Here is a 223248-nt window from a genome sequence, read left to right as displayed (position 1 = left end):
TCTCCTTTCAACAGGACTCGACACGCTGATTTTACGTATCAGTTTGTGGACGACCGGCCCTGCCTACATAGGATCTCAAATCCGCCAACCGCGCACGCATTCGGCATGACGAAATTGGTGATCCGGATGGAGGAACGGTCCGTACCGTCAATCTTGCGCGAGGTATACAACCGCACGCCAAATCGGGTGTCCTCGACAGCCAATTCGGGACGGGCCTGGTTAGAGAACACACCCCAACGCGCCTTCATGTCTTCGCTCGACAGTTCGAGCTGGTGGAGATAGGACGTATGAACGGGATCGATGTTGCCCTCGCTCGCCTGCAGCCAGTTGCAGGCGCCGAGCCAGCGAGTCGTATAGCAATGCTCAGCTCCACCCGCGAGAGCGGGGTAATTCGGGAAAAGAGGCGGCTCACCAGGTCCCATGTAGGCCCAGAATGCACCGGCCGCCTCATGAAGCGGGTACGACTTCATCCGAATCCGGTCTTTCGCGGTCGCGGACGCTTCGGCGGGCTGACTCAAGCAACGCCCGTCAACATCAAAAAGCCAGCCGTGATACGGACAACGGATTCCACCATCCTCAACGCGGCCGAGCGCAAGGTCCGTGCATCGATGCGCACATTTGCGGTCAATGAGACCAACCCGGTCTTTGTCATCGCGGAACAGTACGAGGTCTTCGCCCAGAATGCGGATAGGCTGGGGGGCGGCTCCGGGTGGCAGTGAGTCGATAAGAGCGACTGGTTGCCAGTAACGCCGCATCAACTCGCCCGCAGGTGTTCCAGCGTCAGTTTGGGTCAGATACTGATAGCGGTCGGCGCCGCGCGAGTTCGGCTTGAACACCACGGGTTGCGTGGGAGTGTTCATGGAGTCTCCTGTGATTAAATTTGCTGCGAATCGCCCTGTACACCGGCAACAGTGCGACTCGTACCCAATCCGGGGACGAACGTCGATGTAATCTCGACTAGCGCCCCCTTTGAGAGTTACTCTATGCTAATATCTTAACGTGAGAAATATTCGTTAATGCATATCTGATATGCACTCGATAAGAGTTCTGAATTATGGAAATCAAACAGCTGCAGCACTTCTCGCGTATCGCGGAGATCGGCAATCTCACACGCGCCGCCAGCGTGTTGGGCGTGACGCAAGCTGCCCTGAGCCGACAGGTGGCTCAACTGGAAGCAGAGCTAGGGACTGAGCTTTTCCGACGCAACGGTCGCGGACTTGTATTGACTGACGCAGGACGACGTCTGCTCGACCAGGTGCCGATGGTGCTTCGCCAGATTGCGATTGCCGAGCGGGCTGTGAAGGGTGCAAGCGGACCTGTTCAAGGTACGTTTGTCCTAGGACTGGCACCATCGCTCGCAAGAACCGTCGTCGTTCCACTGATTCAGGCTTTTCGTGAACAGTTACCCGAGGTAACGCTACGAACGGTAGATGGCACGTCGGCAAATCTTGCAGAACTAGTTGGTGCCGGGAAACTCGATTGCGCCATTATCTACAATCCAATTTCAAACGATTCGGTGGAATTGCGGCCCCTCGCCACCGAGAGTCTCTACCTCGTATCGGGCCCGCTGGCGGCACGTGAGGATCGTGTACCTCCACGCTCGATAGGACTCGAGAAAGTGCCGGATTTACCTTTGGTGATCGCTGGGAAGACAAACGTCGTACATGGTGTGCTAGCGGCCGCCCTTGCTGAACGGGGATTAACCGCTCAGGTGGTCCATGAGATCGAGAATCTCACGGCAATACTGGATCTGATCCGTCACGGATATGGCTATTCTGTGATTCCACTAAGCGGCGTACAACCATGCATTGGAGATCCTGAATTACGTTTGCATCGAATTGACAGTCCGCGCCTCGAGTGTGGCCTTTCGATAGCCACGCCCGCCCGCGCTGGAAACGATATGCTGATTTCGGAGAGCACGTCGCTGTTGCGAGGGGTCGTTCTCAAGGAACTCCAAAGGTATCAGGTTGAGGTGGAAAAGGCGATTGATGAGCAGTCGGACGTTCCCGCAAATGGACGGAAGGCAGGAAAATCTGGGCGCGTCACGCACCTGTAAGTCAGGTACGTCGGCGTTTCATGAATAGAGTCGAGCATCAGGAGGATGGAAACTTTCGCCCTCCTGCCTGTTGGTTAAATCAATTGACGCTCGAGTTCATCAAGTAACCGATAACAAGGCAAAACGCTTGCGACACTCGCGTTGGGTTCTCGCTTTTCCCTGATTGCAGCGATGAACTCCTGGTCTTGTGCGGCGATACCACCCAACAAAGAATCCGGGAGTTCAATTCTGGCGCCAAAACCGTCGACCAGCTCGTCGTAGCGAGCGACAAAAGTTTCCCCGTCCCCAATGTATCGGAACGTCGATCCGTATGGGCCCTGGTTGTTGAAGCTGAGGGAGAGCGTGCATAGCGCTCCGGACCTTGTCCTCAGTTGTATCGACATGTCCAGCGCAACGCCCAGTTCAGGATGAACTGGACCTCGCAGCGCGTGAGCCATCTGGACCCGTTCGCCAGTCTGGTACTCAAACAGGTCAACTGTATGCGCGGCGTGGTGCCATAAGAGATGGTCCGTCCAATTGCGCGGCTGGCCCAGCGCATTCGTGTTGTTCCGCCGCAAGAAATGCGTTTGGACGTCGAGTTGGCGCAGGACGAACGCGCCGCAATCAATCCTTTCGTGCAACCACCGGTGGCCAGGGTTAAACCGCCGTGTATGCGCGCACATCGCGACCAGCCCCGAGCCCTGCTGACTTCGCAAGACTGCCTCTGCTCCGACGAGTGAGTCGGCTAGCGGTATTTCTACCAGGACATGCCGCCCAGACTCAAGGCACTGTACGGCCTGATCCGCGTGCAGAGGGGTTGGGGTACACAGTATGATGGCATCCACCTCCCGGAGCGAGAGCATCTCCGAGAGTTCCGCACATACATGCTCAATATCATATCGAGCCGCCAGCTCCTCCACTTGTGATGTCTGCTTCCCGGCAACCGAAACAACCTTGACATCGGCGAGCATGGAAAGCGCATCAAGGTGTTGAGCGCCAATCGCGCCAGCACCGACGAGCCCAATGTGCAGTGGCTTACTCATGCGTTCTCCAGCACGAGAAGGCCGTATGCCGTGTTGGAGGCAGGTACATGATAAAAGCGATGTATGCGGCGGACCTCCGAATCGAGCGCGCCTCGCATGATTAACCACATGATGATTTCCAGCCCCTCTGATCCCGCCTCCCGCAAGAGTTCAGTGTGACTGATTTGCGAGAGTGACCCCGGATCGCTCTCCATTCTGTCGAGCCACATCTTGTCGTACTCTGCATTGATCAAACCCGCTCGTTCACCCTGCAGCTGGTGCGACATTCCTCCCGTGCCAAAGATGGCAACCTTTATGTCCGGTTCATATGCGTCGATTGCACGCCGTAACGCCTGGCCAAGCCGGTAGCATCTGAGAGCAGTAGGCTGCGGGTACTGAATCACATTGACACACAAGGGAATGATCTTGCATGGCCAACTGTGTGGCTGACCAAACATCAGCGAGAGCGGAACAGTCAACCCATGATCCACGGTCATTTCGCTGACCATGGCGATATCGAATTCCTCCTTCAACACGAGAGATTCGGCAAGATGCCACGCGAACTCGGGATCGCCCTGACAGACTGGAACCGGCCTTGGGCCATATCCCTCGTCATGTGGCGTGAACTGCTCCCCCATTCCGAGCGCAAACGTCGGAGTCATGTCCAGGGCGAACCGTGATGCATGGTCGTTATAAACCACGATCGCGACGTCGGGTTTCACCTCTTCAATCCATTCCCTTGCCGGCTGTACGCCTTCAAAAAGAGGACTCCAGTAAGGGTCTTGAAGCTTCCCGTGGTCAATCGCAGCGCCGATGGATGGCACATGAGATGTTCCAACACCACCGACTATCCTAGCCATTAAGTTGCTCCTTTACGCTCCGGTTTCCGGAAATCGGCCGACCGCCGGACACCATCATTGCGCGAAATTCCTCCACGTTCATTGGACTACCGGACATTGCGGCGCCAACATGCTGCATCGTCAAACCATCAAATATCGCCAACTTGAACGTGTAGTAGATGTTGCCGCCCAATCTAAGCATCTCCAGCCAATCGCGCGAAACCACCGCACTGCGTTGCTCAATGCTCAGATTGAAATTGGCGAGGTAAGTGTCCGGGCTTTCGCGAAAGACCTCACGATTGGCGGCCTGGTCCAGTGACTTACAAAACATGTTCAGCGCGAACCCCTGTCGACAGCGCTCACCGTCGAATACGTACGTGCCGGGGATGTCGTCGTAGTCGCGCTCACGAATCGATCGCATCAGTCTCTCCAATATAAGCGCATGGGATTGTCGACGAGTAATTTCTGCTGAAGCTCTTGGGTCGGCGCTATATGCGGGATGAAATCAACGAGAACACCATCGTCTGGCATGTGATCCTTGAGGTTGGGATGCGGCCAGTCAGTACCCCACAGCACGCGATCTGGGAACGTTTCAACAATCCGTCTCGCGAACGGCACCACGTCCCGATAGGGAAAGGCTTCTCCTTTAACAGCGCGCGGTCCGACGACACTCAGGCGCTCCGGGCAGCTCACTTTGGACCAGACGTTGTCGTGCTCGCGCATGAACCGGACAAACAGCTCAAATTCCCCCCCGTCGACGGCCTTCGTGACATCCGGGCGTCCCATGTGGTCGACTACAACGGTCGTAGGCAGCCCGCTGAAAAAGTCCCACAGCTCAGGAAGATCAACAGATTCGAAGTACACGACGATATGCCAACCCAGTTCTGCCACCCGATGCGCAATTTCCTGAAGCTCGTCTTTAGGTGTGAAATCGACAAGCCGTCGGACGAAATTGAAACGCACCCCTCGGATTCCGGCGGCATGTAGCTCGCGCAGTTCAGCATCCGTGACATTTCGGCGAACCGACGCTACGCCCCGAGCCCGGCCGCCAGAACTACGACAGGCATCCACAAGGGCTCGATTGTCCGTGCCGTGACACGTGGCCTGCACAATGATGTTGCGAGCGAAGCCAAGGTGATCACGCAACGTGAACAGTTGTTCCTTGCTGGCGTCACACGGTGTGTACTTGCGTTCCGGCGCATAGGGAAAAATGTCCCCGGGACCGAAAACATGGCAGTGTGCATCGACTGCGCCATCCGGAAGTCGGAAGACCGGTCGGGAAGGTTCCGGGCACCAGTCCAGCCAACCCAGACTCTTCTGAAATTTCATTTATGTACTCTCCGTGATACGTCCTGCAATGACCGAACGACCATCGCAGCGGCGGACGGTCTCATACAGGCGTTGCCCAAGCGGCGATGCATGAACATCGCCGAAAGAAAGAATGGAATACGAGCGCATCAGTCGTCGATGTACTTCAGGCCGGCTTTTTTCAATGACTCACGCATGTCGTACATGTCCAGACCCAATACGCCTGCAGCCAGCTTCTTCCGCTTCTCTTCTTCATTCGCCACCCGTGAGGCGGCTCGTTCGGCTGTCTCATGAGCTGCGCTCGCCGGGACTACTACAACTCCATCGTCATCTCCGATCACAACGTCGCCCGGGTTAACCAAAGCTCCTGCACAAACAATTGGGACGTTGACAGAACCGATCGTCGCCTTGATGGTGCCTTTGGCACTAACTGCCCGTGAGAACACCGGAAACTTCATCGCCGTCAGGTCGAATACATCACGGCAACCACCATCGATGACAAGACCCACGGCGCCACGCGCCCTAAAGCTTGTTGCTAGCAGATCGCCGAAAAAGCCATCGGTACAGTCCGCCGTCACCGCCGCTACCACGACGTCACCTGGACGAATCTGCTCCGCCGCAACATGCATCATCCAGTTATCGCCAGGATGCAGCAGCACCGTGACCGCCGTTCCGCAGAGGTGCGCACCGCCGTATATCGGACGCAGATAACTCTTCATCAACCCCGTTCGGCCCATGGCCTCATGCACGGTGGCCACGCCATAGCCCGAAAGACGCTGTACGGCGGATTGATCTGCGCGAACAATATTGCGTCTAACCAGGCCAATCTGCCCTGCTACGTTTTCTGCACTCATGGATTCATTTCCCTCTTCTCTTCAGCGCGGCGTCGAGTCTGGGATAAACCCGCCGTGCGTTGGTCTCGAAGATCTTCACGTGGTCATCGTGTGACAACGTTTCTGCGGCATCGATGTAGCGACGCGTATCGTCAAAATGAAAACCCGTTTCCGGATCGACTCCGCGAACGGCACCGATCATTTCACTTGCAAACAGGATGTTTTCCACTGGAATGACATCGGTGAGGAGATCAATGCCGGGCTGGTGGTAGACACACGTATCGAAAAAGATGTTATTGAGCAGATGATCCTGAAGCGGTGGCAACTTCAGCTCTTGTGCCAATCCACGGAACCTTCCCCAGTGGTACGGTACGGCGCCACCGCCGTGAGGAATCACAAATCGCAGCGTTGGGAAGTCGCGGAAGAGATTCGAAGTGAGGCACTGCATGAATGCCGTTGTGTCTGCATTCAGATAATGTGCGCCTGTGGTATGAAAGCAGGCATTACAGCTGGTCGAAACATGCACCATTGCCGGTATGTCATGTTCGACCATCTTTTCGTATAACGGGTACCAATGACGGTCCGACAGCGGCGGAGACGTCCAATGCCCTCCGGACGGATCCGGATTCAGATTGATTGCGACGAATCCATATTCCTTTACGCACCGTTCCAGTTCCGGGATACACGTCGCCGGGTCGACACCGGGCGATTGCGGGAGCATTGCTGCCCCAATGAAGTTATCCGGAAAAAGCTGCGACACGCGATAGCACAACTCATTGCAGATCGCAGCCCAAGTAGAGCTGGTCTCAAAGCTACCGATGTGATGTGCCATGAAGCTTGCGCGCGGCGAGAAGATAGTTAGATCAATGCCGCGCTCCAACATCTTCTTCAGTTGGTTGCCAGCGATAGACTCCCTCAAATCGTCGTCACTGATTCTTAGTTCACTGGCGACTGGAGTCTGTGCAGGATCCATCAAACCTGCAATCTGCTGACTTCTCCACGACTCCAACGCTTTAGGTGCGGTTGTGTAGTGTCCGTGGCAATCGATTATCATCGCGTCCCCGCTGGTTCAAATGCTTTGTCCTTGACCATCACCTCTCCACGCATGATCAGTCGTGCCGTCCTCAGTAAAGCGGCACGTCGGATGACTTGCGGGTTTTCGCTATCTACTTCCAGTTCGACACTGAACTCTCCAGACGGATGCTCGATCGATACCTGCTTGACTACGCCCGGTGGTGTAGCTGCCACGTCGTGTGCGACGCTGCCATCAAGTACACAGGCCGTGGCGACTGTGACGGCCGCGAGGACACCGATGGCGTCATGGCAAACATGAGGAATAAAACAGCGCGTTGCTAGCGCGCCGCCTGCAACAGGCGGCGATACGAGGCACATCTTTGGGTAGTTCTTGGCCCTCGTGTCACCAAGACCCATCATCTCGCCGCAGCGCAACCGAAGTGCTTCAAGCTGCGCCTTCAGCTCGGCGTCGACGTTGAGATCAGCCACAGTTTCACGTCCGGTTCGCCGCAATGCCTGTGCTTGCACGAGCACCATCGGCATTCCGTTATCGATGCAGGTAACGTCAAGTGAACTTCCATTGCCCAGATCGACGCGATCCCGCACCCGGCCGGTTGGCAGCATCGAAGCGCAAACCGACCCTGCCGTATCAAGGAAATTGATAAGCACAGGAGCCGCCGTTCCCGGTACGCCATCGATTCGTGCAGTCCCGCCGTACTCGGGGCGCCCTTCGGGCGTGTCGATGGTGATGTCGCAGGCCATACCGGTGTTCACCGTCAAAACGCGTGCGGTCGTCTTGCTTCCCTGAGGTGCGATCAGCCCGACTTCGAGAGCGAAGGGCACAACAGCAGCGAGCATGTTTCCGCAATTTGGGGTCGTATCAACCGTGTCCGCATTGGGCTGTAGCTGCGCGAAGAGGAATTCGAGGTCGATGCCGGGGCGAGAACCTCGACTGACGATGGCCACCTTGCTGGTCAACGGATGCGCGCCGCCCAGTCCATCAATCTGTCGTAGGTCCGGCGACCCGATCACGTCCAGCAGCACGCGGTCACGAGTCGCCACGTCAGCGGGTAAATCCTCCGCCCTGAAAAACGGGCCACGCGAGGTTCCGCCGCGCATAAACAGGCACGGAATGGGGCGTTGCATGTGTCTCCTGTGTGTTGGATCGTCTTCGATAAGACATTGTTTTACACTATCAGATAGTACACAATGTCATTTCGTGTATATTAGATATGTTTGAATTGCATTTCAGGGGGCGATCGTGGAACTGCGACAGCTTGAATATTTCGTCCACGTTGCCGAGTTAGGGAGCTTCACCCGGGCGGCAAATCTCCTCTCCATCGCGCAGCCGGTCTTGAGCCGACAGGTGCGAGCCCTTGAGCTGGAGTTCCGGCAAGTGCTCCTTGAACGCAACGGACGCGGAGTGACGCTCACGGAGCCCGGGCGGCGACTGCTGGAACACAGCCGGAGCATCCTTGCCCAGGTAGATCGTGTTCAATCTGATATGGAAGACGGCCGTGGCGAAGCAACGGGCAGGCTCGTGGTCGCTTTGCCTCCAAGCGTCAGCTCCGTGTTGACTGCCCCTCTCGTGCGAAGATTTCGCGAACGCTTTCCGAAAGCGACTCTGTGCATCCTGGAAGGACTATCGGCCTATTCGCTTGAATGGCTGACAATTGGACGCGCCGATTGTGCAGTGGTGTACACGAATGCAACCTCGGCGACGGTGGAGCTTTCCCCGGTCCTGAGCGAACAGCTGTATCTGGTTTCTACCGGCCCCGCTGCCCGATCTGCTGGAGACGTTCTGATAGGAGAGCCCGTCAGCCTCACGCAAGTAGCGCAGCACCAGCTTGTCATGCCGAGTCGACCCCACTCGATTCGACTGCTGCTCGAAGGTGCAATGGCTCAGGCTTCGTTGAAGCCGAACATTGCGCTAGAGATCGAAAGCATCCCCGCGATCCTCAATCTGGTGCGTGATGAGCATCTACATGCGGTGCTTTCTCTGAAGGCGGTTCAATCTGGAGGGCAGCAACAGGACTTCTATGTGCGTCCTATTGCCGATCCTCCGCTTCAAACCACGATATGGATTGCGACGTCAGCCCAACGTCCAAGCGGACCTTTGCTCGAACAGGCGATTCCGTTGCTCCGCCAGACGTTGTGTGACTTGTGGGACACGCGCCTCTGACAATTGCGGCGCGAAACCGCGCGCCGGTAAGCAGACCGGCTCGCTTGGCGGGGCTGCCGTACTGGCGTCGTATGCCTACGAACGGCTGGACGGTTCGGGGTATTTCCGCGGCGTGCGCGGCCCGGCACTGAGCTTGGAAGCGCGTGTGCTGGCGGCATCCCTGGCCTGGGTTGCCTTGCGCTCGCCGCGACCCTGGCGCGCAGCAATGACGGACGAAGCAGCCAGCTCGAATGTTCGACACGCGCGGCCGCGACGCTCAAGGCATCGTCGCTGGGCCTGATCTAGCCGCATCGCACGACGCCCCCTCGCCGGTCCACCTCAAGGAGACGGCTCGGCCAGCACGATGTCCGGTACGCCTCCCGCCTGGACCATGATGTAGACGAGCGCCTCGTCCGTTTCGTTCTTGACGTGGTGGACGACGCCCGGATCGACCGAGTAGAAATCATGCACCCGGGTGCTCTCGATACGACCGTCGATGTTCCGCTCCACGGTCAAAACGCCACGCACCACGAGAAACTGATCGCTGACATGCGTGTGGTGATGCCATTGCGTCTCACCGCCCGCTTGAATCGTCGTTTGCAGGACCGTGCAGCCGTCCTCGCGCAACAGTGTCCGATACTGCACCTTGCTATTGGCCAGCGCGATATCCTTGTCGTCCATCTTGTTCTCCCGTATGCATCGATGCCGCCTTGCTCGCCGGTCCGGCTACCGAGACACGGCGGATGTGAGCAAACCGAGTGGCAAGCGCCGCCCGGTTCCTGCTTGGTTCATGAAGTCTCGGTACGTTTGTGTCGAAATCCGCCCACCGCCCACCACCAGCCTGCGATCACGAAGTAGACGGCGCCCATCGCCTCACTGGAAACCAGCACCCCGGCCAGCGCCGATCGCGCGCCGCTCGAGAGCATGCCCCATTGCGTGCCGGAGCGCCTCCCGCGACGAACGGCATAAGCGAGCTGAAGCAATCCCGAGAACACGGCCCAGGCGCCGTAGGCACGGGGCAGCCAGCTCACCATCGCGACAGTGACAAATTGACCAACCGACATTGCACTCATCCTCCTGGCATTCGGCAAACCCTATCTGAGGGGGCCGGCTTCCGTGGGCTCGACCCAAGTCGTTGCCTTGATGGTAATCATGGTATGCGACTGAACCCGGCGGCATCGGTCAAATGACCGATGCCGCCCGAACGCCCGACCCGCACGTAGAACGAAGGGAATCTGTCTCCGTCGCGCCAGGAATTGTGTCAACCACGGGAGCCCAGTCCGTCGTAGGCCGTAACAAATCTGTCAGTACCTCTCCCTGGCAACCACGCGCCAAAGTGGGATGGTGTATCGCGGTAGGAATGCTCATTACTGAGCATCCCCAGCCCAGATCCGTACGTGCCCAATTCGGACTCGGGGACAACGTGGTTTGCTAGACCGTCGTTGTAAGAGACTTGCACTCTTTACTCCTTGCCGGTCTCCCGGCGCACTGACCGACTTGTTTCGATCTACGATTCGGGGGCGCAAGAAGTCCCATCGGCCAGACTTGCCTCGAGTTCGCCTCTTGCTTAAGCGCGGTAACTTAAGTAATGACAGCGCAAGCCGATAACAGGTACACCCGGGAAAGGAACGAGCCTGTGGAAGGTTCCTCTAGAACGCCCGGCATCGGCGTTGTCGCGTTAATTTTTCTGATATTGGGAATGTTATGCCATTTCAAGAAGTTGCGATCTTGGATGATAACGGGGGTGGAAATTTTCCATCTGAAATGAGGAAATATTTCAATAAATGCGGTCGCGCGTACTATAAGGGATCACTAAAATTTACCGACGCCAAACACCACGCCAGGCTCGTACCGATTTTCCATGAGGAATGTCTGGAGGATGACAAGCCACAGACATACGCGCTCCTCCAGAAGGTTCGGAAGGCGATGCGGCTTCCCGGCATCCCTCATCAATATAATAATATGCCGGACCACCGTGGTGAACTGGGTGCGCGCTCCATACATCAGAATGAATACGGCTATTTGCCGTACAAGAATGACGCGCCGGCTGGCCGGCACTCGATCGGCGCTCCTGTCATCTGGCACGCCGCGACGACGGTTGGCGCTCTCCCAAATAATCAGGCATCAGCTAACGCGGTTACGAGGGGGCAGTTTATGGAATACACATGCGCAGACGGTATGCACGTGAATTGCCGACTTGTCGTCGACTACCGTTTTAGTTTTGTCTATATGACCTTTGGACATTATCATGCGGATTCATTTGCATTACTTATCCGTTCCAGCACGGAGTTGAATTTTGAGGTCTTGCCCACTCTGCCAGTACTAGATGCCAGCTTCGTGCGCTAAGGGTAGTGAGCGCAAGTCGCCCAAGAAGCGTAAGCAGACAAACCGTCTGGACTGTCGAGCAACAGCCCGGGCCGTTGAGCTTCGGGTGACGGACGTTCGCGAGCGAAGGGCGCACGCCGGTTCGAATACACTCGCTCTACGCAAGCGGCGCGAGGTCGATCACACCATGCCGCTCGCCCTCGTTGATTTCCGTAATAAAGCTATGCATCGCCGCCGCATATCCGGGCCACAAGGAGTATTCGAGCGCAGCCTGCCTGGCGCGGAATTCGATGATCGCTGCCTTGTTCTGACGTCCCCCGTACATCACGGTATCCATTTTGTCGCCCAACCCTGCGAGCCCACGCAGGCGATGGCCGAGTTCCGGATTGCTATCCGCCCACAGCGCGTTGTCGTCGCCGCCCAAGGGATGCTCGGCGGCGCTCAACAGGTCCCGGCCTTCGACCATCGCCTCTAGCCAGGCCTTGCGGGTGATAGGCAATGTCACTGGCTTCGTAGACAGGTTCCCGCGGTCGGTGATCTTGCGTTCGACGACCATTCCCTCCGGTTCAACCCCGGTCGCCGGCATGTTCGGCATCCTCGACATCAGGTGCCTGCACACATATTCAACCCATTGCGCCTTGCCTTCATGCGTCCTGTAGTAGTCCCTTTCTTCTTTCGGTAGGTCCTTGAAAAGCGCGCCAAAGCTGGTGCGGGACATCAGCAGGAAAAGATACTTCACTGCCCCCACGCCTTGCTGGGTTGGCGAGTAGCCCCGCCGGAGATAGGTCATGATCATTGTCAGCAACCCGCGCATCTTCGCACTCGGCACGTGACCGGGCCAGTTCGGGTCGCGCATGTTCGTGTGATCAAGGATGATGGGCTTGAGCAAGCCTGCATATCCCCGCGCACCGCCGCCTTCGCCGCCGAATATCACGCTCGCGAAATGCGAATTCGGATCTGCGAGCAGACGCCAAAGCTTGCGCACGCGCGCCAGCCGGATGCCGCCCGTCACCTGCGTAATCGCCTCGATTGGCTTCATCCGCAAGTCCTGCTTGATATGGATAATGAAGCGGTCGTTAGGCGCACGGAAGGTGCCAATCGGGAAATCTGCCGCCGTGAGGAAGCTCTGCATGTTTCGCTTGTTGAGCATGCCAACGAAACCCGTCAGGTCGTTCATGACCTGCGTCAGCTGAATCGCCCCGGCCGCGTTCTCTTCCACTTCCTTTACTACCCACTCGATTTCTGTGCCGTCGACCGTCATTGACCAGCCCAGGCCGCCTCTCACGACGGCGGCCTTAGGGTAACTCGTGGTGTTCGCGGCAATCCACTGATCGTTGATAGCCGTACCGTGGACGGGATTGACCCCATCATTCAGCTTGTAAATGTCCCAGCCAGTCGCGAACTCGAAACCCACTGCCATGGCAGCCTCTCCACGCCGCCCGCGCTACCGCGGACGGCAACTTGTTTTCAATGAATTTGGCGCTCTCAGACAACCCGCACGGAATGTAACAACCAGTGAGCGAGTCACTCGACTTCGAGCATCGCAAAGAACCTCGACATATCGCCGTCAGTGCGTACAACTTCACGCATGAGTTCGGGCAGCGACATCTGCCCCCAAGCGACCGCGCGTCTCAACAGGAATGGCGTCGGGCTGTGCGGCTCATGTTCCGCCAGATACCGCGCCGCCAGCTCGATCAACTGATATGCATGATCGCGGCTGTCGACACTCGCAAAAGCCGGCTTGTCGCGTACCACGGCAGACTGCAGTCCAACCGGTGCATCCTGCAAAACATCACTCATCCCGTTCTCCCAGGACGGCAGTTCCGCCCTCGTATGCGCGGCGTTGTCCGGTGCATCCTGCTGCGTCGCTGGCGGCACCACGCGCACCGCCCGGTCACCTAGCAGGCTGGTTACGGCACGTGATAGCCGCATCAATACATCTGTCACGCGGCCAAGATGCGGCGCATCGTGTTGCAGCAGCGTGTCGAGGAGACGCTCGAACGCGCGCCAGTTCTGTTGCGCAATTTCGAGCTGCTGATGCAGCGTCGTCAATCCGGCAAGGTTGTTACCTTGCATGACGTGTTTGTCGAGCAGGTCTCGCGTGAGATCGGCCCCGTCTTCGTCGCTGCCTTCCATGATGACGCGTTGCCATTCGTCCAGATTCACGTGTGCGGGTTCGCGTCCTTCGATCGTGAGGAGTGGCACATGCAAGGTCAACACCAGCGCAAGCGTGTCATTGAGCCAAACGAACGGTGCGACACGCGCATCGGCGTCGCCGTCTTCGAGCGCGGGCCATGCGTTTTGCCAGTAATGTTCTGCGAGCATCGCCATCACACGCGTGCCCGCCGTAAAACCTTCGATACGTTGCTGATGTGTCCATGCTTCACACAACCAGGCGGCGAGCTGAAAATCCTTGCTGCGCGTGCAGAGTGCTTCCGTGCATAGCGCCGCGACACGCTTCCAGTCCGCCTTGATCAGCGGGCGTTCCCATTCGCCCATCGGCACGCTCGCATCGTCGTGCGTGCGTGCGTCGCGAATCTGCTGGTACAGCGGCTCATAGCGCAGCGACACACCTGCACCGTCCCCCTCGGGCACGGGCGCAAGTAACGCCTCCAGATCGATTTCGAAACCGGTAGTGACATCCATCGGATATGACTGTTTCATAACGCGGTCCAGTCCGGTGCGCGCACCGGGAAGCTGCCAGGCCACGGCAACGGTGTTTTCTTGCCTGCGGGCATCAGCGCGAGCCGCACGAATACGCGTCCGTGCGCCTGCTTTGGCAAGAGAGCGAGATTGGCGGGATTGACGGTGCCAAGCGGGAAGTCGAACTTCAGCAACTGCGCGGTGCTGTCGCCGCGCGGGCTGGTATCGGCGACACGTTGGCGATTGATGAACGAAATCAGCGCCCACGGGTCGGAGAACTGCCATGTCAGCGTGCGGCCATCGGTCGACAGCGCGCGTTGCTGCGGATCGGCAGACGCCGTCAGCGGTGAATCCTTCGCAAAACGCAGCACGAGCGAGACAGGCGTGCCGTAGTCCCAGTGCACCGTGTGTGGCGCTTCGTTCATCGAAATGCTCTGCGAGCCGACCGTCAGCGTCCAGTCGATCACCTGATTGGCTGCGATCTCCCCGCCACGGTTGGCGCGAAACTCGACATTCAGGTCGTAACCGTTGGGCGTGCCGTCGTCGGATGGATATAGCGGCGCGAGCAGCGTTTTGACCTGATCGAAATTGTCGATGAACTGGCGCAGCTTGCCGCCCGCCACGCTCGCCTGAGCAGCGTTGCCGCGCGTTGCGTGGAATGCCTCCGACACAGGCGCATACCGTTTGAGTACCTGCCCGAGTTCGCCAAAATCGGCCGAAACCGCGTCGACACGCGTGGCGACATGGATCATGCTGCTGTTGTCGAACGGTTGCCGACCCGCCACGGTTTCGTTAAACGCAGAAGCGAAATTCGCCCATCGCTGCCGCAGATCAAACACGTAAGACTCGCTGCAACGCGCAAGCAACCGGTCATAGAGCCGCGCGTGCAGGATGGCGAAGTAGTCACCGTCACCATTCGTGGAAGGCCGACCAGTGAACTTCGACATGCAGCCCGCCGGACCCGGATCCGCCGCCACGGACAGCGCGAACTGTTCGAGACGCAACAGGCTGCTATTCGGATTTTTGAGCTGGTAGCGTTCGAGATCGCGATTGATGGCCTGCCAGCGCTGCACCAGCGGAGCCGTCGCGCTGCTCGCGTCGAGCGCTGCCAGATACACGGAAGCCTGTTTGCCGAGGGACAACGCGCGCGCTGCCTGCTGGTCCAGATACGGCGCGAGCGCTGAGGCATCGGCAACCCCGAACGCCGCGAGCACGGGAGAGCGTCCGCTACGTACGCCATCGCTGCCACTATCCTGACGCGTCATGTAAAGCTCTGACTGGGTAAGCGCATTATCAACACGCTGCAAATGCGCGATCGCATCGGCCGACACGAGCATTTCAAGATCTTCGAGTTGGGCGTTCGCGCCCAGCTCCGTCAGCAATGCTTCGATGCGCGCGAGCCGCATGCGCGCGGCGTCGAAGGCGGCGCTGTCGAGATCGCCCTGCGCTGTCGTCACGGTCGCCGCGGCAGCCGTTTGGTCGAGGATCAGCCGCGCGAACTGGAGATCGAGCGCCTCCTCGATCGTGGGACGCATCGTAGCTGGCATATTGGTCATGCCTTCAGCAAGGAAGCGCTTACGCACGTCACCAAGGGCCAGCGCCTGGTCGAGTTGCGCGCGGTCCCAGACGATCGTCGAGCCGTCGGTGAGCGTCGGCAATTCGCGATTGCGTGGCGCTACCATGAACGGCTGGTTCAGCAGGCTCGACAAGCCGTCACGCATTGCGGCACGGTCGGGCGAGATGCTGTAGCGCGCATCCTTGTCGACCCAGACAATACCGCTATTCGTCCCACCGAAACGCAGCGCCAGTTCGCTCCGGAAAGCCTGGAAGCCTGTGTCGTCCCGCTGCCGGATCTGCGCCGCGAGGTCCGCGCCGAGCAGGCGGTTTTGAGCCACGCGCAGGAGTGTGCGGTCGTAGGCCGGGCCTGGCGTGAATTGCGCCTGATGAAGCCAGCTACCCTTACCCGAGGCAAGCAGATCGCGCTGGGCATCGATACCAGCCACGATCGCGCGATAACCCGCGGTAAGCCTGGTGAAGTCGTTGGCTCCCGCGTCGGAGACCGAAAGCGTGTTGAGGTTATCCGTCACCGTCCGCTCTGCGACCAGCAGGGGATTGTTCGTGAACAGTCCGCTATCGACTTGCCGTGCACCCTTATCCAGCGTGCAGCGCAGCGCCTGCTGCACGGGCCCAAGATCGATACCCGACGTGCGCGCGGCAGCCGTACCATTCTGCTCGCGATAGAAGTACGGCAGGCTCCCGGACACGCTGCCCTGCAACTCCGCACCGAGCGCGTAGCGCACCACGAGGCGCAATGCGTCGGCGTTATCAGCGGCGGGATGCTGGAGCCGCTGCAGCGCCTGCAACGCAGCGTCGAACTGGTCGACATTATTCACGTAGAGCTGCAATGCGCGTATCTGGGGAAGATCGTCCACGGCGAGGCTCGGCGCGGCGCTGGCATCGGCACGCACACCGCCAGGCGCCGCGCAGTCGTCGCCGGCAATCATCTGTCCCGTGCTCGGATCGCGCCCCACGCCCGTCAGCTGACTCACCCTTGCATACATTTCCCGCTCAAGCGCGGCGACGGCGATTTCGCCGAACTCGCGCTCGAAGCGCTCTTTCACGCGTGCATTGAGGTCATCGACGATGCTCCAGGAGCCTGGCATGAGAACCGTCCACGTGCTGTCAGTCTTCAGATGCTGGTTGAGCACGATGAGGGCGAGCGCCTTGCGCCGGTACCAGTCACCAGGCAAATCCTGCCCCTGTTGCGCAGCCGCGGCGCGCTCGCCTGCATCACGGCGCAGTGAGCCGAGCGCCGCGACGAGTTCGCCATTGCGGTGGCTTAGTTGCACGGTTGCGACCACAAGGCCGATGCCCCAGCCGCCGAGCAGCGCAATGCTGCCCCAGCGCAGTGCGCGGTTCATCACGGGGCGGGTCAGATGCTGTGAGCGCGACGGGCGCGTCAGCCCGTATTCGAGGAAGATTTTCTTCTCGAATAGATCGCGCAGGAAAGCCGGCTGCAGCATCAGGTCGTTGATCGCGCCGCCGGGTTCGTGCCGTCCGTCGCCCATGACGGCATCGGTGTGTTCAGTAGCCGCGCCGTCGGCATAGAGCATCACACTGTCGCGTTGCGACCCGGAAGCCGGGGGCAACGCCTCGAGTTGCGCGACCTCTTCGCCGCCCTGCGTCACGCTCCATTGCGCGAATTCGCTCGCGTCGCCCGTCAGGTAGATGCCACGGAAAAAGAACGGTTCATGGTACGCGCTCATGCGCAGCAGCTCGTCGACGTAGAGCTGCAGTTGCGCACGCATCGCATCGATGCGCGAAGGCAATTGCAGGAACTGCCGCGCGTCGAGGTGTGCTGAATCGAGTGCGAAGAGTTCGGCGCTGGCATCCGATACCGATCGCATCACGCTGTTCATCGCCGTGTCGACCCAGTCGGGCTGATAGGTAGTCGATAGATCGTACGGCGACGACCAGCCGAGCATGCTGGCCCGCATTGGCTCAGGCAGTGCACGCGCAAAGGTCGAAAAGCCGGGCAAGGCCTCGCAGCCGGTGATGACCACGTAGACGGCAAAGCGCATCGCGAAACGGTTCTGCGCGAGCCAGAGACGGCGATGCGCCAGCTTCGCGTGGCGCACGAGCTCAAGACGTGCGTCCGTGTTGTCGGCCAGCAGCGTTGCTGCCGGCACCGTGATCACCACGGAATCGAACGGCCGCTGCTGCCGGTAGTTGCGGCACAGGCTGAGAAACTCGTCCCATGGCTTGCCGTCGCCATCGTCATCCGGCGAGCCGAGATAGGCCGCCTTGATATCGACCACGATGCCGCGGTCGAAGAAATGCCACGAGATGCCTTGCGTGGCGGCGGGGCTCGCTGCGTCAGCACCAAGCACACTGGCCACGCCCGCCTGGGCGATAGGCAACGGGCGCGGATCGTCCCCTTCGTTGAGGATCATGATCCACGGAATGTTGTACCGCTCCGCACGCGAAGCGATGTTGCCTTCGATCAGCTCGACCGCCTGGCGAAACGCACTGCGCAGCGAGTCCGAACGCAGGCGCACGATCTTGCGCTCGGTTTGTGGCTTCGCGTGCGAACCGTGGATTGCGAAATACAGCACGGCGCCCAGCACGACGCATACGACGAGCGTGAGTAGCGCGATCGAAAGCAGAAACAGATTACTCGTCAGCATGGGCGCACTCCCGCAAGCGTCAGGCATCCGCGTGACTGCATCGAAGCTACAGAGTCAGGCCCGAAAGCTGGCACAAAACAGCGAACATTCATGAACTTCTCCCCGTCACCGGGTCGGCATGCAACGCGTCCCGTACGGGCCACGACTGCCACAGCCACAGCATTTCGGAAATGGCCAGCAGCGACACTGCGGCGAGCATCAGAATCACGGTCCAGCGGCTTACTGTGGGCAGCTTGCGCGGCGCGACGTGCGACACCGTGTTCCCATAAGCAGCCTCGGAAAGCACGCGCTCGCGTCCGCCCAGGTCGGGGCGGCGCTGATAAACGAACTCGTAGAGTTCCTCGCGGTAGCTGCGCAGGCGCGCCGCCGCGTCGGTGTCGCGAAAGCGTCCCTGGAAGCCCATCGCCAGCGCGAACAGATAGAGCCGCGCGAGGTTGCGGTCGGATGGTTCGCGGTCCGACAGCAGTTGCTCGATGCGACGAAAGATCTGATCGCCTGCGATGTTGGTACGGAAGAGCGTCGATTCAAGCAGATAGCCCGTCCAGCGATCACGCCCGGCCCACTGCGAATTCAGCAGGATTTCGTCGGCCAGGACCGCCTTCAGATAGCGGGCGTCGGCGATCGTCTCCATCTCGAAGCGCGTACTGTCACGCCGCGACTGTAGCGTCTGGATTTCGAGCAGATCGAGCAGATGACGACTCATGCTCCGCGCGGCGAGGTCCGGGTCGGCATCCGGCAACTCGGAAAATCGCGTCTGCGCCCTGACGAGCTCATCGAGAAACGTGCGGAACTGCTCCGTCACGAGATCGTCTTCATCGGGTTCGGGTCGGTTTCGTGCCATGCTCAGGTTGCCTTGATCGTTGCCTTTGTGTTCGCGCACGTGGTCGCGTTCGCGACTGCCATCGTTGCGCGCATCATCCCTTTACGAACAGCAGCATTTCCTGCGGTCGCTGTGCACTCGCGCCCTCGTTGGGGTTGCCGATCACCAGCAGCTCGCTCGCCAGCACCAGCGCGTGCTCGGCCTCAACCTCGAACAGCAGGTAACCCGAGCCCGAACGCAACCCGAGGTCCTCGGCATAGTCGATCCCGCGCCGCGCAGCGCCCAGCACGCGACGGCTGCGCAATGACGCATAGACCGACTGGGAGCCGATGACGGCACCGTCCATCCACGCCAGCAGATCGCGATCCGACTGGCCGCGCAGGCCGACCACCAGACGCTCGCCGATCCAGTCCGGATGCAGCGAGATTTCGAACGCGCCGTGGCGGAATTCGAACTTGTGCTCGCGGTACTCTTCGTTGACTTCCGACATAGATTCGCGCAGCGATCGCAACAGCGGCGTGAATACCGAAAGCGGATCAGCGTGATCGTAGTCGGCGGGCACAGGCGGCAGGCCACCGGGTTTGAGCATCGCGAGCGATCCATTAAGCGACGCCAGTGACAGGTAGAGCGAGAGCGGATGAAGATGCGGCGTGCGCAGCGTCGCTTCGGCGAGCGGCAATGCGCTCAGGAGGCTCCGCAAGCGGTCCTTGAGTTCCAGTTGCGTCAAGCGGTCGTCGACTTTCGACGAGGGATTTGCGGTTTGCCGCGCAACGAACGCAGCCTTGCCCCGCAGTTGCCCGAGCAAGGACGCAACGCTCGTCCACAGCGGATTGTCGCGCGCCACTTCCAGCAACGGCGGCAGATGCTCGCCGAGCCGCACCACCTCGTTGTCCTTGTACAGAGAACCGAGCCGTAGATACACATGCATCGCCGAGGGCAGTTCACCTGCCGCGAGCTCGAGATTCGGCATCAGTCGCGGGATATCGGCGGGCGGCGCGTCGGAGACCTGATCCTCGACGGGTGCACTCGCGCTCGAACGGAAGCGCTTGACCTGGGCACTGCGGCGCATCGTGGCCGCGACGGGCAGAACCAGATAGAAATCGATCGGACCGTTTGAGAGCGCTGCCGCGAACGGTTCAAGCGGCAATTCGAGGCGCACCGCACCTTCCGCTTCAGCGCTGTAAGTGACGGCCGTGCCGTCGGGCATGATCGCGTCGAGTTCGAGCACACGCAGCAAACCCGCGGGCAGCAGGCCGTGGTCGAACACCAGACGCCGCACACCCCAGCTGAACGGCGCGGCCGCGAGCGTCTGCCATGCAACGAGCGAATCGATGCGCGACGCCATCTGCTGAAAATGCTGCGGCGAGAGCAGCATGCCCTCGAACCATTCGATACGGTCGGTCACCGCCATGTTGGCGTTATGCATCATCTCGCATCCAGAACGGAAAAGTTGTTGCCTTCGAGCTGCACCACGATGTGGCCGCTGAAGTGCTCGATCCGCACGCGATGCGCGCCCGGACCTTCATAATTGGCAAATACAAACGCGCCGGCAACACGTGGCCCCGAAAAATCATCGCCGCTCACCTCGACGCGCTGTCCAGGCACGATCTCCCAGCTGCGATAACGCAGATTCTTCGGATAGGTGCTGACGAGATCGTTGCGACCCGCGAACCATTTCGACGCCGGCATCTCGGCAATACGGGCAAGCATCGCGTCGTCGCTCACGAGGACGATGTCCACGGCCACGGCGCTGTTGTTGTTCAGTTCGTCGCTGGCGCTCAACGTCACCTGCGACCATTTCGCCTTCTCACCGCTGATCCCGAGGAAGCTGCATCCTCCGAGCGCACCCGCGAGGCACGCCGCTGCGAGGAGCCCCGTTGTTCGCTTCGCCAGCCGCCTGCATGAGCGCGTCCAGTCGCGCGTTAATGCGCGCATCCCACCGTTGATCATCTCGATCCCACTCCAATTCCCATCACCACGATCAGTGAAGCCACCATCACGACGCAGCCCGCGGCAAGCACAAGCTGTCCGCGCGTGAACGTGAAGCGCAACACGGGGTTCAGTTCGACTGCGCCGCGCGCATCGACGGCCGCCACTCGCTCCGAGGGCAATCCCGCCGAGACCAGTGCGATCACCGTACACACTGAAAGCAGGCTCAGCACGTTGCGCGGTCCCTCGCACATCAGATCGACAGTGACGAGGAGGATGCCTGCTGCTTCGACGGGCAGATTGAGTAGCGACAGCACCAGCCCCGTATAGCCGACAGTCGCGACACCGTTCTGCCCGGCCGATACGAATGCGGCAATGACGGACGCCGCACAGATCACCACGATCTCACCCGGGCCAAGCGGCCGTTCGTAGAGGTTGGCGACGAACACCGTCGCCAGCGTGTAATACAGCGCCGAGCCGGCCCGTACGAACACCGAGCCGAACGGTACGACCAGCTCTACGACGCCGCGGCTAAATCCGAGGCGCTCACTCATCGCTTCGATGGTGTGGGGAATGGGCGCTGTGGCGCTGCCCGACGTGAGTCCGATCAAAAGCGGCGCCTTCAGGCTGCCGAGTACCCGCAAGAATGGCTGTCCCGCGCGCGCTGCGATCGTGCCGATCGCCACGGCCGAGAGCACGATGATGGACACGGCGAAGCACAGCAGCAGGCTGCTCATCGCATCGAGGGTCGCGCTTTGCGTGTGCGACGTCAGATTTGCCGCGACCCCGAGTACAAGAACCGGGATCAGCAGGTTCGCATGCGCAATGATGGTTTCGAGCGACCGATAGACACCCTCGAACACATTGCTCAACATCTTCGTCTTCTCGCGCGAGAGCGCGGCGAACGCCATGCCGAACAGAAGCGTGCCCGTCAGGATACCGAGGGAGCGCCCTTCCGCGAGCGCGCGATAGAAGTTGTCGGGAAAGATATCGGCGATGCTCAGTACGCCAGGCGTTGCTTCACCGCTACTGCCACCATGATCGAACAGCGTTACGCGCACCTCTTCCGCATCGCTGGCGCTCTTGAGCACGAGTTCGCCAAGGTGCGCATGCGCTGCCGCGGAAAGGTGCTCGCCAGGCATGATGAGCACGCCCATCAGCGTGCCGACGATTGCGCTGACCACCACCAGCCCGAGCGCAAGCGCGACGATCGTGCCGACCCGCGTGCGCGGCTTCGGCAAGGCAATGACCTGCCGCAGGCCAAAAAATGTCGCTACGACCAGCAGCGGGATCGCTGCCATGTTGACAACGGAGAGATACAGCTGGCCAATGAAATACGCGAATTGCCCGACGGGCTCGGCGAACACGCCGCACAGACCTCCCACCGCCAGGCAGACGATGAGGCCGAGCGTGCTTTGCGAGAGCGTTCGGAGCGTTCTCATTGCGGGCGATTCCAGCCACGCTCGCACGCGTATTTCACGGTTGCACGTGCCAGTTCGAGCGAGCTGTCGATCAGCGCGAGTGGTGGCGCGGCGATACGCTGCGCTGCCAGTGGGATTTCAGTGCAGGCCATCAGCGCCATCGTCACGCCTTCTTCCGCGAGCATCGTAAGCGCGGTCTCAAGATGTGTCGCGGCTGCATCGAGGTCTCCGGACTTCACTTCGTCGATGCAGTCGGCTACGAGCGGCTGCATCGTCTCGTCCGGCGTGACGGGTTCGATGTCGCGTTCGGCGAGCGCGCGCTGATAGAAACCCGACACCAGCGCGCCGCCCGTCGCGAGCACAGCTACGCGTCGTGCCGTGGATGGCACCGCGGCTACGCAGATCTCGGCGATATTCAGCACGGGGGCAGCACTGTGCGCACGGATCTGCGCATACCAGTGGTGCGCCGAATTGCAGGGGATCGCGATCAACCCGACGCTGTTCCTGTTCAGCATGTCGATGCCCGCGAGCAGCGCCGGCAAAGGATCGGCACCATCGTCGAGAATCGCGCTCGAACGGTCTTCTATGTGCGGAAGATTTGCCACGAGGAGCGGCAGATGCTCCTGGTCGCGGCTCGCTTCCGTCAGCCGCACGACCTTGTCCATGAAGTCCACGGTCGCAAGCGGCCCCATGCCGCCAAGTATGCCGATCAATGCCATGGCGGGTCCTAGATCTTCAACGGACGAGGACAGATGACGGAAACGGCGGCTGCATTTCCGATCACGAGAATCAGTGTGCGCAGCATGTCGCAAATCGGATCGACGGCAAGGAACAGGATGAATGCCGCCTCGAACGGCAGACGCAGGTACGAGCATGTCATGCCCACGAGCGAGACGGTAACGAGCCCCGTCATTCCCGCTGAAGCGAACCCCGCCAGAACCGACGCGAGCAGAACGGTGGCCACCTCGACCACGCCGAGCGAATGGCCGTACAGTTGAGCGATGAAAAGCGTTGCACACACGTAGTAGACCATTGGGCCGACACGCAACAGCGAGATCGTCAGCGGCACGAGCAGTTCGACGCGCGAACGCGCGAAGCCAAGGTTGTCGACCAGACTTTCGATCATGCTCGGCATGCACGCCGCGCTGTTGCGGGTAGCGAGCGCGAGTGCGAAAGGCGCGCGCAACGCGTCGAGCGTCTTGCCGAGGCTATGCGTCGAGCGCTTCCAGATGATGACTGCCGCAAGCACCAGCAGGAGTGCGGAGGTAATGAAAAACGCCAGCACGAACTGCAGCATCGCATGCAGCGGGCCGACGCCGGACTTGCCCAGTTGTGCCGCGCTCATACAGAACAGAATGAGCGGCAGCGCGTAGCTCAGCCAGTGCATCAGCTTCTGGCAAGCGTGATAGATCGTTTCCAGCGACTGGCTGAGCCCTACGGAAATACGCTCCGGCACCCGCCCCACGGCAAGACCGAACAGCAGCGCAAAGACCAGCGCCTTCAATGCGTCACCGTTGGCGAGCGCGGCGAAGATGTTGGTTGGCACGAGGCTGGTCAGCACGTCGGAAAAGTTGAGCGATTTTTGCGGCAGATCGGCGCCGTACAGGTTCATCACCGTGTCACTCGACGAACTATCGCTGCCCACCATCAGGCCAAACGTCTGCATCGTGGCCGTCGAAATGTTCGCGCCGGGATGCATGATCAACAGCACGATCGCGCCAACGACCGCAACCGTTACCGATGCACCGAGGAATACCGTAATCACGCGCATCAGCAGACGCGAGGTGCCGCCATCGCGAAAGAGTCGCTGCAGGCTGAAGATCACCGCCGAGATCATGAACGGCAAGGTCGTCATCTTCAGCAGATCGACGTAGATGTCGCCGAGAAAGCCGAGCTTCTGGGACGCCTCGGGTGCGAACAGGCCGAAGGCGCCACCAAGCGCGAGACTACCGATGACGACCCACGGGTTGAGCACGAATGCGTAGATCCTGCTGGAATTCATTGTTCTGGTCTCTTTTTACGCGCTATTTGAATTAGTGATCGGCGGCCTGCAGGACGGTGCTAACGTCCAGCTTTGTGCTACGGTCAGCGAGGAACTGATTGACGAACGAAAGCAGCGCCGGCTCGTTCACGTTGACGCCAATGGCGAGCGTGTCTTCGAGATCCTGCAGCGTCACGACACGCAACCGCAGTGAAGCCGTGGGGTCGACCTTGAGTACGCGCTTCACTTCAAACTCGTCGCGATACGCAGCGGTGACGTCCCCGGCATTGAGCGCCTTGAGCACATCCTCCCAGGTCGCATAGCTGCGAACCTGCGCGTGGGGAAAGTTGTTGACCACATAGCCCGCATATGACGAGTTCGCCACCACGCCGATGGTGCTGTCGTATGAACGCACCACTTCCGGAACGGACCGGCCGTGCGCGAGCTGCGCGAACTTCACCCGATTGAGCAGCAGCGCGCGCTTCAGGCGCAGATAAGGCGTGCTGAAGGCGATCACCGTCGCGCGGGACAGCGTACGCGAGAGCTTGCTGACGGCGATATCAGCTTGCCCCTTGGCGAGCAGACTCACCGTGTCGTCGAACGTGTGCGCATCACGGTTGAATCGCACCTTGACGCGGAGCTTTGCCGCCATCTCGCGGGCGAGATCGATATCGAGCCCCGTGAGCTTGCCGTCATGCTCTTCAAAGAACGGAGGCTGATCCACCGAAAGGACAGCGACCACGAGCTCCCCGCGGCCGATGATGCGCGCGAACTCCGGCGCAAGCAGTCGCCCGTCCGGCATCTGCACGAGACCTGTCGACGTGACGACGGGCGCGCTGGCGGGTGCCGACGCGGCGGGCGCGTTGACCGGTAGCGGCGTTGCGGCGAACGCACCTTGGGCAGTCGCGCCCGCAACCAGCAACCCAATCCCCGTGAGGCATCTGCCAAGCGTGCGCCGAAGGCTATGCATCAGGCTCCGCGCATGCATGCGGCGGGCGTCGTTGCGAACGGAGGTGAGGAGAGAACACGACATGAATTTACCGGTTTCAAAGAGTCGAAGAAGCGGGAAGCGCAGCCATGTCGGCAGCAGCCGGCGATGACGGTTGCGCAACGACAACGGGCGGTGCGGTAGCGGCAACCGGCGGCGACACGTGTGCGTCGTAGGCGGCCGTCTCCGCGGTGGGCGGCGAATGATTCATGCGCGCACCGATCTCCATGCCCAGCAGAAACAGAAGCACGCACAGCAGGACTGCACAGGTGATGGCAATCGTCACCATCCGCGAAGTCATCGAAAAAACGTATTGCATGGTCTCCTCTCACTCAGGCGGTCAAGGTAGTGAACTGCGCCGGCGCGACGACCTGGATCACGCCACCCCACGCACAGGTCAGCTTCGAGGAGTTTTGCAGAGCCGGCATCGATCCGATCAGCACTGTCGGCGAGCCGGGCGCCCACGGCGCGGGCGTAACGGGAATGCACGGCATCGGCGTGAGCGCGCCCAGGGCGGCTGCCGTCGCGGCAGCCACCATCGGGTTGGCCATCGAGCTGCATTGCCCGAAAGGCATGACGTTGACCATCGGCGCGCAATCCATGATGTTGGCCGCCGGCGCGCCGCACATCACCCGGCTTGCAGGCAGCACCTGCAACGCCGACGGCGCGACGCCGAAACTGCATTGCAGCGTGGTGCCCGAAGTAACCTGAATCCCCATATCTGCCTCTTTCTCTCTGCCTTTTGTCCGTGGCTTCTTTATCCTCTGACCCACTTTTCCAGATTCTTGACAAGGCGCGGGCCGGGCGCACCGCCAGCCTGCGGCGCACCCGCATCGGGCGCGTGCCACTCGCCCTGCGGTTTGCCCTGCCTATAGAGCCGTTCCTGCATCACCGTGCCGTCCGGTGCAAAGCGGCGCACGGTGCCGTGCAACAGGTCTGCCTGATACGGCGAACTCTGCACCAGCGCGCCATTGGCAGCGTATTCACGCGTCTCCCCTTCGAGCTTGCCCTTGCTGTAGCGCGCACGCTTCACCACGACGCCGTCGTGCATGAACACGGCTTCCCGCTCCAGCTTTCCCGCCTCGTACGTCAGCTGCGCAGTGACGAGCCCCGAAGGCGCATACGTCGCACTCTCACCGTGCAGCAACCCACTCACATAGTGATTACGGCTCGCCAGACGCCCGGCTTGATACAAAGATGTCACGCCGTCGAGCTTGCCTTTGCGATACTGAGCCTCCTGCACCAGCTGGCCTTGCGCGTCGAAAATGCGCAGGCTGCCGTCGAGCAGGCCGTGCACGTAGTTCGCGCGCGACAGGGCCGTACCGTTCGGCGCGTAATTCACCGTTTCGCCATGCGGCACGCCGTGGACCAGCGACGCGCAGTTGACCAGGTTGCCGTCTGCGTCGCGCGTCTCAACCACGACCGTTTCGACCTCGCCGGTACCGGGCGGCAGACTGGCAGCAAGCGTTGGCGTTGACATGGGCGTTCTCAGTTGAGCTGGACGATGCCGCCCTTGAGGGCGAGCTGGCCACCGCCATCGACGGTCTGCGTGGCCGAGGCCTTGTGCGAAACCGTCATCCCTTCGGTGCTGAGCGTCGTGCCCGCCTTGCTCGCGTGCGACGTACCCGCTTCGCTGGCCAACGACGTCCCTGCTTTGATGCTGATCGAGCCGGTGACTTCGATCACGAGATTGCCGCCTACCTTCAACGTATAGTTGCCGTCGATCTTGTGCGTGTGATTGCCGCTGACGTTGTGCGTGAACCCCGCGTGGTTCGTGTGCGTTTCATCGCCCGTCACGTCGACCGTACGCGTGCCCTTGACGGTGTGCGTCTCTTTACCCTCGCTGACCTCGATGCTGCGATCGCCCTTCTGCACCACATGCGTTTCCGCGCCTGCCTTGACCGTGGTGGAGAGCGCGTTTTCGATCTCGACCGCCATGTCCTTCTGCGCATGGACATACAGCTCCTCTGAATTGAGCTTGTCCTCCATGCGGATTTCATTGCCTGCTGTGCCGCCTTTCGACGAACGGGAGCGGATCACGCTCTGCGTCTGCATCGACGGCAACGTCACAGGCACGGCGTTCGTGCCGTTGTAGACGCAACCCGTTACGAGCGGGCGGTCGGGATCACCGTCGACATAGCTGACCACGACCTCTTCCCCGATGCGCGGCAGGAACAGATGTCCCCAGCCCGGCCCCGCCGATGCCTGCGCGACACGCACCCAGCACGAGCTGTTCTGGTCGGCATCGGGTGTGCGGTCCCAGTAGAACTTGAGCTTGATGCGCCCTTGCGCGTCGGTCCAGATCTCTTCGTCCGATGGGCCCACCACTTTCGCCGTATGCGTCCCCGCCACGACAGGTCTTGGCGTAAGCAGCGGTGCACGAAACGGCACGGTGGCAGGAAAGACGTCGAACTCGTTGCTATACATCAGGTTCGATGCGGCGTGCCGTACGGCGCGCACGACATAGCTCACGTTCAGCGCGCTGTCCGGATGGCCGCTCAACGTGAAGGTGGTGCCTGCCGCGAGGCCGTAATACCCGCCCGCGCCGTGTCCCGTCTGCTGCGCGACGTTGTGCGCCTGGAGCAGCGTGCCGGCGATCTGGTCGCCGTGCGATGCGGCGACGTATTTGCCGGGGAACGTGAAGCGCGACCCGGTCGGAATGCTCGAAGCGCCCTTCGACGACGAAAGCAGCGTGGCCGCCTGTATGTAGTCGTAGTCGCTGACGATGTGCTCGCCTGCCACCACACCACGCGACACTTCGAATGCGCCAAGCCGCTGTACCGCCTGACCGGCGCCCGAGTCGGGTGCGAAATAGAGCGTGCCTGCCGCTGTCGCTTCGTGTGCTGATGGATCGTCCGCCAGCACCATGGTGTGCGCGCCGTCCGCGAAGGTGAAGAAGTAGAAGATGCCTTCCTCTTCCATCAGACGCGAGATGAACTGGAACGCGCTCTCGTCGTACTGGACGCAATACTCGCGCACGAGGTAGTTGCTGCCGTGCTTCGTGCGGTCCTCGAAGGTCACGCTAAAAGTACCCAGCACCTGCTTGATGATGTCGAGCGCACTCTGGTTCTGCCAGATGACGCGGTCCTGGCCGAGCGTCAGCAGCCACAGCCGCGGCGCCAGTTCGGCGGAATAGAAACCGTACTGCACGTCCGCGCCCGAATGCGCGAAGCGCGTGACGATGCCGTTGAAATAGCGCGCGACGCCAGTGTGATCTTTCAGCGTCACCGTCGCACTCTTTCCCACGATCTGCTGCGGGTCGAGCGCCTTGTTCGTCGAACGCATGCGCAGATCGAAGTGAAACAGCTCCGATATGGCTTCACGCCCCCCGAAACCATCGAGCAGCAGCACATCCGTCCCGAACGGTGTCGAGACGGATGCGAAGCAGTTCGTCTGGCTGGGCAGTGTGGACATGCGCTTACGCCTCCTTCGGCAGGAAGCGGAACTCGATGTCGCCCGTCGCGCCCAGCGCAAGATGCACGCCGCCAAACGACTCCGATATCGAGATTCTCTCGAGCACCTGGCGCGCCAGTTCCGGCAGGACCGATTGCGTGAGAATGTGGTCGACGTTGCGCGCGCCGCTGTCCACTTCCTTGCAGCGCTGTGCAATCAGCGTGGCGAGATCCGCGTCCCACGTCAGCTGCGCGAGATGGTTGCGCGTAAAGCGCTGCGCAAGCCGTTCGAGCTTCAGATTGACGATCGCGTTGATCTGCGCGTCGCCGAGGTGGTAGTACGGAACGAGCACGAGCCGGCCGAGAAACGCCGGGCTGAATTGCCTCAGCAGCGCCGGGCGCAGCTTCCCGATCAGTTCATCGGGCGGCGGGCGACGGCCGCCGCGGGATGCTTCCGTAATCACGTCCTGCGCCGCATTCGACGTGAGCAGGATCAGCGTGTTCTTGAAGTCGATGGGGACGCCCTCGCCGTCCTCCATCACGCCCTTGTCGAACACCTGAAAGAACAGTTCCAGCACATCCGGATGCGCCTTCTCCATTTCGTCGAGCAGCACGACGCTGTACGGGCGGCGTCGTACCGCTTCCGTAAGGACACCGCCACGGCCGTAGCCGACATACCCTGGCGGCGCGCCCTTCAGCCCCGAGACGCTATGCGCCTCCTGAAACTCGGACATATTGACAGTGATCATGTTGCGCTCACCGCCGTACAGCAGGTCCGCGAGCGCAAACGCCGTTTCCGTCTTGCCGACGCCACTCGGTCCGACGAGCAGAAAGACGCCGACGGGTTTGCCTGGATCGTCGAGATCGGCGCGGAAAGTGCGCACACGGCGCGCGATGGCGTCAAGCGCCTCGTCCTGGCCTACCACGCGTTCGGCAAGCTTGTCCTGCAGGTAGAGCACCGTATGCAATTCATCGGCGAGCATCCGGCCAACGGGAATACCCGTCCAGCCGGATATCACCTTCGCGACCGTTTCCGAATCGACGCACACGGGGACCATCGGCTCGTCGTTTTGCACGGCTTCGAGCCCTTTCTCCAGTCGCGACAGATTCGCCGTCAGCGACTCACCTTCTTCGGGCTCGGCCGCGCCGCTCTGATCCGCCAGATAGCCGCGAATCCTCTTTCGCCACGTTAGCACCTCTTCCACTGCGCGCTTTTCGGTCGCGAGTTTCTCGGTGAGACGCGAGTGCTGCGCACGCTCGTCTTCGAGCTGCTTCGTGATTGCAGAGAGAGCATCGACGCGGTCAGCGCCCATCGCGGCTTCATGACGCGCGATACGAAGCTGGTTTTCGGCGGTATCGAGCGAGCGACCGAGTGCCTCGATCTCTTCGGGCAAGCCGTTCTGGCCGATCGCGACGCGCGCGCACGCCGTATCGAGCACGCTGATAGCCTTGTCCGGCAACTGGCGCCCGGAGATGTAGCGATGTGAGAGCTTTACGGCATCCCGCACGGCCTCGTCGAGGATCTCGACGCCATGATGCTCTTCGAGCTTCTGAACCATGCCGCGCAGCATCTCGATCGCGACGGCTTCGCTCGGCTCCTCGACCTTTACGACCTGGAAGCGTCGCGCCAGCGCCGGATCGCGCTCCACGTACTTCTTGTATTCGGCCCACGTCGTGGCGGCAATCGTGCGCAGCTCGCCGCGTGCAAGCGCTGGCTTGAGCAGGTTGGCCGCGTCGCCCTGACCTTCGCTGCCGCCCGCGCCGATCAGCTGATGGGCCTCGTCGATGAAAAGGATCACGGGCACAGGTGACGCCTTTACTTCCGCGATCACCGACTTGAGCCGGTTTTCGAACTCGCCCTTCACGCCCGCTCCCGCCTGCAGCAGCGCAAGGTCAAGCGAGCGAACAGAAACGTTGATCAGCGCGGGCGGCACGTCGCCTTGCACGATGCGCTGCGCGAAGCCTTCGACGACAGCCGTCTTGCCGACCCCCGCCTCGCCCGTCAGGATCGGGTTGTTCTGCCGGCGACGCAGAAGCACATCGATCAGTTGCCGGATCTCGGCGTCGCGTCCGCGAATAGGGTCGATCTTGCCTTCGCGTGCAAGGCCCGTCAAATCCACGGTGTATTGATCGAGCGCAGTTTTGCGGCCCTGGCTCGCGCCGCCACCTTGCGCCATGGAAGGCATTGCCCCTTGAGCTTGCGGCGCGGCAGTGGGTGCTGCACTGGCTTGCCCCATTTCCGGTGCCGTCGACGCACGTGCCTGTGCTGCGCCCGCATCTTCAGCCGAACCGGCGAGCACGACGCTGAGGCGCTCACGCAAACTGGCACGAGGTACATTCAGCAGGGCCGGCGCGGACTCGAGCAGCATGCCGCGCAGACTATCTACCTCAAGCAGCGCCAGCACAAGCGTGCCGGAACGGATCTGCTGTTCGCCGAGCAGCATCGAACTCAGAAGCCACGCTTCCTGGAAAAGTGGAGAAAAATTCGGCGACAGCGCAGGCGTTCGGCCATTGCCTCGCTTGAAAAGATCGACGGCTTTCTGAAGTTGGGCGGTAAGCGTTTCAGGCTTGATACCGAAGTGCGCGAGAATCGCGCGCAGATCCGGCGCATCGGATTCGAGCAGCGTCAACAGAAGATGCTCGACGTCGACGTTGTAATGCGTCTGACGCACGCACAATTGCGCGGCCTGCTCCATCGCAAGCTTGCATTCCGGATTGAGCCGGCTCAACAGGGTACGGATATCGATGTCCATGCGCGTTTTTCTCAAAGATTCGTCGGCGCGGGCACGGCGGCTTCGCGCATCGCGAGGCGCACCGGCTTCGGCGTGTGGGTGTCGTTGCTCGCGCCGCCCAGCCAGGAGGTCCAGCCGAGCCGGCCCGCGCGCAAACCGCCCGCTGCGCAGTCGACGCGTTGTGGCGCGAGATGCAGCACGAACTGCACGTCGAAGTCCTGCTGCAGATACGACCGGATCAGCCAGGCCGCCATCGCGTGATCACGGCCACCGGGCAGCAGCGCTTCGAAGCGTGCCTTCGTCAGTTCGGGAAACTCGATGCAGATGCCATTCGCTTCGTCCCACGTGCGACGCCCGAGTACCGCCGCGCCGCCCAGACGCGGTGCGCGCGAACCGGCGCGCGCGAGTCGCAGCGAATCGGCGGCATCGATCTCACGCCAGCCGCCGACAAACTGCGCACCGCGCACCTTGAGACCGAGACGATCGGAGAGCACGGCGCACAAGCCCGTCATCGAACGCGGCGCGGCGCCGAGCAGGCCCGCGTGCCGCATCCACAGGTGTTCGCCGTGCGGGCCATGCGTCGGGCCATTCACGCCCGCGCGGAGCCCGAGATTGCTCAGCGCATCGAGCGCCGCCGCGAGTGCGGATCCATGCGGCGAGCGCCAGTTCAATCCCGGCGCGTGCTTCTTGCGGCTGCGGTAGAGGAATGACAGAAACCGGTGGTTGAAGATATCGAGCAGGTCCGCCGTCGCCGTGTCGCGTTGGGCGCGCCGCGTCAGCACCAGCTCCGTATAGGCCATCGGCAGCGGACCGTTCGCGCCTGCCAGCGTGAGCACGGGCGTCGTCACCGTATAGCTGGCGTGCATTTCGTGCGCTCCGTGCCGCTCGCGCGATGTGTGTCCGTCTTCGTTCGCGGCATCTGCGTGGCCGCCGTCTTGCGACCCGACATGTTCGCGCACGCTGCGGATGTCGCTCGGCTCGAACGCGAGCGAAACATGGCCGGCAAGACGCACGGCCTCGCCATGCCCGTTGCCGCGTCCAAGCGGCCTCGCCCATGGCGCAGCCCGTTCCAGCAGACTGATCGCCTGGAACAGATCGAAGCGCTGCGGATTCGCCTTGAGAAGGGCGATCAGAGCAGCTGCTGGCAGCCCGTCATCGGCTCCCATTGCTTCCATATCTCGTCTCCACGGCGCACGACCAGCCGCACAAAGGAATTGACCGACGTGTACATCGCGAAGAAGCGGGCGAGCACGGCGCCCATCAACAAGGGCGAGCCGCCGACGAAGCTCTCGGGATCGAACTCGACGGTGACCTCGGTGCCGCGGCAGTAGCCACGCCATGCGTCACTGCCGACGTGCGCCGTGACGCTGCGCGCCTCCACGCTCCGGATACCGCGAATCTGGTCCTGCTCACGCGTGCCATCAGACGCGAAAAGCCGCAGCATCTCCTGCAATTGCGCCCGCCCCGTTGCACCGCTCACCAGCGAGTGATAGTTGAGCGTGAGCAGCGAAATCAGCCGCCACAGTGTCTCGCTTCCGAGCGACGGACTGCGCTGCGCGGTCGGCTCATAGAGACAACGCACGCGCGTGTTCTGCGACACCTTCTCGACCATCATGCGGGCGCCAACGGGCACGTGTTCCGCCAGCCGCCGGTTTGTGCACAGCACGTTCGCGTAGATCACGGGCGCACCTGGATCGGACTGCGTGTTGGCGGCATTGACGAAACTCAGGAACATGTCCGTGCCGAGTACGTTTTCGCGCAGGCTGTGTTCGCGCCGTGCCGACCAGAAAAAGGTGGTGCCGTTCGTGTCGACGTGGTCGATGGCGGCAAAACACGGGACCGTTGCAACGCGATCTGTCGACGGGTCCGACGCGACGACGGACGCGATCGAATGAACTTCCGTCATCGACTCGCGCCGCTGATCGGCGACGAGCCTGTATTCATAGTGTCGATGGTCGATGACGATCGGCTCGCTCGTCTGCGAAAACAGATTCACGATGGGTGTGCTGCCAAGCTGAAAATGTTCGGCCCGCAGCATCCCGAGGCCGCGCGGCGCGCGATCGAGATGAAGCACGATCTCGCAACGACGCCCCGATCCGAGCCGCCCTTCCAGATGATGCAGATCGAAGAAATGAAACTTGCGCGGAAAGGCGAAGTACTCCTGCATCAGCGAATAAGCCGGCTGCGCGTTGGGTGGGCGCGGCAACACGTCATCGGTTTCCGCGTAGCCCACTTCGCGCCACGCGCGTGCCGGCAGCAGCGTCGCCGCTGCGCGGCCCTCGGGCCGAACGGAGACATCCGCGACGCCCGACACCAGCAATTCATAGAGCGGCATCGTCACCATCCAGTCGCCGTGGAGGTGGATGCGCAACTGCTTCAGTTCGAGTTCGGAAAAGTCCACGCCCGGCGAGCATTCCAGCGTGAGGCGCAGCGTCGAGTCGTCGCCGAACGCAGCATGACTGATCTTCAACGGCCACAACACCGTGTCCCACGCCGTGCGAAAGCGGCATGTCTCGCCCGTTTCTGTACGAGCCTGCAGGCCCGTGTGACGCGGCACCAGAAACCCGGCGGTCACCTTGCCCTGGGTCGGGTCGAGATCGAATTGCGCGATCGTCATCGACGGTACAGGCTGGACGAGCGATGGACACACGTTGTCGAGCAGCGCCGATGCGACTTGCGGAAACTCCTGATCGAGATCCCGGTGTACCCGCGCGGCAAGAAACGCTGTCGCTTCGATCAGCCGCTCCGTGTGCGGGTCGAGCGATTCCGTGCCATGCAGCGCCAGCCGCGATGCGATCTTCGGATAACGGCGAGCGAAGTCAGCACCTTGCAGACGCAGGTATGACAGTTCGCGCTTGTAGTATTGAAGGATATCGTCGGGCGCCATGTCAGCCTTCGTCCGAGCTGCGGGCGTAGCTTACGGTATGACCGTCAGTGGCCAGTTCGAACGCGACGTGCGCGATATTGATACCGGAGCGCATGTCTGCGCCGATGGTCAGAACGGCGTACGTCGAGTGATCGGATGGAAACACAAAGCCCACGGCAACGTTGGCAAGGCGCGGCTCGAACAGCGTGATCGCGCGCTTGACAACCGCGGCAATTGCGTCCCGATCCGGACCGGAATGCAACGACCTTTCGGAGAAGTCCGGAACACCATAGTCGAGCACGGTGCCTTCGCATGCTGCGAATTGCTCGAACGTCAAACGCGACCGCGTGTTGAGTAATCTGCCGAGCTCGCGCGCAACCGACTCCCGCAGCGCATCGGCGCCTGGAAGCTGAGCCTCGCCGCTTGCGGCGAGGCGGTCGAACAGTGGCATCGATGAACCGCTGACGATTGCCGGCATTGCGCGAGTACTCCAGGTAACACTGAGTGTGAAGCTTTGACGGCCGGTTGCAGCGTGAGGCCGACGATCAGGCCGACGGCGGTGCCGAGATGTTCTTCGACAGGTCCCAGCCGAACGAGGCCGTGCCCTTCTTGGTCGAGTCGACGTTCTGCTGCGTATAAACGGTCGTGATCTTCGAGAAGTTGATCGAAAAGCTATCCGCGGACTCGCCACCGCCGCTGGTCGCGATCGACGAGATCATCGCGTCGCTCAGCGTGTACGTCAGCAGCGACATGAACTTGCCGTTCTCGTTGCGGCCGATCGAAATCGTCGCATCGCCGAGCTTGGTGCCGGCAGCGCAAGCGGAATACAGAGCCGGCGTGGCCTGATCGGTCGCTTTGCTGAGGCTGAATTCCTGGAAGCTCGGGCGGCCCATCGTGCGTTCCGTATTACCGACGTCGCGGTTCATCGACATTTGCACGCCGATCGAATACGAGTACAGCACGATCTGGTCAGTCGCGCCGTCAAGCGTCGAATTGCCCTTGATGTCCTTGATCTTAAGAAGAACGGTATCCATGACTAGCTCTTATCAATAGGTGACGTATTCGGGTTTTCGCGCGGCACGAGGCCGCGCGAGACAGAACATCAGGCTGCCGCTGCTGGCAGTTCCGCGACGAGACGAATCGACGCGGTCAGTTCTTCCATCTGGAAATGCGGTTTCAGGAAGCAGGTTGCGCGATATGCGCCAGGCTTGCCCGGAACTTCCGTGACGTCCACGCGCCCTTCGCCGAGCGGGAATCGCGCTTTTTGCGCGTGCGAAGCCGACGGATTGATCAGCACGTAATCAGCGATCCAGTTGTTCAGATACGCTTCGATATCGCTGCGCGACTGAAAGCTGCCGACCTTGTCGCGCATGATCACCTTCATATAGTGAGCGAAGCGCGATGCGGCGAGCACGTACGGCAGACGCGCCGACAGCTGCGCGTTCGCGTTGGCGGTATCCTTGTTGTACACCTTCGGACGGTTGGCCGTCTGACCACCGAAGAAGGTCGCAAAGTTCGAGCCCTTTGAATTCACCAGCGCGATGAAGCCGAGGTCGTTCAGTTCCTTCTCGCGACGATCGGTGATCGTCACTTCCGTCGGGCACTTGAGGACGACGTCACCTTCGCCCGTCTTGTACGTATGCGCGACCATGTTTTCGACCTTGCCGCCGCCTTCCACACCGCGGATCGCCGTCGACCAGCTGTACTTGGCAAACGCGTCGGTGATACGCAGACCAAGCTGGTAGGCCGAGTTCGCCCACAGGTACTTGCTGTGATCGGTGCCGTCGACATCTTCTTCGAAGTTGAAGTTCTCGACGGGCTTCGTCTTCGCGCCATACGGCAGACGCGCAGCGTACGAAGGCAGCACGAGCGACACGTAACGCGAATCTTCCGAGTCGCGGAAGCTGCGCCATGCGGCGAGTTCGGCGCTCTCGAAGGTCTTCGACAGATCGCGCGTGACACCAAGGTCCGTAAACGATTTCAGATCGAACAGGCTGGGCGACGCGGACGCGATAAACGGCGCATGCGCGGCGGCTGCCACCTTCGAAATGCGCTCAAGCAGCGCGATGTCCTGCGGATGGCGGCCAAACGAGTAGTCGCCGATCAGCAGCGAGTACGGCGCACCGCCGAACGTGCCGTATTCCTCTTCATAAACCTTCTTGAAGAGCGTGCTCATGTCGTGGTCGACAGCCGTTTCCAGGTCTTTGAGCAGTTCCTTCTTCGTCACGTTCAGCAGGCGCAGCTTCAGCTGCGGTCCCGTTTCCGTGCCATAGACCATGTCATGCAGGCCTGTCCACGACGCTTCGAGCGTCTGGAACGCTTCTTCGTGCATGATCGCGTTGAGCTGGTCCGACAGCAACTTGTCGATCTCAGCTACGCGTTCGTTGATCATCGCGACGACGCTCTTGTCCGGGCTCGTGCGCATGCCTTCGTCGAGAATCTGCGAAGCGAGCTGGCCGATCAGCTTTTTGGCGTAGCTGCTTTGCGACGGCTCGACGGCCATGTTGCCTTCATGAACGATGCGCTCGAGCAGGCTCAGTTCCGCACCCGCGGAAGCTTCGAGCGTCTGTGTTTCGCGCGCGGCCGCGCCGGCCGCAGTGTTGCTTGCCATCTGAATCACCTTTGAAAGTTCGTTGCGCCCACAAGTAAGGGCAAATCAGGCTCTCGTCCGATACCTTTAGGCCGTAGGTGCGTCCTCGGCGGGAGCGGCCGGTTCGGCAGCTGCATCGCTCGCCGCGGGTGCTGCCGAAGCAGCTGCGGGGGTATCACTGGCATGTGCCTGACTTTGAACTTTCTTCAGTTCCTCACTGTTCTGCACAATGCGCTCAAGCATCGAATCAAGTTCGTCGTTGCCGTCGAGCTTGGCGAGCAGATCGCGCAGTTGTTGACGTGCTTCAAGCAGCTTCGCGAGGCGCGGCACCTGCTTGACGATGCTTTCCGGATGGAAATCCTCGAACTTCTCGAACTTCAACTCGACCTTGATGTTGCCTTCGCCCTTTAGCGTGTCGGCCACGGAGAGATCGAGGCGCGGAACGATCTTGCCCATGATCTCATCGAAGTTATCGCGATCGATATCGACCAGGCGGCGCTCTTTGAGCTTGGGAAGCGGCGTTGCAGGCTGCCCCGAGAGATCCGCGAGCAAACCGACCACGAGAGGAAGCTCGCGCTTCTCAACCGCGTCGCCGACTTCTACGTCGTAGGTGATCTGAACCCGCGGCGGACGATTGCGTCCCACCCACTTCTGCAAACTATTCGACATGAACCTCTCCGGAAAAGCACGAGTGTGTTTAGGAAAACAACTCGCCCGCATAGCCCGCGAGCGATGGGCACCTTGCAAATTTGGATTCGAAGAGCGCGGGATCGCAGTCGCGGCATACGTGCGCGCGGCCCCCGCTGACAGGATGTCGTCAACCTGGGCGCCCTTCTTTAATAATTCTTTGAATCAGGCTACCCACTACGACGGGCCAGGCGCGCCTTACTTGGATGGAAGGCTGCCGTATCGAGCGCCGGTAGCAGTATTAATGGCGCTCGCCCCCGCGATTTCTTACGGGCCAGAAGCACTACCTTGGTCAGGAGTAGTTGGCCATACTGAAAGAAACCGGAACTTCTTTTAAGGCCGTATTGAACTAAAGCACGATCGGTACTCGTTCACCGGTCTTTTTAATCAGGCAGGATTAAACCACAGCTTTTTTTCAGCTACAAGACAAGTTTTCGCGGGCATGAGAGAGATTTTTTGACGTTGTATTAATGGCGACTGCGTCACCGTCGTACCAGATTTCCTTGCCACTTCACCCACAGGAAAAAGGACGAACGTACGGTGAATGGTTGGTATTCGCTAACCAAGACAGAACCGCCTGCGCTTGAGACATTTGGTAAGACAAACTTTGCACCGTACTGGTTAGCACTTTGGAAACCGTCAACGGAAACAGGTAGACGTCATGCCGTTTTTCCGGTCAATTTACATCCAGATTGACCAGATAATGTACGCTTCCATATAAAGTTGTCGGTAGGTTTCTATTACTAAATACATTCGATTGCCCGACTTATTATTGACTATTTAGTGCGCTTTACAAGCACAAAAAGAAGACTGTTTTTTGAGATTCATATGTTCAGGCGCGCACGGCTCAGCCATGTCTGGCGAGGGAACGAGAGATGTGTGTGCGGCAGCGCCTGAGCCGTTTGACCAAATGACGCTAGCCGCCACAAGAACGTCTTTTCAGAAATAGAACTCTTGCGATCTCGTCATTCAACTGATCGGGCGGCTGCCGTCGCCATTGAGGCGACGGGAAAAGACAACAGGCCCGATATCAATAAATCGCGCGCTCTACATTAATAGTCGCGCATCAGACTTTACATGGATGGTTTCCCAACACGAGAGTCCCGCAAGTCGTGATGTCGATCGTTCGTCCAGGGAAAACGACAATGGGCAAGCGGTTGATGTTGCTTTGCGACCCATGTATTGTTCGCGGCGCCAACGCTTTACAACCGCAGGTGTCGCCGCGAGGACGGTCAAGAGGTGCAAGCGAACACGCTCGTTGAACAAGACATCGCGCATCTCAGTCGAGTGATGAGAGCGTTCGTTTTTCGCCGCGGCGGCGCCATAACGGGCTATTGGCAAAACAGGCTCGATGTCCTCTGCGAATCGCGACATCTCAACGACTATCAGCGTCACTGGGTGCAAGATCTCATGCATGAACTTCAGGAAATTGAGCAGCGGACTTCGCTCGACGGCTAGCATCGGGTGTTCGGCACTCGCTCTTATGCGGAGATCGTTGATCAGCAATGCAAAGAAAGCTCGTTGAAAAAATCCGCTCGAAGCGTCCGATGATTTTTTGGAGCGATGTAACGGCTATACTGCTGCCCACGAGCTGGATAGATCAATAGATCAACAATCGCGATACGGGGAGCTGGATATGGGCGCAAAAGGGCCGTTAATTGTCGTCAATGCGAGCGAGTGGATCCGTCGCACAGCGCTGACGTTCAGTTCACGTAGCGCGAGCACGAGCCGCGTCGATGCTGCGTACGCCGCCTGGTGCACAGCCCGCTTCGATCCGCTCAAGGCCGCTACCCTGCGCGATGCACTCGACGATTATCTGGCAGAGAAAGGCGGCGATTGGTCCAAGGTTTCGCGCAACACCGAAAGCGGTGGACTGATGCAATACATCTACGAAGAGGCAAAAGCCGTTTCCCCCGCCCGTGCATCAGCCGCTGCAGCACGCAACAGAATCCGGTCGTTCGATATCCCACACTCGCGCTACGGCGTGCTTTACCTGTTGGGCAATATCGACATCGACATGAACTGCTTCAACATCGCCATGGAAGGCGTGGCCGCCGTTGGCGGCGCAGTTGGATCCGGCTTCGCTGCGAACGTTGACCATCTGAACAGCGTCAGTCAGGCCAGCAAGCATGTGAATGCAGGAGGACACCAGGTCTCTGCACAGGCAATTGTCAGTGCCTCCTCGACGGTTGCAAAAACGGTACCGAAGATAAGCAAAAAAGTCGACGAGACGTTCGGCATCAGTCAGCCGCTCGGCAGAGAGCGGCGATGGTCGCCGACAGGCACTGTCAGACCGGTTATGGATGACGCAAGTAGCGGCCCGGTCAAGTCCAAGGTGACCTGGACCTATCCGGTGACCAAAGCCGGCTTCGAAATGGTCAAGGACGACCCAGCGCTGTTCCTCAACCCCTGGATGCTGCCCACCACCGTGGCGGGTGCGGCCATCGTCACGATTACTGAGACGCTCAACAACCTTCGCCGCGAGATTGAGAGCGCTGTCACCTGGGCGTTCGAGAAAATCAAGAACGCATTGCTTGGCGCGTCGGCTTCCACGTTCACGCTGTCCGGTGGCATCGTGCGTTCGCTGATCAAGATCGTCGTGACTCAATGCCTCGCTAGCGCAGCCCCGTTCGTGGGGGCTGCCATGGATCTCGGTGCGGGTATCGTCAAGACTTTGCGAGCGGCAGCGGAAAAAGTGGGCGCCTGGCTCGAGCGGCGACGCATCCAGCTGAACGCGGGGCACCCAGAGCTGATCGCGGCAGCGCTCGAAGGCGAGATGCAAAAAGGGATGTTCCAGGGCCTGTGGACTACGCTGAAAGGTGCGGTTTCGATGGCGCTCAGTTCCTTCCTGCCGGGCGCGGGCAGCCTCGTATCGGCCATCGTCACGGGCGTCGAGTGGCTGGTGAAGTTCGCCTTCCGGCTGTGGGAGCAAAGCAAAATTCACGCGTTTCTCGTCAAGGCTCGCGAGTTGTATCTGGAGGAACGGGAACTGGCCACACGTGACCCTGGCCCTCGCGGCCTGGAGTTTCAGCCGAACATGGATCCAGATAAAGGCGGCATCATTCATGACGTGGACAGATTCTCGGCCTTCTTCCAGGAAGGCTGCGACGCCAGCCCGCTCATTCCCATGCTCACCCTCAATACCGGCATTTGTGGCAGCCTGATGACGATGGTCAACCTGTTCAGAGACGAAAACGAAGACGGCAGAGAGGTCGTCGACCGGGCGACATATAACAGCGGGGTAGCCTATTTTTCCAGACTCAAGGCCTTTGGCGCGCAGTACTTGCAGAGTTCCGGCTTCAAATTTCGCGCGAGCCCAACGCAGACGCGCGGCGGTATACAAGGGTTGCTCGATCACGCCGTGCACCATCACGGGCAGGACACGATGACTGATAAAGCCGTCGCTTTTCTCGCCGCGAATTAAACCATCCGCTGTTCAAACAGCCGCTCGCGCGGCGCCGAAGGGTTAACTCGTCGCGCTGGAAGATGTGTGCTTTTCAACTATCGCGTGCCAAATGGTGCGCATTTGGGTTCTGATGTGATGAACGCTCCTTTGCCGTGGGCATCACGACCTGCCTACTTTGACATGAATCTCTCGCCGTTTAGCGAGAGTCGTCCATCACATCACAGCCCTGCAGACTGCTTTCAGCGCGATTTGCGTAACAACGCCGAAGCCACCAGGTAGCATTGTTCTTTTCGATGCGCCCCAATCGACGCGTGCGCACCCGATGCGGTCGAGGTCCGGCATACATCGCGCAACCGGCGGCGCGGCGGCAGCGCCTGTTCGAGTGCCTCGCGCACGAAGCGCCATGCGCCCTGATTTCTGTCCTCCTCCTGTGCCCGCACCACTTCCTCGAGCTTCTCGAACTCGGTCAACAGCGACGCCAACGCGTCATGCGGAAACGACCATCTATCATCTTGCCCGAAAACCAGGCGCGTGCATTCTCTTCACGCTCGTCAAAGACGATTACCGTACGTGTGCCGTAGCATGCCGTACTGTCCGCCACGACCTGTTCGAGCGGTTCGCTCTGCCGCGCAGCCATCACCAGAACGACGTCCTCTCCCGCAAATGCTTCGCGACCCCAGAGATAGCACAGCTGTGCCGTCGCCAGATCAGATTCCACATGTTACTAAGAACCTTTAACAAAATGATGCAGGGGCTGTTAACCCGCAGCGATTGATGTTAACTTCATCATTGTTTCGGTAACGGAAAGGACATGGCCAAGCCGATACTCGATGATGAGCTGTGGGCACTCATTGAACCCCTGCGCCCCCACCCAAACCACGCCGTTCACGCTACCCCGGACGCAAACCACTCGATGACCGGGCAGTGCTCACCGGCATCCTGTTCATCCTGCAGACTGGCCTGCGCTGGGACCTGCTGCCGCGCGAGATGGGTTGCGGCAGCGGCATGAGCTGCTGGCGCCGTCTGCGCGACTGGCAGGCCGCCGGCGTCTGGGACCGACTGCACGAACTGCTTCTTGCAAAGCTACGCGAAGCGGACCGCATAGACTGGTCGCGCGTGGTCGTCGACTCCTCATCGATCCGCGCGGTTGGTGCGGGTCAAAAACGGGACCCAATCCCACCGACCGTGCGCGACCAGGTTCAAAGCACCACCTCATCACAGAAGCGCAAGGCATCCCGCTCGCGGTAATCCTCACTGGCGCCAACCGCCACGATGTCACCCAGCTTCACGCGCTGGTTGACGCCATCCCGCGCATCGCCGGCAAACCTGGCCGCCCGCTTTCGAAACCCCGGATCGTTCAAGGCGACCGAGGTTACGATCACGACAAATACCGCCGTCCACTACACGCTGCCGGCATCGACACTGAAATCGCCCGACGAGGCGAACCTCACGGCAGCGGACTGGGCAAAACCCGCTGGGTCGTCGAGCGCACCATCTCCTGGCTTCACAACTTCCGACGGCTGCGCATCCGCTTCGAACGTCTTGCATTCATCCACGAAGCCTTAATGAAAATCGCATGCTGCATCATCTGCTGGAGACGACTGAAAACGTCATTTTGTTAAGGCCTGTAAGTCAATCTGAAGTGACACAAACATGAAACCCCAATACCCGTCGTTCCTTGACTGGTGGGGGGGGTCCGGGGCGTCAAGGGGTTCCATGTTTAGTTCGATTGACAACGGGCGCTGTCCAAAAACCGCGGAGACAGGGACGCTAAAACCCCGGCGCATCTCTCCAGCCAACGTAATCCGGATAGCTTTCGCCAATAAGGAAGGCACGGAAAACCTCCAAAACTTGTTTCGCCATAAACCATTCATCGGATCGCATTGCAATATCTCCCGCGCGAAAGGAAAGTATGGTGCCGTCAGGACGAACAGGACTTGGCTTATCGTGAAAAGCACGATACCGCCGCTGAGTCGATGCATCGTATCGCTCGATCATGCAAGAAACACCGCCTCCGGCAATCTGCACATAATTCCCGTCGTCGTCGGTCAACGATGCGTACGATGACGGACCATAGCTTCTGAGTGCATTGATCGCCTTTGCCAGTTGTGATTCACGCGGGTTGTCGACCGCAGCCTTACCTTCAATCTCCAACCTCATAACGTCCTCTAATACGGAAGATATACCGTGGTTGCGCTGCTAATGGTTTTCCCAGCAAAGCGCCCAGTAGCTTGCGCGCCAAACCGGTTAACAAACATGTCTGTAAATTGTTGATACGAATCAGGTGTGGCGCTTCCGCTCTTTACTTCAATTCCATGAAGAACTCCGTTTGCGTCCTGCGTAACAATATCGTAACGCCGGGTCCCGAGTGGCCCATTTACAACAACTTCTTGACCGACGACATTGATCCCGTTGTTGGATAAATAACTTGCAAACTGAGAGGCACTTGCCGTCCCAGGGGGCGGACTTCCGGCTGCACTCGCGAACTTACCGTCTGGTGTTCTGAGACTACCATCCGGATATAGTTTAACGTTACTTCCGAGGTTAGAAGCACTGGTTGACCCGCCGTCGTTCGAACTAGTCTGATTCGTGCTTTGACCAGTCGATCCACCGTCTCCACCTCCGGAAGACAATATCGCGGTCGGATTCGGCAACGTGAAAGCAGTCGGCACCGGTATGGCGATAGGTACGCAACCGGCTGGTACAACGGGTATGCACGTTGATACGGGTGTGGCGCCCGTCAACACAAAGCCGCCAGACTTTTGTCCTTGTGAGCCGCCCGTCAAATCGTCGTCATCTTTATTTGGCGCGTCCGGCAACTGAGGCGAGTTGTCTCTGGATCCGTCCGAGCTCGAGCTCGTGCTCGCTGAGGCGACGTATCCAATCGCCGCGGCTTTAATCGGCAACGGCAGCATTGCGCTACAGAAGGAGTTCTGCAAGCACGACGCGACAATCTCTGCGGTATGGAGCTCAGAGTTATTAGTTGCTTCGTTTTGAGCCCATGTAGCACCTGCCTGAGCGTCTGCGCCCGCCAGTCCCGCTGCGATTCCTCCCGTCATTACAGCCAGAGCGGTGACCGCCGCCTGCTGTGCAGTATCTAAAGATGACCCAGTTGGATCCAGCGCAAGAATAGCAAGGGGTGAGATGGCTGCGCTGGTTGCGGCGCCGATAGCACCGCTGGCACATCCGGTTCCGTCGGCCGCCGACGCGGCGCAACCCAGTGCAGCGTGTGCAAAGATGTTCTGGAGAGATAGCGGATCTGTCTCATCGCCAATGGTGAAAGCACCCGATGCGGCCAGTTCTCCCGTCAACGCATGTTCAAAGGCGGTTGCAAAGCTCCCTCCTTCGACAGCAGTGCCAACGCCAGCACTGATGCCCGCCTCAGCAAGCATCGCTAGACCTCTCTCTGCCAGCGAAGCAGTGGTCGTCGTTGCCTGGCTTACATTGGTCCCGGCGACGGGACTAACGCCCGCCAGACCCGCGATAGAGTTGGTAGCGCCGCCGACGGCCAAAGGCTGGGTCGTAAAATCAAGGCCCGAGTTACTGTTGTACGTGATGCCATTCGTCAGCCCCGCCGTAATCCCCGCGATACCTGCTGCCTCGAACGCGTTCGCCCAACTCAACTGCCCCGTCATGGTCAGTTGTGAGGCGATGCTCGATGTAAATCCTGCTGCCGCAGCCGATAGCGCAATATTGCCCAACCCAGCAGTCATCGCCGGCATTGCGACACCCTCGGCCGTGGTCGTCGCAGCAGTTGCCGCAGCAAAAGTGCTCCCTTCCGCAGCCACCGCACCGATCGCGGCGCTCGCCGCTCCAGCCGTCATAATGGCCACGACCACCGCAAAGGCGAGCCCGACAATCTGAGACGCACCAAACCCGCCTTGCGCCACAAAATCGGTGTGCAGGTTGTCGCTTACAGTAGTCTGCGTAAAGCTGGTCCCTAGCTGCTGCTGCAACTGCGCGAGCATTTGCTGGGTGCCAGACTGATCAATCGTGCCGTCGGCATTGAGCTGCTGCAGCGCGCCGCCAATCTGGTTGAGCGTCTGAACGTTCAAATTCATGTTCGCCGCGCTCATGAAGCCGCCCGGCTGGACTGCTGTACCCGTCGTCTTGGAGTACCCGACCTCGTTGATGTAACTCCAGATCTGGCCTACGTTGACCTGATTCGCCTGGTTGGTCAGCGTCCCGGTATTGACCGTGAGCGTATTTGACGCCGTGATGTCGCCCGTATTGAGGATGCTGCCGTTGCCATCCTGATTGAAATTGAGCGTGACATCCTTGCCGGTGATCGTCCCGTCCGCTGACATCGCGCTCCAGTTCTGCGGCAGATAAACCTGCGGCATCAGCGCCGTTACGGTCGGGCACGTCACCGGACCTGTCGACACACAACCTGGGTCGGGCACCGACTGCTCCACATACCAGAGCATCGGCGCGCTCAATGTGCTCAACTGTGCCTGCGTCAACGCATCTCCAAGCTGCAGATTGTTGGCCTTCGCATAGTCGATTGCGTTCTGGTACAGGATCTCCTTTTCCTGCGCAGTGACCGAGAGATTGTGCTCGCTGTCGTAGGTCAGTCCATCGATGAAGCTCGCTTTACCCGTCTGCTGCAATGCCGCCTGCTGAAGCATCAGATCTTCAGCCTGCGGGTTGAGAACAGCGTCGAACCCGGCTGAAGGTTCGCCGGCAGGTTATCGAGCAATGCCTGTGGACCAAGCGGGTCGAGCGCCGACCCACCCAGCGAACCCGACACATACGAAGCCTGGCCCGCTACCGGCGTAGGCAACGGTGCGCCGACCGAACGCGGCGTCGTGAGATTCAGACCAGGCAGATTCACGCCGCTCAGCGAAATCACCTGCGACGGTCCATTCACGCGAGGCGTGTACGTGTTCGCCGTTGTAATACCGTTGATGAGCTTTTGCCCCGTCAGCGTCACCGACGTGCCGATCACATTACCGACGTTCTGAATCTCGCCACCCGACGTGATGGACAGATTCGGTGCCTGGATCGTCGCGGCGATATTGCCGACCGGCGTCGGCGGATCGATCGCGCCGCCCGCTTTCGTGTAGGCATCGCCGTAAAGCGCCGTACATTGTTCAGGCGAACCACATGCCCAGATGTCGTGCCGCTTGTCGGGACTGAAGTCCCCTGTCTCCTGCACCCAATGCGAGTGCCAGTACGCGTTCAGCGTTTGCGCTTCGTTGACGACCGGGCCCGCGACAGAAATCGTCGCGCTGTTGCCAGCCGCGATCAGGCTCCCGATGTTCGTTAGACTGCCTGCGTTGAGTTGCAGGTTATTGCCGGCGCTGATAACCGATGAGTTGCCGGTCTGCTGGTCGACATAACCTTCGCAATAGCTCTCCTTGTAACCACCTACTGTCATACAGCCCGAGTACTGCTCCTTCGAACCATAGTCCTCGTGAACGGGGACAGGCGGAGGCAGGCTGTTGGTGATCGCACCCGATACATTGAGCGTGATGTTATTGCCCGCGACGATATTGCCCGACGTGTTATTCAGGCTCTGAGCCGGCGTTGTCGATGTCGCCGTCGTCCCGACGCCGCCAATGACGATATCGTGACCGGCAAGCAGATTGCCATACGTATTGTTGACCTGCCCTGCGGCAATGACGAGATCGTTGCCTGCGAATACCGTGGCGTTCTGCTGGGCGTAGGAGAACGTGGTCGAATTGGGATTACCGCCACGCATACCGCCCGCGCCACCGCACTCCGCGCCGCTTACGCCCGAAGCGCAACCTGGTTGAGTCGAAGTGGCCGAGTTGTATTGCCCCTGGTTGGAGAACGACTGCGCAGCGCTGGCGTTGAAATTGTTGCCGGCATAGAGCAATCCGCCGTTCACCAGATTGCCGCCGGACAGATTCATGTTACGTCCGGCGATGATCTGCCCTTGTGCCCCGAACGTCGTAGTCGTACTGGTGGAGCTGGGCGGTACGTTGGCGCTCGGATTGAACGAAACAGTCGACTGCGGCACGACTGTTCCTGAGATGCCCAGACCGCCGCTTCCGTAAATTCCGACGGAGCCCAGCGCATTCATCTGCGCCATGAATGCATCAAGTTGCGCCTTGTCTACGGTGTCGACGATCGTCGCAACGGCATTGCCCACCGGCGCGTTGTTGAGTGACTGCAGGTTCAGGTTGACATCTAGTCCCGCTGAAATCGTGCTGCCCGCGTTGGACAACGTCCCTGCCGTAATATTGACGCTGCCTCCCGCAGCGATCACACCAGGTGAGACCGAACCGGGCGCAGTGATCGCGCGATCGATTCCAGGCAACGCGATGTACTGATGGTCTCCCGCTTGCGAGTTACCGACCTGCAGATACGCACACGCGCTGGAATCGCCGTAGCAAGTGCTGCCGCCGCTTCGGACATCGATATACCCGCCGCCCATGTTCGGTAACAGGGTCGCGATCGTAGCCGTCTGCGAAAACTGATAAAGGTAACAGTCGCCCTGGCTGTTCTGGCAATACCAGCCGGACAACATCCCGATCACGATCTGACTCAACAGATCTGGGTTCGCTGAAGCACCGACGAGCTGTGTGGACGTTTGCGTTGCGCCCTGCAACGCATCATTGACCACCGCGCCGGCATTGATATTGATGTTGCCGCCGGCAAGAATCGTCCCGACCGTGTTGTACACGGTCGCGCCGGTGTTGATGCTGATACTGCCATTCGCCTGTGTCGTACCGTACTGGTTATCGTAGTTGCCACCGCCGTTGAACGTCAGATTGTTCGCGCTTTCGATCGTGCCGCGATTCGTCACGCTACCGTTCAGCGTGATTGAACTGCCGCTGTGCACGACGGCATTCGCGGCATTGCTCAACGCGCCGTTGAAGGTGATGTCATTTCCCGACAGCTGGCCGAAGTTGTTGAAGGTGCCATAGGTCGTAAGCGTCAGGGGAGCGGCTCCCGTGACCGTCCCATAGTTGTTGATACCGCTCAGCGCAACGACCGTCGCGCCCTGCCCGCCAAAATTCCACGTTCCGCCAACGTTGATGAAGCCGGCCGTCAGCGAAAGCTGTCCGCCATAGCTGATGGCCCCCTGCGACGGATCGATGGTCGCATTGACCGCACTGACGCCCATGTTCCGCTGCGCGAGCAACTGTCCGCCGACGTTATAGAACGCGCCGCCACCGCCATTGACTGTGAGCGACACGTCGCCCGTCACCGGCCCGCCTGGCGTGTTCGGATTGCCGGCAAAGATAACGCCGTTCTGGTTGTTCAGCGTCCCCGTGTTGATATTCAGGCTGTTGACGGCCATCAGGGAGCCACCCACGTTGCTCAGTGCGCCTGCGATGTTGATATTCGTCGTCGCGCCGTTCACCAGCCCTGCATTCGTGAAGTTCGTAGCGGTGATGTTCGTCGTGCCCGTCGATGCGAGCGAACCCGTCGCAGCATTCGTCAGATTGGGCGCGCTGACGGTCAACGTGCCGCCCGAAAGTACATTGCTCGCGTTGTAGAAGGCGTTTTGCGACACCAGCGTCGTCGCGCCGACCACATCGACATTGCTGCCTGCCAGCGACAACTGGTTCGACGCGCGTGCATCGAGCGTGCCGCCGACGATCGCATTGCCGAGCGTCACATTCGTACCTGCAACCTGCAGGTTCTTCGACGAAACGATCGACGACTGCCCTGCGTCCACGATGCCCGTCGCGTTGATCGAGATATCCTTCGATCCACTCGCCGTGCCGCTCATCGTCACATTGCCGCCGGAAAGCGCGAGTTCGCCCGCGACAACGCTATTGCCCGATAGCGTCAACGTCTGTCCCGCATGCAGATTCGTATCGCCATTCGACGACACGCCGCCCACCGTCACGTTGCCGTTCGTGCCCGTCACGTTGACGGTGCCCATCGAAGAAATGCCGCCCGTTGCCGATGCGTTATTGGCGGCGCTGATCGTCGCGTTGCCGCCCGTTTGCACCTGTCCGTTGAACGCAACGCTGCCGGCATGCGACGTCGCCACGACATCGCCCACCACCGTTGCCGCGCCGAACGACATGTCACCGTTCGACGTCGCCGTGAACTTGCCCGCGCTCTGGACTTCGCCGAGCGCAACGCCGCCGCCCGCATTGACGGTAATGTCCTTGCCGAAGCTCAGCGAACCGCCGCCGTTGATCGAGCCAGCGGCGTTGATGTTCGCCAGACCCAGCCCGAACAACCCTCCGCCGAGCGTCATCGTGCCGCCCGACGTCACGTTCGTGTCGCCGTTGATCAGGCCGCCGGACAGCAGCGCGAGATTGCCACCCGCGCTGGCGGAAAGATTGCCCTGAGTCGTGATCGCACCGCCGACACCGAGCGCTCCCGTCGTCGCGGTCAACGTCACGTTGCCGTTCGAACCCGCCGCGCCGCCGACCAGCAGATTGCGGTTGGCCGAGACGGTCAGCGCGCCCGCCGACGAAACCGATCCGCCGATCACTGCATCGCGTGCAGCTGAAATGGATGTTGTCGAACCCGAGGCGACGTCACCCGTCACCGATACATCGCCTGCGCCGTTATGGCCCTGCGCCAGCAATTGAAGTGTGCCGCCAGCCTGCGCCGAGCCGAGCGACATGTCGTTACCCGCCGTCACGGCTAGGTTGCCGTTCGTACCGACTACCCCTGTCACATTGACGCTGCCGCCCGCGCTCACCGTCGCCTGCTGGCCGAACGCGACCGACCCTGCCTTGATGTTTCCACCTGCCGTCAGCGTGCCCGTGTTCTGCGCGCCGATGCCGCCCGTCAGCGTCATGTCGCCGCCGGACGTTAGATGCGCATCGCCGCCAACCGTTGTCATGCCAGAGAAGCTCAGCGCCTGTGCGGTGTTCGCGTTGAGTTGCCCTTGCGTCGTGACGTTGCCAGCCGAGCCATTGCCACTCGTTGCCGTGAGCGCCAGGTCCCCCGCCGAGTTGATATCGCCCAGCGAGAAGTTGCGCGTCGCATTCACGCTTGTCGTGCCGCCCGTATTGATCGCGCCAACGGCCGTCACATCGCGAGCGCCCGTCAGCAGCATCGTGCCGAGCGCCGTCGCGCTTCCGGCGAACGTCACGTCGCCACCGCCCGCATTGCCGTTGGCCGTCACGGTCAGATCACCTGTTACCGTCTGGACACTGCCAAGGCCTGCGTTGTTGGCGGCTGTGACAGTTACGGTCGAACCCTGCAACGCACCCGTCAGCGCAAGATCGTGCGACGCCGTCAGCGTTGCAGCCTGCGCGAATGCTGCCGAACCGGCACCGTTGATGTCCCGGCCAGCATTGAGCACGCCATCCATCTGCCCCGCGACAACGCCCGTCAATGCAATATCGCGCCCCGCCTGAACGTTGACCTGTTTCGCGGCTGCGATCTGCCCGCCGAGCTGCGTATCGAACGCCGACACGACGTTGAACGCACCCGCCGTCGCCGCCGTACCTGTGAACGATGCACTGCCTGTCACGGCCGTCGCATTCAGGTCATTGGTCGACTCGACGCTGCCCGTCACCGTCACATTGCGTCGGCCCGTCAGCGTCAACGCGTCGCCGCTTGCGAGCACACCGCTCACCAGCGCATCGCGTGCACCCGTCAGATGGATCACGCCCGGCGCCGTCGCCGTGCCCGTGATCGCCGCGTCGCCTTCACCTGCGTTGCCATTGGCCGTGACATCGAGCGTCGTCGCGGAGGTCACGTCATGCAGCGCGGCGTTGTTGCCGCCCGTTGCCGTGACGACATTCGCCTGCACGCCACCCGTCAACGCGATGTCGTGCTGCGCGGCGTAGCTCGCCGTCTCCGTGATCTTCTGCGTGCCGCCGCCCGTGATATCGTGCGCCGCCGTGACAGTCGCATTCGAGCCGCCGACCATCGTGCCGTTCAGCACGGCCTCGCGCCCTGCCGTCAGCGTGATGTCGTTGACGGCACTCGTGCTGGTGCCGAGCGACAGGTCGAGACCCGTGTTGATATCGAGCTTACCGCCGCTGTTGATGCCGCCCGTCGCGAGCAGGCTGCCCGTCTGCGCATTGAGCGTCGCGTCACCGACCGATTCGATCGCCCCATCGACATTGATATTGCGTTGCGCCGTAACAGACGCCGTCGTGCCGCTCGCGATCTTTGCGCTCGACGTGACCGAGACGTCGTTGTTCGCATCGACCGTGATGGCGCCTGCCGCCGCAGCAGCGCCCGTCACCGTGAGGTTGCCCGCGCCGTTGACGTTGTTCGTGCCGTTTGCGCGCACTGCGATCGTGCCGGCGGATTCGATGTTGTTGACGGTCGCATTGCCTGCCGCCGTGATATCGACCGACTGCCCCTGCACGAGCCCGCCCTGCACGATGTCGCGGCTCGCCGCGAGCGTTGCGGCCTGCGCGAAGGTCAGCGTGCCTGCACCCGCGATATCGCGGCCCGCAGTGACCGTCCCCTGCCCCAGGCCGGCGAGCATGCCGGAAACATTGACGTCGCGCGCGGCGTTGAGCATCGCATCCGACGCAGCTGTCGTGGTGCCACCCAGATTGATGTCGGTGCCTGCGAGCGCGGTGAACACACCGTTGCCGTTGATAACACCCGTCGAGCCGATGCTGCCCGCCGTCGCGTTCAGCAACATGTCGCTGGACGACTGAATCGAGCCGCTGACGCCGATATTCTGGCCAGCATTGAGCACGACGGTCGAGCCACCGACCACCGCCCCCGTGATGTTGAGGTCGTTCGTTGCGTTGAGCGACAGCGTCGATGCTGCCTGAACGTCGTGCAGCGACGCCGAGCCACCGGCGCTCGTCTGTACCGTGCCTGCACGCAGTGAACCCGTGAGGTTCGTATCGCCACCGGATGTCACGTTCGCGTTCAGGCCTAGCGCGATGGCTGCACTGCCGTTAATCGCATTGCCCGCGTTGAACGTCCCGTTGCCTTGCGCGACGACGGAGCCGTTCATCGTCAGGTTCTGGCCGGCCGTCACGTTGATGTCGCCGAGCGACGACGTGCCCTGCGCGCCGAGATCGACCGATTGCGCAGCATTGACGTTGAGATTGCCGCCCGACTGAATGTTGCCCGTACTCGTCAGGTTGCCCGACGCGTTCGTGAGCGTCACGTCTGCGTTGGACTGCACCGTGCCCGCGTTGGTCGTGTCGCGGCCGCCGGTCACAGTCAACGCGTTCGCGCTTTGCAGCGTCCCGCTCGAACTCACACTGATGTCGCGCGCCGCGTTGAGCGCGGCCGTCGAGAGCGACGTGACTGTCCCGCCAATCGCGATATCGCCTGCGTGGGTCGTGACCTGCAATGCTGCGTTGGAAACGACGTTGTTCAGCAAGACGGAGTTCGCCGCCGTGAAGTTGACCGCGTTGCCCTGAAGCGCATCCGTCACCGACAGGTTGTTGCCCGCCGTGGCTGCCACATCGCCCGCAAAGCCGCTGTTGCCGCCCGCGACAATGTCATGCCCCGCCGTCAGCGCCCCTTTCGCCTGTCCGGCCAGCGAGCCACCAATCGTCAGATCGTGACCGGCGCTGAGCGTAACGTCGTTGACCGCGCTCGTAGCGCCCGTCAACGATATGTCCTGCGCCGCGTTCACCGCGAGCGCGGCCGCGCCGTTGACCGTCCCCGTCGACGTCACGCTTCCCGTCGTCGCCGTGACCGACAGGTCGCCAACGGACTGCACCGTGGCCGCGCTCGCGATATTCACATCGCGCTGCGCAGTCAGCGCCGTTTGCGCGCCACCTGCTAACGTTCCGTTCACTGCGATATCGCGGGCAGCCTGCACGCTCGTCGTGCCGACGCTCGCTGCATTGCCATTGAACGTAACGTCGCCGCCGCCCGCCTTGCCGTTCGCTGTCACGGCAAACGCGCCGCCCGCCTGCACGGCTGCAATACTGACGTTGTTTGCGCCCGTAATGGTCAGATCGTTGGCGAGCAGTTTGCCCGTCAGCGCGACATCGTGCCCAGCGTTCAGCGTTCCGCCTTGGCCGAATGCGACTGATCCGCTGCCCGTAACATCGTTCTGTGCATCGAACGCGCCGTTGTGCTGGACGATCGACACGCCCGACACATCGAGATTCTGTCCTGCCGAAACCTGTGCCTCAGTGCCGACGAGCAGTGAACCTGAAACCGACGTATCGCGGCCCGACGTCGAATTGAACGTCGTGCCGCTCGCGAGCGAACCGCTCACTGAAAGATCGCGGCCGGCGGCTGCCGTCACCGCGTTTTGCGCCGTCGCCTGAGCAGCGATCAGCGTGTCCTGGCCCGATGAAAGCGTCAGGTTCGCGCCGCTGTTGATGTTCGCATTCGCGTTGATATTGCCTTGCGTGGCCGTCACTGTTGCGTCGCTAGCCGTCTGTACCGCTGCCGCCACATTGACATTGTGCTGTGCCGTTACCTGCAAGGTGCCGCTGTTCGTTTGACCTGCAATGTTCACATCGCGCGCGGCCTGCAGAGTCGTTGCCCCGCTGACGACAGAGGTGCCGTTCAGATTGACGTCGCCCGCGCCATCGCCGCCTGCAGCCGATACGCTCAACGCACCGCCGCCCTGCACATCGCCCAGCGTCGCATTCGAACCCGCCGACATGGCGATATCGCCATTCGCCTGCGTGTTCGCAAGATTGAGGTTGCCGCCCGCCGTCACATCGAGTTTTGCGCCGGACTGCAACGTGCCCGTCGACGTGACGTCGCCATTCGCGCTGATCGTGTAACCGCCGACGCCGACGTGTGCGCCCGTCATCGATACGTTGCCAGCTGACTGGACCGTCGCCTGCTTCTGCGCTGCCGTACCGGCAACCGACACGTCGCCGTTCGCGGACAGCAGCAGATCGCCTGCATTGGCGGCCAGCTCTGCGTCGCTGCGCACGCCCATGCCCGCTGCCGTGCTGATCACCTGAATCTGGCCGGCCGTCATCGCACCGAACGCGGTCGCGTCGATAGCCAGGCCGTTGTTCGCGTTGCCGTTCGCGCCGTTGATCGCAGCCGCCGCGTTCACGCTGCCATTCGACGATGTGCCATACGTCGTGCCCGCATCGGACACGGCATTCGGCGCAACGAACTGACGGCCCGCAATTGCGTTGATACGGTTGCCCGCATACAGCGGCGCATTGACGCCGATGGTCTCGGCAATCAGATCGATGGTGCCGACGGTGCCTTCGATGCCCGCACCGGGCCCGTTCGCACCCGCATTGCCTTCGATCTGGATGTGGCCGCCCATGACGTTGTAGCCGACGGCTGTCGCGTGACTGAAGTCGGTGGGCGTGCCGTTCAGATCGCTGAGGAACTGCGGCGTGCCCGTCGAAAGCGTGACGCCGATCGTGTTCGTAAAGCCCGTGCCGCGCGTCGTAATGCCGTTCGGGTTGGCAATGACGACGGTGGCAGGTGCGCCGAACACTTCCAGCGGACCGTTGAGCAAGCTCGCATACGCCGCACCCGTCGACGTCACCTGATTGACGATGACGCTCGCCGTGCGCTCCGAAAGATTCGGATTCGCGCTGACGTTGCCGCCCGTGAGCGACGTGCCCGACATCAGGCTGTTGTTCAGAATCAACCCGACAGGATCGATGTTGAAGGTCTGATACTGGTTGAGCGAGATTCCGGCCGCGTTCGGCGCGGTGATGTTGACGACGGGCACGCCGCCGTTCGCGCCCGTGCTCTGCGTGATCTTCGGCTGGAAGCTGATGGGCGCATTCGGATCGACGATAGGCGTCGCCATTGCCTGCTGCATCATGAAACGCACGCGCAACCCGGCCAGGTCGCGTATCTGTCGCCACGCATCGTCGTCGAGACGCTTGCTGCCCGCTGCGAGCATGCCTGCCGCCGACTGGCTCTGCTCGAACGTGACACTCAACGGCCCGACGAACAGCGTCGCGGCCACCACGGCGGATACGCCGCGCTGCCACCAGCTGTACGTTTTCGCGTTCGAGGCAACCGTCCAGATATAGCCGGACGTGTCGCGCAGGCGCGCACGCAGTTCATCCCGAATGGTCCGGACGTGGTCGAGTTGCCGCAAGGCATTGCGCGTCGAAACTCTCATGATGTTCTCGTTCTTCGTCGTTTCTTGTTGGTCGCAAGGCGGGCTGGCCGGCCCGCCTTACGTTTGCAGCAGCGTTTTCCCCGTCTGCTGCGGCCTCGTATGTTCGAGGCCTTTGATGTTTTCGCTCTACTACTGCTGAATCGACGCGTTCTTCATCAGATCGACCACCACCTGCGCCGTCGCCTTCTGCAGCGCGACCTGTTCGAGCTGCTGGCGCAGCGCTGCCTTGGTGGTGTCGAAGTCAGGAATCTGCGTCGCGCGCGACTGGTCCATCTTGACGATCCAGAAGGCGTCGCCCACCTGAACCGGCGTCGTGGTCACGCCACCTTGCGGCAGCTTCACCATCGCTTCGGCGACAGGCTGCGGCCAGCCTTGCGTCGCGCCCGGCTGGATCGGCGTCTTGAACGACACCCAGTTCATCGCGCCGCCTTGCGCAGCGGCCGGGCCCTGGCTGACCTGCTTCGCCAGTTGCGCGAAATCGGTGCCCTTCTTCAGTTGCGCGAGCACGTTCTTCGCCGTCTCTTCGTCCTTCACGGCGATCACGCTCGGCTTGTATTCCTTGTCGCCGAGCGTTGCGACGATCGCGTCATAGCGGGCCTTTACATCCGCGTCGGCGACAGGCGAAGGTTTCACCTGGTCGCGCAGATACGCCTGCGTCATCGCCAGCGATTTCGCCTGTTCTACGGCTTCAACCACCTGAGGACGCGTGTCATAGTGCTGCTTCTCGGCGGCCTGGCGGAACAGTTCGCGCGCGATCAGCTGGTTCTTGATGGCCGTGCGCGTTTGCGGCGTGTCCGGTGCGTTGGCCGCCTTCAACATCGCATCGACCTGATCCTGCGTGATCAGCACATTGTTCACGCGGGCGATCGCGTTGGCGGGCAGTGGACCCGAAGCCGGCACGGGTGCGGCCGCCTTCACATGCGACGACGACGGCTTGTTTGCCGCAATGGACGGTGTAGTGATGACGGACAGCCCGACCGTCAGCGCGAGTGCAGCGGCGCAGCGGGTGAACGGGGTGTGGTTGAGATTGCGCTTCATGTTGATCTCCTTCATTCCGACCAGTTGAGAGTGGCGAGCAGCACAGTGGCCTTGTGACCAAGCGCTGCGGGCTGAATCAATGCCTGTCCGAGCAGTAGTTCGCCCGTGACGGTTTGCGCGTTGTGCCGCCATTCGGCACGCGCGCCGATACCGGTGCCGACCAGCGTCGGCCAGCCGCCTTGTGCTACGAGATGGGATTTGCCGCCGTCGAGAAACACGTAGGGTTCGATTCGCGCGTCATGCCATGCCGGCACGTTCTGCCACGCGGCTTCGTTGCGCATATAAGCGCCGCTGTCGCCCGCGATGCCGCCTTCCGTGAAGCCGCGCACCGAGTCCATGCCACCGAGGTAAATCTGCTGCGTACCGAACAGCGCCACGCGGCTGAACTGTCCGCGCAGCGTGCCGCGATACGCCCATTGCGTGCCCAGCAACGAGCCGAGCGTCATCTGCAAGGTCGCCGTACCGTCGAGCTTCGTGAACTGACTGTGCGCATCGTCTTTGCCGATTTCGCTGTCGTCGTGGCTTGCCGCAAGCCACGGCAGACCCTGCGATATGCCGACATCCCACGTCGCGGCCGCGCCCTGATCGTTCGCCACGAAGCGGCGCAGCCCGTTCAGCGCCACACGCGCCATGGTCAGGTCTTGCGGCGACAGGTCGATGCCATTCACGCTGCGCTCGGTGCGCAGTTTGTTCAGCGTGACGTCGAGGCTCATGCGGCCGGATTTCGAACGCGTGAGCACATCGTTCCAGCCGAGAATCTGGCTGAATGTGCGCCCTTGCAGCAGCGCCGTATCGCCGATCGTCTGCTGATACTCGGAGTACGAGGTCGTATAGCTAAAGGTCTGATAGCCGAACGGCACGGCAGCGGAGAACACCAGCGCATTGCTGTCTTCCGTGCCAACGTAGTTCAACGACAGCGATTCCTGTAGGCCGATCACGTTGTCCGCCTCGACACCGCCGCGATAACGCAACGTGCCTGTTTGCGAGCTGCCGTAGTTATCCACGCCGAGGTTGTAGAACGTGCGGTCGCCGTAGCGGTTCGAGATCGCGACGATTGAATCGCCAGGTGCCTCGCCCGGCATGATCTGGATTTCCGCCTGATTCCGACGCAACCGGTTGATCTGGTCGACGCCCTGTTCGAGGTCCGGCAGCCGGAGCACATCGCCGACACTGTCGCCGAACGCCCACGCCGTACCGGCATCGGTGAGCAGGCCGCCACCGTGCGTGTCGTACCACGGCTCGTTCGGGCCGCGCGGACGCAGCGGCTTGCCATTGAGCGTGAAGCCCGCCACCTTGCCCGCGACGATATTGATCTTCAGCGTGCCTGACGCAAGATTCTGCGCACCCAGATACGCGCGCGTCGTGATATAGCCACGCTCGATGAACGCTTCCGTCACGCGTCGCAGCAGCAGATTGATCCGGTTACGTCCGAGCCGTTTGCCGACGAACAGCGCTGCCACGCGGTCCAGTTCCTTCTGGCTCAACACGCGATCGCCAATGAACTCGATGTGACTGATATCGAACATCGGTTCGACGTCGGGCAGCGTGTCGATGTCTGCGCCTTCGGGCAGATTCGGCAACGCGGGCACTTCGGGCGCGGCGATCTGCGCAGGTGCCTGCTGGATTTCGTTTCGGCGCTGTCTGTCCTGCTGCTCCTGCAACAGCCGTTGGCCCGGGTCCTGTTCCGCGCGGCCGGGCAACGCGTTCAGTCCGCCTGGTGGCAACGACGGAATGGTCTGGGCGAACGCAGTCACGTGCACGCTGACGGCGAGCACGGCAAGACTACTGCGCAGGATCACAGGACGTCGCTTCATAGACCGAACCACGAAACGAGGCCGAGGTGATTGTGATTGCCGATCGTCACGGGCGCGCGATACGGCGTACGGATCGTGTTCACGCCGCCTGCCGCGTGAATGCCGCCGGGCGCGTTGAACGCACCGCCATCGATATCCGCTTCACCCGTCAGTTCGACCTGACCGTTTCCGCCTGTGAAGATGCCGCCCGTGTCGGCTGCATAGATCGCTGCCCACGTGTTGCCGAACCACGTCTTGAGATCGTTGCGGCGGTTGATGACCGTATAGCCGAGCACGCCTTGTGCGAGCGTCTTCGGGGCATCGAGCTTCAGATTGCCGATCGCGATGACGGTGCCGCCCGTGTTGGTGATCTGCGTGCCGGCCTTGAGCGTGATGTCCTTACCCGCCTCCATCACGCCGCCGAACGCCTGCACGGTGCTCGACGCACTTGCGCTGCAGAAGATGAAGCACGACTGGTGATACGACGCCTGTCCCGTGAACACGCCTTGCGTGAGCAGATTCTGGGCGGCAGAGATCGAGATGCTGCCGTCATTCGACAGGATCGAGCCGCCGACGTTGTTGACGTTGCGCGCGCTGATCGTGACGTTGCCGCTGTCCGCCGTGATGTACGAGAGCTTGTCGGGATCGCCAAGCGCACCGTAGTCGACGGTGAATCCATTCTCGTGGTGCCGCACGAAAATCAGCCGCCAGCTTTTATTCGAATAGCCGACGGCCGTGCCGTCATTCATGCCGCTCGAATGATCGATGATGTTGTCGACGTCGCCGGCTGCCGTAAGCGTGACGTTGCTGTTCGACAGAATCCGCGCGTCCTCGTTGGTGATGTTGCCGCCTGCTGTGACGACAACATCGCCGTTGACACCGAATAGCACGCCGAGCTTCGAGCTTGTGGTCGATTGATTCAGAACGTTGCCGGACGCGTTGAGTGACACCGCGCCTTTGGAGTCAGAGTCGCTTGTCGTTTGTGTCTGCCCTTGCACCAGCGAGCCAACATTCACGATGTCCTGGCTGCTCTTGACCACGACGCCCGCGTTCGTCGATGCAACCACCGTCTGCAGACCGCTGTCGTTGTACAGCTTCACGCCGCCACCGCTGAGATGGATACCGCCGCCTGTCAAAAGCGACGTGCTGTTGAATCCCAGCAGGCCTGTCGATGCAATCGTGGCCGCATTGCCCGCTTTCATCTGCATCGAGGTGGCTGTCAATGCATCCTGCACTTGCATGTTCACGCTGCCGCTCGCATCGAGTGTGGTATTCGAAAACTCGACGGCACCATTGGATGCGAGCGTGAAATCGCCGAGCGTCGCGTTCATCGGGCCCGCGCTGCGCACGCCGGGGCCCTTGTCGGTCACGATCAGTTGCACACGGCCGCTGGTGAGCGAGCCCGCTGCCGTGATGTCGACGGCGAAAGAGTTCGCCGTATCGTGCGTCGCGGATGCGTTGAGCGAGAGCCAGTCGTTTGCATTGTCGTTCGGCGAAACGCCCGTGTTCAGCGTGACGTTGCTCGTTCCACCCAGCAGGCGCACGGTAGCCGTCGGCGACGTGAAGGTGTTGGTCAGCGGTCCGTTGACCAGAATGTTCTTCGCGATGAGATCCAGCGCAACGAGCGCGCTCGACAGTCCTTGCGGTCCCACGACGATCGTTCCCGTCTTCGTATCGAGCACGACGTTACGCTGCAGCACCGATCCCGTCAGCACGTCATTGAAGCTGACCTGCCCGGTCGAGAGCGCCACATGGCCCGTATTGACGAACGAGCCGCCGTTGAGGGTGATGCCGTTCGGATTGGCGAGCACGACGTTCGCGCGCGAACCGAGCACCGCTAGCTGCCCCGAAATCACACTCGGGTCCGTGCTCGTCACCTGATTGACGATGGTCCGCGCATTGATGCCGACATTGTTGAGGTCGACCCCAGCACTTCCCACGTTGAAGTGACTATACGTGTTGTGCGATACACCGCCGACGGCCGGTGCGATGCTGACGACCTGGTGGCCATTGGCGGCCGTCGATACGCTCGTGACCGTACCGCCGTCCGCGACGACGCCTGCTGCGTGCACATGCGACGATGCTAACGCCAGAGCAAGCGAACAAAACTGAGCTACCCGCCGGTTCTTCAAGCGGACGGTACTTCCTATGGATTGCCTCGACATACTGCCCTCTCGCCGCTCTCAGACGGCGAGTTCCCCGTTCGTTCTTAATTTATGCGGGCCGCATGAAGGCCTGCGCGAATTCATGGGACCAATGTCGGCAGTAGTTACGAAAACTTTAGGAGTATCTCCTTTAGAAAATTCTTGAAATAACTCCGGAAATGTTAAATGGCCATATCTCCACAAATTGCAAATCCGGGACTAGCCATGCACGCCGCCATTCGAAGTATTATGGAACGATCCTTAAGGCACGCTCCTTTGGCGTTATGTGATCGTTCAACAAGTGCAAGCGTATCGAACACTTGCACTTGCATTACAACCGTCAAGCAAAGAACTCGATCATTGCCTGCGCCACCGCCGATGCATCGTTTTCCATCGGAATATGTCCGGCCTTTGGAATTCTCACCAGCCTGGAGTACGGAATCTGCGAGACAAAGTACTCCGCATTTTCAACCTGCTGGAACGTATCGTCTTCGCCCCATATCAGCAACTTCGGCGTCTGCGAAACGCGCAACTGGGGCACTAGCTCGGTCGTATAGCGACTGTACGCGGCGCCTGCCAGCGCAAGCCACGAACGCGCCACCCGCGCGTCTTGCCAGGGATCGAGGTATTCGCTGATTTCGTCCTCTCCTGCGGGACGGCCAAGCGCGGTGATCACCGATTTGCGGCGCGCGGCAAGGATATCTTCATGCGTCGTCGCGGCTGCTACGGCAGGATCCCTAAACCGAGCGACGCCCGGCACAGGCCATGAGTCGAACATCACCGCATTGACGAGCGCGAGCTTCTCGATGCGAATTTTCTTGTCCACGAGAATGTGCTGCGCAACGCCGCCGCCAATATCGTGTCCCGCAAGCAGAATTGGCTCATCGATACGAAGCGCCCGCAGGAATTCGACGACCCAATCGCCGAGAGCGGGAATCGATGCCTGTTCAACCGTCAGTTCACCACCCGAACGGCCGAGGCCGGGAAAATCAACTGCAATCGCCCGAAAACCGGCACGCGCAAGATCGTCCATCACGGGCTGCCAGACGCGGCTCCAATATGTACCGTGAAGCATGAGTATCACGGGACCGCTTTCACCCGCGGCAAGGTAGCTGGTTTGGGTGCCCGCCACATCGACAGTCAATCGTTTCATTTCAACCACTCCTTTCTGCGCATTCATTGATTAGCGGATCAAGCGCTTCACATAGTCCGCGCCGAGACCAATCGATTCGTAGTGCTTGCGCGCCGCGTCGATCTTCGTGAACACGTCTTCGTAGCCGACCGCGACGCCTTCTGGATCGACATACGTATAACCGCCTGTCACATGGAACCAGGTGATCATTTCCGCGACATCTTCGGGCACGTACAGCGTGTGTGTTTCCCCCGCCGGTTCATGCGCATAGCTGCCCTGTTCGGCGACCCATTCATGCTCGAGGTAGTACCAGCGCCCTTTGAGCACGAGCGCGTGCACAGGCCCGGTGTGACGATGACGAGACAGCACGCCCGACTGCCGGACGCGCAGCAGGTTCACGTAATAGCCCTGACTGGCGTTCAGCAGCAGCGGCTTGAATGAAACGGTGGATGTGGCGGGCACCCACAGGTTGTCGTCCTTCAGATACGTGTCGAGCACGCCCAGATGGACAAGGTCCGCAGTCATGTCCTGCGGCTGCGGGAGTTGGTAGGGGATTGCATTTTCGTCGGGATTTCGTGGGTTCATTTCAGTTGTGCCTCTGCTCTGTACGGTTGCGTAGGCGCTGCCTGCACCAGGCCGGAATGACCTCGCTGGCTGCCGCCCCGTGGAATATTGACATCTGAGTCAATCTTGACACGCGTGATAAGAATAGCCGGAATTTCGAACATGCGCACGCAAGGGTTTTGTCGCATGCGCGTCCCTCGCTTGCGTTTTGTATCACTCGATATATAATGCGCCAGTTCCACGAACATTGAGACGTTCGTGCAAGCAGGAGCACAACTATGGCAAGGCCAAGAGAGTTCGATGAAGAGCGCGCGCTCGAAGCGGCGCGCGACGCGTTCTGGGAGCACGGCTACGAAGGCACGTCCACGCGCGACCTGGTGAAATACACCGGCCTGACGCAGCCCAGCCTTTACAACGCGTTCGGCGACAAACGCGCGCTGTTTCGCCGCGCGCTCGAACATTACCTCGATCACACATTGAGAAGCCGGCTAGCGAGGCTGGAACATGAATTCGCGCCCGCTCTCGCCGTCACCGCCTATTTTGCCGAGATCATTCAACGCAGCGGCTCGGATATCGGCCAGCGAGGCTGCATGCTGGTCAATTCCGTGCTGGAAAAAGACCAGCATGCGGACGGTTTGCAGGAAGCCATCGCGAGCGAGCTTGCTGAGATAAAGGGCTTCTTTCATCGGAGCATCGTTGCCGCGCAGAAACGCCGCGACGTTCCGAAAAGCATTAGCGCCGATGACGCCTCTGCTCATCTCCTCACGTTGCTGCTAGGCATGCGCGTGCTCGCGCGCATCGGCCCCGATGTCGAACTGCTGCGCGCGGCCGTGGAAGTGTCGCTGGCTACGCTAGGTTTGCCGCGCCTACGGGAGGCGGAAAGCAACAAGCACAGCAAATGAGTTTTTCGTCGCGCGGTGAGATGCGTTCATGCGAGAACCTGACTGACCGCGCAAATCCACTTTGTCTTTTGAAGAAGCATCATGACCCAACGTACTTTTCTTATCACTGGCGCGAGCAAAGGCATTGGCCGCGCGCTGTCCGAACGGCTCGCCCGAGCAGGCCATCAGGTTGTCGGCATCGCACGTCGCACGGATGACCCGACGTTCCCCGGCACGCTGGTGAGCATCGATCTCGCCGATCGCGACGCAACCGACAAAGGCTTGCGCGAACTGACCTCGCGCTACGCGTTCGACGGCGTCGTCAACAACATGGGCTTCGTCAAGCTCGCGCGGCTCGGCGAGATCGAACTCGACGATCTGGATCGCACGTTCAGCACGAATCTCGCGCCCGCCGTGCAAACCGCGCAGGCGTTGCTGCCGAACATGAAGGAGAAAGGCTGGGGACGTATCGTCAATCTGTCGAGCCTGGTCGTGCTGGGCGTCGCGCAGCGAAGCACGTATGCAGCCGCCAAGAGCGCGATGATCAGCTTCACGCGCACATGGGCGCTCGAGCTTGCCGACTCCGGCATCACCGTCAATTCCGTGGCGCCTGGACCGACCGAAACCGAGATGTTCCGTGAGAACACGCCTGTCGGCAGCGAAGCCGAGAAGCGCTTTCTGTCGCTCGTGCCGATGAAGCGCCTCGGCAAGCCGGACGAACTCGCGGCGAGCGTCGAGTTCTTCCTTTCCGAGCCGGCAGGATTCATCACCGGGCAGACGCTGTATGTCGATGGTGGCGCGTCGATTGGCAAGGCGGCGATCTGACGCTCACGCGACCTGTTCGCTCGCGAACAGACCGACGCCGGCGAGCGCGCTGGTCCGACGCCATTCGCTATTTCGCGCGCTCATTCGCCCAGTTTTTCGCCCATACGGCGCAGCCCGCCGTCACCAGAAGCAGCACGACCGCAAGCGCGACATTCCCCGCCGCAACACCCGCCAGCCGATGATAGGCAACGGCGACATCGTCGCTCAGCCACACGCGGTCGTGAACGAACGTCAGGATGACGACCGCGCCGAACTGCGTGCCGACATAGCTAATGTCCGAATGTCCAAAGCGCAGATAGCACGAGAGCCACACGAACACGCACACGGCTAACAGGCAATACACAATACTGCCAGCCGTCAGCGGCAGCACGACGAGCACGACCACGCAACCCAACGCGCAACCCAGCAGCCGATGGCACATCCTCTGCACGACGCCATAGGGCGACCACGTGCCCTGGGCATCGACGGGAACCATCAGAACGACGAGTGCCGTCGTCATCGCCTGCGGGAATCCCTCGATGGGATAACGCCACGCCAGATACGCGAGCACCGATAGCGTGATCGTGCCGACCATCGTATGTGGCACGCGGCCGAGCGTGCGGTCGGTCAATGCATGCGCAACGGCGGGGCGCGGTGCTTCGGCAGCCGGCCCGCGCGCGCCTCGCAACTGCATGAGGGCCGCACCGACCAGGGTCACGCCCAGATAGGCCGCCGTGCCGATCAGAGCGTTGATCCACAGCGCCTCGGCGACGCCTCGCAAGTCGGTGTCCGGCTCGGTGTGCGTGGTCGTCACGATGAAAATGGCGAGCGCAGTAGAAAGAATCCACATGTACCCCGCCGATCGCTTCGTCGCGAGATACAGTCCGGCCGCGGATAGAAGCGCCATCAACATCACGAACTGCGTGACGTCGTCGGCCGCGAAGCGCGACAGCAGCAGACCGATGACAGTCCCGCCGAACGTGCCGATGATCTGCTGCACGCCGAGATCGAGCGCGGCGCCCAGCGCGAGACCCGTCAGCGAAAACGCGCAAATGGCGGCCCACCAGATTTCCGGCAGGCCGACATAGCGGCTTGCGCACACGGCGATGAGGGTCGCGAGCACCGCCTCCGTGCAACGCCGCATCCGCGCGAGGAACGTGCGCCGCGAAAGCTCCGCCCGGAACGCGCCGAGCGTATTGCGCAAAGCGAGCAGGAACGTGTCGTACATGATGTCGGCGGAATGACGGGACCCCGACGGGCGTCGTTCGCGACCGAGGGTTCATGCATGGTACGACATCGGCGGCGTTCCATTGCAAGCCTTCTGTCAGCCCGGCGCAGACACGCCTGCGCGTTTCGCGTCCGCACGCCGGTTTCATAAACGCACCTTCTTCGAACGTCGCCCGCCGGTTTTCCCTTGACTTTATTGATTGTGATCGCCATCATTACTCGCATCACACGGACTGAACGTCGTGTTTGATAGCGACAACCGCGAGGTCTTCGGCGCGAAGCCGGGAACACAAACAAGGCCTGCGCACTTTTTGAACCCTGCCAGACAGCCGTCTGGCAGACGTCTTGATCGAGTGAACTCTATGAATAGCAATGCGGCAATCAAAGGTACTGCGGTCGTCACGGGCGCATCGGCTGGCATCGGCATGGTCTACGCAGATCGTCTCGCTGCGCAAGGCTACGACCTGATTCTGGTGGCAAGGCGCGCCGAGCGTCTGAATGAACTGGCGAAGCGCCTGTCGGAGCAATACGGCATTCGCGCCACGGCGCTTGTCGAAGATCTGTCGAAAGACGCTGGCGTTGCCGCCGTGGAAGCGGCGATTACGGCCGACCCGACCATCACGATGCTCGTCAACAACGCAGGCGTGGCAACGCTCGCGGGCTTCGCGGATACGGACTTCAGCAAACACGAAGCGATGATCGATCTCAACGTGAACGCCCTCGTCCGCCTTTGCTATGCCGTTCTTCCTCTGTTCAAGCAACGGGATAACGGCGTGCTCATCAATATCGGCTCGGTGCTCTCGCTGCACACGTTGCCGATCAGCAGCGTGTATAGCGGCACCAAAGCGTATGTGACGAGCTTCACTCGCGGCCTGCAACAGGAAGTCGAAGGGACGAACGTGAAAGTGCAACTGGTCATGCCGAGCGCAACAGACACGGAGATCTGGGATATCGCAGGCGTGCCTGTAGAGAATCTGGGCAAAGAACGCGTGATGAGCGTCGATAACCTCGTCGATGCCGCACTGGCCGGTCTTGCGAAGGGCGAAGCCGTCACGCTGCCGTCGGTGGAAGACATCCGGCTCTGGGAAGAATACGACGCGGCTCGCGAAAAGCTCTTCGAGGCCACGCAATCAGGCAAGCCCGCTTCCCGCTACAACATCCGTTAAGCGCGAGCCGTTCCAGGCACTGTCCGCAGCATCGCCGCGCGTTCGCATGCGGCGATGTCGGGGCGCATAGGCAATGCAATAAGCGGCGCTTCGATCAATGGCGCGTCATGCTCTTAGCGCCTTCGCAAGATCGGCCAGGCGGTACGGCTTGTAGACAAACGGAAACTCATTGAAAGCACCGTACTCGTCGCGCAAGGTGGCGAGCGGGTAGCCCGATGTCAGCACTACCTTGACGGCCGGATACCCGGCGCGGACATGATGCGCCAGGTCCATGCCGCTCATGCCGTGCGGCATCGTGATATCCGTGAAGACGACGTTGATATCGTCGCGTTCCTTCAGAATCGCCACGGCCTCGGACGCGCTGCTCGCCACTACGACTTCATACCCGATGCTGCGGAACAGTTCCGTGGCAAGCCCCAGCACGTCCGGTTCATCTTCGACCAGTAAAACCGTTTCGACTTTCGAAGGGACAAAGGTATTAGCCGACTCAACCGGCTGCGCCATCGGCAGATAGAGATCGATGGTCGTGCCTTCTCCTTCGACGCTCGATATCACGACGTCGCCGCCCGACTGGGTGATGAACCCGTAGACCTGGCTCAGCCCGAGTCCCGTGCCCTTTCCAGCCGGCTTCGTCGTAAAGAACGGCTCGAAAGCCTGTTCCAACACTCTCTGAGGCATGCCCGTTCCCGTATCGGATACGGAAATCCGTACGTAGCGGCCAGCCGCCAACACGGCCGTGACGGCTCTGTCCGATTCGACGGTAGTCGTCGCGATCGTCACAGTCCCGCCGTCGGGCATCGCGTCCACGGCGTTGACAACGAGATTGAGCAGGGTCGCCTCGAACCGCGCGGCATCGACGAGCGCGAACGCAGAATCGCCCGCGAGGCCGAGCTCGCACTTCGTCCTGTTATCGGCGCGGACTTTCACCAGCATCGGCTCGAAATCGCGGATCAGCATGTTCAGATCATGGACTTCCGGCCGCAGCGGCTGCTGGCGCGCGAAAGACAGCAGTTGCTGCGTGAGCGAAGCGCCGCGATCGATGGCCCGGCGCATGCCGTCGATCATCTTCATGTCCATGTGCGTGCGGGACTGCGTGGCCAGCACCTGCAGGCCGTTGGACAGCACCGCGAGGAGGTTGTTGAAGTCGTGCGCGACGCCACCCGTGAGCCGGCCAATCGCCTCCATCTTCTGCGCCTGGAATAGCGCCACGTTTGCCTTTTCCAGCGCAGCCGCAGACTGCTTGCGTTCGGTAATGTCGCGTGTGACCTTGGCGAAACCGACCAACTCGCCGCGTTCGTCGCGAATGGCATCGACCACCACATGCGCCCAGAAGCGGCTGCCATCTTTGCGCACGCGCCATCCTTCGCGTTCCGCGCGGCCTTCCCGCGCTGCCGTCGCGAGAATCATGGCTGGTGCGCCGTCGGCTCTATCCTCGTCGGTATAAAAACACGAGAAATGCCGGCCAAGAATCTCGGCATGGCTGTACCCTTTGATCCGCTCGGCACCGACGTTCCAGCTCGTCACGATGCCTGCGGGCGACAGCATGTAGATCGCGTAGTCGGTAACGCCCTGTACGAGAATACGGAATTGCTCCGCTGTCTCGCGCGCCGTGTGGTGCACCTTGTGAATGTCGCTCATCTCGGACTATCCGGTGACGGGTTCCAACGGCCGATTTTACGCTCCCGCTGAACGATCTCTGCACGAGCGCCGACAGCGGCCTTCGTCGGAGCGCAGCTTATGGCCAGCAGCCGGCATCGACGGGAATCCAGCGCGACGCGGGCAGGCTCTGGCATCTCAGGACTGCGCGCACGGATGCTTTCGGGTGCAGCGGCCTCATGGCGGGATGGTGCACGGCGACGTGGGCGTCGAGCGTGGCCGTCAGATCCTGGATGCGCGCCGGTTTGCGCAAAAACCGCGTCCACGATTGCGGAAGGCTTTGCGGTTCGGCCGCAGCCGACAACAGCACAATCGGCAACTGGGAATGAGCGGGCTGCTCATGTACCAGACGGCACAACTCGGCGCCGTCGATGCCGGGCATTTCGTAGTCCGTGATCATGAGCTGAATGGATTCCCGACGCAGGATATCCAGCGCGCAACCGGCATCTCCAGCAACGCTCACGTGGTGACCGTCGCTTTCAAGCGCCAGTTGCAGCGACCAGAGGTTCTCCGCGTCGTCGTCGACCAGCAGTACATTTGCCACGGTTTGGCTCGTAGTATCGGTCATGCGGATCCGCCGCCAGCGCCGCCGTTGACGGCAGCCGGCGCATCGTTTCGGTTAGCGAGGTCTGCAGGGCGCTCATTTCACTGAAGGTGCGCCCGCATCGGAAGCGTCTTTGCCTTGTGACGGCGTGTCGCTTGCTGGAAAGAAGGCGCCTTCGACAGCCTCTTCGGTCTGTACATCGAACGCCCATTGCTCGACAGATTGCGTTGCCATGACTCGCTCCTTTGCACGTGGGTTACAGGCAAACCGCAATCGATGTGCCGCAACAACTTAAAAGGAGACATTCAGCATGCAACGTGAAGACTTCGAACAGCAGTTGACGGCACTACTTCGCGACGCAGGGCCGGATACCGTCGCGGAGTTGACGGACACGGCAATCGCCTACTGGAACGGCGAGAGGCTGGTCTACGCGGACGTCAGCGGGGAAGGGACGGGCGCATTGGCGGGAGAATTCGAACTCGACGCGCGCCGGTGGACAGAATGGAAGGGGTGGCTCGCTGACTGGCTGACTGATCCCGTATTGAGCGTACGCCACGATCTACCCGGCGCGACATAAATGGCCACGCGTTGGCAAATTCGTCTGTTCAGCGCGGCGCAGAGCGGTGTGCGGGATGCGCTCGCTGGATATGCGGACCAGCGGACTGAAGATGTCTGAGCATACGCCGTGCCGAATGGTTGCCTCCGGCGGGTTTTTGTTGGGTTGTGGTGTTTTGTTGCGCACGCGTTGGCGTTGGGTGTTTTGCTGCGCGAGCGGTTTGGTCTTTTTGCCTCTGCGCTGGCATCCGCGTTATGCCTTCGTGCTTCATGCGTCGCCGTTCGGTGTTTTGGCCTTTGCGCCGGCATCCGCGTTATGACTTACCCAAGCACGCGTCGCCCCTGTGCGGGGCGGCACCTACTTTTCTTTGCCGCCGCAAAGAAAAGTAGGCAAAAGAAAGCGGCTAACACCGCCAACTCTTGTATTTGCCTGAGGGCCCCCAACTGGTCTTATGCTTCGCACGGCAACGTTCTTGTTCGCGTGCGTTGCCAACGCTATAAATAAGCGCCTCACCCGCTTCGAATACCCGTGCACGGGCTAGCGGCAGCGAATGGTTTGCGCCGCCAAGGTGGCAAACTGTGTGTAGGTTGTCGCGGCGTATAGCTTGGCGCTCTTACAGGGTGGAACGCGTGCGCTATCGGTTCGGAGTGAGGCGTGTGTGGCGCTACGACCTACACACAGTTTGCCACCTGGGCGGCCGTGGAATATCTGGCACGGCATCTTGCGACGCGGACGCGTGAAGCGGGTGAGGCGTCAGTTCAGAGCGTTGGCAACGAACATGAGTCACGTGATTGCCGTGTGAAGCGTGGGACCGGTTGGGGGCCCTCAGGCAAATACAAGAACTGGCGGTGTGAGCCGCTTTCTTTTGCCTACTTTTCTTTGCGGCGGCAAAGAAAAGTAGGTGCCGCCCCGCACAGGGGCGACGCTTGAACGGCAAACACCACATCGCGGATGCCAGCGCCAACACGAGCAAACCAAACCGCCCGCGCCACGAAGGCAACACGCGGATGCCAGCGCAAAGGCTAGAACAACCAAACCGCCGGACGGCAAAAAACTCACCGCCGCTTCAACCTGATAACCCGCGAAATCTGCCCAAGCGTAAAACTACTATTCTTAACGTACTCGGCATAATCTGACGGCGCCGTCATCGACTCCGCAACAACATACTCACCCACATACCGAAACCGATCCGACGCCGTCCGCACAAAAACAGGAACGGGCTCAGTCTGCCGCGCCAGGGTGCGCCCCGCCGCGCGCGAAGAGGCGCTCCCGTCGCAAAGAATCACCTCAGGCGCATGCGGATTAAGATCGGGCCGCAATCGCGCGGCAACAACCTTGCCGCCCTTGACGGGCAAAAACGCGTGCTTGCTGCCACCCGTCACCCGATGAATGTCTTCACGAGAATATTCTTTTCCAATTTCGAACATGGCTCACTCCAGGACATGACGTCACGCAGCGGCGCTGCGACGCCAAACCCGAAGATCGTATCGGGCCCCTTCTAAAATCGGTGTAAATACAACGGTCCACGCAATAAACGCGCTATGTCGATGCCTCGCGTTTGCGCAAACACGCGCGCTTTTTACACGACGTTTACGCGCTTCGCAGTACGCTAGGTCCATCTCGACAACTGCCAATCGTGGCAACCAGAACATGGGCTCCGCACAACTTCGCGCGCCGCAAGACTTCGTCCCGGATATTCCGTCGGCGCAACTCCGCTCCAACGTCATTCCCCTGCACGCTCAGCGCGTTCAACTCGAAATCTTTCTCACCGGCACCTCGCCGGACGCGTTTCGCAACCATCTCGCGACGCTCCTCCACTCGCCGCTCGGCGTCTACATTTCGCACACGCATATGTTGCACGACAAGGTGCGCGTGCACTTCAACATCGCTCCCGAAGACCTGGATTTCACGCTTCACACGCTGATCGCGACGATGTCCGAAGCGACCATCGGCACCATCACGCGCATCGTCAGGTGAAGGAGCGAACACATGTACTCGGGAATCTGGATTCCGCTCGTCACGCCGTTTCGTTCGGGTGAAGTCGATATCGAAGCGCTGCAAACGCTGACCGATCATTACGCGCGCACCGGCATCGCGGGCATCGTCGCGCTCGGCACGACAGGCGAGGCCGCGCTGCTCTCCGACATCGAGCGTGTGACCGTCTTGCAGGCGATCAGCGACGTCGTCGATGGCCGCTTGCCGGTGCTCGTCGGCATCGGCGGCTTCGACACGCGCGAGTTCGTGCGCGAAATCAGGCGCTTCGAGCGATGGGACGTGGCGGGCTTTCTCGTCTCGCCGCCAGCCTATGTCTGTCCCGATCAGGCGGGCATCGTGTGGCATTTCGAACAGATCGCGCGCGAAACCGAACGGCCCATCGTGCTCTATGACGTGCCGCATCGAACGGGCGTATCGATCGAAGCCGCCACCGTCGCGCGGCTGGCGGAACACGAGAACATCGTCGCGATCAAGGCATGTGTGGCGCAGCGGTTCGACGTGCTGGGCAAGCTGCCCATCAATGTGCTGTGCGGCACCGACGACGCTTTCGTCGATTGCCTCGCATCGGGCGGGCACGGCGGCATTCTCGCCAGCGCGCACGTCTGCGCGGATCTGCTGATCGAGATTCAGTCGCTCATGCAAGCAGGCGACGCTGAGACAGCACGCCGGATCTTCGAGCGGCTCAAGCCCGTGCTCAAGCTGCTGTTTTCCGCGCCCAATCCGTCGGCCATCAAGGCCATGCTTTCGATCGAAGGCCGTATCTCGGATGAGGTACGCATGCCGATCACGGCGGCATCGGCGGCACTCGTCGCGCAGCTCGCGCACGCGCACGAGACGCTGCGCACTGTGCGCGCGGAACTCGCCATCACCGTCTGAACACAGCCGGCACACGCCGGCTCAATTCACGCGCGGCCCCATTGATCGACGAGATAGTCGACGAATGTCCTGATCTTCGGCGACGACAGCTTCGCGCGCTCGAACACCACATGCACGGGCGTAGCAGGCGGCGCAAACTTGTCGAGCACGGGCTGCAAGCGGCCTCGCTCGATATGCGCCGCCACCTGCCACGCGGGCGCGCGCACGATGCCCGCACCCTCGATCGCCGCCGACACCAGCGCATCGAGGCTATTCATCCACAGACGGCCCGTCACGCCGAGGCGCGTGCGCGTCGCGCCCGACTGGAAGCGCCACTCGACCGGTCCCGGCGCATCCGAGAAAACGAGGCAATCGTGCTTGCGCAAATCGTCGAGCTTGCGGGGCGTGCCGCGCTGCGCGAGATACGAAGGCGCCGCGCACACCACCATCTGGATGTCATCGAGCTTGCGCGCAACGAGACTCGAATCCGGCAGCCGGCCAACGCGCACGGCGACATGCAGCCCCTCCTCCACCAGATTGACGGCGCGGTCGACGAGCATCAGATCGACGGCCACCTCGGGATGCATCGCGAGAAAGCGCGGCAATAGCGGCGCGACGACGAGCCGGCCAAGCAGATTCGGCGCGGCGATCCGCAGCCGTCCGGACAACTTCCCGCGTCCCGCCGACAAGGCGCTGCCAAGCTCGTCCACTTCGCCGAGAATCGCCTTCGCGCGGTCGTAGAGAATGCGCCCTTCGTCCGTCATCGCGAGGTTGCGCGTGGTGCGCCGAAGCAATTGCGCGCCGAACTGCGCTTCGAGCGCCGAAATGTGCCTGCTGACCGAGGTCAACGACATTGGAATCGCGCGCGCGGCGGCCGACAGGCTTCCCGCGTCCACGACCCGCACGTAGACGCTCATTGCTTCAAAGCGGTCCATGATTCGACTCTTCCGAATTTGGCAAGGCTGCTTGCCGTTTTGGATAGATACCGGAAATTTACGGAATAGTCTACATTCGTTGTGAACGGGACGATAATGCCGCCTGATCGACTGGCGGCGAAGCCACGGGAACACACACAGATGAAACGTTCGATCTTCTGGCTCATGGCGGGCGCGGCGGGTGTCGTGGTCGCGAACAACTACTACAACCAGCCTTTGCTGGCCGAGTTCGCGCTGGCGTTTCACACCAGCGACAGGCAGGCGGGAACCGTATCCGTCGCCGCGCAAACGGGCTATGCGCTCGGACTGCTGCTGTTTGTGCCGCTGGGCGACAAGCTCGAACGCCGTTCGATGCTGCGCACGCTGTTGTGCATCGCCAGCGTGGCGCTCGCCGCGATCGCGCTGTCGCCGACGTTGAACTGGCTCGTCGCGGCCAGTTTCCTGACGGGACTCGTCAGTGTCGCGCCGCAGTTGCTCACGCCGTTCGCGGCACAACTCGCCGGGCCACAGCAACGCGGCCAGGCAGTCGGCATCGTGATGTTCGGCTTGCTGTGCGGCATCCTCGTGTCGCGTACGATATCCGGATCGATTGCGCAGCATTTCGGCTGGCGCGTCGTCTATTGGGTCGCCGCGGCGGCGATGCTCGTCACGGCCGCCGTGCTGTCGCGAACGCTGCCGAGCGCGCAGCCCACGTACACGGGCACGTATCGGCGGCTGATGGGTTCGCTGTGGACGCTGATTCGCGAAGAGGCGCTGATTCGCCAGACCTCGGCGATCGCCGCGCTTCAATTCGCCGCGTTCAGCGCGTTCTGGGCCACGCTGGCGTTTCATCTGCACGCGATGGACGCGCACTACGGCAGCGAGGTCGCGGGCCTGTTCGGCCTGGTCGGCGTGGTCGGCGCATCGGCATCGACGGGGGCGGGCAAGCTGATCGACACGCGCAACCCGCGTCACGTCGTGCTGGCAAGCGGCGCCATCTTCGTCGTGGCCTTTGCGATTCTGGCGGCGACGGGCAACACGATTGCGGGCCTCGTCGCCGGTGTGATCGTTCTCGATCTGGGATTGCAGAGCGGGCATGTCGCGAACATGGCGCGCAATATGAGCATCAAGAGCGACGCGATGAGCCGCATCAACACGCTCTACATGACGATCCGCTTTGCGGGCGGCGCGCTCGGGTCGTCGTTGGGCATCTGGGCGTGGAGCGTATGGCAATGGCCCGGCGTGTGCACGGTTGGACTCGCGCTCGGGTGCGTGTCGGTGATGATTCAGGTGCGCCCGCAGATGGCGGGTGAAGCGCAGCGGGAATGACCGCGTGCGGCGCGCCCGCTCTCAACGGCGCGGTGGAATGCATCGCCATGTGATCGCCACGATCAACAGGAACCCCACATACGCAACCGCGAACATCCAGGCGGGGAAATCGTAGTAGAGCCAGTGGCTCACCCACCGCTGGACGAAACCTTGCTCGACTGTGCCGCCCGTGCGCAGCCGGTCTTCGAGCACGGTGAGCGGGCACGGCACGTCGAGCGCTGCGAGAATCGCAACGACGCCAATGGCCACGAGATGCAGCACGCGGAAAGCGCGATTGCGCACCCAGACGTGCTCCAACGCTGCGCCCGCCCAGATCGCAATCAATCCGCCGACGATAAACAGGACGATCAGCGCATGCAACACGAGCACTGCGTCGGCCAGCCAGACCATGATGTTTCCTGCGCGCTTCTGCCTCGGCCAGGTTCGCATGACACGCGGCAGTGAAGAATCAGGCCGATTGCATTCTCGCTCCGCCAAGGAATTGTGCAGCGTTTCGCTCACCCGTGCTCGACGCGCTTGCGGCGCACGAAATTCCGCGGCGCAGCGTAAACCTGTCGATCCGAGATCCGTGGCTTTTCCAGCGCGTCAACGATGCGCGCGTTTGTGTCCGCGTGCGCAAGTCAATCATCAGGCTTGATGTGCTAGCCTGAATCTTCATCATCCGAGGTGATCCGGCGAGGCGCACGATGGAACTGAGGCATCTGAGAATGTTTTGCGCGGTGGCCGATTGCGGCAGCTTCACGGCAGCGGCTGAAAAAATCCACAACGTTCAGTCGAACGTGACGATGCGTATCAAGGAGCTCGAAGCGGAACTGAACCAGCAGTTGTTCATCCGGCAGAAGAACGGCGTGGTGCTCACATCGGCGGGGCAGATTTTTCTGGGCTACGCGCAACGCATCCTTCAGTTGACGGACGAAAGCCGTAATGCGCTGCTGGACAACGCGTCGCCGCGTGGGCTGCTACGCCTCGGGTCGATGGAAACGACGGCCGCTATCCGTTTGCCGAAAGTGCTGGCGAAGTATCACGTGCAGTTTCCGCAAGTTCAACTGTCGCTGATGACGGGCACGACGAACGAGTTGATCAAGGCGGTCGAATGTCATCGGCTGGATGGCGCGTTCGTCGGCGGCTTTCATCAGAGTTCGTCGCTGCATCAGGAAGAAGTCTTTGAAGAAGAGCTGGTGCTCGTGAGCGGTATCGAGTTCGAGTCGCTTGCTGCGCTCGCGAAGCAGATGTCCGGGCAAACGGTGCTCGCGTTCAGGACAGGCTGTTTCTATCGTTCGACACTCGAAAACTGGTTCTATCACGCCGGCATCATCCCGGGTCAGGTGATGGAGCTAGGCACGCTGGATGGAATCATGTCGTGCGTCGCGGCGGGAATGGGGATTACGTTGTTGCCGCGATCGGTGGTGGAGAGTCATGGCGCGCGGCATGCCGTGCATTGTCATGCGCTTCCGTCGCAGTTCGCGCATGTGAAGACGGTGTTCATCCGCAACAAGGACACGATCGTCACGCCGGCACTGACCGCGATGATCGATCTCGCGCACGAGCAGTTTGCGGTCGACGTCGATGTCAAGACTCCGCCTGTTGGAAGCATACTGACTTCGGCGCTGGCTTCTGTCTATGCGGCGTGACGAACCGGGAGCGGGTGCCTTTCGTCGGTAAGTGTAATTACCGGCGGGATTACGGACATCCATGTCCGATATGTCCGGAACGCCAGTCCATTGATGTCCGGTGTCGGCCGATCCAGAATCAAGCAACGCTTGACTCTCGATTCCAGGCCTCACATGACACCCACCTACACAACTTCGTCCCTTCCCGCGCCCGTTTACTGGCTGGCGCTCGGCGCTTTCGCGATCGGAACGGAAGGCTTCATGATTTCTCCGCTTCTTCCTGGACTCGCGACCGATCTGTCAGTGACGATCGAAACGGCAGGACAGCTGGTGACAGTATTCGCGCTCGCCTACGGCCTCAGTTCCCCTGTCCTGACGGCATTGAGCGGCAGCATGAACCGGCGGACGTTGCTGCTCGCGAGCATGATCGCCTTCGCGCTTTCCAACCTGCTCGCCTTTGCAGCACCGTCCTTCTGGGCCTTGATGGGCGCCCGGGTATTGCTGGCGCTGTCCGCCGGTCTCTATGTGCCGGGCGCGAACGCGCTGGCGAGCGTCATCGTGCCGCCCGAAAGGCGCGGCCGCGCAATCGCGGTGGTGAACGGCGGCATTACGATTGCGATCGCGCTCGGCGTTCCCCTTGGCGCCGTCATCGGCCATGCGCTCGGCTGGCGCATGACTTTTGCAGGTGTCGCGGGACTGGCGGCACTCGCGGTGGCTGGGTTGTTCATCGGCCTGCCGCGCGATATCGGCGCCGGCATTCCGGTTGCGACGCTGCGCGAACGCATCGCGATCGCGCGCAAACCTGTCGTGCTCGCGACGCTGCTCACGACCACGCTCTGGGCCACTGGCGCGTACACGGTTTATACCTATCTCTCGCCGTTTCTCGCTGAAATCACAGGATTGGCCGGCGCGCAGGTCGGCATGGTGATGTTCATGTGGGGGCTCGCCGCTGCGATTGGCGTCGTGTCGGGTGGCACAGCAAACGACCGGTTTGGACCTCTGGCCGTGATCGTTCCCACGATCGCGCTATCAGGCCTCGCCTTCGCCATACTGTCGATCAGCGCGCGCTTTCTGTCGCCGGGCGCCGCGCTCGTGCCGGTGATCGCTGCTATCGCGCTGTGGGGCGTCGCGCACTGGGCGTTTTATCCGGCGCAGCAGGCAAGACTGATCGATATCGCCGGTGTGAAGGTCGCATCGATTGTGTTGTCGCTCAACGCTTCGTTCATGTACATCGGGTTCTCGATAGGAGCCGCGCTCGGTGCGCTCACGTTGGCTCATGCCAGTGTGGGAAGCCTCGGGTGGGTGGCGGCAGTTTGTGAGCTGGCGGCGGTGTTGCTGACGGTCGCGATTATTGCGCGGCCTGCGAGAGTGAATGCAGCTTGTACTGCTGTGGAATGAAGGCTTTCGTTGGCGGAGCTGAAGGTGGCCTTCGCCTCTACTCTCTCTACACGGAGTGCCATGGACTACTCGCCCACTGATCGAGCCCGCGACTATACCGTCGGTTCATCAAACCGGTAGAACTTCACCGACGTACCGCACGAGACGGCCCTTCGCTCGGCTTCATTGGGCAGAAGGTTCAGCAGGGCGTCGAGCGTGCGGCCAAAATCCTGAGATGCCTCAAATTGCGTATGCGGCCAATCACTCCCCCACATCAGGCGATTCACTCCGAATGCCTCAGTCAGAAGCCGAACAGCGTCATGTGCAAAGCGAGGTGTTGAGCGTCCACCCTCCGCGAAGCTCCAGTTTCGATAGGCCGCCGATATCTTGACCCACACCTGGCCTGTGCTCGCCAGATCGAGGAGTCGACGAAAGCCCTCGTCATCGACGCCGAGTGCAGGGTCCGGCCTGCCGAAATGATCGACGACCACATTCAGGCCTTTATCCAGCAGCGGCAGGACGATGTGCTCCAGACGCGCCGCTTCGGCATGGACTTCGACATGCCATCCCAACTGACGAATATGCGCGAGCGTTTCCGGTGTCAGACTCGTTTCGATGGGGAGATCGGGAAGCCCGATGAGGTTCAATCGAATGCCGACGATGCCCGCCCGCGCCATCGTCGTTAGCGCTTCGAGTCCGCAGTCCGGTTCGATGACCGCGACGCCGCGAAGCCGGTCAGGCGCGCGTCGCAAAGCGGCCAGCAGATAGTCGCAATCCGTGCCGAGAAAGCTGGGCTGCACCAGCACGCCACGCGACACATTGTGCGCATCGAGTTGTTCGAGATAGACATCGAGCGGCGCATCGTAGTCGGGCGCATATCGGCGCTGCCGGGCAAGCGGCAGGCCGCGCTCGAATACATGCGCGTGTGCATCGATCAAGGCAAGGTGGGAAAGACGCTGCGCTGCCTGTTGCTCAAGCGCGTCCGAACCCGTTGTTTCGATCATTGACATTACTCTCCGACAAAACTTGCCCGGCTGTCGTCAGAACAGCCGTGCATCAGTGCCGTTGCGCCTGCGTCAGCGTTCCCGTAGGTCCGGCCTCGAATGCCGCTTCGCCGAGTGCGCGGCCGCGCGTCTCGGGCAGCATCAACACGGACAGGACCACGATCGAGTAAGCCGTTCCGGCGTCAATGCCGATCGCCGTTCCAAGCGACATATTGGCGGACATGTGGCCCACGAGCACAGGAAAGCCCGCCGACACCACGCGGCCGAAGTTATAGCAAAAGCCGACACCCGTACCCCGCATGCCACGGGGATAAAGCTCGTTGAAAAGCGCACCCATGCTCGCCGGGATACCCGCTGCGAAGAACCCCAGCGGAAAGCCGAAGAACAGCATGGCGAGATTGCTGAGCGGCAGAAACAGATACGCAACAACCGTCAGCACGCAGCAGATCGCGAAGGTGAGGATGGTTCTGCGTCGGCCGATCCGGTCGAGCAAATGCGCGCTTACGATGCATCCGCAAAAGAACGCGACGATGACGACAGCAAGGTAAGCGCCCGTGCCCAACACCGACAAGTGGCGCTCCGTTTTCAGAAAAGTGGGGAGCCACGTCATCAATGCATAGTACCCACCATGCGCGCCGACCCCGAGCAATGCGCCGATTAGCGTCATGCGCAGCATTTGCGGCGAGAAGATGCCAAAGAACACACCGAACGTCGAACCATCGTCGCGTGCCTGAACGTCGCGCGCCGCCCGCGCGGGCAGCACGGGCTCCCGCACGCCGCGTCGAACATAGAGAATCAGCAACGCGGGGAAGAGGCCGATCCCGAACATCACGCGCCATGCCGTTGCGCCGGGCAGCCACGAGAACATCAACGCGTAGAGCAGCACGGCGGCGCCCCAGCCCACGGCCCATGCGCTCTGCACGCTGCCCATCGCCTTGCCGCGATGTTCCGCACGAATCGTTTCCGCCATCAGGACCGCGCCCGCCGCCCACTCTCCGCCGAAGCCAAAGCCCTGAAGCGTCTTCAGAATCAGGAACTGCGGATAGTTCTGCGCGAACGCGCAAAGAAAAGTGAATACGGAGAAGAACGCGACGGTCCATTGCAGCGTCTTCACGCGGCCCAGCCGGTCCGAGAGCATGCCAGCCACCCAGCCGCCCAGCGCGGAAGCCACCAGAGTCACACCGCTGACCATCCCGGCTTGCGTCCGGCTGATCGACCATTCCGCGATGATGGCTGGAATCACGAGACTGAACATCTGCACATCGAGCGAGTCGAGTGCCCATCCGCCGAAGCACGCCCAGAATGTCCGACGCTCGTTGCCGGACACCTCCTTGAACCACTTGAACATTGCCGTCTCCTGCGTCGTGTATCCCATCGTGGGGATCGAATCGTTCTGGATTGCCAGGTCTTTCGATGTCTAGCGGATCTCGGCCTGGTAAATGAATTCGCTTGCGGGCCCGCGCGAGCGCCGCCATTCCAGCGGTTGCCTGTCATATCCATAAGCGAGCCGTTCGATCACGACGGCGGGCGTACCCGGCTCGATGCGCAGGAGCCGCGCGTGAAGCGGACCGATCGCCTCGACAGTCAGCGTTTCGGTTGCCGACGCGATGACCTGATTGCACTGCGCCTCATACACGGGATAGAGCAGATCGCCGATCTCCGTCAGTTCGAGTTGTGCAAACGCGGCGAAGCGGTCGAACGGGAGCCAGATTTCTTCCGCGAGCATCGGCACGCCATCGATCAACCGAAGACGCGACATCTGAATGACCTTGGCCCCATTCGGAATCTGCAAGGTCGCGGCGACTGCCGACGGCGCCTCCACGACCTCGCGGCGCAGGATGCGGCTCTCGGGAATGCGCCGCTCGCCCTGCCGGGTCTGGAATCTGAAGAACCTGAAGAGAGAACTGTCGAAGCTCGCGCGGCGCACAAACGTTCCGCGCCCCTGGAACCGCTCCAGCAGGCCTTCTGCGACCAGCAGATCGACGGCTTTACGGACGGTGCCGACAGCGACGTCGTAGCTTTTCGCGAGCGCCTGCTCGGTCGGAATGGCTTCACCGGGCCGCCAGTGGCGGGCAGCGACCAGTGCAACCATTTCGTCGCGCAAGCGCTGGTAGCGGGGCAGTCGATCATCGGCGTGCATGCTTTCCTCCGTCAAATTCATATATATGTTTGCATGAGTTTATCGTTTTGACCGATCGGGAATTACCCTGAAATCACGGCAACCTCTTGACATGACGGGTTTATACCCATTGTTGACATACAAAATTCAACTAAACATATATATGAATTTTTAACTGGAGACTGGTTGTGGCCCAAACCCTGACAGACGAGCAGATCGTCGTAAAGAAAATCGCGTGGCGGTTGATGCCGCTGTTGATTGTCATGTTCCTGATCGCCTTCATCGACAGGCAAAACGTGGGCTTCGCCAAGTTGCAGATGCTCGGCGCCCTGGGAATGTCCGAAGCCTCATACGGATTGGGGGCGTCACTTTTCTTCATCGGCTATCTTCTGTTCGAAGTGCCGAGCACGCTCGCGCTTCATCGCTTCGGCGCGCGTTTGTGGCTCGCACGCATCATGGCGACGTGGGGCGCTGTCACGGTCGCGATGGCCTTCACGCATTCGATGGGCTTGTTCTATGTTTTTCGCTTTGCGTTGGGCGTGGCGGAGGCTGGCTTTTATCCTGGCGTCATCTTTTACCTGACGCTGTGGTTCCCGCAGAGCCATCGCACGCGCATGCTCGGCTTCTTCACGCTTGGCAGCGCGCTGGCAAACATGCTCGGCTCACTCGCAGGCGGCCTGCTTCTGTCGTTCGACGGCAGTCTTGGCCTTGCGGGCTGGCAGTGGGTATTCGTCGCAACGGGCGCACCCGCCATCGTCGTCGCCTTGATTGCCTTGCGTTACCTGCCGGAATCCGTCGAGCGCGCGGGGTTTCTGTCGAGCGAAGAGAAAAACCTCATCGTCACCGCAATCAGGCGTGAAGCACCGACCGAGGCTGTATCCGAGCACCCATGGCGTGCTCTCATCGACAAACGCGTGCTGATGTTCGCTTGCGGCTACATGCTGATGTCGACCTCGCTCTATGGCGTGACCTACTGGATGCCGACGCTGCTCAAGAGCGGCGGTGTCTCGCACTCGCTCAATGGCTTGCTGAACATGATTCCGTGGTTGCTTGCCGCGCTGCTTCTGCTCTGGTTGCCGGCCAGACTCAAGCGCGAAGACGTGGTGCTCAAGGCGATGGCGATGGTGGCCGGTGTCGGCGTGATCGGCTTCGCGCTGAGTCTCGTCCTGCCTGGTTTGCCGCTGCGCTTCGCAGCCCTCGTTCTTGGAGGCGCATGTATCCCGCTGCTTTACCCGTGTTTCTGGTCGCTTCCGCCGCGCTTCTTTACCGGCGCGCGCGCCGCCGCAAGCATTGCGGCGATCAATTCGATCGGCAATCTCGGCGGCTTCTTTGCGCAGAATCTGATGCCTTACGTCGGGAAGCTCGCGGGTAACGCCAGTGCGCCGATGCTAGTGCCCGTAATCTGCCTGACACTGCTCGGAGCTGGACTGTCGGTCGCGTGGGTCTCGAACGGGCGCACCACACGCGAACAGGTTGCCACAGGACAGTAAGTCCCGTGCCAGCTCCGACGGTTCTTTGTACAGATAGTGTGCCTACCCCCTTTACGGAGTTGCGCACACTATCTGTTGGCAGGGCTGGTTGCACTCATCAAGCTATGGCGCCGCAAAGCTGCCGTATGCACGGCGGGTGTGTCTGACTGATGGCTTACGGTGATGGCGGCTGACGCATACAGTCCGCCATCAAGCATCGTCCTTCAATGCTGCCAGACGGATAGTCGCGGATAGTCGCGCGAGCCCATCTCACCGGCCACGGGCAATGACGCAAGTTGCCCAAAAAAGTGGCCACGTTGTTAGCTTCACGAAATGTTCTTCGGCGTCACAGGTGTTGTAACCGAAGCGGTCTGGACCCCCTTCGCTCGCGCTGAGAGAATGCGCAGACCCGCTACAAACCGGAGATCGACTTGTGCCCTTGAGCGGGCCTACCGGCAAACAGCGCAGCTGTAGAAGTGGCATGCTACTTACCCACTTACCTGACATATCAGATAAATGCTGATGACTGGCACATTACGCCGTTTCGCCGCATCCAGTGTGCATGTCATGACGCGATGGGAATTGACACGCGCGAACCGACTCGAAGGGGTCCATTTTGAGTAAAGAGCTTATCCACCGTGCTGGGAGTAACGCCCCAAACAATGGAACCTTACAGACGCCGTGGGGCTACATTGTCCGCAGCATCGCACTGATTGTGCTAGCGGTTTTTCCGTCGGTCATATGCGCCTATCTTGCGCAAACCTCAGCACATTGGAGTCTGTTCGAACGTTCCGGATCGATAGTAACAATCACTGGCCTGCTACTGGCATCACGCCACTATTTTGCGTACACCGTGACTAATCTGGTTGTAGCTCGCACAAAGGAAGGCACCGGATCCAAGGCTGGCAAAGTTCTGACCGATGTCCTGGCTGGCAGGCGCGGGCTAACGCTTTCGGCGTTTGGGACGCTCATTTGGGGATGGGGAGTGTTTCTGCGATGGTGGAGCTTTGCCGTGCTGGCGCTGTGGGTGGCATTTGTGATCTACCGGGCATTTCGCGATCCAGTATTGCAACGCCGACGCGACGACGTGTTGCCGCGCGTGACGAACGTCAATAAAAAGTTCCGAAACAAGCCCGAACGCCGGTGCAGACGTATGACCCCTGATCGCCGTCCGCAAACCGGCCAGACGTTGCCGGTATTCGCTTTCGCGGAATGACGACGTCGGCGGCTCAAGGGCATCTCTCACTGATACATCCCATTAGGCAGCCGACCGTGATACGGCGTATCGCGGCAGTGCCCCCACGGCCCCAGCCAGTATCCCGGCGGGCATGCATAATTCGAAACGGGTGCAGCCGGTGCCGCATAGACCACAGGCGATTGCACGATAACGGGCGCCGAATAGCGGCATTGGCCCCAGACGTTACGCCAACCTCCCGGCCCGCAGCCCTGCGCGGCTTCTGCCGTGCCGATCGACAATGCCAGTGCCGTTGCCGCTACTGCGATTGATGCAATGTGCTTGCGATTCACGATTCGCTCCTGTCGCGTCGTTTGAATTCTGTTGCTGACAGAAACTATTGTGCGGATCGACTCTTAGCAAAGAACGAGTGCGTATCGAGCAACGCCCGCCGACGCCTTTCCGCTCACTTGGCCAACTGCGTCGAATACAACTCCATTAACCATTCGATAAAAATGTCGACCCGCCTCGGCCTCGTCCGGTTAGGCATATACACAACGGAAACCGGCCGGGGATTCGAAGGATAGTCTCGCAACACCATATTCAGCCTGCCAGCTCGTACGTGGGCATCGAGTATGAAGGTGCCGCCCTGTATCAGCCCGAGGCCCGCCAGCCCGCACGCCACGTAGGTATCGGCGTCGTTCACGAGGATCGCGCTCTTCAGTGGAATGGTACGGACCTCGTCCCCGTCGATGAACTCCCAACCTCTGATACGGCCTGACTTCATCGCGTAGCTGACACCGATGTGGTCGCTGAGGTCACTCAATGTAACGGGCTCGCCATACGCCCGAATATAGTCGGGCGACGCGTAGGTCAGCGTCTTGTAGATACCCACTGTCTTGGCGATCAGTCCCAGTTCGCTCACCGGTCCCACGCGCACCGCGCAGTCAAGCCCATCCTCAATCAGATCGGGGTGTTGATCGGCAATGCTGATGTCGAGTTGAATGTCGGGATTATTGGCGAAGAAGTCCGGCAGCTGCGGAATCACGACGGACTTCGCGACCAGTGAGGGCATGCTCACGCGGACCTTTCCGCTATTGCTTCCCTTCGATGCCTGCGCGTCGGCGTCCATTTCCTCCAGGTCTCGCAGAAGCGCCACGCAACGTTCGTAATAGCGAATGCCCGCATCAGTCGGCTTGCTTCGCCGCGTTGTCCGGTTCAGAAGCTTCACGCCCAAATCCGACTCCAGAGCCTGAACCATACGCGTTACATAGACAGTCGACGTATGCAGTACTTCGGCGGCACCCGTGAAGCTATTCGATTCGATCACCTTCACGTACGCCTTGATTGCAGAGACCTTGTCCATCGTATGCTTGCGTGTCGCCTTTTAAATTTCGACAATTGACCTGCAGTGCCGTGTGCACTTCTCGGGCAAGGCGAATCGGTGTGACCGTGTCCGACTCGCCTTTTCCGCCGTCTTATTCGTCAATCGCTGCGTGCAGGAACTTCTCCTGACGCGCGAGGTGCATCGACTTGTATCCCGGCGCGGTCGATGCGGTCGCCTCAGGTCCGATATAACGCAGTGTTGCAGGTGCCTTCACAATCTCCAGCAGTTGCTCCATGACGAAATTCCACGAACCCTGATTCTTTGACTCTTCCTGACACCACACCACGCTCTTCAGATTCGGATAGCGCTCCAGTTCCGAACTGATCTGCTTCGCGGGGAACGGATACAACTGCTCAACGCGAATCAAAGCGATGTTGTCCTTTCCGGATTTACGCCGACGCTCGAGAAGTTCGTAATAGACCTTGCCCGAACACAGGATGACCCGGTCGACCTTGGACGCCGCTTCCTTCGTCGGCGATTCGGCGAGGATCTCGTTGAATCGTCCTTTGGCGAGATCATCGAGACTGCTGACAGCCTCCGGGTGGCGCAGAAGCGACTTCGGCGTCATCACAATGAGGGGAACGCGATCGTGCAGCACCGCCTGCATCCGCAGCAGGTGGAAAATCTGGGCCGGCGTCGTGGGCTGACAGACGCGCATATTGTCCTGCGCACAAAGTTGCAGATAGCGCTCGAGGCGCGCAGACGCGTGCTCCGGACCTTCGCCTTCCTGCCCATGCGGCAGCAACATCGTCACGCCACTACGTTGTCCCCACTTGGCAGCGCCCGCCGACAGGAAGTTGTCGATCACGACCTGTGCCCCGTTGGCGAAGTCGCCGAACTGCGCCTCCCACAGCACGAGTGAATTTTGTCGAACCACCGAGTATCCATACTCGAAGCCCAGAACGGCACCCTCGGACAACACCGAGTTGGTGACCGAAAACCGCCCCTGGTCATCCGACACATGCTCCAACGGAACATAAGTGCCTTCTGCCCGACTCGCCCGGTTCTGATCGTGCAACACCGCATGTCGATGGCTGAAGGTACCGCGTTCGCTGTCCTGACCGCTTAGGCGCACGTCGATACCTGCGGAAAGGAGTGACGCGAAGGCCATATGCTCCGCCATACCCCAGTCGAGCGGACGCTTGCCTTCCGCCATGTCACGGCGCGCAGACACCACTCTTCCAACAAGCGGATGCAGCGAATACTGATCCGGAATGCTGGTGATCTTCAGTGCAAGCTTTTGAACAAGGTCCAGTAACGGCGGCGCGTAATAGATACGGCTGACGTTTCCATCGAGCAGTTGTGGCCAGTTCTCTTCTTCGTTCTCTTGAGCGGCCGGCTTCTTCTCTTCGACCGATTGAGCCGTGTCGAGACGCTCACGGTAGTCATGGACATACTTCTCCACGTCTTCCGCCGTCAGAAGCTGCTGGTCCACCAGTTTCCTTGCATAGAGCGTACGGACGCCAGGGTGACCCGCAATGGAACGATACATCATCGGCTGCGTGATGTTGGGCGTGTCCTGTTCCTGGTGGCCGTGGCGGCGGAAACAAACCAGTTCGATCACGACACTCTTGTTGAACGTCGCGCGAAAGTCGATGGCAAGACGCGTTGCGGCAATCACGGCCTCGGGGTCGTCGCCGTTCACGTGCAGCACGGGTGCCTCGATCATCTTCGCAATGTCGGTGCAATAGAACGACGACCGCACGTCTCTCGGGTCGGAAGTCGTGAATCCGACCTGGTTGTTCACCACCACATGTATCGTGCCGCCCGTTCCGTAGCCCCGCGTGTTCGACAGGTTCATCGTCTCCATGACGATGCCCTGACCTGAAACCGCGGCGTCGCCGTGGATCTCCACCGGCAGGACCGCACTTGCGCCCTGACCCAATACTTCAGCGCGCGCGCGAGCAATGCCTTGCACAACCGGGTTGACGACTTCAAGGTGCGACGGATTGAACGCGAGCGTCACTTCGGCAGGCCCGGTTGCCGTTGGGAGCAAGCCGGTAAAGCCCTTGTGATACTTCACGTCGCCGGCCGGAAGCAGATGCGCGGTCTTTCCCTCGAACTCGTCGAACAGCGCAGCCGGCGGCTTTCCGACAATATTGACGAGAACGTTCAGGCGTCCGCGATGCGCCATGCCGAGAATCGAACTCTTGACGCCCTTCGTCGCACCGTATGCCACCAGTTCGTCCAGCAGGACGATGAGCGACTCTCCGCCCTCGAGCGAGAAACGCTTTTGGCCGACATAGCGGGCATGCAGATATTTTTCCAGCCCTTCGGCAGCAGTCAGACGTTCGAGGATGTGCAGCTTGTCGCCGTTATCGAGTGCGGCTTTCGAACGCGACGACTCGAGCCGCATGGACCACCAGTTGCGCTGTTCCGGATCAGCCAGATACATGAACTCGGCGCCCAGCGTTCCGCAATAGGTTTCTTTTAGCGCCTGCATCAGGTCGCCCAGCGTTTCGACCTGGTCCGAAAAGTGAGCACCCGACATGCTGAACTTCGTGTTCATGTCCGCGTGGGACAGATCGTAGTAGCTCGAATTCAGTTCAGGCACTGGCACGGGAGCGGTCCAGCGCAGCGGATCCAGATGGGCATTGCGAGTTCCAACCATACGATAGGCTGAAATCAATGCCTGTACGGCGACCTGCTTGCGGGCGAAACTCAGTACGTCGTTCTCCGAGCGCCCTGCCGTGCGCGTCTGCTTCGCCAGTTCGACGAAACGCGACACGACGGGTCCATGCGCGACGTCACCTGTATCCGATCCATCGACAGCCGGCACGTCCTGCAACGCGTCGAAATAGCCGCGCCAATCCTCCGACACCGTGGTCGGGTCCGCAAGATAAGTTTCGTATTGCTCTTCGACGTAAGGAGCATTGCCTCCAAACAGGAAGGAGGTTTTCCGATTCCGCGTAATCATGGTGATTCCGTCCTCAGTCGGGCTCACACCCGATATCTGTCACAAATCCGAGCCAGACAGCACCTGTTGCTGCCTTGGCCGAGCCAACGCTTTCACAGGTACACGAAGACAAAATCCGACTGCGAAAAGAGGGCGCATCTAGCGCCATCCGTTCCGAGTCCAACTGTGCATTACCTCGTGGCTCCTGCCACCAGGTTCCTGTGCCTGCCAGGATCAGCAATCTCTTGACCGCTGATAAGAACAGTTTAGGTTGCGTGGATAGGCACCGTCGCTTTAGCTATGACGGTCTTGGGACATTCACCGCCCGTTTCTGGTCATCGTCTCTATAAGGCCAGAATTTCGTGTATTGGACGGGTAGCGTGCGGCGCGAAGGCTGCGATCGGAGCGGAGCCTTTTACGTGCCAAGGCTTCGTTGTTCAGAAGCCCCGGCGCGCATCTATCTAAACGATGTCAAAACCGGTGAATGATCCCTACGCCAGCCGCGAACAGACTACGCGACGAGGAAGGCGTCGACTGAAAGCCATCGCCGATCGTCGCAGTCGCATTGATGATGCTGTGGCCATTCGATCCCAACGTCTGACCATTTGCACGCTGATACGCCTGCAACGCATATACGCCCGTTCTTCTGGATAGGGAGTAGTACTCGGACAGTGTGACCTGTTGATATTGAGCGCTGCTCTTGATGCCGTTGGCTTCCGTAGCGCGTGTGTAACTGTAACCGGCAGCGAAGTCCCACACGGGCGCCGCCTTCCAGTGCAGCACCATCCCGCCAGTATTGAAGGTCGCCTGGTCGCGGAACGCCGAGCCCGCGCCCGGGATGTATTGGACGTTCGTATACGTCGCCGTCACGTCGAACTGACTGTTGATCGTGTAGCCTGCGCCCACCGCGAAGCGCTGTTGCGCCTGCGCTGTCTGGTAGCCATTGGTGACGGCCGACACACCCGTCTGTGCCCCGGCATTCGACGTCGCCGAATCGGCACCGAACGCGCCGCCACCGCGTGTCGAATTGTTGATGCGCGAAAACGCCGCCGCTACACCGAATGCGCCTCGCGTGTACTGGAGTCCCGCTGCCCACGTCGAACCCTGATTCACGCTGCCCGGTACGCCCGCCAACGAATATGAAGCGCTAACCTTGAGACCATACCAACTGGGCGACATGTACTCGATCGTGTTATTCGTACGATAGATCGTGTCCAGCCCATCGAGGTCGCCCGGGTGTGCGCCGTAGAAGCCCGAAAGCCATGTTACCGGGCTGTAGGGTGCGAGCAACTGGTAATACGACGCGTATTGGCGTCCTGCCGTTAGCGCGCCGTACCGCTCGTTGGTCACGCCGACAAACGCCTGCCGGTTGAACATCAAGCCGTTGACGGACTGCGCCCCAGTTGCACTGTTAAAGCCCTCCTCCAGCTGGAACACTGCTTTCGTACCGCCGCCCAGATCTTCCGTGCCTTTCAGGCCGAACCGGCTGCCGGCCCATACGCCGTTGATTATCTTGACGGCGGAGTGCCCACCCGAGGTCGAGCCCAACGTTGTCTGACTTGATTGATAACCGAAGCCCGTGTCGATGATGCCGTAGAGCGTCACGCTGCTTTGCGCAAAGACAGGCGCAGTAACTGTCATTGCCACGACGGACAGTCCCATCCGGACTTCGAGATAACGTCTCATGATCTTTAATTCCTTCTTTGTGTGCGTCGACAGCTGTCGCCTTTGACATCCGGCTCGCAGTCGATCGTTGCTTTTTCCTGGTCCACGCCAACTTTTGCTGCCCGAAAAGCAGTGCTCAGAAGCACCAGGGGGAAACCGGAATCATGCTTTTGAGGGTCAGCAAAAGTGGCTGCTCACTGTATCGTCTACAGTGCTTTGGCGAAGCCACGGACGCAGTGGTTCTGAGACATCTTCGTTCCGTTTCTGGTCATGACTTTTGTATTGAGGAAACGAGATGTTGCATGTGGCCGAAACTTGCTGATCTAGACCTGCTCGCTGATCCGCGCAATATCGGCACAAAGCCATTCGGCCAATTCACGGATCGCGTTTTCATTACGCGAGAAGAACACCCACTGTCCAACCTTTTGCGTTTTGATCAAGCCGGCCCGCTCAAGCTGGGACAGATGGCCTGACACCGTCGACTGCGACAGGCCGCTTCGAGCGTGCAGCATGCCCGCCGACACAGCTCGCAGCGCGCAATACTCGGCTTCCGTAAAGTACGCGTCCGGATTGGCCAGCCACTGCAGTACTTTTCGACGGAATGGATGCGCCAACGCCCGGATGGCTGCATCGAAGTCAATCGTCGTTCCGGTCGTGCTCATTGCTGACATATCCTGTGCGATGCCTCAGACGGCGTCAAAGAGATCAAAGTGGCGGCCAGTGAATACCCGCACCGTCTCGAGTACCCCTGCCGCGTCCAGGCCATTCAGTTCGAGCAGTCTGGAGCGGTCGCCGTGCCGAATGAATTCATCTGGAAGTCCAACACGCAATACAGGCACCGCCAGCCCTTCAGCCGCGATATGTTCGGCACATGCGGCACCCGCGCCGCCCGTCACCGTGCCTTCTTCGATCGTCACGATCACGTCGTGCGATCTTGCGACCGTCAGCAACAAGTCCTCATCCAGTGGCTTGGCGAAACGCATGTCCACCACCGTCGCGTCGATTTCCTGCGCCACTTCCATTGCGACCGACAGCAGCGGCCCAAATGCAAGGAACGCCACGCGTTGATCACCCTGTTCACCCGCTGAGCGGCGGATGATCCCCTTTCCAAAGGGAAGAATCTCGTTCGTGTGTCCGATAACGTCGGAGCCTGTCTTCGCACGGGGATAACGGACGGCGCACGGCCCCGGATAGGCGAGCGCCGTGTTCAGCATCAGATAGCACTCTCTCTCATCGGACGGTGTCATCACGACCATGTTGGGAATGCAACGCAGCGCCGCGATATCGAACGCGCCAAGGTGAGTCGCGCCGTCGCCTCCCGCTATACCGGCGCGATCGACGGCAAACAAAACGGGCAGTTCTTGCAACGCGACATCGTGAATCAGCTGGTCGTAGCCGCGCTGAAGGAATGTCGAATAGATGGCGACGACTGGCCGCATCCCTTCTGTCGCAAGGCCGGCGGCAACTGTCACCGCGTGCTGTTCAGCGATACCCACGTCGATGTAGCGATCGGGATATCGTTGCTCGAATTCGACCAGACAGGAGCCTTCGCGCATTGCGGGCGTGATACCGATGATTCGATCATCCTTCTCCGCCGAATCACAAAGCCACTGGCCGAATACCTGGCTATAAGTGCGCTTGCCGCCTGCGGAGGAAATCAATCCGTCGACCAGATCGAAAGGACCTGGGCCGTGGTATGTGACGGGATCGAGTTCCGCGCGTTCATAACCGCGTCCCTTCTGGGTCACGACATGGATGACATGCGGACGGGTGCGAGTCTTTGCGTCTCGCAGTACGGCAAGCAGTGTCGGAATGTCATGTCCGTCGATGGGTCCGACGTAGTCGAGACCGAGCGCTTCGAATAGCGAAGATTCGTCATCGCGCCATTTCCCGGTCAGCGACTGAAGATGATCGTTCAGACTTCCGACGGCGGGTGAAATCGACATTCCGTTGTCGTTCAGGATGATCGTCAGCGGCAATTCCTTGCAGGAACCTGCGTGATTGAGCGCCTCGTACGCCATACCAGCCGATAGCGCACCATCCCCGATGATTGCCACGGCGCGCGCGCCACGATTGCGCAGTGCCAAAGCCATGCCGACAGCCGCCGATATCGAAGTCCCCGCGTGTCCCACGCCGAACGCATCGTAGGGGGATTCTTCGCGCGTGGGAAAGCCTGCCATTCCGCCCACTTTGCGCACGCTTGCCATTCCCGCTTTGCGGCCGGTCAAAATCTTGTGCGGATAGCTCTGGTGGCCGACGTCCCACACCAGACGATCGTTTGGTGTATCGAATGCATAGTGAAGTGCAACAGTCAGTTCGACCACGCCGAGACTCGACGCGAAGTGGCCGCCCGTCGCCGATACGCTTTCAAGCAGAAACTCGCGAATCTCGTCCGCAACACGCTGGAGTTTGCTCTCTCCAAGACCCCGCAGTCTTGATGGCGAATCGATGCTGTCAAGTAAACTCATTACATTCCAATCCTGATGTTCAACGAGGCAATCAGGGTCTTCCCAACGCCCGCTGTCTGCAATACTAAGGTTTCCGCGCGATGATCTTTGGCCATTGTTCACCGACCGCAGGACAAGTTTCGAAAGCGCGTGCTCACGCTCGCGCGAGGCTCGATTTCGAAGCAATCTGGCCTGAATCGACAACAGAAAATGTTCAACCTCAACGTCGATTCGTGACCTAATCAGCGATACCGCGCGATATTCCATCAACTTTCACTAACCGCATGTATGCAGCACCGGAATGAGTATCTGAACGACGAACATGTCGACGGTTTCATAGCCTATTTATCGAGAGTCCTGTCCGGTCACACCCGGATCAATTTCTCTGCGGCGTTTCCGAAAAACAGGTTGCCCCGTCACTACGAGATGCAATGTCCCGGAAAGATCGAGAGAGAAGCGGCCGGTTCCCTGTATGTCGTCGAGGCAGAGACGCTTGAACAGCTATTCCGCTTTTACTGGTGGAACCACCGCTTCTACGACGAAAACAAAAAAGAGGCCGATGGGGTACGTTCCTGCGTACAGTCCGCGATCGTCGAAGAAGACAGCGAGTTCGCGCTTGATCTGACACGTGCTGCCTGCAGGAAGGTCATGGAATGGGGGTTCGGACGTGGGACACGCGCGAATGAAAGCAACGTGTCCTGGGCAATGAACCAGGGCCCATCGCTTATCCAGGTGCTGCGCAATGGCCGCGAGGCGTTGTTGTCCGATGCTCCAGATCTTTCTGTTTTTAACCGCAACCCGGATCCATCGACGCAATGGTCCAAGATGAACTCCGGTTGGACCAAATACTATTCTTTCGCTTTACCCGCACATGTGATTTACGACAGCCGGGTCGGCGCTGCGCTCTGTTATCTCGTCAGGAGATACCTCGAAAGCAGGGAAGCCGAACATCGGGTTGATGCCGTTCCGGAAAGCCTCGCATTTCGATGGGCGCCTGGCCAGGGAGAAAGAAATAGACGCGATGCATCGTGCGGGCCATACAAGTTTGCCCGTCTTTCCGGCGGACCGGCAGGATCGCGGGAATGGGCGCGCGTGAATATCCAGGCGAACTGGATTCTCTCCGCCGCCGTCAGCAGATCTGGTGCAATGTGGTGCTCCGGACCCGAGGGTTTCAGACGCGTCGAGGGCGCCCTCTTTATGCTCGGCTACGATTTGAGTCGCGTCGAACGTTCACAGGCCCACGACGACACCGAACCCACGAACCTGTCCTTTCAGTGGTAGCGGGAATTGCGGGCCGTGCCGAAACACGACCCGCATAGCAACATCGCAAGCACGCTGCTAGAACATATCCGCAACCTGCTGACGCCCGGCACCTTCCCCACCCGCTTTCTGACGATTCCGCGAAGGGATGAACGGCCCGGTGATCATATTCGAGTAGCTCTGGCCCGGCCCGACCATCGGATAGACATCGGCGTTCTGGTCGATCATGACCTCGAGGAAAGCAGGTCCGTCGAAATCGATGAAAGCCTTGAGTTTCGCGTCAAGTTCGCTGATCGCATCGACGCGACAGGCAAAACCAAACCCATCGGCCTGTGCCGCCATCACGAAGTCCTTGCGGTGAAGCGTCTTGTCGCTGACGCATAAGCGGCCTTCGTAATACAGATGCTGCCACTGCCGGATCATTCCATCGCCGAGATTGTTGAGCAGCAGGACTTTGACTGGCACACCGTACGTGCTGGCCGTCTCGAGTTCGCCCACATTCATCCGGATACTGCCGTCGCCGTCGATGTCGATCACGAGAGCATCCGGTTGCGCGAATTGAGCGCCGATCGCGGCGGGCAAGCCGAAGCCCATCGTCCCCATGCTCCCAGACGTGAGGAAGTTTCTCGGCTCGACGAAGTCGAAGAACTGCGCAGCCCACATCTGATGCTGGCCAACACCTGTGCTGATGATTGCGCGCCCGCCCGTGATTTCGCTGAGCCGTTCGATGACGTACTGCGGCTGAATCGTCGGATTATGCCTGTCGTAGTTCATGCCGTAGGCCCGCTTGAGGTCCAGCACCTGTTCGAGCCAGTCAGAGGGCGCTTGCACATCACGACCGTAACCCATCAGCGACAGAAGCGCGTCCTTCGCATCGCCGACATGAGTCCAGTGCGCCCGCTTGACTTTGCCGATCTCCGCCTCGTCAATGTCGATATGCGCGACGTACCGTGCGCGGGGCGCAAATGCTTCGGGCCGGCCACCCGCAACCCGATCATCGAACCGGGCGCCGACCGCAATCAGAAAATCGCAATCTTCGACCGCGTAATTCGCGCAAGCCGCGCCGTGCATGCCCAACATGCCCAGCGACAACTCGTGCTTCACTGGTATCGCGCCGAGTCCCATCAGCGTCGTCACAATGGGGACTTTGTAGCGTTCGGAAAACTGGCGCAGTTCGGCCGTCGCGCCCGCTGCGATCACGCCACCGCCGACATACAACAACGGCCGCTTGCTCTGCGCGAGCAGCTCGAAGAATTCAGCGCGCTTGTCTTCGCCGAGATCAGCGCCTTTTGCGACCATTCGAAGACGGTCGGAGTAGCCTCGAAACTGCAGTGTCCCATGCCCCTGGTAGGTTCCCACCCAGTTCTGGATGTCTTTGGGGACATCGACGACGACGGGACCAGGACGACCGGTGCGCGCAATTTCAAATGCTGTCCGCAGCGTCTGCTCCAGTTTCGTCGGATCGGTAACCAGAAAGACCTGCTTCGCACACGCCGACATGATGTTGAATACGGGCGCTTCCTGAAAGGCATCGGTGCCGATCACGGCACGCGGCACCTGTCCGCAGATAAGGACAACGGGAACCGAGTCGCCGTTGCAGTCGGCGATCGGCGTCACGGCGTTCGTCGCCCCTGGACCGGACGTGACCATGAATACGCCGACCTTTCCGCTTGCACGCGCGTAACCCGCAGCCATGAACCCTGCCGCCTGTTCATTGGCAGGAACAACGAGCTTGATCTGACGCTCGGGATTTTTCTCGTGCAGTTCGTTGAAGCGAAAGACAGCGTCGTACGTCGGCAGGATCGCGCCGCCGCTGTATCCGAACACGGTATCGACGCCCTGTTCGCTGAGCACGCGCAGGATGATGTCGGCGCCCGACATCGGCTCGCCGGCGTTTTCTGCTTTCTGGAATACTTGTGAAGCGACGTTTGGGTTTCGGGTCATGGTTGTCTCGAATGGAACGGGCGCTGATCGTTTCAGCGGCCCAATTCAAAGGCCAATCTCCCTTCCAACTCGAGAACAGCGTATGTTCAGCACCAGCTTGCGGACGTTCGACCTGACGGGTTCTCCGTGCATAGCCAACCCATCCAGCACTTTTGTGATGTGCAACCGGAAGAATTGCGAGGGGGTTTCGCTTTCATTGTGACAAGCATTGCGCGCGAGCGATTGCCCAACAGGCGCATTCACGGGCCAAACTGAGACCGTTTTCGGCCATCGCCTTCGACAGCTTTCTGGTGCACTATTCAAGCGAACGACAGCGGGAAATTAAGGAAAGCTGATTCTGCAGTTACTGACAAAAATAGCAAACCAACCTGCAAACCTGGCATTCCGGAAAAAATACATTTGAGATTTTCTAATCACGACACAGTGACGGTGAATTCTTACGATAAGCTAATCGACTGCACGTTACCAGGCTTCATGGCATTGCGTGATGCGTTGTAGTGGAGCGTCCAACACGGTTAGCCGTGGGCGTGCTTACAGTCAATGAAGGTCACGAAATGAAAGTCGCCGTTGTCATATTTGATGGTGTGCAAGCCCTGGACGTCGCAGGCCCACTGGACGTATTCGCCGAAGCCAACACGTTTCTGCCTGAGCATCAGCGATATCAGGTCTCTTTCGTAGGATTCGAAGCAGGCATGGTAACGGCATCCAATGGGATGCAACTCGCCGTGCCCTTCGGCTATGCGGATTTCGACACACAATGTGACCTGCTGTTGATAGCGGGGGGACCGCAGTTGCCCGACTTTCGTCCGCCGGTCCAGTTTCTCGACTGGTTGAGGCGTCAGGCGAACGGCGCGACCCGTTATGGCTCGGTTTGCAACGGCGCGTTCCTGCTCGCTCATGCAGGGCTGCTCGATAGCCGCGAAGTGACGACCCATTGGGCCGATGCCGGCCGCCTCGCCGACGACTTTCCTCAAACGTGCGTGCAGCCCGACAGGATTTTCATTCGCGACGGCCGCCTGTTCACGTCAGCGGGCGTTACCGCGGGCATCGATCTGTGCCTGTCACTGGTGGCCGAAGACTGGGGGCATAAGCTGGCCGTGCGCGTCGCGAAACGGCTGGTCGTTTATATCCAGCGTGAAGGTGGGCAGTCGCAATACAGCCCTTACGTCGGCGTGCGCAAGGATGATGATCCCATCATCGGCAAGGTGCAGCGTTACGTGATGGACCACATTACGGACGTGCTCTCGATCGAGCAACTCGCAAGCGCTGTCTCCGTCAGTCGACGCACCTTCTCGCGCCTGTTCGCCAAATATGCAAAGGTGACGCCGTCGGCATTTGTCGAACAGGTCCGTGTGGATACGGCGAGAAAACTGCTCGAAGAAACGGATGCGCCGCTCAAGACCGTTGCGTTCAAATGCGGCTTCCACAGCGCCACGCATATGCGTACAACGTTCGCCCGACGGCTCAATGTGACGCCGAAACAGTATCGGCAGCGCTTTCGTGGCGAAGTGGACGAACACTCGCTGGAGCTTGACGCGATCGCCGAATGAACGGTGTGAATCGAGTCATGTTCGACTTGAAATCGGTACTTCTGCTGCTTCTTCAGGCTCGCGGGCTGCGTCACACTCCTGCGTGTCTTACCCGACACGTGTCTCACACGTGCGGTCTAACGAATTGTCATTGAAAGGCCCGCAATCTCCATGGCTCACCCTGACTCGCTTCAAGGTCTTCCGGATCTTCTCGATACAGGCTTATCGGTGGTATTTTGCGGGATCAATCCGGGGCTAAGCGCGGCATCGACAGGTCACCACTTCGAGGGCCGTGGAAACCGGTTCTGGCGAGTTCTTCACCTGGCGGGTTTTACGCGCGAACAGCTACACTCCGAAGACGACCGTTCACTGCTGCAATACGCGTGCGGCTTGACGACGGCAGTATCGCGCCCGACAGCGCGGGCGGAGCAGTTGTCCCGATCGGAAATCAAGGCGGCCGCGCCTGAATTCGAGCGAAAGATCGCACAGTACGCGCCGCGCTATGTTGCCTTCCTTGGCAAGATGGCGGTTTCCGAATTGATCGGCAAACGCGACGTCGATTGGGGGCTTCAGTCGGTCACATTTGGCGGCACACGCGTCTGGGTGTTGCCCAATCCCAGCGGCTTGAACCGCGCGTTCAGTCTGGATGCGCTGGTTTCCGCGTATCGGGAACTTCGTCTCGCAGTTGATTCAGTGCATTGCGCACTTTGAATCCTCTCGCATGGGATGAACTACGCTACGGTTCAGCGAGATCTGCGATCGCACTGCCAACTCTCACTGTCTTCGGTGCATCGACGAATTGAAGGTGCGCGTTTCTGCGTAACGTTTCAGTCACGAATTCGACGAACGAGCGAATCTTCATGCTCGTGCCTTTTCGCTCGACGTGCAGCAGATTCACGGGGATCGACTCCGGCTCAAACGCTGCCAGGATTCGTTGCAGACTTCCACTAAGCACTTCGGGCGCTGCCTGGTAAGAGAGCAGTTGCGTTATCCCCACGCGGTCGACGGCCGCCATGACAGCCGCGGGCGCCAGATCGACGATCATTCGCGGACGAACCCGAACGGGCAACCTCAAACCGTTTTCGTAGAACAGCCATTCGAGCGGATGCGTCACTCCCGTAAAGGACACGCAGTGGTGGTCACTCAGTTGCCTGGGATGAACGGGCTCTCCGAGCGCGTCGAGATACGCCGGCGCTGCATAGGTTCGGCGGCTCACGGCGCCCAATGGCACGGCGAACACTGAAGAATCGCCAAGATGACCGATGCGAATCGCGATATCCACCCCTTCCTCGATCAGCCGCGTCGTACGGTCGACATAGACGACATTCACGCTGACGTCCGGATAGATATTTGCGTAGGCGTTGATGAGCGGAGCGATGAACCGCTGGCCAAACAAGACCGGTGCGGAGACAGTCAACGTGCCCACAGGCTTGCTTTGCTCAGCGGCGATATTCGATTCCGCGTCAGCGATGGTATCGAGTACTCTGCGGCATGCTTCGAGGTAGAACATTCCCGCGTCTGTGGGACGGATCGAGCGTGTGGTCCGCGCAATCAGCTGCGCGCCGACGCGTGTTTCCAGCGAATTCAACGCCCTTGAAACCGTGGGAGCCGACATGCCGAGCTTCTCTGACGCGCTGGTAAAACTGCCTCGATCAACGATGGCGACGAACACCTCCATCTCTCGAAATTTGTCCATCGTAATTCCCGACTTCAGTTCTCCACACAATTGTATGTGCGATTCTCTGCGTCACGCTCAGCCTGGCGCAATTCGAGCACTGAATGGCCCATAACGTAGTGCGTGCGCGCTTCAAGAAACCGGGCTCATCTCCCACAATCGACCCATTCGCCTAACATTGGTAGCGGGCATGTTTCGGCTGAAACTCAGATCTACGCTGTTGAAGATCGGCGTGTTTATCGCAGTGGGCGGCCCGCTTGCAGCATTCAATGGACTGCTCTCCGGTCATGAAGAGATAGCCCGCTATGCGGCGGCGCCCGTCGTCATCGTGATAGCGGGTTTCGTCGTGTTGCTCAAGTCAACCCGCAGTGACGACGCGTGATTGCTATGGCCGGTTGCAAACCGCACCGGCCACGTCGGCGGCTATGCTTCGAGAATGGCCACGTTGTAGTCTTCGTCCTGGAAAGCAACGAAGAATTCTTCGGGCATCAGCCAGGAATCCACGCTCACCGTATTTGCACCGACATTGACGTCCACTTGCGCATCCGCGTCGACGCTCTTCATCGCACGCTGGATTCTGGAGATATCGTCAGACTGAATTGCTTCTTTAACTGAGAATTTCATTTTCGCTCACCAATCAATAACGGTTAATCAATTGCAGGCTGTCGAATTCATTCGACTTGATTTGATTCTATCCGGCGCCTACATTTCCGTCGATGCACGTAAAACAACTATGTGTTTCAGATTCAGATTGGTTTGCGCAGAGTCTAGTTGACGGATTACTGCAAATGCAGTGACCTCTACCCTGAGAGCGTCATCGTGGCCGGACAGCGGTGGTTTGCGACCAACCCTATGACAAATGCCGCAAATTGACCGTATGGAAAAAGTCAATTTCCATCTGATCGTCAAAAAATCCTTACAGAACGCGCATGGCCAGATTTCAAAATCGAATGGCCTAAAACGTTACATGCGACGACTTTTGGAAACCCTGCTCAACTCCTAGAATTAGTCACGTCATCGCGCGGTGAATTCACCGCGGCAATTCCGGGTGAATTAACCACGTAAATGGTCAAGAGGTCATTGCAAAGGTCTTCTCCTGGAACACCTGAGGTCTCCGTCAGCGTCCATCGTCTGAAGGTCTATCCCAGATGCGATGCGTTGTTGAGGACTATTTGCCGAGCGCACCCCTATGACGAGTGTCAACCCATTGACGACTGAAACGGCCGGCCCGGTTGTTGCACCGTCTCCTGCCCCGTTGCCTGCAGCGCAAGCGCCGACGCCCGCGCCTCAGGCACCCGCGCAAGCGGAGATGTCGCTGCGCCTGGCCATTGGTCTGAGTGGAATGCTGCTCGCGTCGCTGCTGGCAATCGTCAACGAACAGGTCACTGCACTTGCCATGACCGACGTGCGTGGCGCGCTCTCCATCGGACATGACGACGGGAGCTGGCTGACCGTTCTGTTCGAAGCCGCCAACGTGTCCACGATGATCTTTGCACCGTGGTTCGGCATCACCTTCACCTTGAAGCGGTTCACGATAGGTGCGGTGGTGGCCTCGATGTTGTTTGCCTTCCTTTGCCCGTTCTCGCCGAACCTGTCCACGTTTTATGTGCTGCGTGTGCTCCAGGGCGTCGCTGGGGGCTGTCTGCCGCCCATGCTGATCATCGTGGCGTTGCGCTATCTGCCGCCCAGAATCAAGCTGTATGGGCTTGCGGGATACGCGCTCACAGCAACCTTTGGGCCTACGATTGGCACGCCGCTCGCCGCGTTGTGGACGGAGTATGTCAGCTGGAAGATGGCGTTCTGGCAGACCGTGCCGTTCGGACTGTTGAGCTGTGTGGCGATCCAGTACGGCCTGCCGCAAGATGCTGTCAAGCTCGAAAGGTTCCGGTCGTTCAACTGGGTCGGATTGATCACGGGCGGTCCAGGTGTTGCCATGCTCGTCATGGGCCTGTTACAGGGCGATCGACTCGACTGGCTGAATTCGACGTTTATCTGCGTGATGCTGTCCGGAGGAACGCTTCTTTTCATCGCGTTTCTCGTCAACGAGTGGTATCAGCCGGTTCCGTTCTTCAAGCTGCAGTTGCTGTACCGCAGAAACTTCTCGCATGGTCTGTCGACGCTCGTGGGCGCCGTGATGTTGCTGGTCGGTGTCGCTGTGATTCCCGCCCAGTTCCTTGCGATGGTGCACACGTACAGGCCGCTTCAAACGGCACCGCTGGCGTTGCTGGTTGCCATTCCGCTGCTGATTACGCTTCCTCTGACGGCCGCCCTGCTAAACATGCCCCGGATCGATTCGCGGTGGATCATGGCGTTGGGACTGTCGCTGGTCGCCACCACGTGCTTCCTTGGGAGCTTCATGACTTCCGAGTGGGTTCGCGAGAACTTTTACTGGCTCCAGTCGTTGCAGATCGTGGCGCAGCCTATGGTGATCGTCGCCATCCTGATGGGTGTGACAACGGGCTTGCCTCCGACGGAAGGCCCTTTCGCTTCCGCCATGTTCAACTCGCTCAAGGCATTCACCGGCGTGGCGGCAACGGCGCTGATCGAAGGCGTGGGCACGGCCCGTGAGCATTTTCATTCGAGCATGCTGGTCGACCATCTGGGCAATAACGCACTGATCGCCAGTCAGAGCGTCGACGCTGCTCATGGTCTCGGCGAACTCGCGCACCGGATTCACGAGCAGGCCGTGGTGCTCACTTCCGCCGACCTCTATCGCGTGATGGCGGTGATCGCCGTTGCCGTTCTGCTTCTCATACCCGTGCTGCCGGTGCGCATCTATCCGCCGTGGTGCACGACACCGCCGTCCAATCGCTAACCATTGATTCATATGTCATTCCTCACCCGATTTCCCCCCAAAGTGGTTCGCATCGCCGCGGTCGTCGTCGTGCTGGGCGTCGTTGCCTGGGGTTGCACGAAGCTGCTTGCCAATCCGGACTACGAATCCACCAACGACGCCTACGTCGTCGCGGATTTCACGCTCGTCGCGCCGCGTATTGCCGGACAGATTTCAGAGGTGCTCGTCGAGGACAACCAGCAGTTGAAGGCTGGGCAATTGATGGTGCGTATCGATGATCGCGACTTCCAGGCTGCGTTGCTGACTGCGCAGGCCGATGTGGCAGCCGCAAAGGCGTCCGTCGCGAACTACGAGGCCGAGATCGCGCGTCAACCTTCACTCGTCGATCAGGCGCGCGCCACGCTGCGTTCCGACGAAGCGTCGATCGATTTCGCACGCGCAAATGCAGCGCGCTACCAGAACCTGTCGGAGTCCGGCGCGGGCACGATGCAGGAGCATCAGCACGCCAAGAGCGCGCTCGCCGAGCAACTCGCGCAACAGGCGCATGATCGTGCTGCGCTCGCTGCGACCGAACAGAATCTCGACGTGCTGCGCACGCAGCGCGACAAGGCTGCCGGTGCGTTGGCACACGCTGAGGCCGTGCTGGAGCAGGCCAAACTCAACCTGTCGTACACGGAGATTCATGCGCCCGTCGACGGCAAGGTGGGCAGACGTTCGGTGCGGGTCGGCGCGTTCGTCACACCCGGCGCGCCGCTGCTCGCGATCGTGCCGCTTTCGGATGCCTATGTGGTCGCGAACTTCCAGGAGAACCAGATCACCCACATGCGGCCTGGCGAGCGTGTGCGTATCAAGGTCGACAGCTTTCCGGGCGTTGTCATTCAAGGGCATATCGACAGTCTGGCTCCTGCTACCGGCGTGAGCTTCGCGCCCATTGCGCCCGACAACGCGACGGGCAACTTCACGAAGGTCGTGCAGCGCGTGCCCGTCAAGATCACGATCGATCCGGGCCAGCAGGCGGCATCCACATTGAGCGTGGGGCTTTCTGTCGAGGCGGAAGTCGCGGTTAGCAAGCATGGCGACGCGAAGATCGCGGGAGCGGACAGCAAATGAACGCGCGCGAGTTTTCCATTCGTACGCCCGCGTTGGCAGGTTTGCTTTGCTTTGCACTTAGCGGCTGTCTGGTGGGCCCCAATTTCGAACGTCCGACGTCGGCCACGCCCGACGTCTTCGATCGTACCCAGACCGCACAGGCGCCGAGCAAGGCGGCCGAATCCGAATTCAATCCGGATTGGTGGCTGCTGTTCAACGATCCCACGCTGAACGCACTCGAACAGAAACTGGCCGATGCAAACCTCGACGTAGCGGCGGCCTCTGCCCGTCTGCGGCAAAGCCGGGCCGAGCAGCGCGTTGCAGGCGCCGCGGAATATCCGACACTCACGGGCGCCGCTTCGTACAACCGCGAGCGCGGTAGCGAGAACGGCATTCTTTCGTTGCTTGGCGTCTCGCCGACAGAAACCCAGACGCAATCGGCTTCGGGGAGCGCACCGCTTGGCGTCGCGCCGTTGCCGGGCAGCAAAGGTTCGCCGGCTTACAACCTGTATCAGTTCGGTTTTGACGCGTCATGGGAAGTCGACATCTGGGGTCGGGTTCGACGCAGCGTAGAAGCCGCGTCTGCATTGACGGATGCCTCGTACGAAGAGCGAAACGCGGTGTTGTTGTCCGCGCGTGCCGAACTTGCGCGGGACTATATTCAGCTGCGCGACACGCAGGCTCTACTTCAGATCGCTCATCAGAATCTCGAGATTGCACGCGACGCCACGAAGCTCACGCAAACGCGCGTACGTGAAGGCGTGACGACCGATCTCGACGTGGCAAACGCGTCCGCACAAGTCGCGACGATCGAAAGTCTGATTCCGACGCTCGAATCGCGCAGCGAAACGACGATCAACGCGATCGGCGTGTTGTTGGCCTTGCAGCCCGGTGCGCTGCGACAGATGCTCGTCGAGACACGTGACGTTCCTGGGCTTCCCAATCAGGTGCCGATTGGATTTCCGTCCGAACTGGTGCAGCGCAGACCCGACATCAGAAAGGCCGAGGCACAGTTGCACGCGGCGACGGCAGCTATTGGTATGGCAAAAGCCGACTTTTATCCGCGCATCTCGCTGAATGGCAGCGCCGGATTCCAGAGTCTTCAGCTGTCGAATCTCGCTGATTGGGCGTCGGGTCAGTTTGTCGTTGGGCCGTCGATCACGCTTCCGATTTTCGAAGGCGGACGTCTCAAGGGAACGCTGCAGTTGCGCGAGGCCCAACAGCAGGAGGCGGCAATCGTCTACAAACATACCGTGCTACAGGCCTGGCGCGAGGTGGATGATGCGCTGATCGTCTATGACGCTGAACAGCGAAGGCATGATCGACTGGAAGAAGTCGTGAGTCTGAATCTGCGGGCGCTTTCTATCGCGCGTCAGCGGTACAAGGCCGGCGCCGTCGATTTTCTCGACGTGCTCAATGTGCAGAGGCAGTTGCTCGACGCCCAGAGCAATCTGGAGCAAAGCAAGGCCGACGCTGCCGCCAACCTTATCACCTTATGCAAAGTACTCGGCGGCGGATGGGAGTCGTCGTATGCGCAAAGGGATGTTCGTCATTGAAGCGGCGACGACGACGCGCGCCGCCTTCCCCGTTTGTTCGTTTTCTTTAGCGCCGTGGACACGCTTCTGCGGCAGGTCGTCCTTGGAGAGCATGATGAAATTGTTTGTTCGCACCTTAGTCATCGCAACGGCCCTCGCCGTCCCCGCATTGTCACAGGCTCAGGAAAGCAGTCCTCCCGTTCAGTCGCAGCAGAGCAATGCTTCGGAATCGGGCTACGGCGGTAGCTTGACTGGAAAGGACCAGGCAGGGTCGCAGAAAAAGGCAGGAGGCTTTTGGCATCGTGGCGGCGGCAGCACGTCGGGTGACAACTGTACGGGTCCCATCAGCTACTGCAGCATCTTTTTCGGCAGCTAAATGCAAGGTCGGTGACCGGGTTAGCCGTCGGTAGAGGATGCAGTACCCGACGACTTCGCCCGGGGTCAGCCAGCGAACCCGACGCGTCCGGGTTCATCAGCGATAATGCACGGCATCTGGTCAACTGGAATCTGACCCGGCCATTCCGCCCCTAAGCGTCCACGAATGCGCCGGCGACCCTGCCGCGTATGAGCAAAACAGCAAATCAGCAGCGCCGCATCGACGCGATGCTTCGCGAAGCCGTGGCGATGCAGCAAAACGGAGCGCAGCCCGAAGCCGAGGAGATCTATCGCGAGATTCTCGCCCTGCGCCCCATGCACTTTGACGCGATCCAGCTGCTCGGCGCGCTGTCGTTACAGGCGGGGCGCATCGACGAAGGCGTCGGGTTATTGCAGAAAGCTGTGTCGATCAACGGAAAGCAGGCGCCGTTGCACTCGAATCTCGCGTACGCCTATAACGCGCAGCGCCGCTTCAGCGAGGGCCTGGCCAGCGCGAACCGCGCACTGGCGCTGCAACCCGGCTTCCCCGATGCACTGAACAATCGCGGCAACGCGCTGGCCGCACTCGACCGGCCGGCAGAAGCGCTGGCGAGCTTCGACAAGGCGCTCGCCTTGCAGCCCGAACTTGCACAGGCATGGAACAACCGTGCCTGCGTGTTGCGCGATCTTGACCGTCCCGCCGACGCACTCGCGAGTTGCGATCAGGCCATCGCGCTGCACGCCCGCTATGCCGATGCATGGAGCAATCGCGCGAACGCGCTGAGCGACATGAACCGTCCGCAGGACGCGCAAGCGAGCTATCAGCGCGCGCTCGAACTCGCCCCGGCATTCGTCGATGCCTGGAACAATCTCGGCCTCACGCTCGTCGACATGAAGCTGCACGATGAAGCGCTGCAGTCCTACGAGCGAGCGCTTGCGCTGGACGCCGATTGGGCAGAGGCGCATTGGAACTACGCGTTGTGTCTGCTGCAAATGGGTCGGCTCGAACAGGGCTGGCGCGAATACGAATGGCGCTGGCAGCGACATCGCATCAAGGCGTCTCAGCGGAGCTTTGCACAGCCGCTATGGCTCGGCGAATTTCCGCTCGAAGGCAAAACCATTCTGCTGCACGCGGAGCAAGGGCTGGGCGACACGCTGCAGTTCTGCCGCTATGCGCCGCTCGTCGCTGCGATGGGCGCACGAGTCGTCCTCGAAGTGCCGAAGGAACTGATGCGGCTTCTCGCGACGCTTGGCGGCGTCACTGAACTGGTCGAGCAGGGTCAACCGTTGCCAGCCTTCGATTGCCACGCGCCACTGCTTAGTTTGCCGCTCGCGTTTGGGACGGACCTCGCGAGCATTCCCTCCGGGACGCCCTATATCTCTGCGGACAACGCGGATGCGCAGCGCTGGGCGCAGCGGCTCGCCAGCGACGGCGCGCCTGCGATGAAGGTCGGGCTGGTGTGGGCGGGTGGAAATCGTCCGCATGTCGCTGAGTTGAGGAAGACCGATGCGCGGCGCTCAGTGACGCTCGAAACGCTAAGGCCCATCCTCGATGTGCAGCATGTGCGCTTTTACAGCCTGCAGAAAGGTCCGGCCGCACAGCAGTTGCGCGAAAAGCAGGGGTTGGGCGAGCGGATCATCGACTACACCGATGAACTCGATGACTTCGCGGACACGGCTGCGTTAGTGGAGAACCTCGATCTCGTCATCACGGTCGATACCGCCGTTGCACACCTCGCAGGGGCGATGAACAAACCGGTATGGGTCATGAACCGCTTCGATACGTGCTGGCGATGGCTGCTCGATCGCACAGATAGCCCGTGGTATCCGGGCGTTCGGTTGTTCAGGCAACCAGCGCTCGGTGACTGGGAAAGTGTGGTGAACGAGTTGCGTGATGCGCTAAGCGCGGAGAGTTCTTTGGTGGTTTGAAGGGGGGGTCTGGGATCTGGCGCGACGCTGTCGGGGTCGACAAGCCGACTACGCGCGGCGAGATCGTCGATTTTGCGGGACACGTATGTTGCAATCAAAACATGCATGTGAAAATTCCGGTGGGCTCGGACACGAGCAAAAATGGTGTTACGGATTTGCGTCACGTTGACGGCCAACCTATCTTGAATCACTGGACGGCATTTACCCCGCGGGCTATCCAAAAGGCCCGTGTGTGGCTCTCCGTCGGCCGGTCCCAACGCGCGCAATCAGAGGTTCACGATGAACAGCGACGCAGCTTCGCCACCGGGCGGTCCGGAGAACCCGACACCAGTCGGCACGAACGGCGCCGATCGTTCTGCCGTGACAGATGCGCAGACCCCAGATAGCACCCCACGCTGGCATCAGATATTCCCGGTACTGACTGACGCCGAGATTGATCGGATAAGTCGTTTTGGTGAGGCCCACAGCTACGTAGCCGGCGAATTCCTTTATCGCGTGGGTGGCATAAGCCCAGGCATGTTCGTCCTCTTGTCGGGCACGATTCGATACACGGCACGCGACGGACTGGGCCATCGGCGTTTGCTGCGCTCTCAGGCGAAACGGGGCGAATTCACGTCCGACGTTGGCATGCTTTCAGGCAAGCCCGGCCTTGTCGATGCCGAGGTTATCGAAGATGTCATGGCGCTCGTGATTTCGCCGGAAAAACTACGTGCCCTGATGATCGGCGAGGCGGAGCTCGGTGAAAGGATCATGCGCGCGCTGATCCTGAGGCGCGTCGCCGCGATCGAGCGCGGGCAAGGGGCGGTGCTCGTTGGGCCGCCCGACAACGAGCGGCTCCTCGCGCTGCAACATTTCCTGCAACGCAATGCTTACCCGCATATGACGCTTGACGAAAGCGGTGCCGAGGCCATCGCGTTGCTCGAGCGCATGACGCCAGGGCGCGATGACATGCCGCTCGTTGTCTGTCCGGATGGCACCGTGTTGCGCAATCCGGACGACGGGCAGCTTGCCTCGTGCCTCGGACTCGTGCCGGAATTCGATCCCACGCATGTCTACGACGTCGCGATAGTCGGCGCCGGGCCTGCTGGCCTGGCGGCAGCCGTCTATGCGGCATCCGAAGGCTTGTCAGTGGCAGTCTTCGATTGCCGGGCACCGGGCGGCCAGGCAGGCACGAGTGCTCGCATCGAAAATTATCTGGGCTTTCCGACGGGCATTTCGGGGCAGGCGCTAGCCGGCAGGGCATTTAACCAGGCGCAGAAATTCGGCGCTCACATCGCGATTCCCATCGAGGTGAAAGGCTTGCATTGCAGCGCATACCCGCTCGAGGTGGAGCTTGCCGGTTCGCGGCGCATTGCGGCACGGACGGTAGTCGTCGCGAGCGGCGCGGAATATCGGCGTCCGGCAGTGAGCGGGCTTGCGCGCTTCGAAGGTCACGGCGTTTATTACTGGGCGACGTCTATCGAGACCCGGCTTTGCCGCAGCGAAACCGTGCTGCTGGTCGGTGGCGGAAATTCAGCAGGACAGGCCATTGTGTTTCTTGCATCGCATGCTGCGCATGTTCATGTCCTGGTCAGGGGCCAGGATCTCGAACACGGCATGTCGCGCTATCTGATCGAGCGAATTGCCTCGTTGGCAAACGTGACGATCCATATGGGTTCTGAAGTAACGACCCTCGAAGGTGACGAACGGCTGGAGTCCGTCCACTATCGGCGACGCGATGGGAGTATAGAAAGTCTGAAGACACATCACCTGTTCCTTTTTATCGGTGCCGACCCAAACACGAACTGGCTGCGCACGTGCGGAGTGTCGCTGGATCCGAGAGGATTCGTGTTGACCGATACCGACCTCGGAACACGAGCCAGCGGGCCCACGCTCCCGCTGCATACGAGTGTCGACGGCGTGTTTGCAATCGGCGATGTTCGATCGGGTTCCACCAAGCGCGTTGCAGGGGCCGTTGGCGAAGGGGCAGCCGTGGTCGCGCAGATTCACCGCTTTTTAGCCATGAAGCGCGCCGAAACACCCGTACCTTCCATGCATGGGTAAGCCACCTGTCGCGATGGGTTGCAAGGCTCGATATGTCGCGCGGGCCTGGTTTGAATTTAGATGGCGGCACACTATTGGAAAAGGCACGGACCGCTCGAACCAGGAACCTGGCTGCACCGCGCTTTCGATGTGGCTACCATCCATATTTCAGTTCGACACCGACGTAGTCCGCGTTACTGCCGCCTGCGTTGCGAATCGAGTCGCCCACCTGGAAGTGCACCGCTTCGACTGAACCGATCAGGTTCGCGGCAATGGTCCAATCGGCACGCACTTGCACGTACATGCCCGTCCACCGGCTGCCATGTCCGGCCGTTCCGGGCACCACGGCACTGCCCTGCTGATACACGGCGTCCGCTGTCGTCTCGCGCCACTGGAACCCGAGCGCGCCGAGCAGCGCGAGCTTGCTGGTCGGCTTGAGCGTGATGGAAGGCTTGACGTGAATCAGGTTCGCATAACCCGTGTAGCCCGCGAGCGTGAAGTAGTAGCCATTCGGAAAGAGCGGATTGAACGTCTCGACACGCCCGTCTCCGGGATGCCGGTCGCCCGAAGCCGCATCGACCTGCACGCCCACGCGCGGGGTCCACGGCAGGTCCAGCGTGTAGCCTGCCAGCGAGCCTACCGCCCACGCGCTGATCGTGTTGGTGCCGACGTGCCCCGACTGGTACATCGACTCCACATCCCAGTCGGCGCGGCCCACCTTGCCTGAGTAGCGAAGGTCGAAGACGTCGCGATGCTCGTCGCCCGTCGCATCCAGGAAGTGCGCATTCGAACGGTTATACCTTGAGTAATAGCCTGAGAGGTCACCGGGTCCGACGCCCTGCCGCTCGAAGCGCACGCCGCTGAACGTCAGGTGCCGGTTGGAGACATCATCGAATGCCGTCACGTCCCGGTACTGCACAGGCTGCGTCAGGTAGCCGATGAAGCGCCATTTCTGATACTCGTAATCCGCCCAGATCGCGTCGTACGCCTGCCGCACGTTCGGGCCGTCGCGAACGGAGATGAACCGTTGCAGGTCGAACGCCATCTCCTGACGGCCGATGCGGAATTTCACCGTGCCGGGCCCAAGTGGACTGACCCACGCGACGAACGCCTGTTCGAGGTCGAGCGGATTCTTGTCGACCGGCGTCACCGTATCCTTGCCGAACGGTCTCGCATCTTCGAGTTGTGCAAAGAACTGGAGGTACGGGCCGATACGCGCATCGGCGCTGATCTGCGCGCGCTGTATCACGTAGGTATCGGAATGCCCCGTGCCGATGCCGAAGAGCGGCGCATCGTTAACCTCCAGGCGCTCGCGCAGATTCGCTCCCAGCGACAGATAAGAATGGGGATCGCCACCCAGCGGAATGTATTTGAGGCTATCGAGCGGCCGCCGGGGCACGCACTTGTCCGCGAGCACAGACCAGTCTTCCTGCCAGCGGTTGAACTCCACCACCGGCCGCTTCGCGGTGCATGCGGCGGCTGATGTGTCGGCGGCTACCGGCTCTTCCGTGCTCGCCCGCGCGCTGCTGCTCGACACCAGCGCCAGGCCGGCAACGAGAATAGCAAGGTACGCAACCGCGTCCATACCTGCGAACTCCCTGGGCCACACACGCGTCATGGCGTCTCCGTGACGTGAGACAGATGCGATACGATGCGCGCCACACTCATCAGCGCATATCTGCAATGCAAACCGCGCTTGCCGACAGGTCGAACGCGCGAGCTGCGGCGATGAGCAGGCCGGCCACGCCTGCCCGACTATCTCCTCGCGTCGGTCACCGTTCCCGAAACCGCCAGTTGTGTCTGTGCGCCGGGTGCCTTCAAAGCCAGCCACAAGAGCACGACGCACGGCAGCAGCAACGCCCAGAACCCTGCGTGCCGATACGCGAGAGCGCCAAGGATTGCGCCAGCTGCGAACGCGATAATCGTCGGCAACATCTTCCCCAGACGCGTTCGCGCCGCCGCTCGTGCGTCGGACGGCATCTGCGGTGACAGGATGTCGATCGTGTCGAGCACGGCCTGCGTCACGTTGCCCGTCATCACGGTGTTGGGCACACCGGGACGCGGCACAAGCCGGCCGTGCGCATTCTGCACGCCCATTGCCGCTGCGCCGATCATCCCGCAGACGATGACGGGCGTGCTGTCCGCATGCACAACGGGCGAGACGCCGACACCCGCGAGGCAAAAGGCCAGCATGAGCACTGCCTGGACAACGTAGAGAACACACGCCGCGCGGTTGGGCGTCGCGGGTTCGACGCGCTTAACAAGCACGCTGCTGACGGCCACGCCTGCAACGAATGCGGGGAACGCCATCAACTTCATGAACACGCCCTGGCCGAAACCTGCCGCTTCGGCGCCAATCAGCACGAAGTTGCCCGTGACGTGCGCGGTGAACAGCCCGAAAAGCGCGACAAAGCTGAGCGTGTCCACATAGCCCGCGATGGCTGCGAGCAAGCTGTCTTCAGATTTCATCGATCGTCTCCCGTGCCGGGGAATGACATCGGGTGGCCTCGCGACCGTCATGGCGCATCACCCCGGCATCCCGCGTCTACTGCGCAACTGCGTGAATCTCGGCGATATAACCACCCGGGAACTGCACGAGCGCGGCTTCGCGCTTATCCGAAGTGAACAGCGGGACCAGCACCGTGACGCCTGCCGCCTTCGCCTTCTGCAACGTGTCCGCGAGATTCGTCACTTCATAACCCGTCATCTCCCGGCCGAACGGCCAGGGCAAGTGACCGTCGGTCGCCAGCACCGTCATCTCGCCGAATCCCGAGTCGATCCGTACACGCCGGTAGGTGTCGCCTGGCCGGCCAATCTCGACGCCGGGCGCCTTCCGATCATCGGAGACGATCTTGCCGTGCGAAAACGCCACGAAATCGTGGATCAACGCATCCGCGCGTTCCGGCGACACGTAGACCCGGTTCTCGGGCACCGTCTGTAAAGAATCATAGTTCGGCGCCTGGTTGTGCCAGTACAACTGCATGCTGACGCCGCCCGCCCAGGTGATGATCGCGTCACGTCCGATTGGATCGGGGAACGTCGCCACACTGACGTCAGCGTGGTGGCGCCTGGCCGATCTGACGGCCGCGTCGATGTCGGTCACGAGATATCCCGTGCGCTCGCTACCGAACGGATACGGAACAGGCGTCTTGAAGCCGAAGACAGAGATCGTGCCGACGGGCGTGAACACGAGTTGCGACATCGTCTTGCTCGACGTGGGTGTCACCTGAAAGACGCCCTGCTGCGACTTGTGACCGCCGAAGGTTGCGACAAGACTGTCGGTGAACCTGTCGAAGTCTTCCGGCGCGACATAGACATGTGTGGTGTCGTATTGCGGCCCCACAGCGAGCTGCGGTTCCGCAACGGGCTGTGGAAGTCTCGGCGGTGTGGCCGACGCGACTGACGATGCAGCGAGACAGATGACGGCAAGCGCTGTCGCCGCCAGGGAACGAAGGTTAAGCATGATGCTGGAGATCCTTTGAGGATTTACTGAAAACCGGCACGGCCGGAAGAACGCGTGATGCCGCTAACGCATGTCGCCATCACGAGCGCAGCGATGAGACCGAGATGCTCGAAGAACGCGTTCAACGCGAAAAAGTACGCGTCGCCCGTCAGGTTCCAGAAGTCGTTCGCGACGAACATCGCGACAGCCGTCAATGCACCCAGTGCGCCCGCGCCCAGCCACACGAAGCGGCTGAAGATCACGCAGGCCGAGCCGCCAAGCTCGACGACGATCGCGAGCGCTGCCCACAACCATCCCGGATGCAGCCCGAAATGCGCCTGCTCGAGCACAGCGGCATGAAAGTTCGCGAGCTTGGCCACACCTCCGATCACATACGCGGACACGAGCGCCGCGCGTGCCATCGGTGGCAACCAGGGCTGATCGAGCAGCGCGGCGATCCAGTGCGGATTCCCTTGTGCGCGCGTGTTCATATCAGACCGCCCAGCAGGCGCAGCCGAGCGCGCCCCAGAACGAATTCAGGTCTGACGTCGGCGCGTTGCCCGACCAGGCGCGCGCATGGTCGTGGCCATGCACGGCGCAACCATTCGAGCAGCCACAGGACGCCGCCGCCATCTGCTGCAACGAAGCCTCGCCTTCGCCCTTCGAATCCTTCCACGCACCGAAGCCGCCGAAGCGACGCACGGGCGACCAGTCGGGCATCGCGGGCGGCGGCGCGCTGTCGTCGAGATGTGCGAATGCTGCGCCGCCATAGACGATGCGGCCGCCGACAATCGTCAGATCCGACACCGTGCTCGCGATCTCGTCCTCGGCGCAGGTGAAGAAGTCTCGGTCGGGAACGATCAGGTCAGCAAGCTGCCCCACGGCGATCTGGCCTTTCTTGCCTTCTTCGTTGGAAAACCAGGTGACCTTCTCCGTCCACATCCGCAGCGCCGTATCGCGGTCGAGGCGATTGCGCTGCGGATAGAGGCTCAGGCCGCCGACCGTCTTGCCCGTCACCAGCCACGCCAGCGACACCCACGGGTTGTACGACGCGACACGCGTGGCATCCGTGCCCGCCGACGTGCGCACGCCCTTCTCGAGCATGCGCGCGATGGGCGGCGTCGCCTCGGCCGCGGCCGCGCCGTAACGTTCGACGAAATACTCGCCCTGATAGGCCATTCGGTGTTGCACCGCCACGCCGCCACCGAGCGCCGCGATACGATCCATCGAACGTTCGGAGATCGTCTCGGCGTGGTCGAAGAACCAGTGGATGCCATCGAGCGGAATGTCCCGGTTGACCTTCTCGAAGACATCCAGCGCGCGGCTGATGGTCTCGTCATAGGTTGCGTGCATGCGCCATGGCCAGCGGTTTTCGGCGAGCACGCGCACAACCCCTTCCAGTTCATCTTCCATCTGCGGCGGCATGTCCGGGCGCGGCTCGCGAAAATCCTCGAAATCCGCTGCGGAGTACACCAGCATCTCGCCTGCGCCGTTGTGCCGGAAGTAGTCGTCGCCCTGCTTGTACTTCGATGTCTTCGTCCAGTTCAGGAAGTCCTGCTTCTCCGCCTTCGGCTTCTGCGTGAACAGGTTGTATGCGAGACGCACGGTCATCTGCCCGTCGTTCGCGAGTTTCTGGATGACTTCGTAATCGTCGGGGTAGTTCTGGAAGCCGCCGCCCGCATCGATCACACCCGTCACACCGAGCCGGTTCAACTCGCGCATGAAATGGCGCGTCGAATTGAGCTGATAGTCGAACGGTAGCTTCGGCCCCTTTGCCAGCGTCGCGTACAGGATCGACGCATTCGGTTTGGCGAGAAGCAGCCCCGTCGGGTTGCCGTCGCCGTCGCGCATGATCTGTCCGCCGGGTGGCTCAGGCGTGTCTTTCGTATAGCCGACCACGCGCAGCGCCGCGGCGTTCAGCAACGCCCGGTCGTAAAGATGCAAGATGAACACGGGCGTATCAGGTGCAACGGCATTCAGTTCCGCGATCGTGGGAAGCCGCTTCTCGACGAACTGCTGCTCGGTGAAGCCACCGACCACACGCACCCATTGCGGTGCAGGCGTAATGGCCACCTGGCGCTTGAGCATGTTCATCGCGTCGGCGAGCGAGCGCACGCCGTCCCACCGCAGTTCCATGTTGAAGTTCAAGCCACCGCGCACGACGTGTGTGTGATTGTCGATCAGTCCGGGCAGAACGGAACGTCCCTTCAGGTCAATCACCTTTGTCGCAGTACCTGCCAACGACATGATGTTGGCATTGTCGCCAACGGCCATGAATTTGCCGTCCTTGATGGCGACCGCGCTCGCTGTGGGGTTCGCCTGGTTCAGCGTCGTGAAGCGGCCGTTGTGCAGAACCAGGTCGGGGGATTTTGCGGAAGTGTTCATGAGCGGGCCTCCTCGTTCCCAGCAGTCTTGCGTGCAGCCGTGACGCGAGAAATGCCGTGCTGCAATGAGCCTGATACCGTGGTTGCCTCGTCCGATGCGCGTGCCACCGTTGAGCGAATGGCGCCAAGAAAATATTGCTCGCTGAGTGGAATGAGTTGCTCTCCAGCGAGAATGCCGAGCAGGCCGACCAGTGCAACCAGCGGCGGGGCCGGCGACCGTACGCCAATCAGGTGGTAAATGGCACCGACCAGAACGCCGGCACCTAGTGAAAACAGATAGACTTTCATGGGTTCATCTCTCTTGCAGCGGGCAGCATCAGATCGGGCTTGTCTGAAGCAGATGACGCAACTACTCCTGCCGGCCGTTGGCGTCGCACCGCACGGCCAGCATCGCAACATCAAATGGGAAGGGGGGCGGCCTGTTACCCGGCCGGAACTGCGGGCACGATCTCGTGTTGACCGACGGCGCGCTGTGGCGCCTTGTGCACCATGGTATAGGCGTAGTCCACGCCCATCCCGTACGCACCGGAATGTGCCCTGACTACTTCCATGACGGCGTCGTACGTATCACGACGCGCCCAGTCGCGCTGCCATTCGAGCATCACCTGTTGCCACGTCACGGGCACGACGCCGGCCTGGATCATGCGCTGCATCGCATAGTCGTGCCCGTCCTTCGATGTGCCGCCTGATGCGTCTTCGACCATGTAGATCTCGTAGCCGCCTTCCAGCATGGCGCTGAGTGCGAAGGTGTTGTTGCAGACCTCCGTCCAAAGGCCCGAAACCACGATCTTGTTGCGTCCGTTCGCAGCCAGCGCGTCACGCACCTTCTGGTCATCCCAGGAGTTCATCGACGTGCGTTCGAGCAGCGGCTGGCCGGGAAACACGTCGAGCAGTTCGGGGTAGGTAAAGCCCGAGAAACTTTGCGATTCGACCGATGTAATGGTGGTCGGAATGCTGAATATCTTCGCTGCCTTGGCGAGGCCCACCACATTGTTCTTCAGCACCTGCCGGTCAATGGATTGGACGCCAAATGCCATCTGCGGCTGGTGGTCAATGAAAAGCAGCTGGGAGTTTTGCGGGGTCAGTACTTCGAGCTTGGGGTTGGTCATGATGGGTTCCTTTCAGTGCGTTTGGAAATCAGGCCTGCTTCAGTGTTTCGATGGCATCCAGCACGTGCGTGCTGTACGTGATGGCGGCGCCGGCGTTCAGATTGATTGCAATGCCCAGCGCTTCCGCGATCTCGTCATCGGACACGCCGAGCTTGACGGCCTCGGCAGCATGAAAGGCGATGCAGCCATCGCAGCGCGTGGTGACTGCGACGGCCAGCGCGATCAGTTCACGCGTCTTCGCGCCAAGGTGATTCGTGTTGGCGCCCGCACCTGCGACAAGGGCAAATCCTCGAAGGGTGTCCGGCGTGCGTGTGGACAGTTCCTTGATGCGGGAAGTGATGTCCTTAATCGTCTCTTTCCACTCGATCATGAGATAACTCCAATAGGAATGCATAAGATATAAGCACGAACCGGCCGCTCAGCCTGTCCACTGCCCGCCAGCTTCGGGTCAATGTGGTTCATCGACTCTGGGCGTCAACGAATTGACTGAGACGAATGCTAATCGGGGGTCCGGCACACGTCTTCTGGAGGCGTGCGAAAAGTTTTGAGAATCGCCTATATCTTTGATTTTTATAGATTTATTCTGTACCATTGAAGCGAACGAATGGGCGTGCAGCGGCCATCAACTTCCCTGATCGGCTGGTGAAATGAACCTTATCGAGATGCTCCAGGCGGCCGGCATCGACGGAAACAAGGCCGACTTCTATCTGGCCTCGCTCGAACTCGGGGAGGCCACCGTCGCTTCGATCGCCCAGAAGGCGGGAATCGGCCGCACCAACGCATATGAAGTGCTCGACCGTCTGCTCGCTGACGGACTCGTCGCGACCGTGCAGAAAGGCGCGCGCAGCTACGTGATTCCGCAGGATCCGATCGCCCTGCTCAGGCGCATCGAAGCGCAACGTCAGCTGGTTCAGGAAGTGCTCCCGCGGCTGCGCTCGATTCACAACTCAGCGGGTGGAAAACCGAAGGTGCGCTATTTCTCGGGCATCGAAGGGATCAAGACCGTGCTCAACGAAACGCTCGAATGTCAGAGCATGGAGTTGCGCGCCGTGATGTCGAACAGCGAGCTGTTTCAGATGCCGGGCTTCGAGGTGATCAGGGATATCGCCGTGCGACGCGCCCGTGCGGGCATCAAGCTGCGCGTGATCCGCTCGGGTCCAGGCGATACACGCGATCTGTGGCGAACGTCGACGCGCGATCTCCGTGAACTCCGCTTTGCGCCGGCCGACTTCGAAGTGGGTATCACGACCTATCTGTACGACGACACCGTGGCCTTCATTTCATCGCGGGCAGAGCACTACGCGCTGTCCATTCAAAGCGCGGAGTTCTTTGCGTTCGAGTGCAGTCTGTTCGAAGTGCTGTGGAGCGCGAGCACGCCCGATCGGTTCGATAAGCCCGTCTGAACCGATTTAATTCGCTCCGCTAACATGGAGTGCTAATGCAAACACACGGACCGGAAAGATAAGTGAGCCCGCGTGTCGGTGTGGCCGATGTCTCCAAGTGGCAGTGCTGCCGCTCCTGGCGACCGTACCGGCGCAATAGCAATTTGACGAATGAAGTCCGACAGGCGCCTTGGTAGCCACCATTACGGCTTCCAGGCGCGCGATCTCACGCTGACATCAAACGGTGCATTCGTGACACTTGGGCGAGGGCGCGGCCGCCGATGAGTGCGGCGATCGATGCAGGAGAGATCCATGCCTATCTTGTCCTTGTCCGCGATGTTTGTAACGGCAACTACAGCCGCATAGCGCGCACGCTCGCCACTTCCTGCTATTGCCCTTGATGAGCGGACGCTCTCGCCTTAGAACCGCTCAATGGAGCGATGGTACCGAACAGTCCATTGGTCTCCTTGTTAGGGCCTGCCGAGAAGTACAACGTGTCCGGACTCGAGTTGCGGCCGCCACCGAGTGTCAGAGCCCACAATCCGTCGATAGCCAGCGGGTTGCCGTATGTATTCTCCAACTGATCGACAAACGTGCCGTCATTGTTGAAGACATTGATTCGGCCGTTGCCGAAGTTGCCAATCAGGATCTTGCCGCTGAAGCGGCCGAATGCAAACGATGCGCGCGTGACTCCCCAAGGCGAGTCGAGCGTCCCTCGGCTTGCGAAGCGGCGCAGCAGGTGGCCGTCGGTATCGAATACATCGACGAATCCATGACCGTTACCTGCAACATCGTCATGCCTCTCAGCGTTCTGCTGGGCATACGTGACGAAAAGATCCCCATCGATGTTCGCAATACCAAACGGCGCGTAGCCAGCTGGGATGTTCGGGTCGATGAAGTTGCCGTCCGTCGTCGCGGGCATGAACAAGCCCTTCGTACCGCCGCTTGGCCCGAATACATCGATCCGACCCGAGCGAAAGTTCGTCGCAAACAGGAATGCTCCTTTCTCGTTCACACCGAAAACGAGACCCTTGTAGACGGCCCCGTTGGCGGCGGATGGAGAGGACGAGTTATCCACCGCGATTACCGCGTTGTTCGCCGGATTCAACCCGCCGGCCCAAGCGGAAATCGTGCCGTCCTCGGTCGCGAATATAAATGCGGCCGGGATAGTGGTACCCGGCACGAGAAACCCCGGTGAAGGATTCCACACGATTCCGGTCGGCGCGGCAGGCGTGGCATTGGGTGAATTGTTGGCAAGGACGGGATGACAGGAACTCGCCGGTATGACATTGCCTGGCAGCGGGATGGAAACCTGCAACGCCACCTTTGCCCCTTCTCCGTCATACAGCGTGGAGCAGCCTGTCGCATTGTCGTTGACCCAGAATGGACTTGCTGCCGGACTAAAGGCAATACCCCAAGCGTTCTGTAATACCCCGTCGACCTTCGGGGCAGCGCCTGCCAGGTTGGACACGAGTGGTGTGACGACGTAAGCATCATCGTCAGCGGCATGCCCGATTGTGACACCGGCCGCGAGTATGATCACGGCCGCTGCTTTGAGACCCCACGAGACCTGCGACATGGTCACCCTCCTTAGTCTGACTGGTGAGAGATTGTTCCGCGAGTTGGTGCCCCAGGTGGCTAAACGACCGCTGTCCTACAAATATTCCCCTGTCCTTCAAAAACCTCCACTTGTCATCCGGTCGTATGGCGCGACAGGGGTCCACAGCAGCTGGTTCAACAAGATCACGATGGGCTGCGGAAGCACGGCGCTTTTTTGCAAATGCGCTTGACGAGCATGCTGTTGCAATTGCCGCAATACGCCTCCGAAGTCGACCGTCGGAAAGATTCTTCGCTGCGAGCTGAGCTACGTCGAACGATGGCGGTACGGAGCGATGGGAGAGTGGCGCGTTGGTGAACCAGGTAGCATGTCTGCGAACCGTTGAGCCACTCGAATCGTTTGGGTTCGCCAGCACAGCGCGCGCCAGAAAGCGACTTCCCATGCGACATCGGGCGGAATATTTCGATGCCCACTCACGTTCTATCAGCGAGGTTCGCCAGCACTGGCGAGCACGGGTCCGTCATCAGCGATGAATTCACGCGCGCAATGCGTGCAAGCCTGCTTGTGCCGTTGCGTGAAGGCGAAGCTATGAGCGCCGCGATAAATGGTCTCCAGCGGCCACGACGATGACGAGGGTTCTTACCCATGCATATTGGTGAACGTGCCTGCTTACGCGCGGCGGTCATCAAGAGAACAGTTGATCCACGAGCTTTCGGGGCCGGTGAATCCCGCACTGTGGTTCGATCGGTCTTGCGGCAATGTAGCCCTTTCGAGGAGAAACATCATGATCGACAGAAACCATACTGTGTACGTGCTGGCGGCGATTGCGCTCGGCGTTGCGCCGCTGAGCAGCAATGCGGACGAGACGATCCATGTCAAGCTCACGGACGAGATGATTCAGCTCGATCCCGGCACAGCGAGTGCCGGGCGTGTCACGTTCGAAGTGAACAATGCAGCGAGCGGCGACACCGAACATGAGTTCGTGGTGCTGAAGACAGATATGGATGACGCACATCTGCCTGTCCACAAAGGCCAGGTCACGGAAAGCCGCTTCAAGAAAATGGGCGAAGTGGAGGACTTGGCGCGGGGTTCGACCAAGCGCCTGTCATTGAAGCTTGCGCCAGGACACTACGTGCTGATTTGCAATAGACCGGGGCACTATGAAATGGGCATGCACACATCGTTCGTCGTTGCGCGCTGAGGCGAGGCACGCCGGTCCCGCTTTTGCGGCGGATCGATGGTACTTGGCTCAATAGGTTCGTTCCTGCTTCTTCCGCCACTTAAATTCAGAACCTTAAGTTAACCTTAAAGAGAACGACGACAAAGTGCCTATCGCCAACTGCAGCTTATCGAAACCACCTGCTGCGCTAGAGCACGAGAGGCACGCATCGTGCGGAGATCGCACCACACCGGAGAATAAATAGTTTGGTTGTCGACGACCATCATCCGACTTCGGAGATCTTCCAGGCGCTGCATGGAAGATCCCCGTTCTATAAAACGATTACTGTGTCTTTGCTGCCTGCTCCCGCGACAAAAGCCGCTGCGCCTGAAGGTCACCGCGACCTGCCTCTTGTGCAGTCTGGACCGACGTCTCGCTTGCCTCGAGCATTGCGGCTCGTCCAGCATTGCTGATGCTCACCGTGTAAGACGGTGACGATGGAGTTGATGAAGACTTTGTGTCGGCCGGTTTCGTATCTGCTACCGATTGTGCGCTTTGGGTAGTACTGGTCGATTGGGCCATACTTTGCCCGATAGACTGGATTGACATATTTCTCTCCAAGAATTACGCCGTATTGGCAGATGGTCTATCGGCTTCTGAACTTTCAGCTTGAGAACTATATTTTTTCGAGATCGAGTCGCAGATAAGTGTGCCTTAACATTTGGCAATATTCGCCTCTAGCGCCTCCGCAGCGCCGGCTAATTTTGCTGGCGCAATTTCGAGCAGTCTTCATCGTAAGCAACTCGTTATCCGCTTCGCCGCCTGGTACAAATTCACCGACGTAACCCAGAAACCGTCGACCCGTTTCTGTACATTCGCTGTACCTTCCGCCGCACTGTCCCATCCTGAACAAGTTGATAGCGTCGACGGTGCAGTCGACCGCCGGACCGGGCCGCGCGTCAATATCAGTTCAGCTATGATGTCCGCGGGCCCTGGCTCTTACACGGAAGCGCCAGAACCCTGATCCAACGATCGTCCGACGATAGTGTTACATGCAAGTCAATAATGCCCGACGAGGCAGCCGAAAGCATTCGGCAGACGCGCATAACATGACACGCCAGCACCGTGCCAGGCAGGGACGGCGCGCTCCTCATCGCCCGACCCGGTGAGCCGAAAAGGCTTACGACCCGCCAAAGAACACCGGCTCCATCCCACTCGTGCGGGCCGGGCGGCCCATCTGTGACGAACCGTTGGTCGCAGGGCCGTAGCCGCTGCTCTGGCCGGCGGCACTTGCGCCGGTGGCCTGCAGATTGGCAGGAAAGTCGACGGTATTCGCATTGGCCGGGTTGAAGCCGGCTTGCTGAAGCTGAGCGACCTCTGCTTGCACTTGCGCGCGGGTCAGCGCCCCGTCCGACTGCGCCAACGATGCAATTGGCACAGCAATCACGGCGACCGCGCAAACTGCGTGGACTAACGTCTTCATAATGGCCCACCTCTTGGTTAATGACTCCGGCTGACTTGCGCATAATGTTTCGCGGTCAGTCCATCAAAGAATAGGCGAGTAACCATACAGTAGTCGTTCATTTATCGAATGTGGATATCGGCGAGACGCTCGTGGCGCCTGTCGAGCCGATTCCGGTGCTCATTGTTGCTCAAGCTCATCGCGTGGAAGGACCGGCGCACGCGTAAGACCACCCGGACAGGCAAATATCCCTCATCCGGGCTCCAGGATAAAACCGGCGAGTGGAATAAGGCGTCGTCGCGCCACGTTTACGATTATGTCGATGCCTGCGTTCGCGATGAACCGCGCGACGCGTCCGCCATGCACCGGCAGTTCGGCATCTTCGGTAATAGCGCGGTTAATACCTCGCTGGATATCCCTCCGCGGGACTTCCTGCGAGCTTCCCAAGAGAAATGACCATGAAGCGACTTCGAATGATTCTTGCGTGTCTCGTTTGCCTCGGAATGGTCGTGGTTTCGGGATCCGCGGCTGCAGGCGACACGAATCAAGGCGGCAACGGCGCATCTGGCAGCTCAACCAATTCCTCAGGCGGCGGTTACTGAGCGCCTCACGCCGAACTGCGCAGTCTGCCTATAACTGGTGCCGGCCGAAAACTCCGGCGTCATGCGAGACATTGTTGTGCGATACGGACCGGACGGTGATCGACGCCAACCACGCCACGCCTCTGTAGACGTCAACCGCCCCGGCGCTCTTGTCCAGTCAAGACGGCGGATGCGCGTCCGGATAGAGCGCAGTTCTGCCTTTGCTGCCTCCCGCCGCGACAAAAGCCGCTGCGCCTGAAGATCACCGCTACGTGCCTCTTGTGCAGTCTGGACCGACGTCTCGCTCACCTCAAGCATTGCGGCTCGCAGCGTAACGGAATGCGTGAAGTCGCGGCTGCGTCGATTTCGTTGTCCGCATTGCACGAAGCGAACCGGCGTGCGGCGTGGGTGCGCATCAACCTGAAAGACGTCCCGCGCGATTGCCGGATCATCCACGTTCTCTGCAGATTCCTTGCCACAAAAAATACCCACCGCCAAGTATGGCCGGTGGGCATTAATTCGCACCAAAAGTCAGGGATAACCTGCAACTTCTGGAAGAATCGAACAACATTACAGTGAGGCCGGCGACATGGCAGCCCATGCGCGCGTAAACGAACAGGTGCTATGTTCAGTTTGAAGCGCGCGTCATGCCATCAGATGCATCGCATCTCACCCGGCATTCACAGCGTCCTTGAACCCCTTGCCTGCTGTGAACTTGACGGTCTTCGCCGCCGGGATCGTGATGGTCGCGCCCGTCGACGGGTTGCGACCCGTGCGTTCGGCGCGAGCGCCCGTCGAAAATGAGCCGAAACCAATCAGCTGGACTGTATCGCCACGCGTCACTGCTGCCGTCACGGCCTCGAGGATGGCATCAATCGCGCCGCCCGTACTAGCCTTGCTTTCACCCGTGCTCGCGGCGACGGCGTCGATGAGTTCCTGTTTGTTCATATGTGTTCCCCCTAAAAAAACTTCCGCTGAATGCGGGCTGGCGTCACCCTAACGCAGGTATGAGGTAGAAAGCAACTACGAGGTTCATGCGACGGTATCGCGGACTGAAGATTATTGTGGAGAGCGCGTCGACTTCTGGATGACGCGTGAGGACGTGCGCCCCGCTTCTATAGGCCGCTTTCTGGCGAAAGCTAAGTGAAAATGGATGAGCGGCTGACGGTTAGTTGCACATCATTTTTCGCTGATTGGCTCATTGCATCTAGCCGCGCTGCGCCTTTCGAAGGCGAAAGGCAATGAAAGCCTCAGATCGGTGAGTATCGTCGCCTTGTGCCGTTACACGTGCGACCAGGGCAGGGAATTGACACCATGCTTTTCATCACGCGCCTGCAGCAGATATTGCGTTGCAGGCTGTATCAATCGTCTTGTTGGTGTCGATGTGTCCATCGGCGGTGTGCATGGCGTACGGTGACATTCGTATGCGCGTGCATAGTTCAGAGTTTTGCCAGATTGAGCGTCAGTGGCTTCGCGGGAACACATTCCTTTGAAGAATACCGACGACCAGAAGGAGCTGATCATGAAATCGTTCGTTTTCACAATCGTGGCGGCCTCAGCGTTGGCAATGCCGATCGCCGCCTTCTCGCAGACCGATGCCACTGCAACGCGAGCGCAGGTACGTGCAGAACTGCAGCAATTGGAACAGGCAGGCTATGATCCCGCGAAAGGCGAGAACCCCAATTACCCTGCAGATATTCAGGCTGCTGAAGCGCGTGTGTCGGCAGCCAACAGCGCGACCGGATACGGAGGAACCGCTTCTGTCTCGTCCTCGTCCGGATCTCGGGCAACGACCCGTCCGGCGTCCGGAGACGAAATGCGCCAGATCTACTTTGGCGGACAGTAAGCCTGCCAACGACGCCGGCCTGCCGCGAGCTTCTTCGGCTGTAGCACGCCGCTAGCGATCTGCCATCAGCATGGCCCGGCCTGATCGTCGTCAGACGGTCAGGCCATTCTTATTAACGCAGTCTCCCTGCCGGACAACGGTCGATCGTCATGGGAGCGATTCACGGCTTCATCGATAAACCGCTAGTTGTCCGCCAGAGAAAACTCGATGTCCTGCGCGCCTTCCCACAGCACGAGTTTGCCGAACGCCTCAAGATGCTCATGGCCTTCGAGCAACGTAAAGAAGTGGTTGCCGGCAAGCTGGCCCATTTTGCTCGCAAAGATCGAGCTGCCGTAGACGAACAGGAATTCAGTTTCGCTGAATCCGCCGGGATACAGAAGGATGTCCCCGCGTGATGCGTGGCTGGTGTGATTTTCAAACGTGAGGCCGGTATCGAAGTCGCCCAACGGGATCCATACGGCTTCGCCGCTCCAGCGGGAATGAATCACTTTGTTCCTGAACGGCAGCAATTCAATGAAGCGCTCGCAGGTGCGCGGTGCCTTTTCTTCTTCCAGCCGGCCCACGAAGCGGAATGGGCCGGCGTTCACGATGATCTTTTTCATGTTGTCGTTGAGAGTCGAATGCGCGTTGGGGGGCCGCCGGTCCTTGTCGACCGGGTGAAAGTGAAAGCCGTTTCATGCGCAATTTGACGCTGTTACTGACGACTTGTCGAGCATATTGACTATAGCTTGGAGCATACGTGACAGTGTCCCGACCCGCCTTGCAGGCTTCACTAAGACGCTTCTTCTGTCGATTCGAATCCAGACGCGCGTTGCCCCCGATCGCTCTCGCCTGGATCCGTTCGCCAGCGCGCGCTGAAGCGCCCTTAGTCCTTTGCGTATGTCTTGAACGCCATCGAACAAAAGAAGTTCGAGATAGTCACTCAAGGTTTGAGTCATATCACGATAGTTCGCGAGCGCCGGCGACGGGATTGTCTGGATCTGCCGGTCACCTGCGAGTCGATCGATGACTGCAATGACGCGATTGCGTTGCTTGACGTAACGGTCTTCCGCAACGCTTTGGCGGGTACTTCCCGCAGCACCGTGTAGCACGAAATATTTTGTGAGCTCGGACGATGTCAGCGTCTCGATGGCCCGCCATGCCCACCTCGCAGCAGGTTCCGGATTGCTCGCCGGAATCGCGAGCAATGCACCACCGAGCGGCGACACGGGCACCATGTCGATGCGTAAGTCGGATGAAGCTGCGGTCCCACGCGCCCGCCCTGTTGCAGCAACGCGTGGCTGTCGAGCACGCCGTAACGGTTCGACCAGTGGTAGCACATAGCCGCCTTCCCCGCACCGAACAGCCGGGCATTGCGCGACCAGTCCAGACTGCTCACCCGAGCAGGGGAAAATGGAATCAACGCGCGGAGGTATTCAATGACGTGTCGGCCCATCTCCGTATCGACCTGCCGGACGCCATCATCGAATTCCGCTGCGCCTTGCGCGCCGAGAATTTGCAGGAACGTTTCCGCGATCGGCAAACCCGGAGCGGCATTCCACGTAATGCCCGCACGCCCAAGGCGCGGCCGATGCATGCGCTCTGCAATACGAAGCACGTCGTCGAAACAGCGAGGCGGGTCGAGTCCTTCAGCCTCCAGCAAATCCTGCCTGTACCATAGAAAGTCCACAGTGGGATGCAGCGGAATGGCGTATAGCTTTCTGTCGAACCAGCTTGCCGCCCAAATAGCTTCGTAGAAATCCGATCCCGAAAAGTTGCTTTCGGCCTGCAGGTTCTCGAGTTCAAGCAGATGTCCGTCCCTCGACAATTCCGCGAGCCAAGGGAACGGAATCGCAATGAGTCGTCAGCCGCGACTATCCGAACCGCTCGGCGCGCTCGAGCCCACATGCTAGGTCGCATTCGCAGTGATCTGCCTGGGTTGTCGCGGCGACGGCTACATCACCATGGCAGACAGACCGGTGTCGACCCCGGAGCGCCCCCCTACATATCGCTACAGCGGCCGTTCGCCTGACTGGCGTATGGCGAACGAACCGCACATAGCGACGGCGTAGCCACACTTACAATCGCGCTCTGCGCAATTGAAGCGTCTGGCAGCTTTGCGTTTGGTTGCGCCGGGTTGTCGGTCTTGACTGCTGTTATTTAACGGGCGAAGCGGTGCTCGGAGTCGCCAGCGTGTTGTTGACCCCGTAAGCGCTAGAGGTGGGCGTCGAGCTACTGTTCGTGCTCTGCGCACTTGAGTTCGACGAACGGGTGCCCGTGCCGCTGTCCGAGTTGGTGCCGCCAGGTGTGCCGTAGTCGCTCGTTGCCTTGGCGGCTGGCGACACGGTGCTCGGGGTCGCCAGCGTGTTGTTGCTCTGCGCATAAGCGCCGCCCGACAGCGTGAGTGCGGCGACGGCCGCGAGCAATGTGCTGCTTGTCTTGTTCATGATCTGTTCCTCCTGATTGGACTGGAAATTAGACGCAATGGTCCATTGGTATTTCTCCATGGCGTTCGTTGTATGCCACGGCTTGTGGCGACCGATCTCACGCGATCGTTTGCAGTGGCACACGTGGTGCCGACTACAGATCTCCGCTCAAGGGTCTTAGCGGACATCGGCACTTCGTTTAGACACACGGTGCCCTGTATGCCCCAATCACTTCATGCGCTAGCCAATGAGGCTTCTCGGGCCGGTATTGCACCTCATTGAGGACGCACATCGCCCCCACAGCGCGGGATCGAGCCCGTGGCAGCCGACGACAAGTTTAGGAACGTTGTCGCTGATAATTAAGCGCATTATTCGCAAGGGTGAATTTCGATTTTCGGGGTGACCAGTAATGGACCCGAGTCTGCAGTGCGTCTCCCGGTCCGGCCTGATGAATCGCTTCGGGCGCGGAGTTCATGCGACAGACTTGAATCGAGCCTCACAGGCCGCTCACTATCGCGTGGCATCAATGGCCGCTTCGTGGGGTATAGCGGCCTGCGAGTGCTTTCATGCCACGCACTTTTCAACAGGTGGCCATACGGCGGCCGACGACTCCGAACCATTAAACGGCTAACGACGATGCAGAGTGCCTTGCCGAAGCCACGCATGACCGGCCTTGGCTGACCAAGACCGTCGCGGTCATTGATGGCCTCCCGTCTGGCTTACCGGTCGTGCTTGCCGGCGAGGACACAAGCGCGTTACCGACCGTTACAGATGAGCGCGGACGGTTTCATTGCTGCTGCGTCGAGCGACTATGCTTCAAATGGCGATCCCACAGTCGGGGCGAATTGGCGAACCGAGGGGAGTCACATCATGAAACACGCAATCTCACTGCTGGCAATCGCTGCGGCCGTCTGCGCACCCTCGTCAGCTTTGGCTCAAGCCAATGCGGGTGGCTATTACATGCCGATTCCTGCGCCACCACCGCCGGTAGTCTACCAATCCCACTATGCACCACCGGGTGCCTATGGGGCGCCGGGTACCTATGTCTATCAGTCCAATCCTCCGCCAGTCGCGTATAGAGCGCCACCCGTCGTCTATGGCTATGGCAATGGGCAGGGCGGTGGCTGGCACAGGGGCTGGGGATACCACCGCCGCTGATGACGGACGACAGTTTGCGTTGAAGACGGCGCGCTGCAAGCGCTACGAATGGCTCCGATTGACGTCGAGTCCTCCCGTGGGCAAGACGAATCAACAATCGATGACATCAGTCGCACACATACCTCTTCAGTCAAGCCGCGACTGCTGTTCGTGTTCCCCTTCGATCGATGCCTTTGGCTTCCGTGGTGGGAGTCGGAGGCCTCGACCCGAAGCGGTCCGTCGATCCGTCATCGAGGTAAGGGCGGCACCTTGAACCCACGCTTCATCGGCGCGCTGAAGTCCGTCGACCCGCTTCGGACTTTGGCGCCCGCGTTTCCTCAACGGCAGCTTTTGCGATGGACCTTGCCGCGCGGTAGGCGCTCCTCTATAACGTATTTTGGCTTGTTGGCGCATCCCCATCCAGATTGGCCGGGGCGGCGCGCACGCTGAAGTTGCATGCTCAGGCGACGGGTCTCCGCGGTATGCGGCGATCCCGGAAATCACGGACGTTTAGGGCCAAAGTGATGGGCAAAGTCCTGGTGGGATAGTGGTCGCGAGACACACACGCAAAGCGGAATTTTTCTCACGAGACGCTGATCCCTCTGGGGAAGGCCGTTTCTGCAACTAAGGAGATGGCAGCCACGCTAAGTTCAAAAGCCGCCGACGGCGTACTCTCGAGCATCTTTGTTGCGCCCGAGTTTCTGTTCACGCAGCCTCGCAAAGACAACACCGGTACAACCGCCATGACGACACTCAGGCGCGACTGAATTCTCGAGAAAATCAAGTCGATGGCAAGCAGTTGCCCCGGCATGCTCCTGATTCCCGGCACGATTGTCTTCAAGGAACGCATCACGAGTGAAACAGTCGCCGATGCGATCAAAAGCGTGCAGCAGGCCATTAGCCCCGTGCGAACGCCCGTTGCAGGGGTGAAGTCGAGGAACATCCCGATCAAACCTTATATGACATATGAAGCATCGGACAAGACGACGACCGCGTCGAAAGCCCACTACGAGCAAAGCCTGGAAGAGCTCAGCCTCTTTGAAAAGAACAAGATCACCTCGGGGTCGGGGGGTATGAAGCATTCGCTCGGCTTCGAGGTGTGCCTCGACCACAGCCTGGGCATGCTGAAGGAACATATGCAAGCGGCCGATCTGGACTTGCACGTCATTGCTTCAGCCGATGACCGTGTACAAGTTCGACAAAGCCAAAGATGCAACAGTGAAGGCAGAGGAGACCGTCAGAGGATGGGACAACGTCGCCGCTGAAAAGAAAGAGGTTGAGATCGATGGTGGCCCGCTGCGCTTCTATGTGATCGATTTACCGGATTGAGCGTCGCAAGCGCCGCGATCACACTTGACCCACTCACTACCCGCTCGGGTGATGTGCGACTTAAAGTCGTTGTGTCATTCTGCATCCGCTCATGGCACCAGTCAGTCTCTACTTGAGTAGCCGTGCCCCTCGTGTCGGCTCATACAATGCATGCCGGTTACACTCGACATCTATGTCTGGAACTCATCGAAGGCGCGGCCGCCTGCGATGAAAGCACATTCAACGAACGGGTTTAGGCTTTCGCAAGGTGGCCAGGACTAGTTCGTAACATGCGGTGTGTCTCGTCTTCGACTAAGCCCAGTGCCCAGCATCGAAATATCCTGTCAACGCCAATGGCGCAAAGCCGTCTGATTGAGCTAGCACGAGATCGACATGTCGAATTGTGTGCCCGACTTCGAGAAAACGGGATAGAGGTGTGAATCCACAGAAATCAGCGCTTCCAGAGACAAGTGGTGGACTCAACGATTCACTCGCCGTGGCGAGTAACCGCACGTGGCCCACAATGGCCTGTCCGTGACGCGCGACCCCATGGAACCGTGTAGGTCGGTCGTAGTAACCGGCGCCTGCCAGGCGCGAATCTATGGCGGCCGTCGCAGTTTCTCTTGCGCCCTACACGATTCAAGCGCTTATTCGCTTGCGCTCACTTGCGCCGGGATGTGATCCTTAATTGCTGGCTGGCGACTTTGTGGTCGGAGTCGCAAGCGTATTGTTGGTCTTGGGAGCGGGCGTCGAGCTATTGTTCGGACCCTGCTGCATGCCCGAGTTCGGCGACCCGGCGCTCATGCCGCTGTCCGAGTTGGTCGCGCCAGGCGTGCCGTAGCCGCTCGTTGAGTCGTTCATCTGGTTCGTTGCCGGGCTGGACGTGCTGCCATGGCTCGACGAACCGCCACCGGCCGTGCCACCAGCTGTCTGTGCATAAGCGCCGCCCGACAGCGCGAGCGCCGCGACGGCCGCGATTAATGCGCTGGTTGCCTTGTTCATGATCCGTTCCTCCTTGATTGAACTGGAATATCGACGCAGACGATCGCCGCCTGCTCGACCATGAACTGAGCAATCACTATGCCGCGCTCTTATCTGCACTAAACCAATACGCGTCGCAGATCCAAGCCTGATGCGATCGGCATCAACCTATCCAAACGGTCAATCGAAGTAATGGGGTGCGACGCCCAGACACTTACCACGGTACAGGCCACTAGCCAAAGCGGATGCACCTCAACTTTCCAGAATTCTCTCCCACGCACCCGATCGCGCCGAGCGAAACACGGCATCGATCACTCGCATATTTGCGCGCGCATCTTCTAGCGGAATAGCCTGCGGGGTGCCACTCAATATCGCCTCCGCGAACGTGGCGGCTGCGACGCCATATTGATCGCACACCGGAATTTCCAGCCAGCGATCAGTCCCGACACCGGCGCTTGTGTTTTCACTCACTAACAGACGCGTCGGTCGATCGTTTGGTGCATTGAATGGAATCTCGACCTCGATCCGCCCCTTGGTCCCGTGAAATTGCATCCGCTGATACGGGTGGGTCTGAGTCGAGTAAAAGAAACTCGCCTGCACACCGTCGAAGTCCATCAGCACGGAGCCGAGCCGGTCCACGTCGAATACCGGATCCTGCTCTATCAGTGCAACCACGCGCTTTGGCTCAGACCCGGAAACGAAGCGTGACGTTGTGATGGGGTAACAACCAATATCGAGCAGACCGCCGCCGCCCATTCCGCTCTGGTTGCGGATATTGTCAGGGTTCGTGTTGTTATAGGAGAAGCCGCCCGTCACCGCCCGCAATTCGCCAATCGCACCTTCGTCGATCAAGGTCCGCACCTTCAACCATTGCGGATGCGTGCGAACCATGAAGGCTTCCTGTATGCATCGACCGCTCCTGTCGCGCGCAGCGATGAGTTGTTCAACCTGTTGCGCGTCCAGCCCGATCGGCTTCTCACACAGGACGTGCTTGCCCGCCTCGACGGATTTGATCGTCCATTCCACGTGGATGTGATTGGGTAGCGGAATATATACCGCGTCGATTTCCGGGTCCGCGAGGAGCGCCTCGTAGCTGTCGTATGCGACACTCAAACCATATCTGGTTGCAGCTTCACGAGCCTTCTCCGGGGATCGCGACGCGATTCCTTTCACCCGACACTTCGGCGCGTTGTGCATGGGCAGGACAACCTTGTCGTTGATCTTCGCGGCGCCCAGGATCCCCCAGACAACTTCATTCTTTGCCATGACATTCCCTTTTCCGATTGAGTCTCTGAAGAGAGCAGGTGGAACAAGCGCGTGAGTCGGCAAGTCCATGAGCCCGCGAGGACCAGAAGCGTCCGGTCACGCCAGTGTACTAACAGCCGAGATTTCCGCCGAGATACGCAACGACCGCCCCTGTCAGCGCGATGCCGTGCAATTCCTCCGGCGATACCAGATGCGCCGCGACAATCTCCCGATTATCGAGCCGCAGTTCGGGCATGCGATCGAGGTGCAGTTCGAAGAAGTGCACCCGGTCTCTTCGCCCCTCCCAATTGCCGCAGACGCTGCCCGCGGGGCGTAGTGCGTACGACGACAGACCAATCTCCTCCTCCATTTCGCGCCGCGCCGCCGCATCAGGCGTCTCACCGGGATGGAGACTGCCGCCGGGGAAATTCCACTCGGGACGGTATGATGACTTCACGAGCAACAGTGCCCGCCCGACGTAGATGGCTACTAGCGCGCCCTCATGAGGAGGCCGCCGAAGCTGCCACCAGACGCGAGCGAATCGATATCCGAGGCGAAGCACCATGCGCCAGACAAAGTCGATAAACATGGCCGGTCGCACTCGCTCAAGGCTCGGCATTGACTTCTCTCCTTTGGTTTCATGGCTAGAGGATCTTCCGGGGCGCCGCGTTAGTGCGGTTTCCGTCATTCCGCGTCTATCACACCATGTCCCGATTCGATTAACGGAAGGCGCTCCCAGAGCGGAGACGATAACGCTGAACAACCATCAGCAAACAGATGCCGACTGACGCCATGATGTTGACAACTGGATAAAAAGCGACTGCCACCGTCCATTGTCTCAGGGCCAGTATTGCAAGAGCATATTTGACAACGCACAAAACGAAATAGGCGAGGCTTTCGCCCCAAGGGTCGCGAACAGTCTTGCGGACCGTCGGACCGAGGCCCGCAAGTTCGATGAGCGTCACCAGACAGACGGAGAGAGTCGGATCTTCAGTCAGTATCCAAAGAGGTATGGCTAACAGCGCTGCCCCAAGAAACATCCAGTCGGATCTTGTCCAACTTCTCTCACCTCGATAGATGCTCGCCAAGAAAATCAGAATACATGTTACGGCGATCGCCGCCGTGCACCACGCAGAAGGGCCCGCACCCGCAACAAATTGACCAGCAGCCGCGATGGTCGTGACGATCGACCAGATTAACCACGTGAAAAGATGGGGACGAACGGTGCGCCTGAGAATCGCGAGCCCGTAGGGAACGGCTGCGAAGAGCGATACAACTGAACCGATAACTCCAAATATCGAAGCGGCATCGTGGTCAATGTTTACCATTGCAGTGACGTCTGTTCATACACTCGGAAGCCGCCATCATCACGCCGTCCCCCTGCTTTTGCCTCCGCTCAACAGGGCGCAGCAGACGCGAGAACCATGCCCCACAAACCAGCTCAGTCCTGGACGTTGCGCTCGCAATCTTCCCAGTACCGAAGCGGGTCGTGATGCTGTGGATAGTGTGTCTTGAGCCATACCGACAGCCTGGTCCAATCTGGATGGTTCGTACCAGTCTGGGCAGACCAGATCGACGACCGCTCAAGAATTTGACCGTTCATGCGATCACGGACAAGCAAGCTGCCTAATCCGCTCGAACTGTTCGTCTGTGACTCGACCAGGTACCGCGGCAGAATCCTGAGCTCGGCATCCTCGGCCCACCCATACAAGGCGCGCACCACGCCGGACGGATCTCGCAACTCTATGGGGCCGCTTTTCGGGCGAACGGCTGTCCACCCTTCCGGAAAGTCGGTGACAACCTCGCTCTTACCTTCCCTCACCCACTTCACGCGCCACGCTTTCACCATCGACTCGCGCATGCGAGATATCGACTCGTAGCCGGCAGGCAACTCGATCGCCATCGGAAGTGAAATGAGGTTGTCTTTCCAGAGTTTGGACTCCTCGTCCACGCGCTCAACCACGTCGAACGCCCCTGCTTCGAATGGGTTCTCAGGCCGGCTCGATGTTTTCACGCTCCCGGCAGGCAGTCCTTCGAAAAGGCGCTCAGCATCATGGCGGGTAAGTTTCGTCTTTCCTTTCTTCATTGGATTTCTCTGCAGCAAGGTTGTCGCGAACGGCTAGGCATAACGACCGAAATTGGGCGCCACTGCCGCTCACGCGTCTGAACGTGCTTACGTTCCTGTTCTGCGCTATTCGCCTGTTACCAGCTTCCGCGGCGGCAATGGCACGGCTCGTGCCGCCACCCTGCCGCCAGATGCCGTTTGGATCGCTCCACACAACGGCAAGAGGGCGTGCGTACAACAGATTATAGGCCGCTCGAACCGGTGGACGCCCGATCGGGTAGGCGGCAGCTTTCGGAGCAGAAGCGTTATCACTTTGCCGCGCATTTGCGCACCGCATGCCGGCCTTCGGCGGAGCCGCTCGTCGTCTCGTTCTGGAGCGCGTCACAAAACGGCGAGGAGGTCTCGAAAGGCGCAAACTGCTTCGATAACACAGCGCCATATACACAAGCGGTCCAACGGAGAAAATCATGTCTGCGACCGAACCCTGGATATGTCCGACGTGTGCCATTCACGTCACCACGCCTTTCTGCCCGATGTGCGGCGAGAGCCCACTTCGGCCGCCCGACCTTACGCTGCGCGGGATCGGAGCAAAGGTCCTGCACGCGGCGACGAGCATCGACGGGCGCCTGCTTCGCACGTTCTGGGCATTGCTACGTCATCCAGGCGAGCTGACGGTCGCGCATCTGAATGGAAAGCGCATGCCTTATGTCCCGCCGTTCCAACTGTTTCTCATCGCAAACGCGTTCTTCTTCGCGATGCAGTCGCTGACCGACACCCAGATCTTCGGCTCGACTCTGGTGTCTCATCTTTATCATCAGGATTGGAGTCCGCTCGCGCGGTCGCTGGTGGCCGAACGCGTCGCGAAGCTACGGACGGATCTGCCCCAGTACACGTCCACTTTCGACCGTGCTGCGGTGATCAATGCCAAGTCCCTCATCATTCTCATGGTGGTTCCGTTCACCCTGTTGTTACGGATGACCTTCCTCCGTGCGCGCAAGCCATTCGTTACCTTTGTCTATTTCTCACTGCATCTCTATACGTTCTTGCTGTTGCTGTTCTCGCTCGCGCTGGCCGTCGCAGCCATCGAGATGCGTCTAGGCGGCCTCGGCCTCGCTTCACCCGTCGTCGACAACCTTCTTTCGATCATCAATCTTGGCCTCTGTGGCGGCTATGTGTTTCTTGCTTTAAAACCCGTGTTCGGCTCTCACGGCATAACGCGGCTCGTCAAGGCGGCAGCTATGGCGCTGGCGGCGGGCCTCATCGTTCCAGGCTATCGGTTCGCAATCTTTCTGATCACGCTATACACGGCGTAAGCGCGGAACATCGACGTCGAGCCTGAGAAGCTGATCGGCTCTGTACGATCGCCCGACCTACTCGGATCGCCCCATTGCCGTCCCTCAGCATGGCAAAACGAATGACCGAAGTCCGTATAGCATGCGACGGTCGCCCGCCGCGCCCTGGCTAACGCTCTTCGGTCATGGGGGTTGCATCATCTCTACCTGATCGTCGGAAAACGCCCCCGGTTCTCCGAGCCCGCATCCAAGCTACTCGACAAACAGATTTCGTGCCGGCGCATGCGTACGTTGCCGTGTCTCCCACCCCTCGGCCAGGCCCACATCTGCGTCGGACGCGGGCAACATAGGGATCCCGCGAAGCAGATCGGACGCACGCTCGGCGAGCATGATCGTCGGTGCGTTCAGATTGCCATTGGGCTCGGTCGGGAATACGGATGAATCGATGACTCGTAAGCCCTCCATGCCACGCACCCTCAACTCGGAATCGACCACAGCCATGTCATCCTCCCCCATGCGGCACGAACCACACGGATGCATCGTGCTTTCCAGGTTCGCCCTGACAAAGGCGTCGATTTGCTCATCCGTTTGCACGTGCGGGCCGGGAGCGAGTTCGGCATCGCGAAACCGGTCCATCGCCGGTTGCCCGATGATTTCTCTCGTCAACCGGACGCAGCGTCGAAAGCCTTCGCGATCCTCTTCGTGATCCAGATAGTTGAAGCGGAGTTGCGGATGCGTATAGGGATCTGCCGACATCGTCCTGACGTAGCCCCGGCTCTTCGGCTTGTTCGGTCCGGTCAATATCATGAACCCGTGTCCCTTGAACGGCTTGTCGCCGTCGTAGCGCATGGCGGCGGGCAGGAAATGGAACTGAATGTCAGGCCAGCGCAATCCCGCTTTCGAACGGATGAATCCACCGGCCTCGAAATGGTTGCTTGCCCCAAGTCCATCCTTGAACAAGAGCCACCGAAGCCCGATCATGAATTTGCTGAACGGATCCATTTTCGCGTTGAGGGTGACGGGCTCCTTGCAGGCATACTGAATATAGATTTCCGCATGGTCCTGCAGATTTTCGCCCACGCCGGGCAAGTGATGCTTTACCTGGATCCCAGCCTTGCGCAGCACCTCGGCCGGCCCTATTCCGGAACGTTGCAGCAGGTGAGGCGAACCGATCGGACCCGAGGCGATCAATACTTCAGCACGGCATCGCGCAACGTGCGTCCTTCCGCCCTGATCGTATTCGACCCCAACCGCGCGCTTGCCTTCGAGAATCACGCGGCGGGTCATCGCATTCGTCACCACGCACAGATTGGGCCGCTTCATTGCCGGGCGCAAGTATGCATTAGCAGTAGACCAGCGCACACCATCTTTGACAGTCATATGCATTGCGCCGAAGCCTTCCTGCATATGACCGTTGCAGTCTTCTGTCTTGATGTATCCGGCCTCTGCGCCTGCCTCGATCCACGCGCCGTACAGCGGATTCGCCATGTTGTTGCCATTGTTCGTGGACAGTGGTCCGGCTGCGCCCCGGTAATCGTCGCCACCGAACTTGTAGCTCTCAGCGCGCCTGAAATACGGCAAACAGTTGCGATAGCCCCAGCCTCGCGCACCCAATTCCTCCCATTCGTCGAAGTCGTAAGCGTGGCCGCGAATATAAACGAGGCCGTTGATCGACGACGATCCGCCCAGCACCTTGCCGCGCGGGCAATGCAATTGACGGCCATTCAGATGAGCTTCGGGGGCGGTCTGATAGCGCCAGTTGTACTTCGAAGTGTTCATCGGCATGGAAAATGCGCTCGGCATCTGAATGATGACACTGCGATCGCTTCCGCCGTATTCCAGCACCAGAACGCGGACCGCCGGGTCCTCGGTGAGCCGGTTGGCCAATACACACCCGGCCGATCCAGCGCCAACAATGATGTAATCGAATTGCTCGGTAGCCATGATATTTGCCTGCTTCCTGAATCTTGATGGGGTCGTCTATGGTTCAGTAGCGACCTTTGTCGCCGGTGGTGTACTGCGGTGATGTCTTCTCGATGGAGGCGATAACAGACTCTTCGTGCTTCAGATCGAGTGAGCGCGACAATGCGTAGTACGCGAGGCCGGATACCAACAGACCGACCAGCCAGGCCAGATCGACGCTGCCCATCGCGCGGGCAAGCGGCCCGACATACACCTCGTTAGCGCCGTCGAGCACGCAGAAGAACGGAATCATCGAAACGAATCCGATCGCGTAAGCAGTCAGACCGCGCGAGCCCCATGTCCCGTACAGGTTGTTATGAGGCAGGAAGAAGTGTGGAATGGCGTAGCGCCCCTTGCGGACGAAAAAGTAGTCCGTCAGATTGACAGCGGTCCAGGGCACCAGAAAATACAGCATGACGACCAGGTAGATATTCAGGACGGAAAGACCTTTCCCCGACGTATAGATGCTAAGCGCCACACCGAGCTGAAGGATCACCACGAAGATAATCGCGAGAATGCGAGTCTTGGGGGTAGGCTGGAGTTTCCGGAATGAATCAACTGCGGTGATCGCGGTCAGTTTTGCGCTATATATGTTCATCGCGATGACGGGTAGAAATGCCAGGATCGTGACGCCAACCACAACGCTGCCCATCCCCGGTGCGAGATCGTTACCCACCTGATTCAACGCGACTAGCACGTCGGTCGCCTGCAGATGGTCCGCCAGCCAGCCGCCAATCGCGATCATCCACGCCCCCGACAGCGATGCACCAAGGAACACGGCCGCAATCAGTTTGCCGCTCGGCGTGTTCTTCGGCAGGTAGCGCGAATAGTCGGATACATACGGTGCGTAGGCGATGTTGTAGCTGGCCGCCGCTGCGAACTGTGCGATGAAAGCGATCCAGCCGAAGCCCAGCGGGGGCGGTGGAGCGACCCCCGGCGCGACACCGGGGAGCGGCACGTCATGCACCCAATGCAACAGCACGGCCACCGTGACGAGTCCATAAAGGGGCAGCGACAGATACAACGCCCATTTGAAACTCCGGTGCATCCAGTCGTGACCGAGAATCGCCAGAATCGAAGCCGGCAGGGTCACAGCCAGCGCCACCTTGACGGGGTCCCAGTTGAACAGTGCTTTGAGGCCTTGCATCATCAGCACGAGGTTGACGATGTTGAATCCGGCAAACACAAATAGCGTAGCCAACAGCACGACGATGACCCCGCGATAGCCGAACTGCGCTCTAGACTGAATCATCTGCGGCAGGCCAAGGTGAGGACCTTGCGATCCGTGAAAAGCCATGAACAAGGTGCCGAACATGATGCCCAGCGTGCCGGCTATGGTGGTCCACAGCGCGCTCAGTCCAATGCTGGGACCCACAAAGCCAATGGTCATGGTAAAGAAAGTGAAATTACCCAGAAACCAGAACGGTCCCTGTCTGGATAGTCTGTCCGTTCGTTCGTTATCCGGAATAAAGTCTATCGAATGTCCTTCGATGGCGCCGTGCTCAACTCCCGCTACGGTGCCTTTCACTGTATCGTCTGCTGCTTGCATCATGTACCCCTGACTCGAGTGAGAGGTTGATGGAATGAGAATAGACCGGTCATGCATGCCACGCCGGGACACCCGCTCGCTGGGCTACGTTCGATTGGGACGCCGCCGGCGGATTGACGGCTCAGTGCAACGTGATCCAGACCGCCTTGCTCTCCATCAGATGATCGAGTTGTTCGGGGCCGAGGTCTTTGCCAAAGCCGGATTCCTTGAATCCACCGAATGGCATCGACGGGTCGATGGTGCTGTGCGCGTTGACATAGACCGTGCCGGCGCGCAACTCCGGAATCAGTCTATGTACGTGGTTCAGGTCGTTGGAATATATTGCGGCGGCAAGACCGTATGGCGAGTCATTCGCGAGCGACAACGCGTCGCTGACATCGTCGAAGGGTGCGGTCACCAGCACGGGACCGAAGATTTCTTCGCGGACAATCTTCATGTCATTGCGGCAATGCGCAAAGATCGTCGGCTGAACGAAATAGCCTTGCCGATCCAGTAAATGGCCACCATACGCCACTTCCGCGCCTTCGCGTCGCCCAGCTTCAATATACGACTCGACACGATCCTTCTGGAGCGCGGAAACAAGCGGGCTGATGAAGCAATCCCGATCGAGGCCGGGCGCGATCTTCATCTGACGCGTGTGTTCGACCAACGCATCAACAAACTTGTCGTGAATGCCGCGCTGGATGTACACCCGTGCCCCCGCATCGCACACCTGTCCGGAATTGAAAAAGATGCCGTTTGCTACGGCTTGGGCAGCCGCCTCGATGTCGGCGTCCTCCAGCACCAGCACCGGCGATTTGCCGCCCAGTTCGAGCGTGATGCGTTTGATGCCACCCACGGCCGCGTGCCCGACCGTGCGGCCCACTTCGGTGGAACCCGTGAACGTGATCTTGTCGATACCCGGATGGGCAGCCATCGCCGCTCCAATATCGCGTCCTCGCCCCGTGATGACGTTGACGACACCGTCTGGAATCCCGGCCTCGTGCACCAACTCCGCGAAGCGAAGCGTCGACAGCGACGTCAGCTCGGCCGGCTTGATGACGGTTGTGCAACCCGCGGCAAGCGCGGCCGCCACCTTCCACGCCATCGTTTGCAGCGGGAAGTTCCAGGGGACGATGACGCCGATGACACCAATCGGTTCCTTGCGTGTGTAGGCAACATAATTGCCAGGCAGGGAGGGTTCTACCGTGCGGCCATGGAGCTTTGACGCCCAACCTGCAAAATAACGGAAGGTGTCGATCGTGCCCTGCACGTCGACGTCACGTGCATTGGCGACTGACTTGCCCACATCGATCGATTCGATCTCGGCTAACTCGGTTGCATTCGCTTCGATCAGATCGGCGAGGCGATGGAGCAATCGTTCACGCTCAAGAGGCTTGAGCTTTCGCCACGGTCCCCCGTCGAATTGTTTGCGGGCAGCTTCGATCGCGCGATCCAGATCGGCGGTCGTCGCCAGGGGAATCTGCGTGATCACGCCCCCCGTGGACGGCTCGAGCACCGCGCACGACTCGCGGTCGCCTTGTGAAACCCAGGCACCGCCAATAAACATCTTCTGCGGCTTGGTGAGAAACCGTTGAGTCGCTTCGCAGATCCCGAAGGTCTCCAGATAATTTTGTACGACTTTATCCATCATTGTCTCCTGTGTTACGGATTAACTGCTGCACGGCCTCTGGTGGGCCATCGGAAAACGTCGATATAAACCTGGCTTGTGGCAGCGCGGCCTTTTGAGAGACTATGAGCGACACGGCCGCGGGGAAAAATCACGTGGATCAGATATTCATATCGGAAATATCGAAGCAAGCGGGCTAAACGGAGCGACGACAGTGATCCAGTTGCAGGACGTGGACCTCAAGCTTTTAAGGGTCTTCATGACAGTCGTGCGATGCGGCGGCTTTTCCGCCGCCCAGGCAACCCTGAACGTCAGCCAGTCGACTATCAGCGAACAGATGACGACGCTCGAAACGCGCCTGGGGCTCAAGCTTTGTGAGAGGGGGCGCAGCGGCTTTCGTCTAACCGAACATGGCCTGGCGACTTACGAGGCCGCGCAGCGACTGCAACTGGCGGTGGAGAATTTCTGTGTGGACACGGATGCACTGAAGAAGAACGTCTCAGGCAGGCTGTACCTCGGCATCATCGACAACACGGTGACCGACTCGGCTTCACCGCTGCCGCAGGCACTGCAGGCGTTCGTATCGAGGGGGCACGACGTGCATCTGGATGTCTACGTCGGTATGCCTGCCGAACTGGAGGAGCGCGTACTCGATGGCCGGTTGCACATTGCAGTCGGGCATTTTCCACTGCACGTACCAGGCCTCACCTACACCGACCTCTATGGCGAACCGGATGGTCTGTATTGCGGGAAGCATCATGTGCTCGCTGGCCTCCCACCCGACGATGCCTCACTCAAACAGGCCATCGCGTCCAGCCGCGTGGTCGCGCGCGGCTATCTGCAGCAGCACGACCTGCGAATGCTCAGCGTCAGCAAAGCCGCAGCGACCGTGGACAACATCGAGGCGCAGGCCATCCTGATTCTATCGGGCGCGTACATCGGATTTCTGCCGATCCATTACGCTGCCCGATGGGTCGCGCGCGACGAGATGCATCATATATGCCCCGACCAGTTCGGCAGCCGATGGCCATTCTGCGCAATCACGAAGCGGGCCGCCGTGCCCCCTACCATCCTGCAGGTATTCATGATGGACCTGATGGAAAGCTACCGTCTGGCCCAGCAGGCAGCGGACGCGACGTAGGGATTGCGAAGCGTCCGCTTCGATCTAGGGCTGGGAAGATGCCAGCGGCGTCGGCTCACCGTTTCGATAGGTATAAATGGTGATTGGCGAGTCCTTCAGATCGCGGTTCTGGTCAAATCGATAGTGCCCTGAAACCCCTTGAAAATCGATGCCGGCGAGTGCAGCACGATACTGTGCCGGCTCGATGGCATTGGCCTTCTGCATGGCCCGCGCGACGATGTTCATGCCATCGTATAACGCAGCGCTGTAGGTCAATGGGTCCGTATGGAAGCGCTGCTTGTAATCCGCCTTGAACTGCCGCCCTTCCTGAGTCTGGTCGAGAACGGGGCCGCCTTGCGGACAATACACGCCGGCATCGACCGTGTCGCCGCCGACTTTTGCCAGTTCGGCATTGCACATGGCATCGCCGCCAAGCAGGTAACCGTTCATCGCGAGGCGTTTCATCTGTTTGCGCAGCGCGCCGGCTTGCGCGTAGTAGCCGCCGTAGAAAATCCCTTCCGCGTGAGCGCCCTTGATGTGTGTGAGGATCGAGACGAAATCGGTCGCTTTGTCGGTCGTATATTCCCGATCCACAATCTCGATGCCGTTGGCTTTGGCTGCGTCGATAAATTCGTCGGCGAGACCCTGGCCGTATGCTGTCCGGTCGTCGATCACAGCTATCCGCTTGATCTTCAACTTCCTGGCCGCAAATTCGCCCATGCGGCTGCCAAGCTGCGTGTCGCTGGCGGAGATGCGAAACACGAACGGATAGCCGTGTTGCGTGATCGACGGGTTCGATGCGACGGTCGCCATCACGATTCCCGCGACATTCACCAGGTTTGAAATCGGAATCGCGACGCCCGAATTGAAAGGCCCAAAGATGACCTTCACGTTGTCGTCGACGAGGCGCTGCGCAACCGTCATACCGGTACGCGGATCGGCGGCATCGTCTTGCGAGACCAGTTCGAAACGGGTCTTCCGACCGCCGATCACTAGCCCTTGGGCATTCAGACGCTCGATCGCCATCCTGACGCCGTTTTCATCGTCCTTGCCAATGGCGGCCTGCGGGCCAGTCAAGGGTCCCGTCAAGCCGATTTTCACCACCTGCTCCTCCGTCGCCGCGTGCGCCGACACCATGCTCAAGGCGACTGCGGTCAACCATGCACCTGCGTGCAATTTTTTCATCGTGCTCTCCTCACATCGTGAAGTATCAAATCGCCCTGCCTCCGGAGGTGGCGGACGCGTTGCGCTTTGGCCTGGAAAACTTCCCATCGGACCCCACTGTCCGTTTGCCTTCATGGAACCCACGGCAGTGCAGTTGACAGCAATTCTGTGTAGCCAAATTCCCCAATAAAATGCACCATTGATGAAACACATTTCGGTAATTTCCGAAGTAACCGAGGGACCGCACGATGCAAGTTCAGGACACAGATCTCAAGCTGTTGCGGATCTTCGAAACCATCGTCCGTTGCGGCGGCTTCGCCGCAGCGCAACCGATTCTCAACATTGGCGCATCGAGCATCAGCGAATACATGTCGCAGCTGGAGACACGCCTCGGACTACGACTGTGTGAGCGCGGACGCGCGGGTTTCCGGCTAACAGATGAAGGGGCGGAGCTGCACGCCGCCGCACAGCGTCTGCTCGGTGCGGTCGATACGTTTCAGATGGAAGCAGGTACGTTGCGCAATCAGCTTTCCGGTGTATTGCGCTTCGGCATGATCGAAGCAACGTTGACCGACAAATACTCGCCGCTGCCGACAGCGATCCGGGAGTTCGGCCAGATGGCGCCCGACGTCCGTCTGCATGTGCAGATCGACACACCTGGCAGCATGGAGCAGCACGTGCTGGACGGGCGCCTGCATCTGGCCGTGGGGCCATTCCCCGCGCAGATTCCCGGTCTCGACTACTTGCCACTTTATAGAGAGGAGCAGGGGCTCTACTGCGCATCGACCCACTCGTTATACGAGCGGGCGGGCGGCCGTGTCCCGTTGTCGGTGCTTGGCAAACAACGCCTCGCTGCGCGTGCTTACCTCGGCAGCCAGGAGCTCAAGCTGCTGCACATGGCACAGGCCGCGGCCTCGGTCGACAACGTCGAAGGCCGCGCGATGCTCATCCTGTCGGGCAACTATGTGGGCTTTCTGCCGCCTCACTATGCGCAGCCTTGGGTCGACGGTGGACTACTGGCACGCATCGATCCTGAGCACTATGTGACACATCTGGACTTTCAGATCATCACGCGCAAAGGCGCTGAATCGGCGCGCGTCGTGCAGGCTTTTTGCAACCAGCTGCGAGCGGCGGCCAGGAAAGTCAACCGGGCCGCACGCAGCAGCAAATAGCTAACGAGAACTCAACGGGACAGGTTTCGTTTGACTTTGCGTTGATGCATCACGCGGCCAATCGTATTCAGCAGCAGTTGCGCCGCCAGGATCGACGTCGAGCCCGAATGATCGTAGTCAGGTGCGACTTCCACGAGGTCGATGCCAATCACGTCACCCTGCTCAGCAAGGCCAGCGAAGAGTTCGAGTCCTTCGTAATACAGCAGGCCGCCGTGGCTCGGCGTGCCCGTGCCGGGCGCGATCGACGGATCGAAGCCATCGATATCGATGGTCAGGTAATAGCGCACGCCCTTCGGGATACGGTCCAGGACGCCCTGGATGCCGAGGCGTCGAAGGTCGCGCACCGAGATAATGTCCGAGCCCATCTCGCGTGCCTGGGCATAACCTTCGCGCGCAGTAGACGACACGTTGCGGATGCCGATTTGCGTCATGCCCGATACCACGCTTTTTTCCGCCGCGCGCCGCAGCGGATTACCGTGACCATGGCGCACACCATGGCGCTCGTCGACGAAATCGAGGTGGGCGTCGATATGGACGATGTGAAACGGCTCCTGACCTTCGAACGCATTGATGCACGGAATGTTGATCGAGTGATCGCCTCCCATCACCACCGGCAACGCCCCAGCCGCCAGGATCTTGCGCACGCCGTACTCGATGTTGGCGTGACTCTTCTCCGTGTTGGTGTGCACCATGTCCGCATCACCGATATCGACAATGCGAACTTCGTTGCTGGGCAAGTAGACGACGTCGTCTTCGAAGTCGTACGCGCCGCCGTGTCCGAATGAGAACAGCGTCGATGCATCCCGGATCGAACGCGGACCGAACCTTGCACCCGCCCGCCACTGCGTACCGCAGTCGAAAGGAGCGCCCATCACCGCGACATCCGCATCGATTTTGTCCCAGTCAAGACACAGCGGAGACTTCGCGAACGTGCAGATTCCAACAAAGGGCAAATTGAGGCGACCGGTTTCGTAACTGTTTTCAGACATGATATGGCACTCGTCCTGTTGTTCGTTCAGATAGGTGCGGCGCACCAGGCGCCCTCGTCACCGCCGCGGCGTCGTCCGTTGTGACAGGCAGGCGGTGCATCTGGAACGGAGTCTATGCAAACAAATTCGACGGAAAAATGCCAAAAATCAGAAACGCACTTCGGGAAAATCCGAAGCATTTCTGGACACATCCAGATCGCGATAGAGCCGCTACGCACCCGGGCGGGAAGTTGACTGCCGTCTATTTGAAAAGACTTGCTGTCGTTTCTTTGAGGTAGTAGCCTTGCGCTGTTCTACAACGAAGCACGGGAGAGATCGTCCACCCGCGACGACGCCGACGGAGCAACCGCCCCGGAAACTCTCAGGCAAAAGGACCGTGCAGCGAGAACATCTGGAGAGCGGCGCATGCGCGCCCACCGAAGGGGAGCTATTACCGTAACCGGTATTAGCGAAACTCTCAGGTACATGGACAGATGGGGCATTGACGCCGGTAATCATCGGCCGGCGATGCTCAACTAACACTGGACCATGTCATGTCCCATATTGCCATCATTGGCGCCGGAATTACGGGCGTCACCACTGCTTATGCCCTCGCCCGGCGCGGTTACCGCGTCACCGTTCTCGAACGTCATCGCTATGCGGCAATGGAAACGTCATTTGCCAACGGCGGTCAACTATCGGCCAGCAACGCTGAGGTCTGGAACAGCCGCTCCACGGTGCTGAAAGGCCTGCGTTGGATGTTTAGCCGCGACGCTCCGCTCCTCATGAATCCGAGACCGAGTTGGCACAAGTACAGCTGGATCGGCGAGTTCCTGCGCCAGATTCCGAACTATCGCAGCAACACGATCGAAACGGTGCGGCTAGCCATCGCTGCACGTGAGCACATGTTCTCGATCGCGGAGCGGGAGCACATCGATTTCGACCTGGAACGACGTGGCATCTTGCATTTCTATGCCACCCGCAAGGAGTTCGACGCCGCGACAAAGGTCAATGCATTGCTAAGTGAAGGAGGTCTTGACCGGCGCCCGGTGACACCCGACGAAATCCGCGCCCTCGAGCCGGCGCTTCACGGGCAGTTCCACGGCGGCTTCTTCACCGAGTCGGATTCGACCGGTGACATTCACAAGTTCACGCGTGGTCTTGCTGAAGCCTGCGTGCGTTTGGGTGTCGAGTTCCGCTACGACACGAGCGTGCAGTCCATTTCCGAGGCCGCAGAGGGTGAATTGAGGATTGCTTTCGCGCACGAAAGTCAGACTGATACGGAAAGCTTCGACCGGGTAGTGATTTGTGCGGGTGTCGGAAGTCGTGCGCTAGCCGCGTATGTGGGAGACCACGTGAACGTCTATCCGGTGAAGGGTTATTCGATCACGGTCTGCCTCGAAGACACAAAAAGCCAACACGCCGCGCCTTGGGTCAGCCTGCTTGACGACAACGCCAAGATTGTGACCAGCCGTCTCGGCGTCGATCGCTTCCGTGTTGCTGGAACGGCTGAGTTGAACGGCCTGAACCGTGACATCCGTTCGGATCGAATCCAGCCCCTCGTCAATTGGACACGCACGCATTTTCCGGGTATGTCGACGGCGCGCGTCATTCCGTGGGCTGGCCTGCGCCCCATGCTGCCGGGCATGCTGCCCAAAGTGGGCTCCGGTCGCCGACGCAATATTTTCTACAACACTGGGCACGGGCATTTGGGGTGGACCCTCTCGGCAGCGACTGCGGAAGCTGTTGCAGAACTCGTGGCCAATAGTATGCCCAACTTAATGAGCGTGAAGCCCGCGAGAAAGCGAACAGGCCTGCCGGTCAACGTCTGATAAGCGTTTCCAGCCGACAGCACAGGCCCCGCGCGGCGCGGGGTCTCGAGTTTTAGCAGGTCGCCCATTCCGGCTGACCAACCCATCCCATTCGAATTTCCCGCACCGCGTCACGGTCAAACATGACGTAGCGCGAGACCGCTCACTCATCCACAGCGTCATGCAGGTGGCTTGCGAGGTAGTCGATCAACGCTCGCACCTTCGACGGAAGGAAACGGTTAGGCGGATACAGCAGCCAGACGGGACCCATGTAAGAGCGCGCCTCGAATTCCCAGTCGACGAGCACCTGAACGAGGCTGCCTTGCTGCAGTGCCTCTGTAGCGGCGAAGTCGGGCAAGCCCGCAATGCCCAGATCCTGCAACGCAGCCTCAAGGCGGGCGCCCGCATGATTGGCGATATAGCGCCCTCTTACTTCCAGCGACTGCGTCTCGGTGCCGCGCCGGAAATGCCATCGATTGTCGTCAACCGTTTCTCCGAGATACAGGCATTCGTGCCGGCTGAGATCGCGTGGCACGACGGGTGTCCCATGCACGTTGAGATAAGCGGGCGACGCGCATAGCAACCACTTCACGGTTCCGAGCCGCCGGGCGGCCAGGCCCAACGGAGGCGAACGGGTCAGGCGGATCACCATATCGACGTCATCACGCAGCGGATCGACTTCGCGGTCGGCGAAGATCAACTGGACGTCCACGTCCGGCAAGCTACGTAGAAATCCCGGGATCAGCGGATGGATGACGGACTTGGCGAATGCAACCGGTGCGCTGACGCTCACCTTGCCACGCGGCTCGCCAACCACTTGTCCCGCGACATCGACGGCACCTGACGCCGCGCCCACCATGTCGCGGCAATACCGGTAGACCTGCGCGCCCGAATCCGTGACCCGGACGCTGCGCGTCGACCGCTCCAGCAAGCGCGTGCCAAGCGCCTCTTCCAGGCGCTTGATCTGCCGGCTTACCGTCGACGGCGTGCTGCCCAGCTGGCGCGCGGCCTCCGAGAAGTTGCCTGCGTCGACGACGCGGGCAAAAGTCGCCATGTCCGGCAACAGTGCAAAAAGCTCATTGGGATTCATTTGTCGTGCTCACACCGGCCGAACGCATCTGTGCATCTGTGACATAAAAGATGTTCCGCGAGACCCAATTATAGTTTTGCACGCAATACTCGACAATCTGGACTGTTCGAATCGAGATTGAAGGTCCGCCATGTCGAAACAAAAGCGCTTGCTCTGGATCTCCGACCTGATGCTGCTCGCGGTCGCGATGGTGTGGGGCACAAGCTATGGGGTCGCGAAAGGCGCGCTCGCGTTCTATCCCGTGCTGGGGCTGTTGGCGCTGCGCTTTGGGCTGACGTTTGTCGTGCTGTCGCCCGCGTTGCGTTCGCTCCGGCGAGCGAAGGCGTCCGAACTGATCGGCACGCTCGGCACGGGTGCGCTACTGCTCAGCATCCTGTTGGCCGAGACATTTGGAATATCGTTGACCCGTGCTTCGAACGCAGCGTTTCTCATCAGTTTGTGTGTCGTACTCACGCCGCTCGTCGAATGGGCGCTGCTGCATAGAAAGCCGTCGCACGTTGAGGGTATCGCCGTCGTAGTGTCGTTGGCCGGCGCCACGTTGGTGAGTGGTGGCGTGTTCATTCCGACTGCAGGCGATGCGCTGATTCTTCTGGCTGCGCTGCTCCGCGCGGTGATGATGTGCGTGACGGGGCGTGTGATGCGCGACTCGACGCTCGCTCCGTTGTCGGTGACGGCGGTTCAGGCGGGCACCGTCGCGTTCGGCAGTGTCATCGCAGCGCTGGTGTGTCCGTCGCAGCCGTGGCCTGCACTGCCAACGCTAGCTGGGCATGGCAGCTTCTGGATGAGCATCGGCTATCTGGTGTCTGCGTGCACGCTGTTTGCATTCTTCGCGCAGAACTTTGCCGTCAAGCGCAGTAGCCCAACGCGCGTAGCATTGCTGATGGGCAGTGAACCGGCGTTTGGTGCGCTGTTCGCGTATGCGTGGCTCGGGGAGCACCTGTCTGTCTGGGGATGGGTCGGAGGTGGGTTGATGGTATTTGCCTCGGTGCTTGCGACAGTGCGTTGGCAAAGAAGTGACGGCACTTCGGTCGACATGCATCCGGTGATTTCGAATGAGGCTTAACGAGGCAGAGGTTCTCCGACGTCTGTAGCGAAACCGAAAACGGACGTCGGAGACAACGATTTGCACGGCGGTTGTTGGCCGACCCCTGAACGTCCAACACCCAGGTTTCATTGGGGTGGTGGCGCTGGCACCAGCCCGTACCTGGACATGACATCGATAAGCTTCGAGCGGTCGGGCGGCCCGCCGGCGCTTACGATTGTTCCGACATCACGAAAATACTGAGCACCTACGTCCGGCGTAAGGACGATCAGTGCGCGGGCCGTGCCATTGTGCGGGTTGCTGAAGTGATGAACCGACCCACGAGGGGTAAACATCCATTCACCCGGCACCAGGTCTCGGACTACTCCGTCGACCGAGTACCGAAGCATGCCCTCCAGCACATAGACGCACTCTTCGTTACGTGTGTGGCTATGTGGCGGCGGGACTTGAGCGCCGGGAGCCACGGTCAATTCGAAAACGCCCATCCCGCCCGTGGCAGTTCCATCAATCAGATACTGAATGCTCAATTGACCAATGTTGATGGGTTCGATCGGAGCCGCGCCGCCAGTTGTCATTTTCGAACTCCTTCGGATTAAGGATTCTCACCAGTCCGCGGGGCGTGCCGCTTACGGCGCGTCCGCCGACCGAACGGAACGCAATTCATCTCGGATTATGCGCCTCTCAAGAACGCATTTTGTCCGGGAGCGGCGACAGGCCGCTATTGGCCCGAACCCTGCCCACTCACGCACCGATGTATTGATTCGCCACTTCGGTCGCTGCGGCCAACGCGCATCGTCAATTCACACTGAATGGTGACACCATCATCGCCTTGGCCGCACTCACGCCCGTCCCGCTCGACGCAGGCGGCGTCCAGCGATACAGCACAATGCTCGAGTCGTTGTAGTTGTCCTTCGTTACTTCATATTCGCCGTTCGAACGCTGAAACGCCCGAAGTCCATACATCGAGTCCACGTCGTTGCCCACATCGACTGTGTTCGGATTGCTATTGACGAGCGTGATATCGAGGTTCCCCGTCGTGAGGTTGAACGCATCGATATTCGGCACGGTATGGACGTAGCCCACAAAAAGATAATTCCCGGCGGCCACAACCGATTTGGGATTGACGCTAGTAAGGTTGATCACCGGATTCGGCGCAGTCCTGTTGCCGGCCAGCCAGCCGTGATACACCTCGACACGCGATCCGACCGCGGTCCAGTCCGTGCTGCCGGTGATCCCTGTGAGAATCATCGTGTCGCTTTCGGGCAGGTACATGATGCGCGTCAGTTGCCCAATCGTCGCCGGAATCGGCATCGTGATCGCGGCACCCCACAACGGTTTGCCGTTCGTATCGAAGCCGTTCAGCGGATAGTGTGAAATCGCGTTGGTCTTGTCGAGGCCAGCCCAGATATCGCCCTTGCTATCCAGGCAGAAGCCGTTGCGGACTTTTGTCGTCGTACCGAACGACGCTCCCGGCAGCGTGCTATCGGGAATCGCAATGTACCCGCTTGCCTGATTGAAATGGAAAAAATAAAAGGTATCGGGATTCTGGCTCGCTGCGACGAGTATCCGGTGTCCGCCCACGCTGACGACCTGAGCGAAATGCTCGCCGCGTTCGTGGTCGGCGAGATTGATGCGCGGATCGGAGGGGTAGGTGAATGGATCGATTGTGTTGGCAACGTAGGCGCCTCCCGGGGTGCCCGCATAAATGTTCATACCGCCGTAGAAGATCGCCCCGTCGGTGGCTGGATCCGGTGCGGCGTTGCCTTCAAAGTTCACTGACTGGAGCTGCCAGCGCAGAACTCCCGTGCCATCGTATGCGTGGATGTCGGTGCCGCCGTTGCGGCCGAGATCCCACGATCCGCCCCACGGGTTGTTCAGCACGTAGAGATTGCGCGCAGAATCCCTGCCGATGCCGGTAACGCGCGTGAACCGCCTGTCGCCTACCTGTCCCTTGATGCCGGTGACCGTATTGAGGAAGCCGCCTTGAACACCAAACGTACCGGCAACATACGGTGCGCTGGAGACGTCATAAATCTTGATGTTCATATCCGGCCCCTCGTCGCCGATCCATAACTGCCCGGTGAGCGAGTCAAAATACAGCGAAGAGGGTTGCGCTTTGGCTGGCAGCTGGATGGTGTTTCCACGTTCGCCGGTTGGGCTGAACTGGACCACAGTACCCACGCTTTGTTGCGCGACCCAGATGTTGCCGCCCGCGTCCACCGCGAGCGCGCCCGGCCCTGCCACGCCGATATCGCGCAGCCAGACACCAGACGTCGTAAACACGCGTACGCGGTTGCCTGGGAAATCGCTCGCGTAGAGCAGCGAGCCCGACGTTGCGAGTCCGGTGACGACATCCGCGAGGTGTTCGGTGGTTGTGTCGCTGACCGTGATCAGCAGGTCGCGCGTTCGGCTTCCCCGGTCGTATCGACCAACCTTGCCGCTTCCGTACGTGGCGTTGAACTGCAGCGCAGCGAACAGCGAGGTCGAGTTGCCGGTGATCGCACCGCCCTGAAACTCGCCGTGCGCCCCGATCGATCCGATGTTCTGTCCGTTCTGATAGATCGCGATGCCGCCCTGGTCCTCATCCCACATCGACGCGGTGTAGATCACCCCTTCGGATGCCACCCACATCGAGCGAGCCACATTGCCTACCCGAGTCGTCGCCGTGCCATGTGTGTTGGCCATCCAGCTGGTGGAGTATTGCGCTTCGCAAACGGACGCAGCCGCTACGTTCAGCATTACCGCGACTAACGCGGTACAGAGTCCTTTGAAAACCATGAGGGATGTTTGTCCGATCGCACGCCGTGCAGTACGGGTGTCCATAGTGCGGTGTTGCCAACCCTGGCAAACTTGCAGTCCGAACCCTCACGATTCGAGCCCGTACGTCGCGAAACGGGCGACGTGACGCGTCGAATTGGTGTGGGATATCGTCTGAGTTAACGGCGAAGCGCGACTCGAGTTGAGCGATTTTTCAACTGGACCATGATGACGACGCCACGAGCCGGGGCTTTGCTTATCGTTTATCGGTCGGGCGCTCGGTGAATTTTGGGCGGCGTAACGACCAGTTGATTGTTGCCGGATCGGCTGGTGAATCAATTTTGAGGGTTGTACGTCGCCCGCTCATGTGGGCAGACGCAAGCGCGCAACGAGACGAATCGGCAGACCTTGAATAAACATCAAGACAAGCTGTCGTTCCAAACATCATTGGCAGTCACGGCGAAGGCCGACGGAAGGTCTGCGTCGTCAGCGTGCCTGAGATGTGCATCTCACATTGAAGTTCTGGATGACCCTCACAAATCATCCGTAACAGACACCGTCCGTCGTGAGGTTCGACGACTGCGGTACCTCGCCCGTCAATGCAGCACCGTGATGGGCGTGGGACTCAGGCGCCACAATTTCGCGAGCATGCCCCACCTTCGGAAGAAGCCGAAACCGCTCGCGTCGAGCACCACGACGTCAGCGCCGTTCATCGCGGCATACGCGGCAATGGTCTTTTCAGGGGGGCCAAAAACACGCTTCCACGTATAGGGCACGCCGGCATCATCGAGTACCGCGCGAGTCCGTGTCAGAGCATCGCGCATCGAAAGCTTCTCGCGCCGCCGCAATGCCGAGCGCGACTGAAACGCGACCGTGCGGCCCTCTCCCACTTCTTCCAGTACCTCGATCAGCTCGACCTGCGCCACGCATTTTTCAGCAAAGAGAAACGCTGCGTGGCGCGCAGCTTCAAGTGCGCCCGCCTGGGAAAGCACTGGAATGAGCAGTCTCAACATCTTCGACCTCGACACGACGGGAATCACCTGCTTTCCATTGCAGCACTCATCGCGTCAAGACACCGAAAAGCTTTAGATCACGGGCATAAAAATGCTGTCAATATCCAGTGGCGTCAGGTTCACAGCGCGTACGTCGACACTGGACAACAATCGCCCGAGGCGTCGGCGGCCTGTCCACTACCTGACGCCCACAAGCCGATAACCCACCCCTAGCTCGGTGACGATATGTCTGGGTTGCCGCGCGTTGTAGTTCAGCGCAGCAGCGCGGCTAGCGCAAGGCGGCGGAACTCAGTTCGAGGTGCAAGACGACGAGCCAGCGTTTGGGACAATCAGCGGCAATCTGCAAGCCATCGCGGCTCTCGCCTTCCGCGCGGACATAACCGTTGGTCTGCGCGAGTGCAAATGCACGGCGCGCATCGGACTGGAGCCATAGCGTCAGCAACCCGCACGTCACGCAACTGAATAGTGTCACTGCCTGGTTGTCCAGACCGAGATCCAGCGTCTGCGCCAGATATTCGAAGATATTCGTCAGGAACAGGTTCACTGCGATCGCGATGAACATAACCTTGCTCATCCCCCTGAAAAACATTGCTGCCTTGGTGCGGGTCATTGCTTTCCTCTGGCTTCGCCAAACCCGCGAAGTGTAGGGTTCGTCATTGAAGCGCCGCAAGAAAAAATGTCGTAAAGAGCGACAGACAGACGCTTCCATTTGCAGCGCCAGTCAAACCTGATCCGCTCTTGCTCATCGCGATCTGGCTCGTCGGCGAGCACCAGGGGAATATCAGGTAACACATCGAAGATTCGTCGCACACGCAAGTGCGTATGTCAGGTCTCGCGGCCAGTCTGCGCGGTTCGCGCCGGCTCGGTCTCCGACGCCGCAAGCCCGCCTTCGAGTTCGATATGAAGCACGACCAGCCAGCGTCTCGGACAGTGTTGCCGGATCCACACCGTGCGACCGCCACGTATCAACGCGGAACTCAGAAAACCTGCGTCACGCGCGTGAAGCCATGCGTGCTTCGCGTCCGAGCGGATCCAGGTACTGAGAATCGCGCACAACAGAAAACTGAAAAGCGTCGTCAGGCCGAACGCAATGTCGGGATGATTCTCGTGCGCGAGAAACGCGAAGCTGGCCGTCAGAATCTGGTTGACCAGCACGACAAGGACAATGATCTTCACCAGTGCTCTTGTACGCGGTGCCCGTCGATGTCGACTTCTCGTGGGCTGGATTCGCATGGGATGTTCCTCTTGTGTCAAAGCCATCACGCGGTCTCGTGCCGCTGTTCTACGCCATCGATCCATCCGGACGAAGGCATCGTGCCGTGCCGGTTCGGGTCACTCTCGGCGTCGCGTCATCCTGATCACGCGCGATATCTGCCTGAGCGTGAATCCGCTGACTTCCAGATATGGCGCCACGCAGCGGCGCTGCAAAGCCAATCCGCAATCGTAACGAGCCGCTTCTAAAATCCGCGTAAAGACACCTGACGCGACTTATAAAAATCGTATGTTGATCGCGCGCTCGCATATGCTGAATTAACGGCGCGCACCTATGGTTTTATAAATTTGTTATACGGCAAGTAACAGAATCTCAACGTTAAAGAAAGCGAGGTTGTGCATGCTTCGGTTGAGATTTCGTCAATACACAAGTACGGCAGAAACCGTCGCGGAAGCGACCGTGGATAGAAGCGTCATCGCAGGCCGTCAAATCCAGCACCGCTGGTGCGTCGGACTGGCAATCGCCGCTGGCGTTCTCGGGTTGCTGGCGATCAGCCTGGGCTTTGCTACGTTCGGAATCTCAGTCTATATCGCTGCGATTTTGCCGTTCGCATTCTTTTCGTAGACGGTTGACGCAAGCGCTTGCAGGAATACGCCAGGTGGTCGGGGGCGGCAACGGCACGAAGTGCATGAATCGTGCATACACCGGACGTGTTTCTGCGAGCGCTTGCGACAGCGTTGCGCTACTTGCGACGAGCGCGTCTGGATCGTGCCGGATCTTCCGTATCCCTTGCTATCGGACAGAATCGTGTTGGACAAAGATCGAACCAAGACCCATTTCACCGCACCCACCCTCACTACCGACTCGTCGGTGTGGTTTTCCGCGTACGGTTTCGGCTGGGGATACTGCGCCTTCGCGCTGCCTGCCGAAGTGATGTGCGAGGGACTGGGTGCGGCGGACCAGACGCCAAGACAGTTGGTGCTCGCATTCGAGCTCGGTAAACACCGTCTCCGGAAAGCGATCGCCGAGAGGCAATTGCCGCGTACAGGCGAGCGGATTACGCTCTGCGCCGCCGATCTTTAACGCCACGCTTCTGCGAAGCATCAACAATTCACGGGTGCATGGCCTGAAAACGGCCGATTTCGTGACTTCCTCGAGACCATTCGCAATCGCGCACGGCCGAAACGGTTTCACTACAGTCGATGATCTGTCGCCCGCGCTGCACCCGTTACGCCACGCTCCGCAGCATCTTGCACCTCGAAATCGGCAAAAAGCTCGCATACGGCGTGGGGGTCTGCGCAGGCGTGAAGCCGCTCGCGAAACCGTTGATCGCAAAATCGTTCCGCCACTTCGGCCAGCAGGTGGAGGTGCGTCATGTTCGCCCACTCCGGGACAAACAGCACGACCAGGTCGGTCACGGGTCTTCCGTCCGGCGCATCGAATGGAATCGGCATGATCGGGCGCACGTACAGCGCAACGGCGCCGTGAATCCCCTTGACGTGGCCATGAGGCACGGCAACCCCCTGGCCAAGCGCCGTCGAACCCAATGCTTCGCGCGCAGCCAGCCCGGCCGTGACGGAGGCTGCCTCCAACCCGTAGTGTTGTTCGATGAATTGCGCAAGGTGTGCGAAAAGCGCTTCGCGATCGGCAACCGCCAGATCGAGCAGAACGTGTTCCTCGGTGAGCAGATGAGCGATCGTGTCTTCGCCCGTGGCCTGGTCCTTGTGCCTCCCATACGCATCGGCAAGCGGCGGCTCTGCATCATGCATGAGCTTGCTCCACGCGTCGGTGGGCGCGTCCGGCACCTCCAGCAACTGCCCAATTTCGGCAGTCGGCGCGAAACGCGTCACGCGCTGCATCGCGTCCTTCAATGCCGATCTCGGCAAGTAGAGCATCAACCGCACGCGATCCGTTCCGTGCAGCGGCGTCATGCGAATCGTCCACGACTGCCCGGCGCAATCGCGGATCAGCGCCTGGCGCAACGGCGTCGCATGCTGCGCATCGAGTGTGATGCGCATAACGACATCGCGGCCCGTGGCGGGCTGTGCAGCGCGATGCGGTGCGGCGTGTCTCAGGCCGAAGAGGGCTTTCAGGTCTGGCAGGGCGTGTTTCATGTTGTCCCTTGATGCATGCGTTCCCGTTTCGCTCCGGGTTTCAGCAGCGGCTATGCAGGCGGTCCATAGCGGCGGCGCAAATCGAGGTTCACCTCGAGCACATTGACGAACGGATCGCCGGCGAGCCCGCCGAACGGTGCGTGCGCGTTATCACGCAATAATGCGCCGATTTCCGCGCGCACGGCACCAGGGTCGCGTTTCGTGTCCTTCGCCCACGCTGCCGCGACGCGATCGAGCTGATGCATCGCGTTCGCCAGCGTGATATGCGGATCCAGGCCCGAGCCGGACGTGGTGACGAAATCGCCGGGCACGTCCTGCACGGCGACATCGGGTTGATCCTGTCTCCACATGTCGAAGAACATCGACTGGATGTCGCTCCCATCCTTCATGGGTTCGAGTGTCGTCACGCTCTTGCCGTCGCTGCCCGTGCGGTGACGGGCATCAGGCGCCTTCGCTGCGGTGAGACAGGTTCGTATAAAGGTATAGGACGGCGCGAGTAAAAACGGTGTAAATCCGGCGAGGGAGCGTGCATAAGGAAGATAAGCGGCAAGCCGCGCAAGTTTTTTACGACATTTTTTCTTGAGACACGCAGATGCCAACCCTAGACTTTGGATAACTCATGAATTTCGGAGCGATGCCATGTCGAAACGCCGTGCCACAGCCGCAAAACATGCCCCTGTCGACCACGTCAGACCGAGCATTCGCAACATCCTGCTAAGGCGCTTCGATCCGTCGCGCGACTCGTACGAGCAGCTCACGACGATGCTGCACCACGCGTTTGCGCGTCTCGGCATGATGGGGCTGAACTGCACCTGTGTTGATCAGGATGTGGCTGTCACGATGCGGCGGGCCAAAGCTGGCGACTGCTTAGTGGTGGTCAGCGAGGGCAAGGTGATCGGCACCATGACGCTGTATGCGCCCGACAACGAATCGGCCTGTGAACATTATCATCGGCGCAATGTGGCCACGATCCGCCAGTTGGCCATCGACCCATCGTGGCAAAACCGCGGCATCGGCAAATCACTGCTGGCGTTTGCCGAGCACTGGGCGGCGACACGCGGCTACTCGGAAATCGCCCTCGACACGCCCTATCCGGCTTCACATCTCGTTGCCTTCTATCGTGGGCAGGGGTTCCGCATTGTCGATGCCGTGCGCTTCGCCGGAAAGGTCTATGAAAGCGCGATACTCAGCAAGGCGCCCGTCGTCGCACGGACACTCGCAGCATGGACACATCAGATCGCGCTGCCCAGCGCTCGCTACGTCCGCTTTGCAGCGTGAATCACAACGATATGCAGGAGCCACCTCGGCGGAACGATCGTTCCGGGCACAAAGACCCGCAGGAGGAAGCTCGCCTGAAGGCGGCGATGCGTGCGCGCGGCTGGCTAAAGCTCGTGCTCGTCAGCATCGTGGCGAACCAGGTAATGACCACCGCCTTTGTGTATGTTGCGCAGCAGGTCAATCCCGGCCTGACGATGCTTCACACGCTGCTCTTCAGCTGCGTGACGTGTGGGCTCGTCGGCTACTGGCTGCAGGCGGATGCCCGGCGTGCGTGGCGTGACGCATTGGACAAGGGCTACATCGGCGCGCCGCACACCAGCGATGACCAAGACGTGCTGAAGATCGCCGACAGCTGTCCAAACCGCTGGCTCGTCGTGCTGCACATCGAACTGAATCCGGAACTTGCAGGACCCTTCTGACCCGTCGTACACCGCTCGCATTCAGAGTCGCGCGGCGCGTTGACAACATCACGCATAGCCCTGCAACGGACGCCAGTGCCGCGCACAGTGTCGTCGTCCAGGGCGGCAAAATGGAAGGCAAGGAGACCCGTTCGGCGTGGCGACCTCGGCGCTCTATGCCACCGTAACAACGAGCGGCGGCGACGGCACGGTGGATGCGATGCGCGATTCGTTGACGCCCGTTGGCGGACTCGTACCGCTGGTGCTGATGCAGACAGCCTGAAGGTCTTCCCCAACGGTTACCGTTGACAATAAACAAAACGCACCGCAATGTTTGCGCAGATGCTATGTGACCGCTGACACTCCGGGATCGATCTCCATGACCGACAACAACAACCTGCCCGATGCCTTTGAACTCCTGCGTCGACAATCCCTCGCGATGCTCGTGCAGGAAAGTCTTCACCGCAGCATCCTGTCGGGCGAGTTCGCGCCCGGCGAAAAGCTCAACGAAGTTGAAATCGCCACGCGTCTGGGCGTGTCGCGTGGCCCCGTGCGCGAAGCGTTCCGCGCGCTGGAGGCGTCCGGGCTCCTGAAGACGGAAAAGAACCGTGGCGTGATCGTACGTGTCGTGTCGCTGCGGGAAGCGGAAGAAATTTATGAAGTGCGGGCGATGCTCGACGAATCGGTCGCGCGGAAGCTGGCGAATCACATGCGGCCAGACACGCTCGCCACGTTGAAGGGCATCGTCACTGCGATGAAAACGGCGAAGAAAACACGCGATCTCGCGCGCTACACGGAGCTGAATGTCCAGTTGCACGGTGCGATGGTCGAAGGCGTCGGCAATCAGCATCTCGTTGCGACGTACCGCCAGCTCGTGCTGCAACTCGGCTTGTTGCGCCAGGCGGCGATCGAAACGGATCAAAGCGCGTTGAGCGAATCCGTCGCCGAGCACGAGAAGATCGTCAACGCGCTCGCAAGCGGCGATGAAGACCGCGCGGTTGCGCTCGTGCGCGAGCATGTCGCGCACGGTATCGCCAGGATGCGGCGCGCGCATGAGCGCTGGATCGAGGCCGCCAGCTCTAATGGGGCATCCGTCGCAGAGGCGTAGAACTACACCCGACTACGCCTTGTCCGATTTACCCGCCGCGCTCGCAAACCGGCTCAGCCACCGGTCGACCAGCCACGGCTGCCGGTCCTCGTCCTCGGCGCGCTCCTTGCGCCGAATCGCGTTGCGCACGGTGATCGAACCGACATACCGTACCGGCTCCGGCGGAAAGTGGCCCAGTGGGCCGCGCGTCAACGGGCTGCGTGTCCACGCGTTATCGAGTCCCAGCAACAGCGAAGACAGAATCTGTCCGCCCATGTAAGTCGGCCCCACGCCGTTGCCTGAATAGCCGAATCCATAGAACACATTGGGTGAGTCGTCGAGCCTGCCGAAGAACGGAAAGCCCGTCACCGAACGATCCGAAGGACCGTTCCAGCTCGCTGTCACGGGCACCTCGCGCAACGCGGGAAAGAACGCGTGCAAACCGCGTGTCAACTCGGCTTCATACGGCGAGCGCTGATCGAATACGGGCGCAATCCGGCCGCGCCATGCGAACGTGTTGCCGCCCTTGCCCAGCATCAACCGCCCGTCAGGCGTGCTGCGGTAGTAGTAGACGAAGATGCGCGAGTCGAGCACCGACACGCCATCCGTCAGGCCGCTGCGCGCCAGCAGTTCGGGGCACTTCTCCGTGACGATCATGTCACTGGACACGATTGCGAGCGTGCGTTCGAATTGCCTGAAGCGGCTCGCCATCCACGCATTGATCGCGAGCACGAGCTTGCCGGCCGTTACGCTTCCCGACGGCGTGCGTACTGTCACACGTTCACCGTCTGAAAAGTCGAGCATCGGCGTGCGCTCGTAGATCCGTATGCCCATCTCGAGCGCGACCCGCCGCAAGCCGCGCACGAGTTTGCCCGGATGCACCGTCGCCGCCGTAGGAGAAAACACGCCGCCCAGATTGCGCGCCGAGCCGGAGCGGCGCGCCACCTCATCGGGTGAAACGTCATGATACGAATGGATGCCGTGATCGCGCAGCGCGGCGATGACGGGGTCCAGCGCGCCCATCTGCGCGCGCGATGTCGCCGTATAGAGCGTGCCGTCCATGCGCAGTTCGGCATCGATACGATGCGCCGCGCAGAAATCGCGGATGCGGTGAACGGCTTTTTCGGATGCCTTGACCAGCCGCAGTGCTTCCGCTTCGCCAAACAGGCGCCGCAATGTGAAGAACTTCGTGGACCACGTCAGCATGCAGCCGCCGTTGCGGCCGCTCGCACCCGCGCCGCAAAGATCGCTTTCGACGATCACGATATCGATGTCGGGCTTTTGCAGCTTCGTCTGAATGGCTGTCCACAGTCCCGTATAGCCGCCACCGACGATACACACGTCCGCCGTGGTCGTGCCTTGCAAGGCAGGTGACAATTCGCCATCGGAGAAAAGCGCCTGTTCGATCCAGAAGGGTCGCATGTTTGCTCGCAGAATAGGTTTGCCGGAACCCGCGCCGATGCTCCGAAGACCTCGCGCCTATGAGAACGCGCGAGACCACGCGAAGTCTTCGAAGCGATCAGTCAAGTCACGCAAGTGCTTTCGGCGACACTTGCGCAATCCCCATTGCCTTCAGCGTGTCCGCGATTGCCGCAACCGCGCCGGGGATACCTGCATCGCCGAAATGCCCGATGCACCCGACGCGGAACGTTTCGATCTGCGTCAGCTTGCCGGGATACAGGATATAGCCGCGCTTTTTCACCTCCTGATAGAAGGTTTTGAAGTCGTAGGCGGGATCGTCGGGTGCATGGAACGTCACGATGATCGGCGCCTGAATCGACGGGTCGAGAAACGGCCTGAACCCCAGTTCCGCCATCCCTTCGATCAGCGCGCGGCAGTTGCGCGCATAACGTGCGCCCCGTGCTTCGAGGCCGCCCTCCTCGATGTACTGCGCGATGGCCTGATCGAGCGCTGCGACAACATGCGTCGGCGGCGTGAAGCGCCATTGCGTCGTGCGGTTCATGTACGCCCATTGATCGTAGAGATCCATCGCGAGCGAATGACTGTTGCCTTCACAGCGTTCGAGCGTGCTGCGCCGGGCGATCACGAACCCCATTCCCGGCACGCCTTCCAGGCACTTGCCTGACGCGGCGACGACGGCATCGAACGGCGTCTGGCGTGCGTCGATATCGATCGCGCCGAACGAACTCATCGCGTCGACGATCAGGCTGCGCCCGTGCTTCGCCACCACCATCGCGATCTCATGCAGCGGATTGAGCACGCCCGCGCCCGTTTCACAATGGACCAGCGCGACGTGCGTGATGCTTGCGTCCGCCGCGAGGGCGCGGTCGATATCGGCCGGTTTGACCTGCTTGTCTTCCGGATAGTCGATGCTCTGATGACGCCGCCCGAGCGCGCGGCAGATCTTCACGAGCCGCTGACAATACGCGCCGTTGTTCGGCACCAGCACATGGCCGTCGCGCGGAACGAGCGTGCCGATGGCCGCTTCGACCGAGAACGTGCCGCTGCCTTGCAAGGGCACGCACTCGTGTGTGTCTTCACCATGCACGATGCGCAGCGTCTCGCGGCGAATCCGCGCGGTGATCTGGTTGAAGTCGCCATCCCACGATCCCCAGTCGCGCAGCATGGCGTCGCGCGTGCGGTCGGACGTGGTGAGCGGACCGGGAGTGAGCAAAATCGGTTGACGGGGCAGATTCACGGCATCTCCTTGATGGACACGATGAAAAGTTCGTTTCAGCCACGGCGCGTGGTGCGCCATGCCTGGGTTCGACGCAACACGCCGTGCGAAACGGCGGCAAACAGCAGACACGCAAATGCAGCGGTAACGAGGACGAGCGTCGCCATCGCGGCGGCTGGTCCGATCTGACCTGCATCGTCGAGGTTCAGGATCGCCACCGATGCGGGTTGCGTGTCGGGCGAATAGAGGAACGCGACAGCCGATACCGTCGTCATGCCGTTGACGAACAGATAGCGTGCGATCTGCAGGATCGAAGGCAGACATACGGGCACGGTGACGCGCCAGAACGTCTTGTAGAAAGGCACTTTCAGCGAAGCGGACACCGCCTCGAACTCGTTGTCGATCTGCCGCAACGCGGTCACTGCCGTCAGATGGCTCGACGAGTAGTAGTGGACCACCGTCACTATGGCAAGCAGCGCGAGCGTGCCGTACAGACCGTTGAGCGGATTGGCGGGCGCATTGAACAGAAAGATGTAGCTGATGCCGAGCACGAGCCCCGGCACGCCCATCGGCAGGATCGCGCAGAGGTTGATGAAACCGCGCAGCCAGCGCGGCCCGCGCGTCTTCTCGACGAGATACGCGCCGCCGAACACTATGGCCGTGCCGCCGAGCGCCACGCATGCCGCCATCTGCAGGCTGTTCTTGTACGCATCGAAAATGCCGGCGGCGATCAGGCCCATCTTGTAGTGCTGCAAGCCGAGGCTCATCTGATACGGCCAGAACTTCACGAACGATGCGAACACCGAAATGCCGACCACGGCGATCATCAACAGACACACGATCGCGCAGTAAGCGAGCATCGCCATGTCGAAGCCGCGCGACGGCTTCGGCTGGAACGGCGTCGAACGCGCGCCGAGTTGCGACTGCTGCTTGCGGCGAATGAAGTAGTCGACGGCGAACGCAACCAGCGCGGGGCACAGCAGAAGCAAGCTGACCACTGCGCTGCGATTGAAGTCCTGCAAGCCGATGATGAGCTTGTAGATATCAGTGGACAGCACTGTGTACGGCCCGCCGATCACAACGGGAACCCCGAAGTCGTTGATGCAGATCGTGAACGACACCATCGTCGCGCTGATGAGGCCGTACTTCGCGCCCGGCAGCGTGATCGTCACGAACTTGCGCAGACGGCTCGTACCCATTGCATCGGCGGCTTCATACAGGCGGCCATCCGAGAGCGACAACGCCGTGACGAGAATCATCAGCACATGTGGAAACGCCGCGTAGACGAGACTGCACACGATGCCGGAGAAACCGTAGATCGAATGTCCATGCAACAACGGCTTCAGAATCCCCGAATTGCCGAACCAGTAGATGAACGACACCGCCGACAGCAACGTGGGCGCGAGCAGCGGCAGCAAGGCCACCGTGCGGACTGCGTTCTTCATCGGCATGCATGAACGCGTGAGCGCGTAGGCGAACGTGAACGCCATCGGAATGACGATCGACGTCACCGTGCACGCGACGGCCACCGAATGCAGCGCCGACGTCCAGACGGCAGAGTTGGCCAGATAGCCGCTGAAGTTCGCGAGCCCAATAAACCTGCCGTCCGCATCGACGAAGCATTTGCCGATCACGAGCGCCAGCGGCATCAGCAGAAACATGGCGAGCATCGCGGACATCAGCAACAGCGCAAGCTGTCCAATCCTGTCATGCCAATGCGTGATTTGCCGCACTTCGGCGTGCGCTTCTTCGCCGCTACGGCGTTCGATCAGGACGGCGCTCATTGCAGACGCTCCTTCGCGGCCGTGAACACGCAGACGCTTTCGCGTTGAATGGCAAGGTCGAAACGCGCGCCCGTTTGCAGGCCCGTGCGGCGCATCTCGTGGAACGACAGGTCGGCGACGATCTCCTGCCCCGCGAGTCCTTCGACCTTGAAACTGACGCGGCAGAACGCGCCGAGAAACTCGAGCTTTTCCACCCGCGCTGCGAGCAGGTTGTCGGGCGCGCTGCCGGGCAGGCTGATATGGATGTCTTCCGGACGCACGAAAGCCGAGACCTGCGAACCCGGCGCGGGCTGCGCGCTTCCGCAGCCGTAGTGCAGCCCGATCTCGCCCGCCTTCAGCGTGCCGTCGCGCATCACTTCGGCGGGAATCATGTTGACCTTGCCAATGAAATCCGCAACGAACGGCGACGCGGGCTCGCGATAGATCTCGTGCGGCGAGCCGATCTGCTCGATCACGCCATGATTCATCACGACGATGCGATCCGCCATCGACAGCGCTTCTTCCTGGTCGTGCGTGACCATGATCGTCGTGACGCCGAGCCGTTGCTGCAGCTGGCGGATCTCCTGGCGCAAGCGCACACGCACGCGCGCATCGAGCGCCGATAGCGGCTCGTCGAGCAACAGCAAGCCCGGCGACGTCGCAAGCGCCCGTGCGAGCGCGATGCGCTGCTGCTGGCCGCCCGACAACTGGTTCGGATGCTTGCGATGCGAATCCGGCAAGCCCACCAGCGCAAGCAGTTCGTGCACGCGCTCCGCGATCGCCGCGCGCTTCATCTTGCGATTCACGAGGCCATACGCCACGTTGTCGAAGATCGTCAGATTCGGAAACAGCGCGTACGACTGGAACACGATGCCGTAGTCGCGCAACTGCGGCGGCAAGCGCGAGATATCACGGCCGTCCTGCATGATGCGCCCCGCGCTCTGCGTTTCGAGCCCGGCGATAATGCGCAGCAAGGTCGTCTTGCCGCACCCCGACGGCCCCAGGAAACACAGCATCTCGCCCTTCTTCACGCCGAGATGGATATCGTTCAGAACGGTCGTCTCGTTGAACCGCTTGGAAACCTGCTCCACGCTCAAATACGCTGTCATCTGATCCTCCGACTTCGCTTCTCTTCCGCATCGCGGCAGCGCGAGCAACGCGCAGGCGCTGCCCGCCCCGATCGAAGCGCACGCGTCGCGCGCGCTTCACGCGAGACCCGTCGCTACTTCTGCTCCTTGCTGCCGTAGCGTTTCTGCCAGTCTTCGAGAATCGACTGGCGGTTCTTCGCGGACCAGACGAAATCGTTCTTCACGAGCAGTTGCGGATAGTTGTCGGGAATGCCCGACAGTTTCTTTGCGACACCCGGATAGGCCACGATCGCCCACCATTGCGCGGTGATTTCGTTCGCCTGACGGCTGGCCATGAAGTCGGCGAGTTTCTTCGCTTCTTCGGGATGCTTCGTCGTCTTCATGACGCCCGTCGCTTCCATGTCCCAGCCGAGTCCCTCTTTCGGAAAGATCAGGTCGATGGGCGCACCTTGCGCCTGTAGTTCATGACCGCGGAATTCGAACGAGATGCCGATCGGAAATTCGCCCGTGCCCGCGAGCGTGCAAGGCTTCGAGCCGGAGTGCACGTATTGCGCGACGTTCTTGTCGAGCGCGTCCATGTACTGCCAGCCTTTCTCGTCGCCGAAGGTTTGCAGCCACGACGTGACATCGAGATAGCCCGTGCCCGACGACACCGGGCTCGGCATCACGATCATCCCTTTGTAGACAGGCTTGGCGAGGTCTTCCCACGAGGTCGGCTTCGGCAGATGGCGCTTTTCCGCTTCGACGCGGTTGTAGCAGATGGTCGCGCCCCACACGTCCATGCCGACCCAATGCGGCGGCGTGTTGCTGTCGCTGTATTTGCGCGTCAGGGCGTCGAAGTCCTTCGGCTGATACGGCATCAGCATGCCTTGCAGGTCGAGCAACGTGAGGCTCGATGCGGCAAGTCCAAGCACGACGTCGGCGCGCGGGTTGCTCTTTTCTGCGAGCAGCTTGGCCGTGACCGCGCCCGTGGAATCGCGCACCCAGCGGATCTCGATGTCGGGGTTCGCCTTTTCGAAGGCGTCCTTGTACGGCTTCATCGCCTCGTCTTCGAGCGCGGTGTAGACCAGCAATTGCGTCTTCGCCTGTGCGGCCTGGGCAGCGCCGAACATCACCGACGCCGCCATCACACAGCGCGCCGCCACCTTCAGAAATCCCTTGCAACCGTTGAATCCCGCTCCTTCCTTCATTTCCAGACCCCTTGATGAGTGGCGTCGCGGCCAGCGACGGAAACGGCCAGAACTGCGACATGCGGCATCGACTACTGCGGCCCCGAGGAGACTTCTTTGTTGTTGTCTGTTGTTGACAATCTACAAAGTGTCAATTTTAATGTCAAGTATTGCCGCACAATGCCACACAACGCCACATCATCAATTCCCGGATTACCCTGGTCAAAGGAGAAGCGAATGAGCACATCCCCTGCATCCGTCGAAGTGAACGGCCGCCGCTACAACTGGATGCGCAGGCCCGTCGTCGTGGTCTGTGTGGACGGCTGCGCCTACGAATATCTGGAGATGGCCGCCGCGGCGGGCGTCGCGCCCTTCATCGGCAAGCTGTTGAAGCCGGCCACCGCGCTCAAGGGCGATTGTGTGGTGCCGAGCTTCACGAACCCGAACAACCTGTCGATCGTGACGGGCGTGCCGCCCGCCGTGCACGGCATCAGCGGCAATTACTTTTTCGATCGCGAGAGCGGCACCGAGGTGCTGATGAACGATCCGAAGTACCTCGTCGCGCCAACCGTGCTCGCGCGTTTCGCGGAGGCGGGCGCGAAGGTTGCCGTCGTCACAGCAAAGGACAAGCTGCGCCGCCTGCTCGGCAAGGGCCTCAAGGGAATCTGCTTTTCATCGGAGAAAGCGGATGAGGCTTCGCTCGAAGAAAACGGCATCGACGCTGTGCTCGAACTCGTCGGCAAGCCGGTGCCGAGCGTCTATAGCGCCGAGCTGTCGGAGTTCGTGTTCGCGGCGGGCGTGCGTCTGCTGGAAACACGCGAGATCGATCTGATGTACCTGTCGACCACCGATTACGTCCAGCACAAATGCGCGCCCGGCACGCCCGGCGCGAACGCCTTCTATCAGATGATGGACGGCTATCTGCAACGGCTCGACGAGCTGGGCGCCATCGTCGCGATCACGGCCGACCACGGCATGAACGCGAAACACAACGAAGACGGCGAGCCGAACGTGATCTATCTGCAGGAGCGCTTCGACGAATGGCTCGGCAAGGACCAGGCGCGCGTGATCCTGCCCATCACCGATCCCTACGTCGTGCATCACGGCGCGCTCGGTTCGTTTGCGACGGTGTACCTGCCCGAATCGGCGGATATCGATGCATTGCGCAGCAAGCTCGCGGCCGAACCCGGCATCGAACTCGTGCTGACCAGCGAAGAAGGCTGCGCGCGGTTCGAGTTGCCGCCCGCGCGGATGGGCGACCTGATCGTGATTTCCAGGCGCGACGTCGTGCTCGGCACGCAACGCATCCGGCACGACCTGTCGGGGCTCGATGCGCCGCTGCGCTCGCACGGCGGCCTCGCCGAGCAGAGCGTGCCGCTGATCTTCAGTCAGCCCGTCGCGAAGTCCGCCGCGCAACGCGCGCGGCTGCGCAACTTCGACGTCATCGATATCGCACTCAACCATCTCCAGTGACGAGGACACGTTCATGAACGCTATTGCAGACACGACGAAAGCACAGGCGCAGATTCGGCACGAAGCGTTGCGGATCGATGGCGAGAAGATCTGGCGCGATGAAGTCATCGAAGTGCGCAGTCCGTATGACGGCGCACTGGTCGGCACGGTGCCGAAGGCGACACTGGAAGACGTACGCCGCGCATTCGCCGTCGCGCGCGCCTATCGCCCCACGCTCACGCGTTACGAGCGTGCCGCGATCCTGCGGCGCGCGGCGGACGCGGTACGGGCGCGCACGCAGGAGATTGCTGCCGTCATCACGGCAGAAGCCGGTTTGTGCATAAAGGATTCGACGTACGAAGCAGGACGTGTCGCCGATGTGCTCGTGTTCGGCGCAGGCGAAGTGATGAAGGACGACGGCCAGATCTTCTCGTGCGATCTCACGCCGCACGGCAAGAAGCGGCGTGTCTACACGCAGCGCGATCCGCTGCTGGGTGTGATCTCGGCCATCACGCCGTTCAATCATCCGATGAACCAGGTCGCGCACAAGATCGTGCCGTCGATTGCGACCAACAATCGCATCGTCGTGAAGCCATCGGAGAAAGTGCCTTTGTCGTGCTACCTGCTGGCCGACATCCTTTACGAAGCGGGCCTGCCTGTGCAGATGCTTCAGGTGGTGACGGGCGACCCGGCCGTGATCGCGGATGAACTGATCACGAATCCCGCGATCGATCTGATCACCTTCACGGGTGGCGTGTCGATCGGCAAGTCGATCGCGTCGCGCATGGGTTATCGGCGGGCGGTGCTGGAACTCGGCGGCAACGATCCCATCATCGTGATGGAGGATGCCGATCTGGACGAAGCCAGCACGCTTGCCGTTTCGGGCTCTTACAAGAACTCAGGGCAGCGCTGCACCGCCATCAAGCGGATGCTGGTTCATGAAGCCGTTGCCGATCGCTTCACCGACCTCGTCGTCGACAAGACGCGCGCGTGGAAATACGGCAATCCCGCCGATGCATCGGTCGATATGGGCACTGTGATCGACGAAGCCGCCGCGCGCTTCTGCGAGCGCCAGGTCGACGATGCGCTCGCGCGCGGCGCACGCCTGCTGGCGGGCAACCGGCGCGACGGCGCGCTCTATGCGCCCACTGTGGTCGATCGCGTGACGCCGGATATGCCGCTCGTCAAGCACGAAACCTTCGGCCCCGTGTCGCCGATCATGCGCTTTGGCAACATCGACGAAGCGATCCGCATGTCGAACAGCACGGACTACGCACTGTCCTCGTCTATCTGCACGAACCGCTTCGACTACATCACACGTTTCATTTCGGAACTCGAGGTGGGCAGCGTCAACGTGCGCGAGGTGCCCGGCTACCGCCTCGAACTCACACCCTTCGGCGGCGTAAAGGATTCCGGCCTAGGCTATAAGGAAGGCGTGCAGGAGGCGATGAAGAGCTTCACCAATACCAAAACCTATTCGCTGCCGTGGTGAACATCTGAGGATTGACGCGTCTGCATGGCTGGCACGCAGTTCCATATAGGAGGCAAATATGCACATAGGCGTTCCAAAGGAGATCAAGAATCACGAGTATCGCGTCGGTCTCACGCCGTCGTCGGTACGTGAGATCGTCGCGCACGGACACACGGTGAGCGTCGAAACGGGAGCGGGCGCGGGTATCGGCGCGTCCGACGACGCATACCGTACGGCTGGCGCGCAAGTGGCGCTGAATGCCAAGGCGATATTTTCGGCAGCCGACATGATCGTCAAGGTCAAGGAGCCGCAACCGCGAGAGCGCGCGATGCTGCGTGAAGGGCAAATTCTCTTCACTTATCTGCACCTCGCGCCCGATCCGGAACAATGCGCCGATCTCGTGAAGAGCAACGCGGTCTGTATCGCCTACGAGACCGTGACACAGCGCGGCGGGGGATTGCCGCTGCTTGCGCCGATGTCGGAAGTTGCGGGCCGCATGTCGATCCAGGCGGGCGCTTTCTGTCTGGAACGCGCGCACGGCGGCAGGGGCATCCTGCTTGGCGGCGTGGCGGGTGTGCCCTCAGCGAAAATCGTGATCCTCGGCGCGGGTGTGGTCGGCAGCAATGCTGCGCAGATGGCCGTCGGCACGGGCGCACAGGTGGTGGTGATCGACCGCAACGTCGATGCGCTGCGGCGCATGGACCGGCTGCTGGGCGCACGAATGATCACCGTGTATTCGAATCAGGACAATATCGAGCAGCACGTGCTCGATGCCGACCTCGTGATCGGCGGCGTACTCGTGCCGGGCGCTGCTGCACCCAAGCTCGTCACGCGCAAGATGGTCGAGAAGATGCGCGCGGGCTCCGTCATCGTCGACGTCGCGATCGACCAGGGAGGTTGCTGCGAAACCGCGAAGCCGACCACGCATGCGGAGCCGACGTATCTGGTCGACGATGTCGTTCACTACTGCGTCGCGAACATGCCGGGTGGCGTGCCCCACACATCCACTTATGCGCTGAACAACGCGACACTGCCCTTTGTCCTGTCGATCGCAGACAAAGGGTGGCGCAAGGCGCTCACCGACGACGAGCATCTGCGGCGCGGCCTGAATGTGGCGTTCGGCAAGGTGACCTGTCCTGAGGTCGCTGAAGCACTGGGCTACGTCTGCGAAGACGCAGGCGTCATCGCCGCTGAATAGGCATGGTGTAGAGAGGACGCGTGGCCGGTTTATCCGGCCGCGCCTCCGCGCCTGCACGTCGACGCGGTGCATGGATTCGTTCCTGTTGATACCGGATGTGACGGATAACGGCCGCGCGCCGCCGCGACTGATTACAATCAAGCGCGCCGCACCTTTCAACCGTTCACCGCCGAACGGTTTGCCGTCGACCCTCATCACACGAAGCCATGAACTCAGACGATCTCGAGCTGTTCGCGCGCGTCGCAAAAACGGGCAGCATCTCGCGCACCGCGATGGATCTCGGCGCCAACCAGTCGACCGTCAGCCGCCGCATCGGCATACTCGAGGCCGAACTCGGCGTGCGCCTGTTTCGTCGCAGCGGCCGCGGCGTGGGGCTGACTGAACACGGCGAACAGTTGCTCGGCTATGCGCTCGCCATGGAGAAAACGCTCGACGAAGCGCGCATCGCGATGCAGGACAGCGGCAAGCGCGGGCCCGCGACACTCTCCATCGCCGCACAGCCCACCATCGCTCGCATCATGTTCGGCAGGCTCGGGCATCGGCTGAAAGCGCGCTCTGCCGGCACGCGGATTCGCTTCGTCGAAGGACTGGCGACGCATATCCTCGGCTGGCTCAACGACGGCGATGTCGATCTCGCCGTCATGTACGTGCCCGAGCATCCGGGCGCGAGCCAGTTCGATACGCTGCTGTCGGAACAGGTGTGCCTCGTGACACCAGCCGCATCGTCGCTGCCGGACGGTCCTTTTGCCGTCAGCGGGCTCGCTGGCGTGCCGCTAATCTTGCCTAGCACGCATCACGGCTTGCGCGTACTGGTGGAATCGCTGGCGGCACGACACGGGTTCACGCCCAACATCGCGCTCGAATGCGATGGCTCCATCTCGATCACCAAGCGTCTCGTGATCGAGCAGTGCGGTTCGACTGTGTTGCCAGCGGCTGCCGTGGTCGAAGAGGTGGCGTCCGGACGCGTGCGGTGCTTCCCGCTAACGGACCCTGAGGTGCAGCGCGAAGTCGCGCTTGCCTGGCCGCAGAACCGCGTGATGCCGGAGGGCGTCTGGCATGTCGCGCAGATGATCCGCGATCTCGCTGCCGATCTTTCCGCCGACGGCAGCTGGCCGAACACGACGTTGCATCCGGCCAGCAATGCGTAAAACGGCTGCGCGTGATTGGCCCGCCCGGCGAGCGTGATCGTGCATCGTTGCGCCGGCAACGCGTGCCGGCGCCCTGCCCGTCGTCACTGAGCCTGGTCGCGCACCAGTTGACCGTCCACCAGCCTCCAGATCCCATGCGGATTGTCCGCCTGCAGCGCTTCGGGCAACAGCGTATCCGGCACGGCCTGATAGCACACGGGCCGCAGGAACCGGTCGATTGCCGATGCGCCAACCGATGTCGTACGGCTGTCCGACGTCGACGGGAATGGTCCGCCATGCACCATCGCATAACTGACCTCGACGCCTGTCGGGAAGCCGTTGAACAGCACGCGCCCGGCCTTGCGTTCGAGTGTGGGCAGCAGCTTGCGCGCGAGCGCGTGGTCGTCGTCGTCGAGTTGCACCGTCGCTGTCAATTGCCCGGACAAGCGCCGCAGCACACGATGCAACTCGTCGAAGTCGCGGCACGCAATCACGAGCGAACTCGGACCAAACACTTCGTCTTCGAGCGATTCATCGGCGAGGAAGCTTTCTGCGTCCGTGCGCAGCAACGCAGCGACGGCCTCGTAAGCGCCGCTCGCCGGCTTGCCCGCCGCGAGTTTTGCAACGCCGCTGCGCGTCGCCAGACGCTCGACGCCACGACAGTACGCACCATGAATGCCCGGCGACAGCATCGTCGTCGCCGGCTTCGCGATCAGCGCTTCGACAGCCGCTGCGCAAAACGCGTCGAACGCGGGGCCTTCGATCGCGACAACAAGACCAGGATTCGTGCAGAACTGTCCCGCGCCGAGCGTCAGCGAGTCGACGAAATCGCGTGCGATGGCAGCGCCGCGCGCTCCGAGCGCCGCGGGCAGAAGCACGACAGGATTGATGCTGCTCATTTCCGCGTAGACGGGAATCGGCTCGCGGCGGCTCTGCGCGATCCGTTGCAAGGCGAGGCCGCCCTGCCGCGAGCCCGTGAAGCCAACAGCCTGGATCGCGGGATGACGCACCAGCGCTTCGCCGATCGCGATGCCGTCGCCGAGCACCATCGAGAACACGCCCTCGGGCATGCCCGTGTCGAGCGCGGCCTTTGCAATCGCGCGCGCGACCAGTTCCGACGTGCCCAGATGCGACGGATGCGCCTTCACGACGACGGGACAACCGGCAGCCAGCGCCGAAGCCGTGTCGCCGCCCGCAACCGAGAATGCCAGCGGAAAGTTGCTCGCGCCAAACACGGCCACCGGGCCAAGCCCGATGCGCCGCAGACGCAGATCGGGCCGCGGCTGCGGCGTGCGCTCCGGTTGCGCCGCATCGATCACAGCGCCGTGCCAGCGGCCGTCCCGCACGAGGCTCGCGAACAGCTTCAGCTGACCGACGGTCCGCATGCGCTCGCCTTCGAGACGCGGCAGCGGCAAGCCCGTTTCCAGATGGGCGCGCTCCGTCAGCACCGCGCCGAGATCGACGATCGCTTGCGCGATGGCATCGAGGAACTGCGCGCGCTGTTCGTCGGGCAATTGCCGATACGCATCGAACGCCTCTTCGGCCAGCGTACAGGCGCGTTCGACGTCGTCGCTAGTCGCCGCGCCGAACGCGGGCTTGAGGCGCTCGCCCGAGGCCGCCGCAATCGCGTACACGTCGCCGCCGCGCGCCTTGAATGCGTGCTGACCGATGATCAATTCGCCACGGATTTCCATCGTCGGCCTCATGCTGCGTTCAGGCGGTTGGTCGGTGTGATCTGCCGGGGATCGGTGACGAGTTCGATCAGCGCCGCGACGCCCGCCTTCTGCGCGCGCTCGAACGCGGCAGCGAAGTCCTCGGTGCGCTCGACGCGTTCCGCGTGAGCACCGAACGACTTCGCGAACGCGATGAAATCGGGATTCTCAAGCCGTGTTGCCGAAACCCGGCCCGGATATTCGCGCTCCTGATGCATGCGGATCGTGCCGAGCATCCCATTGTTCACGACGATGACAATGAGCGGCGCACCGAACTGCACTGCCGTCGCCAGTTCCTGCGGATACATCATGAAGCAGCCATCGCCCGCGAAGCAGACGACGCTACGCTTCGGGTCACGCAGCGATGCAGCGATCGCGGCAGGAAAGCCATAGCCCATCGCGCCGTTGGTCGGCGCCAGTTCCGTAGCGGGCTGGCGGTAGCGATAGAAGCGATGCACCCAGACCGTATAGTTGCCCGCGCCGTTCGCGATGACGGCGTCGTCGGGCAACACTTCGCTCAGGTGACCGACAACCTGCGCGAGATCCACACCCGCGATTTCCGCCGATGGCGCGGGCGGCGTCGAATGGGCGACGTAGTCGGCGCGCGCGTCCGTCGTCCACTGTTGCCAGGCTTGCGAAGCGACCGGCGCGATGCCGTCGAGGGCCAGCGCGAACTCGCGCAGACCAGCGTTGATAGGCAGACGCGCCTGATAGACGCGGCCAAGCTCCTGCGGATCGGGATGCACGTGAATCATCGTCTGCTTTGGCGTCGGGCTTTCGAACACCGTGTAGCCCGACGATGTCGTTTCCGCCAGCCGCGAGCCGACGACGATCAGCAGATCCGCAGCGCGCGCGCGTTCCGCGAGCTTCGGCGACACGCCAAGTCCCAACTGGCCGACGTAATGCGGATCGCGGTTGTCGAACAGGTCCTGGCGGCGGAACGATGCCGCGACGGGCAGATGGTTCGCGACGATGAAGCGCCTGAATGCGGCCGTCGCGTCGGCATCCCAGCCGGTGCCGCCGACGATCACGAGCGGACGCGACGCGCGTTCCAGCAGCGCGCGCAATTCGCCAAGCGCAGCAACGGAAGGCGCGGCCTGAACGACACGCGCCACGGGCGCATCCGCGACGGTTGCCGAGCCGAACAGCACGTCCTCGGGCAGCGCGATCACCACGGGGCCCGGACGGCCCGACATCGCAATGCTGAACGCCTTCGCCATGATTTCGGGAATGCGCTCGATGCTGTCGATCTCCGTCACCCACTTCGCGATGCCGCCGAACATCTGGCGGTAATCGACTTCCTGAAACGCGCCGCGACCCATGAAACTCTGTTCGACCTGGCCGATGAAAAGAATCATCGGCGTCGAGTCCTCGCTGGCAGTGTGCACGCCGTTAGCGGCATGCGTCGCGCCCGGCCCGCGCGTCACGAAGCAGATGCCGGGGCGGCCCGTCAGCTTGCCGTACGCGTCGGCCATGTTGGACGCCGCGCCTTCGTGACGCGTCGTGATGGTGCGAATGCCGTGCGCGTCGTGCAGCGCATCGAGGACGGCGAGATAGCTTTCGCCCGGTACGCAGTAGACGGTATCGACGCCATTGCTGGCGAGCGCGTCGACGAGAATGCGGCCGCCGTTGCGCGGTTGTCCATGGTCAGACATGAGATTCAAGCTCCATATTGCGGGTTTCCGGAAGGAACACGGCGACGATCAGAACGAGCACGTACGACAGGGCAGCCCATATGCCGATCGACTTGGCGAGGCCCAATGAGGCGCTCGTGATGCCGACGGCTGCCGGGACGAGCGATCCGATGCCGCGCCCAAAGTTGTACGAGAACCCGCCCGCCGACGCGCGGATCTCCGCGGGGAAGAGTTCAGTGAAACAGGCGCCCATGCCTGAGACGATGCCCGACTGGAACAGACCGAGCGGGAAGCCGAGGATCAGCAGCGTCGTCATGGGCAGTTGCAGCCGCGTGTAGGCCAGCACCGTGAGCGCCGCGCCAAGTGCGGACAGCGCGAAGGTCCAGCGTCGTCCGATCGCGTCGCTCAGATAGGCCATGCCGATGTAGCCGCAGAACGAACCGAAGATGTTGACGCCGAGATAGAGCGTCGTGAGATTGACCGTCAGGCTTTGCGTCTCGCGCAGATACGTGACGAGCCACGTGAGAATCGTATAGTTGCCGCCGAGCGCGCCCGCCGCCATCAGCGAAGCGAGCAGCGTGCGCGACAGCACGTTCGGCGCGAAGATGCGCGCGAAAGTACCGAACGAATTGCTGTTCTTGCGGAAGGTCGCGGCAGCCTGGAAGGCTTCCGATTCGTCGATGTTACGACGCATCCACAACACCAGCAGACCCGGCAGCAGACCGATCAGGAACAGCACGCGCCACGCCATATGTTCGGGCAGCAGACCGAACAGGCTCCAGTACGCGAGCGCGGCAAGCGCATAGCCCACGGGCCAGCCGCTTTGAACCGTGCCCACCGCGCGTCCGCGAATGCGCTTGTCGACGACTTCGCCGATGAGGATCGCGCCCGCCGCCCATTCGCCGCCGAAGCCGAGCCCTTGCAGGCTGCGCGTGATCAGCAGTTCATGAAAGCTGTTGGTGAACGCGGACAGGCCCGTGAAGAGGGAGAACCACAAGATTGCCAGCTTGAGCACGGCGACGCGACCGATCCGGTCGGCCAGCACGCCCGCAATCACGCCGCCGATCGCCGACGACACCAGCGCCGAGGTGCCGATCACGCCCGCCTGCGCCTTCGTCATGCCCCAGGCCGTCAACAACGTGGGGATCACGAACGCGAAGAACTGCACGTCCATGGCATCGAGAACCCAACCGAGAAAACACGCCCAGAAGGTGCGGCGCTGGGCTGGCGCCATGGTGCTGTACCACGGTTGCATGTGGCTTATCTCCATCAGGCAGAGGCCTGTCGTTGTTGTCGCTGTCGGTCTTTGTCGAGATGCCGTCGCGGCTGGATTCCGTGCTGGAATCACGCGAGGCACGCGAGTTGGCGTCCAGGGATTATGCGGTTGCAGTCGTGCCTGCTCATTGCAGGCAGTGCATACCAGCTATGCTTCTCGTGGCGGGAAAGAGGTACATGTCGCGTGTCGCGATGCAAAAGGCGACGCTGCGAGCGGATGCAGACAGGCCTCGGCATTCCCGCCGAGGCCCGATGACGGACGGGGGCAAGTCCCGTCACGCGATGGCTGGGCGGGGTCCACCGCCGCCCGAAGATCAGACTTAGGCCGTTGCACCGACCCTGAAGATCGACACGGCGTCGCTGAGTCCGCGTGCCTGATGAGCCATCGATTGCGCGGCCGCCGAAGCCTGTTCGACAAGCGCCGCGTTCTGCTGCGTGACCTGATCCATCTGATTGACCGCGGTGTTGACCTGGCCGATGCCCGTGCTCTGTTCCTCGGACGCCGACGAGATTTCCCGCAGGATGTCGTTGACGCGCGCGACGTCGCGAATGATCGCGTCGATCGTGCCACCCGCGTCCCGCACGAGCGTCGCGCCTGTATCGACGCGCGACGTCGCTTCGCCGATCAGGCCGCGAATCTCGCCGGCGGCCGTCGCAACCCGCTGCGCGAGCGTACGGACCTCCGACGCGACGACGGCGAAGCCACGGCCCTGATCGCCTGCGCGCGCCGCTTCGACGGCTGCATTGAGAGCGAGAATGTTGGTCTGGAAAGCGATGCTTTCGATCGTGCCAATGATCTCGTTCATGCGCGACGAACTGGACGAAATCCCCTGCATCGTCTCGACTACGCGGCCGACCACTTCGCCGCCGCGCTGCGCCGTGTCGGACGCCGTGCCCGCGAGCTGCGTGGCACGCTTCGCGTTGTCGGCGTTCTGCCGCACGGTGGCCGTCAACTGCTCCATGCTCGAAGCCGTCTCTTCGAGCGACGCGGCCTGTTCCTCGGTGCGTTGCGACAGATCCGTGTTGCCCGCCGCGATCTCCTGCGCGGCCGTGTCGATGGCGCTTGCGCCCTCCCTGACCGTGCCGATCATTTCAACGAGCTTGCGCTGCATTGCCTGAAGGCCACTCATCAACTGGCCCATTTCGTCATGGGAGCGGACTTCGACGCGCGCGGTCAGGTCGCCGCTTGCAATCGCCTTGAAGTGAGCAAGCGCTTCCTGTAGCGGCCCGCCGATCGCGCGTTGCAACGAACGCCATGCGAGCGCAGCGGCGATCAGCGCGAAGGCGACGCCCGCGACGGCAATCGTCACGAACCAGTCGAAGCGCGCTTGCGCCCGTTCGTAGGTCGTGGCGGCGACGGAAGCCTGCTTCTTCTGCAGCGTGTCGATGCCGCCCGTCACATCCTGATAGAGCGCCGAGGACGAATTCTGCACGGCGCTCTTGATGCTCGCGCCGTCACGCGTCGCGATGGCCTGGAAGATCGGCTCGTAGCCGTTTGTCACGAGGTTCTGAAGCTTGCCGTTCAGTTCGTTAGCCTGGCTCGCTTCGGCGTCGTCGGCGAAAGGCAGCTTGCGATAGGCGTCCCACGCCTTGCGCGAGTTCTCCAACTGGTCTCGCGCGTTCTGCGCGAACTTCTCTACGTCAGGGACATCGGGATTGAGCGCGATGCGGAACAGCCAAAGCCGCGATCTTGCCAGCGCGACACTCGCTCCACTGAGCTTGCGGGATGAAGAAAGCTGGTCGGAATACAGGTTCTTGAGGTCGCCGTTTGTCATATTGACACCGACGATACCCATTGCGCCTCCCGCGATCAGGAGAACACCGAGAAAACTCATCGCCAGCGCAAGGCGGGCACGGATCGTAATTTTTTGGAACATATTGCCAGGCAGTCACGTTAAGCGTGCAGAAAGGAATTAGCCAAGGCTCTCGCGAAGACCGTGAGGCCCTGATACGAATTACGGCTCATCGACTGGGAACTTGAGCCGGTCTTTGTCACCGTGAATTACCACTCCTCTCCGCATCTGCGTGACCTGACCCGGTCTCGCCACGGGGAATTATGCCGAATCGTGATTTAACACGCGTGAATCAGAATATTCTTTCAATTGCCATTCATTTCCATTGGGCGTATTTAACAATTCACCACGCAACAATTGCCGAGCGATTTAAACATTTTCATTCGATATTTCAGCGCGCCTGAAGAGAGCGGCAAATCACCGTAAAATAGCGCGGCCAGATAAAGCGCTTTCACGTATATCAAGCCGCCGCGGGAGCTAACTAGTAAATCCGTATCGATATCATTTCGATACCGGAAATGCCCCGATTGGGCACCGATCCTATCGGGTCTTCACGTCGCGCTGCGGCTGCACCAGGGCGCCCGCGCTTTCCATCGATTTCTGAAACTCCATGCGGCGCGAATCCGCGATCGCCCGCGGATCAAACTTCTCATCGAGCATGACGCCCCAGATCTTGCGCATCTGCATGCCGATATTCCCCGCGTCATACAAGGGAAAGACAGCGGCTTCGCGCAGGAATTTTTCCATCGGATGCTGCTTGTCGAGCGCATTGACACCCATCACCTGAAGCGCCCGAAAAACCGTGGTGAACAGTGTCTCTCCGCAAAACACCTTCGCCATCGCGCCGACGGCATGTCCGTCGGAATCGAACAGATCCATGTAGTGCGCGGATTTCCACGAGAACGCGCGACACGCTTCGATTTTCATCGCGATATCCGCAAGCATGTAGCCGACCGCCTGGTGGTGGATCATCGGCATGCCGCCACCGGCGCTGCGCGTCTTCGACCACTGCAACGCGAACTCATAAGCCGATCGTGCGACGCCGACGGCCGCGATGGCGGCAACCGGTCCCGACCATGTGAATGCCTTGCTGATGACGAGATCCCCATCGCCAACGGCGAAGATGTTTTCTTCGGGAACGCGGCAGTCAGTGAAGGTGATTGCATTGTTCTGACACAAGCGATGACCTAGCTTGGAGATCGGTTCACCATAACTGACACCCGCCGTTCCTCTCGGAACGATGATCGCGCTCAGTCCTTTTTGCCCGCCCTTTTCAGCGTCGGTGCGGACGATGCACACGTTCACGTCCGCGCCCATCAAGTCCCATCCTCCTGCGTTGCACGGCCAATACTTCTTGCCGTTCAGCACATACTCTCCCCGCGCCTTGTCATGCGTCGCGACAAGTCCGATACCTGCCGGACGCGCGCCGGGATGATCGAAGTTCGCCGTCCCCCCGGTCTCATCGACCGGCTCGCTCACGGTCCATCCGGCGATGTACTCGCCGCGCGGATCGCTCGTTGCCTGTACGAGCCACTTTTTCTTTTGAGCTTCCGAGCCGAACCAGACAAGCGGCATGAGGGCGAGACCGTTCACGAGCAGCACGGTTGCGAACCCGGGATCGACTGCCGTTATCTCCTCGGCGACGATCTGCAGATCCAGATTGCTGATGCCTCCGCCTCCGTATTCACGGGGCAGGAAACCGGTAGCAAAGCCAAGCTTGTAACACTCCAGGTAAGCGCCCTTCATCAATACGAAGGCTTTTTGCGTGTCCCGCTCTTCGTCCGCTTTCTTGACCAAAGGCTGGAGAATTTCCAACGAGAATTCGCGGGCGTTTCGCTGCAACTTTTGTTGCGCGGCAGTCAAAGTGAAATCGATCGACATGGCAGGAACTCGAAATTTTTCAGGTTGCCAATCGGCGCGTCGCGCCGCCACATTTCATCGAAGCATAGTGCGCGGGGTTGGTAGACAGCAAACTGCATCATTCCCGTGTGTGCGCAACAAGTGCACGTGCGACCTAGCCGGTTGCTGCCATGGGCCTCTGAAAATAGATGGACTCATCGTCCATGGCCGCGCGCGGGTTGAAGCTTTCATCCGCGAGGACACCTTTCACCCGGCTCCGCTGCATAGCCATGTTGCCGCCATCGAAGATCGGCAATAACGCGGCATCGTGGAGATTTCGATTAAAGCTGTATCGGTTGTCGACGTTATGCACGCCGACGATCTGCATGCATTTGAATACGCAATCGAACATCGTTTCCGTAACATTGATCTTGCACATCGCACCGAAAATTTCCGCGTGATGATCGTGCTTGTCCAGGTAGTCCGCGGCACGCCACGCGAAATAGCGGGCAGATTCAATCTTCGCTGCGACCTCACCCAGCACATAGCCCACATGCTCGAATTGCCTGATAGGTGGAAGTGATCGGCCCGAATATCGCTTCGAAAATCGCAGCGCCACTTCATAGGCTGAGCGTGCAACGCCGGCCGCCGCAATCGCTGCCACAGGACCGAACCACGCGAAATTCCGGTTGACGACCAGATCGCCCCTGCTTTCAGTCCCGCGAAGCAGGTTTTCGGCGGGTACGGCTGCGTTGTCGAATTCAATGAGCGCGTCCGTTGAGGTTCGATAAGCCTTGTGCGCCGGGAAACCGCAGCTCACGCCGGCCGTGCCGCGCTCCACGACGATTGCCGACAGCCCTCTCATGCAGCCAATCTCCCCGCCCGTGCGGGCGATGACGATCTGTGAGTTCGACCCCCGGCCATCCCATCCCGCAGCCGATGACCACTTTTTCCGGCCATTCAGGACATAGTGATCGCCGCGAAGCGTCGCCGTCAGTCCGATGCCGGCGGCCGTCAGTGGGTTGTCGAAGCTTGTTGCAGCACGCGTCGCGGCAGGCGGTTCGGCCGCCGTCCACGCGGCGAGATATTGCTCGTCGGAATCCGAGGTGGCGGCGCCTACAAATCGACGCTTTTGCGCTTCGTCTCCATACCAGACAATCGGCATCAATCCGAGTCCGTTACACAGCACCGTGCAGGCAAAGCCCGGATCGATTGCGGAGATCTCCTCGGTAGCGATCGTGAAGTCCAGACAGGACAGGCCCGCGCCGCCGTATGCCGAAGGCAGCATCGCAGTGGCAATACCCTGACGATACGCTTCGATGTACGCAGGCTTGCGCCTGACAAATGCGCTGATCAGATCGAGTTCCCGGTCGGCGTCGGGAATCATTGACGCTAGAACAGATTCAGAAAATTTGCGTGCCTTCATCTGCACCGCTTTCTGATGGGCCGACATCGTGAAATCAATTGTCATCTGGCGCCTCCTTGAAGAACCGCAGGCAACAATGGGTTGCTGCGCGACTCGGAGTGGGTCGGTGACATCAGCATAGGCAGGGCTTTTGACGTCATCAATTGTCAAAAGTGTCGAAAGCCGGGACTGTTACAAATTTGTTTTCAGTCCGCGCGTACCTCATCTGGCGGGGCGTCTGCGGCGCGAAAAGCAGGCATGCGAGCGCATGATTTGGTGCGAGCCCGAGCCATCAGGCAGGCGTGGTGATCAACGGCAAAGACGTGACTACCGGTTGCGACCGGAAGAGATGCTAGGCGAACGGCTTGAAGCGAAACCGGCAGGTATCGCTGCCGCGTTGCATGCAGGTCTGGTGCTCGACCTCCGTTCCCATCAGACCGGACAGGAACCCAATATCGAAGCGGCAAACTTCAGGGTAATCCTTCGTGAGATCGTGATACACGCAATTCGTGCATTCCACCCGCGGCAGCTTCGACGCGCCTTCCGGATCGATTTCCGCGGCGCGAAAGCCCGCTTCGTTCATGATCGCGACTGTCTCCGTGATCCGCTCGGAACGCGTCTTCCCCACCAATCGCGGGATCAGGCTTGCCGAGGTCTTCATGCCCAGATCGAACATATAGCGATCGAGTCGCTCGGGACCCAGCTCGCTGCGAAGCGTGGACACCAGCAGGGCCGAAAACCACGAATACTGTTTAGGGAACTGGTTCGTCCCTTCCTGAGTCAGGATGTAGGTCTGAACCGGTCGTCCCCCGGTTTTTCGCGGCGAGCCCTTCTGAATGAAATTGCGGCGTTCCAGCGCAATCAGATGCTGATTGACGGCGGTCCTGCTGATGCCGACTGCCGCGATGATTTCATCGACCGTCATACCGTTCTTGTGTTCGAGGAGCTGGTCCAGAATCCCTTGCCGGGTGCCGGACATCGGATCGGTAGCCATAACGTTGGGGGGCGTAATGAAGGGCGGCGCATAGCCTCAAACAAGAATACACCCCTCATCACGGCGATACCAATCGGGATTCATGTCAAAAGGTGCTCGAACAGATTTTGGCAACAGCCATGTCAAGACGGCCAACAGGCTGTCCCTTCCACCCGCTGGGTTAACAGCGTCCGCCGTAGAACCCTGACGGACGCGCATTCAGGCCACGTTAAATCGCTCGATACTCCGGCGAGTACGCCACCGACCTGATGTGTCCGACGAGATCATCGGGCCTTTCGACACGCGCGAGACCATGATCGAAGATGTACTTCGCGACCACGGCCGCGACATGCGTCGATGCCTCGAAGATACGGCTTTGCGGCGGGTAGATCAGGCCTTTTTCGAGGCTTTCGTCGCTGACCTGCTCGGCCACCGCTTTAGCCGCGACGATGAACATTTCCTCCGTCACGCGAGTGGCCTCCGTGGCAAAAACCGCCATGCCCATCGCGGGGAAAATATAGACGTTGTTGCCCTGCCCCGGTACGAAATGACGACCTTCGATCTGAACGGGCCCAAACGGGCTCCCGCTCGCGAAGATGGCCTGGCCTTTCGACCATCGGTACGCTTCCTCGGCGGTGCATTCGGAGCGCGAGGTCGGATTGGAGTACGGAAAGATGATCGGCCGTTCGTTAAGTTCGCTCATCGCTTCGATCACCGGCTGGCTGAAGAGCTTGGGCACGGTGCTGACGCCGATGATGCCCGTAGGCTTCAGCGCCCGGACGGCATCGACGAAAGCGTCGATGGGCGCGTGATCGATTGCGAAGACTTTCTGGAAATCGGCGAGGTCGGTGCGCGACTGCACCATCAGCCCGTTGACGTCGAACAGGTTGTTGCGCTTGCGAGCCGAGTCGATGTCGAGGCCCTCCAGCACCATCGCCTCGCTGATCAGTTCGGCGATACCCGTTGCCGCCGATCCTCCGCCGAGAAACAGAAAACGCTGGTCGGTCAGCTTCTGCTTCGAGATACGCAGCGCGGCATAGATGCCTGCCAGCGCGACGGCGGCCGTGCCCTGGATATCGTCGTTATAGGTGCACACCTGGTCCCGAAAGCGCGCGAGCAAGGGCACTGCGTTGAAGTTGGCGAAGTCTTCCCACTGGATACAGCACTTCGGATAAACGTCCTGCACCGCGTCTACGAACTCATCGACGAATGCATGATAGTCGTCGCCGCGCACGCGCTCGTGTTTCAAGCCGAGATAGAGGGGATCTTCGAGCAAAGCGACATTGTTCGTGCCGACGTCCAGTGTGACGGGCAGGCAATGCATCGGCGGCACGCCTGCGCAGGCGGTGTACAGCGCGAGCTTGCCGATCGGAATACCCATGCCGCCGACACCCAGATCGCCCAGCCCGAGAATGCGTTCCCCATCCGTCACCACGATGAACCGTACGTCCTGTTCGGGCCAGTTGTGCAGCAGTTCTTTCACGCGGCCGCGCGCGTTGATGGGGAGATAAAGACCGCGCGTGGCCCTGAACACGTGATCGAACTTCTGGCAGGCCTCGCCGACGGTCGGCGTGTAGACGATCGGCATGTAGGTCGCCGGATCGGACATCAGGAGCGCGTAGAAGAGTGTCTCGTTGCGCGCCTGCAAATCGGACAGGAACAGGTAGCGCTGCAGATCGTTGTCGAGTTGCGCCAGTTCGGCATGCGTGCGTGCGATCTGCAGTTCCAGCGTATTCACACCGGGAGGCAGTAATCCTTCGAGGCGGTACTTCTGACGCTCTTCCTGCGAGAAACCGGAGCCGTGATTGAGTCGTGGATTGTGCAGAACGTCATAGCCGTAGGCCTGTGTGGACATGATCGTTTCCTTCCTGACGTGAGCGGACAGTTTCACGAAGACGTCGATTCAGACCACTTGCGTCATGACCGACGTGGCAGTGGTGACACCCGGCAGGTATGGCGGTTTCAAAAGCACCGGCCGGCGGCGTGCATGGGCGCGATGAGTTTCGGCGCCAGGCGCCCTCTCCCGAATGACACTCCATCTGTCGGGAGACGGGCTCGCTGACCGTAAGTGTAGACAGGGTTCGAGATTTGGTCCGCGAACGTACACGGCAGTCATTCGTCTGCGTAATCGCCGGTCAAACATCAGATGCTTTGCACGCCGGTTCGCTATGGCGATGCAGATGGGATCGCTGAGAACCGTTTTTTCGCGCCCGGATAGCCGATGTATCGGGAACGGATCGGCGTGCTGTCGCGTGTGCCCCAGCCGCCTACACCTTGGCCCCAACCCGTCCGCGCTTCTTCGCCTCGGACGTCGACGCCGCTGGCGCCGCCTCTGCGGGTGCGCGCTTGAAAAGCGGCGAACTGAGTGTCGCCGCGCCCATGTCCGCCGCAGCGCTCAACAGCGAAGGCGCGAGCTCCTTCAGACGCGACTCCGGCAACCGGCTCGTCGGCCCTGCAAGACTCACGATGCCCACCACCTCGTCGGTGACGGGATTGCGCACGGGTGCGGCAATCGAAGTCATGCCCGCCTCGTACGTCTCGATCGCAACGCCATAGCCGCGTTGGCGCGCGCCGTTCAAATCCTTGAGGAATTGCTGAATGGTCTTCGGCGCACGCGGCGCATTGAGCGATTTCGGGCCAAGGCCGCCCTGTTTCGACACCAGCTCGATTGCACGTTCGTCCGACAGCGTCGATAGCCACGCCTGTCCGCTCGCGGTGCAATGCAGCGGAGGCTGGCTGCCCATGTCCGGGTCGTAACGCAACCCCGACTTCGCGCCCTGCGCCTTGCCGACAAACGTAATGTGGTCGTCCTCGACCACGCCCAGGCGCGCCAGCTCACCCGAGCTTTCCGCAAGCCGGTCGAGCACCGGCTGCGAAATATCGGACACGCCACTCGTCGACAGATAGATCAGCCCCAGCGATACCAGCTTCAGCGCAAGCATGTACTCGCCGTGGTCTTCGTCCTGCCGCACGAAACCTTCGTCGATCAGCATCGACAGCAGACGGTGCGTGCCGCTGCGCGGAATGTTCAGCGTGTCGGCGATGGCCGCGAGCGGCATGCGGCCGCCATTCTTCGCCAACAGTTCGAGCACTGCCAGCGCCCGCTCCAGATTGCCTGCCATAGTGCACTCTCATTTAGACCGTATCGTGCAAATGAGAACATGATTCCATAGTGGAATTCAAGCAGTTTCGCATGTCCTTCGCTGCGGGCGGCTAACAATCAGTGCCCGCGCTCACGTCGCTGTCGCGTAGGCCTGCTCGATCACCGCGCGCGTCGCCTCATGCAGGCGGCGCGCGCGATCGACAGCGCGGGTCGTCTTCGCCCAATGCTGCGTCGGTACTTCGACGCTCACCGGCAAGTGCTCGGGCAACGCGCGCAAAATGCCGCCGAGATCGAGACCGCCCTCGCCCGGAATCATCCGTTCGCAACGCGCCTGAAATAACAACGTATCGAGATCGGTGGGACGCTCGGCGGGCGCATCGCAGAACTGCACATAACCGAAGTACTCGCGCGGCAATGCGCGCAATGCATCGAGCGAATCTGCCGCACGGTCGAAGTGAATCGGATCGATGATGAGGCCCGTGTTGCGCTTGCCGCTCGCTTCGACAATGCGCGCGCCCTGCGCGATGTTCTTCACATCGGTCCACGGCATCGGCTCGAGCGAAGGCGTGAGGCCGAGCGGCGCCGCGATGTCGCACAGCTTGCCGAGCCGGTCGGCCATGCGTGCTTCGTCGGGGTCGTTGCCGGCTACGAGCACATAGCGTGCGCCGAGTTCGGCGGCTGTTTCGAGCATCGGCTTGTACGACGCCACGTCGGTATCGGGCTTCAGCCGGACAATCTCGACATCGAGCACGCGCATGCCCGTGTCCTTCAACACCGCGAGCGTCTCGCGCTTGAGCGCCGTATCGCCGACGATTTCATGCCGCACTTCGTGATCGGTCGCAGGCAGCAGACGCAGGCCGACAAAGTCGTAGCCTGCATCAACCGCGCATTGCACCATTTGCGGCGGCGTCAGTTCCAGCACAGTCAGCGCCGACAGCGATAGCGCGCGCGCATGAGCCTGAGTCATCATGTCTCCTTTATCCAGTTCGTATCCTGCGTTGCGTACACCGTTCAGCGCAGCGGTGAAAACGGCGCGGGCACGTAGATCGTCGACTCCATCGTCGTCAGATGCGCGGGTCCGCCCTTCGGCGGCCAGATACCGTCCTTCACCGCTTCCGCGCGAATGCGCGAGCGCTCGTCGACGCCCGCATACGGCCAGATGTTCAGAAAACGCGGCACGGTGCCGTCGAGCGAATACATCGCGCCGATCAGCGGGGAACGCTTCGTGCGCTCGGGCACGGCCTTTTCCCATGCGTCGATCGTATGCTGCAGGCTCGCGAGCTTCGTGCCATAGACGCGCATCTCGTAGATGCCGCCATGCACGGCCGGTTCGATGGGCGGCAGGAACGGAAAGAGCGCGTAGCTCTCCACCTTCACGTCCTCGACGAACTCGCCGCAGCCGAACGGATTGCCTTCGAGCAGCAGACGCTTGCGCTCGTTCACGAGCGCCGCTTCCGACTCGAAGCCGCGCAGCACCATCACCTTGCCGAGCGCGCCGATGTCCGAATACCAGCAGCCGAGCAACGTCGAGCCGGGCTGATTGCCGCTCGCCTTGATGCTTTCGAACACCTGCGCGTTCGTGCCGATTTTTACCGTGAGCGTGACTGTGTCATAGAGTGTCATTGCGTGGTTCCTTGATGTGAACTGGAAGAGCCGGTGCGCGTCGAAAGCTGCGCTGCACCGGCAAGAGAAAGTCCCGCGAGATAGCCGAATGTCATCGCCGGGCCGAGTGTGATGCCACCGCTCGGATAGCAGCCGCCCATCATGCTCGCGCTGTCGTTGCCGACCGCGTAGAGGCCGGGAATCGCGTAGTCGTGGCGATCGAGCACGCGGGCGTGCGCATCGGTGGCGAGGCCCGCGAACGTGCCGAGGCTGCCCGGCAGCAACTTGACGGCGTAGAACGGTCCGTTTTCGATTGGCGCGAGACAGGGATTCGGCTCGTGCGTCGGGTCGCCCTGCACGCGGTTGTACGGCGTCGAGCCTTTGTGAAACTGCGGATCGAAGCCGTCTTTCGCATACGTGTTGTGGGCGGCAACCGTGTTCTCCAGGCCCTGCGCATCGATGCCGCACGCGGCGGCGAGTTCAGCAAGCGTCTCGCCTCGCTTCAGATAACCCGAACGCACGTAGCTCGAAACCGCAAACGGAAAAGGCTTCGAAAAACCGAGCCCATAGCGGCGCTGAAAACGGTGATCGCAAATCAGCCAGGCACAAACCTCTTCACCACGCGGCGTCGTGCCCAGCAACGCGGACATGAAGTCGTGATACGACGATGCCTCGTTGACGAAGCGCTGTCCCGCGCGCGTGACGGCAATCACACCCGGCTTCGCGCGTTCGATCAGATGCGCAAACGGCACATCGCCGCCGCGTTGCGGCACGAGCGAAACGGGCGCCCAGGCTGCCGGCGCATCGAGCGCATCGTTGAAGCGCCCGCCAATCGATTCTCCCAGGCGGATGCCGTCGCCCGTATTCGCGCGCGGCGCCGCCGACCAATGTTCGTTGCCCGAAGGCGTATAGGCAAACGTGTGTGCGCGCCGCGCGACATCATGTGGAAAGCCGCCGCATGCGAGCACCACGCCGCGCGACGCACGCACTTCGTGCACCACGCCGTCGATCTCGACGCTTGCGCCCGTGACGCGCGCGTCATCGCGCAACAAACCAATTGCCTTCGCGCGCGTGCGCAGATCCACGTTGCGATCTGCCGCCGACTTCAACAGGCGCGCCACCAGCGCATTACCGTTGACGAGATGCATCGAGCGTCCATGACGCAGCTTTTGCCACGCGAACGCAGCCAGCCGCCGCGTGACGTAAAGCGCGGACTTCACGGAGCGCGTCGCGCGATAGAAGTGCGCGAGGTCCTGCCCCGACGCCAGCGCCATGCCCTTGATCGTCATCACCGACAGCGGCTCCCGCAGCTTGTGGATCAACGGACCCAGTTCCCTGCCGTCGAACGGCATCGCGCACACTGAGCGACCGCCCGTCGCCGCGCCGGGTGTCGTGTGGAAATCGGGAACGCGATTGCCGTCGACGAAGCGCATCGCCGTGTGCCGCTCGAAGAACTCGATCATTTCGGGTCCGCGCTCCAGCAATGCGTCCGCCTTGTCCGCATCGAACTGCGCGCCGAGTTCGCTCTTCAGATACGTGCGCGGCGCGTCGATGTCCTCGCAGATGCCCGCGCGCGTCGCCAGCGGATTGCGCGGAATCCACATCCAGCCGCCCGACCACGCGGTCGTGCCGCCGAATACGTCTTCCTTCTCCGCAACCATCACGCGCAAGCCCTGCGCCGCCGCCGTCACGGCAGCCGACAACCCGCCCGCACCGGAGCCCAGCACCAGCACATCGCATTCCAGTATCGCTTCACGCTTCATCTTCGGCTCTGCTCTTTCAGAAACTATGGAACTAACTTTCTTTGTGGAATACTATTCCACAAATTGCGATCTTGCAAAGTTTTTGTGACGATGAGGAGAAGGGACATGCGAGTACTGGTAACGGGTGGTAGCGGCTTTCTGGGCGCGTGGATCATGCGGCGGCTGCTTGCGCACCGCATCGAATGCGTTGCGTTCGATCTGCAGGCGAAGCCGCAATTGCTGCATGCGCTGTCGCCGGAACAGGCGGACACGGTCCAATGGCGAACGGGCGATATCGCCCAAGCCATCGACGTTGCGCGCGCGCTGGACGGCTGCGATGCCGTGATTCATCTCGCGGGCATCCTCACGCCCGATTGCGCGGCCAACCCGGTGCGCGGCGCGCAGATCAATCTGATCGGCACGCTGAACGTATTCGACGCAGCACGCGCGGCGGGTCTGCAGCGCGTGCTCTATGCGAGCAGCGCCGGCGTGTTCGGCCCCGACGACGGCGCGACGCCGTATCCGCAAACGCACTACGGCGCATTCAAGCTCGCCTGCGAAGGCTCGGCGCGCGCGTACTGGAACGACCACGGGATCGCGAGCGTCGGCTTTCGCCCGCTGGTCGTCTATGGCGCGGGACGCGAGACGGGATCGAGCGCCGGTCCGAGCCTCGCGTGCCGGGCGGCCGCGCGCGGCGAGCGCTACACGATGCCGTTCACGGGTTCGACTGGTTTCGTGTATGCCGACGACGTCGCCGCCGCTTACGAGGCAGCCTTGCTGCGTGACGTGGAAGGCGCCCATGCGTTCACGCTCGCAGGAGAGATCGCTTCCGTGCAGACGGTGATCGACGGAATTGCCTCGATCGTGCCGGGCGCGCGCATCGATGCCGCTGGCGCTGCGCTGCCCATCGCGACTGCGTTTCCGCACGATCCCGCCCTGGAACGCCTGTTGCCGGGCCTGCCGCAGACCTCGCTCGAAGCAGGTCTGCGGCAGACGGTAGCGTTCTACCGTCACACGCACGCCGTACAACACTGACGATAACCCGACCTCAAAGCGCCGACGCGACGGGCCCGCGCGCCGCCACGGCCCGATGCATCGCGAGCGTCGCGGCCAGCGTGCGCGCGGCGTCCTCGACCGAACACAGTGGCGCTTCCTCACGCGCGATCACGGCGGCGAAGTGGCGCAACTGCTCGTGATACGGATCGGCGCTATGCGGCGTGCTGCGCTCGACGGTCAACGGTTCGTGCCAGCCTTTGCGCGAGCGGTATTCCCACAGGTCGAGTTGCGGCAGCGTGAGCGACGCATCGGTGCCGATCAGAAAATGCGTGTTCACCTGCTGGCGCGGATAGTGCGCCGCTTCGCCCGCCGCAAGGTCCCAGTTCCACGGCGCGGCCGCGCAGTCCGAAACGGCGAGTGTGCCAAGCGCGCCGCTAGCGAAGCGCAGCAACACGGCAGCCGTATCTTCGACCTCGAAACCACGCACCGCATTCGACGTCAGCGCCTGCACCTCGACGATCTCGCCGAGTAGAAATCGCATGATGTCGATGTCGTGGATCAGATTGATCAGCACGGGGCCGCCGCCCGCGCGCCGCCGCCATTCGACGTCGAAATAGGCGTCGGGCTTGTAGAACGTCGCGAGCGCATTCGCGGTGACGGGCGTGCCCAGCCGCCCGGACACGACAATTTCCTTCGCGCGCCGCAGGATCGGATTGTGCCGTCGATGATGCCCCACGAGCAGCGGCACGTTCGCGTCGCTGGCTGCGCGGCTCAGCAGTTGCGCCGCTTCCACATCATCGGCAACGGGCTTTTCGATCAGCGCGGGAATGCCGCGCGCGATGCACGCGAGCCCCGCGTCGACATGCGTCGCATTCGGTGTCGCGACGATCGCGCCTTCGGGGCGTACTTCGTCGAGCATCGGCGTGTAGTCGGCAAACCAGCGCAGCCCTTCCTGACGCGCGAATTCGCGCGCGGCAGCCGACGGGTCCGCAATCGCGACCACTTCGGCCTGCGGGTGTAGCCGCGCCCGCTCCACGTGCATCCGTCCGATTGCGCCCGCGCCGATCACCGCCAAACGTCTCCTTGCCATTTCCTTCCTCTCCTCAGGTTGAACACAGGGGTTATTCAAGGGCTTCCAGGTGAATACCCGGATTTTATGAAATACACTTTAATTGTTGAATACTATTCCAATTCAAACTACAGTTCATCAAAAGTTTTGATCGTCGAAAGTTTGCGAACGGATACGGACAGGAGCGGAGAGACATGAAGGACGAACACAAGCAACGCAAGAACCACGAAGCGCAGAGCGCGCCCGACAGCGCGGGCATGACGCGGCGCGCGTGGCTCGCCACCGCGGGCAAGACGCTCGCAAGCGGCGCGGCCGTGCTGGCGGCGCCCGCAATCGTGCGCGCGCAAGGCGAGCAGCCGCTCAAGCTGGGCCTGCTGATGGCCAAGCAAGGCGTGTGGACCGAGCAGGGCGAAGTGATCGCGAACGGCGTGAAGATGGCGCTCGACGATGCGAACAACAAGGCGCGCGGCCGCCGCGTGGATCTGGTCTGGTACGACGAGCCGAATCCCCAGTCGGCGCAGCAGAACATGCAGAAGCTGATCGAGCAGGACAAGGTCATCGCTGTGATCGGCGGCACGAATAGCGGCACGTCGCTGGCAATGTCTTCCGTTGCGGCCCGCACGAAGACACCCTATATCGCGCCCAACGCCGCCGCGCGCGAGCTGACGGGCAGCAGCTGCAACCCGTACACATTTCGCGTGCTCAGTCCGACGCCCGTCACGTGCCGCGCGCTCGCGCCGTCGTTGCTCGCGATCGGCAAGAAGTGGCACTTCCTCGTTGCGAACTACGCGTATGGGCAGGATATCCAGCGCTCGATGTCCGAGTTGCTGAAGCAGTCGGGCGGCACGATCGCGGGCGCAGATGTGACGCCGCTCAACACCACCGACTTCAGCTCATTCATTCTGAAGATCCGCCAGTCGAAGCCCGATGTCGTGCTGCTCGGCCTGCCCGGCGGCGATCTCTCGACCTTCCTCAAGCAGTACGCGGAAATGGGCATGAAGGACAAGATTCCCGTTGCCTGTCCCATCATCGGCGATTCGGATCTGTGGTCGATCAACGTGGATGCGGCAACCGGCTTCTACGGAAAGCCGTGGCACTACAGTTCGCCGGGCCATTCGCCCGAAGAACTCGCGTTCATCAAAAAGTACACGGCGAAGTACGGCAAGCCGCCCGCCGACAAGGCGTGGATCGGCTGGTTCACGACGCGCGCGCTGCTCGCGGGCGTCAACCAGGCGAAGAGCACGTCCGGCCCGGACATCGTGCAGAGCCTGGAGACCGTGCAGTTCGGCGACAGCAGCGGGCCTGCCTATTTCCGCCCATGGGATCACCAGATGCTGCGCCGCTGGACCGTCTTCAAGGTGAAGGACCACATCACCGACAAGTGGGACTGGCTCAACCAGGTGTCGGCCGTCCCGCAGAACCCTGCCGAACTCGACAGCCTTTACGGCACGAAACAGGAAATCGGTTGCACGATGGCCGCGCGGTAGCGCGCGGCGAATTCTGCTGCGGCGTCGGCGGGCCGTTGCGTGAATCTCATGCAGCGGCCCCATCCGTTCCGCAATTTCCTGCGGTTATCTGCATTCAGCTGGAGTAAAGGCATGGCAGAAATGGTCTTGTCCCAGATCGCCAATGGGTTGGTGCTGGGCTTTCTCTACGTGTTGCTCGCGATCGGTCTGTCGATCATCTGCGGGCTGCTTGGCATCGTCAACTTCGCGCACGGCGCGCTGTTCGCGCTTGGCGCGTACTTCGCGATCGCGCTGTCGACGCAGTTCGGCTGGGCTGCCGTGATCGTCGCCCCTGTCCTCGTCGCGCTCGCGGGCATGCTAATCGAAGTGATTTTCATCCGGCGGCTTTACGGCAAGGAGCCCTTGCTCGGACTGATCGTGACGTTCGCCCTGTCGCTGCTGCTGACGGCGCTGATCCGCCTGGTGTGGGGCGCGGGTGGCCTGCCGTTCAGTCCGCCCGCGGCGCTCAGCGGCTTTCTCGTCTACGGGCCGCTGCTCATCACGAAGTATCGTCTGTTCGTGCTCGCCGCGACGGTCGCGATTCTGCTCGCGCTGTGGTGGTTCATGAAGTTCACGCCCTATGGGCGCATCTTGCGCGCGGGCAGCCGCGACCCTGAGATGGTTGGCCTGCTCGGCATCAATCTGCCGCGCGTGCTGACGGGCGCGTTTGGTCTCGGCGCATTGCTCGCGGGTGCAGCGGGCGTGCTCGCCGCTCCGCTTCTGACCGTCACGCCCAGCATGGCGACGGCAGCCGTGATGCCCGCCTTCGTGATCGTCACGATCGGCGGTCTGGGCTCGTTTGCGGGCGCCGTCGTCGCGGGCCTGCTGGTCGGCGTGGTGACGGCTCTCGCCGTGCAGTTCTTTCCGGAGGGGTCGTCGGTGGCGATGTATGTCCTGATGGCACTCGTTCTGCTCGTGCGTCCGCGCGGGCTATTCGGCGAACGCTGGGAGCGCTTCGAATGAATGTCAAACTGTTGACCCGGCACCCCGTCGCGCTGCTGACCACGTGCCTCATCGTCGTTTCGATCGCATTGACCGCGAGCGGCACGCCGCTCGAACGCGCGACGCAGATCGCCATCTACACGCTCTACGGAATGGGCGTGAATCTTCTTGTCGCGTATACGGGCCTCGTGCCGTTCGGCGCCTCGGTGTTCTTCGGCACGTCGACGTATCTGGTCGCGATCTCGCTGCAACGTCTGATCGGCAACGAAATCGTTGCGCTGGCTGCGAGCGTGGTCGTCACGGCGGTGATGGCCGCATTGATCGGCGCGATCGTGCTCAAGCGGCGCGGGCTGTACTTCTCGCTCCTCACGCTCGCCTGCTCGCAGATCGCGTTCGAAATCGCGTTCAAGTGGACCGACGTGACGGGCGGCGAGAACGGCCTGCAGAACGTGCCGCGCCCGACCTTCGCGATGACCACTAGCTTTCATGTTTTCGCGTGCGTCACGGTGATCGCCGTCGCATATGGCCTGTGGCGCCTCGTCCATGCGCCGTTTGGGCGCGCGTTGCAAGCGCTGCGCGATAACGAGCAACGCGCCGCGAGCCTCGGCTATGACACGTACCGCCTGAAGCTGTACGCGTTCGTGATCTCCGCCGCTGTGATCGGTTACGCGGGCGGGTTGCTGTGCCTGATGCTGCAGGGCGCCTATGCGAACAACCTCAGTTGGGAGCACGCAGGCGACAGTCTGCTGATGACGGTGCTAGGCGGCGTGCACCAGTTTCTCGGGCCGCTGTGGGGCGCGATTGCGTTCATCCTGCTCGAAGACAAGTTGAGCAGCCTCACCGAACACTGGTGGCTGATGTTCGCGCCGATCATCATTGCGTTCGCGTTCTTCTCGCCCGAAGGCATTCAGGGTCTTGCGCAGCGCCTGCTGCGCCGGCCGCGCTGGACGCTCGTGCGCGACACCATTCCCGCGCGCCCCGAAGTGATCGCGCCATATCGCGCGAGCCGCATCGACATGAATCCGGATGCGCCGATTCTCAGCGTGCGCGGGCTGTCGAAGCAATTCGGCTCGCTCGTGACGGCCGACAAGATCGACCTCGACGTCTATCCGTACCAGCTGCACAGCTTCATCGGGCCGAATGGCGCGGGCAAGACGACCTTCTTCAATATGCTGACGGGCGTGCTGCCGCCATCGTCGGGCACGATCACATTCGACGGCAGGGACGTGACGCGGCTGGCGATGTTCCGCCGCGTGCGGCTCGGCATGAGCCGCTCGTTCCAGATTCTCAGCGTGTTCCGCAACCTCACCGTGTTCGAGAACGTGCGCGTCGCCGTGCAGGCCGCGCAGCGCGAACGGCTCGGCTTGTGGCGCGACGCGCATACGCTCGACATGCAGAACGCGCGCGCCTGGTCGCTGCTCGCAGCCGTCGGTCTCGTCGAGCGCGCGGCGGCATCGTGCGAGAGTCTCTCGCATGGGGAACAACGTCTGCTCGAAATCGCGTTGTCGCTCGCGACGCAGGCTCGTCTGCTGCTGCTCGACGAACCGCTCGCGGGCCTTGCCGAAGCGGATCGCGCAAACGTCGCGCGCATCGTGCGCGAACTCGCGAACCATCACGCGGTGCTGTTGATCGAGCACGACATCGACCGCGTGCTGACCATTTCCGATCGCGTCAGCGTGCTGCATCGCGGCCATCTGATCGCGGACGGCTCGCCTGCCGACGTGGCTGCGCATCCTGAAGTGATCGAGGCGTACATGGGTCACGCAAAGGGCCAGCGTCCCGTCGATGCGCGTCTCGCCGAACGCGCGCACAAGCGCGACACACCGGCGAGTCGGCGCGCGCTTCTGCAACTGCAAAACGTGAAGGCGGGCTACGCGGGCAACACGATTCTCGACGGCATCGATCTCACGCTGCACGAAGGCGAAGTGATCGCGATTCTCGGACGCAACGGCGTCGGCAAGACGACCGCACTGCGTGCGGCAACGGGCGTCGCGCAGATCAGCGCAGGCACCATCACGTTCGACGGACACGACATCACGTCGCGGCCAATGCACGAGATCAACCGGCTCGGTCTCGCGATGGTCCCTGAAGGCCGCCGCCTGTTTCCGAATCTGACCGTCTACGAAAACTTGCGGCTCGCCGCGCGCAAGGGCGGCGCGAGCGTCGACGAGATTTACGCACTCTTTCCGCGGCTCGCGAACCGCAAGGACGTACGCGCCGAACATCTTTCGGGCGGCGAGCGGCAGATGGTGGCTATCGCGCGTGCGTTGATGGCGCCCGCCAAAGCGATCCTGCTCGACGAACCGTTCGAAGGTCTCGCGCCTGCCGTCGTGCAGGAAGTGCTCGACGCCGTCGTCAAGCTGCGCGAGCGGGCAAGCGTCGTTATCGTCGAACATCAGGCCGATATGGTGTTGCCCATTGCCGACCGCGTGTATGTGCTCGTCAACGGCCGCGTCGCTTATGAGAACACGGCTGACGCGCTCGCTCAGGACAGCGCGACGCAGGCCAAACTGCTCGGCATCGTGCATGACGATGCCCGTTCTACTCTGGAGGTGAAAACAGCATGACTCAAACGACTGCAACGAACGTCGCCGTATCGCTCGACGAGGGACTCAGCGGCGCGACGCGCGTGTATTTCATTGTCGGCGATCCCATTGCGCAGGTGCGTTCGCCCAAAGGCGTGACGGCGGCCCTGCGCGAAGCAGGACGCGACGCGCTCGTGGTTCCCGCACATGTCGCGCCGGACGACCTCACGGCATTCTTCGCTGGCGTCGCGCCGATGCGCAACGTCGACGGCGTGATTATCACGGTGCCGCACAAGTTCAGCGCAGCCGGCTTCTGCTCGAGTCTGTCCGATGAGGCCGCGTTTCTCGGCGCGGTGAACACGCTGCGGCGCACGGCCGATGGCGGCTGGCATGGCGGTATGTTCGACGGCACGGGTTTCGTGGCCGCCCTCGAGGATGCGGGCTGCGATCTGCAAGGCAAACGCGCGTTGCTGATCGGCGCAGGCGGCGCGGGCTCGGCCATCAGCCATGCGCTCGTCAGTGCGGGCGTCGCTGCTCTCGACGTGCGCGACAACGATACGGCGCGCACCCAATCGCTCGTGACCCGGCTCGCCGCGATGCAATGCGGCGCCGTGCACGTGGCGGCGGCCGATGTCGAAGCCGGATCGTTCGATGTCATCGTCAACGCATCGCCGATGGGCATGCGCGCCGACGATCCGTTGCCCATCGACGTGTCGCGCCTGCCTGCTTCCACGTTCGTCGGTGACGTCGTCACGAAGCCGCCGCTCACGCCGTTCATCGAAGCGGCACGCGCGCGCGGCTGCAAGACCGTGACGGGCACGCAGATGTTCGCGCGCGTGTGCGACCGCATGGTCGAATTTCTGCTCGACGCACAAGCATGAGCGCGGCGCAGCGAGTCGCCGTCGTTACGGGCGGCGCGGGCGGGATCGGCCGCGCGATTGCGGCGCGCCTGCAACGCGACGGCATGCGCGTCGCGCTGTGGGACCTCGATGCGCGTGCGGCGCGCGAAGCCGCCGACGCGCTGAGCGCCGATGAGAACAACGCGGTCATCGGCGTGCATGCGGATGTGACGGACGAAGCCTCCGTCGCAGCTGCGCTCAAGACGACACTTGAACGCTTCGGCGCGCTGCACGTGTTGATCAACAGCGCGGGCACGACAGGCCCGATCTCGACTGTCGCCGACAGCGCGCTCGACGCATGGCAGCGCTGCATCGACGTCAATCTTCGCAGCGTGTTCCTTTGCTCACGCGCCGCCGTCAAACCCATGCTCGACGCGGGCTTCGGCCGCATCGTCAATCTCGCGTCGATTGCGGGCAAGGAAGGCAACCCGTCGATGTCCGCGTATTCGGCGGCCAAAGCCGGCGTGATTGCGTTCACGAAGTCGATGAGTAAGGAACTGGCGCTGACGCCGGTGCGCGTGAACTGCATCGCGCCCGCGGTGATCGACACGCCCTTGCTGCAACAGATGACGCCCGACGCGCTCGCCGCGAGTCTCGCGAAGATCCCGATGCAACGCGCCGGAACGGCCGACGAAGTCGCGAGCCTGGCCGCGTGGCTGGCATCGGGTGAATGCTCGTTTTCGACGGGCGCGACCTTCGATCTGTCCGGCGGACGCGCGACTTATTGAACGTCTGTTCGGACACAACCCAGCAAGTACGAAAACTGCGACAAGGCATCAGAGGAGACAGTGAATATGAACTCAGGCAGCAGTATCCATTGGGACGAAGAAGTCGATGTGCTCGTGTTCGGCGCGGGCGCGGCGGGCATGACCGCCGCGTTGATCGCGCATCATGAGGGCCTAGACGTTCTCTTGTGCGAAAAGACGGACGCAGTCGGCGGCATCACGTCGACGTCGGGCGGCACGACCTGGGTGCCGGGCACGCAACTGAGCGTCGATGCGGGCGTGCCCGACAGCGTCGACGACGCGCGCCGGTTTCTGCAATCGGTGGTCGGCGAACGCGGCGGCGACGAAGCACGCGAGGCCTTCCTGCAAAGCGGTCCGCTCGCCATCGACGAATTGCAGCGCATCAGCGACGTCAAGTTCGTCGCGGCGGCCGCGCACCCGGACTATGTGACGGGACCGGGCGCGGCATTCGGCGGCCGCGCGCTCGCGCCCTTGCCTTTCGATGCCCGCGTGCTGCACAAGGATTTCTCGCGCGTGCGCCCGCCGCGCAAGGAATTCATGGGCCTGGGCGGGATGATGGTCAATCGCAGCGACCTTGGCGCGCTGCTCAGTCCGTTCGGATCGTTCAGCCATTTCAGGCGCACCGTCGAAGTGGTCGGCCGTTATGTAATCGACCGCATGCGTTTTCCGCGCGGCACGCAGCTCGTGATGGGCAACGCGCTCGCCGCCCGGCTCTTCTATAGCCTGCGCAAGCGCGACGTGGCAGTGCGCTTCGAAACGCCGCTCGTCGAACTGGTTCGCGAGCAAGGTCGAGTAACGGGCGCCGTAGTCGGTTCGCGTGACGGCAAGCAGCGGCGCATTGGCGCGCGTCGCGGTGTCGTGCTCGCCACGGGCGGCGTCACGCGGCATCCGGCGCTGCGCAAACAGTTGTTTCCTGCTGCCGCACAACCGCTGTCGCTGTCTCCCGACACCCACACGGGCGACGGCGTCAGCAACGCGCTCGCCGTCGATGCGCGACTCGAAAACGGCGGCGACAGCCCCGGGCTCTGGATGCCCTGCTCGATCCGCCGTTCGCCCAGCGGCGACGATAGCGTGTGGCCGCATATCATCCTCGATCGCGCGAAGCCGGGGCTCATCGCGGTGAACAGCCGGGGCGAGCGGTTCGTCAACGAATCCAACTCCTATCACGACTTCGTGATGGGCATGTTGCGCGACGACGGCCACGGCCCGAGCGTGCCGGCGCATCTGATCGTCGATGCGGATTTTATCCGCGACTATGGTCTGGGCCTGCTGATGCCGGGGCGAAGCCGCGCGCGCATTGCGGAGTTCGAGCGCGCCGGGTATCTGGTCAAAGGCGACACGCTGGCCGCGCTGGCGGCGAAGTTGAATGTGGATGCGACAGGTCTCGCGCGCACCGTCGAGACCTACAACCGCGATGCCGCGTTGGGCAACGACCCTGCGTTCGGCCGCGGTTCCAGCCCGATGAGCCGGTTCAATGGCGACGCGGCGCAGAAGCCCAATCCGTGCATCCGTCCGTTGGGCAAAGGTCCGTATTACGCCGTGACCGTGTGGCCAGCCGACCTCGCGTGCAGCGCAGGACTGAGCGGAAATGCGAACGGCGAACTGCTCGATGTGAACGGCAACGTGATACCTGGACTCTTCGCGTGCGGCAACGATCTGGCTTCGATCTTTCGCGGCACGTATCCCGGACCCGGCACGACGTTGGGCCCAGCGATCGTGTTCGGATGGCGCGTCGCGAAGTACATCGCGGGTAAGCTGGATGACGCCGCTTCAAATAGCCGGATGCACGTGGATGCCTGCATGAACGAATTGAGGTAAGCCGTATCGGGATGCGGGGAATCGGCTGTTTCCCGAACGTGCGAGCGCATATATCGATATCAGCCTTCGTTCGTTTGCACGCCTTTCGGCTGTCAATAGAATGAGTGCGCCTGTCATCGCGCATCGTCCGATACGCATCCACCACGCACGCCCATGTCACGACGCATCCATCTCAATCTGTTCATACACGGCCGCGGGCATCATGAGGCGGGTTGGCGCCATCCGGGCGCGACGCGCAAAGCGCTCACCGACATCAACTATTTCATCGATCTCGCAAAGCGCGCTGAAGCTGGCCGCTTCGATTCGATCTTCTTCGCCGACGCACTCGAACTAGGCGACGGCGCGCGTTATGTCGCAAGCGGCGCGCTCGAACCGATTACGACATTGGCGGCACTCGCTCGCGAGACCTCGCGCATCGGTTTGATCGCCACAGCCTCGACGACTTATACCGAGCCCTACAATCTCGCGCGCCAGTTTGCTTCGCTGGATCATATTTCCGGCGGGCGCGTCGGCTGGAACATCGTGACTTCGTGGGTCGGTGGCGCTGGCCCCAACTTCGGCTACGAACGCGCGCCCGAGCACAGCGAGCGCTACGCGCGCGCGGACGAATTCGTGCAGGTTGTGAAAGCGCTATGGGATAGCTGGGCCGATGACGCGATCATCGACGACGTCGAGTCGGGCCGCTTCCTCGACCGTGAGCGCGTGCGCCGGATCGACTGGAAGGGCCAGTTCTACCGCGTCGCCGGTCCCCTCAATCTGCCCCGCTCGCCGCAAGGCTGGCCCGTGCTGGTGCAAGCAGGCTCGTCGGCGACGGGCAAGGCATTCGCCGCCAGGCACGCGGAAGCCGTGTTCACGGCGCACCTGACGAAAGAATCCGCGGTCGACTTCTACGCCGAACTGAAGCAGGCAGCCGTCGCCGCCGGACGTCGCGCGGAAGATGTGGTGATCCTGCCCGGCCTGAGCGCCGCGATCGGTTCGACCGACGCACAAGGCCAAGCGCTGCTCGAAGAACTCAACGGTCTCACGGATATCGAAGTGGGACTGAGCCGCCTGTCGAACCGCTTCGGCGGACATGACTTCTCGACGCTCGCACTCGACCAGCCGCTTTCGCGCGACGACTTCCCAGACCCGTCGACGGTGCAGGCTGCGCAAAGCCGCGCCGCCGCGATCACCGAACTCGTCGCACGCGAACGGCCGACGCTGCGCAATCTGCTTCGACAGCTGGCAGGCGCGCGGGGGCACTTCACGCTTGCGGGCTCGCCGGAGCGTGTCGCCGATACGATCGAGGACTGGATCGAGAGCCGCGCAGCGGACGGCTTCAATGTGATGCCGCCCATCTTGCCCGCGCAACTCGACATCTTCGTCGATCACGTCGTGCCGATCCTGCAGAAACGCGGGCTGTTTCGCCGCGACTACGACGCCGACACGCTGCGCGGGCACTATGGGCTCGCGCGCCCCGCCAATCCGCATTTCCCGGCCTGACGCTTCATATGATGGCGACGCTTCGCATGCAGTCATTCCGCCGCCCGCTGTGGCATGGGCTCGTGATTCTCATTGCGTGTCTGCTGCTGCATTCCCGCGCGCATGCCGAGGGATGGCCTGCGGCGATCAACATCGGCATTCAGAAGGGCGATCCGCTCGTTGCGCTACGGGCATCGGGCGAACTCGAAAAAGCGTTCGCTGCGCATGGCGTCGCCGTCAGATGGAAGGAATTCGTCTATGGCGCGCCGCTCGTCGAGGCGATCAATACGGGCGATGTCGACGTCGGCGCGGTCGGCTCGACGCCGCCGATTCTCGCGCAGGCGGGCGCGGCACCCGGCGTGGTGTACGTCGCATACGCGCCGCGGCTGCAAAAGAGCTACGGCCTGATCGTCCCGGCGAATTCGACTGTGCGTCGGCTCGACGACCTGAAAGGCAAGAAGATCGCCTTCGCGAAGGGCTCGCAAGGGCATCTGTTCGTATTGAAGGCGCTCGCCGACGCCGGTGTCCCGCCCACGTCGGTGCAATTCGTATATCTGAGTTACAGCGACGCGCGCGCGGCATTCGAGCGCGGCTTCATCGACGCGTGGGCAGTGCCGGACCCGCGCTATGCCGATACCGAACTCGCAACGGGCGCGCGTACGATACTGACGATCGGCCAGCTTTCCGTGCCGCAGTACGGCTTCTATATCGGCTCGCGCGATTTTGCGCGGCGTTATCCCGCTACGTTGCGGCTGCTATTCGATGTGCTCGACCGGCAGACGGCTATCGAACTCGCGCATCCTGCACAGACGGCTGAGTTCCTGTCGCAGAGCACGGGTGTGCGCCTCGACGTGTGGTCGAAGGCCTTGCCGAGGCTGGAATGGGGCGTGCACTATCCGCTCACCAGCGAAGTCGTCAAGGCACAGCAGGACGCTGCGGACCTCGCGTATCGCGAGCATGTCATTCCGAAACGCGTCGACGTGCGTGACGCGATCGTCGATATCCAGCAATAGCCGTCAACCGCGTACGTCGTCAATATGAGCCAGCCTTTTCTCTTTGACGTGTTCGGGCGGATCATGTTGATCGAGGCAAGCGAGGACGGTTGGGCGGCCTTCTATGTCGGACAGGATGGCAAGCGACGGCGGGCCGATTTCCAGATTCCTGGCTCTATCGACGGCGATGAACTGGCGCAGTATCTGGACGATCTGTTTCATGAAGACGCGTCGCCTGCGCGTCCATCGGTTGTGCCGCTTCCTGGTGATACGGGCGACGGCAACTGACAGCGCTGCGCATCAGGCGAGAATCGCACGAGGTGGCTTCGGTAAAGCGAATGCGTAATGTTCGACTCGCCGATCTCCTGAGCGGCGTAGTGCAGGCGCAGCCTAGCGAGCGCGCGCTTCACGAAGGCACACATCGCCTTTGCGTTTGGCGATGGCAGCGCTCGCGGCGGCATAGTCCTCGGAGAACGCTCGCTGCGCGAAGCACGGCGCCGACGTCGCGAGCAGCGCATCGATCTTTGCGAACTGCTTGTCGAACACCCAGGGCCGGCGTGCGAGCGTGCGGTCGTTGAGCCAGTAGGGACTCCAGTCGCGGGTCGTCTCGATGATCTCGCGCGCGAATTCCGGCCCGTACTCAAGCCCGCCCTCGATCACGACATCGATATACGACTCAACGAGCGGAAACCTGGCGTCCGGAACCGGAAGCCCTTCGCCCGGCGTCTTGCCTTCGGCTTTCGGCACGTAGACCCAGACAGTTCCCTGCGCCGGTAGCGGCTGCCACGATACGGCCTCGATGAGCGCGCGCGGCACCTCGACGCGCACGTATCCCTTCTCGCGCTCGTCGAACGCGGACATGTCGTTGCCGGCAACGGGATAGATCACGCCGTTGATTGTCATCGGCGCTTCACCCTCGAACGGACGCCGCAGGCCGAGCGCCGTGAAGCCGGTGCGCGCGCGGTCGCTCCAGCTGCGCACATAGCCGAACGCCGCCGAAACGCGTACCGGAATCGCCGCAACCGGTTTGCCGGCTGTGTCGTTGCGCGATGGGGTGTTGATGAGCGAGCCGTAGCCGAAGATGAACTGCGTCGGCTGATCGGGGAGACGCGTTCCCCAGAAGTCGGTGGTCTGTGCATGCGCCGCCGAGCTAACGAGCGCCAGTGCGACAACGAATCCTCGAATCTTGGCCATCGCTGACATCGTCAGATCTCCGTCAACTGCGTTGACGCAGATGATCGCTCATGCCAGGCCGCCCGGCAACTGCGCGCGCCGGATTGCGTGCGCAGTCGTGGTTCCTGAATCTGACGCCGCTGCTTTTGCGCTACGCGTAGTACTCGTCGGGCAGCAGCATGTCTTCGAAGAACGCGCCGAATCTGCCCTGTGGGTCGCGGAAATGGCATTCGACGACCCATCGCATCGCGGCGGGACGGCGCTCGAGTCGCGCCAGGGGACCCGCATGAATCGCGGCGTGCGGATAATCCGAAAGTCGGTGGCCCGCGACGACGGGATCGAGGAGCCAACCCGCCTTCGACGCGGCCTCGGCCGCGTGCCGGTACAGTTCGGCGCCGGTGAGCCCCTCGTTGATCCACAACGCGCGAACGTCGTGGAACAACGCTTTGACGTCGCGCGCGCAACGCGCATGCTCCGCATGATCGCCCACCACGAAGGTGTCGCCCGCATCGCCTTCCCATGCACCATAACGCGGGCCGATGTCGATGAAGAAAATGTCGTTCTCCGCGAGCACGACGCGGGACGCTGGCTGCTCCGTCAACGGCCTCGCCGTGTTCGCGCCAAAACGCACGATGACGGGATGCCACGTGCGCGCCATTCCGGCATCCGCGAGCAAGCTCTTCGTCAGCTGAACGGCGTCGTCTTCCGTCATCCCCGGCTCGATATGACTCGCGACTTCGCGAATCACCGCAAGTGTCTTCGCACGCGTGTCGAGCATCCCGAGAATTGAAAACCCACGCCCGACCTCTTCGGGATCTTGAACTTGCGAATCTTGCACATGAACCTCTCTTGAACTTCAACATCTCTCGTTTCGATAGACGCCTCATCACCAGCCTGCGAGAAATTCGCGCAGCAACGTGATGTAGAGCGTCGGCTCTTCGACATTGGGAAAATGACCTGAACGCTTCATCTCGACGAATTCCACATCGGAAATCAGGCTCGCGCACTCCTGACCGTCCTGCACGCTGTTGAGCCGGTCGTAGCGTCCGGACATGACCAGCGTATTGGCCTCGATGCGCGGCAGCGCTGGCCTCAGATCGAAGCCCGTCAACGCCGCTGCGGCCGAGGCCCATTCCGGGGGCGTCAACGGAAAGCGGCGCTCTTCGCTGATCCACGCCGCCTTCGTTGGCTCGCTCGCGTAAGGGCCGAAGGACAGCTTCAGCAAATATTCCTGCTGCTCGTCATGCGTCATGCCCTTGAATTCATCGGCATGTTCCGCAATCAGCCGCGCCGATGACGATGTCTCGCCATGACACTTCGGCACGACGAGCACCAGGCTGTGAATGCGCGCGGGGTATCTCGCAGCGAGACCCTGCGCGACGTAACTGCCCATCGACGATCCAACGACACGAGCGTCCGTCATCCCGAGCACATCGAGGACGCCTGCGGCATCGTCGATATGGTCGTCGAGCGTATAGTGCGCGGGACGCGCCGATTCGCCATGACCTCGCGCGTCGATTGCGACCGTCGTGAAGTACGGCATGAACGACTCGACCTCCTTCGACCACACACGCCCGCTCGCGCCGAGTCCGTGAAGAAACAGCAGCGGCGGTCCCGTCCCTTCTATCGCGACACTGAGGTCGACACCATTCACGTGCAATATCGGCATGGTTTGAGCACTCTTTCAGGCAGTCGTGGAAACGTCGGTGGACGCCGGGTACGTGTCGATGCCGAGATGCGCGCGCAGGAACATGGCGCCTTCTTCCAGCGCGGCATCCGCTTCGTCGAGAACGGAATGCCATATGTGCCATTCATGAATCATTCGTGGCCAGATATCGAGGCGCACTCTCGCCTGCGCAGCACCTGCCTTGCCCGCAAAGCGCACCGAATCGTCGAGCAAAGTTTCGTTGCCGCCGACGTGAATCAGCAACGGTGGCAAACCAGCCAGGTCGCCGAACAGCGGCGACGCGGACGGCGTGGTATGCGACTGTGCACGCAAGTAGTTTTGTGCAAAGAATGCAAGACCTTCCGGTGAAACGACGGGATCGACGCTCGCCTTTGTCAAGACGGATGGCCCCGACATGCTCAAATCGAGCCACGGCGAAATCAGGAACGCCGCAGACGGCAGAGCGAGACAGCGACGTTTCAGATCCAGCATCAGCGACGCGCACAGTCCTCCTCCCGCCGAATCGCCGACGAGCGCGATCGACTCCGGCGCGTATCCCTGCTGCAGCAGCCAGCACCAGGCGGCGACGGTGTCATCGAAGGCAGCGGGGTAAGGATGCTCCGGCGCCCGCCGATAATCGAGCGCATACACGTTCGCCGTCGTGCGCACGGCGATCTCGGCGATCAGTGTGCGGAACGTCTCGGGCTCACCAATCACGAATCCGCCGCCGTGCAGAAAGAGGATCGCCTTACCGGCTGACCCCTGTGGCGCGCTGCAATGGAGTCCCTTGAACCCAGGGGAGTCGACGGTTCTGAAACTCGCTCGAGGATTGACGGGCAGAGGTCCGTAAAGCGCCTTCAGTCCTTCGTGCAGTTGCGGCGCGGACATCTGCGCATGCGCGTCCTTGCTGACGCGCTCGATATTCGAAATGACGTTGATCAACTGTGTGTTCGACATGCTCTTGCCCCAGACGGTGACAGAGATTGAATAGCGACGCCGCGAACGTTTGCCCGTGCGGTTCAAAGGCTTTCCGGCGAAGGACCGACATGCAGCTCTGGCTCCCTGAACTCCGAAATCGGTGCATGCGGGTCGATCTCGATCACTTGCCCACCGAACACGAGCGACGGCAAACGCGATACGTGTAGCGCTTCAGCTTCCGCTACCGCCTCTCGCCGTTCCGACAGATTAACGACACGCAGCGCAAAGCGGGTCTTGTCGATCAACGTGTCCATGCTCTCGACCACTGCGACGCAGATCGAGCAGCCATCGTGATACAGCGTTATGGGAGTCACTTGCTTCTCCATCAATATAGTTCGGATATCTGCATGCTTACGACGCACTGCAAACTGAAGAGCATTGTCGGCTGGCCGCGCTAAGGGGTCCATGGCCGCGAGATTCGAACTCAAGCCAAAGAAGGGCATCGAACGGCCATCTCCGTACACGCATGCCGATGCCGTATCCGATGCGCTGCGCACGCGGCTTCATTTCCGGACACAACGCGTCAACAAAGCGCCATGCCGCGATCCGGATCACACCGCAGCCCTACACTCGATTGCGTTCAACGAATCGGGGGCAACGATGCATATCGGAATCCTTGTCCTGCCACGTCACAGGGCGTCGGACCTTGTTGCGGCAATGGACACACTCAGCCTGCTCGATGAAGGCTCTAACAACGGCGAACACTACCGGTTCCAGCTGATCGGGCTGGACTTCCTGTATGTGACGGGGAAAGGCGGCCTCGCCGTGATGGCCGATTCGACCATTGCGACCACCGCGCCCGATTTCGACACGCTGCTGATAGCGGGCGGCAAATCGGACCGGTCGCCGACCGCTGCGGCGCTCGTCGAATGGATCGCCGCAGCGGGGCAAAAGGCGCGCCGCATCGGCGCAGTTGGCGAAGCGGTACCGTTGCTTGCGAGCGCGGGCCTGCTCGACGGATGCACGGTCGCGCTTCACCCTGCCGCGCTTCGGCGGTTCTCGCAACGATGGCCGACCGTCATCGCGAGGTCCGATCAATCCTTCATACGTGACGGTAAGGTGTTGACGGCGTTCGGCCCGGAATCCAGCGTCGATCTTGCGCTTGAACTCGTCCGAGATGACTTCGGACAGTTCGCCGCGTCGCAACTGGCTCAACGTCTCGACACCTGCCGTCTGACGTCAATGAAACGGGCCGCGCGACCCTGTCTTCGCATGGGCAAACGCGCCTGCATCCGCGAACTTCAGCATTACATCCTGTCGCACCTGTCGGCGGATCTTTGCGTGTCCCGCCTCGCTGCCCGCGCCGGGATGAGCGAGCGTCATTTCGCACGCGTGTTCGTCCGCGAAACGGGCACCACGCCGCTCGAATTCGTGCGCACGCAGCGCGTCACGCGAGCGATGCGATTGCTCGTCCAATCCGCTCACTCCATTGCGCAGATCGCCCAGTTGTGCGGCTTCAGCGGAGCGCAGACGCTCAAGCGCAACGTGGCGGCCGTTCTCGGCACAACGGCGCTTGAACGCTGAGCGTTACCCGTCGCAGGCGAACTTCAGAACGCCTCTTGGCCGGCTGGCCGTTCTCTGTCCTTCGATGGCCGAAATTTGATCGTTGAGCGACTTTCGGCCACGCGATTCATGAACCAGAATTTGTTCCAAGACACCGGGCGCTTGCCCGATCGGAATTCAAAATATTCAGGAGGTTCATCATGTCCACGCTTTCTTCCCCCAGCTCACAAGTTGTCCGAAATAGCGCTTCCATCAAGAATCTGCCAGTGAACCTGTTTGGCTCTGTCATGGGTATTGCCGGCCTCTCCCTCGCGTGGCGGTTCACGAGCCACGAGTTCGGCGTGAGCCCCTATATTTCAGGCGCGATCGGCACGCTCGCCGTCGTGGTTTTCCTGCTGCTCAGCGGCGGATACCTCGTTAAGTGGTTCAGGCATCCCGACGCAGTGGCCGGCGAATTCCGTCACCCGATTGCAGGCAACTTCTTCGGCACGATCACGATTGCGATCCTGCTGCTGTCGTCCGTCATCGCGCCCGTCAGCCTGTTGCTTTCCGAAGTGGTCTGGACGATCGGCACCATCAGCACGGTGGCGCTCTCGTTCGTGATCGCGAGCCGTTTGCTGCAGGGCAAGATCGATGCGGGCCACGCGGTTCCGGCGTGGCTGATACCGGGCGTGGCGACACTCGACATTGCCGTGGCCGGCGGCACGATGCCGATGCCCTGGGCGCATGAAGTCAACCTGTTCGGGCTCGCCGTTGGCGCGATGATCGCGCTGCTGTTCTTCACGATGATCATGTCGCGCCTGATCCATCACGAACCGCTGCCCGTCGGGATGGTGCCCTCGATGGTGATTCTGATCGCGCCGTTTGAAGTCGGCTTCCTCGCGTACACGAACTTCACGCAGCACGTCGATACGTTTGCGGGCCTGCTTTTCTACTTCGGTCTGTTCGTGTTCGTGACGCTGGCGTTCAAGGTGTTCCGTAAGGGCATCCCGTTTGCGGCCGGCTGGTGGGCGATCAGCTTTCCGATGGCCGCGCTGACGAGCGCGTCGCTGAAGTACTCGATGTTCGTGCAGGCCTGGCCCGTGACGCTCATTGCGATCGCTCTGCTCACGCTTCTCACCATTGCGATCGCCGTGCTGTTCATCCGGACGCTGCACTTCCTGTTCAACGGCAAGCTTCTCGGCGCATAAGCATGGATGCTGCGGCATGAATTTCATGCCGCAGCAGGTCTTGCGTCACACCTGCCTCCACGCACCGCTATCGTCGCGGGCGTGGAGGTTTTGTTTCGTCTGCGCAAAAGTGAACTGGCTGCTGCCCTTGCCCGGAAGCGAAGAGCAGAGCATCAAGCAGCGCATTCAGGAACGATTCAACGACTTCATACGGCACGACGCACGTCGCGTGGCGTCCTTCAATTCGGGACCACACCAGTTCGACATCGAAACCATCAACAACCAGTTCCACCGCTGCGAGGATGAATCGCTCGCCATCGGATGACACGGGTAAGCGGAAATGGATGATGCATTCAGTCGATCTTCTCGAATGCATCAGGAGCGGGATGAACGCGGATGACAAGACGCCTCTCCCTGAATGAACGATGGATGCTACGGCAACTCACTAACCGCGTGACGCACGTGCGGACGCCACGCGTTGTGAAACGGATCAATAGACCATCTTCCGGTCGAGCCAGAGGCGGTAGAAGTCGTTCGACACGTCATAGTGGTATTGAATTGCCGCCTTGTCATCGCTCTTCGAATGCGCGTACTTACGGATCAGCTTGCCCGCCAGGCTCGCGCCGCCTGTCGATGGCGCCGGCAGCGCGGCCAGCTTGTAAGCGACATCGACGATATCGGCCACCTTGCCGTCGATATCGATTGACTCCCGTACGTAGGCCTCGCCAAGCGTATCGAGGCTCGGGTCGAGAAACGCACCGATAGCGCCGATGTCATTGATGCGCAGCGATACGAGAGGTGTATCGAACGACCCAAGGTCGTGACGGGTACCGTTCCATAGAGTCAAACGAACAGGAAGATCGAGCTCGTTTCGAACGCGCTCCATCCAGACCTGGAGCTTTGCGCCCAGAACCTTGTCTAGCATGTAAGAACCTGCAAAAAAATAAGACTGAACCGCCGGGGCGGACTACGAAGCCATTTTCAGACCGATGACGCCGACGACGATGCACCCGAGAAAGGCCATCCGGGCCGGCGACGCGGAATCGCCGAACAGATAGACGCCAAGAATGGCCGTACCCGCTGCGCCAATGCCCGTCCACACGGCATAAGCGCTGCCGATGGGCAAAGTCCGCACAGAAGCGGCCAGAAGCGTCATGCTGGCCAGCAACGACAGCGCGGTGCCGAGCGTTGGCCAAAAGCGTGTGAATCCTGCGCAATACTTCAGACCCGTGGCGAAGAGAATTTCGAAAACGCCTGCCAGGAACACACAAAACCAAGCCACCTGATGCACCTCCCCACAAAAAAAGAACGCCCAATTGCCAGATCATGGCCGTCCCATTCTGCCAACGAATAGCACCGAGGTGAGCCGTGGGAAGCCGTCAGAAACGGTCAAGTTGCGATAAGGTAAGGACACGCACGGACGGAAAGCCGCATCGGGTTACGAATGAGGCGTGATGCGAAATAACGGCCACACTCGGCCCATTTCCTGCCATCGGTTCTGGTGACGGCGTCCTGGCGCATACAATGCAGATAGCTTCAATCGATCAGCGTCCGGAGTCATGATGCGAATCGCTCTCTTGGTGTTTCCCGGCGTCCAGATGCTCGACCTTGCCGGGCCAATGGACGTGTTTACCGAAGCGAACTGTCAGCTCGGCGATCCGAATGCCTACGCGCTGCTGACCGTCGCCCCTACCCTGGAAACCATCTCCGCGTCGAATGGCATGCGGTTTCTTCCCGATGCTTCGATCGCCGACACGCCCAGCGACATCGACACCCTGCTCGTAGCCGGAAGCCCGCGCATTTACGAGTATGAAGAGAATGGGGAGTTGATTGCGTGGCTCGTCGGACAGTCCCGCTACGTGCGCCGGCTAGGCTCCGTCTGTTCGGGCGCGTTCCTGCTCGCCCGTGCGGGCTTGCTCACGGGCAGGCGCGCGACCACGCACTGGAATTCCGCGGCACGGCTCGCAAAGAACTATCCGAACGTGCGTGTCGAACCTGACCATATCTTCGTCAAGGACGGTCCTGTGTACACGTCTGCGGGCGTAACGGCTGGAATGGATCTCGCACTCGCCCTGGTCGAAGAAGATCACGGCCGTGGCGTGGCATTGCGCGTTGCCCGTGAACTCGTGATGTTCGTCAAACGCCCTGGCGGTCAATCGCAATACAGTCTGCATCTGGCGGCGCAGGTCACCGAACGCAGCCCGTTGCGGGACATTCAGGAATCGATCCTCAACGATCTGTCGGCGGAACTTTCCGTCGAAGTGCTAGCCAGTCGGGCGGGAATGAGCGTCAGAAACTTTTCGCGGATGTTCAAGCGTGAGACGGGCACGACGCCCGGTGATTTCGTCGAAATTGCGCGCGTGCAGGCTGCCAGACGAATGCTCGAGGAAAGCGACACGCCCCTCAAGAAAGTGGCGTACGTGTGCGGGTTCAGTGACCAGAACAGCTTGCGCCGCGCGTTCATCCGGCGTCTCGGCGTGACGCCGATCGAATATCGCCAGCGCTTTCGCGGCGAGGGTCCGGCGCTGCTGGAAACCGTGCGGCAGGCTATTGCCGCCACTTGAGACACTGTACTCCGGCTACCGGCAGCACGAGACATCACACGGGAGACGGCACAAGCCGTCTCCCGATTGCTATTCGTAATGGCTAAGAGAATGCTCGACATGCGCGCGGACTTCATTCATGTTCAATGTCCTCGTCGTCGAGATGATAGAAGTCAACTGCGACTGGGAATGCGCGCCCACCTGCCGATAGACGAGAATGCCCTCGCGAAGGATCATCAGCGTCGGTACCGAGCGTATCCCGGCCGCGGCTGCGAGATCCCAGCGTTCCTCCGTGTTGACCTTCACGAAGTCGATGTCCGGAAACGCTGAGGCGGCAGCCTCGAACACGGGTGCAAAATGCCGGCATGGTCCGCACCAGGGCGCCCAGAAATCGACGACCACGATCCCGTCCGGCGCGATGATCGATTCAAGCGTATCCGGATGCAGTTCAAGCAATGCCATTCATAACTCCTCTCAATTTCAACCAATTTCAAACGACCGCTCGCTGCGTACGAGGCGCTAGCGGTCAGAGAAATTATGAGGGGTTCGAAATGAGTCTGACGGTCAGAACGGCACCAGTTCCGGCCACCGCGAGGCGCGCTGCCGATGCGTGGCCGTCAAGCACATCAACGTGGCCGCTATTGCGACCATGTCACGCTTTCCGTCGCGGTCTCGGGCGTCCAGAATGACCTTGGGCATCGCAATTCCGCGTTGCCCGCCATCGCGAGTCTGAGGCTACTCTGCTGCCGCGACCGAAACGTGATGGGTCACTTTGGCACCTGTTTGTGTGCGTCCCGATATGAAACTCTCACATGCGCTTTCCCTTATCTTCACGCTGGGCTGTCTCGTGCTCCTTCGTGCTCTGCATCGCCGGTTGCTCATTGCCGCAACCTATGGACAGCTTGCTCACCGGGCCCTCTGCGGGCTCCACATCCGGTCAGGGACCAGAAGTTGTCGACGGTATTGATGTTTGGTTGCATGGCGCACCCACCCGTCCGTATGACATCGTCAAGCAGACGACGGTCACCAACTGGCTGCCGCTACCCGGCATGCATGGCACGACGTCGCGCATCGTAGATGCGGTTCGGCAAGCGGGTGGCGATGCCGCTATCGTCTACAACACGCACACGTATCGGGAGTCGACCAATACGCATCGACACATCTACGTGTCGACCATCGAGCGCGCCGAGATTGCTATCGTCCGATATCGATAGCAAGAATGCGCCATCCGTTCGACTTGAAACGACCAGAACGACCTGTTTTCGAGCGCAATGTTTATCACTTTCGTCACCGCAACCCATGACTCACCCGACCGTAGAAACACCATCCATGGCAAGCACAGGCGGCACCTCCTGCACCAGGAAATCCAGCAGTGCCCGCACCGATGGCAACTGATTCTGCCCATACGGCACGAGTGCCGTCAGTTGCGCATCGCTGCATGTCCAGTCGGCTGCACGCGCATCACGCGGCCATCGGCGAGTTCTTCCTTGCAGATGTAACCGGGCAACGCGACGATGCCAAGGCCTGCGACGGCCGCATCCTTTAGCGTGAGCATGCAACTCGTCATCAGCACCGGCGACACGCGATGTTCTCCGGCGCTTCGGGCAGCTTCGCGCCATCGAAGAAATCGGGGCTGCTGACGAGCATCACGGCGTCGGTGCGAGCGGGCGCTGGATCAACGTCGAATCCTGCAAGGGCTAACTGTGAGCGCGAATCGCGTCGAACCCTTCTGACGACGGAACGAGACAGGCGCCGCATGATCGAGTGCGTGAAGTTGTTTTTCGGCGCAGGTGTGTTCGCGTGGCTTGCGATGGAATCCGTCATCCCGCATCGCATGTTCCACGCCGCGCCGCCCGTGGGTTGCGACCGCAGCGGGGCTGGCCAATACACACGGCGCGCCGGAATTGCTCGCGCAGGCCACCTGGGCATATGGCGTGTTCCAGTTGCTATGGTTGCTCCGGCTTCTGCCGTGGATCATGAAGCAGCCGTTCGCGCCGTCGTACTGGGCGTTCGCGTGGCGCTTGCGGCGATGATCGTCGGCACTGGTGTGCGCGCCTGGCAGGGCAAGCGGGAACGAGAACGTTCCACCCTAAGCCTTTATGAATGATCAGCGACGGGCCCGACGTGGTTGAGCACGTGCCTGCAGTCCCCGCTCCCTGGAAGGGCTGTCACTCGCGATAAAAAAAATGGCGCCGCAGGCATTCGGCCCGCGGCGCCATTGCGTGGCGCTACGACGAGAACAACACGCCGTAGCCCAACAGCACGCTTACATCTCGACGGTGTCGGCCACTTGCTTGAAGTCTTCGATCTGGTCGAAGTTCATATATTGATAGATCTTGTCGCCATGGGCGTTGAGCACGCCCATGTCGGCCATGTACTCCTCTTTGCTCGGGATCTTGCCCAGGCGCGAGCAGATCGCCGCCAGTTCCGCCGAGCCGAGATACACGTTCGTGTTCTTGCCCAGGCGGTTCGGGAAGTTACGGGTCGAGGTCGACATGACCGTCGCGCCTTCGCGCACTTGCGCCTGGTTGCCCATGCACAGCGAGCAGCCCGGCATTTCAGTACGCGCACCGGCTGTGCCGAAGACGCCGTAGTGGCCTTCCTCGGTCAGCTGCTTCTGGTCCATCTTGGTCGGCGGGGCCACCCACAGCTTGACGGGGATGTCGCGCTTGCCTTCCAGCAGCTTCGACGCGGCACGGAAGTGACCGATGTTGGTCATGCACGAGCCAATGAACACTTCGTCGATCTTGGCGCCGGCCACATCAGACAGCGTCTTCACGTCGTCCGGATCATTCGGGCAGGCCACGATCGGCTCGTGGATGTCGGCCAGATCGATGTCGATGACGGCTGCGTACTCGGCGTCGGCATCCGGCGACAGCAGTTGCGGATCGGCCAGCCACTGCTCCATCGCCTTGATGCGGCGCTGCAGGCTGCGCGGGTCCTGGTAGCCTTCGGCAATCATCCACTTCAGCAGCGTGACGTTGCTGTTGAGGTATTCGATGATCGGTTCCTTGTTCAGGTGGACCGAGCAACCGGCGGCCGAGCGCTCGGCGGAAGCATCCGACAATTCGAACGCTTGCTCGACCTTCAGATCGGGCAGACCTTCGATTTCGAGAATGCGGCCCGAGAAGATGTTCTTCTTGCCTTGCTTGGCAACCGTCAGCATGCCTTGCTTGATCGCGTACAGCGGAATGGCGTTGACGAGATCACGCAGGGTCACGCCCGGCTGCATCTTGCCCTTGAAGCGCACCAGCACCGATTCCGGCATGTCCAGCGGCATCGTCCCCGTAGCGGCCGCGAAGGCGACCAGGCCCGAACCGGCCGGGAAGCTGATGCCAATCGGGAAGCGGGTGTGCGAGTCGCCGCCCGTGCCCACGGTGTCGGGCAGCAGCATGCGGTTCAGCCACGAGTGGATCACGCCGTCGCCCGGGCGCAGCGCGATGCCGCCGCGGTTGCTGATGAAGTTCGGCAGGGTCTGATGGGTCTTCACGTCGACCGGCTTCGGATAAGCGGCCGTGTGGCAGAACGACTGCATGACGAGATCGGCCGAGAAGCCCAGACACGCCAGGTCCTTCAGTTCGTCGCGGGTCATCGGGCCGGTGGTGTCCTGCGAGCCGACCGAGGTCATGCGCGGTTCGCAGTACGTGCCCGGGCGGACGCCCTGGCCTTCCGGCAGGCCGCAAGCACGGCCGACCATCTTCTGCGCCAGCGAGAAGCCCTTGCCGCTGTCGGCCGGCTGCTGCGGCAGGCGGAACAGCGTGGACGGAGCCAGGCCCAGCGCTTCACGTGCCTTGGCGGTCAATCCGCGGCCGATGATCAGCGGAATGCGGCCGCCTGCGCGCACTTCATCGAACAGCACGTCGGACTTGACCTGAAACTCGGCGATCACTTCGCCGTTCTTCAGCGCCTTGCCTTCGTAGGGGCGCAGTTCGACCACGTCACCCATTTCCATCTTCGACACGTCGAGTTCGATCGGCAGCGCGCCGGCATCTTCCATCGTGTTGTAGAAGATCGGGGCGATCTTGCTGCCCAGGCACACGCCACCGAAACGCTTGTTCGGGATGAAGGGGATGTCTTCGCCCGTGAACCACAGCACCGAGTTCGTAGCCGACTTGCGCGAGGAGCCGGTGCCGACCACGTCGCCCACGTACGCGACCAGGTGGCCCTTTTCCTTCAGCGACTCGATGAACTTGATCGGACCACGCTTGCCGTCCTCTTCCGGCGTGATGCCGGGGCGGGCGTTCTTCAGCATTGCCAGCGCGTGCAGCGGGATGTCCGGGCGGGTGGTGGCATCCGGGGCCGGCGACAGGTCGTCGGTGTTGGTTTCGCCCGTCACCTTGAACACGGTGATGGTCAGGCTTTGCGGCACTTCCGGACGGCTGGTGAACCATTCGGCGTCGGCCCAGCTTTGCAGCACGGCGCGGGCGTTGGCGTTGCCCTTGTCGGCCAGTTCCTTGACGTCGTGGAACTGGTCGAACATCAGCAGGGTTTTCTTCAGCGCTTCGGCGGCCACGGTGCCGATTTCGGCGTCGGGCAGCAGCTCGATCAGCGGCTGGATGTTGTAGCCGCCCAGCATCGTGCCGAGCAGTTCGGTGGCGCGGGCGCGCGAGATCAGCGCGCAGGCGGTCTCGCCTTTGGCCACGGCGGCCAGGAAGCCCGCCTTCACGCGCGCGGCTTCGTCCACACCTGCGGGCACGCGGTTGGTGATCAGGTCGAGCAGGGTCTGCTCTTCGCCGGCGGGCGGATTCGTCAGCAGTTCCACCAGCTCGGCGGTCTGCTGAGCCGTCAGCGGCAGGGGAGGAATGCCGAGCGCGGCGCGCGCGGCTACATGAGCACGAAAGTTTTCAAGCATGGGAGACCTGCTGGTATTGCGTTTCAGGGGAGGACTTTTCAGGCACGTCGAAGCTGCTCCGGGCACCGCTTTGATCGCGATTTTAATTGCAATGCCCCACGAGGTCAAATGTCTTATGTCTTATATAAGAGTTGAGAAACAGAAACGTTCAAGATGAAGGGCATTCAACCGGCTGTTCCAGCCAGGAAGCGGACCTTCGGGTCCGCACGCGCTATCAGGATCGCCGCGAAACCTGGCTCGGGCATGACCCCGTGGACTCGCGAACCTGTAATTGCGCACGCACCTCATGTCCATGCTGAACGCGCTTGCCATCGAGTGCGTCGAGGAGGTGTTGCGCCGCAAGCCTTCCAATCTCGGCGGTGTCGACCCGCATGGTCGTGAGTGCGGGGCGCATCTCTTTCGCGATCGCGAGATCGTCGAAGCCCGTTACGGACAATTCGCCTGGAATGGCGATCCCCAGGTCCTCCGCCTCGCGCAGCACGCCCAACGCAATGTGGTCGTTGCCGCAGATGATCGCGGTCGGGTGCTCGCCCGCCGATTGCCAGAGCGAGCGCAAGCTGCGCCGCCCGAATCCGATCGTCGATTCGCCTTCGAACATGTGCTCCGGCCTGACGGCGAGGCCGTGTCGTTCGAGCGCCGAGCGAATGCCTGCGACGCGCGCCTGGACCCGGTCGTTGTCGCGAGTCGGCTGGATGCAGACCGCGAACGAGCGGTGGCCGAGGCCAATCAGATGTTCCGTTATTTCAACGTAGGCCGCGTGATTGTCGAAGCCGATGCAGTCGTGCGGGCTGCCCTCGCGATACGCATACGTGACGGCATAAGGCACCCGATAGAGCCGCAATGCATCGAACAGTTCGGCCGGATGCGCCTCGCCAACTATAGCCATCGCCTCGACGCCGCGCGCGAGCATCGCGCGCACCTGCACGATCGCCTGCGCGGGGTCGTAGTTCGAGCAGCCGAGCACGAGCGTGATGCCGCGCGCCGCGAATGCCGCCTGCATGCCGCTCACCTGCGAGGCGAACACCTGATCGTCGAGGGTCGGAATGATGATGCCGGCGATATGGCTGCGCGTCGACGCGAGCGCGCGTCCCGCCGCATTCGGAAACCAGTTGAGCGTGAGCGCGGCGTGCTCGACGCGCTCACGCACGTTGGCCGAGACTTTGTCCGGCTCGTTATAAACGCGCGACACGGTCGCCGTCGATACCCCCGCGAGCTTCGCGACATCCGAGAGCACCGTGCGCCCTGTATTGCGGCGGGCGCGGCTCGTTGGCGTGCGGGCCAGGGCCTTGTCGGCAGCGGGCGCGGGAGAGTCAGGGGAGCGAGGCATCGGATCAGGCAGTGACGGTTGGACGAGGGCGGACGCAGCAAGCGCCGTCATCATACCGTCGCGGCGTTTCGCCGGGCACGCGCACGCTCATGCTCATGCGGGCGCGCCGAGCGCGGCGATGCGCGAGCGGAAATCCTCGGTGCCGGCGACGATCTTGTCGAGCACCGCATCGAGCGCCCAGAAGCGTTCGCGAACGTCGTAGTCGATCACGCGGCAGCGAATCGAGTCAAACGTGCCGATGCGCTGATGGTAAATCTTCGCGAGCGCCGGATAGCCAAGCGCTTCCGAAACGGCGGCGAGCACGAGAAACGTCGACAGTTCCTGCGCGAGTGCCGGGTCCTGTGCTGCATCGTTGCGCAGCCACTTATAGAGGTCCGGGTGAAAGTTCGTGAACACACCGTTGAAGCCTGCCGAGCCGGCCTTCATCGCGTCCCACGCGATCGCCGCGTTGGCGTTCAGGACCTTCAGCGGTGAACCCTGCGCCATCGCGACGCGCCGCTTGACGGTCTGGAGATCGCAACTCACGTCCTTCAGCATGATGAAGCGGCCCGTGTCGATGCACATCTTCAGTTCATCGTCGGAGAGGAGCCGCCGATACGGCGCCGGGCACTCGTAAAGGCCAAGCGGAATGTCGGGCGGCAGGCGCTTGAGAAGCCGCTTGAGATTGGCCGTGAAGATCTCCGTTCCCTCGTGCTTCGGATCGAGCCGGTTCGTCACGAGCACGATGCCTTGCGCGCCCGTCGATGCGGCGACACCGAGTTCTTCCGCCTGCGCATCGGGGTCGTCGCTGATGTGACCGGAGACCACGACGGGAATGCGGCCCGCCACCTTCTCTACGACGAACCGGCCCAGTTCACCGCGCTCGGCGAGGCTCAGAAACTGCATCTCGCTCGACTGCGCGACGGCAAAGAGCGCGTCCGAGCCGTGCGCGATGTACCACTCGATCAGACGTTCGAGGCCGGCGTAGTCGATCATGCCGGAAGCGTCGAACGGTGTCAGCATCACGGGAACGATGCCTTCGATTGAAGTGGAGGAATGCGTGGCGCTCGTCATGGTTTTCTCTCTGAATGGATTGAATGGAGCCCGGCGTGCGATCTCGTCACGCCTGCGCTCGAATGGCTTCGACGTGTGCGGGCTTATCCTCGATCGGCTTGCGTACGAACAGCACATAGCTCATCGCGCCGACGAACGCGATGCCTGCCGCTGTCAGCAGCGCGGGCACAAAGGACCAGTTCTGCGCGATGTAGCCCGTCAGGATCGGGGCAAGGGCGCCGCCCAGGAAGCCGCCGAAATTCTGGATCGCGCCGAGCGAGCCGACGCGGTTGGGTGGCGCGGCGGCCGTCGCCAGCGCCCAGGAACTGGCTGAAGCGGCGTTTGCCAGGAAGATCACCACCGAGATGCATGCGATCGCAATCGTATTGCTCTCGACCAGCGCCGCCGGAATCGTGAACGCGACCATGCCGAGCATCGCGATCACCACCGCGTTGCGGCGGCTCCCCACGGGATTCGTGCTGCGGCTCGTCATGAGATCCGAGAACCACCCGGCCGTGAGCGAGCCAAGAAAGCCGCAGAAGAATGGGATCGATGCCGCGACGCCCGTGTGCATCAGGCTCATGTGGCGTTCCATCGTCAGGTAGCCCGGCAGCCACGTCAGGTACACCCAGTTGAGGTAGACCGAGCCGAAAAAGCCGATCAGCATGCCCCAGGTGGTGCCATGCGAAAACAGCGAACGCCATTCAGCGAAGGTGAGCGACGGCGCAGGCTTGCGATCCGCCTCGTCACCTTCGAGATAACGGCGCTCTTCTTCGGTCATCGTGGCCTTCACGGGATCGCGATACACCGCAAGCCATACGACCGCCACAAACAGGCCGACGATGCCCGTCACGATGAACGCCCAGCGCCAGTGGAAATTCACGACGAGGATTGACAGGCAGAGCGGCGCGAGCGCTGTGCCGAGCGGGGAAGCCGAGTTGAAGATGCCCGTCGGCTTGCCGCGGGCGCGCAGTGGAAACCAGTTGCTGACGACGCGCGCCGCCGACGGAAACTGCGGCGCCTCGCCGATGCCGAGCACGATCCGCGCAAGGATGAACCAGCCGAAGGTCGAGACGAAGCCGCCGGCGGCCTGCGCGAGCGACCAGACGATCAGGCCGATGCCGAGCAGCTTGCGCGGCCCAATGCGATCGACGAGACCGCCCACCGGCAACTGAAATAGCGCATAGCTCCAGGAGAACGCGGAGAGCAGCAGCCCCATCTGACCCAGCGACAAGCCGAGGTCATGTCGGATCAGCGGGTTGGCGACGGCGAGCGTGCCACGGTCCAGATAGTTGACGATGCCGCTGACCATCAACAGCGTCAGCGCCACGATCTGGGCCCGGCGAATTTTCGGTGGGGCCTGCTCGTGGTCAGGGGTTGCGCTCATGATCGTTGTCTCCGCTTCATGTGTCCGATTGAGTTGCGTCGGGCCGCGCCGATACGCTGTCGGGCAGCCTGGAATTGCGCGTCCACTTCGGCGCGCATTGGGATAGAGGTCTGCGCGCCACGGCGCATTGCGCTGAGCGCTCGATCCGTTTCCTCATTTTATGTTAGCGCTTACATTTTGACGCGCTGTCGTGAGTCTCAGCCCGTCCATTCGCTAATAGCGCGCTGAAAATATCGTGTTAGCGCTTACATTTTGGGTCGTACCGGAAGGGATTGCAAGCGCCGGAGGGGTTTTAGCGGGTTAACACCGACCACATTGACGAAGCTGCTAGTGCTTGAAGTCGGCAACCGGCCGGAAGAGATAGGGCCGTTTGCTCCACCGGATGTGCCATCTACGGGACGCGGAGTGCCAAGACCAATGTGGGTCGCCAGTGTGAGTTCGCTGATGCGGCAAGCCGTTGTCCGCTTGCGCGATGCCGTCGGCAATCCGCCACATTGCTGACGTCGAACCTGGCCCAGCCCAATCAATGTCGGCTAAGGCCGAGATGCTCGCCTTGGGTATCGGGCGTGTTTCGGATGTGGACCAGCCGTTCTAGACAGTTCTGTGCGATGGGCGAGCGGCAATGATTGGCCGCAATCAGCGCCTCCCGCCCCGCACACGACGAGCCGACCTCAATGCCCGGCCGTCGAATCACCCCATCCTACGCATAGCGCAACCTAACCCCCTCGCGCCGTTCAACCGCATCCCGCTCGCCCTCGTCAGCAAACCCCTTCACAAGCTCCTCAACACGCGCCGCCGCCGACACCACACGGTCGATCTTCCCGACACCCTGCCCCGCATACAACGACAGCTTCTGCGCCATTCTCGGCTTGTCGATCACGCGCGCGCCGCCGCCGATATGCCGCAACAAATTCCACTTGTCGCGATTCGGAATGACCCGGTGCGGCGTGCCGTATTTCCAGCCGAACGAATAGCCGGTACGGTATTCGGTGTCATCGACCGTCGCATCCACGATCTTCTGCTTGTAAAGCGGATGCGCATTCGACTCGTCACACGCAACGAACGCCGTGCCGCAGAGCACGCCGCCCGCGCCCATGTTCATCACCGTGCGGACGTCGTCGCGATTCGTGATCCCGCCTGCCGCGAGCACAGGTCGCCCGCCCGCCGCAGAGATAAGCGACGGCAGTAGCGAAAGCAGTCCAATCGTGCCGCGGTTCAGATGCCCGCCACTCTCGCTGCCTTGCGCAGTGATGATATCGGCGCCCTGCGCGATAGCCTTGCGCGCGAGTTCGACGGAACCGACCTGGACCATGACCACCATTCCCGCGTCTTTTGCGCGGGAGATCATGTGCGGATAGTTCTCCGCATAGAACAGCGACAGCATCCTGGGCTTTTCCTGCAACACGACCTGAAACTGCGCCTCGAATACATCCGGGCCACCAAACGAAGGAACGAGATTGACGCCGAACGGCTTGTCAGTCAGTTCTTTCGTTTCCCGGATCCAGCGCCGCAACGCGAGCGGCGGCAAACGCAAACCGCCCACCGTTCCCATCCCGCCCGCATTGGCGACGGCCGCAACGAGCTTTGGACCGGAGATCGCGGCCATCCCGGCGAGGAAGATCGGATATCTGACGCCGCAAAGCTTCGTGACGGCGTTTCCACCAAACTCAAAACCTGTTGTGCTCATGATTCAAAGCTCCACGCGTTTGCCAAGCATGCGTTTCAACGCATCGTTCTTCAACACGAAATGATTCTTGCAGGCACCGAAGATATGCAGCGCCAGGCCAAGCACAAACGGCGTTGCGCCGATCTTGAAAAGAACATCGAAGACCTGCGCGGCCTGCGCGTTTGGATGCATCGGCGACGGAATGATCCATCCGCCGGGCACTTCGACAAGCTGGCCAGCCGCCGATTTCGCCAGCCACGCGGCGACAGGCAGCAGCACCATCGCCAGCGCCAGCGCAGTCGCAACCGACCGGCTCACGATCACCTCGACAGGATTCGGCGTGCCGAGCGGCAGCGGATGCCACGACGTCACGCGCGCCCAGAACCGATAGGCCGAGATCGGAAACAGGATCGTGCCGAGCAGATTCAGAACCTTCGCTAGCTCGACATTGGGCGACGCAACAAGCGCAATCTCGATTCCGATGATCGCGAGCACCAGCGCCGCTACGATCCAGTGCAGCGCGATCGTGACGGGCGAAAAACCCAGACCGGTATCGCGCCACTGGAAGCGGTCCTGCGTGTGCGTGCCGTGCGCTTGAATATCGTGCGTGGATGACATAGGCGAGTTCGACATTTTTATTCCCTATCGATTGCAGCAGTTCTCTAATGACTGGCGGCGCGCGACGAACCGATGCCCGTCTGTGCGCGAACGAATTGATCGTCGAATTGCTCGCGTTCGTTCGCCGCTCGCGCGCCCTGATCGGTGACCGATCCGATCCATGTGAAGAAGAAGGCGATCGTCATCGAAATGATTGCGGGGTAGTCGTACGGGAAGATCGGCGTCGCGTGTCCGAGTACCTTGACCCACACGGCGGGCGACAGCACGACCAGACCCACTGCACTCACGAGCCCCGCAATGCCGCCCATCAGCGCGCCGCGCGTCGTCAAGCCTTTCCAGTAGATCGCGAGCGTGAGGATCGGAAAATTGACCGACGCGGCCACGCTGAATGTCAGCGCCACGAGGAACGCGACGTTCTGATCCTTGAACACGATGCCGAGCAGGATTGCCACGCACGCGATCGCAATCGATGCGATTCTCGATACACGCTTTTCCTTCGCTTGATCGGCGCGATTGCGCTTGATCACCATCGCGTACAGATCGTGCGAGATAGCCGATGTGCCTGCCATCGTGAGTCCCGCCACGACAGCGAGGATCGTTGCAAAGGCGACGGCGGACAGGAAGCCCAGCACGAGGTCTCCGCCCATTGCCTTCGCCAGATGCATGACGGGCATGTTGCCGCCGCCGATCAGCTTGCCCCCGATCACGCCGCCCTCGTAGAACGACGGATTGCGGCCCACGATCACAATCGCGGCTGTGCCGAGCACCATGACGATCAGGAAGAAGTACCCGATAAAGCCCGTCGCGACGAACACGGACTTGCGCGCCGCCTTTGCATCCGGCACCGTGAAGAAGCGCATCAGGATATGCGGCAGCCCCGACGTGCCGAACACCAGTCCCACCGACAGCGACAGCATCGCAAACGGATCGGCGACGAGCTTGCTCGGCAGCATGATGCCGGCGCCGCTCTTATGTGTGGCGATCGCTTGAGCGAACATGTCGTCGATCGAAAAACCGAACTTGCTCAACGCGAGAACCGCAAGCAGCGTTGCGCCGAACAGCATGAGTACGGCCTTGATGATCTGCACCCACGTTGTCGCAACCATACCGCCGAAGGTCACATACACCGCCATCAGCGCGCCGACCACGACGACGGCATAGTTGTATTGAAGCCCGAACAGCAACTGGATCAGTTGACCCGCGCCCACCATCTGCACGACGAGATAGAAGCACACCACCGTCAGCGAGCCGAATGCCATCAGCGTGCGTATTCTCTGCTGGTCGAGTCTGAACGATGCGATGTCGGCGATCGTGACCTGCCCCAGATTTCTGATGCGCTCCGCAAACAGGAACATCAGCAACGGCCACGCGACGAAGAAGCTCACCGCGTAGAGCATGCCGTCGTAGCCGTTGAAGAAGATCATGCTCGTCACACCGAGCAGTGCGGCCGCCGACATATAGTCGCCCGCCAGCGCGAGGCCGTTCTGAAAACCGGAAATGCCGCCGCCCGCGTTGTAGAAGTCCTTCATCGACTTCGTCTTCGACGCGGCCCAAAACGTGATGCCGAGCGTCGCAACGACGAACGCGAGGAACATGACGATGGCCGTCGTGTTGAGCGGCTGCTTCTGTACTTTTTCGAGCACTTCCGCTGCTGCCATTGCGTCACAGGCGATGAAAGCGGCCAGCACGCCGCCGATGAGTTTGACGCATCGTTTCATTGCGCGTCTCCCGCCAGGACCTGAGCGGTCAACTCGTCGAACTCGCCGTTTGCGCGGCGAATATAGATGCCCGTCAGTATCCACGTGCCGACGATCAGCGCGACGCCCAACGGCCAGCTGATCGTCATGACACTGCCGGGAAACAGCTTCAACGCGAGCACTTTCGGCGCGAAGCCTGCTATCAGCACGAAAGCGTAGTAAGGCAGCAAGGTACCGAGCGTGAGCAATATGACGAGCCTGCGCCTACGCGCGACGAGTCGTACGAACGCCGGCGACAACCGGACGTTGTGAAGTGCAGTCGTTTGGACCACGATGTCTCCTGTATTTCGTTTCGAAGTAGGCGCATTCGAGGGCTACCCGACACGCTCTTCTGTTTTCCTCAACGATAGGAGTGGCGATCGATCAAGTAAAATGATGATTGATGATGCGTACCATCATCGTGAGTGAAACGAAGTTTTTCACGCGCTTGCCTGCTGTCCATCTCTATTGACGCCGTGTATCAAGTGTTGTTAGCGGCGCTGTGTTTTTCCCGTCGACGCATGTCCGTAAGCTGACGTCACTGGAGGAAAACATCATGGACATGCCAATCGCTTTTCCCGAAACGCAAGTCGAGCGCACTCCGTTCCCTTTGCAGGGTCATCGCGGTTACGACCGCGTCTTCCGGCGCGACGCGCTCACCGTCGGGCTGATCCTGCCGCTCGAAACGCACGCCGCGTCGCCTCATCCGTCAATGGCCGACCATCTGCAGATGGCGCAACGTGCCGAACAAGCCGGCGTGGCCGCGTTGTGGGCGCGCGATATCCCGTTCTACGATCCGCAATACGGCGATTCCGGGCAGATCTTCGAGCCGCTGATCTACATCGGGCACCTCGCCACCGCGACCGAGCGCATCACGCTCGGCACGACAGGCATCGTGCTGCCGATGCGCGAGCCGCTCATGCTCGCCAAGCAGGTCAATTCGCTCGACAGGCTGACGGGCGGACGCATCGTGATAGGGATGTCGTCGGGTGATCGGCCTTCCGAATATCCCGTGTTTGGCATCGACTTTGAAAGTCGCGGTGAGCGTTTCCGCGATGCGTATGGGGTTTATCGCAGCGTGAGCGAGCAGAACTTTCCGCGCTTCAAATCGGAGCGTTTTGGACGCGGAGATGGCTCGCTGACCATGCTGCCGAAGCCTGTGTTCGGGAGAGTGCCGACTATCGCGGTCGGACGCTCGCAGCAGACGCTCGGCTGGATCGCGGGCAATATGGATGGATACCTTGGGTTCGTGCCAGAACCTGCGCGGTTGCAATCGTTCGCCGATGAGTGGAGAGAAACGAATCGTCAGACGAACCCCGATGGCGATGCGAAACCGCTCGCGTTTGGTGGGTTTTTGTACCTGCATCCGCGGCGGGATTATCCGTTCAAGCGGATCGGTGGCGGTTTTGCGATTGGAAGTCGCGCGCTGCGGGATTACCTCGATCTGGCGCGGGAGCATGGGGTGTCGCACGTCGCGTTGAACCCTCGTGTGACGCCGCGGGATTATCGGCAGATACTTGATGAATTGCATGAGGACGTGCTTCCGGGGTTTGCGCCTAACGAGTAGTGCGGGTTTCTGGCCCTGGTTCGATGGGCTGATCGTTCGCGTATGACGCCGTGTCCGGCTTGCCCGGCGCGGCTTTTTAGGCATGGGCGTCGCCGTTTTTGACTGCGTTGGCACGGTCGATCAGCGTGAATGATCAAGCTCGCAACAGTCAGTTTCATTTGGTGTGCAGTACCACAGGCAGTGTGTCGGTTTTTTTGTGCCTGCTTCGCTGGCGTCCGCGAGGCGGGATTTGCTGCGCATGCGGTTTGGTTGTTTGCCTTTTCGCTGGCATCCGCGTTATGCCTTCGTGCTTCATGCGTCGCCCCTGTGCGGGGCGGCACCTACTTTTCTTTGCCGCCGCAAAGAAAAGTAGGCAAAAGAAAGCGGCTCACACCGCCGTTCTAGTTTTTGCCTGAGGGCCCCCAACGGTCCCACGCTTCACACGGCAGTGCCCTGGTTGGTGCTCGTTGCCAACGCTTCGAACGAACGCCTCACCCGCTTCGAATACCCGTACTCGGGCAAGCAGCAGCGAATGGTATGTGCCGCCCAGGTGGCAAACTGTGTGTAGGTTGCCGCGTCGTATAGGGTGGCGCTCTTACAGGGTGGAATGCATGCGCTATCGGTCCGGAGTGAGGCGTGCGAGGCACTACGACCTACACACAGTTTGCCACCTGGGCGGCGGTGGAATATCTGAGACGGCGTGCGGCAACTCGGGTGCGTGAAGCGGGTGAGGCGCACCGCAAGAGCGTTGGCAACGAACATGGGTCACGTGATTGCCGTGTGAAGCGTAAGACCCTTTGGGGGCCCTCAGGCAAGAACTAGAACTGGCGGTGTGAGCCGCTTTCTTTTGCCTACTTTTCTTTGCGGCGGCAAAGAAAAGTAGGTGCCGCCCCGCACAGGGGCGACGCTTGAAGCACGAAGGCATAACGCGGATGCCAGCGAAAAGACCAAAACACCAAACGGCAAACGCCTGAAGCACGAAGGCAACACGCGCATGCCAGCGCAAACGCATACCAACCACCCCGCGTCGCAGACAAAAAACCCCCACTTATTCCTCCCAATCACAACAGTTTGTCCAACCCGGGTGTTCGCAACAACGCCGAGGAAGCCTAGATTTACGACCTAACGGCACTGTCAATTCCGACACAAAGCCGAACAACTCTTCGAGGTCCATCATGAGCAATTCGCAAAAAGTCGCAATCGTCACAGGTGCATCGCAAGGCATTGGCGCCGAGATCGTCAAGGGCTTCCGTGAGCACGGTTATCGCGTCGTCGCTGTCGCGCGCTCGATCAAGCCGTCGGACGATGCAAACGTCGTGGCGATCGCCGGCGACATCGGTGACCGCGCAGTCGCGCAACGCGCCGTTTCGGAAGCGATTGCACGCTTCGGCCGCATCGACACGCTGATCAACAACGCAGGCATCTTCATCGCCAAGCCGTTCACGCAATACACGGCCGAAGACTACGCCGCCGTGCTGAATGTGAATGTGAACGGCTTCTTCCACATCACGCAGCTCGCCATCGCCGAGATGGAAAAGAACAAGAGCGGCCACGTCCTGCAGATCTCGACGAGCCTCGTCGATCACGCAATCTCGGGCGTGCCGTCGGTTCTCGCGTCGCTGACCAAGGGCGGCCTGAACGCCGCAACGAAGTCGCTCGCGATCGAATACGCAAAGTCGGGCATCCGCGCGAACGCTGTGTCGCCCGGCATCATCAAGTCGCCGATGCACGCGCCGGAAACCCACGAAGCACTGGGTTCGCTGCATCCCGTCGGCCACATGGGCGAGATGAGCGACATCGTCAATGCAGTGCTGTATCTCGATTCCGCGTCGTTCGTCACGGGCGAGATCCTGCACGTCGACGGCGGCCAGAGCGCAGGCCACTAAGCACGCCACGAAGCACGGTGAGGCGCCGGCAACGGCGCCTGTCCCACACGACATTACGGAGATTCTGATGCCTATCGTGACTATTCAGGTTACGCGCGAGGGAAATACGCCCGGCACGAGCGCAGTAACGCCGGAAGAGAAGGCGCAACTCATCAAGGGAACGAGCGAGTTGCTGCTGAAGGTGCTGAACAAGCCGCTGGAAGCAACCTTCGTCGTTATTCAGGAGGTCGAGAAGGAAAACTGGGGATGGGGTGGGTTGCCGGTTGACGAGTATCGTCGGCTGAAAGCCGAGAAGAAGGACTGAGTGTGGGGATCCGCTTGGGCGCCTTGGCGGCGCGGGCGGTTTGGTTTTTTTGGCTTTGCGGGGCGGGCGTTGCCAGTCGGGTTTTTGTTTTTTTGCTGGCACCGGCGTTATGCCTTCGTGCTTCAGGTGTTGCCGGTCGGTGTGTTTGCCTTTGCGCTGGCATCCGCGTTATGCCTTCGTGCTTCAAGCGTCGCCCCTGTGCGGGGCGGCACCTA

Annotated in this window: 192 protein-coding genes, 4 pseudogenes and 1 riboswitch; of the genes and pseudogenes, 66 read left to right on the top strand and 130 right to left on the bottom strand. The window is 61.0% G+C overall.

Annotated features, from left to right (window positions below):
• Positions 1-38 precede the first annotated feature (38 nt).
• On the bottom strand, positions 39-860 hold the full coding sequence (locus tag SB822_RS19370) for a Rieske 2Fe-2S domain-containing protein (RefSeq protein ID WP_410855438.1): 822 nt from the start codon (positions 858-860) through the stop codon (positions 39-41).
• Positions 861-1054: 194 nt separating this feature from the next.
• On the opposite strand from SB822_RS19370, the gene SB822_RS19365 reads away from it, so the two are divergent.
• On the top strand, positions 1055-2056 hold the full coding sequence (locus tag SB822_RS19365; RefSeq protein WP_086917138.1) for a LysR family transcriptional regulator: 1002 nt from the start codon (positions 1055-1057) through the stop codon (positions 2054-2056).
• A gap of 74 nt (positions 2057-2130) precedes the next feature.
• Here the strand turns inward: SB822_RS19365 and SB822_RS19360 are convergent, their stop codons facing one another.
• The 7 genes from SB822_RS19360 to SB822_RS19330 all read right to left on the bottom strand — a co-directional run bounded on the left by SB822_RS19360 (position 2131) and on the right by SB822_RS19330 (position 8197).
• Positions 2131-3078, bottom strand: coding sequence for a Gfo/Idh/MocA family oxidoreductase (locus SB822_RS19360; protein ID WP_086917137.1), 948 nt, complete (start codon positions 3076-3078; stop codon positions 2131-2133).
• Complete coding sequence (locus SB822_RS19355) at positions 3075-3917, bottom strand: class III extradiol dioxygenase subunit beta (RefSeq protein WP_410855437.1); 843 nt, start codon at positions 3915-3917, stop codon at positions 3075-3077. Before SB822_RS19355 ends, SB822_RS19360 begins: the two co-directional genes overlap by 4 nt.
• Entirely contained in the window at positions 3910-4317 is a 408-nt protein-coding gene (gene ligA / locus SB822_RS19350; RefSeq protein WP_410855436.1) for a protocatechuate 4,5-dioxygenase subunit alpha, read from the bottom strand. The genes SB822_RS19355 and ligA overlap by 8 nt, the downstream gene beginning before the upstream one ends.
• Positions 4317-5225, bottom strand: coding sequence for an amidohydrolase family protein (locus tag SB822_RS19345; protein ID WP_086917134.1), 909 nt, complete (start codon positions 5223-5225; stop codon positions 4317-4319). The genes ligA and SB822_RS19345 overlap by 1 nt, the downstream gene beginning before the upstream one ends.
• Positions 5226-5353: 128 nt before the next feature.
• On the bottom strand, positions 5354-6058 hold the full coding sequence (ligK, locus tag SB822_RS19340) for a 4-carboxy-4-hydroxy-2-oxoadipate aldolase/oxaloacetate decarboxylase (protein WP_086917133.1): 705 nt from the start codon (positions 6056-6058) through the stop codon (positions 5354-5356).
• 4 nt (positions 6059-6062) lie between these two features.
• Positions 6063-7091 (bottom strand): amidohydrolase family protein, encoded by a 1029-nt coding sequence (locus tag SB822_RS19335; protein WP_410855435.1) that lies wholly within the window; start codon positions 7089-7091, stop codon positions 6063-6065.
• On the bottom strand, positions 7088-8197 hold the full coding sequence (locus SB822_RS19330) for a 4-oxalomesaconate tautomerase (protein ID WP_410855434.1): 1110 nt from the start codon (positions 8195-8197) through the stop codon (positions 7088-7090). The genes SB822_RS19335 and SB822_RS19330 overlap by 4 nt, the downstream gene beginning before the upstream one ends.
• A gap of 115 nt (positions 8198-8312) precedes the next feature.
• Between SB822_RS19330 and SB822_RS19325 the strand changes: the two genes are divergently transcribed.
• Both SB822_RS19325 and SB822_RS19320 read left to right on the top strand, forming a co-directional pair.
• On the top strand, positions 8313-9233 hold the full coding sequence (locus SB822_RS19325) for a LysR family transcriptional regulator (RefSeq protein WP_086917130.1): 921 nt from the start codon (positions 8313-8315) through the stop codon (positions 9231-9233).
• A 19-nt stretch (positions 9234-9252) separates the two neighbouring features.
• Positions 9253-9471, top strand: a pseudogene (locus tag SB822_RS19320) (HD domain-containing phosphohydrolase); the annotation flags it as partial.
• A gap of 80 nt (positions 9472-9551) precedes the next feature.
• Here SB822_RS19320 and SB822_RS19315 read toward each other — a convergent pair.
• Together SB822_RS19315 and SB822_RS19310 are read right to left on the bottom strand one after the other, a co-directional pair.
• On the bottom strand, positions 9552-9893 hold the full coding sequence (locus SB822_RS19315) for a cupin domain-containing protein (RefSeq protein ID WP_086917129.1): 342 nt from the start codon (positions 9891-9893) through the stop codon (positions 9552-9554).
• Positions 9894-10000: 107 nt separating this feature from the next.
• A complete protein-coding gene (locus SB822_RS19310) occupies positions 10001-10276 on the bottom strand; it encodes a DUF308 domain-containing protein (protein WP_007738527.1) in 276 nt (91 codons plus the stop codon).
• A gap of 664 nt (positions 10277-10940) precedes the next feature.
• On the opposite strand from SB822_RS19310, the gene SB822_RS19305 reads away from it, so the two are divergent.
• Complete coding sequence (locus tag SB822_RS19305) at positions 10941-11558, top strand: hypothetical protein (RefSeq protein ID WP_133062216.1); 618 nt, start codon at positions 10941-10943, stop codon at positions 11556-11558.
• 136 nt (positions 11559-11694) lie between these two features.
• Here SB822_RS19305 and SB822_RS19300 read toward each other — a convergent pair whose 3' ends face one another.
• The 22 genes from SB822_RS19300 to SB822_RS19195 form a co-directional block, all read right to left on the bottom strand.
• Positions 11695-12957, bottom strand: coding sequence for a hypothetical protein (locus SB822_RS19300; protein WP_007738533.1), 1263 nt, complete (start codon positions 12955-12957; stop codon positions 11695-11697).
• Positions 12958-13061: 104 nt separating this feature from the next.
• Positions 13062-14201 carry a type VI secretion system protein TssA gene (gene tssA / locus SB822_RS19295; RefSeq protein WP_410855433.1) on the bottom strand — a complete coding sequence of 380 codons (1140 nt, stop codon included), beginning with the start codon at positions 14199-14201 and terminating at the stop codon, positions 13062-13064.
• On the bottom strand, positions 14198-18367 hold the full coding sequence (locus SB822_RS19290; RefSeq protein ID WP_410855432.1) for a type VI secretion protein IcmF/TssM N-terminal domain-containing protein: 4170 nt from the start codon (positions 18365-18367) through the stop codon (positions 14198-14200). Before SB822_RS19290 ends, tssA begins: the two co-directional genes overlap by 4 nt.
• 88 nt (positions 18368-18455) lie before the next feature.
• Positions 18456-19208: a DotU family type IV/VI secretion system protein gene (locus tag SB822_RS19285; RefSeq protein ID WP_007584422.1), complete on the bottom strand. Its 753-nt coding sequence runs from the start codon at positions 19206-19208 to the stop codon at positions 18456-18458.
• Positions 19209-19281: 73 nt separating this feature from the next.
• Positions 19282-20616, bottom strand: coding sequence for a type VI secretion system baseplate subunit TssK (gene tssK, locus SB822_RS19280; protein ID WP_039900817.1), 1335 nt, complete (start codon positions 20614-20616; stop codon positions 19282-19284).
• On the bottom strand, positions 20613-21137 hold the full coding sequence (locus tag SB822_RS19275) for a hypothetical protein (RefSeq protein ID WP_410855431.1): 525 nt from the start codon (positions 21135-21137) through the stop codon (positions 20613-20615). The genes tssK and SB822_RS19275 overlap by 4 nt, the downstream gene beginning before the upstream one ends.
• Positions 21134-22558, bottom strand: coding sequence for a dicarboxylate/amino acid:cation symporter (locus tag SB822_RS19270; RefSeq protein ID WP_086917125.1), 1425 nt, complete (start codon positions 22556-22558; stop codon positions 21134-21136). The genes SB822_RS19275 and SB822_RS19270 overlap by 4 nt, the downstream gene beginning before the upstream one ends.
• On the bottom strand, positions 22555-23256 hold the full coding sequence (locus tag SB822_RS19265; RefSeq protein ID WP_007584416.1) for an aspartate/glutamate racemase family protein: 702 nt from the start codon (positions 23254-23256) through the stop codon (positions 22555-22557). The genes SB822_RS19270 and SB822_RS19265 overlap by 4 nt, the downstream gene beginning before the upstream one ends.
• Positions 23257-23264: 8 nt before the next feature.
• Complete coding sequence (locus SB822_RS19260; protein ID WP_007584414.1) at positions 23265-24539, bottom strand: dicarboxylate/amino acid:cation symporter; 1275 nt, start codon at positions 24537-24539, stop codon at positions 23265-23267.
• Between the two features lie 31 nt (positions 24540-24570).
• Positions 24571-25488: a substrate-binding periplasmic protein gene (locus SB822_RS19255; RefSeq protein ID WP_410855430.1), complete on the bottom strand. Its 918-nt coding sequence runs from the start codon at positions 25486-25488 to the stop codon at positions 24571-24573.
• 76 nt (positions 25489-25564) lie between these two features.
• Positions 25565-25825, bottom strand: a complete 261-nt coding sequence (locus SB822_RS19250; protein ID WP_007584412.1) for a hypothetical protein — start codon at positions 25823-25825, stop codon at positions 25565-25567.
• Positions 25826-25838: 13 nt separating this feature from the next.
• Positions 25839-26225, bottom strand: a complete 387-nt coding sequence (locus SB822_RS19245) for a DUF4280 domain-containing protein (protein ID WP_353557303.1) — start codon at positions 26223-26225, stop codon at positions 25839-25841.
• Positions 26226-26263: 38 nt separating this feature from the next.
• A complete protein-coding gene (locus tag SB822_RS19240) occupies positions 26264-26986 on the bottom strand; it encodes a toxin-antitoxin system YwqK family antitoxin (protein WP_410855429.1) in 723 nt (240 codons plus the stop codon).
• Positions 26987-26994: 8 nt separating this feature from the next.
• Positions 26995-28920: a type VI secretion system Vgr family protein gene (locus SB822_RS19235; protein WP_410855428.1), complete on the bottom strand. Its 1926-nt coding sequence runs from the start codon at positions 28918-28920 to the stop codon at positions 26995-26997.
• A 4-nt stretch (positions 28921-28924) separates the two neighbouring features.
• Positions 28925-31651: a type VI secretion system ATPase TssH gene (tssH, locus tag SB822_RS19230; RefSeq protein ID WP_410855427.1), complete on the bottom strand. Its 2727-nt coding sequence runs from the start codon at positions 31649-31651 to the stop codon at positions 28925-28927.
• A gap of 11 nt (positions 31652-31662) precedes the next feature.
• The gene (tssG, locus tag SB822_RS19225; RefSeq protein ID WP_114223949.1) at positions 31663-32805 is read right to left on the bottom strand and encodes a type VI secretion system baseplate subunit TssG; all 1143 of its coding nucleotides are present in this window, start codon (positions 32803-32805) and stop codon (positions 31663-31665) included.
• Positions 32760-34517: a type VI secretion system baseplate subunit TssF gene (gene tssF / locus SB822_RS19220; RefSeq protein ID WP_410855426.1), complete on the bottom strand. Its 1758-nt coding sequence runs from the start codon at positions 34515-34517 to the stop codon at positions 32760-32762. Before tssF ends, tssG begins: the two co-directional genes overlap by 46 nt.
• A 1-nt stretch (position 34518) precedes the next feature.
• The gene (gene tssE / locus SB822_RS19215; protein WP_007584396.1) at positions 34519-34974 is read right to left on the bottom strand and encodes a type VI secretion system baseplate subunit TssE; all 456 of its coding nucleotides are present in this window, start codon (positions 34972-34974) and stop codon (positions 34519-34521) included.
• A gap of 67 nt (positions 34975-35041) precedes the next feature.
• Positions 35042-35530: an Hcp family type VI secretion system effector gene (locus tag SB822_RS19210; protein WP_007584394.1), complete on the bottom strand. Its 489-nt coding sequence runs from the start codon at positions 35528-35530 to the stop codon at positions 35042-35044.
• Between the two features lie 68 nt (positions 35531-35598).
• Positions 35599-37107, bottom strand: a complete 1509-nt coding sequence (gene tssC / locus SB822_RS19205) for a type VI secretion system contractile sheath large subunit (RefSeq protein WP_007738566.1) — start codon at positions 37105-37107, stop codon at positions 35599-35601.
• A gap of 66 nt (positions 37108-37173) precedes the next feature.
• Positions 37174-37755, bottom strand: a complete 582-nt coding sequence (gene tssB, locus SB822_RS19200) for a type VI secretion system contractile sheath small subunit (protein WP_410855443.1) — start codon at positions 37753-37755, stop codon at positions 37174-37176.
• A 1065-nt stretch (positions 37756-38820) separates the two neighbouring features.
• Positions 38821-39279: a hypothetical protein gene (locus SB822_RS19195; protein WP_410855425.1), complete on the bottom strand. Its 459-nt coding sequence runs from the start codon at positions 39277-39279 to the stop codon at positions 38821-38823.
• Positions 39280-39409: 130 nt separating this feature from the next.
• Between SB822_RS19195 and SB822_RS19190 the strand changes: the two genes are divergently transcribed.
• Positions 39410-41197, top strand: coding sequence for a hypothetical protein (locus SB822_RS19190; protein ID WP_410855424.1), 1788 nt, complete (start codon positions 39410-39412; stop codon positions 41195-41197).
• 221 nt (positions 41198-41418) lie between these two features.
• On the opposite strand, the gene SB822_RS19185 is transcribed toward SB822_RS19190, so the two are convergent.
• The gene (locus SB822_RS19185; protein ID WP_410855423.1) at positions 41419-41649 is read right to left on the bottom strand and encodes a hypothetical protein; all 231 of its coding nucleotides are present in this window, start codon (positions 41647-41649) and stop codon (positions 41419-41421) included.
• Complete coding sequence (locus tag SB822_RS19180; RefSeq protein ID WP_410855422.1) at positions 41646-41897, bottom strand: hypothetical protein; 252 nt, start codon at positions 41895-41897, stop codon at positions 41646-41648. The genes SB822_RS19185 and SB822_RS19180 overlap by 4 nt, the downstream gene beginning before the upstream one ends.
• A gap of 93 nt (positions 41898-41990) precedes the next feature.
• On the opposite strand from SB822_RS19180, the pseudogene SB822_RS19175 reads away from it, so the two are divergent.
• A pseudogene (locus tag SB822_RS19175) lies at positions 41991-42801 on the top strand (IS5 family transposase).
• 148 nt (positions 42802-42949) lie between these two features.
• Here the strand turns inward: SB822_RS19175 and SB822_RS19170 are convergent.
• From SB822_RS19170 to SB822_RS19135, 8 genes and pseudogenes are all read right to left on the bottom strand, one after another.
• Positions 42950-43339, bottom strand: coding sequence for a hypothetical protein (locus SB822_RS19170; protein WP_410855421.1), 390 nt, complete (start codon positions 43337-43339; stop codon positions 42950-42952).
• Positions 43340-43347: 8 nt separating this feature from the next.
• A complete protein-coding gene (locus tag SB822_RS19165) occupies positions 43348-44238 on the bottom strand; it encodes a hypothetical protein (protein ID WP_410855442.1) in 891 nt (296 codons plus the stop codon).
• 162 nt (positions 44239-44400) lie between these two features.
• Positions 44401-55130, bottom strand: a pseudogene (locus SB822_RS19160) (filamentous hemagglutinin N-terminal domain-containing protein); the annotation flags it as partial.
• 129 nt (positions 55131-55259) lie between these two features.
• Complete coding sequence (locus tag SB822_RS19155) at positions 55260-56168, bottom strand: peptidyl-prolyl cis-trans isomerase (RefSeq protein ID WP_410855420.1); 909 nt, start codon at positions 56166-56168, stop codon at positions 55260-55262.
• An 11-nt stretch (positions 56169-56179) separates the two neighbouring features.
• Positions 56180-57982 (bottom strand): ShlB/FhaC/HecB family hemolysin secretion/activation protein, encoded by a 1803-nt coding sequence (locus SB822_RS19150; RefSeq protein WP_410855419.1) that lies wholly within the window; start codon positions 57980-57982, stop codon positions 56180-56182.
• A complete protein-coding gene (locus SB822_RS19145) occupies positions 57979-60126 on the bottom strand; it encodes a filamentous hemagglutinin N-terminal domain-containing protein (protein WP_410855418.1) in 2148 nt (715 codons plus the stop codon). The genes SB822_RS19150 and SB822_RS19145 overlap by 4 nt, the downstream gene beginning before the upstream one ends.
• A 319-nt stretch (positions 60127-60445) precedes the next feature.
• Entirely contained in the window at positions 60446-61258 is an 813-nt protein-coding gene (locus SB822_RS19140; RefSeq protein ID WP_410855417.1) for an alpha/beta fold hydrolase, read from the bottom strand.
• A gap of 30 nt (positions 61259-61288) precedes the next feature.
• Positions 61289-61822 carry a 2,4'-dihydroxyacetophenone dioxygenase family protein gene (locus SB822_RS19135; RefSeq protein WP_410855416.1) on the bottom strand — a complete coding sequence of 178 codons (534 nt, stop codon included), beginning with the start codon at positions 61820-61822 and terminating at the stop codon, positions 61289-61291.
• Between the two features lie 257 nt (positions 61823-62079).
• Between SB822_RS19135 and SB822_RS19130 the strand changes: the two genes are divergently transcribed.
• On the top strand, positions 62080-62703 hold the full coding sequence (locus SB822_RS19130) for a TetR/AcrR family transcriptional regulator (protein WP_410855415.1): 624 nt from the start codon (positions 62080-62082) through the stop codon (positions 62701-62703).
• 81 nt (positions 62704-62784) lie between these two features.
• Positions 62785-63507, top strand: a complete 723-nt coding sequence (locus SB822_RS19125) for an SDR family oxidoreductase (RefSeq protein WP_007584373.1) — start codon at positions 62785-62787, stop codon at positions 63505-63507.
• Between the two features lie 67 nt (positions 63508-63574).
• On the opposite strand, the gene SB822_RS19120 is transcribed toward SB822_RS19125, so the two are convergent.
• Positions 63575-64714, bottom strand: a complete 1140-nt coding sequence (locus SB822_RS19120; RefSeq protein WP_410855414.1) for an FUSC family protein — start codon at positions 64712-64714, stop codon at positions 63575-63577.
• A gap of 361 nt (positions 64715-65075) precedes the next feature.
• Between SB822_RS19120 and SB822_RS19115 the strand changes: the two genes are divergently transcribed.
• Positions 65076-65879, top strand: a complete 804-nt coding sequence (locus SB822_RS19115) for an SDR family NAD(P)-dependent oxidoreductase (protein WP_007584371.1) — start codon at positions 65076-65078, stop codon at positions 65877-65879.
• A gap of 105 nt (positions 65880-65984) precedes the next feature.
• Here the strand turns inward: SB822_RS19115 and SB822_RS19110 are convergent, their stop codons facing one another.
• The 3 genes from SB822_RS19110 to SB822_RS19100 form a co-directional block, all read right to left on the bottom strand.
• Entirely contained in the window at positions 65985-67517 is a 1533-nt protein-coding gene (locus tag SB822_RS19110; RefSeq protein WP_079491120.1) for a PAS domain-containing sensor histidine kinase, read from the bottom strand.
• A 97-nt stretch (positions 67518-67614) separates the two neighbouring features.
• A complete protein-coding gene (locus SB822_RS19105; RefSeq protein ID WP_410855413.1) occupies positions 67615-68079 on the bottom strand; it encodes a response regulator in 465 nt (154 codons plus the stop codon).
• 96 nt (positions 68080-68175) lie between these two features.
• Positions 68176-68313 (bottom strand): hypothetical protein, encoded by a 138-nt coding sequence (locus tag SB822_RS19100; RefSeq protein WP_410855412.1) that lies wholly within the window; start codon positions 68311-68313, stop codon positions 68176-68178.
• A gap of 76 nt (positions 68314-68389) precedes the next feature.
• Here SB822_RS19100 and SB822_RS19095 point away from each other — a divergent pair, with 76 nt between their 5' ends.
• Positions 68390-68656 carry a hypothetical protein gene (locus SB822_RS19095; RefSeq protein ID WP_410855411.1) on the top strand — a complete coding sequence of 89 codons (267 nt, stop codon included), beginning with the start codon at positions 68390-68392 and terminating at the stop codon, positions 68654-68656.
• A 1034-nt stretch (positions 68657-69690) separates the two neighbouring features.
• Here SB822_RS19095 and SB822_RS19090 read toward each other — a convergent pair.
• Positions 69691-70062 (bottom strand): DUF6697 family protein, encoded by a 372-nt coding sequence (locus SB822_RS19090; protein ID WP_114223944.1) that lies wholly within the window; start codon positions 70060-70062, stop codon positions 69691-69693.
• Between the two features lie 223 nt (positions 70063-70285).
• On the opposite strand from SB822_RS19090, the gene SB822_RS19085 reads away from it, so the two are divergent.
• Positions 70286-70612, top strand: coding sequence for a hypothetical protein (locus SB822_RS19085; protein ID WP_007584358.1), 327 nt, complete (start codon positions 70286-70288; stop codon positions 70610-70612).
• A gap of 12 nt (positions 70613-70624) precedes the next feature.
• Entirely contained in the window at positions 70625-71506 is an 882-nt protein-coding gene (gene dapA / locus SB822_RS19080; RefSeq protein WP_410855410.1) for a 4-hydroxy-tetrahydrodipicolinate synthase, read from the top strand.
• Between the two features lie 26 nt (positions 71507-71532).
• On the opposite strand, the gene SB822_RS19075 is transcribed toward dapA, so the two are convergent.
• Positions 71533-72420 carry a LysR family transcriptional regulator gene (locus SB822_RS19075; RefSeq protein WP_410855409.1) on the bottom strand — a complete coding sequence of 296 codons (888 nt, stop codon included), beginning with the start codon at positions 72418-72420 and terminating at the stop codon, positions 71533-71535.
• A gap of 141 nt (positions 72421-72561) precedes the next feature.
• Here SB822_RS19075 and SB822_RS19070 point away from each other — a divergent pair, with 141 nt between their 5' ends.
• Complete coding sequence (locus tag SB822_RS19070; RefSeq protein ID WP_410855408.1) at positions 72562-73728, top strand: MFS transporter; 1167 nt, start codon at positions 72562-72564, stop codon at positions 73726-73728.
• A 21-nt stretch (positions 73729-73749) separates the two neighbouring features.
• On the opposite strand, the gene SB822_RS19065 is transcribed toward SB822_RS19070, so the two are convergent.
• Positions 73750-74118, bottom strand: coding sequence for a DUF2784 domain-containing protein (locus SB822_RS19065; protein ID WP_007584350.1), 369 nt, complete (start codon positions 74116-74118; stop codon positions 73750-73752).
• A gap of 296 nt (positions 74119-74414) precedes the next feature.
• On the opposite strand from SB822_RS19065, the gene SB822_RS19060 reads away from it, so the two are divergent.
• Together SB822_RS19060 and SB822_RS19055 are read left to right on the top strand one after the other, a co-directional pair.
• On the top strand, positions 74415-75359 hold the full coding sequence (locus tag SB822_RS19060) for a LysR family transcriptional regulator (protein ID WP_007742064.1): 945 nt from the start codon (positions 74415-74417) through the stop codon (positions 75357-75359).
• Between the two features lie 153 nt (positions 75360-75512).
• The gene (locus tag SB822_RS19055) at positions 75513-76736 is read left to right on the top strand and encodes an MFS transporter (RefSeq protein WP_007584347.1); all 1224 of its coding nucleotides are present in this window, start codon (positions 75513-75515) and stop codon (positions 76734-76736) included.
• A 92-nt stretch (positions 76737-76828) separates the two neighbouring features.
• Here the strand turns inward: SB822_RS19055 and SB822_RS19050 are convergent, their stop codons facing one another.
• The 3 genes from SB822_RS19050 to SB822_RS19040 form a co-directional block, all read right to left on the bottom strand.
• Positions 76829-77719: an amidohydrolase family protein gene (locus tag SB822_RS19050; RefSeq protein WP_086918353.1), complete on the bottom strand. Its 891-nt coding sequence runs from the start codon at positions 77717-77719 to the stop codon at positions 76829-76831.
• A 52-nt stretch (positions 77720-77771) separates the two neighbouring features.
• Positions 77772-79067 carry an MFS transporter gene (locus tag SB822_RS19045; protein WP_410855407.1) on the bottom strand — a complete coding sequence of 432 codons (1296 nt, stop codon included), beginning with the start codon at positions 79065-79067 and terminating at the stop codon, positions 77772-77774.
• A 69-nt stretch (positions 79068-79136) separates the two neighbouring features.
• Complete coding sequence (locus SB822_RS19040; RefSeq protein WP_007584340.1) at positions 79137-79859, bottom strand: GntR family transcriptional regulator; 723 nt, start codon at positions 79857-79859, stop codon at positions 79137-79139.
• A gap of 224 nt (positions 79860-80083) precedes the next feature.
• Between SB822_RS19040 and SB822_RS19035 the strand changes: the two genes are divergently transcribed.
• Both SB822_RS19035 and SB822_RS19030 read left to right on the top strand, forming a co-directional pair.
• A complete protein-coding gene (locus SB822_RS19035; RefSeq protein WP_410855441.1) occupies positions 80084-81328 on the top strand; it encodes an MFS transporter in 1245 nt (414 codons plus the stop codon).
• Between the two features lie 595 nt (positions 81329-81923).
• Positions 81924-82523 carry a hypothetical protein gene (locus tag SB822_RS19030; protein WP_410855406.1) on the top strand — a complete coding sequence of 200 codons (600 nt, stop codon included), beginning with the start codon at positions 81924-81926 and terminating at the stop codon, positions 82521-82523.
• Between the two features lie 26 nt (positions 82524-82549).
• On the opposite strand, the gene SB822_RS19025 is transcribed toward SB822_RS19030, so the two are convergent.
• The 6 genes from SB822_RS19025 to dxs all read right to left on the bottom strand — a co-directional run bounded on the left by SB822_RS19025 (position 82550) and on the right by dxs (position 90897).
• Positions 82550-82834, bottom strand: coding sequence for a GCG_CRPN prefix-to-repeats domain-containing protein (locus tag SB822_RS19025; RefSeq protein ID WP_007584334.1), 285 nt, complete (start codon positions 82832-82834; stop codon positions 82550-82552).
• A 113-nt stretch (positions 82835-82947) separates the two neighbouring features.
• Positions 82948-83847 (bottom strand): LysR family transcriptional regulator, encoded by a 900-nt coding sequence (locus SB822_RS19020; RefSeq protein ID WP_079491087.1) that lies wholly within the window; start codon positions 83845-83847, stop codon positions 82948-82950.
• A 112-nt stretch (positions 83848-83959) separates the two neighbouring features.
• Positions 83960-86785, bottom strand: coding sequence for a 2-oxoglutarate dehydrogenase E1 component (locus tag SB822_RS19015; RefSeq protein WP_410855405.1), 2826 nt, complete (start codon positions 86783-86785; stop codon positions 83960-83962).
• Positions 86786-87235: 450 nt separating this feature from the next.
• Complete coding sequence (locus tag SB822_RS19010; RefSeq protein ID WP_039900855.1) at positions 87236-88426, bottom strand: porin; 1191 nt, start codon at positions 88424-88426, stop codon at positions 87236-87238.
• Between the two features lie 326 nt (positions 88427-88752).
• Positions 88753-89091: an ArsR/SmtB family transcription factor gene (locus SB822_RS19005; RefSeq protein WP_007742073.1), complete on the bottom strand. Its 339-nt coding sequence runs from the start codon at positions 89089-89091 to the stop codon at positions 88753-88755.
• Positions 89092-89115: 24 nt separating this feature from the next.
• Positions 89116-90897, bottom strand: a complete 1782-nt coding sequence (dxs, locus tag SB822_RS19000) for a 1-deoxy-D-xylulose-5-phosphate synthase (RefSeq protein ID WP_410855404.1) — start codon at positions 90895-90897, stop codon at positions 89116-89118.
• A 267-nt stretch (positions 90898-91164) separates the two neighbouring features.
• On the opposite strand from dxs, the gene SB822_RS18995 reads away from it, so the two are divergent.
• The gene (locus SB822_RS18995) at positions 91165-92157 is read left to right on the top strand and encodes a hypothetical protein (protein ID WP_410855403.1); all 993 of its coding nucleotides are present in this window, start codon (positions 91165-91167) and stop codon (positions 92155-92157) included.
• Positions 92158-92214: 57 nt separating this feature from the next.
• Here the strand turns inward: SB822_RS18995 and ilvB are convergent, their stop codons facing one another.
• Complete coding sequence (ilvB, locus tag SB822_RS18990) at positions 92215-94080, bottom strand: biosynthetic-type acetolactate synthase large subunit (protein WP_410855402.1); 1866 nt, start codon at positions 94078-94080, stop codon at positions 92215-92217.
• Positions 94081-94634: 554 nt separating this feature from the next.
• Here ilvB and SB822_RS18985 point away from each other — a divergent pair.
• Together SB822_RS18985 and mug are read left to right on the top strand one after the other, a co-directional pair.
• A complete protein-coding gene (locus tag SB822_RS18985) occupies positions 94635-95630 on the top strand; it encodes a GlxA family transcriptional regulator (protein ID WP_410855401.1) in 996 nt (331 codons plus the stop codon).
• Between the two features lie 150 nt (positions 95631-95780).
• A complete protein-coding gene (mug, locus tag SB822_RS18980; RefSeq protein WP_410855400.1) occupies positions 95781-96320 on the top strand; it encodes a G/U mismatch-specific DNA glycosylase in 540 nt (179 codons plus the stop codon).
• Positions 96321-96345: 25 nt separating this feature from the next.
• On the opposite strand, the gene SB822_RS18975 is transcribed toward mug, so the two are convergent.
• Positions 96346-97305, bottom strand: a complete 960-nt coding sequence (locus tag SB822_RS18975; protein ID WP_410855399.1) for a LysR substrate-binding domain-containing protein — start codon at positions 97303-97305, stop codon at positions 96346-96348.
• Between the two features lie 169 nt (positions 97306-97474).
• On the opposite strand from SB822_RS18975, the gene SB822_RS18970 reads away from it, so the two are divergent.
• On the top strand, positions 97475-97666 hold the full coding sequence (locus SB822_RS18970) for a DUF2964 family protein (protein WP_410855398.1): 192 nt from the start codon (positions 97475-97477) through the stop codon (positions 97664-97666).
• A gap of 41 nt (positions 97667-97707) precedes the next feature.
• Here the strand turns inward: SB822_RS18970 and SB822_RS18965 are convergent, their stop codons facing one another.
• The gene (locus SB822_RS18965; protein WP_007742081.1) at positions 97708-97908 is read right to left on the bottom strand and encodes a hypothetical protein; all 201 of its coding nucleotides are present in this window, start codon (positions 97906-97908) and stop codon (positions 97708-97710) included.
• Positions 97909-98473: 565 nt separating this feature from the next.
• On the opposite strand from SB822_RS18965, the gene SB822_RS18960 reads away from it, so the two are divergent.
• The 6 genes from SB822_RS18960 (at position 98474) to SB822_RS18935 (ending at position 107028) form a co-directional block, all read left to right on the top strand.
• Positions 98474-100099, top strand: coding sequence for an MFS transporter (locus tag SB822_RS18960; RefSeq protein ID WP_039900809.1), 1626 nt, complete (start codon positions 98474-98476; stop codon positions 100097-100099).
• A 12-nt stretch (positions 100100-100111) separates the two neighbouring features.
• Positions 100112-101188 (top strand): HlyD family secretion protein, encoded by a 1077-nt coding sequence (locus SB822_RS18955; protein WP_410855397.1) that lies wholly within the window; start codon positions 100112-100114, stop codon positions 101186-101188.
• Positions 101185-102723, top strand: coding sequence for an efflux transporter outer membrane subunit (locus SB822_RS18950; RefSeq protein WP_410855396.1), 1539 nt, complete (start codon positions 101185-101187; stop codon positions 102721-102723). The genes SB822_RS18955 and SB822_RS18950 overlap by 4 nt, the downstream gene beginning before the upstream one ends.
• Positions 102698-103078: a hypothetical protein gene (locus SB822_RS18945; RefSeq protein WP_242684347.1), complete on the top strand. Its 381-nt coding sequence runs from the start codon at positions 102698-102700 to the stop codon at positions 103076-103078. Before SB822_RS18950 ends, SB822_RS18945 begins: the two co-directional genes overlap by 26 nt.
• Before the next feature lie 188 nt (positions 103079-103266).
• Positions 103267-104985 carry a tetratricopeptide repeat protein gene (locus SB822_RS18940; RefSeq protein ID WP_410855395.1) on the top strand — a complete coding sequence of 573 codons (1719 nt, stop codon included), beginning with the start codon at positions 103267-103269 and terminating at the stop codon, positions 104983-104985.
• Positions 104986-105264: 279 nt separating this feature from the next.
• Positions 105265-107028 (top strand): FAD-dependent oxidoreductase, encoded by a 1764-nt coding sequence (locus tag SB822_RS18935; protein ID WP_410855394.1) that lies wholly within the window; start codon positions 105265-105267, stop codon positions 107026-107028.
• A gap of 133 nt (positions 107029-107161) precedes the next feature.
• Here SB822_RS18935 and SB822_RS18930 read toward each other — a convergent pair whose 3' ends face one another.
• The 8 genes from SB822_RS18930 to SB822_RS18895 form a co-directional block, all read right to left on the bottom strand.
• Positions 107162-108625 (bottom strand): alginate export family protein, encoded by a 1464-nt coding sequence (locus SB822_RS18930; protein WP_039900807.1) that lies wholly within the window; start codon positions 108623-108625, stop codon positions 107162-107164.
• 137 nt (positions 108626-108762) lie between these two features.
• Positions 108763-109476 carry a YoaK family protein gene (locus SB822_RS18925; RefSeq protein WP_007584293.1) on the bottom strand — a complete coding sequence of 238 codons (714 nt, stop codon included), beginning with the start codon at positions 109474-109476 and terminating at the stop codon, positions 108763-108765.
• Positions 109477-109552: 76 nt separating this feature from the next.
• A complete protein-coding gene (locus SB822_RS18920) occupies positions 109553-110470 on the bottom strand; it encodes a glyoxalase (protein WP_410855393.1) in 918 nt (305 codons plus the stop codon).
• Between the two features lie 23 nt (positions 110471-110493).
• Positions 110494-110940 carry a DoxX family protein gene (locus SB822_RS18915; protein WP_410855392.1) on the bottom strand — a complete coding sequence of 149 codons (447 nt, stop codon included), beginning with the start codon at positions 110938-110940 and terminating at the stop codon, positions 110494-110496.
• Between the two features lies 1 nt (position 110941).
• Entirely contained in the window at positions 110942-112834 is a 1893-nt protein-coding gene (locus SB822_RS18910) for an amidohydrolase (RefSeq protein WP_410855391.1), read from the bottom strand.
• The gene (locus SB822_RS18905; RefSeq protein WP_410855390.1) at positions 112831-113121 is read right to left on the bottom strand and encodes a DUF1427 family protein; all 291 of its coding nucleotides are present in this window, start codon (positions 113119-113121) and stop codon (positions 112831-112833) included. The genes SB822_RS18910 and SB822_RS18905 overlap by 4 nt, the downstream gene beginning before the upstream one ends.
• A gap of 134 nt (positions 113122-113255) precedes the next feature.
• On the bottom strand, positions 113256-113942 hold the full coding sequence (locus SB822_RS18900) for a hydrolase (protein ID WP_410855389.1): 687 nt from the start codon (positions 113940-113942) through the stop codon (positions 113256-113258).
• Between the two features lie 28 nt (positions 113943-113970).
• Positions 113971-114312: a carboxymuconolactone decarboxylase family protein gene (locus tag SB822_RS18895; RefSeq protein WP_410855388.1), complete on the bottom strand. Its 342-nt coding sequence runs from the start codon at positions 114310-114312 to the stop codon at positions 113971-113973.
• Positions 114313-114589: 277 nt separating this feature from the next.
• Between SB822_RS18895 and SB822_RS18890 the strand changes: the two genes are divergently transcribed.
• Positions 114590-115345 carry a TrmB family transcriptional regulator gene (locus SB822_RS18890; protein WP_094298337.1) on the top strand — a complete coding sequence of 252 codons (756 nt, stop codon included), beginning with the start codon at positions 114590-114592 and terminating at the stop codon, positions 115343-115345.
• Between the two features lie 367 nt (positions 115346-115712).
• On the opposite strand, the gene SB822_RS18885 is transcribed toward SB822_RS18890, so the two are convergent.
• Entirely contained in the window at positions 115713-116903 is a 1191-nt protein-coding gene (locus SB822_RS18885; protein WP_410855387.1) for a TIGR03118 family protein, read from the bottom strand.
• A 763-nt stretch (positions 116904-117666) separates the two neighbouring features.
• Here SB822_RS18885 and SB822_RS18880 point away from each other — a divergent pair.
• Positions 117667-118083: a cupredoxin domain-containing protein gene (locus SB822_RS18880; RefSeq protein WP_079491032.1), complete on the top strand. Its 417-nt coding sequence runs from the start codon at positions 117667-117669 to the stop codon at positions 118081-118083.
• A 1138-nt stretch (positions 118084-119221) separates the two neighbouring features.
• Here SB822_RS18880 and SB822_RS18875 read toward each other — a convergent pair.
• Positions 119222-119524 carry a DUF4148 domain-containing protein gene (locus SB822_RS18875; RefSeq protein WP_007732383.1) on the bottom strand — a complete coding sequence of 101 codons (303 nt, stop codon included), beginning with the start codon at positions 119522-119524 and terminating at the stop codon, positions 119222-119224.
• Positions 119525-119689: 165 nt separating this feature from the next.
• Between SB822_RS18875 and SB822_RS18870 the strand changes: the two genes are divergently transcribed.
• Positions 119690-119959 carry a hypothetical protein gene (locus SB822_RS18870; RefSeq protein ID WP_144020997.1) on the top strand — a complete coding sequence of 90 codons (270 nt, stop codon included), beginning with the start codon at positions 119690-119692 and terminating at the stop codon, positions 119957-119959.
• A 794-nt stretch (positions 119960-120753) separates the two neighbouring features.
• On the opposite strand, the gene SB822_RS18865 is transcribed toward SB822_RS18870, so the two are convergent.
• Both SB822_RS18865 and SB822_RS18860 read right to left on the bottom strand, forming a co-directional pair.
• On the bottom strand, positions 120754-121032 hold the full coding sequence (locus tag SB822_RS18865; protein WP_007584281.1) for an HU family DNA-binding protein: 279 nt from the start codon (positions 121030-121032) through the stop codon (positions 120754-120756).
• Positions 121033-121365: 333 nt separating this feature from the next.
• Entirely contained in the window at positions 121366-121608 is a 243-nt protein-coding gene (locus tag SB822_RS18860) for a hypothetical protein (RefSeq protein WP_144267941.1), read from the bottom strand.
• On the opposite strand from SB822_RS18860, the gene SB822_RS18855 reads away from it, so the two are divergent.
• The gene (locus SB822_RS18855) at positions 121607-121930 is read left to right on the top strand and encodes a DUF4148 domain-containing protein (RefSeq protein WP_410855386.1); all 324 of its coding nucleotides are present in this window, start codon (positions 121607-121609) and stop codon (positions 121928-121930) included. The two genes, SB822_RS18860 and SB822_RS18855, sit on opposite strands and share 2 nt — an antisense overlap.
• A gap of 182 nt (positions 121931-122112) precedes the next feature.
• On the opposite strand, the gene SB822_RS18850 is transcribed toward SB822_RS18855, so the two are convergent.
• Positions 122113-122532 carry a DUF3830 family protein gene (locus tag SB822_RS18850; protein ID WP_007584279.1) on the bottom strand — a complete coding sequence of 140 codons (420 nt, stop codon included), beginning with the start codon at positions 122530-122532 and terminating at the stop codon, positions 122113-122115.
• A gap of 282 nt (positions 122533-122814) precedes the next feature.
• On the opposite strand from SB822_RS18850, the gene SB822_RS18845 reads away from it, so the two are divergent.
• A complete protein-coding gene (locus tag SB822_RS18845) occupies positions 122815-123018 on the top strand; it encodes a hypothetical protein (protein ID WP_410855385.1) in 204 nt (67 codons plus the stop codon).
• A 29-nt stretch (positions 123019-123047) separates the two neighbouring features.
• On the opposite strand, the gene SB822_RS18840 is transcribed toward SB822_RS18845, so the two are convergent.
• The 3 genes from SB822_RS18840 to SB822_RS18830 form a co-directional block, all read right to left on the bottom strand.
• Positions 123048-123761: an ABC transporter substrate-binding protein gene (locus SB822_RS18840; RefSeq protein WP_410855440.1), complete on the bottom strand. Its 714-nt coding sequence runs from the start codon at positions 123759-123761 to the stop codon at positions 123048-123050.
• A 304-nt stretch (positions 123762-124065) separates the two neighbouring features.
• Complete coding sequence (locus SB822_RS18835; protein WP_410855384.1) at positions 124066-124356, bottom strand: hypothetical protein; 291 nt, start codon at positions 124354-124356, stop codon at positions 124066-124068.
• A gap of 1699 nt (positions 124357-126055) precedes the next feature.
• Positions 126056-126283 carry a hypothetical protein gene (locus SB822_RS18830; protein WP_410855383.1) on the bottom strand — a complete coding sequence of 76 codons (228 nt, stop codon included), beginning with the start codon at positions 126281-126283 and terminating at the stop codon, positions 126056-126058.
• On the opposite strand from SB822_RS18830, the gene SB822_RS18825 reads away from it, so the two are divergent.
• Positions 126282-126737, top strand: coding sequence for a hypothetical protein (locus SB822_RS18825; RefSeq protein WP_410855382.1), 456 nt, complete (start codon positions 126282-126284; stop codon positions 126735-126737). The genes SB822_RS18830 and SB822_RS18825 overlap by 2 nt on opposite strands.
• A gap of 727 nt (positions 126738-127464) precedes the next feature.
• Here the strand turns inward: SB822_RS18825 and SB822_RS18820 are convergent.
• The 5 genes from SB822_RS18820 to SB822_RS18800 all read right to left on the bottom strand — a co-directional run bounded on the left by SB822_RS18820 (position 127465) and on the right by SB822_RS18800 (position 131092).
• Positions 127465-127782, bottom strand: coding sequence for a hypothetical protein (locus tag SB822_RS18820; protein ID WP_007584242.1), 318 nt, complete (start codon positions 127780-127782; stop codon positions 127465-127467).
• 231 nt (positions 127783-128013) lie between these two features.
• Positions 128014-129027, bottom strand: coding sequence for a Gfo/Idh/MocA family protein (locus SB822_RS18815; RefSeq protein ID WP_410855381.1), 1014 nt, complete (start codon positions 129025-129027; stop codon positions 128014-128016).
• Between the two features lie 109 nt (positions 129028-129136).
• On the bottom strand, positions 129137-129625 hold the full coding sequence (locus SB822_RS18810; RefSeq protein ID WP_007732346.1) for an NUDIX domain-containing protein: 489 nt from the start codon (positions 129623-129625) through the stop codon (positions 129137-129139).
• A gap of 100 nt (positions 129626-129725) precedes the next feature.
• Entirely contained in the window at positions 129726-130334 is a 609-nt protein-coding gene (locus tag SB822_RS18805; protein WP_410855380.1) for a hypothetical protein, read from the bottom strand.
• 113 nt (positions 130335-130447) lie between these two features.
• Positions 130448-131092 carry a hypothetical protein gene (locus tag SB822_RS18800; RefSeq protein ID WP_007584238.1) on the bottom strand — a complete coding sequence of 215 codons (645 nt, stop codon included), beginning with the start codon at positions 131090-131092 and terminating at the stop codon, positions 130448-130450.
• 446 nt (positions 131093-131538) lie between these two features.
• On the opposite strand from SB822_RS18800, the gene SB822_RS18795 reads away from it, so the two are divergent.
• Positions 131539-132384: a DUF3667 domain-containing protein gene (locus SB822_RS18795; RefSeq protein ID WP_410855379.1), complete on the top strand. Its 846-nt coding sequence runs from the start codon at positions 131539-131541 to the stop codon at positions 132382-132384.
• Positions 132385-132615: 231 nt separating this feature from the next.
• On the opposite strand, the gene betA is transcribed toward SB822_RS18795, so the two are convergent.
• The 3 genes from betA to SB822_RS18780 form a co-directional block, all read right to left on the bottom strand.
• On the bottom strand, positions 132616-134307 hold the full coding sequence (betA, locus tag SB822_RS18790) for a choline dehydrogenase (protein WP_410855378.1): 1692 nt from the start codon (positions 134305-134307) through the stop codon (positions 132616-132618).
• Between the two features lie 43 nt (positions 134308-134350).
• Complete coding sequence (locus SB822_RS18785; protein WP_410855377.1) at positions 134351-135877, bottom strand: purine-cytosine permease family protein; 1527 nt, start codon at positions 135875-135877, stop codon at positions 134351-134353.
• Between the two features lie 118 nt (positions 135878-135995).
• Positions 135996-137504, bottom strand: a complete 1509-nt coding sequence (locus tag SB822_RS18780; protein WP_410855376.1) for an aldehyde dehydrogenase family protein — start codon at positions 137502-137504, stop codon at positions 135996-135998.
• A 193-nt stretch (positions 137505-137697) separates the two neighbouring features.
• Here SB822_RS18780 and SB822_RS18775 point away from each other — a divergent pair, with 193 nt between their 5' ends.
• A complete protein-coding gene (locus tag SB822_RS18775) occupies positions 137698-138624 on the top strand; it encodes a LysR family transcriptional regulator (protein ID WP_079490969.1) in 927 nt (308 codons plus the stop codon).
• A 24-nt stretch (positions 138625-138648) separates the two neighbouring features.
• On the opposite strand, the gene SB822_RS18770 is transcribed toward SB822_RS18775, so the two are convergent.
• Positions 138649-139788 carry a branched-chain amino acid ABC transporter substrate-binding protein gene (locus tag SB822_RS18770; RefSeq protein ID WP_410855375.1) on the bottom strand — a complete coding sequence of 380 codons (1140 nt, stop codon included), beginning with the start codon at positions 139786-139788 and terminating at the stop codon, positions 138649-138651.
• Between the two features lie 227 nt (positions 139789-140015).
• Here SB822_RS18770 and SB822_RS18765 point away from each other — a divergent pair, with 227 nt between their 5' ends.
• Positions 140016-140939 (top strand): LysR family transcriptional regulator, encoded by a 924-nt coding sequence (locus SB822_RS18765; RefSeq protein WP_007584231.1) that lies wholly within the window; start codon positions 140016-140018, stop codon positions 140937-140939.
• Between the two features lie 11 nt (positions 140940-140950).
• Here the strand turns inward: SB822_RS18765 and speB are convergent, their stop codons facing one another.
• A complete protein-coding gene (speB, locus tag SB822_RS18760; RefSeq protein ID WP_086919291.1) occupies positions 140951-141928 on the bottom strand; it encodes an agmatinase in 978 nt (325 codons plus the stop codon).
• A 296-nt stretch (positions 141929-142224) separates the two neighbouring features.
• Positions 142225-142315: riboswitch (glycine riboswitch) on the top strand.
• Between the two features lie 146 nt (positions 142316-142461).
• Here speB and SB822_RS18755 point away from each other — a divergent pair.
• Complete coding sequence (locus tag SB822_RS18755) at positions 142462-143739, top strand: D-amino acid dehydrogenase (RefSeq protein WP_410855374.1); 1278 nt, start codon at positions 142462-142464, stop codon at positions 143737-143739.
• 142 nt (positions 143740-143881) lie between these two features.
• On the opposite strand, the gene SB822_RS18750 is transcribed toward SB822_RS18755, so the two are convergent.
• A complete protein-coding gene (locus tag SB822_RS18750) occupies positions 143882-144808 on the bottom strand; it encodes a LysR family transcriptional regulator (RefSeq protein ID WP_114223897.1) in 927 nt (308 codons plus the stop codon).
• A 130-nt stretch (positions 144809-144938) separates the two neighbouring features.
• On the opposite strand from SB822_RS18750, the gene SB822_RS18745 reads away from it, so the two are divergent.
• Positions 144939-145871 (top strand): DMT family transporter, encoded by a 933-nt coding sequence (locus SB822_RS18745; protein ID WP_410855373.1) that lies wholly within the window; start codon positions 144939-144941, stop codon positions 145869-145871.
• A gap of 107 nt (positions 145872-145978) precedes the next feature.
• On the opposite strand, the gene SB822_RS18740 is transcribed toward SB822_RS18745, so the two are convergent.
• The 5 genes from SB822_RS18740 to SB822_RS18720 form a co-directional block, all read right to left on the bottom strand.
• On the bottom strand, positions 145979-146425 hold the full coding sequence (locus SB822_RS18740) for a cupin domain-containing protein (protein WP_007584226.1): 447 nt from the start codon (positions 146423-146425) through the stop codon (positions 145979-145981).
• A gap of 220 nt (positions 146426-146645) precedes the next feature.
• Positions 146646-148628 (bottom strand): SMP-30/gluconolactonase/LRE family protein, encoded by a 1983-nt coding sequence (locus tag SB822_RS18735; RefSeq protein ID WP_410855372.1) that lies wholly within the window; start codon positions 148626-148628, stop codon positions 146646-146648.
• 575 nt (positions 148629-149203) lie between these two features.
• On the bottom strand, positions 149204-149620 hold the full coding sequence (locus tag SB822_RS18730; RefSeq protein WP_007732314.1) for a universal stress protein: 417 nt from the start codon (positions 149618-149620) through the stop codon (positions 149204-149206).
• 268 nt (positions 149621-149888) lie between these two features.
• Positions 149889-150230 (bottom strand): hypothetical protein, encoded by a 342-nt coding sequence (locus SB822_RS18725; RefSeq protein WP_007732310.1) that lies wholly within the window; start codon positions 150228-150230, stop codon positions 149889-149891.
• A 215-nt stretch (positions 150231-150445) separates the two neighbouring features.
• Positions 150446-150796 carry a hypothetical protein gene (locus SB822_RS18720; protein ID WP_410855371.1) on the bottom strand — a complete coding sequence of 117 codons (351 nt, stop codon included), beginning with the start codon at positions 150794-150796 and terminating at the stop codon, positions 150446-150448.
• A gap of 844 nt (positions 150797-151640) precedes the next feature.
• On the opposite strand from SB822_RS18720, the gene SB822_RS18715 reads away from it, so the two are divergent.
• The gene (locus tag SB822_RS18715) at positions 151641-151916 is read left to right on the top strand and encodes a hypothetical protein (protein ID WP_007732304.1); all 276 of its coding nucleotides are present in this window, start codon (positions 151641-151643) and stop codon (positions 151914-151916) included.
• A gap of 110 nt (positions 151917-152026) precedes the next feature.
• On the opposite strand, the gene SB822_RS18710 is transcribed toward SB822_RS18715, so the two are convergent.
• Both SB822_RS18710 and SB822_RS18705 read right to left on the bottom strand, forming a co-directional pair.
• A complete protein-coding gene (locus SB822_RS18710) occupies positions 152027-152947 on the bottom strand; it encodes a PTS sugar transporter subunit IIA (RefSeq protein WP_410855370.1) in 921 nt (306 codons plus the stop codon).
• Positions 152948-152997: 50 nt separating this feature from the next.
• Entirely contained in the window at positions 152998-153354 is a 357-nt protein-coding gene (locus SB822_RS18705) for a potassium-transporting ATPase subunit C (RefSeq protein WP_410855369.1), read from the bottom strand.
• Between the two features lie 232 nt (positions 153355-153586).
• Between SB822_RS18705 and SB822_RS18700 the strand changes: the two genes are divergently transcribed.
• The 4 genes and pseudogenes from SB822_RS18700 to SB822_RS18685 all read left to right on the top strand — a co-directional run bounded on the left by SB822_RS18700 (position 153587) and on the right by SB822_RS18685 (position 155731).
• Positions 153587-154225, top strand: a complete 639-nt coding sequence (locus tag SB822_RS18700; RefSeq protein WP_410855368.1) for a GNAT family N-acetyltransferase — start codon at positions 153587-153589, stop codon at positions 154223-154225.
• On the top strand, positions 154171-154644 hold the full coding sequence (locus SB822_RS18695) for a hypothetical protein (protein WP_410855367.1): 474 nt from the start codon (positions 154171-154173) through the stop codon (positions 154642-154644). The genes SB822_RS18700 and SB822_RS18695 overlap by 55 nt, the downstream gene beginning before the upstream one ends.
• Before the next feature lie 80 nt (positions 154645-154724).
• Positions 154725-154897: pseudogene (locus SB822_RS18690) on the top strand (potassium-transporting ATPase subunit KdpA); the annotation flags it as partial.
• Positions 154898-155002: 105 nt separating this feature from the next.
• The gene (locus tag SB822_RS18685; protein ID WP_410855366.1) at positions 155003-155731 is read left to right on the top strand and encodes a phosphonate utilization associated transcriptional regulator; all 729 of its coding nucleotides are present in this window, start codon (positions 155003-155005) and stop codon (positions 155729-155731) included.
• Between the two features lie 12 nt (positions 155732-155743).
• Here the strand turns inward: SB822_RS18685 and SB822_RS18680 are convergent, their stop codons facing one another.
• The 5 genes from SB822_RS18680 to SB822_RS18660 form a co-directional block, all read right to left on the bottom strand.
• Entirely contained in the window at positions 155744-157132 is a 1389-nt protein-coding gene (locus SB822_RS18680) for an FAD-dependent oxidoreductase (protein ID WP_410855365.1), read from the bottom strand.
• Between the two features lie 106 nt (positions 157133-157238).
• Positions 157239-158369, bottom strand: coding sequence for a 2-aminoethylphosphonate--pyruvate transaminase (locus SB822_RS18675; RefSeq protein ID WP_410855364.1), 1131 nt, complete (start codon positions 158367-158369; stop codon positions 157239-157241).
• A 35-nt stretch (positions 158370-158404) separates the two neighbouring features.
• Positions 158405-160132 carry a putative 2-aminoethylphosphonate ABC transporter permease subunit gene (locus SB822_RS18670; protein ID WP_410855363.1) on the bottom strand — a complete coding sequence of 576 codons (1728 nt, stop codon included), beginning with the start codon at positions 160130-160132 and terminating at the stop codon, positions 158405-158407.
• Complete coding sequence (locus tag SB822_RS18665; RefSeq protein ID WP_007584206.1) at positions 160129-161220, bottom strand: putative 2-aminoethylphosphonate ABC transporter ATP-binding protein; 1092 nt, start codon at positions 161218-161220, stop codon at positions 160129-160131. Before SB822_RS18665 ends, SB822_RS18670 begins: the two co-directional genes overlap by 4 nt.
• A 113-nt stretch (positions 161221-161333) precedes the next feature.
• A complete protein-coding gene (locus SB822_RS18660) occupies positions 161334-162326 on the bottom strand; it encodes a putative 2-aminoethylphosphonate ABC transporter substrate-binding protein (RefSeq protein WP_407671916.1) in 993 nt (330 codons plus the stop codon).
• A 279-nt stretch (positions 162327-162605) separates the two neighbouring features.
• Between SB822_RS18660 and phnA the strand changes: the two genes are divergently transcribed.
• From phnA to SB822_RS18640, 4 genes are all read left to right on the top strand, one after another.
• Complete coding sequence (gene phnA / locus SB822_RS18655; RefSeq protein ID WP_410855362.1) at positions 162606-163841, top strand: phosphonoacetate hydrolase; 1236 nt, start codon at positions 162606-162608, stop codon at positions 163839-163841.
• Between the two features lie 13 nt (positions 163842-163854).
• Entirely contained in the window at positions 163855-165312 is a 1458-nt protein-coding gene (gene phnY / locus SB822_RS18650; protein ID WP_410855361.1) for a phosphonoacetaldehyde dehydrogenase, read from the top strand.
• Between the two features lie 58 nt (positions 165313-165370).
• Positions 165371-166489 carry an alanine dehydrogenase gene (gene ald, locus SB822_RS18645; protein ID WP_410855360.1) on the top strand — a complete coding sequence of 373 codons (1119 nt, stop codon included), beginning with the start codon at positions 165371-165373 and terminating at the stop codon, positions 166487-166489.
• Positions 166490-166695: 206 nt separating this feature from the next.
• Complete coding sequence (locus tag SB822_RS18640) at positions 166696-167637, top strand: LysR family transcriptional regulator (RefSeq protein ID WP_410855359.1); 942 nt, start codon at positions 166696-166698, stop codon at positions 167635-167637.
• 83 nt (positions 167638-167720) lie between these two features.
• On the opposite strand, the gene SB822_RS18635 is transcribed toward SB822_RS18640, so the two are convergent.
• From SB822_RS18635 to SB822_RS18580, 12 genes are all read right to left on the bottom strand, one after another.
• Positions 167721-169310, bottom strand: a complete 1590-nt coding sequence (locus tag SB822_RS18635) for an aldehyde dehydrogenase (NADP(+)) (protein WP_007584183.1) — start codon at positions 169308-169310, stop codon at positions 167721-167723.
• An 8-nt stretch (positions 169311-169318) separates the two neighbouring features.
• Positions 169319-170983: a thiamine pyrophosphate-binding protein gene (locus SB822_RS18630; RefSeq protein ID WP_410855358.1), complete on the bottom strand. Its 1665-nt coding sequence runs from the start codon at positions 170981-170983 to the stop codon at positions 169319-169321.
• On the bottom strand, positions 170976-172217 hold the full coding sequence (locus SB822_RS18625; RefSeq protein WP_007732285.1) for an MFS transporter: 1242 nt from the start codon (positions 172215-172217) through the stop codon (positions 170976-170978). The genes SB822_RS18630 and SB822_RS18625 overlap by 8 nt, the downstream gene beginning before the upstream one ends.
• Before the next feature lie 340 nt (positions 172218-172557).
• Positions 172558-174114: a methyl-accepting chemotaxis protein gene (locus tag SB822_RS18620; protein WP_410855357.1), complete on the bottom strand. Its 1557-nt coding sequence runs from the start codon at positions 174112-174114 to the stop codon at positions 172558-172560.
• 456 nt (positions 174115-174570) lie between these two features.
• Positions 174571-175962: an acyl-CoA dehydrogenase family protein gene (locus SB822_RS18615; protein WP_410855356.1), complete on the bottom strand. Its 1392-nt coding sequence runs from the start codon at positions 175960-175962 to the stop codon at positions 174571-174573.
• An 82-nt stretch (positions 175963-176044) separates the two neighbouring features.
• Positions 176045-177322 (bottom strand): acyl-CoA dehydrogenase family protein, encoded by a 1278-nt coding sequence (locus tag SB822_RS18610; protein ID WP_410855355.1) that lies wholly within the window; start codon positions 177320-177322, stop codon positions 176045-176047.
• A 304-nt stretch (positions 177323-177626) separates the two neighbouring features.
• A complete protein-coding gene (locus SB822_RS18605) occupies positions 177627-178253 on the bottom strand; it encodes a helix-turn-helix transcriptional regulator (RefSeq protein ID WP_410855354.1) in 627 nt (208 codons plus the stop codon).
• A gap of 223 nt (positions 178254-178476) precedes the next feature.
• Entirely contained in the window at positions 178477-180102 is a 1626-nt protein-coding gene (locus SB822_RS18600) for an NAD-dependent malic enzyme (protein ID WP_410855353.1), read from the bottom strand.
• A gap of 412 nt (positions 180103-180514) precedes the next feature.
• Complete coding sequence (locus tag SB822_RS18595; RefSeq protein WP_410855352.1) at positions 180515-181369, bottom strand: IclR family transcriptional regulator; 855 nt, start codon at positions 181367-181369, stop codon at positions 180515-180517.
• Positions 181370-181480: 111 nt separating this feature from the next.
• A complete protein-coding gene (locus SB822_RS18590) occupies positions 181481-182317 on the bottom strand; it encodes a sugar phosphate isomerase/epimerase family protein (protein ID WP_410855439.1) in 837 nt (278 codons plus the stop codon).
• Between the two features lie 44 nt (positions 182318-182361).
• On the bottom strand, positions 182362-182973 hold the full coding sequence (locus SB822_RS18585; RefSeq protein ID WP_007584171.1) for an NIPSNAP family protein: 612 nt from the start codon (positions 182971-182973) through the stop codon (positions 182362-182364).
• Entirely contained in the window at positions 182970-184715 is a 1746-nt protein-coding gene (locus SB822_RS18580; protein ID WP_079490915.1) for an FAD-dependent oxidoreductase, read from the bottom strand. Before SB822_RS18580 ends, SB822_RS18585 begins: the two co-directional genes overlap by 4 nt.
• Positions 184716-184820: 105 nt before the next feature.
• Between SB822_RS18580 and SB822_RS18575 the strand changes: the two genes are divergently transcribed.
• On the top strand, positions 184821-185729 hold the full coding sequence (locus tag SB822_RS18575) for an NAD-dependent epimerase/dehydratase family protein (RefSeq protein WP_410855351.1): 909 nt from the start codon (positions 184821-184823) through the stop codon (positions 185727-185729).
• Between the two features lie 13 nt (positions 185730-185742).
• Here the strand turns inward: SB822_RS18575 and SB822_RS18570 are convergent, their stop codons facing one another.
• Positions 185743-186780 (bottom strand): Gfo/Idh/MocA family protein, encoded by a 1038-nt coding sequence (locus SB822_RS18570; protein ID WP_410855350.1) that lies wholly within the window; start codon positions 186778-186780, stop codon positions 185743-185745.
• A gap of 173 nt (positions 186781-186953) precedes the next feature.
• On the opposite strand from SB822_RS18570, the gene SB822_RS18565 reads away from it, so the two are divergent.
• From SB822_RS18565 to SB822_RS18525, 9 genes are all read left to right on the top strand, one after another.
• Positions 186954-188246: an ABC transporter substrate-binding protein gene (locus tag SB822_RS18565; protein WP_114223879.1), complete on the top strand. Its 1293-nt coding sequence runs from the start codon at positions 186954-186956 to the stop codon at positions 188244-188246.
• Positions 188247-188357: 111 nt separating this feature from the next.
• On the top strand, positions 188358-189227 hold the full coding sequence (locus tag SB822_RS18560; protein ID WP_007584162.1) for a branched-chain amino acid ABC transporter permease: 870 nt from the start codon (positions 188358-188360) through the stop codon (positions 189225-189227).
• Positions 189224-191773, top strand: coding sequence for an ATP-binding cassette domain-containing protein (locus SB822_RS18555; protein WP_410855349.1), 2550 nt, complete (start codon positions 189224-189226; stop codon positions 191771-191773). The genes SB822_RS18560 and SB822_RS18555 overlap by 4 nt, the downstream gene beginning before the upstream one ends.
• Positions 191770-192612: a shikimate dehydrogenase family protein gene (locus tag SB822_RS18550; RefSeq protein ID WP_114223877.1), complete on the top strand. Its 843-nt coding sequence runs from the start codon at positions 191770-191772 to the stop codon at positions 192610-192612. Before SB822_RS18555 ends, SB822_RS18550 begins: the two co-directional genes overlap by 4 nt.
• Entirely contained in the window at positions 192609-193358 is a 750-nt protein-coding gene (locus SB822_RS18545) for an SDR family oxidoreductase (RefSeq protein WP_086919247.1), read from the top strand. Before SB822_RS18550 ends, SB822_RS18545 begins: the two co-directional genes overlap by 4 nt.
• Before the next feature lie 66 nt (positions 193359-193424).
• Entirely contained in the window at positions 193425-195194 is a 1770-nt protein-coding gene (locus SB822_RS18540; protein ID WP_410855348.1) for an FAD-binding protein, read from the top strand.
• Between the two features lie 153 nt (positions 195195-195347).
• Positions 195348-196676, top strand: coding sequence for an LLM class flavin-dependent oxidoreductase (locus SB822_RS18535; RefSeq protein ID WP_007748775.1), 1329 nt, complete (start codon positions 195348-195350; stop codon positions 196674-196676).
• A 26-nt stretch (positions 196677-196702) separates the two neighbouring features.
• On the top strand, positions 196703-197668 hold the full coding sequence (locus tag SB822_RS18530; protein ID WP_318271217.1) for an aliphatic sulfonate ABC transporter substrate-binding protein: 966 nt from the start codon (positions 196703-196705) through the stop codon (positions 197666-197668).
• 24 nt (positions 197669-197692) lie between these two features.
• Complete coding sequence (locus SB822_RS18525; RefSeq protein WP_007584153.1) at positions 197693-197935, top strand: hypothetical protein; 243 nt, start codon at positions 197693-197695, stop codon at positions 197933-197935.
• A 102-nt stretch (positions 197936-198037) separates the two neighbouring features.
• Here SB822_RS18525 and SB822_RS18520 read toward each other — a convergent pair whose 3' ends face one another.
• The 5 genes from SB822_RS18520 to SB822_RS18500 form a co-directional block, all read right to left on the bottom strand.
• Positions 198038-198850 (bottom strand): gamma-glutamylcyclotransferase family protein, encoded by an 813-nt coding sequence (locus SB822_RS18520; RefSeq protein WP_007584152.1) that lies wholly within the window; start codon positions 198848-198850, stop codon positions 198038-198040.
• A 121-nt stretch (positions 198851-198971) separates the two neighbouring features.
• Positions 198972-199658: a M24 family metallopeptidase gene (locus SB822_RS18515; RefSeq protein ID WP_410855347.1), complete on the bottom strand. Its 687-nt coding sequence runs from the start codon at positions 199656-199658 to the stop codon at positions 198972-198974.
• A gap of 48 nt (positions 199659-199706) precedes the next feature.
• Positions 199707-200489 (bottom strand): alpha/beta fold hydrolase, encoded by a 783-nt coding sequence (locus SB822_RS18510; protein WP_410855346.1) that lies wholly within the window; start codon positions 200487-200489, stop codon positions 199707-199709.
• A 15-nt stretch (positions 200490-200504) separates the two neighbouring features.
• Complete coding sequence (locus tag SB822_RS18505; protein WP_410855345.1) at positions 200505-201443, bottom strand: alpha/beta hydrolase; 939 nt, start codon at positions 201441-201443, stop codon at positions 200505-200507.
• A 62-nt stretch (positions 201444-201505) separates the two neighbouring features.
• The gene (locus SB822_RS18500) at positions 201506-201778 is read right to left on the bottom strand and encodes a hypothetical protein (protein ID WP_144020990.1); all 273 of its coding nucleotides are present in this window, start codon (positions 201776-201778) and stop codon (positions 201506-201508) included.
• 91 nt (positions 201779-201869) lie between these two features.
• Between SB822_RS18500 and SB822_RS18495 the strand changes: the two genes are divergently transcribed.
• The 3 genes from SB822_RS18495 (at position 201870) to SB822_RS18485 (ending at position 204461) form a co-directional block, all read left to right on the top strand.
• The gene (locus SB822_RS18495; protein WP_114223870.1) at positions 201870-202988 is read left to right on the top strand and encodes a GlxA family transcriptional regulator; all 1119 of its coding nucleotides are present in this window, start codon (positions 201870-201872) and stop codon (positions 202986-202988) included.
• 179 nt (positions 202989-203167) lie between these two features.
• Positions 203168-204157 carry an SLAC1 anion channel family protein gene (locus SB822_RS18490; protein ID WP_114223869.1) on the top strand — a complete coding sequence of 330 codons (990 nt, stop codon included), beginning with the start codon at positions 203168-203170 and terminating at the stop codon, positions 204155-204157.
• Between the two features lie 109 nt (positions 204158-204266).
• Positions 204267-204461 (top strand): hypothetical protein, encoded by a 195-nt coding sequence (locus tag SB822_RS18485; protein WP_114223868.1) that lies wholly within the window; start codon positions 204267-204269, stop codon positions 204459-204461.
• 165 nt (positions 204462-204626) lie between these two features.
• Here SB822_RS18485 and SB822_RS18480 read toward each other — a convergent pair whose 3' ends face one another.
• Complete coding sequence (locus SB822_RS18480) at positions 204627-205061, bottom strand: class I SAM-dependent methyltransferase (protein WP_410855344.1); 435 nt, start codon at positions 205059-205061, stop codon at positions 204627-204629.
• Positions 205062-205103: 42 nt separating this feature from the next.
• Positions 205104-205418, bottom strand: a complete 315-nt coding sequence (locus SB822_RS18475; protein WP_028367987.1) for a DMT family transporter — start codon at positions 205416-205418, stop codon at positions 205104-205106.
• Between the two features lie 280 nt (positions 205419-205698).
• Between SB822_RS18475 and SB822_RS18470 the strand changes: the two genes are divergently transcribed.
• On the top strand, positions 205699-206700 hold the full coding sequence (locus SB822_RS18470; protein ID WP_114224100.1) for a GlxA family transcriptional regulator: 1002 nt from the start codon (positions 205699-205701) through the stop codon (positions 206698-206700).
• A gap of 69 nt (positions 206701-206769) precedes the next feature.
• On the opposite strand, the gene trxA is transcribed toward SB822_RS18470, so the two are convergent.
• The gene (gene trxA, locus SB822_RS18465) at positions 206770-207141 is read right to left on the bottom strand and encodes a thioredoxin (RefSeq protein WP_114223866.1); all 372 of its coding nucleotides are present in this window, start codon (positions 207139-207141) and stop codon (positions 206770-206772) included.
• A gap of 512 nt (positions 207142-207653) precedes the next feature.
• On the opposite strand from trxA, the gene SB822_RS18460 reads away from it, so the two are divergent.
• Positions 207654-207893, top strand: a complete 240-nt coding sequence (locus tag SB822_RS18460; protein WP_079482472.1) for a hypothetical protein — start codon at positions 207654-207656, stop codon at positions 207891-207893.
• A 206-nt stretch (positions 207894-208099) separates the two neighbouring features.
• Here SB822_RS18460 and SB822_RS18455 read toward each other — a convergent pair whose 3' ends face one another.
• Positions 208100-208261 carry a hypothetical protein gene (locus SB822_RS18455; protein ID WP_236674315.1) on the bottom strand — a complete coding sequence of 54 codons (162 nt, stop codon included), beginning with the start codon at positions 208259-208261 and terminating at the stop codon, positions 208100-208102.
• A 174-nt stretch (positions 208262-208435) separates the two neighbouring features.
• On the opposite strand from SB822_RS18455, the gene SB822_RS18450 reads away from it, so the two are divergent.
• Positions 208436-208786, top strand: coding sequence for a hypothetical protein (locus tag SB822_RS18450; protein ID WP_410855343.1), 351 nt, complete (start codon positions 208436-208438; stop codon positions 208784-208786).
• A gap of 159 nt (positions 208787-208945) precedes the next feature.
• On the opposite strand, the gene acnB is transcribed toward SB822_RS18450, so the two are convergent.
• The 8 genes from acnB to SB822_RS18410 all read right to left on the bottom strand — a co-directional run bounded on the left by acnB (position 208946) and on the right by SB822_RS18410 (position 219590).
• Positions 208946-211531 (bottom strand): bifunctional aconitate hydratase 2/2-methylisocitrate dehydratase, encoded by a 2586-nt coding sequence (acnB, locus tag SB822_RS18445; RefSeq protein WP_410855342.1) that lies wholly within the window; start codon positions 211529-211531, stop codon positions 208946-208948.
• A 214-nt stretch (positions 211532-211745) separates the two neighbouring features.
• Positions 211746-212858 (bottom strand): LacI family DNA-binding transcriptional regulator, encoded by a 1113-nt coding sequence (locus SB822_RS18440; RefSeq protein WP_410855341.1) that lies wholly within the window; start codon positions 212856-212858, stop codon positions 211746-211748.
• Positions 212859-212951: 93 nt separating this feature from the next.
• Entirely contained in the window at positions 212952-213911 is a 960-nt protein-coding gene (locus tag SB822_RS18435) for a dihydrodipicolinate synthase family protein (RefSeq protein WP_410855340.1), read from the bottom strand.
• A 46-nt stretch (positions 213912-213957) separates the two neighbouring features.
• Positions 213958-215277, bottom strand: coding sequence for an MFS transporter (locus tag SB822_RS18430; protein WP_410855339.1), 1320 nt, complete (start codon positions 215275-215277; stop codon positions 213958-213960).
• A 700-nt stretch (positions 215278-215977) separates the two neighbouring features.
• A complete protein-coding gene (locus tag SB822_RS18425) occupies positions 215978-216964 on the bottom strand; it encodes an NAD(P)H-dependent flavin oxidoreductase (protein WP_410855338.1) in 987 nt (328 codons plus the stop codon).
• Positions 216965-216967: 3 nt separating this feature from the next.
• A complete protein-coding gene (locus SB822_RS18420) occupies positions 216968-217576 on the bottom strand; it encodes a cytochrome b (protein WP_410855337.1) in 609 nt (202 codons plus the stop codon).
• A 29-nt stretch (positions 217577-217605) separates the two neighbouring features.
• Positions 217606-219279, bottom strand: a complete 1674-nt coding sequence (locus SB822_RS18415) for a cation acetate symporter (RefSeq protein ID WP_086919228.1) — start codon at positions 219277-219279, stop codon at positions 217606-217608.
• On the bottom strand, positions 219276-219590 hold the full coding sequence (locus tag SB822_RS18410; protein WP_007584137.1) for a DUF485 domain-containing protein: 315 nt from the start codon (positions 219588-219590) through the stop codon (positions 219276-219278). Before SB822_RS18410 ends, SB822_RS18415 begins: the two co-directional genes overlap by 4 nt.
• A gap of 263 nt (positions 219591-219853) precedes the next feature.
• Between SB822_RS18410 and SB822_RS18405 the strand changes: the two genes are divergently transcribed.
• The 3 genes from SB822_RS18405 (at position 219854) to SB822_RS18395 (ending at position 223033) form a co-directional block, all read left to right on the top strand.
• Positions 219854-220864, top strand: coding sequence for a TIGR03571 family LLM class oxidoreductase (locus SB822_RS18405; RefSeq protein ID WP_410855336.1), 1011 nt, complete (start codon positions 219854-219856; stop codon positions 220862-220864).
• 1154 nt (positions 220865-222018) lie between these two features.
• Complete coding sequence (locus tag SB822_RS18400; RefSeq protein ID WP_079487256.1) at positions 222019-222729, top strand: SDR family NAD(P)-dependent oxidoreductase; 711 nt, start codon at positions 222019-222021, stop codon at positions 222727-222729.
• A 67-nt stretch (positions 222730-222796) separates the two neighbouring features.
• The gene (locus SB822_RS18395; RefSeq protein ID WP_007580254.1) at positions 222797-223033 is read left to right on the top strand and encodes a tautomerase family protein; all 237 of its coding nucleotides are present in this window, start codon (positions 222797-222799) and stop codon (positions 223031-223033) included.
• Positions 223034-223248 lie beyond the last annotated feature (215 nt).

The sequence above is a fragment of the Paraburkholderia sp. SIMBA_054 genome (assembly GCF_046534875.1).
In the GTDB taxonomy this organism is placed as follows: domain Bacteria; phylum Pseudomonadota; class Gammaproteobacteria; order Burkholderiales; family Burkholderiaceae; genus Paraburkholderia; species Paraburkholderia hospita.
Note: the sequence above shows the minus strand (reverse complement) of the source record. Positions and strands in the feature narration are given on the sequence as shown.

Bases quoted from the DNA above. Each gene is read 5' to 3' on its own strand.
- SB822_RS18710 (WP_410855370.1), bottom strand. From the start codon at position 152,947: ATGAAACACGCCCTGCCAGACCTGAAAGCCCTCTTCGGCCTGAGACAC.
- SB822_RS18930 (WP_039900807.1), bottom strand. From the start codon at position 108,625: ATGACGCGTGTGTGGCCCAGGGAGTTCGCAGGTATGGACGCGGTTGCG.
- SB822_RS18520 (WP_007584152.1), bottom strand. From the start codon at position 198,850: ATGTCAGCGATGGCCAAGATTCGAGGATTCGTTGTCGCACTGGCGCTC.
- SB822_RS19015 (WP_410855405.1), bottom strand. From the start codon at position 86,785: ATGATTACGCGGAATCGGAAAACCTCCTTCCTGTTTGGAGGCAATGCT.
- SB822_RS18430 (WP_410855339.1), bottom strand. From the start codon at position 215,277: ATGAGCGCAACCCCTGACCACGAGCAGGCCCCACCGAAAATTCGCCGG.
- trxA (WP_114223866.1), bottom strand. From the start codon at position 207,141: ATGGCATTGCTTGAACTGCATCCGGATACGCTTGAATCGATCATCGCG.
- SB822_RS18920 (WP_410855393.1), bottom strand. From the start codon at position 110,470: ATGCTTAACCTTCGTTCCCTGGCGGCGACAGCGCTTGCCGTCATCTGT.
- SB822_RS18685 (WP_410855366.1), top strand. From the start codon at position 155,003: ATGACCGACAACAACAACCTGCCCGATGCCTTTGAACTCCTGCGTCGA.
- SB822_RS19275 (WP_410855431.1), bottom strand. From the start codon at position 21,137: ATGATCAACGGTGGGATGCGCGCATTAACGCGCGACTGGACGCGCTCA.
- SB822_RS18940 (WP_410855395.1), top strand. From the start codon at position 103,267: ATGAGCAAAACAGCAAATCAGCAGCGCCGCATCGACGCGATGCTTCGC.
- SB822_RS19130 (WP_410855415.1), top strand. From the start codon at position 62,080: ATGGCAAGGCCAAGAGAGTTCGATGAAGAGCGCGCGCTCGAAGCGGCG.
- SB822_RS18585 (WP_007584171.1), bottom strand. From the start codon at position 182,973: ATGACACTCTATGACACAGTCACGCTCACGGTAAAAATCGGCACGAAC.
- SB822_RS18925 (WP_007584293.1), bottom strand. From the start codon at position 109,476: ATGAAATCTGAAGACAGCTTGCTCGCAGCCATCGCGGGCTATGTGGAC.
- SB822_RS18600 (WP_410855353.1), bottom strand. From the start codon at position 180,102: ATGTCCACACAGGCCTACGGCTATGACGTTCTGCACAATCCACGACTC.
- SB822_RS18695 (WP_410855367.1), top strand. From the start codon at position 154,171: ATGGACACATCAGATCGCGCTGCCCAGCGCTCGCTACGTCCGCTTTGC.
- phnY (WP_410855361.1), top strand. From the start codon at position 163,855: ATGAACGCTATTGCAGACACGACGAAAGCACAGGCGCAGATTCGGCAC.
- SB822_RS18750 (WP_114223897.1), bottom strand. From the start codon at position 144,808: ATGAATCCCAATGAGCTTTTTGCACTGTTGCCGGACATGGCGACTTTT.
- SB822_RS18965 (WP_007742081.1), bottom strand. From the start codon at position 97,908: ATGAAATTCTCAGTTAAAGAAGCAATTCAGTCTGACGATATCTCCAGA.
- SB822_RS18570 (WP_410855350.1), bottom strand. From the start codon at position 186,780: ATGGCAAGGAGACGTTTGGCGGTGATCGGCGCGGGCGCAATCGGACGG.
- SB822_RS18855 (WP_410855386.1), top strand. From the start codon at position 121,607: ATGAAATCGTTCGTTTTCACAATCGTGGCGGCCTCAGCGTTGGCAATG.
- SB822_RS18815 (WP_410855381.1), bottom strand. From the start codon at position 129,027: ATGGCAAAGAATGAAGTTGTCTGGGGGATCCTGGGCGCCGCGAAGATC.
- SB822_RS18610 (WP_410855355.1), bottom strand. From the start codon at position 177,322: ATGTCGGCCCATCAGAAAGCGGTGCAGATGAAGGCACGCAAATTTTCT.
- speB (WP_086919291.1), bottom strand. From the start codon at position 141,928: ATGTCTGAAAACAGTTACGAAACCGGTCGCCTCAATTTGCCCTTTGTT.
- betA (WP_410855378.1), bottom strand. From the start codon at position 134,307: ATGGCTACCGAGCAATTCGATTACATCATTGTTGGCGCTGGATCGGCC.
- SB822_RS19050 (WP_086918353.1), bottom strand. From the start codon at position 77,719: ATGATCGAAACAACGGGTTCGGACGCGCTTGAGCAACAGGCAGCGCAG.
- SB822_RS19085 (WP_007584358.1), top strand. From the start codon at position 70,286: ATGGGCTCCGCACAACTTCGCGCGCCGCAAGACTTCGTCCCGGATATT.
- SB822_RS18670 (WP_410855363.1), bottom strand. From the start codon at position 160,132: ATGAGCGCCGTCCTGATCGAACGCCGTAGCGGCGAAGAAGCGCACGCC.
- SB822_RS19125 (WP_007584373.1), top strand. From the start codon at position 62,785: ATGACCCAACGTACTTTTCTTATCACTGGCGCGAGCAAAGGCATTGGC.
- SB822_RS18860 (WP_144267941.1), bottom strand. From the start codon at position 121,608: ATGATCAGCTCCTTCTGGTCGTCGGTATTCTTCAAAGGAATGTGTTCC.
- SB822_RS18640 (WP_410855359.1), top strand. From the start codon at position 166,696: ATGAACTCAGACGATCTCGAGCTGTTCGCGCGCGTCGCAAAAACGGGC.
- phnA (WP_410855362.1), top strand. From the start codon at position 162,606: ATGAGCACATCCCCTGCATCCGTCGAAGTGAACGGCCGCCGCTACAAC.
- dapA (WP_410855410.1), top strand. From the start codon at position 70,625: ATGTACTCGGGAATCTGGATTCCGCTCGTCACGCCGTTTCGTTCGGGT.
- SB822_RS18825 (WP_410855382.1), top strand. From the start codon at position 126,282: ATGCTCCTGATTCCCGGCACGATTGTCTTCAAGGAACGCATCACGAGT.
- SB822_RS18955 (WP_410855397.1), top strand. From the start codon at position 100,112: ATGTCATTCCTCACCCGATTTCCCCCCAAAGTGGTTCGCATCGCCGCG.
- SB822_RS18605 (WP_410855354.1), bottom strand. From the start codon at position 178,253: ATGTCCGGCACCCGGCAAGGGATTCTGGACCAGCTCCTCGAACACAAG.
- SB822_RS18885 (WP_410855387.1), bottom strand. From the start codon at position 116,903: ATGTCGCAGGTCTCGTGGGGTCTCAAAGCAGCGGCCGTGATCATACTC.
- SB822_RS19335 (WP_410855435.1), bottom strand. From the start codon at position 7,091: ATGATAATCGATTGCCACGGACACTACACAACCGCACCTAAAGCGTTG.
- SB822_RS18620 (WP_410855357.1), bottom strand. From the start codon at position 174,114: ATGTTCCAAAAAATTACGATCCGTGCCCGCCTTGCGCTGGCGATGAGT.
- SB822_RS19095 (WP_410855411.1), top strand. From the start codon at position 68,390: ATGCAACGTGAAGACTTCGAACAGCAGTTGACGGCACTACTTCGCGAC.
- SB822_RS19260 (WP_007584414.1), bottom strand. From the start codon at position 24,539: ATGAATTCCAGCAGGATCTACGCATTCGTGCTCAACCCGTGGGTCGTC.
- SB822_RS18665 (WP_007584206.1), bottom strand. From the start codon at position 161,220: ATGACAGCGTATTTGAGCGTGGAGCAGGTTTCCAAGCGGTTCAACGAG.
- SB822_RS18660 (WP_407671916.1), bottom strand. From the start codon at position 162,326: ATGGCGGCGTCGGTGATGTTCGGCGCTGCCCAGGCCGCACAGGCGAAG.
- SB822_RS18680 (WP_410855365.1), bottom strand. From the start codon at position 157,132: ATGCGACCCTTCTGGATCGAACAGGCGCTTTTCTCCGATGGCGAATTG.
- SB822_RS19250 (WP_007584412.1), bottom strand. From the start codon at position 25,825: ATGCAATACGTTTTTTCGATGACTTCGCGGATGGTGACGATTGCCATC.
- SB822_RS18905 (WP_410855390.1), bottom strand. From the start codon at position 113,121: ATGAAAGTCTATCTGTTTTCACTAGGTGCCGGCGTTCTGGTCGGTGCC.
- SB822_RS18780 (WP_410855376.1), bottom strand. From the start codon at position 137,504: ATGGATAAAGTCGTACAAAATTATCTGGAGACCTTCGGGATCTGCGAA.
- SB822_RS18405 (WP_410855336.1), top strand. From the start codon at position 219,854: ATGGACATGCCAATCGCTTTTCCCGAAACGCAAGTCGAGCGCACTCCG.
- SB822_RS19035 (WP_410855441.1), top strand. From the start codon at position 80,084: ATGCCGCTGTTGATTGTCATGTTCCTGATCGCCTTCATCGACAGGCAA.
- SB822_RS19345 (WP_086917134.1), bottom strand. From the start codon at position 5,225: ATGAAATTTCAGAAGAGTCTGGGTTGGCTGGACTGGTGCCCGGAACCT.
- SB822_RS19150 (WP_410855419.1), bottom strand. From the start codon at position 57,982: ATGAAGCGACGTCCTGTGATCCTGCGCAGTAGTCTTGCCGTGCTCGCC.
- SB822_RS18770 (WP_410855375.1), bottom strand. From the start codon at position 139,788: ATGAAAAAATTGCACGCAGGTGCATGGTTGACCGCAGTCGCCTTGAGC.
- SB822_RS18560 (WP_007584162.1), top strand. From the start codon at position 188,358: ATGGCAGAAATGGTCTTGTCCCAGATCGCCAATGGGTTGGTGCTGGGC.
- tssH (WP_410855427.1), bottom strand. From the start codon at position 31,651: ATGGACATCGATATCCGTACCCTGTTGAGCCGGCTCAATCCGGAATGC.
- SB822_RS18795 (WP_410855379.1), top strand. From the start codon at position 131,539: ATGTCTGCGACCGAACCCTGGATATGTCCGACGTGTGCCATTCACGTC.
- SB822_RS19060 (WP_007742064.1), top strand. From the start codon at position 74,415: ATGGAACTGAGGCATCTGAGAATGTTTTGCGCGGTGGCCGATTGCGGC.
- SB822_RS19065 (WP_007584350.1), bottom strand. From the start codon at position 74,118: ATGGTCTGGCTGGCCGACGCAGTGCTCGTGTTGCATGCGCTGATCGTC.
- tssF (WP_410855426.1), bottom strand. From the start codon at position 34,517: ATGGCGCCCGACGATATCCTTCAATACTACAAGCGCGAACTGTCATAC.
- SB822_RS19370 (WP_410855438.1), bottom strand. From the start codon at position 860: ATGAACACTCCCACGCAACCCGTGGTGTTCAAGCCGAACTCGCGCGGC.
- SB822_RS18970 (WP_410855398.1), top strand. From the start codon at position 97,475: ATGTTTCGGCTGAAACTCAGATCTACGCTGTTGAAGATCGGCGTGTTT.
- SB822_RS18735 (WP_410855372.1), bottom strand. From the start codon at position 148,628: ATGGTTTTCAAAGGACTCTGTACCGCGTTAGTCGCGGTAATGCTGAAC.
- SB822_RS19010 (WP_039900855.1), bottom strand. From the start codon at position 88,426: ATGGGACTGTCCGTCGTGGCAATGACAGTTACTGCGCCTGTCTTTGCG.
- SB822_RS18950 (WP_410855396.1), top strand. From the start codon at position 101,185: ATGAACGCGCGCGAGTTTTCCATTCGTACGCCCGCGTTGGCAGGTTTG.
- SB822_RS18835 (WP_410855384.1), bottom strand. From the start codon at position 124,356: ATGAACAAGACAAGCAGCACATTGCTCGCGGCCGTCGCCGCACTCACG.
- SB822_RS18400 (WP_079487256.1), top strand. From the start codon at position 222,019: ATGAGCAATTCGCAAAAAGTCGCAATCGTCACAGGTGCATCGCAAGGC.
- SB822_RS18755 (WP_410855374.1), top strand. From the start codon at position 142,462: ATGTCCCATATTGCCATCATTGGCGCCGGAATTACGGGCGTCACCACT.
- SB822_RS18630 (WP_410855358.1), bottom strand. From the start codon at position 170,983: ATGTCTGACCATGGACAACCGCGCAACGGCGGCCGCATTCTCGTCGAC.
- SB822_RS18450 (WP_410855343.1), top strand. From the start codon at position 208,436: ATGATCGAGTGCGTGAAGTTGTTTTTCGGCGCAGGTGTGTTCGCGTGG.
- SB822_RS19170 (WP_410855421.1), bottom strand. From the start codon at position 43,339: ATGAGGTTGGAGATTGAAGGTAAGGCTGCGGTCGACAACCCGCGTGAA.
- SB822_RS18525 (WP_007584153.1), top strand. From the start codon at position 197,693: ATGAGCCAGCCTTTTCTCTTTGACGTGTTCGGGCGGATCATGTTGATC.
- SB822_RS19330 (WP_410855434.1), bottom strand. From the start codon at position 8,197: ATGCAACGCCCCATTCCGTGCCTGTTTATGCGCGGCGGAACCTCGCGT.
- tssB (WP_410855443.1), bottom strand. From the start codon at position 37,755: ATGTCGAATAGTTTGCAGAAGTGGGTGGGACGCAATCGTCCGCCGCGG.
- SB822_RS18895 (WP_410855388.1), bottom strand. From the start codon at position 114,312: ATGATCGAGTGGAAAGAGACGATTAAGGACATCACTTCCCGCATCAAG.
- acnB (WP_410855342.1), bottom strand. From the start codon at position 211,531: ATGCTTGAAAACTTTCGTGCTCATGTAGCCGCGCGCGCCGCGCTCGGC.
- SB822_RS19055 (WP_007584347.1), top strand. From the start codon at position 75,513: ATGACACCCACCTACACAACTTCGTCCCTTCCCGCGCCCGTTTACTGG.
- SB822_RS18975 (WP_410855399.1), bottom strand. From the start codon at position 97,305: ATGGACAAATTTCGAGAGATGGAGGTGTTCGTCGCCATCGTTGATCGA.
- SB822_RS18635 (WP_007584183.1), bottom strand. From the start codon at position 169,310: ATGGAAATCCGTGGCGAATTGATCATCGGTCAGCACGCATTCAAGGCG.
- ald (WP_410855360.1), top strand. From the start codon at position 165,371: ATGCACATAGGCGTTCCAAAGGAGATCAAGAATCACGAGTATCGCGTC.
- SB822_RS19190 (WP_410855424.1), top strand. From the start codon at position 39,410: ATGGGCGCAAAAGGGCCGTTAATTGTCGTCAATGCGAGCGAGTGGATC.
- SB822_RS19315 (WP_086917129.1), bottom strand. From the start codon at position 9,893: ATGGACGACAAGGATATCGCGCTGGCCAATAGCAAGGTGCAGTATCGG.
- SB822_RS19120 (WP_410855414.1), bottom strand. From the start codon at position 64,714: ATGTACGACACGTTCCTGCTCGCTTTGCGCAATACGCTCGGCGCGTTC.
- SB822_RS18865 (WP_007584281.1), bottom strand. From the start codon at position 121,032: ATGAACAAACAGGAACTCATCGACGCCGTCGCCGCGAGCACGGGTGAA.
- SB822_RS18590 (WP_410855439.1), bottom strand. From the start codon at position 182,317: ATGACTCAGGCTCATGCGCGCGCGCTATCGCTGTCGGCGCTGACTGTG.
- SB822_RS18700 (WP_410855368.1), top strand. From the start codon at position 153,587: ATGTCGAAACGCCGTGCCACAGCCGCAAAACATGCCCCTGTCGACCAC.
- SB822_RS19240 (WP_410855429.1), bottom strand. From the start codon at position 26,986: ATGTCAACGCCAACGCTTGCTGCCAGTCTGCCGCCCGGTACCGGCGAG.
- SB822_RS19155 (WP_410855420.1), bottom strand. From the start codon at position 56,168: ATGAAGCGCAATCTCAACCACACCCCGTTCACCCGCTGCGCCGCTGCA.
- SB822_RS18725 (WP_007732310.1), bottom strand. From the start codon at position 150,230: ATGACCCGCACCAAGGCAGCAATGTTTTTCAGGGGGATGAGCAAGGTT.
- SB822_RS18985 (WP_410855401.1), top strand. From the start codon at position 94,635: ATGAAAGTCGCCGTTGTCATATTTGATGGTGTGCAAGCCCTGGACGTC.
- SB822_RS18915 (WP_410855392.1), bottom strand. From the start codon at position 110,940: ATGAACACGCGCGCACAAGGGAATCCGCACTGGATCGCCGCGCTGCTC.
- SB822_RS19135 (WP_410855416.1), bottom strand. From the start codon at position 61,822: ATGAACCCACGAAATCCCGACGAAAATGCAATCCCCTACCAACTCCCG.
- SB822_RS18575 (WP_410855351.1), top strand. From the start codon at position 184,821: ATGCGAGTACTGGTAACGGGTGGTAGCGGCTTTCTGGGCGCGTGGATC.
- SB822_RS19255 (WP_410855430.1), bottom strand. From the start codon at position 25,488: ATGCATAGCCTTCGGCGCACGCTTGGCAGATGCCTCACGGGGATTGGG.
- SB822_RS18490 (WP_114223869.1), top strand. From the start codon at position 203,168: ATGTCCACGCTTTCTTCCCCCAGCTCACAAGTTGTCCGAAATAGCGCT.
- SB822_RS18555 (WP_410855349.1), top strand. From the start codon at position 189,224: ATGAATGTCAAACTGTTGACCCGGCACCCCGTCGCGCTGCTGACCACG.
- SB822_RS18900 (WP_410855389.1), bottom strand. From the start codon at position 113,942: ATGACCAACCCCAAGCTCGAAGTACTGACCCCGCAAAACTCCCAGCTG.
- SB822_RS19300 (WP_007738533.1), bottom strand. From the start codon at position 12,957: ATGGCAGTGGGTTTCGAGTTCGCGACTGGCTGGGACATTTACAAGCTG.
- SB822_RS19355 (WP_410855437.1), bottom strand. From the start codon at position 3,917: ATGGCTAGGATAGTCGGTGGTGTTGGAACATCTCATGTGCCATCCATC.
- SB822_RS19005 (WP_007742073.1), bottom strand. From the start codon at position 89,091: ATGAGCACGACCGGAACGACGATTGACTTCGATGCAGCCATCCGGGCG.
- SB822_RS18935 (WP_410855394.1), top strand. From the start codon at position 105,265: ATGAACAGCGACGCAGCTTCGCCACCGGGCGGTCCGGAGAACCCGACA.
- SB822_RS18810 (WP_007732346.1), bottom strand. From the start codon at position 129,625: ATGCCGAGCCTTGAGCGAGTGCGACCGGCCATGTTTATCGACTTTGTC.
- SB822_RS19100 (WP_410855412.1), bottom strand. From the start codon at position 68,313: ATGGCAACGCAATCTGTCGAGCAATGGGCGTTCGATGTACAGACCGAA.
- SB822_RS19045 (WP_410855407.1), bottom strand. From the start codon at position 79,067: ATGTTCAAGTGGTTCAAGGAGGTGTCCGGCAACGAGCGTCGGACATTC.
- SB822_RS18850 (WP_007584279.1), bottom strand. From the start codon at position 122,532: ATGAAAAAGATCATCGTGAACGCCGGCCCATTCCGCTTCGTGGGCCGG.
- SB822_RS19020 (WP_079491087.1), bottom strand. From the start codon at position 83,847: ATGGACAAGGTCTCTGCAATCAAGGCGTACGTGAAGGTGATCGAATCG.
- tssK (WP_039900817.1), bottom strand. From the start codon at position 20,616: ATGATGCATAACGCCAACATGGCGGTGACCGACCGTATCGAATGGTTC.
- SB822_RS18505 (WP_410855345.1), bottom strand. From the start codon at position 201,443: ATGTCGAACACACAGTTGATCAACGTCATTTCGAATATCGAGCGCGTC.
- SB822_RS18875 (WP_007732383.1), bottom strand. From the start codon at position 119,524: ATGAAGACGTTAGTCCACGCAGTTTGCGCGGTCGCCGTGATTGCTGTG.
- dxs (WP_410855404.1), bottom strand. From the start codon at position 90,897: ATGAGTTTACTTGACAGCATCGATTCGCCATCAAGACTGCGGGGTCTT.
- SB822_RS18545 (WP_086919247.1), top strand. From the start codon at position 192,609: ATGAGCGCGGCGCAGCGAGTCGCCGTCGTTACGGGCGGCGCGGGCGGG.
- SB822_RS18495 (WP_114223870.1), top strand. From the start codon at position 201,870: ATGGCCGCGAGATTCGAACTCAAGCCAAAGAAGGGCATCGAACGGCCA.
- SB822_RS18435 (WP_410855340.1), bottom strand. From the start codon at position 213,911: ATGACGAGCGCCACGCATTCCTCCACTTCAATCGAAGGCATCGTTCCC.
- SB822_RS18425 (WP_410855338.1), bottom strand. From the start codon at position 216,964: ATGAGCACAACAGGTTTTGAGTTTGGTGGAAACGCCGTCACGAAGCTT.
- SB822_RS18730 (WP_007732314.1), bottom strand. From the start codon at position 149,620: ATGTTGAGACTGCTCATTCCAGTGCTTTCCCAGGCGGGCGCACTTGAA.
- SB822_RS18890 (WP_094298337.1), top strand. From the start codon at position 114,590: ATGAACCTTATCGAGATGCTCCAGGCGGCCGGCATCGACGGAAACAAG.
- SB822_RS18510 (WP_410855346.1), bottom strand. From the start codon at position 200,489: ATGCCGATATTGCACGTGAATGGTGTCGACCTCAGTGTCGCGATAGAA.
- SB822_RS19270 (WP_086917125.1), bottom strand. From the start codon at position 22,558: ATGAGAACGCTCCGAACGCTCTCGCAAAGCACGCTCGGCCTCATCGTC.
- SB822_RS19165 (WP_410855442.1), bottom strand. From the start codon at position 44,238: ATGACGGGAGGAATCGCAGCGGGACTGGCGGGCGCAGACGCTCAGGCA.
- tssG (WP_114223949.1), bottom strand. From the start codon at position 32,805: ATGGAAGCAATGGGAGCCGATGACGGGCTGCCAGCAGCTGCTCTGATC.
- SB822_RS19090 (WP_114223944.1), bottom strand. From the start codon at position 70,062: ATGTTCGAAATTGGAAAAGAATATTCTCGTGAAGACATTCATCGGGTG.
- SB822_RS18565 (WP_114223879.1), top strand. From the start codon at position 186,954: ATGAAGGACGAACACAAGCAACGCAAGAACCACGAAGCGCAGAGCGCG.
- SB822_RS19265 (WP_007584416.1), bottom strand. From the start codon at position 23,256: ATGGCATTGATCGGCATACTTGGCGGCATGGGGCCGCTTGCGACCGTG.
- SB822_RS18535 (WP_007748775.1), top strand. From the start codon at position 195,348: ATGTCACGACGCATCCATCTCAATCTGTTCATACACGGCCGCGGGCAT.
- SB822_RS18820 (WP_007584242.1), bottom strand. From the start codon at position 127,782: ATGAACAAGGCAACCAGCGCATTAATCGCGGCCGTCGCGGCGCTCGCG.
- SB822_RS18995 (WP_410855403.1), top strand. From the start codon at position 91,165: ATGCAGCACCGGAATGAGTATCTGAACGACGAACATGTCGACGGTTTC.
- SB822_RS18830 (WP_410855383.1), bottom strand. From the start codon at position 126,283: ATGCCGGGGCAACTGCTTGCCATCGACTTGATTTTCTCGAGAATTCAG.
- SB822_RS18530 (WP_318271217.1), top strand. From the start codon at position 196,703: ATGCAGTCATTCCGCCGCCCGCTGTGGCATGGGCTCGTGATTCTCATT.
- SB822_RS18420 (WP_410855337.1), bottom strand. From the start codon at position 217,576: ATGTCGAACTCGCCTATGTCATCCACGCACGATATTCAAGCGCACGGC.
- SB822_RS18540 (WP_410855348.1), top strand. From the start codon at position 193,425: ATGAACTCAGGCAGCAGTATCCATTGGGACGAAGAAGTCGATGTGCTC.
- SB822_RS18625 (WP_007732285.1), bottom strand. From the start codon at position 172,217: ATGCAACCGTGGTACAGCACCATGGCGCCAGCCCAGCGCCGCACCTTC.
- SB822_RS19210 (WP_007584394.1), bottom strand. From the start codon at position 35,530: ATGGATACCGTTCTTCTTAAGATCAAGGACATCAAGGGCAATTCGACG.
- SB822_RS19365 (WP_086917138.1), top strand. From the start codon at position 1,055: ATGGAAATCAAACAGCTGCAGCACTTCTCGCGTATCGCGGAGATCGGC.
- tssC (WP_007738566.1), bottom strand. From the start codon at position 37,107: ATGGCAAGCAACACTGCGGCCGGCGCGGCCGCGCGCGAAACACAGACG.
- SB822_RS19070 (WP_410855408.1), top strand. From the start codon at position 72,562: ATGAAACGTTCGATCTTCTGGCTCATGGCGGGCGCGGCGGGTGTCGTG.
- SB822_RS18945 (WP_242684347.1), top strand. From the start codon at position 102,698: ATGCGCAAAGGGATGTTCGTCATTGAAGCGGCGACGACGACGCGCGCC.
- mug (WP_410855400.1), top strand. From the start codon at position 95,781: ATGGCTCACCCTGACTCGCTTCAAGGTCTTCCGGATCTTCTCGATACA.
- SB822_RS18745 (WP_410855373.1), top strand. From the start codon at position 144,939: ATGTCGAAACAAAAGCGCTTGCTCTGGATCTCCGACCTGATGCTGCTC.
- SB822_RS18415 (WP_086919228.1), bottom strand. From the start codon at position 219,279: ATGAAACGATGCGTCAAACTCATCGGCGGCGTGCTGGCCGCTTTCATC.
- SB822_RS18785 (WP_410855377.1), bottom strand. From the start codon at position 135,877: ATGATGCAAGCAGCAGACGATACAGTGAAAGGCACCGTAGCGGGAGTT.
- SB822_RS19140 (WP_410855417.1), bottom strand. From the start codon at position 61,258: ATGAAACGATTGACTGTCGATGTGGCGGGCACCCAAACCAGCTACCTT.
- SB822_RS18765 (WP_007584231.1), top strand. From the start codon at position 140,016: ATGCAAGTTCAGGACACAGATCTCAAGCTGTTGCGGATCTTCGAAACC.
- SB822_RS19145 (WP_410855418.1), bottom strand. From the start codon at position 60,126: ATGTCGAGGCAATCCATAGGAAGTACCGTCCGCTTGAAGAACCGGCGG.
- SB822_RS19360 (WP_086917137.1), bottom strand. From the start codon at position 3,078: ATGAGTAAGCCACTGCACATTGGGCTCGTCGGTGCTGGCGCGATTGGC.
- SB822_RS18440 (WP_410855341.1), bottom strand. From the start codon at position 212,858: ATGCCTCGCTCCCCTGACTCTCCCGCGCCCGCTGCCGACAAGGCCCTG.
- SB822_RS19235 (WP_410855428.1), bottom strand. From the start codon at position 28,920: ATGTCCACACTGCCCAGCCAGACGAACTGCTTCGCATCCGTCTCGACA.
- SB822_RS18960 (WP_039900809.1), top strand. From the start codon at position 98,474: ATGACGAGTGTCAACCCATTGACGACTGAAACGGCCGGCCCGGTTGTT.
- SB822_RS19245 (WP_353557303.1), bottom strand. From the start codon at position 26,225: ATGGGGATTCAGGTTACTTCGGGCACCACGCTGCAATGCAGTTTCGGC.
- SB822_RS18880 (WP_079491032.1), top strand. From the start codon at position 117,667: ATGATCGACAGAAACCATACTGTGTACGTGCTGGCGGCGATTGCGCTC.
- SB822_RS19110 (WP_079491120.1), bottom strand. From the start codon at position 67,517: ATGAGCGACATTCACAAGGTGCACCACACGGCGCGCGAGACAGCGGAG.
- SB822_RS19115 (WP_007584371.1), top strand. From the start codon at position 65,076: ATGAATAGCAATGCGGCAATCAAAGGTACTGCGGTCGTCACGGGCGCA.
- SB822_RS18550 (WP_114223877.1), top strand. From the start codon at position 191,770: ATGACTCAAACGACTGCAACGAACGTCGCCGTATCGCTCGACGAGGGA.
- SB822_RS18805 (WP_410855380.1), bottom strand. From the start codon at position 130,334: ATGGTAAACATTGACCACGATGCCGCTTCGATATTTGGAGTTATCGGT.
- SB822_RS18480 (WP_410855344.1), bottom strand. From the start codon at position 205,061: ATGCTAGACAAGGTTCTGGGCGCAAAGCTCCAGGTCTGGATGGAGCGC.
- SB822_RS18910 (WP_410855391.1), bottom strand. From the start codon at position 112,834: ATGAACACTTCCGCAAAATCCCCCGACCTGGTTCTGCACAACGGCCGC.
- SB822_RS18395 (WP_007580254.1), top strand. From the start codon at position 222,797: ATGCCTATCGTGACTATTCAGGTTACGCGCGAGGGAAATACGCCCGGC.
- SB822_RS19285 (WP_007584422.1), bottom strand. From the start codon at position 19,208: ATGGCACGAAACCGACCCGAACCCGATGAAGACGATCTCGTGACGGAG.
- SB822_RS18800 (WP_007584238.1), bottom strand. From the start codon at position 131,092: ATGAAGAAAGGAAAGACGAAACTTACCCGCCATGATGCTGAGCGCCTT.
- ligA (WP_410855436.1), bottom strand. From the start codon at position 4,317: ATGCGATCGATTCGTGAGCGCGACTACGACGACATCCCCGGCACGTAC.
- ligK (WP_086917133.1), bottom strand. From the start codon at position 6,058: ATGAGTGCAGAAAACGTAGCAGGGCAGATTGGCCTGGTTAGACGCAAT.
- SB822_RS18580 (WP_079490915.1), bottom strand. From the start codon at position 184,715: ATGAAGCGTGAAGCGATACTGGAATGCGATGTGCTGGTGCTGGGCTCC.
- SB822_RS19310 (WP_007738527.1), bottom strand. From the start codon at position 10,276: ATGTCGGTTGGTCAATTTGTCACTGTCGCGATGGTGAGCTGGCTGCCC.
- tssA (WP_410855433.1), bottom strand. From the start codon at position 14,201: ATGAAACAGTCATATCCGATGGATGTCACTACCGGTTTCGAAATCGAT.
- SB822_RS19040 (WP_007584340.1), bottom strand. From the start codon at position 79,859: ATGCACGCCGATGATCGACTGCCCCGCTACCAGCGCTTGCGCGACGAA.
- SB822_RS18740 (WP_007584226.1), bottom strand. From the start codon at position 146,425: ATGACAACTGGCGGCGCGGCTCCGATCGAACCCATCAACATTGGTCAA.
- ilvB (WP_410855402.1), bottom strand. From the start codon at position 94,080: ATGACCCGAAACCCAAACGTCGCTTCACAAGTATTCCAGAAAGCAGAA.
- SB822_RS19075 (WP_410855409.1), bottom strand. From the start codon at position 72,420: ATGGACCGCTTTGAAGCAATGAGCGTCTACGTGCGGGTCGTGGACGCG.
- SB822_RS18470 (WP_114224100.1), top strand. From the start codon at position 205,699: ATGCGAATCGCTCTCTTGGTGTTTCCCGGCGTCCAGATGCTCGACCTT.
- SB822_RS18595 (WP_410855352.1), bottom strand. From the start codon at position 181,369: ATGGCAGGCAATCTGGAGCGGGCGCTGGCAGTGCTCGAACTGTTGGCG.
- SB822_RS19290 (WP_410855432.1), bottom strand. From the start codon at position 18,367: ATGCTGACGAGTAATCTGTTTCTGCTTTCGATCGCGCTACTCACGCTC.
- tssE (WP_007584396.1), bottom strand. From the start codon at position 34,974: ATGCCGGCAATCGTCAGCGGTTCATCGATGCCACTGTTCGACCGCCTC.